The organism is Stutzerimonas kunmingensis, from assembly GCF_021432085.1.
Taxonomy (GTDB): domain Bacteria; phylum Pseudomonadota; class Gammaproteobacteria; order Pseudomonadales; family Pseudomonadaceae; genus Stutzerimonas.
Map to the genome: position 1 here is coordinate 220,583 of NZ_CP090366.1, position 229,325 is coordinate 449,907.

Genomic DNA, 229,325 nt, shown 5'->3' on the forward strand with positions numbered 1-229,325 from the left:
AGCTGCCGGATCGCCGAATCCCTGAGGTATCCCGTCATGTACGTACGTGTCTTCGCCGCGGCGTGGCTGCTCGCCTGCGCCGGCCTCGCCCTGCTCGCCTGGGGCTTCGAGGCGCCCTTTGCCTACGACCCGGTCGGGCCGCGCGCCTACCCGTTGCTGCTGCTGTTGCTGATGGCCTGTGGTGCGGCGTGGCTGCTGTTCAAGCCGCACGGTGAGCCGACGCCGGCGTTCGATCGGCCCAAGGCGCAGCGCGCCGTGCTGTGCGTGCTGGCCCTGCTGGCCTACGCGCTGCTGTTCGAAACCCTGGGTTTCGTCATCAGCACCGCCCTGGCCGGTTTCGCCCTCGGTCTGCTGTTCAACGGTCGCCTGTGGCCCAGCGTGATCAGCGGTGCGCTGCTTGGCGTGCTGCTCTACGGGCTGTTCGATTACCTGCTGGACGTGCCGCTGCCGCTTGGCCTGCTGCGTCTGCTGGAGAGCTGAAATGGAAACACTGAATTTCTTGATGCAGGGCTTCGATGTCGCCACGCGACCGACCAACCTGCTGGTGGCGCTGTTCGGCGCCTTCGTCGGCACCGTGGTCGGCCTGCTGCCGGGCCTCGGTCCGATCAACGGCGTGGCGCTGCTGCTGCCGCTGGCCTTCGCCCTCGGCCTGCCGCCGGAGACCGCACTGATCCTGCTCGCCGCCGTGTACCTGGGCTGCGAATACGGTGGCCGCATCTCGGCGATCCTGCTCAACGTGCCGGGTGATGCTGCCGCGGTGATGACCACCCTCGACGGCTACCCGCTGGCGCGCCAGGGCAAGGCTGGAATCGCGCTGTCGCTGTCCGCGGTCAGCTCCTTTATCGGCAGCACCATCGCCACCTGCGGGGTGGTGCTGTTCGCCCCGCTGCTGGCCAAGTGGGCAGTGGCCTTCGGCCCGGCGGAGTACTTCGTGCTGATGATCTTCGCCATCGCGTGCCTTGGCGGCATGGTCGGCGACAAGCCGGTGAAGACGCTGATGGCCGCGCTGATGGGCCTGGCCCTGGCCACCGTCGGTGTCGACTCCACTACCGGCGTCTATCGCTTCACCTTCGGCAGCGTCAGCCTGTCGGATGGCATCCAGTTCGTCATCGTGGTGATCGGTTTCTTCAGCGTCAGCGAGATACTGCTGATGCTGGAAAAGACCCACAGCGGGCAGAAGGCGGTGAAGGCCAGTGGCCGGCTGCTGTTCAACTTCAAGGAGTTCTGCCTGACCTTCTGGACCATGGTGCGCAGCGCCGTGGCCGGCTTCGTCATCGGCACGCTGCCGGGCGCCGGGGCGACCATCGCCAGCGCCATGACCTACATGAGCGAGAAGCGCATGGCCGGCGACAAGGGCCGCTTCGGCGATGGCGACCTGCGCGGCCTGGCGGCACCGGAAGCCGCCAACAACGCCTCGGCCTGCGGTTCGCTGATTCCCATGCTGACCCTCGGCGTGCCGGGTTCGGGCACCACCGCGGTGATGATCGGCGCGCTGACGCTGTACAACATCACCCCGGGCCCGCTGTTGTTCGAACAGCAGCCGGACGTGGTCTGGGGCCTGATCGCCTCGCTGTTCATCGGCAACGTGATCCTGCTGGTGATGAACATCCCGCTGGTCGGCCTGTTCTCGCGCATGCTCGCCGTGCCGAACTGGGTGCTGGTGCCGGCGATCACCGTGATCAGCATGGTCGGCGTTTACTCGGTACACAGCACCACCTTCGACCTGGTGCTGATGGTCGGCCTCGGCGTGTTCGGCTACCTGCTGCGCAAGCTGGACTTCCCGCTGTCGGCGCTGATCCTCGGTTTCGTCCTCGGCGAGATGATGGAAGACAACCTGCGCCGCGCGCTGTCGATCTCCAACGGCGAGCTGGGCATCCTCTGGGGCAGCCCGATCACCCTGGCGTTGTGGGCGCTGACCGTGGCGATGCTCGGTATGCCGGCGCTGCGCTGGTACCTCAAGCGCCGTCGCGGCAACGTGGTCGAGGCACAGGCCTGACATGCATCGGCGGCTGCCGGCCTGGTGGGCAACGCCGCTGATCGGTGCGGTCGGCGGCTGGTTGGCAACTCTGGCCAACTGGCCGCTGCCGTGGATGATCGGCTCGCTACTGGCGGTGATCGCCGTGCGCTGCAGCGGCTGGCTGGTGAGCGAGGTGCCGCGCGGCCGTCAGGTCGGGCAATGGATCGTCGCCAGCGCCATCGGCCTGCACTTCACCAGCGAGGTCATGCAGCAGGTGCTGGCGCATCTCGGCGTGATCCTCGCCGGCGCGGTCGGCACGCTGCTGCTAGGCCTGATCGGCCTCTTCATCCTGCTGCGCAGCGGCACCGACCGCGCCACCGCGTTCTTCGCCAGCATGCCCGGAGGCGCCAGCGAGATGGTGGTGCTGGCCAACCGGCACCAGGCCGAACCGGCGCGGGTGGCGGCGGCGCACAGCCTGCGCCTGCTGCTGGTGGTACTGATCGTGCCGGCGCTGTTCACCTGGGGCCTGCCGTCGATGGAGGCGCCAGCGCCAGCGCCGGTGAACTGGCCCTGGTTGGCGCTGCTGCTGCCGGCGGGCGGTCTGCTGGCGCTGCTCTGGCAACGGCTGAACCAGCCCAATCCGTGGATGCTCGGCCCGCTGACCGCCTGCGCGCTGGCCAGTGTGGCGTTCGACCTGCACATCGGCCTGCCGGGCTGGGCCGGCGCGCTCGGCCAGTGGTTGATCGGCTGCTCACTGGCCTGTCATTTCGACCGGCCGTTCTTTCGCAGTGCGCCGGCGTTCCTGCTGCGCATTCTGCTGTTCACCCTGCTGGCGATGCTGTTCGCTGCCGCGCTGGGCGGCGCGCTGGGCTGGATGACCGCGCTGGACGAGGTGTCGCTGATGCTCGGCATGATGCCCGGCGGCATTACCGAGCTGTGCCTTACCGCGGAAGCGCTGCAGCTGTCGGTGGCGCTGGTCACCGCTGTGCAGGTGCTAAGGCTGTTTCTGGTGATGTTTCTCGCCGAGCCGTTGTTTCGCCTCTGGCAACGCCGCGCTTGCTGACCGAAGTGGCCCTGGATCAGGCCGGCCGTCCCGGCAGGTGAGGCTCTCCGGATATCACCTCCCGTGGCGCTTCGCCGGCTGTGCGCGCCTTGTTGCCGCCGGGACCTTCCAGCGCCGGATAGGCGGCGCTGCAGAACAGTGAATTGAGGCGTTTCATGTCGGCAATCAGCTCCAGGTGCGCGGCGCTGGTCTCGATGCTCTCCACCACCTGCTGGTGCAGGCGCTGCACGTGGGAGTGCGCCAGTTCGCGCTCGAGCTTGCGGAACTGGCGTTTCTGCTGCAGCAGCTGGCGGGCGCTATGGGAATCGCCGGAGATGAAGACCGACAACCCCAGCCGCAGGTTGGTGCTCAGCTGGGCATGCAGCTGGCCAAGTTCCTCCAGCCCGCTGTCGGAGAAGGAGCGGCGCTTGGACGTCTTCAGGTTCTGCACCTTGCTCACCATGTGCTCGATGATGTCGCCGGCCTGTTCCAGGTTGATCGCCAGCTCGATGATCTCCGCCCAGCGCCGGCCCTCCTGCTCGGCGAGGTCTTCGCGCGGCATCTGCGCCAGGTAGAGCTTCACGCCGCTGTAGAGCGCGTCGACGTCATCGTCCAGGCGGCGAATCTCGTCGCCGGGCTCCGGTCGGTCTTCGCGCAGCACCTCCAGCAGCCGCGCCAGCATCAGCTCCACCATGTCGCCAATGCGCAGGGTTTCGCGGACCGCATTGGCCAGCGCCAGGCTTGGCGTATCCAGCGCCGCGGGGTCGAGGTGCCGCGGCTGTGCCACGCCGTTGTCCAGCGCACGCTCCGGCAGCAGGTATTCACACAATTGCGCCATCGGCTTCACGGTGGGCAGCAGGATCACGCAGCGCAGGCTGTTGTAGATCAGGTGAAAGCCGATCACCTGGGTCTGTGCGCTGACACCCAGGGTGTCCATCCAGGCCACCAGCATGCCGAGAAACGGCAGCACGATCAGCCCGGCCAGCTTGTACAGCAGGTTGCCCAGCGCCACGCGGCGTGCCGAAGCCGGCTGCAGGCTGGCGTTGAACCAGGCGAACAGGCCGCTGCCGATGTTGGCGCCGATCACCAGGCCCAGCGCCACCGGCAGGCTGATCAGGCCGGCACCGGCCAGCGTCGAGGTCAGCAGCACCGCGGCGAGGCTGGAATACGACAGCACGGCGAACAGCGCGCCCACCAGCACCGCGAGCAGGGTGTCGCCAGCCAGCGAGGAGAACAGCACCTGCATGCCGCGCGCCTCGGTGATCGGCTCGGCGGCGTGCACGATCAACTGCAGGGCGAGAATGATCAGCCCGAGGCCGATCAGCACGCGGCCTATCTGGCCGACGCGGGTCTGTTTGCGCGAGAGGAACAGGCAGACGCCGAGCAGCGTCAGCAGCGGCGACAGCCAGGAAAGATCGAGGGTCAGCACGCGGGCCATCAGCGCAGTGCCGACATCCGCGCCGAGCATGATTGCCAGCGCCGTGGGCAGCGCCATCAGACCCTGGGCGACAAAGGAGATGGCCAGCAGCGCGGTGGCATTGCTGCTCTGCACCAGCGCGGTGACGCCGATGCCGGCACCGAAAGCCAGCGGCGCGTTGCCCATGCTCTGGCCGAGCGCCCGTCGCAGGTGCGAGCCATACACCCGCATGATCCCGGTACGCACGATATGCGTACCCCAGACCAGCAGGGCAATGGACGACAGCAGGTGCAACAGGGTCAGCATCGATCGGGCTCCTGCCCCGGCGAGCAACAACGACGAAAGCCTGCGTCACAAGGACGCAGCGCTTTACCGGGGATACTCGATTGACCCTGGCCCGCCGGCCCCGTTCACCGAAACGTCATAAAGCCCGTTTCGCCCGATCCTCAGGGGCGGGTGTAGTAGCCGACACCGAGAAGTACGTCGTCGACGCGCTGGATCAGCGTGTGCTTCTGCTCGACCGCGTTGGTCGCGGGGTTGCGCCAGACGTAGTCGACGCTGCCGGAGCCCTGCTTGCGGGCCAGTTCGATCATCTCCTTGAACAGCGGCTTGCCGGCGGCATCGTTGACGTTGCGCACATCGACACCCACCAGGTTCGGCGAGCTGCCGCTGGCGCGGTAGCGACCGTCATCCAGGCCGATGGCGAAGACGTACTCGTCGTTGAAGACGAAGCCTCCACGCGGGTCGTTGAAGTTGCGGAAGGCGGCCTCGGCACCCTTGTCCTTGACCTGCTGCACGGCGCGGTCGAGCAGCGCCTTGGCGTGCTCGGCGGTGGCACGCGGGATGTAGTAACCAACGCAGAGCACGTGGTCGCCGATCTTGCGGAACTGGCTGATCTTGTTCTCGACCTTGTTGTCGGCCGGGTTGAGCCACTGGTACTCGACTTCGCCGCTGTCCTGCTTGGCCGACTTGTCGAGGATTTCACGCATAAAGGATTTGCCGGCGGCATCCTTGAGTTCAGCGACGTTCAGTCCGACCAGGCTGGCGGAAGGGCCGCTGCTGGCCTGCATGGTGCCGTCCTCGCCGAGCACGAAGATGTAGTACTGGCCGTGGACGAATTCACCGTTGCGGTCGTTGAAGGCGGCCAGTGCCTGCTCCGGGCCCTTGGCCTGGAAGGTCAGCACGGCCTGGTCGAGCAGGCCGCGGGCCTGGCTGGCGTGGCTGCGCTCCACCGAGCCGAGCGTTCGCTGCTGGGCTGGCTCCTGTGCGTGCAGAAGCAGCGGCACGGCGCCCAGCGTGGCGGATAGGGAAAGGGCGAGCAGCTTCTTGCGGTTCCGGTTCATGAACGACTCCTGACCTGATGGCGGGCGACTAAGCGGCCGCCCCGTATCCCCATGCTAGGCAGCAGCAGCGGAATTGATATTGGTCGAGAGGAGCAAAAGGACAAGGCGAAAGGAGGAGATTCGCCGCGACACGAGTTGTCGCAACCGGGATACAGACTCAAGTGCACGGCTCGCTCCGCTGCAGAGCGGCCTGTAACCTAGCGACTTCTGTTCACGCGGTGCACTCATGCTCAGCCTCTACCACGCCCCCGATCTGGAAACCCTCGGCGAACTGGCCACGCGCCTGCTCGCCCAGCCGCTCGCCGATCCTTTCGCCCCGGCGCTGGTGGTGGTACCGAGCCAGGGCATGGGCCGCTGGCTGACGCTTGAGCTGGCGCGCAAGCAGGGCATCGCCATGCAGCTGGAGATTCAGCTGCCGGCCAAGTTCGTCTGGGACCTGAGCCGCACGGTGCTTGGCAGCCTGCCCGAACAATCGGCGTTCTCTCCGACGACCCTGACCTGGCGCCTCTACGGCTGGCTCTGCGAGCCGGCCAATCTCGAGCTGGCGCCGCGTCTGGCGCAGTATCTCGACGGCGGCGATGAGCGCCGGCGGCTGTCGCTGGCGGCGAAGATCGCTGACGTGTTCGACCAATACCTGCTCTATCGCGACGACTGGCTGGCCGCCTGGGAGCGTGGCGAAACCTTCGATCTCGGTCCGGACGAAGCCTGGCAGGCGCTGCTCTGGCGCGAGCTGACCAAGGACGGCCATCCGCACCGCGCGCGGCTGCTCGACGATCTGCTGCAGCGGCTCTACAGCGACGAGCCCTTGCCCGGCTTGCCCGAGCGCCTGCTGGTGTTCGGCATCAGCAGCCTGCCGCCGCACCACCTGCGCGTGCTCGATGGGCTGGCGCGACATATCGACGTGGTGGTCTGCGCGCTCAACCCGAGCCGCGAAGCCTGGGGCGAGATTCGCGATATCCGCGAGCTGGCGCGCCAGCCCGAGAGCGGCGCTGATGATTGGTATCTCGATGTCGGCCATCCGCTGCTGGCCAGTCTCGGCAAGCAGGGCCGGGACTTCTTCGATTCCCTGTTCAGCCTGACCGCCAGCGAGGGCAGCCAGGAGTTCGGCCTCTATTCCGAAGACGAAGACCTGCGCGATGACAGCCTGCTGCACGCCTTGCAGAACGACATCCTGCGCCTGCGCACCCGCCTGCCGGATGAGCGCATCACGCTGGCCGAGGATGACCGTTCGATGGAAGTGCATATCGCCCACTCGCCGCTGCGCGAGGTGGAAATCCTGCATGACCAGCTATTGGCGCGTTTCGCCACCAACCCGGCGCTGACGCCTGATCAGGTGGTGGTGCTGACCCCCGACATCGAGCGCTACGCACCCTTTATCGAAGCCGTGTTCGCCCCGCGCGAGGGCAGCCCGCGAATCCCCTACAGCCTGGCCGACCGCAGCCTCCGCGCTGAAATGCCGCTGATCGAGGCCTTCCTCGAATTGCTGATGCTGGCGCAGAGCCGTTTTGCCGCCGAGGAAATCCTCGCCTGGCTGGAGCAACCGGCCATTGCCCGCCGCGCCGGCATCGAAAGCGAAGACCTGACGCTGCTGCGTGATTGGTTGCGCGAAGCCGGCGTGCGTTGGGGCCGCGACGGTAGCCAGCGGGCCCGTCTCGGCCTGCCGGACGAATCGGCTTTTACCTGGCGCCAGGGGCTGGACCGGTTGCTGCTAGGCTTTGCCGCGCCGCCGCAACTGGCTGGCGACCACGCGCCACTGCTCGGCGAACACTGGCCGCTGGATGCGCTTGAAGGTGCACGCGGGCAACTGCTGGGACGGCTGGTGGAATTTGTCGAACGTCTCGGCACACTGGCCGATCAACTGGCTCGGCCGCGTCCGTTGGCCGAGTGGGCCGATGACCTGCAAATCCTGATCGACACCCTGTTCGATGAGCGCGAAGCCGGCGACACGCTGCTCTTGTTGTCCCAGGCTTGCGCGGCGTTGCGCGATCAGGCCCAGGCTGCAGACCTGACGCGACCCATCGAACTGGAACTGGTGCACCAGCAGCTCAGCGCCGCCTTACAGCAGGGCGGTGGCGCCTCGGGCTTTCTCACCGGTGCGGTGACCTTCTGCACCATGGTGCCGATGCGCAGCCTGCCGTTCCGCGTGGTCTGCCTGCTGGGGCTGGACGATGGCGCCTTCCCGCGGCGCACACCGCCGTCGGGCTTCGATTTGATCGGCCGGCATCCGCGCCGCGGCGACCGTGCGCGACGCCTCGACGATCGCTACCTGCTGCTTGAAACCCTCCTCTCGGCGCGCGAGGCGTTGTACCTGTCCTATGTCGGCCGCGACCCGCGCGACAACGCCGTGCTGCCGCCGTCGGTGCTGCTCAGCGAAGTGCTGGAGGCAGTGGACATGACCGCCGTGCTGCCCGTTGCACAGGCTTCCGAGCATACCGGCGAGTCCGCACCCAAGACCGCCAGCCAGAAAATTCTCGTCGCCCACCCGCTGCAGCCGTTCTCGCCGCGCAATTTTGGCGACGGGCTCTGCGCGGGTTTCTCCTCGCCCTGGTTTCGTGCCGCCGGGCGTCTTGCCGAGCCACCGCAGACCCAGCCGCAGCCGTTCGCCAGCCTGCTCGCAGAGCCCGACGAGGCCTGGCTGACCATCGAGCCGTCGCAGCTGTTGCAGTGCTTCCGCCATCCGGCGCGCTTTCTGCTCGAACAACGCCTCGGTTTGCGCCTGGCTGACGATCAGGAATCGCTCGCCAGTGATGAGCCGTTCGATCTGGAGATGCCGGCCTGGAACGGCCTGCGGCGCCTGTCGCTGCAGGCCATGGAACACGACTGGAGCGATGAAGACGAACGGCGCATGGCTTGTGCGGCCGGCTGGCTGCCGACGGGCGAGTTGGGCCAGGCGCTGTGGGGCAAGCTGCGCGGGCCGGTGCGTGCCTTTGCGCCGCGCCTGTTCGAACTGCGCCCGGAAGCGGTGCCCGAGCCGCTGCCGGTGGACATCACCCTGGCCGGCGTGCGTATCCATGGCTGGCTCGATGGCGTGACCCCGGCCGGACTGTTCGGCTGGAAGCTTGGCCGTCTCGGTGAGTGGGACCTGCCACCGTTCTGGCTGCGACATCTACTGCTTAACCTGTCCGCCACGCCCGGTATCGAGCGCCACAGCCTGATGCTATCGCCCGCCGGTGACTGGCAGCTGGGGCCGCTGCCGAACGCGGCCGAGCTGCTCGAACCCTGGCTCGCCGCCTATCGCTGTGCGATTCGTGAGCCGCTGCCGTTGCTGCCGCGTAGCAGCCATGCCTTCGCCAAGGGCTATCGCAAGCCAGCCCGAGGCAGCGAGCCGCTCGACTGCGCTCGCAAGCGAGCCCGCGAAGCCTGGCTGGGTGCCGAGTTCAGCCCAATCGCCGCCGAAGCCGAAGACCCCTGGAACGCCTTGGCCTTCCGCGACCGCGATCCGCTGGACGAGCGCTTTGAAACGCTGGCTCAGGAATTGATCGGCCCTGCGCTGGATGCCTTGGCGCAAGACGAGGAGGAAGCATGAAACTCGACCTGCTCGACTCGCCCTTCAACGGCCGCTCGCTGATCGAGGCCAGCGCCGGCACCGGCAAGACCTGGACGCTCACCGCGCTCTACGCCCGCCTGCTGCTGGAGCGGCAGCTGTCGGTGGGGCAGATTCTGGTGGTCACCTACACCACCGCCGCCACTGCTGAACTGCGTGAGCGCATTCGCGCACGGCTGGCCGACCTGCTGGCGGTCTATGAAGGCACGCCGAGCAGCGACGACTTTCTCAACCGCCTGCACGCCCGCTACCCGGACGAAGCCTCGCGGCGCCGTCTGTTGCTGGCGGTGCACGGCTTCGACGAGGCGGCGATCTTCACCATTCACGGCTTTTGCCAGCGCGCCTTGCAGGACGCCGCCTTCGAGGCCGGGGGCGATTTCGACAGCGAGCTGACCGCCGATGACCGCGAGATCATCGATGCGCTGCTCGCCGATGCCTGGCGTAGCGAGCTGGCCGATGCCGATCCGGCCTGGGCGCGCTTCCTGGCCAAGAGCCGCATCACACCGGTGTGGCTGCGCCAGCGGCTGCGCAGTCATCTGGGCAAGCCGTACTTGCGGGTGGAACCGCAGGGTGCACCGGTCGCCGCCGACCTGCGCCCGGTCGAGGCCGCCTGGCAACGCGCCGCCGATCTGTGGAGGGAAGCGGGTACCGCCTGGATCGCCGAGCTCCGGGCGCACGGTGGGCTCAGCCAAAGTACTCACAAAGGCATCAAGTTCGAGCCCTGGCGGAGCGAGCTCGACGCCTATTTTGCCGACCCGGCCGTGATGTTCGATCTACCCGATGGCGCGGCCAAGTTCGGCGTGCGCGCCTTGAGCAAGGCCTGCAAGAAGGGCTTCGACGCGCCGGTGTGCGAGTTGGCCCATGCGCTGGACGAGCTGGCCGATCAGGTGGCCGAGGCATTGCCAGCGGGCAAGCAACGGCTGATCGCCCTGCAGGTCGCGCTGCTGGAACGGCTCAACCGCGAGCTGCCCGAGCGCAAGGCGGCGCAGCGGCTGTTGGCCTTCGATGATCTGCTCAATCGCCTGGATCTGGCGCTGAAAGGTCCGGTTGGCGAAGACCTGGCGGCCTCGCTGCGCGCCACCTATCCGCTGGCGCTGATCGACGAATTCCAGGACACCGACCCGATCCAGTACGCCATCTTCAACCGCATCTATGCCAAGGCCGGCGAGGCGTCGTTGTGTTTCGTCGGCGATCCCAAACAGGCGATTTATGCCTTCCGCGGGGCGGACCTTGCAACCTATATGACGGCCAAGCAGCAGGCCGATCGCGTGCCCTTCAACCTGCCGACCAATTACCGCTCGACGCCCGAGCTGATCACCGCCTTGAACCAGCTGTTCGATCATCCGCAGCCGTTCGCCCAACCAGATCTGCGCTATCCAGCGGTAGGCGCGGCCGACAAGCCGCGTGCGAGCTTGCGGCTGGTGGAGGAGGGCGAGGCGGCGCCGCTGTCGCTGGTCTGGCTGGGTGACGATCCGCTGGGCAAGGGCGAGGCCGCGCAACTGGCGGCGAGCGACACTGCCCGGCGTATCGCCCTGCAACTGGCGGGCGCCGCCGAGGGTCGTGCCGGTTTCGAAGAGGGTGGTGAGTTCAAACCGCTGAAGGGTGGCGATATCGCCGTGCTGGTGGCCAACCACCGCCAGGCCGGGATGATCGCCGATGAGCTGGCGGCGCGCGGTGTGCCCAGCGTGCGCCGCGGGCGTGACAGCGTCTGGCGCAGTGAGGAAGCGGCTGAGCTGGCCGCGGTGCTGGCCGCCTACGCCGAGCCCGGCCGCGAAGGGCTGCTGCGCTATGCACTGGCCACGCGCCTACTGGGCCGCAGCGCTGCCGATCTCGCTCGTTGCCAGGACGATCAGCAGCAGTGGGACGCCGAGCGCGAAGCCGCCGAGCGCTATCACCAGCTCTGGCAGCAGCAGGGGTTCATGCGCGTATTCCGGGCCTGGCTCGACGAGCAGGCGGTGGCCGAACGGCTGCTGGCGCGTGTCGATGGCGAACGTCGGCTGACCAACCTCTTGCATCTGGGTGAACTGTTGCAAGCCGAAAGCCTGCTGCGCCCGGGTCTTGAGCCGCTGCTCGCCTGGTTCAACCTGCAGCGCGGCAGCGAAGGCGCCGGCGAAGAAGCCCTGCTGCGCCTGGAAAGCGATGCCGAGCGGGTGCAGATCGTCACCATCCACACCAGCAAGGGCCTGGAATACCCGCTGGTGTTCTGCCCCTTCCTCTGGGACGGCAAGCTGCTCGGCAAGAACCGCGATAGCGCCCGTTGCCACGATGCTAATGGCCAGCCGCTGCTGGATCTCGGCAGCGACGCGCTGGAAGACAACCTCGAACGCGCCCGCCAGGAGGTCTTCGCCGAGCAGCTGCGCCTGGCCTATGTCGCCCTGACTCGCGCGCGCGACCGGCTCTGGTTGCACTGGGGGCCTGTGAATCTCTGCAAACCAAAAAAGGATGGCAGCCTAGCGGACGAAGGTCTGCACAGCAGCGCCCTGGCCTGGCTGCTACACGGCCGGGATCTCCCTGGCGAGCACCCCTTGAGCGAGCTGGGCAATCATCTGGCGGACCTCAATGGCGGAAGCCTGCGCCTGGCCATCGAGCGCCTGGTCGCCACGAGCGACGGGCGCATGGCCTGCCTGCCGCTCGAGTCGCGTGAGGCCAGCACACAGGGCAGCGGCCGCGCAGCGCCGCCCGAGCAGCTGGCGCAGCTCAACCGCAACCTCTACAGCGCCTGGCGCATCGGCAGCTTCTCAGGCCTCGCCGCCGGCATGCACATGGAAGCGCCCGACCGCGACGCCCTGGCCATCCCCGATGCCGGCGAGCCGGGCAGCGGCTTCTTTGCTTTCCCCCGCGGTGCGCGGGCCGGTACCTGCCTGCACGCGATCCTCGAAGATTGGGCGCGCGGCAAAGGCGAGCTGGAGTCGCTGGTCGAACCCGCTTTGCAGGCCTACGGTCTGCCGCTGGAGTGGAAGGAGATCGCCATCAGCCATCTGCAGAAGGTGCTGGAAACCGATATGGATGGCGCCGGCCTGACCCTCGCCGCGCTGCAATCGGCCAGACGCCTGCCCGAACTCGGCTTCACCTTCCCGGTACGGGACCTCGACGTGACGCGGCTGCGCAGCCTGTTGGTCGATCCGGCCAACGGCCTTGCCGAACCCTTGCGCGAAGCGGCGGTGCGGCTGGAGTTCGACAGCCTCAAGGGTTTTCTCAAGGGCTTTATCGACCTGACCTTCGAGCACGGCGGCCGCTGGTACATCGCCGATTACAAATCCAACTGGCTCGGCCCGGACGCCAGTTACTACGGCGGCGAACGGCTGCTGCAGGCGCTGGCAGGCGAGCATTACTACTTGCAATACCTGATCTATCTGGTGGCGCTGCGCCGCTTCCTGCGTCAGCGGCTGGCGGATTTTCAAGACGAGCAGCTCGGCGGCGCCTTCTACCTGTTCCTGCGCGGCATGCCCGAAGCCGGCGTCTATTTCGCGCGACCGGATGATGCGCTGCTCGACGCACTGGATCGTTTGTTCGAGGAGGGCAAGTGATGTTTGCTGCTATGCCAATACCTGATGTTGCCTTCCCGCACACTTGGCGGGTTGCACCCGCCCTACGATCTGTCCGATGCGCTGTTCAAGGAGGGGCGGTGATGCGCGTGGGGTTTGTAGAAACCGTCGGATTGCAGTTTGCGTCAGTCCAATACGCTTATCCTGCCGGGCATATCGGTGGGCTGAAGCCCACCCTACGAGCGGTGCGCTCGGATATCTCCGTAGGGTGGGCTTCAGCCCACCGTTGGGACCGCCGTCTGGGTCTGGCACCTTCTGTATCAAGGCCTACCCGATGACGCTTCGTTCAGAGTTACCCCTCGGCCCCCTGGAGCGCGCCTTCGTCGCCAGCCTGCAACGCCTTGAGCCCGATACTCCTGAGCCGGTGCTGCTCGCCGCTGCGCTGTGTTGCGAAGCCCTTTCCTCGGGCGATGTCTGCCTGCCGCTCCAACGATTCGCCAGCAAACGGCCCTGGCCTGAGGTCGACGTCAGCCTGCCGTCGCTGGCGCAATGGCGTGCGCAACTTGAGGCCTCGCCCCTGATCGGCGGACCGGACGATTACGCGCCGCTGACCCTTGTCGGTGACCGCCTCTACCTTGCCCGTTACCAAGCCTATGAACAGCAGCTGGCGCAACAGCTGCTGACTCGGGCGGTGGACGCACCCGATGTCGACAAAGCCAGGCTGGGCGACAGCCTGGCGCGCTTGTTCGCCTTCAACCAACAGAGCCCCGACTGGCAGCGGTTAGCCGCGGCCCAGGCGGTGCGTCGGCGCCTGGCGGTGATCTCCGGCGGCCCCGGCACCGGCAAGACCACCACGGTTGTGCGCCTGCTGGCCGCACTGTTGGAGCAGCCCGGTGGCGAACGCCTGGCCATCGGCCTCGCGGCACCTACCGGCAAGGCGGCGGCGCGCATGGCCGAGGCAATCCGCAACGCCAAGGCCGATCTGCCGGTTAGCGATGCGGTTAAAGAAGCGCTGCCGGACGAGGCGCGCACCCTGCATCGCCTGCTCGGCAGCCGCGGTGACAGCCCGAAGGTGCGCCATGACGCGGCCAACCCGCTGGCGCTGGACGTGCTGGTGGTGGACGAAGCGTCGATGGTCGATCTAGCGCTGATGGCCAAGCTGGTCGCCGCGCTGCCGCCCAAGGCGAGGCTGATTCTGCTCGGCGACAAGGACCAGCTGGCCGCCGTGGAGGCCGGCGCGGTGTTCGCCGAACTCTGTGAAGGGCGCGGTTTCGATAGTCAGGCCGCGACCGATCTGCAACGCATTACCGGGCAGAACGTACCGGTTGAGACGCCGCGCTCGCGCCTCGGCGATGCGGTTGTGCTGCTCACCCACAGCCACCGCTTCGCCGGCGACAGCGGTATCGGCGAGCTGGCGCGGCGAATCAATGGCGGCGATGCCAAGGGCACGGTGGCGCTGCTGCAGGAAGGGCGCGCCGATCTTGCCTGGAATGCCACGCCAACGTCCGCCGCATTGATCGAGCGACTGGAGCAGGGCTATTCGACCTATCTGCAGGCCGCACGCCAGACCGATCCATCCGCCGCGTTCGAGGCCTTCAACGGTTTCCGCGCGCTGACTGCCCAGCGCGAAGGCGCCTTTGGCGTCACTGGCATCAACGAGGCGCTGGAAGCGCGCTTCAAGCGTCGCCTCGGCGTGCCCGCCCGCGAACGCTGGTACCCTGGCCGCGCGGTGATGGTCCGGCAGAACGACTACGCCCTGGGCCTGTTCAACGGCGATATCGGCTTGTGTCTGAAAACCGAGCAGGGCCTGCGGGTGTTCTTCGAGGGCGACGAGGGCTATCGCGGCTTTGCCCCGGCACGGTTGCCGAGTCATGACAGCGCCTTCGCCATGACCGTGCACAAAAGCCAGGGCTCAGAGTTCACCGAGGTGCTGCTGGCGTTGCCGGAACAGCCCAGCCCGCTGCTGACGCGCTCGCTGTTCTACACGGGCATCACCCGCGCCAAGCGCAAGGTGGAGATCTGGGCGCTGCCGGCGCGGCTGGCCGAAGCGGTCAATACACGCGCCGAGCGCGCCGCAGGATTGGCCGAACGGTTGGCCCTCCCCAGCGCTCAGACCAGAGCCACAGAGGAAGTGCGGGCGGCCAAGCCAGATGAGCCAAAAAGCGATCAGCTCAGCCTTTTCTAAACCGTGCGCGCCTGCTCGAAGCCGGCATGATCGCTGCTCATCGCCGCCTGTTTCGTGAAGCGGTTGTGCGTATGGCGCTCGGAATTCTGTTCCGATGCGCTTTCGCCAAAAGCCGACACCGGGACTTGCGATGAGAACCTTCTTTCTTCTGCTATGGGGCGCACTCAGCCTGTTCATCAGCACCGCGGCGCTGCGTGAACTCTGGCTCGCGCCGTCCGTGGCCAGCGGTTTCGCCCTGCTGCTGGTGGTCTATTACATCGTCTGCTTCTTCCAGCTGATTCGCGCCGCCTACCTGCCATGGGGGCTGCTGGGTGCGTACCGGCGCAGCGGCTACTGGCTGTGCCTGATCCTGCTGCCGCTGACGCTGATCCCGCTGTACGCCGCCTACCAGATCTGGGAGCAGGGCGGTTACGTTGCAGTCGAAGCCTCGTTGCACACCGAATGGCTGCACCTGCTGCTCGGTTGGCTGCAGGACGCCCTCGGTTATCTCGGCCCGCTGCCGGTGCTCGGCGCGCTGGGTGTCGGCATGGCGCTGATGCTGCTGCGTCTGCTACGCGGGCAGGTCGCGCGCTGATCAGCCGTTGAGCAGCGTAAGTACCAGCGGCAGGCTGGCCGCCGCGAGCAGGGTCTGCAAGGTGATGATGCCCGCCATCAGATGGCTGTCGCCGCCGAGCTGGCGGGTGAGCACGTAGGCAGTGGGGGCGGTGGGCAGGGCGAAGAACAGCACCAGGATGGTGGTTTCCATATCGGGCAGGCCGAGCACCATCGCCACTCCGTAGGCGAGCAGCGGAACGGCCAGCAGGCGCACCGCGCTGTTCCAGCCCAGCGCCGGGATTTCCCCGCCCAGCTCCTGGGGTTTGAGCGCCGCGCCGACACAGAGCAGGCCCAACGGCAGGCTGGCGGCGGCGAGCAGACTCAGCAGGCGGTCGGTGCCGCCGGGCAGACCCAGGCCCGACAGATTGACCAGCGCGCCGGCGACACAGGCGAGAATCAGCGGGTTCTTTGCGATGGGCAGCAGCAGACCGCGCACGCTGACGCCGCGCTCGGCGGTCAGCGCCCACACCGACATCACGTTCACCGTCGGCACCATCAGCGCCAGCATCAGCGCAGCCAACGCCAGACCTTCCTTGCCGAACAGGCTGCCCACCGCGGCCAGGCCGAGGTAGGTGTTGAAACGCAGCACGCCCTGCGTGACGGCGCCGAAGCGGCCGGCAGACCAGCCGCGCAACCGCTTGGCGATCAGCAGCCCGATCCAGGCTAGGCCCAGGCCGAGCATCACGGCACCGGCCAGGCGCGGCAGTGCTGGGTTATCCAGCGGCGCGGTGGCCAGGCTGCTGAACAGCAGAGAGGGGAAGAGGATGAAGTAGTTGATGCGCTCGGCGCCGGGCCAGAATTCGGCGCTGGGAAAGGCGCGCAGGCGCAGGAAATAGCCGGCGACGATCAGGGCGAACAGGGGCCAGAGGGCGAGTAGCAGGGCGGTCACGGATACATCCAACAGTGCATGTAGCGCGATCTTCGATGCTGCCAACGTTCAGTGCAACCTTCATCTTCGAGCTGGCGTGGCGGCAGCGTTGCTACGTCGGTCGGACGGTTGTCTGTTGCGTAGTGGCTTGGTGATATCATCGCGAGTCGAACCTGCGAGCTTCCGATGCGCCACATACCCCCCCAGGCCTCTACCGAGGATTTCCGCGATACGCCTTATGGCCGGCAGTTGCATGGCGGGTTCCGTCTGCTGCGCTTCGCGCCGGAGCTGGAGAGGGAGTTTCGGCGCTATCTGGATCGTCATGCGCGGCTATCGCAACGCCTCGCCGCCCTGCTGTTGATCTTCGCGGTCAGCGGTTATCTGTATTGCGAACACCGGTTGTTCGATCTTGCCGATACCGGCTGGCTGACAACGCTGACGCTGTTGCGCCTCCTGCAGATTCTGCCGGGCGTCGTCGTGCTGGGGCTGACCTTCTACAGCCGCAGGTTTCGTGCGCAGGCCAACCGCATATTTCCGGTGCTGCTGGTGATGGTCGGCATGCTGGCCGCGCTGATCGATATCCGCTTCGAAACGCTCGATGCGGAGCTGAATTTCCGTTACGGCGCCGGGCTGCTGATCGTCGCGTCGTTCTTCTTTCTCGGCGTGACCTTCTGGTGGGCGCTGCTGTGCGCGGTGCTGATCGTGCTGGCCGACGTGTGCATGGCCAGCCTGATCCTGTCGGCCGAGCAGATGCCGGAACACTGGATTGCCGTCAGCTACTACCTGCTGTTGCTGATCATCGGCGCGATCAGTCGCTATGTTCATGAGTACTCGCAGCGCGACCAGTTCCTCACCCGCCAACTGCTGGGCTGGGTCGCCGAGCACGACGCGCTCAGCGGTCTGGCCAACCGGCGCAGTCATGATCGCGCGCTGCCCCAGCGGATCGCCCAGGCCCGCCGAGACCGGCGCCCGCTGAGCCTTCTGCTGCTCGATCTGGATGATTTCAAGGCCTATAACGACACATTCGGCCATCCGGCCGGCGATGCACTGATCCGCACCTTCGGCGAGTTGCTCGCCGGCTTCGCGCGGCGCCCGCTAGACGAGGCGGCACGGGTTGGCGGTGAGGAGTTCGCACTGCTGCTGTACAACTGCGACAACGCCGCTGCACAGCGCATTGCCCGTCAGGTGATCAACGCGCTGGCCGCGCTGGATATCAGACATCCGCATGATCCGGCGGCGCGGGTGGGGGTCAGTATCGGGATCGCCACGTTGCAGGACGGCCAGCAGGCCGAGCAGCTCTATCACTGCGCCGATACCGCGCTGTATCAGGCCAAGAGTGGTGGCAAGAATCGCTTTGCCGTCGCGGCCGGGCTACTGCGACCCGAGCCACAGCTTCACTAGCGGATGGCTTAGCGGCGCGGTGGCACCGAGCGGGTGCGGCCGCTGCCGTCGATGGCGACGAATACGAATACCGCCTCGGTAACCTTGCGCCACTCGCTGGACAGCGGATCGTCGCTCCAGACTTCCACCAGCATGCGGATCGAGCTGCGCCCGACCTCCAGCGTCTGGGTATAGAAGGACAGCTGCGCGCCAACCGCTACCGGAACCATGAACGCCATGCGATCGATGGAGACCGTGGCGACACGGCCGGCGGCCACGCGGCTTGCCATCGCGGTGCCGGCCAGATCCATCTGCGACACCAGCCAACCGCCATAGATATCGCCAAAACCATTGGTTTCCCGCGGCAATGCGGTGAGCTGCAGGGCCAGGTCGCCCTGCGGGATCGGATCTTCCTGTTCGTATTCTTTCATTCGGTCGGACTCGCGGCGCGTTGTTGTTCTGGCGCGAAATGCCCGCTCTGGCACGGGCGACGGCGCCGAGTATAGCGGCTGTGTTGCGCTACAGCGACCGAACCAGGTCAACGGTGCTCTTGGTAATCAGATTGTCACACTTGCTTCATAGAGTGTTCACACGGCCTGCAGATACTGGCCCCCGTTCCAACACACTCGAGCACACACCTGCTAGGAGCAAGGTATGAAACTGAATCGTTTGATGGCGGCCCTGACCTTTGTAGCCGCTGGCGTTGGCGCCGCGAGCGCGGTCGCTGCTGTAGACCCGGCCCTGCCGAGCTACCAGAAGACCTCCGGTGTTTCCGGCAACCTGTCCAGCGTTGGTTCCGACTCCCTGGCCAACCTGATGACCCTTTGGGCCGAAGAGTTCAAGCGCAGCTATCCGAACGTCAACATCCAGATCCAGGCTGCCGGCTCCTCCACTGCGCCGCCCGCTCTGACCGAAGGCACCTCCAACATGGGCCCGATGAGCCGCCCGATGAAGGACAACGAGATTCAGGCCTTCGAAGAGAAGTATGGCTACAAGCCAACTGCCGTTCCGGTGGCCATCGACGCCCTGGCGGTGTTCGTGCACAAGGACAACCCGATCAAGTCGCTGGACATCGAGCAGGTCGACGCGATCTTCTCCAGCACCCGCCTGTGCGGTGGCGAGAAGGACATCAAGACCTGGGGCGATCTGGGTATGACCGGCGAGTGGGCGGCCAAGCCGATCCAGCTGTTCGGTCGCAACTCGGTATCCGGAACCTACGGCTACTTCAAGGAAGAAGCCCTGTGTAAGGGTGACTTCAAGTCGAACGTCAACGAGCAGCCGGGCTCGGCTTCCGTAGTGCAGTCGATCTCCAGCACCCTGAACGCCATCGGCTACTCGGGCATCGGCTACAAGACCTCCAGCGTCCGTGCCGTGCCGCTGTCCAAGGGTGGCGAGGCTTTCGAGGCCAACGAAGAGAACGCTCTGGCTGGCAAGTTCCCGCTGGCGCGCTTCTTCTACGTCTACGTCAACAAGGCGCCGAACAAGCCGCTAAGCCCGATCGACGCCGAGTTCCTCAAGCTGGTGCTCTCCAAGCAGGGCCAGGAAGTCGTGGTCAAGGATGGCTACATCCCGCTGCCGAAGAAGGTGGTCGACAAGACCATGCAGGACCTGGGTCTGTAAGACCCGCGTGACGGCCGGCGACGTAGCGCGCCGGTCATGCGCAGATGCCCGCCACGCGAAACGCGCTGGCGGGCTTCGTCGCGTCACCTGGCTGTAATTTTTCTGTCACACAGCTTCATTAGATTAGGCGCCCCGAAGGGCCGCTCTGGCCCAGGAGCCCTGGCATGAACGACATGGAAAACATGACCGCGAATTCCGATGTGCAACGGCTGGACTTCAACACGCCGGCGCTGCAACGCAAGCGCCGCATCCGCGCGCTGAAAGATCACCTGGCACGCTGGTACGTGTCCATCGGCGGTCTGGCGGTGCTGGTCGCCATCACCCTGATCTTCTTCTACCTGGCGCAGGTCGTACTGCCGATGTTCCAGGGCGCCGAGCTGGAAAGCCGCGCGGCGCAGCAGCCGGCCTGGTTGGCCGATGCCGGCGAGCCGCTGCTGCTGGCGGTGGAGGAGCAGAACCAGGTCGCAATGCGTCTGGGTTCCGACGGGCAGGTGCGCTTCTTCGGGCTGAGCGACGGTGCACTGCTGTCGAGCAAGACGTTGCCGCTGCCAGCCGGCAGCCGTGTCGTCTCGGTGGGGCAGGACACGCCAAGCACACGCCGGCTGGTGCTGGGCCTGGATAACGGCCAGGCGCTGGTGCTCGAGCACAACTACAAGGTCACCTATCCAAACAATAAGAAGACCATCACCCCCGAACTCGCTTATCCCTTCGGTGAGGAGCCGCTGCAGCTCGACCCCGAGGGTCGCCCGATCGATCAGGCCGCCATCAGCCTGAACGGCAAGACGTTGCTCGTTGCCGGCGCTACCGGCACGGCATTGCACGCTCAGCGCATCGCCAGCAGCGAAAACCTGATGACTGGCGAGGTGACGCTGGAGCAGGAACGCCTCAACCTGCCGCAACTGGCCGAGCCGATTCGCCAGCTGCTGCTCGACCCGCGGCATATGTGGCTCTACGCAATCAGCGGCAAGGCCAGCGCGGATGTCTTCGATCTGCGCCGCAAGCAGCTCAATGGTCGCTACAAGCTGGTTGGCGACGGCAGCGAGATCACCACGATCAGCCCGCTGCTGGCGGGCATATCGCTGATGATCGGCGACTCCAAGGGTGGCATCGGCCAGTGGTTCATGGTGCGCTCCGCCGACGGCCAGGCGGAGTTGAAGAACGTACGCAACTTCAAGCTGGGCAGCAGCCCGATCCGCCAGATCCTGCCGGAGGAGCGCCGCAAGGGCTTCCTCGCGCTGGATGACGCCGGCAGCATCGGCATTTTCCACAGCACCGCGCATCGCACCTTGCTCAAGGAACAGGTCGCTGAAGGCGCCGCTTTGGCTGCCATGTCGCCGCGTGCCACGCGCCTGCTGGTGGAGTCGGAGCAGGGTCTGCAGCGCTTCGTGATCGACAACCCGCACCCGGAAATCTCCTGGAGCGCGCTGTGGGGCAAGGTCTGGTACGAGAGCTATCCGGAGCCTGACTACGTCTGGCAGTCGACCTCGGCCAATGGCGACTTCGAACCCAAGCTGAGCCTCGCGCCGCTGGCCTTCGGCACGCTCAAGGCGGCGTTCTACGCGATGCTGCTGGCGGCCCCGCTGGCGATCTGTGCGGCGTTCTACACCGCCTACTTCATGGCGCCCAGGCTGCGCAGCAAGGTCAAGCCGATCATCGAACTGATGGAAGCGTTGCCGACGGTGATCCTTGGCTTCTTCGCCGGCCTGTTCCTCGCGCCATTTCTGGAGAACCACCTGCCGGGCATCTTCAGCCTGCTGTTGCTGATGCCGGTCGGGATTCTGTTCGCCGCCTGGGCCTGGAGCCGCCTGCCTCAGGCCGTGCGTCTCGCGGTGCCGGATGGCTGGGAGGCCGTGCTGCTGATCCCGGTGATCCTGCTGATCGGCTTCGGCTCGCTGGAAATCAGCGGCCATCTGGAGAATTGGTTCTTTGGCGGTGACATGCGCCTGTGGCTGTCCAATGACATGGGTATCCCGTTCGACCAGCGCAACGCCCTGGTAATCGGCCTGGCGATGGGCTTCGCGGTGATCCCGACCATCTATTCGATCGCTGAAGACGCCGTGTTCAGCGTGCCGCGCAGCCTGACGCTGGGCTCGCTGGCTTTGGGCGCCACGCCCTGGCAGACCCTCACCCGCGTGGTGCTGCTGACTGCCAGCCCGGGCATTTTCTCCGCGCTGATGATCGGCATGGGCCGCGCCGTGGGCGAAACCATGATCGTGCTGATGGCCACCGGCAACACGCCGATCATGGAAGCCAACATCTTCGAAGGCATGCGCACCCTGGCCGCCAACGTCGCCGTGGAGATGCCCGAGTCCGAGGTCGGCGGCACCCATTACCGCGTGCTCTTCCTCGCCGCGCTGGTACTGCTGATGTTCACCTTTGTGATGAACACCCTCGCCGAGCTGATTCGTCAGCGTCTGCGTGGCAAGTACGCCAGCCTGTAAACCAGATTTCGCAGAAGGTATCGATCCGTGAAAAAGGATTCGTTGAACACCTGGGTCAAGAGCGGCACACCCTGGATCTGGATGAACGCCGGCGCGGTGTCCATCGCCGTGATCATGACCCTGGGGCTGCTGGCGATCATCGCCGTGCGCGGTCTGGCGCACTTCTGGCCGGCCGATGTGATCGTCGCCGACTACAGCATGCCGGGCGCCGAGATGCGCGTGCTGGCCGGTGAGGTGGTCCAGGCTGAAGAGGTGCCACGCGCGCGTCTGGCGGCCAGCGGCCTGCCGGTGAACGTCGAAGGCGGCGAGTTCATGACTCGCGAGTTGCTCAAGGTCGGCAACCGTGAGGTGTACGGCGCGGATTTCTCCTGGGTGGTCGGTGAGTGGCTGAGCAACCAGCGCACACCTGTCGAGCTGATGGTGCTGGAGCGTCGTGAGTGGGGCAATTTCTATGGCTACCTGCTCAACGTGAAGGAAGCCGGCCAGCTGGTCGCTGAGGGAGAAGGCGCCTGGAACGAGTTGCAGGCACGCATCGACCGCGTCGACGAACTGCACACGCAGATCTCTCGTATCGAAAAGGTGGAGATCGGCCGCATCAACCACGGCCTCGAGCGTCTGCGCCTGAAGACCCGTCAGCTGGAGCTGAATGATCGCCTGGACGCGGCTGCGCAGGCCGATCTGGATGCCGAGCGCGCCCAGTGGGATGCCGAGTACCGGGTGCTGGAAGAAAAGCTGGTCGCCCTGCAGCAGCAATTCAACCGCGACAGCATCACCGTGCGCACGGCCGACGGCCGCGAGCAGGAGATCACCCTGGGCAAGGTGGTGCGGGCGTTCCAGCCCAATGCCATGTCGACGCCGCAGAAGCTGATGTTCTACTTCGCCAAGCTGTGGGAATTCGTCAGCGACGAGCCGCGCGAGGCGAACACCGAGGGCGGCGTGTTCCCGGCGATCTTCGGTACCGTGCTGATGACCCTGATCATGGCGGTGATCGTCACCCCGTTCGGCGTGATCGCCGCGGTCTACCTGCGTGAATACGCCAAGCAGGGCCTGCTCACCCGGATCATCCGCATCGCTGTGAACAACCTGGCCGGGGTGCCGTCGATCGTCTACGGCGTGTTCGGCCTGGGCTTCTTCGTCTACGTCCTGGGCGGCTCGCTGGACCGGCTGTTCTACCCTGAAGCCGCACCGGCACCGGTGTTCGGCACGCCGGGCCTGATGTGGGCTTCGCTGACTCTGGCAATCCTCACCTTGCCGGTGGTGATCGTTGCCACCGAGGAAGGCCTGGCGCGCATCCCGCGGATGATCCGCGAAGGCTCGCTGGCCCTTGGTGCGACCAAGTCGGAGACGCTGTGGAAGGTGGTTTTGCCAATGGCCAGCCCGGCAATGATGACCGGCCTGATCCTTGCCGTGGCCCGCGCCGCCGGTGAAGTGGCGCCGCTGATGCTGGTCGGTGTGGTCAAGCTGGCACCGAACCTGCCGCTCAATGGCAACTATCCCTACCTGCATCTGGACCAGAAGATCATGCACCTGGGCTTCCACATCTACGACGTCGGCTTCCAGAGCCCCAACGTCGAGGCGGCACGACCGCTGGTGTATGCGACTGCGCTGCTGCTGGTGCTGGTGATCGCCGCGCTCAACTTCACAGCGATCTACATCCGCAACCACCTGCGCGAGAAGTACAAGGCGCTGGATCATTAATTGAAGCGGCAAGCTCAAGCCACCGGCCTCGGGAGAAACGAGGCGCTGACTTGGGCTTGCAGCCTGTAGCTTGCAGCTGGCAGCTGCGAACGGAGCGAGCACATGCAAACCAACACGCATTCCATTGATATCTCGGCCCTCGGCCGCGACAAGCGCAGCCTGAGCCTGGCCAACGAGCAGGTCGCCATCGAAGTGCCCGATCTGAGCCTCTATTACGGGCAGAAGCAGGCGCTGTTCAACGTCGCGATGAACATCCCCAAGCAGCGCGTGACTGCCTTCATCGGCCCGTCCGGCTGCGGCAAGTCGACCCTGCTGCGCTGCTTCAACCGCATGAACGACCTGGTCGACGGCTGCCGCATCGAAGGCGCCATCAACCTCGACGGCCATAACATCTACCGCAAGGGCGAGGACGTGGCCGACCTGCGTCGCCGCGTTGGCATGGTGTTCCAGAAGCCCAACCCGTTCCCCAAGAGCATCTACGAGAACGTGGTCTACGGCCTGCGCATCCAGGGCATCAAGCAGAAGCGCGTGCTCGACGAGACCGTCGAATGGGCGCTCAAGGGCGCTGCGCTTTGGGATGAGGTGAAGGACCGTCTGCACGAATCGGCGCTCGGCCTCTCCGGCGGTCAGCAGCAGCGTCTGGTCATCGCCCGCACCATCGCCGTGCAGCCGGAAGTGCTGCTGCTCGACGAGCCGAGTTCCGCGCTCGACCCGATCTCCTCGCTGAAGGTCGAAGAGCTGATCTACGAACTGAAGGCCAAGTACACCATCGTCATCGTCACCCACAACATGCAGCAGGCCGCGCGGGTGTCCGACTACACGGCGTTCATGTACATGGGCAAACTGATCGAGTACGGCGACACCGATACGCTGTTCACCAACCCGGCCAAGAAGCAGACCGAAGACTACATCACCGGCCGCTACGGCTAGCCGGCTATGGCAAATCGCGCTGCGCGTTGTCGGCGGCGCTTGCCGTACCTGGTTCGTACTGTCTGCGCGCCGCCTCCTAGCGCAGCACGATTTGCCAAAGGCCGGACCGTCCGGCGAGAGAACAACAGTTTCGCAAGGGTTCGCACATGATCAGCAAAGACAGCCACACCCAACACATTTCCCAGCAGTTCAACGCCGAGCTGGAGGAGGTGCGCAGCCACCTGCTGGCCATGGGCGGGCTGGTGGAGAAGCAGGTCAATGACGCGGTGACCGCCCTGATCCAGGCCGATTCGGGCCTCGCTCAGCAGGTGCGCGACGTCGATGACCAGATCAACCAGATGGAGCGCAACATCGACGAGGAGTGCGTGCGCATCCTCGCCCGCCGTCAGCCGGCGGCCTCCGACCTGCGTCTGATCATCAGCATTTCCAAGTCGGTGATCGACCTCGAGCGCATCGGTGACGAGGCGACCAAGATCGCCCGCCGCGCCATCCAGCTGTGCGAGGAAGGCGAGTCGCCCAAGGGCTATGTCGAGGTGCGCCACATCGGCGACCAGGTACGCAAGATGGTGCAGGAAGCGCTCGACGCCTTTGCCCGCTTCGATGCCGACCTCGCGCTGTCGGTGGCGCAGTACGACAAGACTGTCGACCGCGAATACAAGACCGCCCTGCGCGAACTGGTCACCTACATGATGGAAGACCCGCGCTCGATCTCCCGCGTGCTCAGCGTGATCTGGGCGTTGCGCTCGCTGGAACGCATCGGCGACCACGCACGCAACATCGCCGAACTGGTGATCTACCTGGTGCGCGGCACCGACGTGCGCCACCTCGGCCTGGCACGCATGGCCGAGGAAGTGGAAGGCTCGAAGGAGCGCTGATTCGCGGTCGCGGGGCGGGCAGCGATGTCCGCCCGGCGCCAAAATCTGCGGACAGAGCCGCCGCTGGCGTTGAGGCTCGACCCATCCGCCGGCATCGGTTCGCCTGCACGGATGCCGCTCAGGTGCGAATCAGCGCCTCGCTCAGATAGTCGATCAGTGCCCGCGTCTTCGGTGGCAGATGATGATTCTGCCGCCACAGTAGCCAGGCCGCGCCCTGGTATGAACCGGTGTAGCGCCACTGCGGCAGCACTTCGCGCAAACGACCCTCAGCCAGCGCCTGGGCCGCGGTGAAATGTGGCAGGCAGGTGATTCCCAGGTGTTCCAGCGCCACCAGCAGCCGCGCCTCGCTGTGGTTGCTGATGTAGCGACCGCGCACCGTCACCGTCTCCTGCTGCTCGCCGCGGCGCAGGTGCCAGCGATTGTCTCCCGCCGTTTCTCCCAGATACAGACAGCTATGGCGCAGCAGGTCCTGCGGATGTTGCGGCTCGCCGTGACGCTGCAGGTAGTCGGGGCTGGCGCAGAGCAGTTGGCGCACCGGCCCGAGCGGCTTGCCGGCCAGGCCTTCGGGTGGATTGTCGGTGACCTGCACCAGCAGGTCGAAACCGTCCTCGATCAGGTCCGGGCTCTGGTCGCTGATCCGCAGCTGCACATCGACCTCGGGGTAGCGCTGGAGAAAAGCCGGCATCAACGGTCCGACGACGAACTTGCCATAGGCCTTCGGCACGCTCAGGCGCACCAGCCCGCGCGGGCTGCGCATCAGCCGCTCGCCGATGGCGACGGCGGCATCGGCCGCATCGAGCATGTCCCGGCAATGCTGGTAGAACTCCGCCCCGGCCTCGTTCAGCCGCAGCTGGCGTGTGGTGCGTTCCAGCAGGCGCAGCGCCAGGGCCTGCTCCAGCCGTGCCACCTGGCGGCTCACCGCCGACGGTGTACTGCCCAGCAGGCGCGCGGCGCCGGAGAAGCTGCCGGCCTCGACCACCCGCACGAACACGGCCATGTAGGGCAGCAGGGCTGCGCTGTCATTCGTTCCCATGCGGAACAGGTCCTGTGCTGTTTCGCTGGATTATCGACTGCCGCGACAGGCCCGACAATCAGCGCCTGATTGGTGCGGGGATTCGAACATGAAAGGCACGTTGAGACAGGGGCTGTGGCTGGCCGATGGCATGCTGCTGACGGTGGCGCTGATCTGGGGCAGCAGCTATGCGGTGGCCAAGCAGGCGCTGCTGTTCTACCCGGTGCTGGGTTTTCTGGCGATCCGCTTCGGCCTGACCTTTGTCCTGCTGCTGCCGCAACTGCGCGGCGCCGGTCGCCGGGCGCTGCGCCCCGGCCTTCCGCTGGGGCTGGTGATGCTGGCGATCTTTCTCTGCGAGACCTGGGGCGTGATGCTGACCAGCGCCAGCAATGCGGCGTTTCTGATCAGCCTGTGCGTGGTGATCACACCGTTCATGGAATGGCTGCTGCTGCGCCAGCGGCCGCACAACACGCTGTTCCTCGCCTGCGCGCTGTCGCTGGCGGGCGTCTGGCTGCTGACCGGCGGGCCGCAGCTGTCGCTTAATCTCGGCGATGCGCTGATGCTGGCCGCCGCGTTGCTGCGCGCGGTGCTGGTCTGCCTGACCCGGCGATTGACGGCCGGCCGGGAAATCCCGGCACTGGCGTTGACTGCGGTGCAGAGCGGAGTCGTTGCGGCGGGCTGCATCCTGCTCGCCGTGTCGTTGCCGGGCGGACTGCCGGCGCTGCCGGTGGCGCCGGGCTTCTGGTTCGGCACGCTGTATCTGGTGCTGTTCGCCACGCTGTTCGCCATGTTTGCGCAGAACCGCGCGCTGGGGCGCAGCAGCGCAACGCGGGTGTCGCTGCTGATGGGCTCCGAACCGCTGTTCGGCGCGATCATCGCCAGTCTCTGGCTGGGTGAGCGGCTGGGGCCGATGGGCTGGGCGGGTGGGTTGCTGATCATGCTGGCGACGCTGTGCACCCTGGGTATCGGCCGCCAGCCGGCGCCGAGCACGGCCGGCGATGGTGCGCCGGTCCGTGCCTAGCGTGCAGGCACGGCGACAGGCCGGTCAGCCCTGCCGCAGTTCGGCCTGCAGCTCATCCAGCGCCGCCTGGCGCTCGCCGTCCTGCAGGCGGACGCCGGGGTTGAGCGAGGACCACTCCGGATGGGCGCGGCAGCGCTGCAGCGCATCGGGCAGCTTGCCCTCGCGCCAGCCCTGATCCTGCGGCGTGGCCAGGCGGATCGCTTCCGTGGCAGCGTGCCCTCGGGTGGCGAGCACGGCGAGCAGCTGGCGCTGTCGCAGGGCGAGCAGGCGCAGCACGGCGTCATCGACGCTCAGTTCACGCTGGCCCTTTAGTTTGCCCAGCAGGCGATTGCCATAGTGCCGCGCGGTCTGCGCGCCGCCGCCGGCAAGGGCGCCGAGCAGCGCCGCCGCGCCGAGGGTGATGCCGCCGACCATCAGGTCGACCCCGGCACCGGCGGCCGCGCCTGCGGCCATACCACTGCCGATCTTCACGCCCAGCTGCTTGAGTGTTTCCGGATTGAACAGGTCGTCGCCCCAGCGGCCGTTGAGCAACGGCAGGTCGCTGGCCGCCGCCTGCTCCTTGCGAAAGGCGTACAGGCGCAGCAGGGCCTCGACGCAGCGCTGCTCGCGGCCGCGCACGGCGTCGTGCAGTTCACGAATGGCGCCGCGCTCCAGCTCGGGCTGTGCGGCGACGCTGCGTCGGCAGGCGGCGACGTCTACCAGTAGCTCGGCGATCAGCCGCTGGCCGCTGACCAGGCGCGCCGCAGCCTGGGCTTCATGGTCCTCGATCAGCCGCTGCAGCTTGGGCCGTGCCTGTTCCAGCAGCAGCGCCAGGCTTTCGTACAGGCGGCGCTCGCCATCCACCGGCGGCGCCACGCTGTCGAAGCGCACCAGTGCATGCAGGCCGAGACGGGCCAGCGCCTGACGCCATTCATCTTCACGATGCCCCGGCTGGGCAACGAAGTTGAGCACCGGCAGCAGCGGCTTGCCGCAGCCGGCGAGTACCGCCAGCTCGTCCTTGTACTTGGCCAGTACCGGCTCGCGGGCATCGATCACGTAGAGCCCGGCATCGCTGGCGAGCAGCTGGCGCAGCACCTTGGCTTCCTGCTCGAAGCGCTGGCGCGCCTCGCTGCCGTCGAGAAAGCGTGCGGTTCGCGCCGGGCCGTCGAGGCGTTCGCCGGGGCGCTCCACGCGTTCCAGGTAATCGAGCAGGGCGATGGCATCTTCCAGGCCGGGGGTGTCGTACAACTCCAGCAGCGCCTCGCCGTCCACCGACAGCCGTGCGCCTTCGACATGGCGGGTGGTGCTGGGACGGTGCGAAACCTCGCCGAAGCCTGCATCACGGGTCAGGGTGCGCAGTAGCGAGGTCTTGCCGACATTGGTATGGCCGACCACGGCCAGTTTCAGCGCTTCAGTCATGGCCTGTCTCCAGCCAGCGCAGCGGGGCGCAGCTCGAATGCGCCAGCCCCAGGGTATCCAGCGCCTGATGCCAGTCTTCCAGGCGCGCGCTGTCCAGCGCCTCGCCCGGCGGCGCCTGCAGCAGCCAGACGCGGGTCGCAGCGGCGCAGCGCGACAGCTCGCCGATCAGCGCCAGGGTGCCGCGATCCGGAGAGCGCCGGGGATCACAGGCGATGGCCAGGCGCGCCGGCGGAAAACGGGTGAGCTGATCGAGCAGGCGTCGGCGCCCCTCGCGATCGTCGAGGATGCCGGCATCGGCGATGCCCTTGGACAGAGCCGGTGGCCAGGGGCGACTGCCGTCCAGCTCGATGGCCACCAGCACGGCGCCGGCACTGCCATCGAGCTGGGCGCCGGCGCTCGGCGCGTGCAGCTGGGCCGGTGCCGCATCACTGATGCCTAGCCGCTCACTCGGCGGCTGCAGGCGCTCGCGCAGCAGGCGATAGGCCGGCAGGTTCAGATCGAGGGTCAGCGCAGCCCGTCCACGCCGCCAGCGCCACAGGCAGAGGCTCGCCAGCAGCAGTCGCGGCAGCAGGCCGTAGACCAGCAGCACGCCGACCAGCCAGCCGGCCCAGCGTTGCCGGGCGCCGTCCAGATCGCCGGCGAGTGCGCCGCTGGCGCGGATCTGCTCGACATCCGGCACGCTGAAGCCGAGCAGGGCCGGCAACGCGCCGAGGGCCTGAGTCAGGCCGACGAAGGCGTTCTCACCAAGGATGGTGGTTTCCCAGACGAAGCCGTAGCGGCGGGTCGCCAGCAGGGCGAGGAGGGTGAGCAGGGCGCTGGTCATCGCCAGCAGCCATAGGGCGTGCACGCCTGTTCCCAGCAACCAGCGGCCGAGTCGGCGTTGATGCAGCACGCTCAGCAGGGCTGGGGCCAGCTGCGCGGCCCGGGCATCACGGGCGAGCTTTTCGCTGAGCCAGAGCCACAGCCGCCCCAGCGCGCCGCTGCTGTCACCGGTCAGCAGCAGGCCGAGCAGCCAGCCGAACAGGGTCAGCAGGTTCAGCCCGAGCAGGCTGCCCAGCGCCCAGAACACGTTGACCGGCCGCTGCCCGTCGCCGAGCGCGGCGAAGGCCAGCCCGGCACCGGTGAAGAGCGCCAGCAGGATCAGCGCGAGCGCGCCCAGGCGGGCGCCCTGACGCCAGTGCCGGAGCGCCTCGATGAGCCCGTCACGGTGCGCCAGCCAGAGCGCGCGGCGCTCGATCAGCGCCGGCAGATCGCCGCCCTGGGTACGGGCCTGGCGGTTGGCCTCGTCGTCGTCCAGCGGCCCGGCATGCTCTTCGCGCAGGCGCACGGCTTCGGTCAGCCAGATTCGGTCGAGCGGAGTGAGATCGGGAGAGGGGCGGACGGTCACGCGGCTTCTCGCTGGCGGGTCGAGCCCTGAGGATAACCGCTGCCGCGCGGAACGGGGAAACGGGGAGCCGTTGCGGCTCCCCGCTGTGGTCGTCAGTCGTTGCGCAGGCGCACGGCGATATCCGGCTGGTCGATGAACAGGCCATCGATGCCGGCATCAAGGAAGGCGCGGATCTCCGCTTCGCTGTCGCCGCGCTCGTGGCGCTTGTCGCTGCTGCGCAGGTTGGCCGGGAGGAAGGCGTTTTCTGCGCGGAAGGTGTACGGGTGGACCTTGAGCCCGACCGCATGGGCGGCGGCGACGAAGCCGGTCGGCGTGCCCAGATTGCCGTTGCCGTCACGCGGGATGATGTAGCTCTTCTCCGGGCCGACGCCGGCGGCGTAGCGGGCGATGGCCTTGAGCCCGGCGGGCGTCGCCATCTGCGCGTAGGTCAGCTTGCTGCCGCGCACCTGCTGGTCATACGGCTGACCCGAGCTGAACAGCTGCACCAGGCGCAACTGCGTCAGGCGGCTGAGGGTCTTGAGGTTGTCCACCTCGAACGACTGGATATACACCGGCGCCTGGCGCCCGACGTAGCCGTTGCGGGTGAGGATGCGCACCAGCGGTTTCTCCATGGCCAGGCCGAGCTGCTGGAAATGCGTCGGATGCTTGGTTTCCGGGTACAGACCGATGCGCCGGCCCTGGCTGAGCTGCAGCGTTTTCACCAGGTCGATGATCTCCTGCAGGGTCGGGATTTCCAGGCTGCCGTCCATGCGGGCATTGCCCGGGCGGATATCCGGGATGCGCTCGATGGCGCGCAGGGTCTTCAGCTCGGCGAGGGTGAAGTCTTCGCTGAACCAGCCGGTGAGGGTGACGCCGTCGACCTGCTGGGTGCGCTTGCGATCGCCAAACTCGGGGCGCTGGGCGACATCGGTGGTCAGGCCCAGCTCGTTGTCGTGGCGGGCGACGATATGGCCGTCACGGGTCATCACTAGGTCCGGCTCGATGTAGTCGGCGCCCTGAAACACGGCCAGCGCATAGGCGGCCAGGGTGTGCTCCGGTACATAGCCGCTGGCGCCGCGGTGGGCGATCACCAGCGGGGTCGGCTCGCCCCGCACAGCCTGGTGTTTCGCGGCGTGTTCATCCGCCGTAGCGAAGCCGGCCAGTGGAAGCAGCAGGGTGCAGGCGGTCAGCCAGCGGCGAAGGGAAGCGGTGGTCTTGCGGGCCATTTCGGCATCTCCTCGGTTTGGATGTCACAGCCTGAGCCACTTGCATGACCGGACGTTGACGCTGCGTTGCCCCTTGTATTGCAAAGCGATGAAGCCGACGAACGGCTGGCGCTTCGGCAAGCTGCATCGCTCTGCTATTCTCGCCGCCATGAATCAGACCCGCCTTCCCCTCGCTATGATCGCCGCCCTCGCGCAGAACCGCGTGATCGGCCTCGACAACCGCATGCCCTGGCACCTGCCTGCCGATCTCAAGCATTTCAAGGCCATGACCCTCGGCAAGCCGATCATCATGGGCCGTAAGACCTGGGATTCGCTCGGCCGTCCGCTGCCGGGGCGGCTCAACCTGGTGGTCAGTCGCCAGGCGGATCTGCAGCTCGACGGCGCGGAAACCTTCACCGACCTGGATGCCGCGCTGGTGCGTGCCGAGCAGTGGGCGCGTGAGCAGTGCGTCGACGAGCTGATGCTGATCGGCGGTGCGCAGCTGTACGCCCAGGCGCTGGGGCAGGCGCAGCGGCTGTACCTCACGCGTATCGATGCGGCTCCCGAAGGCGATGCGTTCTTTCCGGCCTTCGACGAGGCTGAGTGGCAGTGCGTCGAAAGCCAGCCACATCCGGCTGAGGGCGAGGCACCAGCCTACCGTTTCGAAACCTGGCAAAAACAGAGCTGACCGGCACCTTCCTCGCTTGATCGGTGCCAAATCTTTCGCGGGCCGCAGCTTCTATGCTGGCCCGTCGCTGTCGTAACGAGAAATCTCATGCAACCTGACAAATCCGACGCCCCGGAAGCCGAGCGCGTTGCCGCGATCTTCGTCCGCCACCCGTTGTGGGAGGACGGCCTGGCCCTGCTCACCGGCACCGCGCTGGTCGCCCTTGGCATTGCCTTCTACAGCCATGCCGGGCTGCTCACCGGCGGCACCGTTGGGCTGGCGTTCCTGCTGAAGTACCTGGCCGGCTGGTCGTTCGGCCCAGTGTTCTTTCTGCTCAACCTGCCGTTCTACGCGCTGGCGATCTGGCGCATGGGCTGGCAGTTCACCCTGCGCACCGTCTGCGCGGTGGGGCTGGTCTCGCTGTTCGCCGAACTGACCCCGCAATGGGTGCGCTTCGCCGAGCTGAATGTGGTCTACGCTGCTGTGTTCGGCGGGTTCGCCATCGGCATCGGTCTGCTGATCCTGTTCCGCCATCGCGCCAGTCTTGGTGGGGTGAACATCCTCGCGTTGTTCCTGCAGGAGCGTTTCGGCCTGCGCGCCGGCACCTTCCAGATGGGTATCGACGCGCTGATCGTCATGGCCGCGGTGTTCGTCGTGCCGGCGGACAAGGTGCTGCTGTCGGTACTCGGCGCCGTGGCGCTGAATCTGGTGCTGGCGATCAATCACCGCGCCGATCGCTACATGGGCGTTAGCTGAGGCTGATCAGCTCGACCTGTGCATCACCGTCGTTCAACTCCAGCAGCGCCAGGCTGATCGGCAGGCTGAAGCGTCGCGGACCGGCGCTGCCCGGGTTGATGTAGAGCACGCCGTCGCGCCGCTCGACCTTCGGTTTGTGCGAGTGGCCGGCGATCACCACGTCGATGCCGGCGGCGATCGGGTCGATATCCAGCTGCTTGAGGTCATGCAGCACGTGCAGCGTGAGACCTCCGATGCGCAGGTCCAGTCGCTCGGGTAGCTCCCGTGCCCATTCGGCCGTATCGATATTGCCGCGAATCGCCTCCAGCGGCGCGGTGGCGCGCAGCCCGTCGAGCACCTGCGGTTTGCCGATATCGCCGGCGTGAATGATCTGCGCGCAACCCTGCAGCGCCGCCAACGCCTCCGGGCGGAGCAGGCCGTGAGTGTCGGAGATCAGGCCGATGCGCATGCCGGTTTTCCCCTTGAATAGTCTTCGTTAGGTCATCCGACCCTTGGCCGGCAGCTGTGGTTGCGGCAGGCTTGGGACCCTCGGGTCGAGGAGTCTGGCATGGATCGAGTGGATTGCGTGGTGGTGGGTGCGGGAGTGGTCGGGCTGGCGGTGGCACGCGCGCTGGCGCTGGCCGGGCGCGAGGTGCTGATACTGGAAGCCGAGGCGGCTTTCGGCACCGCTACCAGCGCGCGCAACAGCGAAGTCATCCACGCCGGCATCTACTACCCGCAGGGCTCGCTCAAAGGCCGGCTGTGCGTCGCCGGGCGCCGTCAGCTCTACGATTTCTGCGACAGCCATGGCGTGGCCTATCGCCGCTGCGGCAAGCTGATCGTTGCCACCGACGAGGCCCAGATCGCTGCGCTGGAGCAATTGCAGCGGCACGCGCAGGCCAATGGGGTCGACGATCTACAGCGTCTGGATGGCCACGAGGTGCTGGCGCTGGAGCCGCAGCTACATGCGGTGGCTGGGCTGCTTTCGCCAAGCACCGGCATCATCGACAGCCACGCGCTGATGCTGGCACTGCTGGGCGATGCCGAGCGCCACGGCGCGATGCTGGCGCTGAACGCGCCGGTAACGGCTATCGCCGCCAGTGACGACGGGCTGCATGTTTGGATTGGCGGCGCCGATCCGCTGCAGCTGCTGGCCCGCACCGTGGTGAACTGTGCCGGGCATGGCGCGCCCATCCTCGCCGCGAACACCGTGGGGTTGGACCCGGTGGCGCGGCCGCGGCAGTACTTCGCCAAGGGCAGTTATTTCAGCCTGGCCGGGCGCACACCGTTTCGCCATCTGGTCTATCCGCTTCCGGAACCCGGCGGGCTTGGCGTGCACCTGACCCTGGACCTGGCGGGCCAGGCGCGTTTCGGCCCGGATGTGCAGTGGCTCGAGGACCTGGACTACTGCATCGAGCCGGAACGGGCCAATGGCTTCTACGCGGCGATCCGCCGCTATTGGTCGGGGCTGCCGGACGATTCGCTGCAACCGGCCTACACCGGCATCCGCCCGAAGATCAGCGGGCCCGCCGAGGCGGCCGCGGACTTTTGCATCGACGGCCCGGCGCAGCACGGCATTGCCGGCCTGGTGAACCTGTTCGGCATCGAATCGCCGGGACTGACCGCCTGTCTGGCGATTGCCGAACACGTCTGCGGGCTGCTCGACCCTGAGCCATTGGCGACCTGATCACGCGCTGGCGCACCTGCGTTGCGGCCCGTCCGGGCGGGTAGCACACTGCAACCCGCCGCGATCGGACGGCGCAATCACCGGCAAAAGGAATGTGCATGGAACAGACAGGCGAAGCTCGACCGCTGAAAGTCTATCTGGCGGTCGGATTGCTCCAGGGATTGACGCTCTGGGCGGCCAGCGAGGCGTGGCCGCACGCTGCTGGCTGGCGCGTGCTGTGCTCGGCACTGCTGACCTTCACGGTGATTGGCGGCTGGCAGGTGCAGCTGCTCTGGGGCGATCTGCGCGCGGCCGGGCGCTGGCGCCTGGTGCTTGCCGCCGCCGCGCTGCCGGCCGTGCTGGCGGGCGGCCTCGCGCTGCAGTTCGACCAGCCGCGCTGGTATTACCTGGGTGAATCCGTCGGCACCCTGCTGGCCTGGAGCAACCTGATCCTGGCTTATGTGCTGACGCCCTTCATCCAGGCGCGGGATGCCGATCATCGCTGGCGTGTCGACTACGCCGCGCTGTACCGGCATGCCATCAACAACGGGCTGCTGCTGTTCATGGCGCTGCTGATGCTGGCGGCGTTCTGGCTGCTGATCTGGCTCTGGGCCGGCCTGTTCAAGCTGGTCGGCATCAGGATTTTCGCAACGCTGTTCGAGTCCTCCGGCTTTATCTGGATCGCTAGCGCGACGGTTGTCGCCATCGGGCTGTGGATCGGGCTGGAGCGCGGCCACGTGGTCGATGCGCTGCGCAATGTGCTGCAGGCCATGTGTCGCTTCCTGCTGCCGCTGACGGTGCTGATCCTGCTGCTGTTCGTGGTCTGCCTGCCTTTTACCGGCCTGCAGCCATTGTGGGAGACCCGCCACGCGACGCCGATCCTGCTGGCCATGGTGTTCGCCCATGTCGCGCTGCTCAACGGCGTCATTCAGGATGGTCGGCAAGCGGTGCATTACCCGCGAGCGCTGCGCGTGCTGGTCGACGCCAGCTCCCTGTGCCTGCCGCTTCTGGCAGGGCTTGCGATTTACGCGCTCTGGCTGCGGATCGGCCAGTACGGGCTCACGCCTGATCGGGTGGTGGCGGTCGGTGCGACGCTGGTTGCCCTGCTGCATGCGCTGGCGCTGATGGTAGCGGTGCTGCAATGGCGGGATGGATGGCTGGCCGGCCTGCGCCAGAGCAATCCGCTGCTGGCGCTGGTTTCGGTGGCACTGTTGCTGCTCATGCATCTGCCGCCGTTGAGCCCGTTGCAGCTCAGCGCAGCCAACCAGTACCAGCGCCTGCTCGACGAGCAGGTGCCGGCAGAACGCACCGATCTCGGCGCACTGCGCTTTCAGCTGGGGCAACCCGGTCGCGACCAGCTCGAAAAGCTGCGTCAGCGCGTGGTCGAGCCTGGTCTCGCAGACGCGCGACGGGAGCAACTGCAGGCAGACCTGCAGCGACTGGACAAGGCCGACAGCTACTGGAACTGGCGACACGAGCACGATATGGCCAATACCGCACCGGTGCCCTGGATCGGCGAGCCTCTCGAGGATGCCGGTGGCGCGTTGGCACAGGCCATCGCGACCCAGGGCTGTGACGGGGACTGCGCCCTGTTCGCCGTCGATCTGGACGATGACCGTCAGCCCGAGGTGCTGCTGCTACGCGGTGCGCGGCAGCGGATCGTGACGGTGCTGGGGCGTGGCGATACCGGTACTTGGCGATGGATCGGGCACCTTCGCACGACCGATCAGCAAACCCTCGACGGCGAGACCCTCAAGCAGCAGATCGAGCGTGGCGCTTTGCAGGTGGTAGCGCCGCGCTTCAAGGCGCTGGAAATCGACGGCATCCGTCTGGAACCGGCGATTACCGAATAGTCTGCTGAGCATGAAAAGCCCGACGCGAAGGTCGGGCTTTTCATTTACAGCGAGCAAGCCTGGCGATCAGCCGTCCAGCATCGCCTTGTTGCGCACCGCACCCTTGTCGGCGCTGGTGGCGAGCAGGGCGTAGGCCTTGAGCGCCGTCGTCACCTTACGGGTGCGTGGCTGGGCGGGCTTCCAGCCTTTCTTGTCCTGCTCGATGCGGCGGTGGGACAGTTCTTCATCGCTGACCTGCAGCTGGATGCTGCGGTTGGGGATGTCGATCAGCACCTTGTCGCCGTCCTGCACCAGCCCGATGGCGCCGCCCGCAGCCGCTTCCGGCGAGGCGTGGCCGATGGACAGGCCCGAGGTGCCGCCGGAGAAGCGGCCATCGGTGAGCAGGGCGCACTCCTTGCCCAGTCCCTTGGACTTCAGGTACGAGGTCGGGTAGAGCATTTCCTGCATGCCTGGGCCGCCCTTCGGGCCTTCGTAGCGGATGATGACGATGTCGCCGGCCTTCACTTCGTCATTGAGGATGCCTTTGACGGCGCTGTCCTGGCTTTCGAAGATCTTGGCGGTGCCTTCGAAGACGTGGATGGATTCATCCACTCCAGCGGTTTTCACCACGCAGCCATCGAGGGCAATGTTGCCGTAGAGCACGGCCAGGCCGCCTTCCTGGGAATAGGCATGCTCGACGCTGCGAATGCAGCCTTCGGCGCGGTCCAGGTCCAGGGTGTCCCAACGGGTCGACTGGCTGAATGCCGTTTGCGTCGGGATGCCCGCCGGGCCTGCCTTGAAGAAGGTGTGCACCGCTTCGTCTTGGGTCTGGGTGATGTCCCACTGCGCGATGCCTTCAGCAAGCGTCCGGCTGTGCACGGTGGGGACGTCGGTGTGCAGCAGGCCGCCACGGGCGAGCTCACCAAGAATGGAGAAAATGCCGCCGGCGCGGTGCACGTCTTCCATGTGGTACTTCTGGATGTTCGGCGCAACCTTGCACAGCTGCGGCACCTTGCGCGACAGGGCGTCGATGGCGCGCAGGTCGAAGTCGACCTCGGCTTCCTGAGCGGCGGCCAGCAGGTGCAGGATGGTGTTGGTCGAGCCACCCATGGCGATATCGAGCGTCATGGCGTTTTCGAACGCGCGGCGGCTGGCGATGTTGCGCGGCAGGACTGATTCGTCGCCCTCGCCATAATAGCGCTGGCACAGCTCTACGATGGTGCGGCCGGCGCGCAGGAACAGCTGCTCGCGGTCGCTGTGCGTAGCGAGGGTCGAGCCGTTGCCGGGCAGGGCAAGCCCTAAGGCTTCGGCCAGGCAGTTCATCGAGTTGGCAGTGAACATGCCGGAGCAGCTGCCACAGGTCGGGCAGGCGCTGCGCTCGTATTCGGCGACCTTCTCGTCCGAGGCGCTTTCATCGGCAGCGATGACCATGGCGTCGACCAGGTCCAGGCCGTGGCTGGCCAGCTTGGTCTTGCCGGCTTCCATTGGGCCGCCGGAGACGAACACCACCGGGATGTTCAGGCGCAGCGCGGCCATCAGCATGCCGGGGGTGATCTTGTCGCAGTTGGAGATGCAGACGATGGCATCGGCGCAGTGCGCGTTGACCATGTACTCCACCGAATCGGCGATGATCTCGCGCGAAGGCAGCGAATAGAGCATGCCATCGTGGCCCATGGCGATGCCGTCATCGACTGCGATGGTGTTGAATTCCTTGGCGACGCCGCCGGCCTTTTCGATCTCGCGAGCGACCAGCTGGCCCAGGTCTTTCAGGTGCACGTGACCAGGCACGAACTGGGTGAAGGAGTTGGCGATGGCGATGATCGGCTTCTTGAAGTCTTCATCCTTCATGCCGGTGGCGCGCCACAGCGCGCGGGCGCCGGCCATGTTGCGGCCGTGCGTGGAGGTTTTCGAACGGTAATCAGGCATGACGGTTCCTGCGGCTAATCAGGTAATCGGAGGTATGCGTATGGTGAGCAACGCCTGTGCCGGATGCAACGGAGGATGACCGTGCGTTCGGAAGGGGCCGGGTCGAGGCGGGTAGACGCTCGTAGGGCCTGGGCTCAGAGTCCGCCGTGTGGTGAATGGCGAGATATCACCGATTCTACGCACGTTCCGGCAGCCGGGCCAGGCGGGACGATTGCCGGTCCTGCGCTACCCCGCATGCCAGCGGCCCGGAGCGGCTGGATCGGGCGTGAGGCCTGCGCATCGGCCGCCTTTTTCGGCGTATGACCGCCGGTCCCCTTGACTGGCAGGTCGAGGATCGCTCGCTAGAGTCCAAACCCGACCGTTTCGCTGGTGACTGCACCTTGTCTTGCCGCTGGCCAGCGAGCGGTCGCCTCGCCATGGGTGCGCGTTCTGCGGAGTAGCGGGCAGCCGATGATGGGCGAGGCGTCCTTATACCAACGATAAGAACGAGGAATGCAGATGCACAAATTCACACGTCGATACCTGAGCGCCGCTGCTCTGGTGGCCCTATCCGCAACCGCCGTCGCCGCACCCCTGCCTGACACACCCGGAGCGCCATTCCCCTCGGTTTCGAGCTTCGACAATTCCGGCCCCTACGCCGTCACCAGTCAGAGCGAAGGGCCGAGCTGCCGCATCTACCGGCCACGCACGCTGGGCCAGGATGGCGTCAGGCATCCGGTCATCCTCTGGGGCAATGGTACCGGCACCGGGCCGACGACTTATTCAGGGCTGCTGACCCACTGGGCCAGCCATGGCTTCGTGGTGGCCGCGGCGGAAACCTCCAACGCCGGCACCGGGCGCGACATGCTGGCCTGCCTCGATTACCTGGTACAGGAAAGCAATCGCACCTACGGCACCTACGTCGGCGTGTTGAACACCGGACGCGTCGCCACATCGGGCCACTCCCAGGGCGGTGGAGGCTCGATCATGGCCGGGCAGGATGATCGCGTGAAGGTCACCGCGCCGATCCAGCCGTACACCATCGGTCTTGGCCATGACCCGTCGTCGCAGCGCAACCAGCGCGGGCCGATGTTCCTGATGTCCGGCGGTGCCGACACGATCGCCATCCCCTATCTGAATGCGCAGCCGGTCTATACCCGCGCCAATGTGCCGATCTTCTGGGGGGAAAGGCGCTATGTCAGCCACTTCGAGCCGGTGGGTGATGGCGGGGCCTATCGCGGACCGACGACGGCCTGGTTCCGTTATCACCTGATGGACGACGAGAGTGCGCGTGGCACCTTCTACGGACGTTTCTGCGGGTTGTGCACCAGCCTGTTGTGGAGCGATCAGCGCAGGGGCATCGAGTAACACGGCACGTTGAAACCTTCGCCCGCACTGCCGGGCGGAGGTTTCATGGCGATACGGTAGGCGCGTGTGCCGCCTCTCAGCTGTTGGGCAGGATGCGGCAGGTCAGGCTCTTGATGTAGCGGGTCTCCGGGATCGCCGGATGCACCGGGTGATCCGGACCCTGGGCGCCGCGCTCGAGCAGCTGGATGTTGCGATCCAGATGGCGCGCGCTGCCGAGCAGGATGTTCTGCAGATCGTCCTCGGGCAGGTGCATCGAACAGCTGGCGCTGACCAGGATGCCGTCCTTGTTCAGTAGCCGCATGGCGGTTTCGTTGAGGCGGCGGTAGGCGGCCTCGCCGTTCTTCAGATCCTTCTTGCGCTTGATGAACGCCGGCGGATCGGTGATCACCACGTCGAAGCGCTCTTCGGCGTTCTTCAGTTCCTTCATCGCCTCGAAGGCATCGCCTTCGACGCAGGTCATCTTCTCGGCCACACCATTGAGCGCAGCGTTGCGCTCCACGCCATCCAGGGCAAAGGCCGAGGCGTCGACGCAGAACACCTCGCTGGCTCCGAAGGCCGCCGCCTGCACGCCCCAGCCGCCGATGTAGCTGAACAGGTCGAGTACGCGCTTGCCCTTCACGTAGGGCGCCAGGCGCGCGCGATTCATGCGGTGGTCGTAGAACCAGCCGGTCTTCTGGCCCTGCAGCACCGGCGCCTCGAACTTCACGCCGTTCTCTTCCAGCGCGACCCACTCCGGCACTACGCCGAACGCCGTATCGACGTAACGCTCCAGGCCTTCGGCATCGCGAGCGCTGGAGTCGTTCTTCCACAGCACGCCGCGCGGCTTGAGAACCTGCACCAGCGCCTCCAGCACGGCATCCTTGTTGCGCTCCATGGTGGCGGAGGCCAGCTGCACCACCAGATGGTCGTGGAAGCGATCCACCACCAGGCCCGGCAGAAGATCGGAATCGCCATAGATCAGGCGGTAGCACGGCTGATCGAACAGGCGATCACGCAGCGACAGGGCGACCTGGATGCGATGCACCAGCAATGACTTATCCAGGCTGTGCTTGAGATCGCGTGACAGCAGGCGCGCGCAGATCAGGTTGTTCGGCGATACCCCGACGATGCCCAGTGGCTTGCCGCCGGCGGCTTCGAGCACGGCCTGATCCCCGGCAACGAAGCCCGCCAGCGGCGTGGCCGCGGTGTCCACCTCGTTGCTGTAGACCCACAGATGGCCGGCGCGCAGGCGGCGATCGGCATTGGCTTTGAGGCGCAGGCTGGGCAGGGTCATCGGCGGGGCTCCGGGAAAAAGACGGGCATTCTAAACGAGCGGCAGGCCACGCGCGCCGGCGCTGCCGGAAATTCCTCGCAGCGCCTGCCGCGCATCGTCCGGTCAGGCGGACAGGGCTTGAATCAGCGCCTGGCTGAACGCTGGGATGTCATCCGGCTTGCGGCTGCTGATCAGCTGACCGTCCACCACCACCTCCTGGTCCACCCAATCGGCGCCGGCGTTCTTCAGGTCGTCGGTAAGCGATGGCCAGCTGGTCATGCGCTTGCCCTTGACCAGTCCGGCCGAGATCAGCAGCCAGCCGCCGTGACAGATCACCGCGATCGGCTTGTTCGCCGCGGCGGCGTCGCGTACCAGCTTTTGTGCGCTTTCGTCGGTGCGAATGGTGTCGGAGTTGACCACCCCACCGGGCAGCAGCACGGCGTCATAGTCATTCATATCGAGGTCGTCGAAGGTCTTGTCCACGTGAAACTTGCTGGCCGGGGTGGTGTGGTTCCAGCCGGTCACTTCGCCATTCTTGGCGGAGACGATCTGGGCTGTCGCACCGGCCTTCTCCAGCGCCTCCTGGGGCCCGGTCAGCTCGACCTGCTCGAAGCCGTCGGTCACCAGGATTGCCACGCGCTTGCCGTTGAGGGATTGGGTCATGAGCATGCCTCCGTCTGTCTGTCGGTAACGCTCGCTGAATGCGAGTCACTTGAAATGGGACCCGCATCTCAGCCAAAGTTCGCCCTTTCGTGCCAATGGCACTTTGCCTTCTCGTCGAGCGACCCCCTCATGGCCGTTGAACTCTCCGCCGAACAGATCCGCCGGGTGCTGCAAGGCATCAGCGTGCCGCCGCAACCGCAGATCATGGTCGACCTGCAGATGGAACAGGTCATGCCGGTGCCCGATCTGAAAGCCATCGCCCGGCTGATCAGTCAGGACCCGGGGCTTTCTGGGGCGCTGCTCAAGCTGGTCAACTCGCCGCATTTCGGTCTGGCCAACCGCATCGCTTCCATCCAGCAGGCGGTGAACCTGCTGGGCTGCAATTCGGTGATCAACCTGATCAATGCGCAGTCGATCAAGGTCGAGATGAGCGACGAGACCATCGTCACGCTCAGCCGCTTCTGGGACAGCGCGCAGGACGTGGCCATGGCCTGCCTGACCCTGGCCAAGCGCATCGGCTACCAGTCGCCGGACGAGGCGTACACCCTCGGGCTGTTCCACAATTGCGGCATCCCGCTGATGCTCAAGCGCTTCCCCGGCTACATGAGTGTGCTGGAAGAGGCCTACGCCAGCACCGGGGACGGCCAGCGCATCGTCGATATCGAGAATCGTGTGCTCAGCACCAACCATGCGGTGGTCGGCTACTTCACCGCCAAATCGTGGAACCTGCCGCTGCACCTGTGCGATGCCATCGCCAATCACCATAACGCGCTGTCGCTGTTCGCCGACGACTCGGGGCGCGACGCGCCGATCAAGACGCTGCTGGCGATCCTCAAGATGGCCGAGCACATCTGCGCCTGTCATCGGGTGCTCGGCGCGCAGCCGGACGATCACGAGTGGGACAGCGTGGCGCAGCTGGTGCTCGAATACGTCGGGCTGTCGGAATACGATTTCGTCTGCCTCAAGGAAAGCATCCGCGAGCTTGGCGTGGGCTGACGGCCCGGCGCCGGCCTGCTAAGGTCGGCATCCCTTCGCTGTATCCAACGTCCCGCCATGCCCGAACTTCCCGAAGTCGAAACTACCCGCCGTGGTATCGAGCCATACCTTGTTGGTCAGCGTGTCAGCCGCGTGCTGGTGCGTGACCGGCGGTTGCGCTGGCCGATCCCGGAAGACCTCGATGTGCGTCTGTCCGGCCAACGCATCCAAGCCGTCGAGCGTCGTGCCAAATACCTGCTGATCAAGGCCGAGAGCGGCACGCTGATCGTTCATCTGGGCATGTCCGGAAGCCTGCGTCTGGTTGACGCGGCATTGCCGGCGGCCAAGCACGAGCACGTCGATATCCTGCTGGAGTCCGGCCAGGCGCTGCGCTACACCGATCCGCGGCGCTTCGGCGCGATGCTCTGGAGCCACGAGCCGCTCGCCCATGTGTTGCTCGCCAGTCTCGGGCCCGAGCCGCTCGGCGAGGATTTCGACGGTGACCGTCTGTATAGGCTGTCGCGTGGGCGCAGCATGGCGGTCAAGCCGTTCATCATGGACAACGCGGTAGTGGTGGGCGTCGGCAACATCTATGCGAGCGAGGCACTGTTCGCCGCCGGGATCGATCCGCGGCGGCCGGCCGGGAGCATCTCGCGAGCGCGTTACCTGAAACTGGGCGAGGAAATCCGGCGGATACTGGCGATGGCCATCGAGCGTGGCGGCACGACCTTGCGCGATTTCGTCGGCGGCGATGGCAAGCCCGGCTATTTTCAACAGGAGCTGTTCGTCTACGGGCGGGCCGGCGAATTCTGCAAGAACTGTGGCGGCACGCTGCGTGAGATTCGCCTCGGTCAGCGCGCCAGCGTGTATTGCGCTCGCTGCCAGCGTTGAGCGGCTGGCGGAACTGTGCATGCGTTGACGGCGTTCACGCTCAGCCTGCCCCGGCCACTGCTATAGTGGCCGCCACAACTAAAAATTGCCGCGTTTCGCACATCTGAAGGACCACACCATGAATCTGTTCCGCTCTACCGCTGCTGTCTTGGCACTGACCACTGGCCTGCTGGCGCTGCCGGCACATGCGGAGTCGGTCCCGCAGAACGCCAGTGGTGATCCGATGTACTCCGTAGAAGCGCCCAAGGCCTACTCCATGGTCGGTGACCTAATCATCGCCCGCCCGCTGCTGATCGCCGCGACTGCCATCGGCGCCGGTGTTTTCGTTGTCAGCCTGCCGTTCACCGCTTTGGGTGGCAACGTCGGCGAGGCTGGCAAGGCTCTGGTCGTCGAGCCGGGTAAAGCGGCGTTCGTACGCTGCCTGGGCTGCACCACCAGCGGTTACAACGCCCAGCGTTGATCGACGTCATCCGCATCGCGACTGGCAAGGGCCTGAGCCTTCCGGTCGCGGTGTTGCTGCAGTAGGCTTCGCCTCCCATCCCGCGCCGCGAAGCCCCCTCCTTGAACAGCCTCTTCTTCAAGACATTTCTGCCCATCGTGGGCCTGCTGATGTTGTCCTGGTCGTTCTGGGCCAGTGACGGATGGCTCGAGCTGTGCGCGGGACTCGCCCTGTTCCTGTTCGGCATGCAATGCCTCGAAGAGGGGCTGCGCCAACTGGCCGGTAGCAAGCTCGAACAGCTGCTGACGCGCAGTACGGCGACGCCGCTCAAGGGCCTGATGTTCGGCATGAGCGGCACCATGCTGCTGCAGTCCAGCACGCTGGTCTCGTTGCTCACCATCGCGTTCATCAGCACCGGGCTGATCAAGCTTGCCGGCGGTATCGCCATTCTGTTCGGCGCCAATCTCGGCTCCACCACGGGTATCTGGCTGCTGGCACTGGCCGGGCAGAACGTCAGCCTGAGTCCGCTGGCCTTGCCGCTGCTGGTTTTCGGGGTGCTGGCCAGCTTCACCGGCGACAAGGGCAAGGCGGCCGGTCGTATCGTGCTCGGCATCGCCTTCATCTTTCTCGGCATCGATCAGATCAAGACCGGTTTCTCCAGCTTCGGCGGCATGGACCTGTCGCAATACCACGCCGGCGGTCTGGCCGGGCAGCTGATGTTCGTCGCGATCGGCCTGTTTGCCACGGTGGTGCTGCAGTCCAGTCATGCCACATTGATGCTGACGCTGACCGCTTTGGCTACCGGCCAGCTGGATCTCGGCCAGGCGCTGGCGACGGCGATCGGCGCCAATGTCGGCACGAGCGTCACCACTGCGTTCGTCGGCTCGCTCGGCGGCAACCGCAGTGGTCAGCGCCTGGCGCTGGCCCATGTACTGTTCAACGTGACTACCGCCGTGCTGGCCATCGCGCTGCTGCTGCCGTTGACCTGGCTGGTCGAATGGCTGGTCGCGCCGCTGGGCCTGGCTGAAAACCGCCTGATTCAGCTGGCGCTGTTCCATACGCTGTTCAATGCCATGGGTGTGCTGCTGTTCTGGCCGTGGCAGGCGCAGCTGGCAAACCTGCTGTTGCGCGTGTTGCCCGAGCGAGTCGAACCGACGGTGCTGATCACCGAACTTGCGCCTGCTCGACCGGAGGAGCCGACCCGCGCGCGCTACCTGAATGACCGTGCGCTGGACTCAGCGGATGCTGCCGCCAGCGCCGTGGCGCAGGAGCTGCAGCATCTGGCGCGCCTGAGTCTCGAGGTGATCTGCCATGCCACCTATCTGCCGGTGGACCAGCTGCGCCAGCAGGGACGGATTGACGAGGCGCTGATCAACGCGAAGCCCGACGCCCAGGCCCTGGATGCCGAGCGGCTGTATCAGCGGCATATCAAGGGCGTGTATTCCGATCTGCTGACCTTCATGGGGCGTCTGGAGCTGCCACTGGACGAGAGCCACCAGGCGTTCTGGCTGAGCTGCCAGGTTGAAGCGCTGCAGCTGGTGGACGCGGTCAAGGATGCCAAGCACCTGCAGAAGAACCTCGGACACTACCTGCGCACCGATGACTCCGCGGCGCGCCAGGCGTATGTCGAGCTGCGTCGGCATTTGCTGGAGTCGTTGCGCGAGATCCGCGCGCTCAACCACTCGGAGCTGCCCGATGAGCTATGGCGCGAGCGCTTGAACTGGCTGGACGAGCGCGCTGCGAAGTTCGATGCGGAGTTTCGCCGGCGCCTGTTCGAGTCGATCCGCAACCAGAAGCTGGACGGTTTGCAGAGCAGTTCGCTGATGAACGACCTGGGCTACGCCAGCCGCATCATCCAGAGTCTGCGCAACGCCTTGTTGCTGGGTGAAGGCCATGAGCTGACGCGGCAACTGCGGCAGCTCGCTGAGGACGAAGGCCCGGTCATTCTGCAGCTGTAACCGGCTCGCGGCGGGCTGGCACCATCAGTGCCTGGCCGATGCCGCGCGGGTCGCTGGCCGCCTCGACCGTGCCGCTCGGCTTGTGCCAATAGAGCACCTGCTGGTTGCCGTAGTCGCGTTCGATCAGCCTGGGCTGGTGGCCGCGCGCGCGCAGGGTGTCCAGCTGTGCCGGGGTGAACGCGTCGGCTTCGTACTGCAGCACATCCGGCAGGTACTGATGGTGATAGCGCGGCACTGCCGGCCAGGCCTGCACCGGCTTGCCTTCCAAATAAGCCAGTGCCGAAAGCAGCACCATGCTCGGTATGCGGCTGCCGCCGGGCGTACCAAAGGCGGCGAACTCCTCGACGCTTTCGATGAAAGTCGGGCTCATGCTCGACAGCGGACGCTTGCCGCCGGAGATGGCGTTGGCGCTGCTGCCCTTCAGGCCATAGGCATTGCTGCCGTCGATGTCGGCGGCGAAGTCGTCCATCTCGTCATTGAGCAGCACACCGGTGCCGGGCACGCTGAAGGCGGCACCGAACATCATGTTCAGCGATAGCGTCGCCGCCACCGCATTGCCTTCGGCATCAATCACCGCGAAGTGGGTGGTGTGCTCGCCCTCGCGCCAGCGTGGCGCTGGCGGCAATGCGCTGCTCGGCGTGGCCCGATCAGGGTCGATGGAGCTGGCGAGCTGGTCCAGATACTGGTCTGACAGTAGATGTCGCAGTGGTGACGCGACGAAATCCGGATCGCCCAGTTGCCCTCGGTCGCGATAGGCCCGGCGCAACGCCTCGATCACCAGGTGACTGCGTTGCAGCGGTTCGGCGTCGCGCCAGGACAGGCGTTCGAGAATGCCCAGGCTCTGCGCGAGGATCATGCCGCCGGCTGACGGCGGTGGCGCGCCGATCAGCTCACGACCATTGGCGAGGGTGAAGCGTAGTGGCTCGCGCTCGACGGTGTGGTAGTTGGCCAGATCCTCCAGCGACCAGATGCCGCCGGCGGCGCGCACGCCTTGCACCAATTTCTTCGCGAACTCGCCGCGGTAGAAGCCGTCGTGACCGTGCCTGGCCAAGCGCTCCAGGGTTTGCGCCAGCTCCGGCTGACGCAGCAGATGGCCTTCGGCTGGCAGGTCCCCGTCGCGGAGAAACAGCCGCGCGCTCTCCGGATCGTCACGCAGCGCTGCGAGGCGCCAGCCGGCGCGCTGGCGATAGACGGAATCCACCGCAAAGCCGTCGCGGGCCAGCGCGATGGCTGGTGCGAGAGTAGTCTTCAGCGGTAGGCGTCCACGTTTTTCGGCGAGCTCGACCAGTGCGGCCGGCGTGCCGGGTATCGCCGCGGCCAGCGGGCCATTCAGCGAAAGTTCGCGCCGGATCTTGCCGTCGCGCAGGTACAGGTCCGGCGTGGCAGCGGCGGGTGCGCGCTCGCGGGCGTCGAGGAAACTGTGCTGGGGGGATTCGCCGGCTTCGCGCAGCAGAAAGAAGCCGCCGCCGCCAAGTCCGGAGCCATATGGCTCGACCACCGCCAGGGCGGCGCTGACTGCAACGGTGGCATCGAAGGCGTTGCCGCCGGCTTCGAGAATGCGCCGGCCAACTTCACTGGCCAGCGGATGGGCCGTGGCGACGGCGCCGTTTGCAAGAGGGTTGCCCTGGGCCGCGTAGGCCAGCAGCAGGAGGGCGGCGAGACAACCCTGGAGCCCCCTGAGCAGGCGGGTCCTTCGGGTCGGTCGCCGCGAGAGCATCACGCCTTGCCGGTGATGATCAGGTACTTCTGCATCAGTTCGTCCTTGCTCTCGACGTTGTTCTCGTCGAGCGGGATGCAGTCCACCGGGCAGACCTGCTGGCACTGTGGCTCGTCGTAGTGGCCGACGCATTCGGTGCAGAGGTTGGGGTCGATGACGTAGATTTCCTCGCCCTGGGAAATGGCGCTGTTCGGGCACTCTGGCTCGCACACATCGCAGTTGATGCAGTCATCGGTGATTTTCAGGGACATCCAGCGAACTCCTGCCGTGGCTCGAACCACGGCACAGCAATATTACGACCGGGCAATTGTGCCGCATCGCCGGCCAGCGTGCACTCGACGCGGCCCGGCGGGCATCGTCAGTTCTGGCCGAAGCGCTCGTGCAACGCGCTCATCACCGCCGGGTGGACGAATTTGGATACGTCACCCTTGAGCGAGGCAATCTCCCTAACCAGCGTCGAGGAAATATAGGAGTACTTCTCCGACGGCGTGAGGAACAGGCTTTCCACATCGGGCGCCAGCTGGCGGTTCATGTTGGCCAGCTGGAACTCGTACTCGAAGTCCGAAACCGCACGCAGCCCGCGCAGCAGGATATTGGCCTGCTGCTCCTTGACGAAGTGCGCCAGCAGCGTGGAGAAACCCATGACCTTCACGTTCGGCAGGTGCTTGGTGACTTCTTGAGCCAGCGCCACACGTTGCTCGAGCGGGAACAGCGGGTTCTTCTTGGGGTTGGCCGCCACGGCGATGATGACCTCGTCGAACAGGCGCGAAGCGCGTTCCACCAGATCGGCGTGGCCCATGGTGATGGGATCGAAGGTTCCCGGATACAACACTCGATTCATCGCGGCGTCCTGACGCATGCGTGGGGGTGTGGATGGTAGCGGCTCGGTGTCGACAGCGTAAAGCCTGAATGCCATGCCGCGATCTGTCGTGAATGACAGTCAATCTCAGGACTTCTGCAGGCGATCACCCAGTTCCGTGGCGAGTTTGGCGCACAGCGCATAGATCGACAGCTGGGGATTGGCGCCGATGCTGGTGGGGAAAAGTGAGCCGTCGTGTATCGACAGGTTGGCCAGCTGATGGTGCCGACCGAGGCTGTCGGTGACGGCCTGGCGTGGGTCATCACCCATGGCGCAACCGCCCATGACGTGGGCGCTGCCAAGACGGGTGCGATACAGCGCAAGGTCCAGACCCTCGATCAGCTCCCGGGCGGCGCGGGGCGTGCGCACGTAATGGGCGTCGGCATGCAGGGGCAGCACGGCGCGCGCACCGGCGGCGAACTGGGTCTCGGCCATGCTCAGAAAGGCGCGGCGGATACCGTTCCAGGCATAGTCGGTCATGCGGTAGTCGAGCGCCGGGCTGCCGTCGCTGCGCAGCTCGACCGTGCCCTCGGCGCTGTCCTGATGAAAGCCGTCGCGCTGCAGGGCGATCATCGCGTGAGTATGCGGCAGCTCGGCCATGCGCTGCGCATTCTCCGGGCCGAAGTCGCCGAGCAGGGTGGCCGCGAGCGCGGGATGGATGGGCGGTACTTCGAGCTTGTAGCCCGCCGGCCCGGCAATCCCGTCGCGCCACTGGAAGTGGTCGGAATAGATCGATTGTGGCGCGCCGCTGAAGGCGTCGATGCGCTCGTCGAATTGCGCCGCGGAGAAGTTGGTCAGATGCAGGAAGGTGCGCTTGCCGACGCGCTGATGCGGGTCGGGCGCCTGCGAGCGCAGCAGCAGCGCCGGCGTGTTGATGCCGCCGCCGGCGAGTATGTAGTGCCTGGCGACGACGCGGATGCGCTGCCCGTTCGGTTCCACGCAGCGGTCGTCCATGCCCAGGCAGTCCAGGCCGACGACCTGCTCGCCCTGCATCAACAGGCGTTCGGCGCGCGCGAGGTAGAGCAGTGCGCCGCCCTTGTCCAGCAGCGCCGGAATGCTGGTGACCAGCATCGACTGCTTGGCGTTGGTCGGGCAGCCCATGCCGCAATAGCCTAGGTTCCAGCAGCCACGCACGTTGCGCGGGATCACCGCCCAGTGCTGGCCGAGGCTTTCGCAGCCGCGCTGCAACACCGCGTTGTTGGCATTCGGCGGCACGGCCCAGGGCGCGATGCCGAGGCGCTGTTCGATGCGTTCGAACCAGGGTTGCAGCGCCTCGACCGACAGCCCGCTGACGCCATGCTCGCTGGCCCAGTGCTGCAATGTTTGCGGCGGTGTGCGAAAGCTCGAGGTCCAGTTCACCAGCGTGGTGCCGCCGACCGCGCGGCCCTGCAGGATGGTGATGGCGCCGTCCTTGCTGGTGCGGCCGATGGCTTCCTGATAGAGCGAGCGGTAGGCGCGGGCCTCCTGCATGTCGAAGTCGCTGCTGGTGCGCAGCGGGCCTTCTTCGATCAGCAGCACCTTGTAGCCGGCTGCGCTCAGCACTTCTGCGCTGGTGGCGCCGCCTGCGCCACTGCCGACGATGGCGACGTCGGCCTCCAGGGTCAGATCGTCCTCCAGTCGCGAGCCGTCGTATGTGGTCCAGCCACGGGCAAGGCCTGCAGCAAACAAGTCGGGAACGGGCACGGATGCCTCCTATCAGTCAGACCTTCGGCGGTCCGGGATAACCGCAGTGCGCCCAGGCGGCGGGGCTGGCGTACCAGGCCATGAGGATCATCTGCAGCAGCGAGGCATGACCCTGGCGCAGCTGGGCGAGCGAGCTGTTTTGCCAGCGCTGAAGGAACGCGCGTATTTGATCATCGGAGGCGACCTCCCAGCCGCTCCAGATTCCGGTCAGCGGCCCGCGGGTCAGTGGCAGGCTGAGTACGTCGAACAGCTGGCGTACCTGGCTTAGCAGCGCGGGCGACAAGTGGTGCAGGCCCAGGTCAAGGCTGACGAGGGTGGTCTGCACGGCCTGCGGCATGTCACTGGGCGCCGTCGAGCCTTCCAGTAGCAACGGCGTTAGTCGGCGCAGCATGGGCAGATCGCTGTCACGCAACGCGAAGAAGCCGCTCGCCGGGCTGTCTGCCGAGGCGCTGAGGGTTCGGCTGAGCAGGCCGCCGCCAGCCAGGATGGCGCCGCCGAGCAGTCCGACCTTGAGCAGGCCGCGGCGATTGAGGGAAATCTCGTGCATTGCTCCAGCTCGCTTCAGCGGATAAACAGCGCATAGATCAGCTTCTGCCACCACCTGCCATAGGGCGGATAGATCAGTCGGGCGGCGTTGAAGCGCTGTTTGATGAACACACCCTTGGCCTTGCTGAAGGTGAGAAATCCCTCATGGCCGTGGTAGTGCCCCATGCCGGACGGGCCGACGCCACCAAACGGCAGATCGTCCTGGGCGACGTGCAGCAGGGTATCGTTCAGGCACACGCCGCCGGAGTGGGTGGTTTGCAGCATGCGCTGCTGCTCGCTGCGGTCGTAGCCGAAGTAGTACAGCGCCAGCGGGCGTGGGCGTGCGTTGATGTAAGCCAGCGCTTCGTCCAGATCGGCGTACGGCACGATCGGCAACAGCGGGCCGAAGATTTCCTCCTGCATCACGCGCATGTCGTCGGTGGTGTTCAGCAGCAGGCAGTGCGGCATGCGCCGTTGCTGCGCCTCGGCAAACAGCGGCACGACATGCGCGCCCTTGGCCTGCGCATCGTCGAGGTAGTCCTGCAGTCGCGTCAGCTGACGCGCATTGATGATCGCGGTGTAGTCGGGATTGTCCGCAAGGCTCGGATACAGACGCTGTACCGCCTCACGGTAGGCACCGACGAAGCCCTCGACACGCTCGCGCGGCACCAGCACATAGTCCGGCGCGACGCAGGTCTGCCCGGCGTTCATGCACTTGCCGAAGGCGATGCGCTCGGCGGCATCGGCCAACGGGACGCTGGCCGAGACGATCGCTGGCGACTTGCCACCGAGCTCCAGCGTCACCGGTGTCAGGTTTTCCGCTGCCGCGCGCATCACCTCGCGGCCGATGTGCGTCGAACCGGTGAACAGCAGGTGATCGAACGGCAGCCGGGCGAAGGCCTGCCCGACCTCTACGTCGCCGAGCACCACCGCTACCTGATCTTCAGGGAAGATCTGCGCCAGCAGATCCTTGAGCAGCTGCCCGGTGGCAGGCGTCGACTCGCTCATTTTCAGCATCACGCGATTGCCGGCGGCGAGCGCGCCGATCAGCGGCCCGATGGCCAGATAGAGCGGGTAGTTCCACGGCACGATGATGCCCACCACGCCCAGCGGCTGGTAGACCACCCGTGCGCTGGCTGGCTGGAAGGCCAGGCCGACATGCCGGCGTGAGGGTTTCATCCAGCGCCGCAGGTGACGGCTGGCGTAACGGATGCCGTGCAGGCTGGGCATGATTTCCGCCAGCAGGGTTTCGTCGGCCGAACGATGCCCGAAATCCGCAGCGACTGCCTCCATCAGCGCCGGTTGATGGCCGGCAAGCACATCGCGCAGGGCGTCCAGCCAACGCAAGCGATCCTCTTCCGAGGGCATCGGTGCGGCGGTGAAGGCCGAGCGCTGGCGGGCGAACAGGGCCTCCATGGCGACCAGCGCTTGCGGGATTTCGGCTGACATGCGGGCTCCTGATGCGATGTGCTGGAGGATTTCTAGAGTAATTACTCTAAACTGTCAACGAGACGTGCTTACCCGCCTGCTGGCGTGTACCGTTGCTTCCTTCGCTTCGCCGCCGAGAACTCGCCGCCTCATGGCATCCCGCACCAAGACCCGTGACCGCATCATCGAAGCCAGCCTGGGGCTGTTCAACGCCCAGGGCGAGCGGAACGTTACGACCAACCATATCGCCGCCCATCTCGGCATCTCGCCGGGCAATCTGTACTACCACTTCCCCAACAAGCAGGCGATCGTCGCAGAGCTGTTCGGGCAGTACGAATCGCGTGTCGACCAGTTCCTGCGCTTGCCGCCGGAGCGGGAAATGCAGGTCCAGGACAAGGCGCTTTACCTCGAAGCGCTGCTGGGCGCGATGTGGGATTACCGATTTCTCCATCGTGATCTGGAAGGCCTGCTGGATGCCAATCCGCAGCTCGCCCAGCGCTACCAGGCGTTCGCCGGCCGTTGCCTGCGGCATGCCCGGGCGATCTATCAGGGGTTCGTCGATGCCGGCATTCTGCTGATGGATCCGCTCCAGGCCGAGGCCTTGGCGCTGAATGCCTGGATCGTCCTTACCTCCTGGGTGCGTTTCCTCGGCACGGTTGGCGCGGGAGCCGGAAGCCTGGATCAACTACAGCTGCGTCGGGGCATCTATCAGGTGCTGGCACTGGAAAGTGGCTTCGTTGCTCCGGGTGCCCGCGAAGCCGTGGCGGCGCTGCAGCAGCAGTACTTCGTCGAACTGGATCCCCTGCCGGACTCACGGGGCGTCTAGAGCAGGCGAGGGCTCACGGCGTTTGTGCCAGCCACTGCGGAATGCGCCGCTCCAGGTAGTAGCGAGGCCTACGCGGCGTGCCTTCGACAAAGCCGACGTGGCCACCGTTGGCGTGCAGCTCGAGGGCGGTGGTGGCGGACAGCTCGGCCGGTTCCGGCACGCTGTGGCGGAACACGAAGGGGTCGTCCTCGGCCTGGATCAGCAGGGTTGGCGTCGTGATCGTCGGCAGGTAGTAGCGGCTGGAGGCACGGCGGTAATAGTCCTGGGCGTCGCTGTAGCCGTGCAGCGGCGCGGTGAAGCGGCCGTCGAAATCCCAGAAGGTACGCATGCCGTGCAGTGGTCCGAGGCTCTGCAGGGCACCGAGGTGGTTCAGCAGCCCCTCGCGCTGGAAGCGCTGCTGTTTGTCCCTCACGTAGGCGACCATCGCCTTCATGAAATGCGCCTGGTAGACGCGGGAGAAGCCGAGGCCGATGCGATCGGCACATTGGTCCAGGCGGAATGGCACGGACACCGCCACGGCCTTGCGCAGCGGGCAACTGGCTGCCATTTCGCCCATGTACTTGAGCAGTACGTTGCCGCCCAGCGAGTAGCCGACCGCATGCAGCGGCGCCATGGGCCGGCAGGCCTGCAGATGCCCGATCACTTCGGCGAGATCATCGCTGGCGCCGGAATGATAGGCGCGCGGCAGCAGGTTCGGTTCGCCCGAGCAGCCGCGCCAGTTGATCGCGACGCTCGCCCAGCCTTGCGCGCTCAGTTGTTGCTGCAGACCGAGCACGTAAAGCGAATTCGACGAGCCGGTCAGCCCGTGTAGCACCAGAACCAGCGGCGCTGTTGCTTCATGCGGGCCGTGCCAGTCCAGGTCGATGAAATCGCCATCGGCCAGCCACAGTCGCTCACGCCGGCGTTCGAGGCGCGGCGCCTTGCGAAAGAATGCGTTCCACAGGGTCTGCAGATGCGGCCCGGGAAGCCACCAGGCGGGTTGGAAGGATTCGGACACGGTTGCTCGGGTTCCTCGTTTGCTCCGACGTTAGAGCCTCGGCGGCGGGAAGAAAAGCACGATGCAGGCGTTGAATGATGCTGGCCGCCTGGCGACTTATGTCTTTGGGGATATGGTCAGCGCCGCCCAAGGGGTGGAGAGTGACGCGATAGTCTTATCCGGAACCCTGCCCATGACGCTTACCCCCTTCGATCAACTGCTGGCTGCCGCGCGCCAGGAGCGCGAACCCCAGCGCCTCCTGTTCGTCTTCGTCAGCGCCGAACTGCCCGAGGATGCCACCGAGGCCGAGCGCCAGCGCTTCGAGGACAACGCCGGCGGCTCGCTGAAACCGGTGCTCTGCGTCGACAAGCTGCCCGAGGAGCTAAGCGACTTCGCCGCGCTGCGTGAAGAGTCCGAGCGCACGGGCGTGGCCTGGGATCTGCTGTTCGCCGCGGCGCTGCCCGGCCAGGCCGGCATCACGCCGAACGCCGACGAGGCCGAGCAGCCACTGAAGATGATGGTCAGCGCCATCGAGACCGGCAACGTCGGCCGCTTCCTGGCCTTCGATCGCAACGGTCAGACCGTCGACTTCTACTGAAGTCGCCGACTTCAAGCGGCGGGTGCGTGGCGCTCCCAGAGCGCGTAGTGCACCTTGCCGGCCTGCTTCTCCCGATGCAGTCGCCAGTTCACCGGCAGGCCGAGGCTGGACGGCAGGGCCTCGCTTTCGGTGTAGACCCAGGCGTGCTCGGCCAGCCAACCCTTTGTCTCCAGCAGCTCGCAGGCCGGTTGCAACAGATTCTTGTTGAACGGCGGGTCGAGGAATACCAGGTCGAAGGCGGTCGGCGTCTGGGTTTCCAGATAGCGCAGGGCATCGCTCTGCAGTAGCTGGCCGTGGCCGCAGTTCAGCGTGTCCAGATGCTTGCGCAGGCTGGCGATGGCGTTGGCGTTGACGTCCAGCGCCAGGGCCATGCTGGCGCCGCGCGACAGGGCTTCCAGATAGATCGCGCCGCTGCCGGTGAACGGATCGAGCACCCGCGCGCCGGATAGGTAGGGTGCCAGCCAGTTGAACAGGGTTTCGCGCACCCGGTCCGGCGTGGGGCGCAGGCCTTCGGCATCGGGGAAGCTGAAGCGGCGCGAGCGCCACTCGCCGCCGATGATGCGCAACTGGCCCTGGCCGCCGTGGGCGCTGGGGCGAATGGGTGGATTGGCCATCAGTGCTCCGGAACGCCGCTGGGCTGTTCGACTGGTTTATCGGTGGGCGGCGGCAGCGGTTGCTGCTCGACGCTGGGGCCGGCGGTGACGATGACGAAGGCGTCTTGCTGCAGATGCTTGTTCATCGCCGTCTTGACCTGTTCGACTGTCAGCGCCTGCACCTCGCCCATGAAATCCTCCAGGTAGGTCAGCGGCAGGTCGTAGAAGCCGATGCTGCCCAGCTGACCGACGATGTCGGCATTGCTTGCGGTAGACAGCGGGAAACTGCCGGCGATCTCGCGCTTGCTGCGCTCCAGTTCGGCCTCGGTCGGCCCTTCGGCGAGATAGTCGCGGACCAGCTGTTGCACCAGCTCCAGTGCGCCATCGGTGAGTTCGGCGCGGGTCTGCATGCTGATCATGAACGGCCCTTCAGCACGCATCGGGCTGAAGCCGGAATAGATGCCGTAGGTCAGGCCGCGCTTTTCGCGCACTTCTTCCATCAGCCGCGTGCCGAAACCGCCGCCGCCGAGGATCTGGTTGCCCAGATAGAGCGCCGCATAGTCCGGATGGCCACGAGGGATGCCGAGCTGGGCCAGCATCAGGTGGCTCTGGTTGGAGGGGAAGTCGATGTGGTGCTTGCCGGCAACCGGAGCCTCGGGGGTCGGCGTCGTTGGCAGCGCCGGGCCTTCCGGCAGGGCGGCCGAGACGCTCGCGGCCAGGGCTTCGGCCTCTTCGCGGGAGAGGTCGCCGACCAGTGCGATCACCGCATTGCCTGCCGCATAGGCGCGGGCGTGGAAGTCGCGCAGCTGCTCGACGCTGATTGCCGGCACCGACTCGGGGGTGCCTTCGCTGGGGTGGGCGTAGGGGTGATCGCCATAGAGCTGCTCGAACAGCTCGAGGCTGGCGAGCTTGCCGGGGTTCTGCTTCTGGAATTCGAAGCCGGCCAGCAGCTGATTCTTGATCCGTTGCAGCGAGTCCTCGGGGAAGCTCGGTTGGCCGATGACCTGATTGAACAGCGCCAGGGCTGGCTCGCGCTTGTCCGGCGCACTGAGGCTGCGCAGGCTGACCACTGCCATGTCGCGGTAGGAACCGTTGCCGAAGTCCGCACCTAGGCCTTCGAAGCCGCGGGCGATGGCGCCGACGTCCTTGCCCTCGACACCCTCGTTGAGCATGGCGTTGGTCAGCAGTGCCAGGCCGGGCACGTCGCCGTCCTGGCTGCTGCCGGCGGAGAAGGTCAGGCGCAGGTCGAACATCGGCAGTTCGCGGGCTTCGACGAACAGTACCTTGGCGCCTTCGGCGGTCTGCCAGCTCTGGATGTCCAGCTTGCGCCGAGCCAGGGGTTGATCGCCCAGCTCGGCGAGCGACTCCAGACGAGGTTTTTCCGGCGTTGCGGTCGGCACGGCAGGCTGGGTCGCCTCGCGGGCGACATCCTGCTTCGCCGGCTCGCCGGGTTGTGGCAGGGCGGTGGAGCCTTCATCGCAGCCCGCCAGGCCGAAACCGGCTGCCAGCAGCAGGCCGAACAGGCCGTTGCGCAGCGCTTTGCAATCACTCATCACGGGCTTCCTCGGGCAGAACATGGGCGACGCTCAGGCGGGAGCGGGTGAAATAGGTGCTGGCGGCCTGCTGGATGTCCTCGGGCGTGACCGCTTCCAGCGCGCTCAGCTCCTCGTCCATCAGGCGCCAGGACAGGCCGACGGTTTCCAGCTTGCCGATGGTGGTGGCCTGCTGGGTGATGGAATCGCGCTCGTACACCAGCCCGGCGATGACCTGGGCGCGTACCCGCTCGAGTTCGTCCGCCGAGGGTGGCGCCTCCTTGAGCGCGTCCAGTTCCCGCCAGAGACCGGCTTCGACTTCTTCCAGGGTGCGGCCTTTCTGCATGTTCGGCGCGGCGCTCAGGACAAACAGGCTGTCGCCGCGGGCGTAGGCGTCGTACCAGGCCGAGGCGCTGGTCACCAGCTCCTCGCCGCGTTCCAGCCGCTCCGGCAGACGTGCGCTGTAGCCACCGTCGAGCAGGGCGGAGATCAACCGCAGCGCGTGCACCTGGCGGGCGTTCTCCTCGGTCGCGAGACTGGGGGCGTTGAACGCCATCAGCAATGTCGGCAACTGCGTCCTCACGTGCAGCCTGAGGCGGCGCTCGCCCGGCTCGTCCAGTTCCAGCGGCCGCTTGGCCGTCGGCACCTCGCGCCGTTCGATGCCGCCGAAGAAACGCTCGGCCAGCCCGCGTACCTCGTCGGCCGTCACGTCGCCGACCACCACCAGGGTGGCATTGTTCGGCGCGTACCATTGCTCGTACCAGGCACGCAGCTCGTCGGCCTGCATGCGGTTGAGGTCATCCATCCAGCCGATGGTCGGGTTGCGGTAGCCGCTGGCCGGATAGGCGATGGTCTTGAAGCGCTCATAGGCCAGCGAGCTGGGCTTGTCGTCTGTGCGCAGGCGGCGTTCTTCCTTGATCACTTCGATCTCGCGGGCGAACTCTTCTGGCGGCAGCTTGAGGCTGGCCAGGCGATCGGCTTCGAGTTCGAAGGCCACGGCCAGACGGTCGCGGGCCAGCACCTGGTAGTAGGCGGTGTAGTCGTCGCTGGTGAAGGCGTTTTCCTCGGCGCCCAGCTCACGCAGGATGCGCGAGGCTTCGCCGGCGTCGAGCTTGCGGCTGCCCTTGAACATCATGTGTTCGAGGGCATGGGACAGGCCGGTCTGGCCCGCCGTCTCGTAGCTGGAGCCGACCTTGTACCAGAGCTGGGAAACCACCACCGGGGCGCGGTGATCCTCGCGAACGATCACCTTCAGGCCATTGTCGAGGAAGAACTCGTGGGTCGGCTGGTTGTCTGCTGCAGCCACTAGCGGCAGATAGAGTGCTCCGAGCAGCAGGGCGGCGGCGCGGCGTAACGTCAGAGGCATAGTCGGGACTCGTCCAGGTTGGTGCCCGCCACGGTGGATGGCAGGGCGGCGACACGGCAGCCATGGTAATGGCCGGCGCGGGTCAGGCAAAGCCGGGGTATCCGTACAGCCGGCTCGGTCGCAGTGCCGCGCTTAGCGCACCTGCTTGGCGAGGTGCTAGGATAGGACCCATTTTGAGGCCGGCAGCCTGGCTGCCGGCGTTTCGCATCCTTGAGAATACCTTCTCCATGTTTGGTTCCAACGACGACAAGAAGACGCCGGCCGAGCCCGGCGAGAAGAAAGGCCTGTTCGGCTGGCTGCGCAAGAAGGCGCAGCAGCCGGTGGCCGAGCAGCCTGCCGCCGAACCGCAGGAAGACAGCCTGCCGCACGCCGAGCAGCCTGAGGCCGAGAGCGAGCAACCGGCAATCACCACCTCCGAGCTATTGCCCGAACCGCCCGTCGAAGCCGAAATACTCCCAGAGCCAGAGCCAGAGCCAGAGCCAGAGCCAGAGCCAGAGCCAGAGCCAGAGCCGGTCGCCGCGGCAGCGCCCGCTGAAGCACCGGCCAAGCTCGGCTTCTTCGCCCTCCTCAAGCAAGGGCTGTCCAAGACCAGCTCGAGCATCGGTGAAGGCATGGCCAGCCTGTTCCTCGGCAAGAAGGCCATCGACGATGACCTGCTCGACGAACTGGAAACCCGTCTGCTCACCGCCGACGTCGGTGTCGAGGCGACGACGGCGATCATGCAGAACCTCACACGCCGCGTGTCGCGCAAGGAGCTGGCCGACAGTGGCGCGCTCTATACCGCGCTGCAGGAAGAACTCTCTGGGCTGCTCAAGCCGGTCGAGCAGCCGCTCGTGGTCGACAGTGGCAAGCGCCCGTATGTGATCCTCGTGGTCGGCGTGAATGGTGTCGGCAAGACCACCACCATCGGCAAGCTGGCCAAGAAGCTGCAGCTCGAAGGCAAGAAGGTCATGCTCGCCGCTGGCGACACCTTCCGCGCCGCGGCGGTGGAGCAATTGCAGGTGTGGGGCGAGCGCAACAGCATTCCGGTGATCGCACAGCACACCGGTGCCGACTCCGCCTCGGTGATCTTCGATGCGGTGCAGGCGGCCAAGGCGCGGGGCATCGATGTGCTGATCGCCGACACCGCTGGCCGGCTGCACACCAAGGACAACCTGATGGAGGAGCTGAAGAAGGTCCGCCGGGTGATGGGCAAGCTCGACGAGTCGGCTCCCCACGAGGTCCTGCTCGTGCTCGACGCCGGCACCGGCCAGAACGCCATCAACCAGACCAAGCAATTCAACCAGGCGGTCGAGCTCACCGGCCTGGTGCTGACCAAGCTCGACGGTACCGCCAAGGGCGGTGTGATCTTCGCCCTGGCCAAGCAGTTTGGCACGCCGATTCGCTACATTGGCGTCGGCGAAGGCATCGACGATCTCCGCACGTTCGAGGCCGATGCCTTCGTCAAGGCGCTTTTCGCCCAGCGGGACGGCGCATGATTCGTTTCGAACAGGTCGGCAAACGCTACCCCAACGGCCACATCGGGTTGCATGAGCTTTCCTTCCAGGTGCGCCGTGGCGAATTCCTCTTCGTCACCGGCCATTCCGGCGCCGGCAAGAGCACGCTGCTGCGCCTGTTGCTGGCAATGGAGCGTCCCACCAGCGGCAAGCTGCTGCTGGCCGGGCAGGACCTGTCGCGCATCACCAATGCGCAGATTCCTTTCCTGCGCCGGCAGATCGGCGTGGTGTTCCAGAATCACCAGTTGCTGTTCGATCGCACGGTGTTCGACAACGTTGCCCTGCCGTTGCAGATTCTCGGGCTCAACAAGCGCGAGATTGGCCAGCGGGTGATGACCGCGCTGGAGCGCGTCAGCCTCAAGGACAAGGCGCTGCAGTATCCGGCGGACCTGTCCACCGGTCAGCAGCAGCGTGTCGGCATCGCCCGCGCCGTGGTGCACCGGCCGGCCCTGCTGCTCGCCGATGAACCAACCGGCAACCTCGACCCGCGACTCGCTGCGGAGATCATGGGCGTGTTCGAAGACATCAATCGCCTGGGTACCACCGTGCTGATCGCCAGCCACGATCTGGCGCTGATCGCGCGGATGCGTCATCGCATGCTGACCCTGCAACGTGGTCGCCTGATCGGCGACGGGGAGGCCAGCCGATGAGCAGCGAACGCGATCCCAAGACCAACCCGAGCACGGCCGAGCGCGTCGGCGGTTCGGTGAAGAAGCCGGAGCAGCCGCGCGGCGACGAGCCGGACTTCAAGACGCTGTTCCACGCCTGGCTGGAAAGTCATCGCGCCAGTTTGGTCGACAGCGTCCGGCGTCTGATCAAGCAGCCGATCGGCAGCTTCTTCACCTGCCTGGTGATGGCCGTGGCGTTGAGCCTGCCCATGGGCCTGGCGCTGCTGCTGGACAACGTCGAACGGCTCGGTGGCTCGTGGCAGCGTGCCGCGCAGATATCGCTGTTCATGCAGCTTGAGGTGGATGGCGACGCTGGCGAGCGCCTGCGTGACGAGGTTGCCGCCATGCCCGACGTGGCAGCGGCGGACTGGGTCAGCCGCGAGCAGGCGCTGGACGAGTTCCAGCAGCTGTCCGGGCTTGGCGAAGCGCTCAAGGAGTTGCCGGAAAATCCGCTGCCCGGCGTGGTCATCGTGACACCCGAAGAGGTGGACAAGGACAAGCTCGAAGCGCTGCGTCAGCAGCTGGCCGAACTCCCCGGCGTGCAGTTGGCTCAGCTGGATCTGCTCTGGGTCGAGCGGCTGACCGCTATTCTCAAGCTTGGCGACCGCTTCGTCTTCGGCCTGACATTGTTGCTGGTGGCGACGTTGCTGCTGGTGATTGGCAACACCATCCGCCTGCACATCGAAAACCGCCGCACCGAGATCGAGGTGGTCAAGCTGGTGGGCGGCACCGATGGTTACGTCCGCCGTCCGTTCCTCTACATGGGTGCCATCTACGGTCTGGGCGCTGGCCTGATCGCCTGGCTGCTGCTGGTCTATGGACTGGGCTGGCTGAACGAGGCCGTGGTGAATCTGGCGGGCCTCTACGGCAGCGATTTCGGCCTGGGAGGCGTTCCGGCCGGTGATGCGTTATCGCTGGTGATCGGTGCGGTGCTGCTCGGCTACATCGGTGCCTGGCTGGCTGTCGCAAGGCATCTGAGCGAGCTGGCTCCTCGATAAAATTTCATTTGAAAACAATCACTTGACAGTTGTGTCAGGGAACTTTTCCACAGGCTTGCAGTCTCATGCGGCAATGCTAAACTGCTGCAGCTTCGTCATTGGAGGTACTGCATGACAACTACTCTGCAACCTGTTCAAGCGCTAGTCCCGGGAGCGAATCTCGAGGCCTACGTGCAGACCGTGAACAGCCTCCCGCTGCTCACCGTCGAGCAGGAGCGCGAGCTGGCCGGGCGCCTCTTCTATCATCAGGATCTCGAAGCGGCTCGGCAGATGGTGCTGGCGCACCTGCGTTTCGTCGTTCACATCGCCCGCAGCTATTCCGGCTACGGTCTGGCCCAGGCCGACCTGATCCAGGAAGGCAACGTCGGTCTGATGAAGGCCGTCAAGCGTTTCAATCCGGAAATGGGTGTGCGGCTGGTGTCCTTCGCCGTGCACTGGATTCGCGCCGAAATTCACGAGTTCATCCTGCGCAACTGGCGCATCGTCAAGGTCGCGACCACCAAGGCGCAGCGCAAACTGTTCTTCAATCTGCGCAGCCAGAAGAAGCGTCTGGCCTGGCTGAACAACGATGAAGTCACCGCCGTGGCCAATAGCCTGGGCGTCGAGCCGCACGAAGTGCGCGAAATGGAAAGCCGCCTGACCGGCCATGACATGGCCTTCGACCCGGCCGCCGATGCCGACGACGACAGCGCCTACCAGTCGCCTGCGCACTATCTGGAAGATCATCGCTACGATCCGGCCCGCCAGCTGGAAGATGCCGACTGGAGCGACAGTTCCACTTCCAGCCTGCATACGGCGCTCGAGGGGCTCGACGAGCGCAGCCGGGACATTCTCCAGCAACGCTGGCTGAACGAAGACAAGGCGACCCTGCACGACCTGGCTGCCAAGTACAACGTATCGGCCGAGCGCATTCGTCAGCTGGAGAAGAATGCGATGAACAAGTTAAAGGGCTCGATTCAGGCCTGATGCTCGTCAGCTGAAAAAGAATCGCGGGATGCCATTGGCTCCCGCGATTTTTTTTGCCTGTCGTTCGCTCGGGGTGCCGCCCGGCTATCGAGGCTTGCTTCTGGCCTGGCGGATGTTGTCTCGCGCCTGTTCAACCGCGACCAGCAGTTGGGCGTTGGTGATCGGCTTGTGCAGCCAGACGATCCCTGCGGGGAACTGTGCCTGCTCGAACTGGTGCGCGGCGGAGATAACGACGATGGGCAGATCCTGCATCGCCGGTTGATCGCGCAATTCGTCGATAAGCTGCATGCCGCTGCCGTCGGGCAGGTGCAGGTCCAGTGTCATGGCCTCGTAATGGCTGGCAGCGAGCTTTTCACGGGCCTGATGCAGGCTTTGCACGCGCTCCACGCCGTAGCCGCCCTCGCGCAGCATCATATGCAGCAGACGGCCGGTGTCAGGCTCGTCTTCGACGACCAGGATTCGCGGCTGGCCGTCGCGGCAGTCCGATTCGGCTGGCGGTATCTGGATCGGCAGCTCGCACCAGAAGGTGGTGCCCTGGCCGGGTACGCAGTCGAAGCCGACCGTACCGCCCATGCGTTCGATCAGCTCCTTGGTGATCGCAAGTCCGAGTCCGGTACCGGACTTCTGCCGGCTGTCGGAGGCATCGGCCTGGGCGAACTTCTCGAACACGCGGGAGCGGAACGCCTCGGGAATGCCGGGGCCCTGGTCGGTAACGCTGATACGAACCTTGGTCCCACGCAGGGAGCTGTGCAGGCGAATCTCTCCGCCCTCGGGGGTGAACTTGACGGCGTTTGAGAGGAAGTTGCCAAGCACCTGCTGCAGGCGCAGGCCGTCCACCCAGACCAGCACATTGGTCGGATGCTCGAGCGTACAGCGCACGCCATGCTGCTCGCAGAGGGCCTGGTTGCTCGCCAGCGATTCCTCGAGCAGGTCGCCAAGCGAATGTTCGCGCAGTTCGAACGACATCTTGCCGGCGGCAATCTTTTCCATGTCCAGCAGGTCGTTGATCAGATGACCCAGGCGCAGGCTGTTGCGGTAGGCGATCTCGAGCATCTGCTGCATGGCTGGAGGCGCTGCCCCGAGCGCGCCGCCGACGATCAGTCCGAGCGCACCGCTGATGGAGGTCAGTGGCGTGCGCAGCTCGTGGCTGACGGTGGAAACGAAGTCGTTCTTCATCTGCTCGACGCGCTTGCGTTCGGTGAGGTCCATCAGCGTGCCGCTGATGCGCTGGGCCATGCCTTGTGGATCGCGCTGGATGTGGCCACGCAGCAACACGGGTACGACGTGGCCGTGCTTGTGCTGCAGGCGCAGTTCGGTAGTGAAATGATCGACATTGGACAGCATGGTTTGCGCCAGCCGGGCTTTCTGCTGCGCTAGGTCTTCGGCAACCGTCAACCGCTCCCACAGTTTGAGGTCGCAGGTCAGCTCGTTGGGACGATAACCGAGCATTTCCCAGGCGCGGGGCGAGGCGAACATGCTGCCGGCTTCCAGATCGAGATCCCACAGGCCGTCGTTGCTGCCTTTCAGCGCCAGCGACAGGCGCTCTTCGCTCAGCCGCAGGTCGTGCCTGCTCTGGCGAATGTGCCGGGTCATCTCGTTCGCCAGCGCCTGGGCTCGGCTATGGCGCAGCGCCAACGACGAGGTCAGGAAAAAAACCAGCAGGCTCAGGCCGAGCCCCAGGCCGAACACCAGCGCCTCGTTGGAGTGGAAACGTTCGTCGAACTCGGGTCGGCTATCCATGCGCAGCGTCCAGGTCTGGCCGTACAGCTCCAGCTGCTGCAACTGGCTGAAGCGCGCACTGCCGGGCTCGGGGGCTTCGCGCGATGCGTAGAGCAGGTGTTCCGGCTCTTCACCGGGGCTGGCGTAGATATGCAGCGCCAGCGGCAGATCGGCCGCACGCAGAATGCCGCGCATCAGATCTTCGACGCGATAAGGGCTATAGACGAAGCCGCGCAGCGCCTGCATGCGCTGCTCCGGCGTCGTCAGCGGCGCGCTCGGTCGATACACCGGCACATAGAGCAGCACACCGGCCTGCACCTTGCCATGGGTTTCCTGCAGCAGCGTCACCTTGCCGGTAATGCTCGTTTCGCCGAGCTGGGCGGCACGTTGCATGGCGCGACGGCGAGTCGGCTCGGAATACATGTCGTAGCCGAAGGCGGCCAGATTGCGCCTGAGGAACGGCTCAAGATAGACGATCGAAGTGTAGAGCTCCCGCTGACCTGGCGGATGAATGTCGTAATCCGGGTAACCCTGCGCACGCATGTGTGCGACATGCGCATCGCGTTCGGCCTGCGGAATTGCCTGGCTGAAACCGACGCCCTGGATGCCAGGATAACGGTCTGGTAGCAGCAAGCGCTCGACGTACGTGCGCCACTGCTCGCGGCTGACGTTCTCCACGGCATCGAACAGACCGGCGCCGCCGAGCAGGATCTGTTCATGGTCCCGCAGCCGCTTGCGGATCGCTTCAGTGACCTTCTCGCCGAGCATCTGGAACTGCTGCCGAGCAGCGCGATCCTCGTTGGTGCGCAGACTCTGCCAGACCACCAGTTGGACCAGCAGGGTGAACGCCAGCATTCCCCAGGCAACGCCGTTTCGCCAGCTGAACAGCTGTCGCAGGCCGTGAGGCTGATTGTGGTTTATCGCTGGATCGCTCATCGTCTTCGCTGCGGTACGCGGTGGTTGACCGATTGGACGCCGGAGGCCTGGAATCGGTGCCAGTCTGCGGCAGTCGAGCCAGTATGCCGCAAAGCTGGTTGCCCGGCCTTCCATGATGGCGAGGTTGACCGTTCTGTCAGCTTACCTGCCGTAATGGCCTATTGATATATGCGCCTGATCAGGCTCCGGACGAGCGGCAACTCTGCCCGTAGCGGAGTTCGGCCGCGCGCCAATCGATGTCGCTGGCAGGCTGCGGTCGTGCAAAGCCGTAGCCTTGGCCATAGTCGCAATTCTGCGCCAGCAGAAACGCCGCCTGGTCTGCAGTCTCGATGCCTTCCGCCACGACTTTGAGGCCCAGATTGTGTGCCAGACCGATGACCGAGCGGGTGATGGCGGCGTCCTCGCGGTCGTCGGGCAGGCCGCGGACGAAGCCCTGGTCGATCTTTAGTTTGTGCACGTTCATGCGCTTGAGTCGCTGGAGCGACGAGTAGCCGGTGCCGAAATCGTCTATCGCCAGCTGAACGCCGAGTGCACGCAGGCGCTGCAGTAGCTCGAGGGCGGCGTCCGGGTCCTGCATCACCGCGCTTTCGGTGATCTCCAGTTCCAGATGGCGCGCCTCTAGCCCGCAGCGGGCCAGAATGGTGGCGACCTGCAGGTCGAGCTCGCCGTTGCCGAACAGGCGACTGGAGATGTTCACCGCGATGAAGCCAAGCGGGCGACCCTGGCCAAGCCACTCTCGAGCCTGATTGCAGGCCTGCTCCAGCACCCAGTGATCGATCGCGCTGATCAGCCCGGTTTCCTCGGCGACGGGAATGAAGATGCCCGGTGCGATCAGGCCTTTCTCCGGGTGTAGCCAGCGTACCAGTGCCTCGAAACCGGTGATCGTGCCCTCGCGCAAGTCGTAGATCGGCTGAAAGTGCAGGCGCAGCTGTCCTTGCTCGAGGGCCTGGCGCAATGCGGTGACCAGTTCGACGCGCTGGCGGGCCTGGCTGGTCAGTTCCTCGGAATAGAACGCATAGGTTGAGCGGCCGCTGTTCTTGGCCTTGAACAGCGCCGAGTCGGCGTTGCGCATCAGCTGTTCGACGTTCTGCACGTCGGTCGGATAGGGGTACAGCACGATGCCGATGCTGGCGCTGCTGAACAGCTCCTGTCCGGCGATATGGAAGGGTTCGTTCAGTCGATCGAGAATGCGCAACGCCTGCGAGGTGGCCTTCTCCGCGCCGTAGCCTTCACAGAGCAGGGCGAACTCGTCACCGCCGAGTCGGCCAAGCGTCATGCCTTCTTCCAGGTACTCGCCCAGTCGCGTGCTGACAGCCTGCAACAGCGCGTCGCCCAGGCTGTGGCCAAGGCTTTCATTGATGTCCTTGAAGTGATCGAGGTCGATCAGAAGTAATGCACCGCTGCGTTTGTTGGCCCTGGCGCGCTCGAGATCCTGCTTGGCGCGTTCGGTGAACAGCAGCCGATTCGGCAGCTTGAGCAACGGATCGTAATGAGCGAGCTGGTCGAGCTCTTCGCGCGAGCGCTTGAGCGCCGAGAGATCGGAGAACACCGCCACGTAATGGCTGAGCTGGCCCTGGTTGTCATGGATGCAGCGCAGGTTCTGCCATTGCGGGTACACCTCGCCATTCTTGCGTCGGTTCCAGATCTCGCCGCTCCACTCGCCATGCTCTCTCAGCGCCAGCCACATCTGGTTGTAGAAGGCTGCGTCGTGCTTGCCAGACGCGAAGAGTCTAGGGGTCTGTCCAAGGACTTCCTCGGTGCTGTATCCGGTGATGCGGCTGAACGCCGGATTGACGTGCACGATGTGTTGGCTTGGATCAGTGACCAGCACGCCTTCCTGAGTGCTGTCGAAGACTGCGGCGGCCTGCTTCAGGCTGGTTTCCTGGACGTGCTGGGCGCGCTGCTGTTCGTCGAAGCGGCGAAAGTGCTGGCGGCCGAGCAGGAATATCAGCACGGTAGTAAGCCCCACGAACAGCGCTCCCTTGCCCGTTTGCCAGGTTTGGCTATCGCCTGCAGCGAGGTAGCCGACCAGCATGTCGCCGAGGAGAATCCACAGCATGGCCAGGCAGAAATAGCCCAGACTTAGCCGGACGAGGTAGGTGTTCATGGTTGCTCTCGGGTCCGATCCAGATACTGCATAGTCAAACCCCATCGCACTGGCTGAGCGGGAGGCACGTCATCTCGCACCGGAGGTGCTGCATCCTGCTGCGCCGGTTGTTCTGCATGCTGGTTCAGAGCCAGCCCGGCCACCAGTCCGGGTGGTCCGGTTTGATCCGCTGCAGGTAGTGGCTGCCACCCAGCTGGCGCATCTGTTGCCGAATCCAGGCGGCGCGATTGTTCACGTGGCTGCCCGGTTTGCCAGCGCTCCACTCTCGCGGGTTGGGCAGCACTGCGGCGAGGAGGCTGGCCTGGCGGGTCGACAGGTACGGTGCACCGGTGCCGAAGTGATGCTGGGCCGCCGCCTGCGCACCGAAGACGCCATCGCCCCACTCGACGCTATTGAGATAAACCTCAAGGATGCGCTGCTTGGGCCATAAAAGCTCGATCAGCGCAGTGAACCAGGCCTCCAGTCCTTTGCGCGGCCAGCTGCGGCCGGACCAGAGAAACAGATTCTTCGCCACCTGCTGACTCAGCGTGCTGGCACCGCGCAATGAGCCACCGCGCTCATTGTGGCTGAGCGCCGCACGGATTGCTGCGACATCGAAGCCCCAGTGGTCGGCGAACTTCTGATCCTCGGCGGCGATCACCGCCATCTTCAGATCGTCCGGCAGCACTTTCCAAGGCCGCCAGTCGCGGGTCAGGTCGATAGTTTCGCCTGTGCGCCATGACTCGATCTTGCGCTCGATCATCAAAGCGGTGAACGGAGGTGGCACCCAGCGAAACAGCAGTACCAGCAGCGCCGAGAGGCCGATCAGCCAGAGCAGCAGTTTGGAGAGGCGCAGCAGCAGGTTTCGCAACATGGCACTTGGTCGTGGGCGAAAAGAGCGGGCATTATAGCGGCCGCTAAGGCCATCGACCGGAAATGGCAATGATTCGTGCTTATATCGTCCTTGCCGCGCTGTTCGGATTGACCGGCGTTGCGCTCGGCGCCTTCGCTTCCCATGCCCTCAAGAGCCAGTTGAGCGCTGCCTATCTCGCGGTGTTTCAGACAGGCGTGCAGTACCAGATGCTTCATGCGCTGGCGCTGCTCGGCGTCGCGCTTCTTTCGCTGCATCGGCCCAGCCGCCTGCTAGCTTTAGCAGGCGGCCTGTTCGTCGTCGGTATCCTGTTGTTCTCCGGCAGTCTCTATCTGCTCACCCTCAGTGGAATCGGCAAACTGGGCATGATCACGCCGCTCGGGGGGACGTCCTTTCTCGTGGGTTGGCTCTGCCTGGCGCTGGCCGGCTGGCGCATACGCAGCTGAGCGGGACGAACGGCCGCGGGCTTCGCGTTGGTGGCGTGGGTGATTCGGGCTAGAATGCCGTCCCCTTTTCGCAATGGCGGCGAACAGCATGCAGATCCAGTTGAATGGCGAACCCTATGAGCTGCCAGCCGGCGAGTCGGTGGCCGACCTGCTGGTGCGTCTGGACCTGACCGGGCGCCGTCTGGCCGTCGAGCTCAACCGGGACATCGTGCCGCGCAGCGCGCACGCGACCACCGAACTCAGCGAAGGCGATCACGTCGAGGTGGTGCACGCCATCGGTGGCGGCTAGCCGGTCGCGCTCATCCGAATTGCGCCGCCCTGCGGCGCCCAGTCCGCTGCAACACGTCCGAACGAGGAATTCCCATGCGCCCAGTTCCGCACGACAAGCCCTTCACTCTGGCCGGTCGCACCTATCAATCGCGCCTGCTGGTCGGCACCGGCAAGTACAAGGACCTTGAGGAAACGCGTGCTGCCATTGAGGCCTCGGGTGCCGAGATCGTCACCGTCGCGGTGCGCCGCACCAATATTGGCCAGAATCCGGGCGAGCCGAATCTGCTCGACGTGATCAGCCCCGAGCGCTACACCATCCTGCCGAACACCGCCGGCTGTTTCACCGCCGAGGACGCGGTGCGTACCTGCCGCCTGGCCCGTGAACTCCTCGACGGCCACAAGCTGGTCAAGCTGGAAGTGCTGGCCGATCAGAAGACGCTGTTTCCCAATGTGATCGAGACCCTCAAGGCCGCCGAAGTACTGATCCGGGACGGCTTCGACGTCATGGTCTATACCAGCGACGACCCGATCATCGCTCGCCAGCTGGCCGAGATGGGCTGCATCGCGGTGATGCCGCTGGCCGGCCTGATCGGCACTGGTCTGGGCATCTGCAATCCCTACAACCTGCGCATCATCCTCGAGGAAGCCACCGTGCCCGTGCTGGTGGATGCCGGTGTCGGAACCGCTTCGGACGCCACTATCGCCATGGAGCTGGGCTGCGAAGCGGTGCTGATGAACAGCGCCATCGCCCATGCGCAGAATCCCGTGCTGATGGCCGAGGCCATGAAGTACGCCATCGAGGCCGGCCGCCTGGCCTATCTCGCCGGCCGCATGCCGAAGAAGCTCTACGCCAGCGCCTCGTCGCCGCTGGACGGGCTGATTCGCTGAACCGATTCGTGGCCGGCCCCGACCTTGTGTCAGGGGCCGGCTTTTTTATTTCTCGCAGGTAGACCATGACAGAGCAGAACCCCGCGGCCGAAGCGCAGCAAACCGAGCACCGCCGTACCATCAAGAGTTTCGTGATGCGTGCCGGGCGCATGACCGAAGGCCAGCAGCGTGGCCTGGAGCAAGGCTGGCCGAAGTTCGGCCTGGAGATCGAGAACGGTCTGCGCGATTTCGACGAGGTGTTCGGCCGTAGCGCGCCGCGCACCTTCGAGATCGGCTTCGGCATGGGCCATTCCACCCTGGAAATGGCCGCCGCGGCGCCGGATCAGGACTTCATTGGCGTGGAAGTGCATAAACCTGGTGTCGGCGCGTTGCTGAGCGGACTTGTGTCACAGAAATTGAACAACGTCAGGGTCTACAGTTGCGACGCCTTGGAGGTACTGCGCGATTGCGTGGCCGATGCCAGCCTGGACCGCGTATTGCTGTTCTTTCCGGACCCCTGGCACAAGAGCCGTCATCACAAGCGACGTATCGTGCAGCCGGCTTTCGCCGAGCTGGTGCGCAGCAAGCTGAAGATCGGCGGCGTACTGCATATGGCTACCGACTGGGAGCCCTATGCCGAATACATGCTCGAGGTAATGAACGTCGCCCCGGGCTTCCGCAATCTGGCCGAGGATGGACGTTGCGTGCCACGGCCTGCGGAGCGACCGATCACCAAGTTCGAGCGCCGTGGTGAACGGCTCGGTCATGGCGTCTGGGACCTGAAATTCCAGCGCATCGACTGAGCGCGGTCAGTAAAAGAGAAACGCCCGCGACCTAGTCCCGGCTGCCCTATCAGCGGCGCCAGGCAGCCAGGTCGCTTGCCACACCCAGATCGAGAGCCGCAGCAGCGGCCAGGGAAGAGTGCTGCCAGGACGGCATGCCTGCCCACACCATATAACAATGCAACGCCGATAGCCGGGCTCGCCACGCGGTGCCCAGCATCGTGCGCAATTGGGGGAGTAGACGATGTACGGAAAGATCGGAATTCTGCTGTTGGCAGCCTGTACCGCGTTACCGGCACAGGCGAAGGTAGACAGCACGCAGGCCGCGCGACTGGGGCAGGACCTGACTCCGCTGGGAGCGGAGCGCGGCGGCAATCCCGCGGGGACGATCCCGCCCTGGGCCGGGGGCGTTGCAGCACCCGCCGGCTACCAGCCCGGGATGCACCATCCCGACCCGTATGCGGCCGATACAGTGCTCTATCGCGTCGATCACACCAATATCAACGAGTACAGCGGCCAGCTTTCCGGCGGTATGAAGGCGCTGCTGGAGCGTTATCCCGACTACCACCTGCGCGTATTTCCGACCCGCCGCAGCGCCTCGGTGCCGCAGCGGATCTATGATGCCACTCGCTACAACGCCGTCAGCGCCGAGCTCATCGCCAACGGCAACGGTATCCAGGGCGCGGCAGCCGGCATTCCCTTCCCGATCCCGCAGAGCGGCATCGAGGTGATCTGGAATCACATCCTGCATTACAAGGGTGACCAGAGCCACATGATCAATAACCAGGCAGTGGTGATCGGTGGCCGGGCCAACTACATCAAGCGCGATAGGCACATCTATTACGTCTACAACCGCGAAGGCATGACTCACGCGGACCTGGACAACACCGTGCTGTACTACAAGTACCGTGTCACCGCGCCGGCCAAGCTGTCCGGTACGGCACTGGTGGTGCAGGACCCGCTAGACCAAGTGCTGACCACTCGCAAGGCGTGGCGCTACAGCCCGGACGATCGCCGCGTGCGCCGTCTGCCGTCGCTGGCCTATGACTCCTTGCAGCCCGACACCAGCGGCTTGGCCACGGCCGATGTGGTCGACTCGTTCAACGGCGCGCCGGATCGCTACGAGTGGGAGCTGCTCGGCAAGCGTGAAATGCTGATGCCCTACAACAGCTATGCCGTGCATCAGAAGGGCCTCCCCTACGACAGCATCGTCCAGGCACGCACCCTGAACCCGGAACTGCTGCGCTATGAGCTGCATCGCGTGTGGGTGGTCGAGGCGACCTTGCGCAAGGGCTTCAGTCACCTCTACGACAAGCGTCGGTTCTATATCGACGAGGACAGCTGGGCGATCCTTGCCGTCGACCTGTACGACGAGAAGGGCGAGCTGATCGGCCTGCAGGAAAGCCATCCGATCAGCTATTACGACGTGCCAATGTTCAACAGCACGCTGGAAACGCTCTACCACCTCAAGGACGGCAACTACTTCGTCGATGGGCTGGACAACAACGAGCCGATGTACGATTTCAACGTCAAGCTCGGCCCGCGTGATTTCTCGCCGCAGGCGCTGCGTCGCGGCAACTGACGAAGGACAGAAAAGAAACAGAAGATGCACGAAAGGGCGCCGCTGGCGCCCTTTTTCGTACCACCAGAACTGCCGTCGCGCGCCGCTGCGGCGGTGTGAGGCTACAAGGTTGTTCCTGTTCGGTGGGGCCGAGCACGGGTAGTGACTTCGCTCAAGAGTGGGCTGGCACGGCAGTGGGATGATCGCCTGCGTAGCGCTGAAAAGGCGGCCCGACAGCCGGGCAAGCAGCCGCGCCATTCGCAAAGAAGGGAGCCGCGTGTTCAGACCGGGACAACTGGAGTACCACAGCCTTTCCGCTTCCGGGAAGCCGGGTTATCACCTGCAGCTCGACTACCGTGTCGAGGGCACGCCGGAGGCGCCGCAGTGGGCGTGTTTTCACCTGCGCTTCGAGGCCGGAGCAACTCTGGTGGACGAGCAGTTTCGAATGCACCGCGATGTAGCCTGCAACTTCCTGCAACGCGTCCGTCAGTGCCTGCGTCGCCACGGTGTGCCGGTGGACGCCGATATCCTCTTCGGCCTGCACGGCATCTACGACCCGCTGTTCGAGGATCTGCGCCGGCAGCTGTGCTATCGGCCGGGCGAGGCCGTCGATCTCGATCGCTTCCTTCGCGAAGGCTGAGCGGCGTTACTGGCTTGTGCGGTCAGTTGGTCAAGGCAAGTTCGGATGGACATGGCTCCGAGACAAGGCGCAGCAACACAGTATCGGGGGCCATGGGCGCCGAAATCGACCAACTGCCCTTACCAACCAAGCCACTAGTTACGGTCGGCGATCACGCCGATGAGGAAGAAGATCAGCAGCAGCACCGGTGCCAGGCTGTAGTTGTTCAGGTGGGCCAGCCCCTGGGTCATCCACGGGGTGAGGAAGACGATCGCCAGGCCATAGCCCACCGCGCAGACCAGTACGAAGATCAGCGTGCGGAAAAAGAAGTTCAGGCTGCTGACGGCGCCTTTTACCCAGGTATTGATTGCCGGGCCGAACAGTACGAAGAGCGTGGCCATCAGCGCCAGGGAGATATCGGACAGGTGGCTGCGGCTCCAGCGCGACAGCGTGACGATCAGGTCGAGTAGCAAATCCATGCGGTGTCCTTAAGGCAGGAAGCTCTGTAGCAGGTCGTTGAGAAACAGCTGGCCCTTCGGCGTCGCCGCCAGGCGCGCTGGGTCAGCCGAGAGCAGGCCGCGCGCTTCGGCGTCGCGCCGTGGCTTGGCGAGCACATCCAGCGGCAGTCCGGTGCGCTGAGTGAACAGCATGGCCGGTACGCCGTCGGTGAGGCGCAGCACATTCATCAGGAATTCGAAGGGCAATTCATCCGCTGCCAGCAGCTTTTCGCCTGCGCGGAAGGCCTTGGCCGGATCGAGGTAGTCCTTCGGCAGGCGGGTCTTCCAGCTGCGCAGAATGCGTCCGTCCGCGTGGCTGAGTTTGGCATGGGCGCCGGCACCGATGCCGAGGAAATCGCCGAAGGTCCAGTAGTTCAGGTTGTGCCGCGCCTGCCGCCCGGGCTGGGCGTAGGCCGAGGTCTCGTACTGGCGATAGCCGTGCTCCGCGAGCAGCGTCTGGCCGGCTTCCTGGATGTCCCAGAGGATATCGTCTTCGGGCAGCTGCGGCGGCTGGCTCCAGAACACCGTGTTTGGCTCCAAGGTCAGCTGGTACCAAGACAGGTGCGTCGGTTGCTGCGCGATGGCGATGCGCAGGTCGCTCAACGCATCCTCCAGGCTCTGGTCCGGCAGGCCGTGCATGAGGTCGAGGTTGAAATTGTCGAAGCCGGCGGCGCGAGCCATGTCGGCGGCGCGAATCGCTTCGTCGCCGTCGTGAATGCGCCCGAGCGCCTTGAGCTTGTCGGCCTGGAAGCTCTGCACGCCAATGGACAGCCGGTTGATGCCGAGCTGGCGGTAGTCGCGGAACTTGGCCTGTTCGAACGTCCCCGGATTGGCTTCCAGGGTGATCTCGATGTCCTCGGAAAAGGCGACCAGCCGTTCCAGCCCGTCGACGATCGCCGCCAGTGCCTTGGCAGAAAACAGGCTTGGCGTACCGCCGCCGAAGAAGATCGAAGTCAGGCGGCGGTCCCCGACGTGCTCAAGATCCGCGCGAAGATCGGCCAGCAGCGCGGCGACATAGGCGTCTTCGGGCAGTTCGGGGCCGGCCGCGTGGGAATTGAAGTCGCAGTACGGGCATTTGCGCACGCACCAGGGAATATGTACGTACGCCGCCAGCGGGGGCAATTCGAAGCCTGCCGTTGTCGGCGCGCCGTGGTTGCCTTCTCTGGCGCTTAGCGGGGCTGAGTCTGCCGCTTTCATATCCCCAGCCGCTGCTTGAGCAGGGCCATGGCGCGTGCACGGTGGCTGAGCTGGTTCTTCTGCGCTGCAGGCAGCTCGGCGCTGGAGCAGTCGCATTCCGGCACCCAGAACAGCGGGTCGTAGCCGAAGCCATGCTCGCCGCGTGCTGCATGCAGGATGCGGCCGTGCCAGAGGCCTTCGCAGATGATCGGCAGTGGATCGTCGGCGTGGCGCACCAGCGCCAGGGCACAGACGAACTGCGCGCCGCGTTCGGCATCCGGAACCTCACGCAGGACGTCCAGCAGCTTGGCGTTGTTGGCGGCATCGCCCTGGCCATCGGCGTAGCGCGCCGAGTAGATGCCCGGTGCGCCGCCGAGGGCGTCGACGGCCAGGCCGGAGTCGTCGGCGAGCGCCGGTAGACCGGATATCCGCGCGGCGTTGCGCGCCTTGAGAATGGCGTTCTCGACGAAGGAAAGACCGGTTTCCTCCGGCTCGACGGTGCTGAACTCGGCCACCGAGCGCACGCGAACCGCGTCACCGAGCATGGCCTGGAGCTCCTTGAGTTTGCCGGCGTTGTGGCTGGCCAGTACCAGTTCGGAAAAAGGCATCATCGGTCGGGGAAGAATTCCTGGTTGAACTCGAAGCTGAACGGCTCGGCGCCGGTCGGCTGAACGGTGAGGGCGAAACGCAGGGTTTCCTGCGAGTCGAAGGGGAACTGCGCGAGGTAATAGATCGCCTCGTCACCTTCCTTGAGCTGCTTGAAGCCCAGCGGGCGATCCTGCCCGAGCAGGTTCTTCACTACGCCGCTGACCTGCGCCGCGACCGGTTTGCCGTCCTTGATCACCGAGACGTTGACTACGCCCTGGGTCTTGCTGCGCGTGAGTCCGGCGGCGGCGGCAATGTCCGGCTGCAGGAAGCCCGAATTGAAGGCGCTGTAGTGGACGTCGTATTCGCCGACGCTGTGTTTGCGCTCGGCCAGCGCCGGCAATGTGAGCAGTGCGGCCAACAGACCGATCAGGATGCGTTTCATGTGCTTACCTCCAGCGTTGAAGCCGCTCAGCGGGATGGCCCGGTGACGCGGTAGATGCCGATTTCACCCAGCAGATTCGGCCATATGCGACTGGCCCAGCCATGCCGATGATCGCGGTCGACTGCCAGGCGTTCGAGTACCCTGGCACCGCTTTCCTGGCACAGCCGCTCGAAATCCTCGAACGTGCAGAAGTGAATGTTCGGCGTGTTGTACCAAGTGTAGGGGAGGAACTCCGACACCGGCATGCGGCCTTTGCTCGCAAGGTACCAACGGCAGCGCCAATGGCCGAAGTTGGGGAAGGTGATGATGCACTGGCGGCCGACGCGCAGCATTTCCTTCATCAGCTGGTCGGGGTAATGCACGGCCTGCAGCGCCTGGGTCATCACCACCATGTCGAAGCTGTCGCTGGCGAAGTTGCCCAGGCCCAGGTCGAGGTTCTGCTCGATGACGTTGACGCCCTTGTCGATGCAGGCGGCGATGTTGTCCGGGTCGATTTCCAGGCCGTAGCCGCTGACCTGCTTGTGATCGCGCAGCCAGGCCAGCAGCTCGCCATTGCCGCAGCCGAGGTCGAGAACTCGGCTGCCGGCCGGAATCCACTCTTGGATGATGTCCAGATCGGCGCGCATCTTCGTTCCTTATACGGCTATGCGGTTCATGTAACCGCGGAAGGCTTGCAGGTAGCGGGGATTGGGGATCAGGAAGGCGTCGTGGCCCTGCGGCGCATCGATCTCCAGGTAGCAGACATCCTTGCGCGCAGCGAGCAGGGCGTCGACGATTTCCCGCGAGCGCTCCGGCGAAAAGCGCCAGTCGGTGGTGAAGGACATCACGCAGAAGCGCGCCTGGGCGCCCTCGAAGGTCTTGGCCAGATCGTCGTTGTGGGCTGCCGCCGGGTCGAAGTAGTCCAGCGCCTTGGTCATCAGCAGGTAGGTATTGGCGTCGAAACGCCCGGAAAACTCCTCGCCCTGATAGCGCAGGTAGCTTTCGACCTGGAATTCCACGCTGTTGAAGTCGTAGTTCAGCTTCTCGCTCTTCAGTCCGCGGCCAAACTTGGTGCCCATGGCGTCATCGGACAGGTAGGTGATGTGGCCGACCATGCGCGCCAGCATCAGGCCGCGCTTGGGAATCACGCCCATCTCCTGGAAATGGCCGCCGTGGAATTCCGGGTCGGACAGGATGGCCTGGCGCGCGACTTCGTTGAAGGCGATGTTCTGTGCCGACAGCCTGGGCGCCGAGGCGATGGCCAGGCAGTGGCGGACTCGCTCAGGGTAGCTGATGGTCCATTGCAAGGCCTGCATGCCGCCCAGGCTGCCGCCTATCACCGCTGCCCATTGGGCGATGCCAAGGCGGTCGGCCAGAAGTGCCTGACTGTGCACCCAGTCTTCCACTGTCACCACTGGGAAGTCTGCACCGTAGGGCTTGCCGCTGGCCGGGTTGGTGCTGCTCGGGCCGGTCGAACCGTTGCAGCCGCCCAGGTTGTTAAGGCTGACGACGAAGAAATGATCGGTATCGATGGCCTTGCCCGGGCCTATGCAGGAATCCCACCAGCCGGGTTTGCGGTCGTCCATGCTGTGGTAGCCGGCGGCATGATGGTGGCCAGAGAGTGCATGGCAGATGAGCACGGCATTGCTGCGCGCGGCATTCAGCTCGCCATAGGTTTCATAGATCAGCTGGTAATCGGCCAGCGTACGGCCGCAGGCGAGTGTCAGTGGTTCGGCAAAATGCGCGACCTGCGGACTCACCAGGCCAACGGAATCGGCGGGAATTGCAGTGGGCATCGACCCTGGCTCTTGCTTGAAGAAGGCGGCAAAGTCTAAAGGTATGCGCGTTGCAATTCATCCTGAAATGCAACGGCGAGCGGGGCTCTCGCCATTTCCTCGCGGGTTGCGACGAAATGGCGACAGCTTTAGCTGATCTGCGCGCTGGTCAGGCTGACCACCTTGCCCTGCCGCCGCAGCGGCGCCGGTCGGCGCAGCGCGCGGAGCATTTCCGCGGCCTGTGCCAGTTGCAGCTCCAGTTCGCCGCTGTAGCGCGTCAGCAATTGCCCGCGCTGGCTGTTCTGCTGGCTCTCCCTGGCCAGACTCTTCAACTGCAGGATATGGGTTTCCAGCTGTTGCTTGTGTTCCAGGGAAAACTGCAGCAGCGGCGTCAGCGCATCGCCAGCCCACTGTTCGGCTTCCTGGCGCAGCCGCTGGTGCATGCCGATGACCTCCTGCACCAGGGTAGAGAAGAAGCGTCTGGTGAGTGTTCGCTGCTCGGTGAGCAGGGTCTTTAACTGCAGGCGGAACTGATCGGCCTTGCCTTGCAGGCTGCGCAGCTCGCGCTGATAAGGCAGCAACTGGAACAACGGCGGGTCGATACCCTGTAGGGGGTTTTCTTCGCTGTGCCGCCGGTAGATCGCCGAAACCATCTTGTTGGCCCTTTCCGCCTCCTGCTCGAGGATGCCTAGGTCCTGTTCCACTGAGCGGAAGAAGTGCAGGATCGCCAGGTTGATGCCCAGCGTGGTTAGGCTGCCGGTCAGGCTGCGTCGCAACCGGGTCAGGTGCTCCTCGAGGCGTTCGGCCCGTATTGCCGTGCGCAGCAGCTCACCCTGGCGTTGCAGCAGGCGCTGATTGGTCTTCAGGTCGAGCAGGCGCTTGTGGTGGCGGTTGTGATCGTGCCGCGTGCGCGCGGTGAGTTCGAGCAGCATCTGCCCGCTGCCTTCCTGATGACTGGCCAGCACATCGCGCTGCTCGATGACCTTTTCCAGGCGCAGCTTGAGGGCATGCTGACTGTTCTGCAGCAGCGCCATCACCTGCTGCACCACCTGGTCTTCGAGCAGGCGTTCCTTCTGCGTGAGGATGCGCTGGCTGAGCAACTCTTCCAGCCGTGCCAGCTGGCTGCGTTCGAGCAGCGCCTGGTCACCGCGAATCTTCGCCATCAGCGCCTGTTTGGCCGACAGCGGCAGGACGTCGGCGCAATCAATGCCCAGCTGTTGCGCGGTGGTGTCACGGATATCCTCGATGGCCTTCTGCACGAAGCTCTCGCCGGCAACATCGTCCCAGAGCACGTCGATCTTGTTCAGTACGGCGAACAGGCTGTTCTGCGTATCTTCGTCGAGCTGGCGGATGTGCTGCTGCCAGATCTGCATGTCACTGACGGTGACCCCGGTGTCGGCAGAGAGCAGGAACACGATTGCCTGGGCATTGGGCAGCATCGACAGGGTCAGTTCCGGCTCGCTGCCCAGCGCGTTCAGCCCGGGCGTATCGAGAATGCGCAAGCCCTGACGCAACAGCGGGTGGTCGAAGTTGACCACGGCGTGGCGCCAGGCCGGGACCAGTACGGTATCGCCGCTGTTGCTGCTTTCCAGGCCGGCCGGGTCAAAGCCCAGCTGAATCGCCTGTTCCACCGGCATGGCCTTGGTCAACGCGACCTGGGCAAAGGCTTCGGCCATGCTTTCCGGGTCATGCGGGTCGAGCGGGAGATTGAGCCAGAGTCGCGGTGTGCGCTTGAGCTGCGCGATGCTGGTGTCTTCCAGGCGCGACTCAATGGGCAGCAGGCGGATGTAGGAGCGTTCCGAACGCGGATCGAACAGCAGTTCGGTGGGGCACATGGTGGTGCGGCCAGCCCGTGAAGGCAGGATGCGCTGACCGTAGTTGGAGAAGAACAGGCTATTGATCAGCTCGGTTTTGCCGCGCGAATACTCGCCGACGAAAGCCAGGGTGATGTGATCGGTGCGCAACACCCGCAGCGCTCGTTCCAGGCGCGCCTCGACGCCCTCGCTGGAAAGCCGGTTATGCGCCAGCCAGCTGCGGTAGCGGGTGATCTCACGAATGAGGTCACGCTTCCAGGTGACGTAGGCGTCCACTTGTCGATCGAGACGTTCCATGCTCATCCAGCTCCCGGAGGTGTGATTCGGCGAATTATCGGACCCGCCGTTACAAGGTCAATTCAATCGAAGCCTGACGTGACCGAGCGGCCTTGCTGGCGGCATGGGCGGTCATGGGCGGCTCGGTTCGAGTCGATGTCCTCGTTCACACCCCGCAGCAAAGTACGAGGCAGGATGGAAAAAGCCGAGAAGTTGAAGTCTACGTGCAGCCATGCGGCATTCCGAGGCGCTTTTGGCTCCTCGATGCCGCTTTGGCAGCAAAGCATGAACGGCGTCTCAGATGAGCATGCGCAGGATGTTCGGCATGTGGGTCATGGTGGCCAGGTTGTTGACTACCAGCATGTCCAGCAGCTTGATCGCCAGGAAGGCGAAGATCGGCGAGATATCCAGCCCGCCGAGGTTCGGCAGCAGGCGGCGGAACGGCGCCAGGACCGGCTCGCAGAGTTGGCTGACCAGCTGTGCGCCTGGGTTATGGCTGCCCGGCGCGACCCAGGACAGGATCACGCTGATGATCAGCGCCCAGAAAAAGATGTTGAGGAACAACCCAGTGATGCCGATCAGCGCCCAGACCAGCAACAGCAGGGGATTGCCGATGGTGCCGTAGGCGATCAGCAGGATCAGCGCCATCAGCACCATCTGCACGATCAGCGCGAGGATCAGCGAAGAAATATCCAGCGTGCCCATGCTCGGAATGATGCGGCGCATCGGCCGCAAAAGTGGATGGGTTGCCTTGACGATGAATTGGCTGAGCGGGTTGTAGAAGTCGGCGCGTACCAGCTGCAGGATGAAGCGCAGCAACACGATCAGCAGATAGAGGCTGCCCAGCGTCTGGATGACGAGGATCAGGGCTTGCGAGAGTTGGGACATGAATGCTCCTTAGAGGCTGTTGTTTCGTCGCGAACGAAGCGTCAACAGACCTATTGACCCAGTTGTTCGGCCAGTTCGGCCGAGCGTTGTGCGGCCGCGTTCAACGCCTGCTGCACCAGTTGCTCGAAGCCGCCCGCCTGGAAGGCTTTGATCGCCGCTTCGGTGGTTCCGTTCGGCGAGGTGACGCGACGCCGCAGTTCGGCGGCATCGACGTCGCTTTCGCAAGCCATGCGAGCTGCGCCCAGCGCGGTCTGCATGGTCAGTTGCGCGGCGGTCTCGCGGGGCAGGCCGAGCTGCTGTCCGGCAGCCGTCATCGCTTCGATCAGCAGGAAGAAATAGGCAGGACCGCTACCGGAAACGGCGGTTACCGCATCGATCAGGCGCTCTTCTTCGAGCCATAGCGCGATACCGACGGCCGACAGCAGTTGCTCGGCCTGCTGCTTCTGCGTGTCGCTGACCTGGGTATTGGCGAACAGGCCGCTGACGCCCTGGCGCAGCAAGGCCGGCGTGTTGGGCATGCAACGCACGATTGCCTGAGGGCGCGGGCCCAGCCAGCGCTGCAGGCTGTCGCAGCTGATGCCGGCGGCGATCGAGACGATCAGGGGGGCGTGGGCCAGATGAGGAGTCAGATCCTGACAGACCGCCTGCATGACCTGCGGCTTGACCGACAGCACCACCACATCGGCGCCGGCCAATGCATCGGCGTTCTGCGCGAACGTCTGGATGCCGTGCTCGGCGCTGATTTTCGCGCGCTGCTCGGCGCCTGGATCGCTGGCGCGAATGGCGTCCGCTGCGACGCCCTTGGCGCGCAGCCCGCCGATCAGGCTGGCAGCCATGTTGCCGGCGCCGATGAAGGCGATGCGGGGTGAGGTCATAGCGATTCCTTTATTGAGGGCGTCCGTAGTCGCGGGCGCCGAACAGTGCGGTGCCGATGCGGACCCAGGTCGCGCCTTCGGCAATTGCCGCTTCGAGGTCCTGGCTCATGCCCATGGACAGCGTATCCAGTGTCAGTGGCAGTTCATCGCGCAATGCGCGCAGGCGGGCAAAGGCGGCGCGCTGCTCGGCGGGGTCTTCGCTCGGTGCGGGAATGCACATCAGTCCACGCAGGCGCAGACGCGGCATCGCGGCGACAGCCTGTGCCAGCTGTGGCAGTTCCTCTGGCGCGCAGCCGGATTTGCTCGCCTCACCGCTGACATTCACCTGCAGGCATATATTCAGCGGCGGCAGTTCGGCTGGACGTTGATCGGACAGGCGCTGGGCGATCTTCAGGCGATCCACCGAGTGCACCCAGTCGAAGTGTTCGGCGATGGATTTGGTCTTGTTCGACTGGATCGGTCCGATGAAGTGCCAGGTCAGCGGCAGCTCGCTCAGCTCGCCCTGCTTGTCCAGCGCTTCCTGCAGATAGTTCTCGCCGAAATCGCGCATGCCGGCTTCGGCGGCCTCGCGAATGGTGGCGGCCGGCTGGGTCTTGCTCACCGCCAGCAGGCCGACCGAAGCAGGGTCGCGTCCCACAGCTTGCGCCGCCTCACGGATGCGCGCTGCGACCTTTGCAATATTCTTCTCTATCGTGGACATTACTTGCGCCGCCGCCTTGGGTCTGCGCGGCATTCTACCTGCTTGCTTGTAATTGGGGAGTCCCATGGATATCACAGAACTGCTGGCCTTCAGCGCCAAGCAGGGTGCGTCGGATTTGCACCTTTCCGCCGGCCTGCCGCCGATGATCCGCGTCGATGGCGACGTGCGGCGAATCAACCTGCCGGCCATGGACCACAAGCAGGTGCATGCGCTGATCTACGACATCATGAACGACAAGCAGCGCAAGGATTTCGAGGAATTCCTGGAAACCGACTTCTCGTTCGAAGTGCCGGGCGTGGCGCGTTTTCGCGTCAACGCGTTCAACCAGAATCGCGGTTCCGGCGCGGTGTTCCGGACCATTCCTTCCAAGGTGCTGACCATGGAAGACCTGGGGATGGGCGAGGTGTTCCGCAAGATCACCGATGTGCCGCGCGGGCTGGTGCTGGTCACCGGACCGACCGGCTCGGGCAAGTCGACCACCCTGGCGGCGATGCTTGATTACCTGAACAACACCAAGTACCACCACATCCTTACCATCGAGGACCCCATCGAATTCGTTCACGAATCGAAGAAGTGTCTGGTCAACCAGCGCGAGGTCCATCGTGACACCCTGGGCTTCTCCGAGGCACTGCGTTCGGCACTGCGTGAAGACCCGGACATCATTCTCGTCGGCGAAATGCGCGACCTGGAAACCATCCGCCTGGCGCTGACCGCTGCGGAAACCGGTCACCTGGTGTTCGGCACCCTGCACACCACCTCCGCCGCCAAGACCATCGACCGCGTGGTCGACGTGTTCCCGGCCGAAGAAAAGTCCATGGTCCGTTCGATGCTCTCCGAATCGCTGCAGGCGGTGATCTCGCAGACCCTGCTGAAGAAGGTTGGCGGCGGCCGTGTCGCGGCCCACGAGATCATGATCGGTACGCCGGCGATCCGTAACCTGATTCGCGAGGACAAGGTGGCGCAGATGTATTCCTCGATCCAGACCGGCGGCTCGCTGGGCATGCAGACCCTCGACTCGTGCCTCAAGGGGCTGCTCGCCAAAGGGCTGATCTCGCGAGACAGTGCCAAGGAAAAGGCCAAGCAGCCAGAGAACTTCTAAACGCCTGACAACTACCGGGCGCCGCCCGATGCGGCGCTTGCCACGATTGCGAGTACGACGATGGAATTCGAGAAACTTCTGCGCCTGATGGTGGAAAAGGGCGGCTCCGATCTGTTCATCACGGCAGGCGTGCCGCCTTCGATGAAGGTCAACGGCAAGATCATGCCGGTCAGCAAGACGGCGATGTCGCCGGAAATGACCCGCGAGACCGTGCACGGCGTTATGAACGAGCAGCAGCGCCGCGAGTTCACCGAGAACCATGAGTGCAACTTCGCCATCAGCGCTCGTGGTATCGGCCGTTTCCGGGTCAGTGCGTTCTACCAGCGCAATCTCGCTGGCATGGTGCTGCGGCGTATCGAAACCAACATTCCGACCATCGAAGAACTCAAGCTGCCGGACGTCCTCAAGAAGCTGTCGATGACCAAGCGCGGGCTGGTGCTGTTCGTCGGGGCCACCGGTACCGGCAAGTCGACCTCATTGGCTTCGATGATCGGCTACCGCAACAAGAATTCCAGCGGGCACATCATCTCCATCGAAGACCCGATCGAATTCATCCACCAGCATCAGAACTGCATCGTTACCCAGCGCGAGGTCGGTATCGACACCAGCTCGTTCGAAGTAGCGCTGAAGAACACCTTGCGCCAGGCGCCGGACGTGATCCTCATCGGCGAGATCCGTACCCGTGAAACCATGGACTACGCCGTGGCCTTTGCCGAAACCGGTCACCTGTGCCTGGCGACCCTGCACGCCAACAACGCCAACCAGGCGCTGGACCGCATCATCAACTTCTTCCCGCCCGACCGTCACAACCAGGTGTGGATGGATCTGTCGCTCAACCTTAAGGCCATCGTCGCCCAGCAGCTGGTGCCGACACCTGATGGCAAGGGGCGTCGTGCGGTGATCGAGGTGCTGATCAATACGCCGCTGGCGGCCGACCTGATCCGCAAGGGCGAGGTGCATGAGCTCAAGTCGCTGATGAAGCGCTCCACCGAGCTGGGCATGCAGACCTTCGACCAGGCGCTGTACAACCTCTATGTGCAGGGTGAAATCACCTACGAAGATGCGTTGCTGCACGCCGATTCGGCCAACGACCTGCGTCTGCTGATCAAGCTGGGATCGGAAACCGATGGCGAGCATCTGACCAGCGTGTCCCAGGGCCTGAGCCTTGAGGTCAGTGACGACGATCCAGGCCGCAGCTTCCGCTAGTCGGCCTGTTTTGCATCCCGGCCGATGCGCTTTCCGCTTCTCGCGGCGACGCGCTCGGCTTGGCCGTCACGCTGCGCACCGGCGCGCGCGCGGCTCATCAACTGCGGGATCAACATGCCTTCGGGCAGATTCTTCCAGAAGCGCACAGGCAGGTTGCTTTCCAGTACGCCGCGGTTCAGCCGGGCCGGGTTGAACGTGCTTTCGTAATACGCCTTCCATAGCTCGCCGCCGGGGTCCGCTGCGTTCTGCGCCAGCTGCCGCCACTGTGGCGGGCAGGGGCGGATGTAGTACATGTCTTGGCCATCCCAGCAAACCCCTTCTTCCGGCGTCGCGATCAGCCAGCTGTTGCCGCCCATCCGTTCGGCGAAGTGTCCCGCCGCCCAGGGCAGTACGTTGTGCGCAGGTTCGAACCAGGCGACGTGCTGTGGTCCATCACTGGTCTGCAGTGGGCTGAAGCGAAGAAAGGCATGCAGATGGTGGGCCTCACGTCGGACTGCCTTGATTCGACCATGCAGTTCGCTGCCATCAATGTCGCCGACCATTCGCGCACTCGAATCACCCTGGGTGACCCGCCAGAGCACGCGATACAGCAGGCTCCAGCGCTGCTCGGTGCGATAGCGCGCGGCCATTTCGAGTTCGTCCAGCAGTTGTCGGGGGACGCGAATGCGCGGTCCGCCTTCCGTTGAAGGTGCCGGCGAGGGATCGTCGAATAGCCCAGTCGATTCATCGTCGCTGGCCCAGTTCAGCTCATGTGGCGCGACGCGGCTCTGCAGTAGCGCGCGAGCCCGAACTCGCCACTCCTGGAAACTTCCATCGAAACGCACCGTAACCATTACCAGAGCGCCAGTTGTGCGGGCGTGTCGCGCAGATGCTGGCGCAGCATGGCCGACTCCTGCCCTGCCAGGCTTGGCCGGTAATCCTGAGTGATGACGAAGGGTTTGGCTTTCTCGAGCGAGCAGCGCAGACGGGTCAGATCCTCGAAGCGGATGCGCTTCTGCCGGCGCAGATCCACCAGGCGTTTCGCGCTGAGCATGCCGATTCCGGGAATGCGGGCGATCATCGTCGGTTCGGCGCGGTTGAGGTCCACCGGAAACTGGTCGCGGTGCGCCAGCGCCCAGGCCAGCTTCGGATCGATATCCAGCGCGAGGTTGCCTGGCCCGCTGAGCAGTTCGTCGGCCTTGAAGCCGTAGCCACGCATGAGGAAGTCGGCCTGATACAGGCGATGCTCGCGCATCAGCGGTGGTGCCGCGAAAGGCACGGTGTTGGGGCTGTGCGGAATCGGGCTGAAGGCCGAGTAGTAGACCCGGCGCAGTCGATAGCTGCCGTACAACGATTGGGCGGTGTGCAATATGGTGCTGTCGTCGGTGTTGTCGGCGCCAACGATCATCTGCGTGCTCTGCCCGGCGGGTGCGAAGCGCGGCGCCCGCCGCTCGGCGCTGGCCTCGGTTTCGCCCTGGTGGATGGTGTGCATGGCCTGTTTGATGGTCACCACCTGCTTTTCCGGTGCCAAGCGGATCAGACTGGTTTCGGTCGGCAGTTCGATGTTCACGCTGAGCCGGTCGGCATAGCGGCCGGCTTCGGCGATCAGCAGAGGGTCGGCGTCGGGAATGGTCTTGAGGTGGATGTAGCCGCGAAACTCGTGCTCCTCACGCAGAAGCCTGGCGACCCGCACCAGCTGTTCCATGGTGTAGTCCGCCGAGCGGATGATGCCGGAGCTGAGGAACAGGCCGCTGATGCAGTTGCGTCGGTAGAAGTCGAGCGTCAGGCTGACCACTTCTTCCGGCGTGAAGCGCGCCCGCGGCACATCGCTGGAGCGGCGATTGACGCAGTACTGGCAGTCGTACAGGCAGAAGTTGGTCAGCAGGATCTTCAGCAGCGCCACGCAGCGCCCATCCGGCGTGAAGCTGTGGCAGATGCCCATGCCATTGGTGGCGCCGAGTCCGCTCTTGCCCTTCGAGCTGCGCTTCGGCGCGCCGCTGCTGGCACAGGAAACGTCGTACTTGGCCGCGTCGGCGAGCACACTGAGTTTGTCGATCAATTGCATCATGGTGGCCGTGATACTGTTTGCATATACAGTATCACGGTTGCGCATGGCGACAAGGTCCGTCTGGCGGGGCGGTTCAGGCGCATTATCGGATAAGCTGGACGCCACTCATCAATCGCACATCGAGGTTCGGATGCAGCAGAACACCCATAGCACGCTGATCGGCTATCTCCTGTGGATATTCGGTTTTCTCGGCTCCCACCGCTTCTACTACGGCAAGCCCATCACCGGCACCATCTGGTTCTTTACCCTCGGCCTGTTCTTTGTCGGCTGGATCATCGACCTGTTTCTGATCCCATCGATGGATCGTGAAGCGGACATGCGCTTCCAGCCGGGGCCCATCGACTATACGGTCGGCTGGATACTGCTGACCTTTCTCGGCGTATTCGGTGTACACCGCATGTATCAGGGTAAGTGGATCACAGGAATCCTTTACCTGTTCACCGGTGGCTTGTTCTTTATCGGTGTGCTTTACGACTTCTGGACGCTGAACTCGCAGATATCCGAGCGCAATCTGGCGCGGAGCTGAACGAGTAGGGCAGGAAACGCTTTAGAAGTCTGGCAGGCGTGGACGGGTTGATGTCCAGCCTGCGCAGATCTTTCGCATCAGCCTTCGAAGCTGATGTGGCCGTCGACGATGGTGTAGCGTACCGCGCCCGGCAGGCAGTGGCCCATGAACGGGCAGTTACGACCTTTGGAATACCAGCGCTCGCCGACCAGGGTCGAACTGTGTTGATCGAACAGCACCAGGTCCGCAGGTTGGCCAGCTTGCAGGGTGCTGGTCGGCAGGCGTAGTGCTGTAGCGGGCCCGCTGGTCAGGCGCGCCAGCAGGGTCGGCAGATCGAGCAAGCCGTCGTCCACCAATGTCAGCGCCAGTGGCAGCAGAATTTCGGCACTGCTGATACCCGGTTCGGTTTCGCCGAACGGGGCCAGTTTGGCATCGGCCTCGTGTGGTTGGTGATGACTGGAAATCGCCGAGATGACGCCCGCCTTCACCGCCTCACGCAGGCCATCGCGATCCGCTGCGCTGCGCAGTGGCGGCTGCACGTGATACAGGCTGGAGAAACCGTGCAGCGCTTCATCGGTGAGGATCAGCTGATACATGGCCACGTCGGCCGTCACCGGCAGGCCACGAGCCTGTGCCTGGGCAATCATTTCCGCGCCACGGGCGCTGGTCAGTTGGGCGAAATGCGCGCGAACGCCGGAGCGCTCGACTAGCAGCAGATTGCGCGCCAGTGCCACGGTTTCGGCAGTCTCCGGAATCCCCGACAGGCCGAGGAAACTGGCGGCGGCTCCTTCGTGGGCAAGCCCGCCTTCGGCCAGGTCGCGGTCCTGGGAGTGGAAGATCACCGTCAGATCGAAGGTGGCGGCGTATTCCAGCGCACGGCGCAGGTTGCGATTGCTGGCAAATTCGGTAAGGCCGTTGCCGAACGCGACACACCCGGCTTCACGCAACGCGACCAGCTCGGAAAGCTGCTCACCGGCCAGGTTGCGCGTCAGCGCGCCGATGGGGAACACCTTGGCATGGCCCGACTCACGGGCGCGATCGAGGATCAGTTCGGTCACTGCCGCGGTATCCAGCACCGGGCGCGTCTGCGGCGGGCAGCACAGGCTGGTGATGCCGCCGGCTGCGGCCGCCAGGGTTTCGCTGGCAATGCTGCCTTTACGGCTGTAGCCGGGCTCGCGCAGGGCTACTGCAAGATCGACCAGGCCGGGTGCGGCGGTCAGACCCTGTGCGTCGATTGTCTGTTGTGCTTCGAAGCCGGCTGGCGCCTGGCCGATGGCGGCGATCTTGTTGTGCTGTAGGTAGATATCGGCGATTTCGTTGCGCCCGCTGACGGGGTCGATCACGTGTGCGCCGAGGATTCGGGTTGCCACCATCACTGCTGCTCCTCGGATACGGATTCAGAATCGATCTGGCGCTGGGCCGCCTGGCCGCTCATCGCCATGGACAGCACGGCCATGCGAATGGCGATGCCATAGGTGACCTGATTGAGGATCACCGATTGCGGGCCGTCGGCCACCGCCGACTCGATCTCCACGCCGCGGTTGATCGGGCCCGGGTGCATGACGATGGCGTCGGGCTTGGCCAGTGCGAGACGCTGGGTGTTCAGACCGTAGAGTTTGTAGAACTCCCCTTCGCTGGGAAGCAGGCCGCCCTGCATGCGCTCGCGCTGCAGGCGCAGCATGATCACCACGTCGACATCGCGCAGCCCCTCGTTCATGTCGTTGAACACGCGCACACCGTACTGCTCGATGCCCTCGGGCAGCAGGGTTTTCGGTGCGATCACGCGGATGTCCGGGCAGCCCAGCGTCTTCAGCGCCAGCATGTTCGAGCGCGCTACCCGCGAATGCAGAATGTCACCAACGATGGCGACCGAGAGGTTCTCGAAGCCGCCTTTGTGGCGGCGGATGGTAAGCATGTCGAGCATGCCCTGGGTCGGGTGCGCATGGCGCCCGTCGCCGCCATTGATCACCGCGACCTCCGGGCTGACGTGCTCGGCGATGAAATGGGCGGCGCCGGAGTCGGCGTGGCGCACCACGAACATGTCCGCGGCCATGGCTTCCAGGTTGCGCAGCGTGTCGGTCAGGGTCTCGCCCTTGCTCGTGGAGGAGGTCGAGACGTTCAGCGTGATGACGTCTGCCGACAACCGCTGCGCCGCCAGTTCGAAGGTCGTGCGGGTGCGCGTGGAGTTCTCGAAGAACACGTTGCAGACGGTTTTGCCGCGCAGCAGTGGAACCTTCTTCACCGCCCGGGCGCCGACTTCGAGGAATGAATCGGCAGTGTCCAGGATCTCGGTGAGCAACTCGCGCGGCAGGCCGTCGAGGGAGAGAAAATGGCGCAGCTGGCCTTGGTCGTTCAACTGTAGCGGGCGCTTGGCGTCGGTGGGCGTCATCGCAGGATCTCGGTTGGCGGGGCTGTGGGGCGGACTTGCCGGCTCGCTCAGGAGCCGCTGGTTTCCATCTGTTGTTCGAGGGCCAATGGCTCCGGTCCGATCAGCTTGATGCGTTGCTCGGGCGCCAGCGACAGGGTGGCGCCGACCACGTCAGGGCGAATCGGCAGCTCACGCGCGTTCAGGTCGAGCAGGCAGACCAGCGTTACGCTGGCAGGACGACCGTAGTCGAACAGCTCATTGAGCGCGGCGCGGATGGTGCGGCCGGTCATCAGCACGTCATCGATCAGCACCAGGTGCTGGCCTTCGATCTCGAAAGGCAGTTCCGACGGCTGCACCTGCGGGTGCAGGCCCTTCTGGGTGAAGTCGTCGCGATAGAAGGACACGTCGAGAATGCCGAGCGGTTCGTTTTGCGCGCGGGCTGCGAGCAGCGCCTGGGCCACCCAGACGCCGCCGGTACGGATACCGATGAAGCGCGGCTCCTGGATGTCGCGATCAATCAGGTGTTGCTTCAGTGTGGCGACCATCTCGGGCAGCAGCTGTTCGGGATTGGGCAGAATCATGGAGTCTCCTTACAGGTCTGGATCAGGCGGCAGGGTGATCGCTCAGCCAGCCTTCCAGTAATAGGGCTGCGGCCAGGGCATCCACCGGGCGATCGCGATAGCCGCCGTGCTGGCCCTGGCGCAGACGCTCGCCTTTGGCTTCGAACGTGGTCAGGCGTTCGTCGTGAGTGTGCACCGGCAGGTTGAAGCGACCGTTGAGTCGGCGGGCGAACTTTTCCGCCCGGGCACTCATGTCGCTGGGCGTGCCGTCCATGTTCAGCGGCAGGCCGACGACCAGCGCATCGGGCTGCCATTCGCGCATCAGCGCTTCGATCTGTTGCCAGTCCGGCACGCCGTTCTGCGCCTTGAGTACGCAGAGTTCACGTGCTTGCCCAGTAATGACCTGGCCGACAGCGACGCCGATCTGCTTGGTGCCGTAGTCGAAGCCGAGCAGCAGTCGCGGCGCACTCATGCGTGGCCGACCTGGGTGCTGAGCAGGCGCAGGTCGACGCCGAGTGATGCTGCCGCGGCGTTCAGGCGTTGGTCATAAGGTAGGTCGAATAGGATCTCGGTATCCGCGGGGCAGCTGAGCCAGGCATTGTCGGCCAGTTCGGCTTCCAGCTGTCCCGCTTCCCAGCCGGCATAACCGAGGGCCACGAAGTGCCGGGCAGGCCCCTGGCCGTCCGCAATGGCGAACAGGACGTCCTGCGATGTGGACATGCCCAGCGGGCCGAGGGGGAGGGTGGCCTGGAATTGCTGGTCGGGTGAATGCAGAACGAAGCCGCGATCGGTTTGCACTGGGCCGCCGGAGAATATCGGCAGGCTCTGGCAGAGTGGGGGGATCGGCTCGTCCGGGCGCAGCTGCTCCAGCACATCAGCCAGGCTCAGCCCGCTCGGGCGATTGACGATCAGGCCCATGGCGCCTTCTGCGCCGTGTTCGATCAGGTAGATCAGCGTCTGGGCAAAGTTCGGATCGCCCATCTGCGGCATGGCGATCAGGAAGTGATGCTTGAGGTAGCTGGGCGCGGTGCTTTTCATGCGCGTTAGCTTAAGCGTTGCACCGCGTTCCGGCTACAGGTGCGACGGTTCGCCCGGCTGCCGATTTCAGCGACTCGAAAGCCTGTCGCCGCGCTCGAAACGCCAGGTGCGGATGATCTCCACCTGGTCGAACTTCTGCGCCAGTTCGCCGGTGAAGGGCGCAAAAGGCGCTGCCAGTCGCACGATGCGCAGCGCGGCATCGTCCAGCACCGGCTTGCCGGATGACTCGATCACGCGCAGCTCCTGGATGGTGCCGTCGCGGTTGATGGTCACCAGCATGCGCAGGCTGCCGTAGATCTGCTGGCGGCGGGCCTCATCGGGATAGTTGAGGTTGCCGATGCGCTCGACCTTCTTGCGCCATTCGTCGCGATACCAGGCACTGATGTCGCGCATGGTGGCGGCGCTGTTCTGTCGGCTGACCCTGGGGCGCTTGGCATAGCGCTCGACCTCTTGTGCCAGCTCGGCTTCGAGGCTGGCGATCTCCGCGCTCAATTGTGAGCTGTCGAATGCCGGCGCTGCTTGCGGCTCGGGCTGCGGTGGCGTCTGTTGCTTGACGTCGGCCTTTTCGCGCTGTGGGCTGCGAGTGGTGACGACGGTCTTCGCCGGTTCCGGCCGGGTGCTGCGAGGCGGTGCTGCTGGTGGGGTCACCTTGCGTACCTCGGTATCCTGGAACTGCGCTTGCTCGGTGGTTTTCGGCGTGGCCTTGTGCTCCAGCGTGCCGCTGCCCTGCTGATTGTCTTGGGCGAGGAAGTCCGCTTCCTTGGGCTTCTCTTCGCTTTTGAAGGTCGACAGGGTGATTTCCAGCGTCTTGCTGATCTGCTTCGGCTCAGAGAGGGTAAAGCCAAGCCCGAGAATCAAGGCCAGATGCAATGCGGTAGCCAGAAAAAGCGTGAAGCCGAGCCTGTCCGCCGGGCGGACTCGGGTGGTTTCAGGCGCGGGATGGCGGATAGCGGCGTTCATCGCAGGTCGGGTCGGCTCGAAGTGCCGCGCAGTCTGCCGGCTTTGAGCTTGGAGTCGCAAGCTCCAAGCTCAAAGCTGTTAGCTGGTTCAACCTTGCAGCTTCGCCGCAATCGCGTCCATGAGCCGTTCGCCGATGCGGGTATCAAAGGCATTGTCGATTTCGCGGATGCAGGTCGGGCTGGTGATGTTGATTTCGGTGAGGTAGTCGCCGATCACATCCAGGCCGACAAACAGCAAGCCGCGCTTGCGTAGTTCCGGGCCGACGATCGCTGCAATCTCGCGGTCGCGATCCGACAGCGGCTGTGCCACGCCGCGACCACCCGCGGCCAGATTGCCGCGCGTCTCGCCAGCGGCGGGGATTCGCGCCAGGCAATAGGGGATCGGCTCGCCATCGATCATCAGGATGCGCTTGTCGCCGTCCTTGATCGCGGGAATGTATCGCTGCGCCATGATTTGGCGGCTGCCATGCTCGGTCAGAACCTCGAGAATAACCGACAGATTCGGGTCGCCCTCGCGATGACGAAAGATCGATGCTCCGCCCATCTCGTCGAGGGGTTTGAGAATGATGTCACGGTGCTCGCGGGCGAACTCGCGGAGAATGTCCGAGCGCCGACTGACCAGTGTCGGCGGGGTGCATTGTGGAAACTGGGTGGCGAAGAACTTCTCGTTGCAGTCGCGCAGGCTCTGCGGTCGATTGACCACCAGCGTTCCGGCCTTTTCCGCCAGTTCCAGCAGATAGGTTGCGTAGACATACTCGCTGTTGAAAGGCGGGTCCTTGCGCATGAGGATCACGTCCAGATCAGTCAGGGCCGCATCGACCTCCCCATCCTTCTCGAACCAATGTTGTGGGTCGTTGAATACCCGCAGCGGGCACATGCGCGCCCGGGCCTGATTGCCGAGCTGATATAGGTCGCGCTGCTCCATGTAGAACAGTGTCCAGCCTCGCGCCTGGGCAGCCAGCAGCATGGCCAGCGAGCTGTCCTTCTTGAAGGCGATCTGCGCGATAGGGTCCATGATGATCCCGACGCGAACGGTCATGGGGTGTTCTCCGGCAATGGGCGGCGAAGCGCCGCCAGTGGCTCAAAATGTCGCTGCAGATTGGCTGTGGTTGTGCACTGGGTCAAGGAAAATCCGGATGCTTTTCCGGTTGATAGCGTGTGCATGAGGAGTGTGCTAAAAAGGTCCGGCGATTGGGTGCAGCCCATCGGTGGCAGGGCCTCCGGCGCACTGACATAACGATAAACTACGACTCACCGAGGCGATGGTAGGGCGAAATGGAACAGCACTCCGAGGGCTTGAAGGTCATGGTGATCGACGATTCGAAAACGATTCGTCGCACTGCTGAAACCCTGCTGAAGAAAGTAGGTTGCGATGTCATCACCGCTGTGGACGGTTTCGATGCGCTCGCCAAGATTGCGGATACTCATCCCCGCATCATCTTTGTCGATATTATGATGCCCAGGCTGGACGGTTATCAGACCTGTGCGTTGATCAAGAACAACAGTTCCTTCAAGTCGACGCCGGTGATCATGCTGTCTTCCAAAGATGGCCTGTTCGACAAGGCCAAAGGGCGTATTGTCGGATCCGATCAATACCTCACCAAGCCGTTCAGCAAAGAAGAGCTGCTCGGTGCGATCAAGGCGCATGTCCCTGATTTCGCACCGGTGGAGCAAGCATCCTGAAGTTCGGCATTGTTTGCCGCTGAAGCCTTCCTATGGAGAAATCATGGCTCGCGTTCTGATTGTTGATGATTCGCCGACCGAAATGTACAAGCTCACCGCCATGCTTGAGAAGAATGGTCATGTGGTGCTTAAAGCAGAGAATGGCGCTGACGGCGTCGCGCTGGCTCGTCAGGAAAAGCCGGATGCCGTGTTGATGGATATTGTCATGCCCGGGCTGAATGGTTTTCAGGCTACGCGCCAACTGACCAAAGATTCTGAAACCAGTCACATTCCGGTGATCATCGTCACCACCAAGGATCAGGAAACCGATAAGGTCTGGGGCAAACGCCAAGGCGCCAAGGATTACCTGACCAAGCCGGTGGACGAAGCCACATTGCTGAAGACCCTGAATGCCGTTCTGGCGGGCTGACGCCGCGGTAGCCAACACTCGGACAAAGGGACGTGGCCAGCATGCCTGACATGCAAACGCCGTTTCAGCAGTTGCTGGAGCTAGATAAACGTTGCCGCACGTACGCGGCAGGCCTGCCTTCTCAGCAGGAAGCCGTGCAAACCTGGGGAGGGATCGGCTTTCGGATGGGGGGGCGCTTGTTCGTCGCTCCAATGGGGGAGGTTGGCGAAATCCTGCATGAGCCGCGCTATACGTTGCTTCCCGGCGTCAAGAGTTGGGTAAAGGGCGTGGCGAACGTGCGCGGCAGATTGTTGCCTGTGATGGATCTTTGTGGGTATTTCGGGCTTGAGCTTTCGGCACTGCGTAAGCAGCGCAGGGTGCTGGTGGTGGATCACCAGGAAGTGTTCGCCGGACTGACTGTCGATGAAGTCTTCGGCATGCAGCATTTCGCGGTGGAAGCCTTCTCGGAGGAGTTGCCTCCGATTGAGGCATCGATTCAGCCATTCATTCATGGTGTGTTCCAGCGCGAGCAGCCCTGGCTGGTCTTCAGCCCGCACGCATTGGCTACGCATCAGGCGTTTCTGGACGTCGCGTTTTAGTTGTAGGTGGGTCGACCAAGGTCGGCCTTTTGGTTCTTGGATGGAAACGACGGGGGTCCAGGCGGGGGCCGGATAATGATCAAAATGAATGCTAATGCTTTGTTGAGCGGGGTGCGCAGCAATACGCTGACCACCGGTTTGTTTATCGTGCTGATCGTATCGATCGTGCTGCTGTTCGCGAACTTCGCGTACGTCAATACTCAGGCCGATCACGATAACGAATACATCGCTCACGCAGGAGAGCTGCGCGTACTGTCCCAGCAGATCGCCAAGGATGCCGTGGAAGCGGCGACCGGCACGCAGGAGGCGTTCGCGTCTCTGAAGCAGGCCCGGAACGAGTTCAACCAGCGCTGGGCCTATCTCTCGCAAGGAAACGAGAACATCGGTCTGCCGGCGGTTCCCGAATCGTTGCGCGATGAAGTCAACGCGGTGGAGCAGGACTGGAACACGCTGCGTCGCGATACCGACGCCATCCTGGCCAGTGAGCAGACTGTCCTGTCGCTTCACCAGGTAGCCAGCACCCTCGCCGAAACCATTCCTCAGCTCCAGGTCGAGTACGAGGAGGTCGTCGACATCCTGCTGGAAAGTGGTGCGCCAGCAGCCCAGGTTTCGGTTGCCCAGCGCCAGTCGCTGCTGGCCGAGCGTATCCTCGGTTCGGTGAACAAGGTGCTGTCCGGTGACCAGGACTCGGTACAGGCGGCCGATATGTTCGGTCGTGATGCCAGTCTGTTCGGTCGAGTCCTGAATGCGATGATCGAAGGCAACGTCGCCATGGGCATCACTGCGGTGGCCGACGAAGAGGCGCTGGATCGTCTCTCGGAGATCGCTGAGCTCTTCCAGTTCGTATCCGGATCGGTGGACGAAATTCTCGAAACGTCGCCTGAACTGTTCCAGGTGCGCGAGTCGGCTAACAGCATCTTCGAGGTTTCGCAGACCCTGCTCGACAAGACCTCCGCGCTGTCGCAAGGCCTGCAGAGCCGCGCCGATGCCCGTTATCTCAACACTATCCTCGGTTACGTGCTGGGCGCCATTGCGCTGGCCTCGATCATCCTGATTGGTCTGGTAATGGTTCAGGAAGCACGCCGCCGCCTGAGCGAAACCGCTGAGAAGAACGAGCGTAACCAGGCTGCGATTCTGCGACTGCTCGATGAAATCGGCGACCTCGCAGACGGTGACCTGACGGTGGCCGCGACCGTTACCGAAGACTTCACCGGTGCGATTGCCGACTCGATCAACTACTCCATCGACCAGCTGCGCGAACTGGTAGCCACCATCAACCAGACCGCTGTTCAGGTATCGGGCGCTGCGCAGGAAACCCAGGCGACTGCGATGCACCTCGCCGAGGCCTCCGAACACCAGGCCCAGGAAATTGCCGGTGCTTCTGCTGCAATCAACGAAATGGCGGTTTCCATTGACCAGGTATCGGCCAACGCCGCGGAATCCTCGGCGGTAGCAGAACGTTCGGTAGCGATTGCCAACAAGGGCAACGAGGTGGTGCACAACACCATCACCGGCATGGACAACATTCGCGAGCAGATCCAGGACACGTCCAAGCGGATCAAGCGTCTCGGTGAGTCGTCCCAGGAGATCGGTGACATCGTCAGCCTGATTAACGACATTGCCGACCAGACCAACATCCTTGCACTCAACGCGGCGATCCAGGCATCCATGGCGGGCGACGCAGGGCGCGGCTTCGCCGTGGTAGCGGACGAAGTACAGCGCCTGGCTGAACGCTCTTCCGCGGCGACCAAGCAGATCGAGGCACTGGTAAAGACCATTCAGACCGACACCAACGAGGCGGTCATCTCGATGGAACAGACCACCTCCGAAGTGGTGCGCGGTGCGCGTCTGGCGCAGGACGCCGGTGTGGCACTGGAAGAGATCGAAAAGGTATCGAAGACGCTTGCGGCGCTGATCCAGAACATCTCCAACGCGGCACGCCAGCAGGCTTCTTCGGCCGGTCACATCTCCAACACCATGAACGTGATCCAGGAGATCACCTCGCAGACCTCGTCGGGTACCACCGCTACGGCCAAGAGCATCGGTAATTTGGCCAAGATGGCCAACGAGATGCGCCATTCCGTTTCCGGCTTTACCCTGCCGGATGCTCCGGATCAGGCCTGACTTGAGCAGTGCGGCAGTCATCTGATGGCTGCCGCCGATGATCATGAGCGAGGGGCAGGGCATGCAGCCGAGGTTTGACTGGGCATTGGAGCCCTTGGCCGATATGTCGCCGGCGGAATTCCATGACTGGCAGACGCTCCTCGAAGAGCGCTCCGGCATGGTCGTCAGCGAACGCAGGCGCAGCTTCCTGCAGACCAATCTGAGCGCTCGCATGCGCGAGGTCGGTGCTCCCGACTATGCCAGCTACTATCGGCAGGTCACCTCCGGCCCCCGTGGTGCTGTCGAGTGGTCGACCCTCATGGACAGGCTGACCGTTCAGGAAACACGTTTCTTCCGTCATCCCGCTTCTTTTGATCTGCTCGAAACCTACTTGCGCCAGCGTCTGGAGCAGGAGTCGATCAAGCGACCCCTGGCGCTGTGGAGTGTGGGTTGCGCAAGTGGTGAAGAGACGTACTCGCTAGCCATGGCCACCACCGAGGCGCTGGCGGGACGCGAATTCGACGGCAGCTTCGGGGTCACCGGTACGGATATCAGTCTGAGCGCGCTGGCCAAGTCCCGAACAGCGATCTACAGCGCGCGCAAGCTGGAGCAGGTCGAACCGGCGTTGCGTGAGCGTTATTTCCTGTCGCTATCCGATGATCGTTTTCAAGTGATTCCCGGCCTGGCCGCACGTGTGTGCTTTGCAAGGCTCAATGTGCTGGAACTGGCGAACTCGCCCGTTTCCAGCATGGACGTTATTTTCTGTCAGAACCTGCTGATCTATTTCCGCCGCTGGCGTCGCCGAGAAATCCTCAATCGCCTGGCAGATTGCCTGGCTCCGGGGGGATTGTTGGTGATCGGTGTAGGTGAAGTGGTCGGTTGGCAGCATCCGGGATTGCTTCCGGTGGCCAACGATCAGGTTCTGGCTTTTACCCGGAAAAGTTTATGAGCGGAGTCGCTATGGGTGATCGGCACGATTATGTCGCCCTGGAGTGGGTGAAAGGCGAGATTGCCGAGACGCTTAAGCAGGCGCGTCAGGCTCTGGAGGCGTTCGTCGAGAACCCACAGGACTCGACCCGGATGCGCTTTTGCCTGACCTATGTGCATCAGGTCCACGGCACTCTGCAGATGGTGGAGTTCTTCGGCGCAGCATTGCTCGCCGAGGAAATGGAGCAGCTGGCGCGGGCCCTGCTCGACGAGCGGGTGGCCAATCAGGGCGAGGCGCTCGAGGTGATGATGCAGGCCATCCTGCAGCTGCCTGCCTATCTGGACCGCATTCAGAGTGCGCGCCGCGACCTGCCGATGGTGGTGCTGCCGCTGCTTAACGACCTGCGCGCCGCTCGCGGTGAAAAGCTGCTTTCTGAAACCAGCCTATTTTCACCCGACCTGTCCGGACGCACGCCGGCGCTTTCCCAGGAGTCGGTCGAGCGTCTGCGTACCAACGAGCTGCCGGCCCTGCTGCGCAAGCTGCGCCAGATGCTGCAGGTTGCGCTGGTTGGGGTGATTCGCAACCAGGACCTACCGACCAATCTCGGCTACATGGCGCGGGTATTCGCCCGCCTGGAAATGCTCTGCAAGGATGCGCCACTGGCGGCGCTATGGCAGATCGCCTCGGGCATGGTCGAAGGTCTGGCCAGTGGCGGCGTGAGCAACGGCACCTCCGTCCGCACCTTGTTGCGACAGGTAGACAAGCAGCTCAAGCGGTTGGTCGAGGAAGGCGCTGATGGCCTAAATCAGGCTGCGCCCGATGAGCTGATCAAGAACCTGCTCTTCTACGTCGCCAAGGCGCCGGGGCAGACGCCCCGTATCCAGGCGTTAAAGCAGCTTTACCGCCTCGACGAAGCGCTGCCAGACAGCGCCGTGGTCGATCAGGAGCGTGCTCAGCTGGCTGGTCCCGACCGTGGTGCGATGCGCTCGGTGGTCGCTGCCCTTTGTGAAGAGCTGGTGCGGGTAAAGGACAGCCTGGACCTGTTCGTGCGCAGCGATCGCAAGGTCATTGCCGAGCTGTCCGGCCTCGAGGTGCCGCTCAAGCAGATCGCCGATACCTTGGCAGTGCTCGGCTTCGCTCAACCGCGCAAGATCATTCTCGATCAGATCGTCCTCGTCCAGTCCGTAGCGCAGGGGCAGCAGGCGCCCGACGACGCCATACTGATGGATATCGCCGGTGCGTTGCTCTATGTCGAGGCTACGCTGGCCGGCATGGTCGGCGGTCCCGCGGAGGAGCGCAGCGAAGCAAGCCACCTGCCGACCACCGATGTTGCCCAGATTCACCAGTTGGTCATTCGCGAAGCGCGTAACGGGCTGGAGCAGGCCAAGGACGCAATCATCGAATTCATTGCCTCGCAATGGAACCACGAGCATCTGGCCCGGGTGCCGGATCTGCTCACTCAGGTTCGCGGCGGCCTGGCGATGATTCCCCTGGAGCGTGCTGCGTCCCTGCTGCAAGCCTGCAATGGCTACATCCAGGATCAGCTTCTGGCGCGACAGGCCGTACCGGACTGGCAGAGCCTGGATACTCTGGCTGACGCGATCACCAGCGTCGAGTATTACCTCGAGCGACTGTCCGAGGATTGCGGCACCCAGGGCGATCTGATTCTGGATGTGGCCGAAGAAAGCCTGCAGAACCTCGGCTACTCGCTGGGACATGCAAATGCTCCGATGAAGGTCGCGGCGGTCGAGAACGAATTCGCCGATCCGCTGGACGAGATCGAGGTGCTGCCTGAGGAGCCGGACGCAAGTCTGGATGCATTCGACCCCGTTGCGGTCGACCAGGAAGAATCTCCGGCACCGATGGACCCTGATTTCTTGAGCGAGGCGCAAGCGCCACTCGAGAGCCATGATGCGGAGATCGCGGCGGAGGCCGAGGAAAGCGAGTGGACGCTGGAAGACCTGTCCGGCGATGAAGAAATCATTTTCAACCTGCCAGAAGAGATGCCGGCGCCCGAAACGCCTCCAGACTCACTTGAAGATGAGTCGGACATGAGCGAATGGAGCGATGCGCAGGTCGCCGAGCTCGATCTTGCGGAAGTGAGCCTGCCAGATTATTCCGAACCTGAAAGCCTGCAGGTGGAAGTCGAGCCTGTACTCAGCCTTGAGGACGTCATGGCGGCGCCGGTCGCAGCCATCAACCCGCCTGCTCAGGATGTACCGCCTAGCCTCCTGCCGCCTCCTGCCGACGAAGAACCGGTCGACGAGGACCTGCTGGAAGTCTTCATCGAGGAAGCGGCAGAAGTTCTGGAGGCGATTGGCGAGCAGTTGCCACTCTGGCTTGCCGACAGTGACAACAAGGATGCCCTGGGCGAAGTGCGACGTGCATTCCACACGCTCAAGGGCAGTGGGCGGATGGTGCGTGCACTGGTCATCGGCGAGTTGGCGTGGTCCATCGAGAACCTGCTCAATCGGGTTCTCGATCGCAGCATCCAGCCGACCGACTCGGTGAGGCAGGTCGTGTGCGATGTCGTTGCACTCATGCCAGCCCTCGTCGATGAGTTCGCAGCCAAGGCCCAGCGCCAGCGTGATGACGTCGATCACCTTGCGGCAGCAGCGCATGCCTTGGCCAAGGGGCAGTCAGTGGTGCTTTCGCAGCCTGCTGAGACGCTTGCTGCGATTGCGAACGAGCCTGCCCCGTCCGCGGCTCCGCAAGACGATGACGACGCACTGGACCCCCAGTTGCTGGAAATTTTTCGCAACGAGGCCGAATCGCATCTGGCCACGCTGGTCAGTTTTCTCGCCGATTGCGCCCAGCGCCTGCCGCAACCGGTGACCGATGCGCTGCAACGTGCCTTGCACACGCTCAAGGGTAGTGCGCACATGGCCGGCATCCTGCCGGTGGCGGAAATCGCAACGCCTCTGGAGAAGATGGTCAAGGAATTCAAGACCAACCTGATCCAGATGGATCTGGCCGAAGCCGAGCTGCTGCATGAGGCCGAGCTGTTGTTACGCCAGGGGCTGGCCAATCTCGATCACGAACCGTTGGCGCCGATAGAAGGCGCCCCGGAGTTCCTGGCCAAGGTGCACGCCCTGCATCAGGCCAGATTGGTCGAAGCCGGCGCCCGCCAGCATAACGATGCTGGTGAGGCCCGCGATCCGAGCGTGATCGCGCTGTTCCTCTCTGAAGGCATGGACATCCTGCTGGATGCCGAAGATTTGCTGCGCAGCTGGCGCGAGCATCCTGCCGAGCGTCAGGAACTCTCCGCTCTGCTGCAGGAGCTGACCACGCTCGGACAGGGCGCGAAAATGGCCGACCTGCCGCAGATGGAAGCGTTGTGCCAGGTGCTGCTGCGTTTGTACGCGGTGGTTGAGGAGGGGCGACTGGCTGTCAGCGAGCGCTTCTTCGACGACGTCGAGCAGGGCCATGAAGCGCTGGTCGGCATGATGGATCAGGTAGCTGCCGCGCTGCAGGTGAGTGAGCAGTCGGAGTTGGTGGCGCGGCTCGAAGCATTGCTCGCCGAAGCCATTGACCCATTGGTTCTGGAGCAGCCGGGCGACCCAGTTTCGGTTGCTGCTCCTGGCGAGATTTCGCTGACAGAATTGCCAGCCGAAGCCGAAGCCGAAGCCGAAGCCGAAGCCGAAGCCGAAGCCGAAGCCGAAGCCGAAGCCGAAGCCGAAGCCGAAGCCGAAGCCGAAGCCGAAGCCGAAGCCGAAGCCGAAGCCGAAGCCTGGCCCGAAGAAGACGCCCCGCAAGACGAGGCGCAGGACGATCTCGATCACGAAATGGTTGAGATCTTTCTCGACGAAGCCGTCGACCTGATGGAAAGCGCCGGCCATGCGCTTGATCGCTGGCTCGCTGATCCGGCCAACCAGATGGCGCTCTCGGCTCTGCTGCGCGACCTTCACACCCTCAAGGGCGGCGCCCGGATGGCAGCAATCCGTCCGATCGGCGACCTCGCCCATGAGCTGGAGTCGCTTTACGAGGGGCTCTCCGACGGTCGCTACGTCCATTCCGCCCCGCTTGCAGCGCTGTTGCAGCGTAGCCACGATCATCTGGCGCTGCAGCTCGAGCAGCTGCAGGGCGAGATGCCGATGAGCAGTGCTGATGCACTCATCGAGTCGATGAAAGCCTTCCGTCAGGGGGCTCTGCCGGCATTCGACGGCGTTGATTCGACTGATGCGCCCCTACTCGAGGCGGCTGCGGGTCCTGACCTGATCCGACCGGAGAACGATTCTGCTCAATCGCTGGATGAGCCGCTGAGCGCCGATGCGTTTGATTTGCCGCTGCTCGAGGTCGATGAGACTTCTGCCGAGGCGGATGAAGGCGACAACGAAACTGCAGCGGACGATAGCCGCGCTTCGGATATCCCGTTCAGCGAAGAGTTGGATGAGATCGACCTCAGCCTTCCCGAGCTGGATGAGGTGCCGGAAGCGTTCGAAGCTGTGCCGGCCGCCGAGGAGCACGACGCAGTCGAGCGCGATCCCGAATTAGTGGAGATCTTCCTCGAGGAGGGTTTCGACCTCATCGAGAGTGCTGCGGGTGGTTTGCAACGCTGGATGGCGGATGTCGACAACAGCTTCGAACTCGAGGCATTGCAGCGCGATCTGCATACCCTCAAGGGCGGGGCCCGGATGGCTGATATCCGTGAAATCGGTGATCTCTCCCACGAGCTCGAGTTTCTTTACGAAGGCCTGTGCGCCGGTAGCTACCGGGCCAGCCCGGAATTGTTCGGCCTTCTGCAGGCCTGCCAGGACCGCCTGGCGGAAATGCTCGAGGCGGTGCGGGCCCACCAACCGGTGCCATCGGGTGGTGCGCTGATCGAGACGATTCGCCACTTTCGCAACAACCCCGATGAGCAACTGAGCATTCCCAGCAGCGTGTCGCTGAAGGCCGCTCAGGAAGATGCGCAGCAGTCTGCCGAAGCCGAAATTCTCGACATCTTTGTCGAGGAGGCTGACGACCTGCTGGAGGAAATGGAATCAGCGCTCGGTCGCTGGGATGCCGGCCGCGAGGATGCCGCTCCGTTGGCTGACATGCTCCGTGTGCTGCACACGCTGAAAGGCGGTGCGCGGCTGGCTGGGCAGACCGCACTGGGCAACATGGCCCACGATCTGGAGCAGCGGTTGAGCGAGGCGCAGCAGCAGGGCGCCCCGTGGCCGGATAGCCTGTTTCTCGATGTGCAGCACGGCTACGACGCGCTGCTGAGGGATGTCGAGCTGCTTCGGGCGGGCCTGGCGAGCGACGGAAGCGACGCTTCGCAACCTGAGTCGCCGGAGCTCGAGCCAGAGTTGCCGCGCGAGCCGGTGACTCTGGAACAACCGATCGTCGCGGCCAGTACCTTGCCGAAGCCGAGTACCAGCCCGGCGAAGGTGCTGCCATTCATTCGACGCGCACAGCTGGCCGCTCAGGAAGCCGCTGCGCGGCGGGCACCGCAGGAGCTGGTCAAGGTTCCCGCAGAACTGCTGGAGGGTCTGGTCAACCTGGCGGGCGAAACATCGATCTTCCGCGGTCGAGTCGAGCAGCAGGTCAGCGACGTCGGCTTCACCCTTGGCGAGATGGAAGCGACCATCGAGCGGGTGCGCGATCAGCTGCGCCGATTGGATACCGAAACCCAGGCGCAGATTCTCAGCCGTTACCAGGCTGAAGCCGAGCGCGCCGGCTATGACGATTTCGACCCGCTGGAAATGGACCGCCATTCGCAGCTGCAACAGCTTTCGCGCGCACTGTTCGAGTCTGCGTCCGACTTGCTCGATCTGAAGGAAACCCTGGCTGCGCGTAATCGCGACGCTGAAACGCTGCTGCTGCAGCAGGCTCGGGTCAATACCGAGCTACAGGAAGGCCTCATGCGTACCCGCATGGTTCCTTTCGAGCGCCTGGTGCCGCGCCTGCGCAGAATCGTGCGGCAGGTCGCTGGCGAGCTCGGCAAACAGGTCGAGTTCATGGTCGGCAACGCCACCGGTGAGATGGACCGCAGCGTGCTCGAGCGAATCGTCGCGCCGCTTGAGCACATGCTGCGCAACGCCGTGGACCATGGCATCGAGCCGGTCGAGCGTCGTCGCGCTGCCGGCAAGCCCGAGCAGGGTGTGATACGCCTGGATCTGGCCCGTGAGGGTGGCGATATCGTGCTGACGCTGGCGGATGACGGCGGTGGCATCAATCTGGACGCGGTGCGGCGCAAGGCGATCGAGCGCGGGCTGATGTCCTCCGATAGCGACCTGTCCGAGCATGAAATCCTGCAGTTCATCCTCGAAGCCGGGTTCTCCACCGCGGAGCGCGTCACGCAGATCTCCGGACGCGGCGTGGGCATGGACGTGGTGCACTCGGAAGTGAAGCAGCTCGGCGGGTCGATGAGCATCGAGTCGACGCTCGGTCAGGGCACGCGCTTCCTGATTCGCCTGCCGTTCACAGTGTCGGTGAACCGCGCGCTGATGGTTTACTCCGGTGAGGATCTGTATGCGATCCCGCTGAATACCATCGAAGGTATCGTGCGTGTCTCGCCATACGAGCTGGAAGCTTATTACCAGCCGGATGCACCGCGCTTCGAATATGCCGGTCAGGCTTACGAGCTGCGTTACCTCGGCGATCTCTTGAACAACGGCCAGAAGCCCAAGCTGGTGGGGCAGAGCCTGCCGCTGCCGGTGATCCTGGTCCGCTCGAAAGAGCACAGCGTTGCGGTACAGGTCGACAGCCTCGCCGGTTCTCGTGAAATCGTGGTGAAGAGCCTCGGGCTGCAGTTCGCCGGCGTACATGGCATTTCCGGCGCGACCATCCTCGGCGATGGCCGGGTCGTGGTGATTCTGGACCTGCTGGCGACCATCCGTGTGCTCCATGCGCACCAGCTCATTCAGCTGCAACAGCCGCGCCTTATCGATCAGGTGCAGGAGCCGGTCGAGGTCGAAACCGAACGGCCGACACTGGTCATGGTGGTTGACGATTCGGTCACCGTGCGCAAGGTCACCAGTCGTCTGCTGGAGCGCAATGGCATGAACGTTCTGACCGCCAAGGACGGGGTGGATGCCATCACTCAGCTGCAGGAGCGCAAGCCGGACATCATGCTGCTGGATATCGAGATGCCGCGCATGGACGGCTTCGAGGTGGCCACGCTGGTTCGCCACGACGAGCGTTTGAAGGATCTGCCGATCATCATGATCACCTCGCGTACCGGCGAGAAGCACCGTGATCGCGCGCTGACCATCGGCGTCAACGAATACCTTGGCAAGCCCTATCAGGAATCGGTGTTGCTCGAGGCCATTCAGCGCTTGGTTCACGCCGATGTCTGACGTTCTCTGCGCCCGCATTGCGGTACTCGCCGACACCTCTCTGCAGCGTCACGTGCTGCAGCAGGCTTTGACCGGCAGTGGCTATCAGGTGGTATTGAACAATGACCCGGCGCGCCTCGAGCCGGCAGACCTGGATAGCACCGAGGCCGATCTCTGGCTGGTCGATCTGGCGCAGACCGAAGATTCGCCTCTTGTGGATGCGTTGCTTGAGCGCGACACCACGCGGGTGCTGTTCGGTGAGGGGCATGCGCCGGAGCGGCATTCGGAGTTCTACCCACGTTGGGAGCGCAGCCTGTTCAGCAAGCTGAAGCGCCTGATCGGTGACCCGTCACGGGCAGTGGGGCCGCGTCTGGACGTACTGCAGGGTGAAGGACAACGCCCCGAGCGCCTGACGCTACCGCCGCTGCTGGCTGATAGCGCGCTGCATGCCGGTGAAGCGGCGACCCAGGTATGGCTGCTGGCGGCTTCGCTCGGTGGGCCGGAAGCCGTGAAGGCCTTCCTGGACGCGCTGCCTGGCGGCCTGCCAGTCGGTTTCATCTATGCCCAGCATATCGAAGCCAGCTTCGAGTCCGCGTTGTCCCAGGCCGTGGGCCGACATAGTCAGTGGCAGGTTCAACAGGTGCGCCCTGGCCAGCCGGTGCGCTGCGGAGAAGTGATCATCGCGCCGATCGGAGAGGAACTCGGGTTCGAGTCCGATGGCAGCACCCGCCTGAACGGTCGTTGCTGGCCTGAACCGTATAGCCCGTCGATCGACCAGATGATGCTGAATCTGGCCCAGCAGTTCGGCCAGCGTTGCGGTGTCATTGCCTTCAGTGGCATGGGCAGCGACGGCAGTGCGGCGGCCGCATATGTGCTGCGTCAGGGTGGCAGGGTCTGGACGCAGCGCGCCGACTCCTGTGCCTGCTCAAGTATGCCGGACAATCTTCGCGAAGGTGGCTACAGCTCCTACAGCGGTGACCCTCGCGAGCTGGCGCAAGCCTTGGTCAATCATCTGGTCAGCCAGGTCGGTACGCCCGCCACGTCTTTTCAACGGGATAACTCATGAGTCAAATGGTCGTTTCTCCGGAGGCGGAAAGCCTCACCGGGCTGCTGATGCCGCTCGCCGATCGCGTATTGCTGGTGCCCAACGTGGCCGTCGCCGAGCTGATTCCCTATCGCGCTCCGCAAGCGGTGCAGGGCATGCCCGCATGGTTTCTCGGGCAGGTGCAGTGGCGTGACCTGAGCCTACCACTGCTGTCGTTCGAGGCCGCGTCCAGCGGCCAGGCACAACCGGTTGGCAGTTCGGCGCGGGTTGCCGTGCTCAACGCGGTTGGTGGGCGCGACCACGTCAAGTTCATCGCGCTGCTGGTGCAGGGCATCCCGCACTCGATCAAGGTCGACGCCAGCCTCGCGCGCGCGGATGTCACGCTTGCCCCGCTCGAACTGGATGCGGTCAACCTTGGCGACGTGCAGCCGCGAATCCCCGATCTGATCGGTCTGGAGCAGAAGCTCGCCGATGCTGGCCTGATCTGATCGAGGCCGCCACCCGGTACGTCGTCAGAAATCGCCCCAGAGCTGCTGTGCCACGCTCAGCGCCACCACCGGAGCGGTCTCGGTGCGCAGCACTCGCGGGCCGAGTCGAGCAGGCTGAAACCCTTGATTGGCTGCTTGTTCGACTTCGCTCTCGCTCAAGCCTCCTTCCGGACCGATCAGGAAAGCCAGTGTCTGCGGTCTGGCATGGCTCGTCAGCGGCGCGGCCACTGGATGCAGCACGAGCTTCAGGTCTGCCTCGACAGGCAACCAGTCACGCAGGCTGATTGGCGGGTGTATGACCGGCAGCACCGACCGGCCGCATTGCTCGCAGGCGCTGATCGCGATCTGACGCCAATGGGCCAGACGTTTGTCGGCACGCTCATCGTTGAGGCGCACTTCGCAACGCTCGCTGATGATGGGCGTGATCTGCGTTACGCCTAGCTCGGTGGCCTTCTGAATGGCCCAATCCATCCGTTCACCGCGGGAAAGACCCTGCCCGAGGTGGATCTGTAGAGGTGACTCTGGCATCCCCGTCAGGCGTTCGTGCAGTTCGACGGTGACGGACTTCTTGCCGACTTCCAGCAGTTCGCCGCGAAATTCACTGCCGCTACCATCGAACAGCTGAACCGCGCTGCCGGCCGAAAGCCGCAGCACCCTGCTGATGTAGTGGGCCGATGCGTCAGGCAGTGGGTGCTGGCCAAGGGAAAGGGGGGCGTCGATGAAAAAACGGGATAGGCGCATGGAGGCAGCTGCAGGCGGCGAGTTGGAAGCGGCAAGTCTAAAGCATCGGCAGCCTGGCTCGCAGGCTGCCGATGTTCCACATCAGCCCGGGTCTCTGAAGCCTGGGTATGGACCGACCGGGACCGATACCCCGGAGGCATCTCGGGTGGCGATGTCGATTCCCTCGGTGGCGACTGCCGCGAGAAAGTCGATCTGTTCCTCGGTGATGCAATAGGGCGGCAGGAAATACACCACACTGCCGAGCGGGCGCAACAGCGCGCCGCGCTCCATCGCGTGCTGATAGACCTTCAGGCCGCGACGCTCCTGCCAGGGATAGGCCGTGCGGCTGGCCTTGTCCTGAACCATCTCGATGGCAAGTGCCATGCCGGTCTGGCGGACCTCGGCCACGTGCGGATGCTCGACCAGGTGCGCGGTGGCGCTGGCCATGCGCGCGGCCAGCGCCTTGTTCGCTTCGATCACGTTGTCTTCGGCGAAGATATCCAGGGTCGCCAGTGCCGCGGCGCAGGCCAGCGGGTTGCCGGTGTAGGTGTGCGAATGGAGGAAGGCGCGCAGCGTCGAATAGTCGTCGTAGAACGCCCGGTACATCCGGTCGGTGGTGAGCACTGCGGCCATCGGCAGATAGCCGCCGGTCAAGGCTTTGGACAGGCAGAGGAAGTCTGGCGTGATGCCAGCCTGCTCGCAGGCGAACATGCTGCCGGTGCGGCCGAAGCCGACCGCGATCTCGTCGTGGATGAGGTGCACTTCGTAGCGGTCGCAGGCCTCGCGCAGCAGCTTCAGATATATCGGGTGGTACATGCGCATGCCGCCGGCGCCCTGAATCAGCGGTTCGACGATGACCGCGGCGATGTCCTGGTGGTGCTCGGCAAGGGTCTGTTCCATGTGCGCGAACATCTGCCGCGAATGCTCTTCCCAGCTCACACCCTCGGGTCGCAGGTAGCAGTCCGGGCTCGGAACCTTGAAGGTGTCCAGCAGCAGCGGCTTGTAGGTGTCGGTGAAGAGGGCGACATCACCCACCGACATCGCGGCGACGGTTTCCCCGTGATAGCTGTTGGTCAGGGTGACGAAGCGCTGCTTCTGGCCACGTCCGCTGTTGCGCCAGTAGTGAAAGCTCATCTTCAGCGCCACTTCGATACCGGTCGAACCGTTGTCGGTATAGAAGACGCGGTCCAGTCCGGCCGGTGTCAGGGCGACCAGGCGCTCCGACAGCTCCACCACCGGCTGATGACTGAAGCCGGCCAGCATCACGTGCTCGAGTTGGTCGACCTGATCCTTGATGCGCTGATTGATGCGCGGATTGGCATGGCCGAAGACGTTGACCCACCAGGAACTGACCGCGTCCAGGTATCGCTTGCCGTCGAAATCCTCCAGCCAGACGCCTTCGCCGCGGCGGATCGGAATCAGCGGCAGCTGCTCGTGATCTTTCATCTGGGTGCAGGGATGCCAGAGTACGGCAAGGTCGCGTTGCATCCAGCTGTCGTTCAGGCTCATCGTTACTCCTCCGCAATGAGTCGCGAAGCCTAGCAGAAGCGCTGGGGCATGACTTGATGCGATCAGTCATCGATTTACTCGATGTTTCAAAGCGAAAAAATGCGCTCAATTCCGATAGGTAACCGGCTAGGCTTCTAGGCCTGAATTTGAAGGAAGATTCAATGCACTGGCGTAACTCCTCAACGAACTATGGGCTGACCAGCATTGCCTTGCACTGGTTGGTGGCCATCGCCGTATTCGGTCTGTTCGGCCTGGGCTTCTGGATGGTTGGGCTGAACTACTACAGCAGCTGGTATCGCACCGCGCCGGACCTGCACAAGAGCATTGGCATCGCGCTGTTTCTGATCATGCTGCTGCGGGTGCTCTGGCGTTTCGTCAGCCCTGCGCCGGCGCCGCTGGCGAGTCAGGGGCGGCTGACCCGGATCGCGGCCAGGCTTGGTCACAGCCTGCTGTACCTCGGCCTGTTCCTGGTAATGATCTCGGGTTACCTGATCTCCACCGCCGATGGCCGGCCGATCAGCGTGTTCGGCCTGTTCGAGGTGCCGGCGCTGATCACTTCCATCCCCGATCAGGCCGACAGCGCCGGGATTGTTCACGAATACGCTGCCTGGGCGCTGGTGATCTTCGCCGTGGTACACGCCCTGGCTGCGCTCAAACACCATTTCATCGACCGCGACGCGACACTCAAGCGCATGCTCGGTCGTAGTGCCGGTTAATCACCCCCGATAGGAGAATCCATCGATGCTCAAGAAAACCCTCGCCGCATTGGTCCTCGGTTCCGCACTGGTCGGTGGCCAGGCATTCGCTGCCGACTACGCCATCGACAAGCAGGGCCAGCACGCCTTCGTCAATTTCAAGATCAGCCACCTCGGCTATAGCTGGCTGTGGGGCACGTTCAGGGATTTCGATGGCAGCTTCAGCTTCGATGCGGACAGGCCGGAAGCGAGCAAGGTCAAGGTCACGCTGAAGACCGCCAGCGTCGATACCAACCACGCCGAGCGCGACAAGCACCTGCGCAGCGATGACTTCCTCAACGTCGACAAGCACCCGGCAGCGACCTTCGAGTCGACTTCGGTGAAGTCGACCGGTGACGGCACTGCCGACATCAGCGGCAACCTGACCCTCAACGGCGTGACCAAACCGGTGGTGATCGCTGCCAAGTTCATCGCCGAAGGTGATGATCCCTGGGGTGGCTACCGTGCCGGTTTCGAAGGCAGTACCACGCTGACGCTGAAGGACTTCGACATCAAGATGGATCTCGGGCCGGCGTCGCAAACGGTCGATCTGATCATCTCGGTCGAAGGTGTGCGCAAGTAAACGCTCCCCGTGGAACCCGAACGCCGGCATCTTGCCGGCGTTCTGCGTTTGCCTGGATTATGTATCGGCGCGGATTGCGCAGCGGACAAAGCTGTGGCGAACGGGCCTATGAACACACCTTTTGCAATATTTGCAGCAGGTCCGACGAGTCTTTTCAGGTTTACAGACAGTCATGGATGTAAGTATATTTCGGCCCTTTCCGCTCTCCGCGTCTGCGGTGTGCTGTTGCCCACTCCCGCCTGCCAGGTTTTCAAGAGGTCTAACCATGCCAATCAAGTCAGCCAATGCTGCCCTGATGTCCATTCTCGCCATGGCTGTTTTCCTGGCCGGCTGTCAGGAAGAAGCAGCACCTCCGGCCCAGCAGAAGCCCCAGGTCGGTATCGTGACCCTGCAGGCGGAGCCGTTCGCGGTAACCACCGAGCTGCCCGGGCGTACCCGCGCCTACCGCATCGCCGAGGTGCGACCGCAGGTCAACGGCATCATCCAGAAGCGCCTGTTTACCGAAGGCAGTGACGTAAAGGCCGGGCAGCAGCTGTATCAGATTGATCCATCGGTATACGAAGCCACGTTGAAGAGCGCCCAGGCGAGCGTGGCGTCCAGCAAGTCGCTGGCCGACCGTTATGCCGAGCTGGTCAAGGACCAGGCCGTCAGCAAGCAGGCCTATGACGAGGCCCGCGCAGCCAGCCTGCAGGCCGAAGCAGAGCTGGAGCGCGCGCGCATCGACCTGCGCTACACCAAGGTGCTGGCGCCCATCTCCGGCCGCATCGGCCGTTCCGCCGTCACCGAAGGTGCGCTGGTCAGCAATGGCCAGGCGCAGGAGCTGGCGACCATTCAGCAGCTCGATCCGATCTATGTCGATGTCACCCAGCCTGCCCGTGATCTCTTGGCGCTGCGCCGCGATCTGGCCGAAGGCCGGCTGCAGAAGTCCGGCGAGAACGCCGCGCGGGTCAGCCTGAAACTGGAAGATGGCAGCGATTACGGCCATGAGGGCAAGCTCGAATTCAGCGAAGTGACGGTCGACCCTGGTACCGGTTCGGTGACCCTGCGCGCCGTATTCCCGAATCCGGACAAGAATCTGCTGCCGGGCATGTTCGTCCATGCGCAGCTGGTGGCCGGCATGAAGAGCGAGGCGATCCTGGTTCCGCAGCAGGGCGTCACCCGCAACACCAAGGGTGACCCGACCGCCATGGTGGTCAATGCCGAGAACAAGGTGGAAGTGCGCCCGATCAAGACCGAGCGTGCCGTGGGCAATCGCTGGCTGGTCGGTGACGGCCTGCAGCCGGGCGACCGCGTGATCACCGAAGGCCTGCAGTTCATCCGGCCGGGGGTCGAGGTCGAGGTGGCTCCGGCTACCAATGTCGATAATCGCGGTGGGGTGTCTGCACAACCCCAAGGCCAAGAAGGCTGAGGGGTTCCTAGTCATGTCCAACTTCTTTATCGACCGGCCGATCTTCGCCTGGGTGATTGCTCTGGTGATCATGCTCGCCGGCGGCCTGTCCATCCTCAACCTGCCGGTCAACCAGTATCCGAGCATCGCCCCACCCGCGGTCGGTATCTCGGTGACCTACCCGGGCGCCTCTGCACAGACCGTGCAGGACACCGTGGTGCAGGTCATCGAACAACAGCTCAACGGTATCGACGGGCTGCGCTACATCAGTTCGTCGAGTAACTCCGACGGGAGCATGGAAATCACCGTGACCTTCGATCAGGGCACCAACCCCGATATCGCTCAGGTCCAGGTGCAGAACAAGCTGCAGCTGGCAACGCCGCTGCTGCCGCAAGAGGTTCAGCAACAGGGCATCCGCGTCACCAAGGCCGTGCGCAACTTCCTCATCATCATCGGTCTGGTATCGACTGACGGCAGTCTGGATCAACGCGACCTGGCCAACTACATCGTCGCCAACATGCAGGACCCGATCTCGCGGACCAAGGGTGTGGGCGACTTCCAGGTGTTCGGTGCCCAGTACGCGATGCGCATCTGGCTCGATCCAGCCAAGCTGAACAACTTCAGCCTGACGCCGGAGGATGTCAGCTCGGCGATCCAGGCGCAGAACGTCCAGGTGTCTTCCGGCCAGTTGGGTGGCTTGCCGGCGCTGCCCGGGCAGCAGCTCAACGCCACGGTGATCGGCAAGACCCGTCTGCAGACTCCGGAGCAGTTCCGCAACATCCTGCTCAAGGTCAACAGCGACGGCTCGCAGGTGCGTCTGGGTGATGTCGCCAAGGTCGAGCTGGGCGGTGAGAACTACTCGGTCAGCGCGCATTTCAACGGCAAGCCGGCTGCCGGCCTGGCGTTGAAACTGGCCACTGGCGCCAACGCGCTGGATACTGTCGAAGGCGTGCGCAAGACCATCGACGAGCTCAAGCCGTTCTTCCCGCCGGGCGTCGATGTGGTCTACCCGTACGACACTACGCCGGTCATCTCCGCCTCCATCACCGGTGTCATGCAAACGCTGCTCGAAGCGTTCGTGCTGGTGTTTCTGGTGATGTACCTGTTCCTGCAGAACTTCCGCGCGACGCTGGTTCCGACGCTCGCGGTACCGGTGGTGCTGCTGGGCACCTTCGGCGTGCTGGCGGTGTTCGGCTTCAGCATCAACACGCTGACCATGTTCGCCATGATCCTGGCCATCGGCCTGCTGGTCGACGACGCCATCGTGGTGGTGGAAAACGTCGAGCGGGTGATGCGCGAAGAAGGGCTCTCGCCTCTGGAGGCGACGCGCAAGTCCATGGGCCAGATCCAGGGCGCGCTGATCGGCATTGGTGTGGTGCTGTCGGCGGTACTGCTGCCGATGGCCTTCTTCGGAGGCTCGACCGGGGTCATCTACCGGCAGTTCTCGATCACCATCGTATCGGCGATGGTGCTCTCGGTGCTGATGGCGCTGATCTTCACGCCAGCGCTGTGTGCCACATTGCTGAAGCCGATCGACAAGGGCGACCATCACGAGAAACGCGGTTTCTTCGGCTGGTTCAATCGCTCCTTCGAGCGCAGCGTCAATGGCTATGAGCGCGGTGTGAAAGCCGTGCTCAAGCGCAAGGCGCCGTTCCTGCTGCTGTATGTGCTGATCGTCGGCGTCATGGTGGTGCTGTTCAACCGCATTCCCAGCGCCTTCCTGCCGGAAGAGGACCAGGGCGTCCTGTTCGCTCAGGTCATGACCCCGTCGGGCTCGACTGCCGAGCGCACCCAGCAGAGCATCGACGCCATGCGCAGCTATCTGCTGGAAGAGGAGGGCGACATCGTTCGTTCCGTCTTTACCGTGACCGGCTTCAGCTTCGCCGGCCGCGGTCAGAGCTCGGGTATCGCCTTCATCAGCCTGAAGCCTTGGAGCGAGCGGACCAACGAGGAGGACGGCGTATTCGCCCTGGCTCAGCGTGCGCAGCAACATTTCGCCAGTTTCCGTGACGCTCAGGTATTCGCCTTTGCGCCGCCGGCGGTGATGGAGCTGGGTAACGCCACCGGTTTCAACCTGTTCCTGCAGGACCGCGCCGGCGTTGGCCAGGAAGTGCTGCAGCAGGCCCGCGACAAGTTCATGCAGCTGGCCAGCCAGAGTCCGGTGCTGACCCGGGTGCGGCCCAATACCCTGCGCGACGAACCGCAGTATCAGGTGCTTATCGACGATGAAAAGGCGCGGGCACTGGGCGTTTCGCTGGCGGCGATCAACAGCACCCTGTCGATCGCCTGGGGTGGGCGCTACGTCAATGACTTTATCGATCGAGGGCGGGTGAAGAAGGTGTATTTGCAGGGCGTTCCGGACGCGCGCATGAGCCCTGAGGATTTGCAGAAGTGGTATGTGCGTAACGATGCCGGCGAGATGGTGCCGTTCAGCGCCTTTGCCAGCGGCGAATGGACTTACGGTTCGCCGAAGCTGTCCCGCTACAACGGCGTCAGCGCGATCGAGATGCTCGGCGAGCCGGCGCCCGGCTACAGCTCGGGTGATGCCATGGCCGAGGTGGAGCGCATCGCCGCTCAGCTGCCGCCGGGGGTGGGCTATTCCTGGACCGGGCAATCCTACGAGGAGCGGCTGGCCGGCTCGCAGACGCTGGCGCTTTACGCCCTGTCGCTGCTGGTGGTGTTCCTCTGCCTGGCGGCCTTGTACGAGAGCTGGTCGATTCCGTTCTCGGTCATGCTGGTGGTGCCGCTTGGCATCGTCGGTGCGCTTGCCTTTACGCTGCTGCGCGGCCTTTCCAACGAGGTGTTCTTCCAGGTGGGCCTGGTCACTACCATTGGTCTGTCGGCGCGTAACGCGATCCTTATCGTGGAGTTCGCCAAGGCGCTGCACGAGCAGGGCATGAGCCATGTCGATGCGGCATTGCAGGCATGTCGCATGCGTCTGCGGCCGATCATCATGACGTCGCTGGCGTTCATTCTCGGGGTGGTGCCGCTGGCGCTTGCTTCCGGGGCTGGCGCGGGCAGTAAGCACGCCATCGGTACTGGCGTGATCGGCGGGATGATCTCCGCTGCGGTGCTGGCGATTTTCTGGATTCCGTTGTTCTACGTGATGATCTGCACAATCTTCGACCGCACGAAGCCCGCCAACGAAGGTGTGAAGGAGGACTCGCTGTGAACAAGTCTCTGTTGAGTCTGGCGCTCGTGGCGGCGCTGAGTGGCTGCTCGCTGATCCCCGAGTATCAGCGTCCGGATGCGCCGGTCCCGGCCGACTGGCCGCAGGGCGAAGTCTATTCGAAGCCATCCCCCGAGGCTCGGGCGCAGGCGCTCGGCTGGCGCGAGTTCTTCCGTGATCCGGCGCTGCAGCAGCTGATCGAGGTCGCGCTGGAGAACAACCGCGACCTGCGCGTCGCCGCGCTGAACGTCGATGCCTACCGTGCGCTGTACCGCGTGCAGCGCGCCGATGTGCTGCCGGCGGTGAGCGCCGATGGCGCTGGCACCCGCAGCCGTACACCGGGCGATCTGAACATGAGCGGCGAGCCGGCCATCAGCAGTCAGTACAGCGCCACCTTCGGCGTGTCCTGGGAACTGGATCTGTTCGGCCGCCTGCGCAGCCTGCGCGACCAGGCCCTGGAAGAGTTCTTCGCCAGCGAGGCCGCGCAGCGCAGCACGCAGATCAGCCTGATCGCCAGTGTCGCCAATGCCTGGCTGACGCTGCAGGCCGATCAGGCGCTGCTGCAGGTCACCCGTGACACGCTCAAGACCTACGAGGAAAGCCTGGGCCTGACCCAGCGCAGCTTCGATGTCGGCGTCGCCTCGGCGCTGGAACTGCGTCAGGCACGCAGTGCGGTGGACAGCGCGCGGGTGAGCATCGAGCAGTACACCCGCCTGGTGGCGCAGGACCGCAATGCCCTGACCCTGCTCCTGGGCCAGAGCCTACCGGCCGGTCTGCCGAGCGGCGAAGGTCTCGAGCGCACCCAGCTGGCGACGTTGCCGGTCGGGTTGCCCTCGGACCTGCTGCAGCAACGCCCGGATATTCTCCAGGCGGAGTACCAGCTGCGTGCGGTCAATGCCAGCATCGGCGCCGCGCGTGCGGCCTTTTTCCCGCGCATCAGCCTGACCGGCGCGGCAGGGACCGCCAGCCGTGAGCTGTCCGGCTTGTTCGACGGCGGTTCCGGTTACTGGAGTTTCTCGCCGAGCATCAGCGTGCCGATCTTCAATGCCGGCCAGTTGCGCGCGAATCTGGACTACGCAGAGATCAGCAGGAACATCCAGGTCGCGCAATACGAGAAGGCGATCCAGACCGCATTCCGCGAAGTGGTCGATGGTCTCGCGGCGCAGGCCACCTACACCCGCCAGGTGCAGGCGCAGCGGGATCTGCTGGCGACCAGCGAGGACTACTACAACCTTGCCGAGCGCCGTTATCGCACCGGCGTGGACAGCTATCTGACCGTGCTCGATGCGCAGCGCCAGTTGTTCAGCGTGCAGCAGCAGCTGATCAGCGATCGCCTCGCGCAGATGACCAGCGAGGTCAATCTGTTCAAGGCCCTGGGTGGCGGTTGGCGGGGAATGCCACAGGCGGCGCCTGCCGAGGGCTGAGTGACATCGACGGCTGCCCCCGGTTCTGGGGACGGTCGTCGAGTGGATACAAAAACGCCGCCCGATGGGCGGCGTTTTTGTTTCGGGCGCGGCTCAGGCCTCGCGGTTGCGCGTCAGCAGCGCCGGCTTTTCGCCACGCGGGCGAGACGGCAGCTGCTCGAGCTGCTCCAGACTGGGCAGCCGATCGATCTTCGATTCCTTGTGGATGATCACTGGCTGCTTTTCACGCGGCTTGGCAGCTTCCTGGCGCGCGACGGCTGGCTCTTCGATCCGTCGGCTGTCGTTCTTGCGCCGTGGCTGGCCGTTGCGCGGCTGGCCGCTGCGCGCCGCCTGGCCTTGGCCCGTACCCGGACGTTTGCCCTTGCCGGCGGGAGCACCAGCAGCGCCAGGGCGTGCGGCTCCGGCGGCACGTGGCGCGGCACCAGCCGGAGCCGGAGCCGGAGCACCAGGGCGCCGGCCGCGGTTCTGCTTGTTCTGATACGGGCTGACGTAGTCGACACGATTGCCGAAGTTGTCCACTTCGTCATCGAGAAACTCGTCCGGAGCACGGTTTGGCGGCAGCTGCGGAGGTCGAGCAGCGGTTTGCGCTTCACTGGCGGCTCCATCGCGAGCAGGCTTGCGCGCCTTGCTCTGGCTGCGGCGGTTGCGTTCCTTCTGCTCGGTGCCTTTCTCTGCCGGCTTTTCGCGCTCAGCGCGAGCCTTGCGTTCGCCACGCTGCGGACGCGGCTGGCGCGGTTCGCGCACCTCCGGCTTCTCCGTCTCGATGGCGCTGGCATCGAAGCCCATCAGATCGCCTTCAGGGATGCGCTGCTTGGTCATGCGCTCGATGCCCTTGAGCAGCTTTTCCTCGTCCGGCGCGACCAGCGAAATGGCTTCACCGCTGCGCCCGGCACGGCCAGTACGGCCGATGCGGTGTACGTAGTCTTCCTCGACGTTGGGCAGCTCGAAGTTGACCACATGGGGCAGCTGGTCGATATCCAGACCGCGGGCGGCGATATCGGTGGCGACCAGGATGCGCACCTGGTTGGCCTTGAAGTCAGCCAGAGCCTTGGTGCGGGCGTTCTGGCTCTTGTTGCCATGAATCGCGGCAGCCGGCAGGCCGTGCTTTTCCAGATACTCGGCCAGACGGTTGGCGCCGTGCTTGGTGCGGGTGAAGACCAACACCTGCTCCCAGGCACCCTGGGTGATCAGGTGCGCGAGCAGAGCGCGCTTGTGGCTGGCAGCCACGCGGAACATTCGCTGCTCGATACGCTCGACGGTAGTGTTCGGCGGCGTGACCTCGATGCGCTCGGGGTTGTGCAGCAGCTTGCCGGCGAGGTCGGTGATGTCCTTGGAGAAGGTTGCCGAGAACAGCAGGTTCTGGCGTTTGGCCGGCAGCTTGGCCAGGACCTTCTTGACGTCATGGATGAAGCCCATGTCGAGCATGCGGTCGGCTTCGTCGAGGACGAGGATTTCCACGTGCGACAGATCGATGGCTTTCTGGTTGGCCAGGTCGAGCAAGCGACCTGGGCAGGCGACCAGCACGTCGAGGCCCTTGGCCACGGCCTGGATCTGCGGATTCATGCCGACGCCGCCGAAGATCACCGCGCTTTTCAGCGGCAGATCGCGAGCGTAGATCTTGAAACTGTCGTGAACCTGGGCGGCGAGCTCGCGGGTTGGTGTCAGCACCAGCACGCGCGGCTGTTTCGGGCCGTAGCGGTGTTCACGATCCGGGTGACCACCCGGGAACAGCAGTTCGAGTACCGGCAGGGCGAAACCGCCTGTCTTACCGGTTCCGGTCTGGGCGGCGACCATCAGGTCGCGGCCTTGCAACACGGCGGGAATGGCCCGCTGTTGCACGGGAGTAGGCTGGGTATAACCGGCGGCCTCGACGGCACCGGCCAAAGCCTCGGAGAGACCGAGGGAAGCAAAGGACATGAGTAATCCTGTCTTGTTAGGGGCGAGGCCCTGGGATGATCATGCCTGGCTCGAATCGCGACTGGCGTGCGATCCCGTCCGGTCCTGCCGCGGGTCATATGTGCGGCATCCGGGCGTAAGCCTGGCGGAAGCGCGGAGTATAACAGAGCCTGTTAACGCCGCATTGCTCTGACAGTGTCGCAGGTCACGGGTTCATTAGCCAGCTCCGTATTTCTACGGAGCCGGCTGGTGCTCAGCGTGACAGCCCGAGGTTGTTCCAGATCGCCAGGCTCGGCTCGGCCTGGTTCAGCGTGTAGAAGTGCAGGCCTGGCGCACCGCCGGCCAGCAGCTTCTGACACATCTCGGTGATGACCTGCTCGCCGAAGGCCTGGATGCTCTGCATGTCGTCGCCGTAGCTTTCGAGCTGTTTGCGCACCCAGCGCGGAATCTCGGCGCCGCAGGCATCGGAGAAGCGTGCCAGCTTGCTGTAGTTGGTGATCGGCATGATGCCAGGCACCACCGGGGTTTCCACGCCGAGTTCGCGCACGCGCTCGACGAAGTAGAAGTAGCAGTCGGCATTGAAGAAGTACTGGGTGATGGCACTGTCGGCGCCGGCCTTGGCCTTGCGCACGAAGTTGGCCAGGTCGTCTTCGAAGTTGCGTGCCTGCGGATGCATTTCCGGGTAGGCGGCAATCTCGATATGGAAGTGATCGCCGGTCTCGCTACGGATGAATTCCACCAGCTCGTTGGCGTAGCGTAGCTCGCCGCTGGCCATGCCCATGCCGGACGGCAGGTCGCCGCGCAGGGCGACGATGCGCTGGATGCCAGCCTCCTTGTAGAGGTTCAGCAGTTCGCGCAATTCGGCCTTGGTGTCGCCGACGCAGGACAGGTGCGGAGCGGTCGGCACCTTCACCTCGCCGTCGAGCTGCAGCACGGTGTTGAGCGTGCGATCGCGGGTCGAGCCACCGGCACCGTAGGTGCAGGAGAAGAAATCGGGTTGGTAGCCGGCCAGCTGGCGGGCCACGTTCAGCAGTTTTTCGTGCCCGGCTTCGGTCTTGGTGGGGAAGAACTCGAAGCTGATGGATGGGCGGTTCAAAGCGGTCATTCGGTTATTCCTTGGGCTGCAGGCTGCTGGCGACGAATGCAGGGTGCAGGTCGTCGCCAGCAGCATGACCTGCTTAGTAGCGGTAGCTGTCCGGCTTGAACGGACCTTCGACGGTCACGCCGATGTATTCCGCCTGCTTGGTGGTCAGCTGGGTGACCACGCCACCGAAGCCCTTGACCATTTCCAGCGCCACTTCCTCGTCGAGCTTCTTCGGCAGCACCATGACGGTGACGTTCTGGCTCTTCTCGGCCACTGGCAGGTCGGCGAACTTCTCGTTGTAGAGGTGGATCTGCGCCAGCACCTGGTTGGCGAAGGAACCGTCCATGATCCGGCTCGGGTGGCCGGTGGCGTTGCCCAGGTTCACCAGGCGGCCTTCGGCCAAGAGGATCAGGTAGTCGTCGTTGGTCGGGTCGACGGTCTTGCCGGTGCGGTGGATCTTGTGCACCTGCGGCTTGACCTCTTCCCAGCCCCAGTTGGCGCGCATGAAGGCGGTGTCGATCTCGTTGTCGAAGTGGCCGATGTTGCATACCACGGCGCGCTTCTTCAGCGCCTTGAGCATGCCGGCGTCGCATACGTTGACGTTACCGGTGGTGGTGACGATCAGGTCGATCTTGCCCAGCAGGGCCGCATCGACGCTGGCTTCGGTGCCGTCGTTGATGCCGTCCTTGTAGGGGGAGACCAGCTCGAAGCCGTCCATGCAGGCCTGCATGGCGCAGATTGGATCGACTTCCGAGACCTTGACGATCATGCCTTCCTGGCGCAGCGACTGTGCCGAACCCTTGCCGACGTCGCCGTAGCCGACGACCAGCGCCTGCTTGCCGGAGAGCAGGTGGTCGGTAGCGCGCTTGATGGCATCGTTCAGGCTGTGACGGCAGCCGTACTTGTTGTCGTTCTTGCTCTTGGTTACAGAATCGTTGACGTTGATCGCCGGGATCTTGAGGGTGCCACCCTTGAGCATGTCGAGCAGGCGATGCACGCCGGTGGTGGTTTCCTCGGTCACGCCGTGGACGCGCTCGAGCACCTGCGGATACTTGTCGTGCAGGATCTGGGTCAGGTCACCGCCGTCGTCCAGCACCATGTTGGCATCCCACGGCTGGCCGTCCTTGAGGATGGTTTGCTCGATGCACCACTCGTATTCTTCTTCGGTCTCGCCCTTCCAGGCGAACACCGGGATGCCGGCAGCGGCGATGGCGGCAGCGGCCTGGTCCTGGGTGGAGAAGATGTTGCAGCTCGACCAACGCACTTCCGCGCCGAGCGCGATCAGCGTCTCGATCAGCACGGCGGTCTGGATGGTCATGTGAATGCAGCCGAGGATCTTCGCGCCCTTGAGCGGCTGCTCGGCGGCGTATTTCTTGCGCAGGCCCATCAGCGCGGGCATTTCGGATTCGGCGATGATGATTTCGCGGCGGCCCCAGGCAGCCAGGGAAATATCGGCGACCTTGAAGTCGGTGAAACCGGCAGGCGTCATGACAGCACTCATCGAAGAGTTCTCCATTCGTATAGATGCGAATGGGCGCCGTTGATGCGTTCTGGAAACGCCCCATCCGAGCCTGACAGGTTTCATCCTGCTGCAGCGCCCCTCGGACGGGTGGCGGGCACGGTCGAAGCGGAGTCGACCGGGAAAAAGCCCGGCGATTATAGCTGCGCCGCGCGGCAATCCCAACCCCGCGCCGCGCGAACTACAGCGAGCGAGCGCGGGTCGAAAACTACAGGTTCGGTGACCCTTGCCGGGCGAAACCGTTTCAGGAGACCGCCATGAACCCCATGCTTCGCTTAGCGCCCGTGTTGCTTGTCGGCGCCTTCAGCCTGCCTGCCGCCGCCAAATCCTGCTACGTGCACAGCGAAACCTCCGGCGCGGTTCCTGCGCCAGTGGTGACCGAGCAGTGTTTCGAATTCCACGGCGTGGACAAGGACGACGCCATCGACTGGGTCTGTCAGGACAGCGAGGCGGTGAAGAACTCCCGCCGCGAGCTCCGCGACAGTTGTCCCGACGGCCACTTCGGTGCCTGCACCGCGCCGATGACGGCAGAGACCCTGGCCAACGAACGTGCCACTGGCTCCCATGCGAAGAACGGTACCTTGCCCAGCCAGGTGGGCGGCGATGCGACGATCGTCACCTATCACTATCACGCCACTGATCGGGCCCAGGCCAAGATCGATTGCGAAAGCGCTGGCGGCAGCTGGTCGCAATAGCCTGCTGAGCAATCTTGGCTGACGGAGTCGAAACCCGACTGATTTGTTCAACCGCGCATGGACGGGGATAATCCCGCGCTTTGCATCGACGAGTGGTTGAACCATGAAGCTGAGTCTGCTGAGCTTGCCCCTGATTGCTGTCCTGGCGCTGACGGGCTGCGACCGGGTCGACCCCAATTCCCCGTTGGGCAAGCGCAAAGCGATCTACCAGGCGATGCTCGATACCAAGGAAGACCTTGGCGGCATGCTGCGCGGGCGCATCCCGTTCGACGGCGAAGGCTTCAGTGCAGGCGCGGCCAAGCTGGACGAGCTCTCGCGGCAGCCTTGGCAGCATTATCCTGATGTGAAGGAAGAGCAGAGCGATGCGCGTGACGACGTCTGGCAGCGTCAGGAGCGTTTCAACGAGATGGCCCGCGAACTGGAAGCGACCACGGAAGCGCTGGTGAGCGTGACGACCTCCGCCCCGGTTACTGCACAAAGCGTGGCGCCGGCGTTCCAGCGGGTCGAGGATGCCTGTGAAGCCTGCCACAAGGAGTTCCGCGCCTACTAACGGCGCAGCGATTCGAGCTTTTCCCGCGACTTGGCCAGCTGATTGCGGCGCAGCTCGATCAGCTGGGCATCACCGGTGCCCAAAGCCTCGCGTAGCAGCGTCTCGCGCCGCTCAACCTGGCGATTGGTGTGATCGTATTCGACTTGATGCGGGTGCAGGGCAACCACGCCCTGGCACTGCTCGGTCAGGCCCTGCAGTTCGCTGTCGAGTTGCGTCTGGCGCAGCTTGTCACCCAGCAGGCGCGCCTGCTGCAGCTGTTCGCGCAAGGCCTGGCGCTGGTCGTGGCACTGGCTATCGGCGTTGGGGGCCGCGCTAGCCAACTGGCTGATGGCGGTAGCGCCGATCAGCAGGGCAATCGGCCAATGTCGCAAAGACATGCCTCGCCTCCATAATTGTTATCCAGCACCTATCGACCGCGACATTCGGGGGAAAGTCCCTTCAGAACCCCGAAACACCGACAGCGCGCAGCCTGTGACGCAGCAGCTGCAGCTCCGACGCATGAAAGAAGGCATGCAGCTGTTCTGCGCGTGCCTTGCCAACCCCCGGTTCCGCCTGCCATTGCGCCACGCTGCGTGCCGCCAGTACGTCCCAGTCGGGCTGCAAGTTGAGCGGCAGATTGACCGGCATGCCGAGCGCCTTGAGCCATCGGCCCGCTGGCCTCTGCCGGGCGAGAGCGAAGCTCGCGACCAGCTTGCTGGCGCGCGCCTTGCCGATGCCAGGGACCTGTTGCAACGTCGTCGCGTCCAGCTCCAGCCAGGCGAGCAGATCGGGCAGCAGTCCGGCGTCCAGCAGGGCCTGCCAACTGCCTTGGCCTACCCCGGCAAGGCCAAGGCCCTGTTTGCCACTCAGCCAGACCAGGCGGGCGATGAACTGTTGCTCACAGCCCGGTGCTGGCTGCCAGCAGCTGTGCGCGTGATACTGCGATGGGTCTGGTGCCGCGACCTCCGCCCGTTCGGTGCTGCGCCAGACCACCGAGTCCAGTTGCGGGATGCTATGCCCGGCGAGCGCAACTGCGACCTGATCGCGGGGGCGCACATCCAGTTCGCGCCAGCGCTCCAGCGAGCCGAGGCTGAGCGTACGGATGCGGCGATCATCGAGATGTACCGGCGCCAGCTGCAGCATGGGCGTGATGCGCCCGGTGCGACCGATGCGAAACTCCACGGCGCGGACCTCGGTCACCCCCTTGCGCAGCGGATGTTTCCAGGCCGCCGCCCAGTGCGGCTCTGCCTGCCAGCGCTCGGCAGGCGGGCGCGTGCCTTGCCGCAACACCACGCCGTCGGTGGCGAACGGCAGCGGTTGCCGATACCACTGTTCGCGCCAATGCTGCGCTTGTGCGGGGCCCTGTAGCGGCAGACTGAACCGCTGACTGTCGCTGAACCCTATGGCGGCCAGCCGCTGCAGACGAGGGGTCATCTGCTCCGGCCCGTTCGGCCAGTCCCAGATGAACAGGCCGATCTGCGCCGCCGTATCGGTGTCCAGCCGGTTGCTGGCCATGGCGCCGGCAACACGGCCGCGCGCGCCAGCGCTGCCAAACTCCGCCTGCACATGCTGCTCTAGACGCCAGTAAAGTTCGCCCTGCAGTATCACCTCGCCAGGCGCTGCAAGTCGGGACGGAACCGCCGGCAGCTGCCGGACGTGGGCTGTCCAGTCCTGTCCGCTGTAACCATCGCCGCGGCTGATGGCCTGCTGCAGCAGGCCGCCACGATAGACCAGGGTGACCGCCACGCCGTCCACCTTCGGCTGAATCCACAGGTCCTCGCGGCGCTCGATCCAGGCGGCGACCGCCTGCTCGTCGGCGAGCTTGGCCAGCCCGGTCTGCATTACCGGATGCAGTACCGGACCGCCGGCGCCGGCCAACGGCTCCGGAGCCGCGACGGCGCTCGGGAAACAACGCTGCCAGTCGTACAGGCGCGCACGGCTCTGGTCGTAGATTTCGTCATCCACCAGCGACAGGCCGCGGCGGTGATAAGCATCGTCCCAGTGCTGCAGCTGCCGTTGGAGGCTGGTGATTTCCTGTTGCGCGTGCGTATCGGTCCAGGTCGGACACGCGGCGAGGCAAAGCGGCGAGAAGAGGCACAGTGACAGTGCGATCAGGCGTTGCATGCGAGCATCCTTGCTCTGATGAGTTGGGCTGGCCTCCGATCGTTGAAGGCCAAGTGACTCATTGTCGCCGGCTCAATGCGGCGCGACCGTGCGTCAGCGCATATTGAACAATTCCTGGTGGAAGTCCCTCGGTGGCAGGCCGTGGCGTTGCAGGTCCTTGCTCAGATCCTGACCGAAGCCGGCCGGGCCGCAGAACCAGACGTCGCTGTCCTGCCACTGCGGTGCCAGCTGGCGAAGGCGCTCTGGCGTGAGGCGTCCGCCTTCGCTGGCTACCAGTACGTGCAGGCGCACCCGGGCGCGCTCGGCCAGTTGGCGGATGCGCTCGATAAAGCCCTGGTCCGGCGCGCTGGTGCAGTAGAACAGATCGACATTGTTGCCCTTGCCGCTCTCGGCGAGCGCCTGTAAGCGGCCAATGAACGGCGCGATGCCGATGCCGCCGGCGACCCAGATCTGGCGCGGCTTGCGACTGTGAAAATCGAAACAGCCATAAGGTCCTTCGACCTTCACTGCGTCGCCCACCTTCAGGGTGTCCGGCAGGGTGCGGGTGTAGTCACCGAGCCCCTTGATAGAGAAGGACAGCTTGCCATCGTTGCACCAGGCTGAGGACAGGCTGAAGGGGTGCGGCCCTTCCTTCTCGTCGAAGGTGACGAAGGCGAACTGCCCGGCCTTGTGCCCCGGCCAGGGACCGTCGAGCTTGATATCGACGCGCAGCACGCGGTTGTCGCGATGATGGGTAAGTCCATCAATGCGGCCGACGACCTGATGCTTGCGGCCGATGCGGCGCAACAGCGAAATGCAGGCCGCGACGGAACCCGAAGCCATCAGCACGGCGAGGACCACGCCCAATGGCGATGTCCAATAGTCCGGCGGCGTTAGCACTGCTGCATGCGCCACCAGGGCCAGATAGACCAGTGCCAACCAACGGTGCGTCTTGAAGAACCAGCGGTAGGGGAAGCGCTTGACCAGCGCCAGCACGATCAGAATTGCCGCGGCATAGAACGCCCATTCGCCTATCGTCTCGGCGAGGCCGCGAAAGCGCTGCAGCAGAGCAAAGATGCCCTCATGCATCTGGCCCTCACCGGCACGTCGCGCCGGCTTTTCCAGCCAGCCGAAGCCGACCAGCCATTTCGGTATCTGCCCCCAGCCCCAGTGGAAGATGGCGATCACCAGGGCGCTGATGCCCAGCCATTTATGCAGTCGATAGGTCTTGTCCAGACCGTCGAAGAAGCGTTCGAAGCGCCGCGGCCGCACCGCCAGCACCATCGCCACGCTCATCGCGACGATGCCGAGCACGCCGCTGTAGTGCACCAGTACCTTGCGCAGCGGCCAGAACTGGTAGCGAGCCATGATGAAGTCGTCCACCAGCAACCAGAGCAGCGTCAGTCCGACGAACAGCGCGACGTAGGTGAGTTTTATCTGTCTCATTTCGGGAAAGCCTCCTTGCTGGCGACCCGTGTGCCAGCGCTTCCAAGCATGTATGCAGTGCCGCGACGCCGCCATGATCACGGTCACTACGAATCGTGACTGGGAGACGGCGGGCGCCCTGCGTTACGTTTTTCTCTACAATTCCGCCCCTGATTCCTCGAAGAGACGAGCCCGTGCAACCAGTGATCGCCATTGAGCAGCTCACCAAGACCTACGCTTCCGGCCACCCGGCGCTCAAGCGCATCGACCTCGAGATCCACAAGGGCGAGATATTCGCTCTGCTCGGACCCAACGGCGCCGGCAAGACCACGTTGATCAGCATCATTTGCGGCATCGTCAACCCCGGCAGCGGGCGAGTGCTGGTCGACGGCCACGACATCGTTCAGGACTACCGCGCCGCCCGATCGAAGATCGGTCTGGTGCCGCAGGAGCTGTTCAACGAGGGCTTCGAAAGCGTCTGGGCGACGGTGAGTTTTTCGCGCGGCCTGTTTGGCAAGGCGCCGGACGATTCGTTCCTGGAGAAACTGTTGCGCGATTTGTCGCTGTGGGACAAGCGCAATGCCCGCATCCTCGAGCTTTCCGGCGGCATGAAGCGCCGCGTGATGATCGCCAAGGCGCTGTCCCACGAGCCGTCGATCCTGTTCCTCGACGAGCCCACCGCCGGCGTCGACGTCGAGCTGCGTCGTGACATGTGGGAAATGGTCCGCGGCCTGCGCGAGCGTGGCGTGACCATCATCCTCACTACCCACTACATCGAAGAAGCCGAGGAAATGGCCGACCGCATCGGGGTGATCAGCCGCGGCGAGATCATTCTGGTCGAGGACAAGGACGTGCTGATGCACAAGCTTGGCAAGAAGCAGCTGACCCTGCATCTGCAGCGACCGCTGGCCGAGATTCCCGCGGAACTGGCCAGCTATCCGCTGGAGCTCACCGATGCCGGCAACCAGCTGGTGTTCACCTTCGACGCCCAGCATGAGGACACTGGCATCGCCGAGCTGCTCCGGCGCCTGGCGGCCCACGGCATCGACTTCAAGGATCTGCAGTCGAGCCAGAGCTCGCTGGAAGAAATCTTCGTCAATCTGGTTCACGGTCGCTGAGGAAAAGCCCGCATGAATTTCTACGCGATCCGCGCGATCTACCTGTTCGAACTGGCGCGCACCTGGCGCACCTTGCTGCAGAGCATCGCCACGCCGGTGATCTCCACCTCGCTGTACTTCGTGGTGTTCGGCTCGGCCATTGGTGCGCGCATGGAGGCGATGCACGGCATCCCCTACGGCGCGTTCATCATCCCCGGCCTGATCATGATGGCGCTGCTCACCGAGAGCATCTCCAACGCCTCGTTCGGCATCTACATGCCGCGCTATTCCGGAACCATCTACGAGGTGCTGTCGGCGCCGGTGTCCTATGTCGAGATCGTCATCGGCTATGTCGGTGCGGCGGCGACCAAGTCGCTGGTGCTCGGCGTGATCATCCTTGTCACCGCGCGGCTGTTCGTCGATTACGAAATCCAGCACCCACTGATGATGGCGCTGTTCCTGGTGCTGACGGCGGTCACCTTCTGCCTGTTCGGCTTCATCATCGGCATCTGGGCCGATGGCTGGGAGAAGCTGCAGATCGTTCCGGCGCTGATCGTCACGCCGCTGGCCTTTCTCGGCGGCAGTTTCTATTCCATCGAGATGCTGCCGCCGCTGTGGCAGAAGGTCACCCTGTTCAACCCGGTGGTGTACCTGATCAGCGGCTTCCGCTGGAGCTTTTACGGCGTCTCGGACATCAGCGTCGGTGTCAGCCTGGCGATGATTCTTGGTTTCCTCGGCGCCTGTCTGCTGGCGGTGTGGTGGATATTCAAGACCGGCTATCGGTTGAAGAACTAGCCACCAACAAAAACGCCCGCAGATGCGGGCGTTTTTTCATCAGCGCGTCGGGCGGGGGCTTACTTGCCGAACATCTTGCCTAGACCGAGAACCGCATCCTTGGCTTGGGTGACAGCCTGGACCTTCTCATTCACTGCTCCAGCGTCGTCGCCAGCTGCGTTGGCTGCCAGGCTGTCGGCGTCCAACTGAGCGCAGCCGTCTTCGACCTGATTCAGCGCATTGCTGAGTTTTTCGTTGCCTAGCATCTGGCCGAGCAGCTTGCCGGTTTCCAGATTGCCCTGCTGGGCGGCCAGCTGGGCTTGGCATTTGGCTTGCGCGTCAGTGGTGGCGGCCTGCAGCGAGGTGCTGGCGAGGATAACGGCGGCACAGCCGAGAATAAGGGAAATACGCATGGATACGCTCCTTGTAATGCCGATCACAACAGGTGATCGATCGAGTCCGTTCGAAAAGGGCGGTGATGATAGCTGTTGGCCTGCATAACGGAAAGGCTCTGGAATGGAGCTTTCGTGATGCACTGCTTGCAGCGGATGGTGTGTGTTGCGGCTCTACCCCCTCTTGAAAGCAAGAAGCCCCGCGCGGCTTGCGCCGGCGGGGCTTTTTGTCGGTGCGGTCGCGCTTACAACCCGGCAGCGGCGCGCAAAGCGTCGGCCTTGTCGGTCTTTTCCCAAGTGAAGGCGGTGAACGTGTCGGCCCCCACCGTCATCTCGTAGGGGTTGCGGCCGAAGTGGCCGTAGGCCGCGGTGGCGCGGTACATCGGGTGCAGCAGGTCGAGCATGCGGGTGATCGCGTAGGGACGCAGATCGAAATGCTCACGGACCAAAGCGATGATCTTGTCGTCGCTGAGCTTGCCGGTGCCAAAGGTGTTCAGCGAGATGGATGTCGGCTGGGCCACGCCGATGGCGTAGGACACCTGAATCTCGCAACGATCGGCGAGGCCGGCGGCGACGATGTTCTTCGCCACGTAGCGGCCGGCGTAGGCGGCCGAGCGGTCGACCTTGGACGGGTCCTTGCCGGAGAAGGCGCCACCGCCGTGGCGGGCCATGCCGCCGTAGGTGTCGACGATGATCTTGCGGCCGGTAAGGCCGCAGTCGCCCACCGGGCCGCCGATGACGAACTGGCCGGTCGGGTTGATGTGGTACTGGGTGTCCTTGTGCAGCAGCTCCGCGGGCAGGCTGTGCTTGATGATCAGCTCCATCACCGCTTCGCGCAGGTCGCTCTGCTTGACCTCGGGGTTGTGCTGGGTGGACAGCACGATGGCGTCGATGCCGGCGACCTTGCCGTTCTCGTAGCGGCAGGTGACCTGGCTCTTGGCGTCCGGGCGCAGCCATGGCAGCAGGCCGTTCTTGCGTGCTTCAGCCTGGCGTTCGACCAGGGCGTGGGAGAAGCGGATCGGCGCCGGCATCAGCACGTCGGTCTCGTTGCTGGCGTAGCCGAACATCAGGCCCTGATCACCGGCACCCTGGTCTTCCGGCTTGGTGCGGTCGACGCCCTGGGCGATGTCCACCGACTGCTTGCCGATGATGTTGATGATGCCGCAGGTGGCGCCGTCGAAACCGACTTCCGAGCTGTTGTAGCCGATGTCGACGATGACGTCGCGCACCAGTTGCTCCAGATCGACCCAGGCCGAAGTGGTGACTTCACCGGCAACGATCGCCACACCGGTCTTGACCATGGTTTCGCAGGCCACTCGGGCATGCTTGTCCTCGGCGATGATGGCGTCGAGCACCGCATCGGAGATCTGGTCGGCGATCTTGTCCGGATGCCCTTCGGATACGGACTCGGAGGTAAAAATCGAGTATTCGCTCATCTATCGGTTTCCTATTACCGGTGGGTGAGTCGGTCGTCAGGGACGGACCGGGAAAAGTACCGGGCCTGGATCTGAAAACCGTTCTTCAAGCCAATGTAGAGGCTCTCGCCGGGCGTGAGCCCCGCGGCATCGGCCCAACGGGCCAGATCGTCCTGTTCGAAGCCCAGCCAGAGATCGCCGCAGGCCTCCCTGGCCCAACTCTGGTTGTGGCTGCACAGCTCCGTGACCAGCAGACTGCCGCCCGCGTTCACCAGCCGTGCCAGTTGTTTGATCGCCTCGCCGGGCGCCGCCAGGTGATGCAGCACCATGTTCAGCACCACACAGTCGGCCGGCGGGCAGTCGTCGTGCAGTGCGTCGGCGAGCTTCAGCTCGACGTTTGTCAGCCCCGCTTCCTGACAGCGCGCACGCGCCAGGTCGAGCATGGCGGGGCTGTTGTCCAGCGCTACTACGCGTGCGAAGCGCCGCGCCAACTCCGGAAGGAAACTGCCATCCCCGGGACCGACTTCCAGCGCCGTGGCGCTGGCATCGAAGTTCAGTGCATCGAGCAGGGCCACCACGCTGTCGCGATACTGCGGCAGCCCGGCGATCAGATCCTGGCGGGCCTGAAAGCTGTCGGCCATGCGCGCGAAGAAATCCTCGCTGGCGGCGCTGCGCTGGGCATGCACGGCGGCGATACGGGCCTCGATCTCGCGCGGCAGCTCCAGCCGATCGGCTTCCTCGAGCAGCGCCGCGTGCAGCTTGCCGCCGGGGCTGTCGACCAGCGGCAGGCTGCGCCGGTAGAACACCGCGTTGCCTTCGCGGCGGGTTGCCAGCAACCCAGCCTGGGTAAGTACCTTGAGGTGGTGGCTCATGCCGGACTGACCGATGGCGAAGATCTGCGCCAGCTCGAGCACGCCGAACGAGTCACTGGCCAGCGCCCTCAGTACGTTCAAACGCAATGCATCGCCGCCGGCCTTGCACAGGGCGGCGAGCGAATCACTGGCGTCGAAACGGATCTGGGGCATGCGCAGGCTCATAAGGCGCGCAGTCTAGACGGTCACTTTTCGTACAGCAAGGGCAATATCAAAAAGTTTTGATATTGCCCTTCTGGGGCGCAGGGTTACTGCAGCAGGCGGGACAACCCCAGGGTGCACGACACCAGGCCAAGGCCGATGAGGAAGTAGTTCGGCAGGATATCCAGCAGGCGCTGAATCAGTCCTTCGCCGGCCAAGCGGCGCGAGAGCAGGCTGTAGGCGAGTAGGATGCTTAGATCGATCACCGCCCAGATCACGATGAGCACCGTCGCCTGTGGCGCGAACGGCTGCGCGGGCAGGATGAAGCCGGGGAGGAAGGCGAGAAAGAACAGGATGTCCTTGGGGTTGGACAGGCCCACCGCCATGGCCCGCCAGAAATAGTGCGCCTCGCTGCGTTTGGGCATGGCGGCCTCGCTGCGTCCGCCGCACAGGCTGTCGCAGCCCAGCCAGATCAGGTAAAGGCCGCCGAGGATCTGCCCGGCTTCTAGCACCAGCGGGTCGAGGTCCAGCGCCAGGTAGATCATCACCAGTGCGGCGATCATCAGGATCTGCGCAGACAGCGCACCGCCGAGAATCGTCCACAGTGGCCAGCGCCGGCGCGCGTCGGATACCACCAGTGCGACCACCGGTCCGGGAGATGCGATCAGCAGGGCGACCGCCGCGGCGAAGGCGAGATAGGTAGCGTTCATAGTTCGGTCACCAGGGCGAACACCCGGCTGCGTTTGCCCAGGCGCTCGGCATAGAAGTTCGGATTGGTGATGGCGAAGGCGCGCTGGATCCAGCGATCGCTGCCGTCGAAGCGTGCACTGAAGGGGCTGCGCGCGTGAGCGGTGCGGCGATTGTCGATGATCAGCATGTCGCCACGATTCAGCCGCACCGGCTCGACCACCTCCCAGGCTATGGCGCGCAGCTTGTCCATCAGTTGTTGGGCGCGGCTGCTGAAGGCCAGCATGAAGTGCGGGTCGAAACGGAAGAAAGGTGCATCCGGGTCGCCGTAGAGGATGGTCTGGTGGCGATTGATGTCGATGCGCTGGTTCTTTTCGGTGGGACCGTAATCGGACAGGAAGTTGTACGGCTCGGTGAGGAAGAACGCCTGCTCTTCGAAGGTCAGCCGCTCGAGGATGCGCTCGATCGAGGCGATATAGGTGACCGCCTCCGCGTCGGGGTCCTGGCGCAGGCAGAGCAGCACCAGATAGTCGGGCAGTACGGCGTGGAAGGCGTTTTCCGTGTGCAGGTCCAGTTCGGTATCGAAACTGTCCGACGTTGCACCGCGGGAATGTGCCTGCTGCGGGAAGAAGTTGTTGACGATGCAGCCCTCGGACTCCTGCAGATAGCCGATCGGTTCGCCGAGCAGGGCGGTGGCCTGCAGCAGAAGGCGCTCGCTGCTGTCGTCGGGTTTGCAAAGCAGGTCGCGGCTCAGCGGTGTTGGCGGGATGTCGCCGATGGGCAGGCTTTCGAGGGTCATGAAGCCTTTCTTGTTACCGAACAATCTGAAATTGATGATCTGGCCGATCTGCTCATGCTGCAGTGCGCTCTTCTCTACCGCATTGGCCAGGAGCGTCTCGTAGTATTTGTTCTGCATGGCATCCTTTCCTGAGTTTTTATTGGTGCGCGTGCGCGCTAAGTGAATACCGAAGTTGGCCCGGAACCCATTGCTGGCGCAGTATTGGGACGCTGGAAAAGATTGGAAAATGGAAAAAATGACCCCTAAGGATGAGTTTTAGTCATGCCGGATTCGGTTGTCGCAGCACCGCGCATGCCGCCGCTCTATGCCTTGCGCGCCTTCGAGGTGGCGGCGCGTTTCGGCTCGTTCACCCAGGCCGCGCAGAGCCTGTTCATCACCCAGAGTGCGGTCAGCCGGCACGTGAAGACGCTGGAAGAGCATCTCGGCTGCCAGCTGTTCGAGCGGCACGGCTCGCGTCTGACGCTGACCGATGCCGGGCGACTGCTGGCGCAGGAGTTGAAGATCGGTTTTCGCACCATCGAAAACGCCTGCGTTGCGGTGACCCGCCAGCGCGGTGCGTTGCGCCTGAAGGCGCCGTCGACGCTGACCATGCGCTGGTTGCTGGGCACGCTGGAGGGCTTTCATATGGCCAATCCGCAGAACCGCGTGCAGTTGACCAGTGCCTGGATGGATCTGGACGCAGTGGATTTCAGTAGCGAGCCGTTCGACTGTGCAATTCTGCTTGGCAACGGCGGTTTCCCCGCTGATTTGCGACGGGTGAAGCTGTTCGATGAGTGGCTGGTGCCGGTCTGTGCCCCCGAACTGCTTGGCACCACGGCCTGGACCACGCAGCGGCTGGGCGAGGCGGAGCTGATCCATCCCTCGCGGGATTGCCGTGACTGGCGGCGCTGGCTGCAGCGTACCGGGCGCGCGGATCAGATCGCCTGGCAGCAGGGCAAGCTGTTCGACACCCTCGAGCTGGGCATCTCCGCCGCGGCGCAGGGGCATGGTGTCTCGATCGGCGACCTGGCGCTGGTCGGCGCCGAGCTGCAGCGCGGCAGCCTAGCGCTGCCGTTCCATCAGGCAGTGAAGTCCGGTGACAGCTATTACCTGGTCTGGCCTGGCGGCGGCGATGAGTCGGCGACCCTGATGCGCATGCGCGATTACCTGCTCGAACACCTGCCGGACGTGACCAGTCAGGGCGTCGAGCTGTTGGATTGAGCGCGCGCGGCGGCCATTCAGTCATTGCCGGGGCCACCCTCGGTAGGGGAAAATGGCCGCCTTTTTCTACGTACACCCGCAGGAGATTCAGCGATGCCCAGCCGTCGTGAGCGAGCCAATGCCATCCGCGCCCTCAGCATGGATGCTGTGCAGAAAGCCAACAGCGGCCACCCGGGTGCCCCCATGGGCATGGCGGACATCGCCGAAGTCCTCTGGCGCGATCATCTGAAGCACAGCCCGACCAACCCGCAGTGGGCCGACCGCGACCGCTTCGTGCTGTCCAACGGCCATGGCTCGATGCTGATCTACTCGCTGCTGCACCTGACCGGTTACGACCTGACCATCGATGACCTGAAGAACTTCCGCCAGCTGCACAGCAAAACCCCGGGCCACCCGGAGTTCGGCTACACCGCCGGCGTCGAGACCACCACCGGTCCGCTCGGTCAGGGCCTGGCCAACGCTGTCGGTTTCGCCGTGGCGGAGAAGGTCATGGCGGCGCAGTTCAACCGCCCCGGCCACAACATCGTCGACCACAACACCTATGTGTTCCTCGGCGACGGCTGCATGATGGAAGGCATCAGCCACGAAGTCTGCTCGCTGGCCGGGACCCTTGGCCTGAACAAGCTGATCGCCTTCTACGACGACAACGGCATCTCCATCGACGGCGAAGTGCACGGCTGGTTCACCGATGACACCCCGCGTCGCTTCGAAGCCTATGGCTGGCAGGTGATCCGCAACGTCGACGGCCATGACGCCGACGAGATCCAGATGGCCATCGAGACCGCGCGCAAGAGCGACCGTCCGACGCTGATCTGCTGCAAGACCATCATCGGCTTCGGCTCGCCGAACAAGCAGGGCAAGGAAGAATCCCACGGCGCTGCGCTGGGTGATGCCGAAATCGCGCTGACCCGCGAGGCGCTGGGCTGGAAACACGGCCCGTTCGAAATCCCGGCCGAGATCTACGCCGAATGGGACGCCAAGCAGAAGGGCGCCGACGCGGAAAACGAGTGGAACAAGCGTTTCGCCGCCTATGAGACCGAATTCCCGGCGCTGGCGTCCGAGTTCAAGCGGCGCATGGCTGGTGAACTGCCGGCCGACTTCGCCGAGAAGGCCAGCGAGTTCATCCGTGAAGTCGCCACCAAGGGCGAAACCATCGCCAGCCGCAAGGCCAGCCAGAACTGTCTGAATGCCTTCGGCCCGCTGCTGCCGGAGCTGCTCGGCGGCTCGGCGGACCTCGCCGGCTCCAACCTGACCCTGTGGAAGGGCTGCAAGCCGGTGGTAGCCGAGGACGCCTCGGGCAACTACATGTATTACGGCGTGCGCGAGTTCGGCATGGCCGCGATCATGAACGGCATCGCGCTGCACGGCGGCCTGATTCCGTACGGCGCAACCTTCCTGATGTTCATGGAATACGCCCGCAATGCCGTGCGCATGTCCGCCCTGATGAAGCAGCGCGTGCTCTACGTCTTCACCCACGACTCCATCGGTCTTGGCGAAGATGGCCCGACTCACCAGCCGATCGAGCAGCTGACCAGCCTGCGCACCACGCCGAACCTGGACACCTGGCGCCCGGCCGATACCGTCGAATCGGCGGTGGCCTGGAAGCATGCGGTCGAACGCAAGGACGGCCCGAGCGCGCTGATCTTCTCGCGCCAGAACCTGCCGTTCCACGTGCGCGACAACGAGACCGAGGCGGCCATCGCCCGCGGTGGCTACATCCTGAAGAACTGCGCCGGCGAGCCGGAGCTGATCCTCATCGCCACCGGTTCGGAAGTCAGCCTGGCGGTGCAGGCCGCCGACAAGCTGACCGAGCAGGGCCGCAAGGTGCGTGTCGTCTCGATGCCTTGCACCAGCGTGTTCGATGCCCAGGACGCCGCCTACAAACAGCAGGTGCTGCCGGTGGAAGTCGGTGCACGTATCGCCGTCGAGGCGGCGCACGCGGACTACTGGTACAAGTACGTCGGCCTTGACGGTCGCATCATCGGCATGACCACCTACGGGGAATCGGCTCCGGCCAACCAGCTGTTCGAGGAATTCGGCTTCACCGTCGACAACATCCTCGCCGTCGCCGAAGAGCTGCTGGAGGACTGACCGCAAAGATGGGGTGGATGGCTGCGGCCATCCACCCATCGAGCCCCATCCGCGTAGGGTGGAGAACATCGGTTTTCCACCTGCAGGACCGACGAAGAACCCATGGCCAACGCCCGTCCCTATCGCGTCGCCCTCAACGGCTACGGCCGCATCGGCCGTTGCGTGCTGCGTGCATTCTATGAGCGCGGCGCCGCCTTCGATTTTCAGTTCGTTGCCCTCAACGATCTGGCCGACATGGCCAGCCTGGAATACCTCACCCGTTTCGACTCCACCCACGGCCGCTTTCCCGGTGAAGTGAGCGTGGACGGCGATTGCCTGCACCTCAACGGACACTGCGTGAAGGTGCTGCGCGAGTCGACGCCCGAGGCCATCGATTGGCGGGCGCTGGACGTCGATCTGGTGCTGGAGTGCTCGGGCGCCTACACCAGTCGCGCCGATGGCGAGCGCTTTCTCGCCGCGGGTGTGCCGCGGGTGCTGTTCTCGCAGCCGATGGCCAGCGCGGCGGATGTCGATGCCACGGTGGTCATGGGCATCAACCAGCAACAGCTGACGGGTTCCGAGCGGCTAGTGTCCAACGCTTCCTGCACCACCAACTGCGGCGTGCCATTGCTCAAGCTGCTCAACGACGCGGTGGGCATCGAGTACGCCTCGATCACCACGATTCACTCGGCGATGAACGATCAGCCGGTGATCGACGCCTACCATCATGAAGACTTGCGCCGCACCCGTTCGGCCTTCCAGTCGGTAATTCCGGTTTCCACCGGCCTGGCGCGGGGTATCGAACGCCTGCTGCCGGAACTCTCGGGGCGGATTCAGGCCAAAGCGGTGCGGGTGCCCACGGTGAACGTGTCCTGTCTGGACATCACGCTGCAAACCGCCTGCGATACCGATGCGCGAACGATCAACCGGGTGCTGCGCGAGGCCGCCGAAGGCGGGCCCTTGCAGGGCTTGCTGGCGTATACCGAGCTGCCCCACGCCAGCTGCGATTTCAATCACGATCCGCATTCGGCGATCGTCGACGGCAGCCTGACGCGCGCGTCCGGCCCGCGCCTGGTGAACCTGCTGGCCTGGTTCGACAACGAATGGGGGTTCGCCAACCGCATGCTCGACGTCACCGACCACTATCTGCGCGTGGCCAATCGCACCTAGCCCCCGCGCCTGGAACATCGCTGCTTCTCGACCTTAAGGAAGACCAACATGACCGTTTTGAAGATGACCGATCTCGACCTCCAGGGTAAGCGCGTGCTGATCCGCGAGGACCTCAACGTGCCGGTGAAGGATGGCGCGGTGAAGAGCGATGCACGCATCCTGGCCTCGTTGCCGACCATCAAGCTGGCGCTGGAGAAGGGCGCGGCGGTGCTGGTCTGCTCGCACCTGGGACGACCGGAAGAGGGCGTCTACAGCGAGGAAGACAGCCTCAAGCCGGTCGCCGACTACCTATCCAAGGCCCTCGGCCGCGAAGTGCCGCTGATCAAGGACTATCTGGAAGGCGTCGAGGTGCAGCCGGGTGAGCTGGTGCTGCTGGAGAACGTGCGCTTCAACAAGGGCGAGAAGAAGAACACCGACGAGCTGGCGCAGAAATACGCCGCGCTGTGCGACGTTTTCGTTATGGACGCCTTCGGCACCGCGCACCGCGCCCAGGGCTCGACCCATGGTGTGGCCAAGTTTGCCAAGGTGGCCTGCGCCGGCCCGCTGCTGGCGGCAGAGCTGGATGCCCTGGGTAAAGCGTTGAAAACCCCGGCCAAGCCAATGGTCGCCATCGTCGCCGGTTCCAAGGTGTCGACCAAGCTCGACGTGCTGACCTCGCTGGCCGACATCTGCGACCAGCTGATCGTCGGTGGCGGCATCGCCAACACCTTCCTCGCCGCGGCGGGTTACAACGTTGGCAAGTCGCTGCATGAAGCGGATCTGCTCGACACCGCCAAGGCCATCGCGGCCAAGGTTGCCGTGCCGCTGCCGGTGGACGTGGTGGTTGCCAAGGAGTTCGCCGAGAGTGCCGAGGCCACGGTCAAGGCTGTCGCCGACGTCGCCGACGACGACATGATCCTCGATATCGGACCGAGGACCGCCGCCATGTTCGGCGAAATGCTCAAGGCTTCGCAGACCATCCTCTGGAACGGTCCGGTCGGCGTGTTCGAATTCGACCAGTTCGGCAACGGCACTAAGGTGCTGGCTCAGGCCATCGCCCAGAGCCCGGCGTTCTCCATCGCCGGAGGCGGCGACACCCTGGCAGCCATCGACAAGTACGGCGTGGCCGAGCAGATCTCCTACATCTCCACCGGTGGTGGCGCCTTCCTCGAGTTCGTCGAGGGCAAGGTGCTGCCGGCGGTCGAAGTGCTGGAACAGCGCGCCGACTGAAACTTCGCGCGCGAGGCGAACGCCTTGCCCCATGCGCTGCCGGCCCAGGAGATGCTGGGCCGGCAGCGCATGGGGCAACCCCGGCGGCTTGCCGTGGTCTTTGTTCTATCTGGAACAAGGAAAGGGGATGCACCATGCGATATGCCGTAGTTGCTGTTTGCTGCCTGGGGTTGGCCGGTTGCGCCGGGAATTCACCGGATAGCGCTTGCCAGGTACTCGACCCACCGCCTGTCCTCAGCCCGACTGCCGAGCATGACCAGCGCGTCGAAATGCAGGCCACGGGCGACCCGACCATCACCACGCAAGACGGCCTGCAGGATTGCCCGTGATCACCGTTTGCCAAGGAGAAGGAATGAACAAAGGCCTGTCCATGCTGATCGCAGCGTTGCTGCTCGGCGGTTGTGGCCACTGGCAATCCGGCCCGGATGCGCCATTCGTGCGCTGGAAATGCCAGAGTCAACAGAACATCGCCTGGCGATACGCTGACGATCAGCACACGGCGATCGACCTGAAACTGGGCAATGACGAACGTATTCATACCCTGCGAAAGGAACCAGCCACCCGCGGCAGTTTCTATAGCGATGGCGTACTCGCTTTCCACGACAAGGGTAACGAGGCGCTGGTGTACCGCGTCGCCGATGACAAGGTGCTGGCCCATGGCTGCAGTGCGTCGCTCATCAGCATTTAGCGGCTAATGATTCATACAGGCCTCGCCGATGCGGGGTTTTCGACTGAAAGCTGGCGGGACGCTGGCATTTGCCGCCCCCGCCACTACAATGCCGCGCCCAGCGTGCGGCGCTTGAACAGCGTCGGCCACTGCGGCAGGCTCTACACGATCAAACGACCCAGACCGGGAGAAAGGAAAACATGGCACTCATCAGCATGCGCCAGATGCTCGACCACGCCGCCGAGTTCGGCTACGGCGTGCCGGCCTTCAACGTCAACAACCTCGAGCAGATGCGCGCCATCATGGAAGCGGCTGACAAGACCGACTCCCCGGTGATCGTCCAGGCTTCCGCCGGTGCCCGCAAATACGCCGGTGCGCCGTTCCTGCGTCATCTGATCCTGGCGGCAATCGAAGAATTCCCGCACATCCCGGTGTGCATGCACCAGGACCACGGCACCAGCCCGGATGTCTGCCAGCGTTCGATCCAGCTCGGCTTCTCCTCGGTGATGATGGACGGTTCGCTGCAGGCAGACGGCAAGACCCCCGCCGACTACGACTACAACGTGCGCGTGACCCAGCAGACCGTGGCCTTCGCTCACGCCTGCGGTGTTTCCGTGGAAGGTGAGCTGGGCTGCCTGGGCAGCCTGGAAACCGGTATGGCCGGCGAGGAAGACGGCGTCGGTGCCGAGGGCGTACTGGACCACAGCCAGCTGCTGACCGATCCGGAAGAAGCCGCCGACTTCGTCGCCAAGACCAAGGTCGATGCCCTGGCGATCGCCATCGGCACCAGCCACGGCGCCTACAAGTTCACCAAGCCGCCGACCGGCGACACCCTTTCGATCCAGCGCATCAAGGAAATCCATGCGCGCATTCCGGACACTCATCTGGTGATGCATGGCTCCTCGTCGGTGCCGCAGGAGTGGCTGCAGATCATCAACCAGTACGGTGGTGAAATCGGCGAAACCTACGGCGTGCCGGTCGAAGAAATCGTCGAGGGCATCAAGTACGGCGTGCGCAAGGTCAACATCGACACCGACCTGCGTCTGGCCTCCACCGGCGCGATTCGCGAGTTCATGGCGAAGAACCCCAGCGAGTTCGACCCGCGCAAGTACTTCGCCAAGACCGTCTCGGCCATGCGCGACATCTGTATCGCCCGCTACGAGGCCTTCGGTACCGCCGGCAACGCCAGCAAGATCAAGCCGATCTCCCTGGAAGGCATGTTCCAGCGCTACGCCAGCGGCGAACTGGACCCGAAGATCAACTGATCCGTCCAGACGTGAAAAAGCCCGCGCTATGCGGGCTTTTTCGTTTCGGCGCAGTGTCGGTCAGCTGGCGAGCAATGCCTGAATCTGGCTGTGCAGCGTGTCCAGGGCGAAGGGCTTGGCCAGCACCGGCGCCGAGCGCGCAATGGGGCTGCCCGATTCATAGATTTCAATCGGATAGCCGCTGATGAAGATCACCTTGAGGTCGGGCCGCAGCTTGAGTGCCGGCTCGGCGATCATCACTCCGGATACATTGCCGGGCAGGCGGAAGTCGGTTACCAACAGATCCAGCTGCGGTTTGGTCGCCAGGATTTCGAATGCCTTGGGCGCGCTGTCCGCTTCCAGTACCTGGTAGCCCTCGCTGGCCAGATAGTCCGAGAGCAGGCTGAGGATATGCGGCTCGTCTTCGACGAGCAGAACGATTTTCGGCAGTGCGTGGTTCATGGTGGTCTCGATGTTGCGTTTCGCTGCATTCCAGCCGTTGTAGAGCCGGACAGGATTTCGACAGGTTACGCGCTGCAAGTTTCAGTCCTGCAGCCGGACGGTCGTCGCTTTCCGCCGGCTACTGTGCGCTGGCGCACGTTGTGAGTGGCATCCTCGCCGTTCCAGGCGCAACGCTCAATGCCTACCTTAGCCGGGGGCGCCTAGCCGGGGGCGCCTGACCAGCAGTACAGGTCGGTCGCAGCACTGGCCCTAGGCTCGAGGCCGCGCTAGGGTTGCGCCATTCTCTTGCTGGAGTCGCCCATGAACGATACCGAGGCCGCCGCGCAGCGCACGCTCGATTACTACCGCCTCAATGCAGAGGCTTTCCGCGAGGGTACGCTCGACCACGACGTCAGCCAGAACATCGATGCCCTTCTGCGTCACATTCAGGCAGAACCGCCGCTGCGCATCCTCGACCTCGGCTGTGGTCCAGGTCGTGATCTGAAGACCCTGAGAACCCGCGGGCATGTGGCGATAGGCCTCGATGGAACAGAGGCGTTCGTCGAGATGGCGCGCGCCGACAGTGGCTGTGAAGTCTGGCATCAGGATCTGCTGCAACTGGAGCTTCCGGCCGAATCGTTCGATGGCATCTTTGCCAATGCGGTGCTGTTTCACGTGCCTAGCACCGAGTTGCCCAGGGTTCTTTTGCAGCTGAGCGATAGCTTGAAGCCGGGTGGGGTGTTGTTCTGCTCCAACCCGCGCGGTCAGGATCAGGAGGGCTGGAGTGGCGATCGCTACGGCGTCTGGTATGCCTGGCCGACCTGGCGCGAACGCGTGCTGGCCGCCGGTTTCGTCGAACTGGAACACTACTACCGCCCCGCCGGGCTGCCACGGGAGGAACAACCTTGGCTAGCGAGTGTCTGGCGTAAAGGTTGAACGGCCAATGCAGACCGCAGAATGCAACCTGCATCACGCTTCGTATTGCGTTTTGCACGGCTTAATGCCTGGGCATAATTTCATAAGTTATTGTTTTTGGTAGATAAAAAATCATTGGTTAGGTTGGCACGAACGCTGCTCCGTTAGGTTCGCTGGAACTTATTGGAGTACAGAACAATGACCGCTGCACAACAATTCCTCACTGCCGCATTCCCTGAGTTCGAAGTGCTCACCGAGCCCCGCCCGGATGGCGGGCTGCTGTTAACCCTGCGCAACGACGACCGTGTTCTGGTCAAGCGAGCGCTTTCCAAGGGCCAGACCCAGACCCGGATGCAACTGGAATGGGTCGTCAGCTCGGTACGCCGGGACCTCGCGTTGGAGGCGGGGATGTCGCCTTCCATCGCACATCTGCAGAGCCAGAGCCGTACCGCACTGCCGACCTACGAGTACGCCTGAGCCGCTCGGCTGCGGGATGACCGCAGCCATATTTTTCGACACCGGGCCGCAGAGCCCGGTTCGTTTGCCGTGAAGCCGAAGAGGATAGCCACATGAACGCCATCGACCTGTTGATTGAGGATCATGAGCGCGTGAAGGACCTGCTGACGCGCCTGACCGATTCCACCGAGCGTGCCGTGAAGACACGCACCGAGCTGCTGAGCAAGCTGGAAATGGAAGTCACCATCCATACCCAGCTTGAAGAGCAGATTCTCTATCCCGCCTACAAGGAGGCTGGCGGCAAGGAAGAAGCAAAGATGTACCACGAGGCCAAGGAAGAACACCGTGCGGTGGATGCTCTGGTACTGCCGGATCTGAAGGCAACCGATCCCGGCAGCCTCGAATTCTCCGGTCGCGCCAAGGTGTGCAAGGAGCTGCTCGAGCACCATATCGAGGAAGAGGAATCGGAAATGTTCCCGCAGGCACGCGAGCTTTTCGATGCCAAGCGCCTCGAGGAAATGGGTGAGCAGATGAACGAACTACGCACCCGCCTCAAGAAGGAGCTCACCGCCAAGCTGGCGGCCTGAGTACCGGATGGGCTGCCGGGGCGTCCTGCCTCGGTGCGCCCGACTATCGTCTGTCCCCGGACCCATCGCTTCGCTGACTTGCATCAATAATGCGACGAAGCGCCGCTGCGACCCTAGATGGCTTTATGGCATCAACTGGTACCACACCTGATCGTCGCCCCTGACTGGCAGAAAGCCAAGCGAAGGTGGGCGCGCCGGGCGGGCCATCGCATCGGGAAAGGCATGGAAGACGAGCTGAAGGCGCTGTTGCAACGAGTCGGGCTGGGCCTCGACCAGATCCTTACGCGCAAGCGTTTCCTGCAATGGCAAGCCAGCGATGCGCTGCGCCTTAACCGGGCGGCTGCTGAGCTCGAGCCGGCGCATCGGGTCTTCATCGAAAAACTCTATGAACACCTTGCCGACTTCGGCCAGCCGTCAGCGATGCGCAGCGATCGCGCCGGTCTGACACGCCTCAAACAGCGCCAGCAGGAGTACTACCGCCGCCTCTGGAGCGGACCATATGAGCGCGACTATGTGCGTGATCGCCTGCTGGTCGGGCTGGTGCATCAGCGCGTCGGCGTCGACCTGGAGTGGTATCTCGGGGCTTACCGCCTCTATCTGTCGGAAATGCTGCGCGCCCTCGTAGGCGACGACGAGCAGCATGCGATTTACGACAGCCTGCTGAAGATCGTTTTCTTCGACATGATTCTCGCCATCGACACCTACAGTGCGGCGCAGCGACATGCGCTGGAGGACAGTGAAGCGCGCCTGACGCGCGCGTTGCGCGGCTCCGAAGACGGCATCTGGGAGTGGGACGTCGAGCATGACCGGCTGCACCTTTCCGAGCGCTGGACCGCCATGCTGGCAATGCCAGCACAACCCAGCTACTGCAGCCGCAGCTGGTTCGAACGGGTGCACCCGGACGATCTGCCCGGGTTGCGCGAGGCCATCGCCGACCACCTGAACGGGCGCAGCCCTTCGCTGGTTCACGAGTATCGCGTCCGTACCGAGCGCGGTGAGTACCTCTGGGTGCTGGTGCGCGGTGTGGCCGAACGCTGCGAGCTGGGGACCTTGCGCATGGCCGGTTCGCAGACCGACATCAGCGCGCGCAAGGCCGCCGAAGACTGCTTGCGTCACGCGGCACGTCACGATGCGCTGACTGGCCTGGCCAACCGCCTGCACCTCGAGGAGCTGCTCAAGGAGGTGCAGCAGCGTCCCCATGGACGCGCTGCCGCGCTGCTGTTCGTGGACCTGGACCGCTTCAAGCTGATCAACGACAGTCTCGGGCATGGCGCCGGCGACCAGGTGCTGGTCGAGGTGGCGCAGCGCTTGCTGCGCTGCCTGCGCCCCGGCGATCACCTAGCACGCTTCGGCGGCGATGAGTTCGTCGCCCTGCTCGGCGATCTGGCCTGCGAGGCCGATGCCGAGCGTGTGGCGCAACGGATGCTGGTCGCGCTGCGTCAGCCGCTGCAGCTCGGCGAGCGAACGCTGTCGGTCAGCGCCAGCATCGGCATCGCGCCCTTGCAGCGTGACGGCCAGGCGCTGAACGCGCTGCAGGCGGCTGATCTGGCGCTGTACCGGGCCAAGAGCGCCGGCAAGGACCAATTCGCGCTGTTCTGCGATGGCCTGCATTCCAAGGCAGCGCGCCAGCTGGAGCTCGAGAGCGCACTGGCGCAGGCGCTGACGCGCCGTGAATTCACCTTGCACTATCAGCCGATCTGCCGTGTAGCAGGCGATCAACCCTATCTGGTCGGCGTTGAAGCGCTGCTGCGCTGGCGCTTCAATAACCAGCCGGTGGCGCCCAATGAATTCATTCCGGTGCTGGAAGAGTCGCGCGAGATCGTCCGGGTTGGTGAGTGGGTGCTGCGCGAGGCCTGCTGTCAGGTGCGCCGCTGGCAGCTGGCGGGTCAGAGCCAGCTGTACTGCGCGGTCAACCTGTCGATTCGTCAGCTGCAGCAGCCCGGTTTCGCCGCGCTGCTGGCCCGTGTGCTGCGTGAAACCGGCCTGCCGCCCGCGAGCCTGCTGCTGGAGATCACCGAGACGCTTTTGATGCAGGACAGCGAGTTGATGATGGGCGCGCTGCACGAGATTGCCGCGCTGGGTGTTCGCCTGGCGCTGGACGACTTCGGTACTGGCTATTGTTCGCTCGGTTACCTCAAACGTTACCCGCTGCATGTGCTAAAGGTCGATCGCAGCTTCATTGCCGCCGCACCGGACGATGCCGACTCGGTGGCGATCAGTCGCGCTGTCATCGGCCTTGGCCAGAGCCTGGGACTGGCTGTCGTCGCCGAAGGCGTGGAGCACCCCGAGCAGGTGGCGTTCCTCGTGGCCGAGGGCTGCCAGCTGGTGCAAGGCTATTGGTTCAGCCGGCCGCGGCCGGCTACGGAACTTCAGGCATTGTTCGACGGCGAGCGCTGTGTCGACGGGCTCTGGCGGCTGCGTCCCGCGCAGCCGGCGGTCGCGTAACGATCACGACGCCCGTCGAGCCGATCGGGGGGGATGGGCTCTGACGGGGCGGTCAGGGCACTCTTGCGGCAAACGGGGGTCAACCTTCTGTGAATCTGCTGGATTCAAGAATTCGCCGGCCACTGCCGGACCACTCTGAAGGAGGTTAACCATGCGTCTCACCTATCTGCTGCCCCCCGTACTCGGGCTCCTGTTGGTCGGTTGCGGCCCGGATGAAGATCGCGAGCGCGAGCCGACCCCGCCGCCGGCGACTACCGAGCAGCCTGCCGCACCCTCCACTGATACCACCACTCCGCCTGCAGACACCGGCACCGGGACCGGCACTGCGCCGAGCACCGGAACGGGTACCGGCACCTCCGGTGGCATGGCAACTCCGCCAGCCGACAACGGCAGCGGCCTGGGCACCGAGTCCGGCTCCGGCACCGCGCCGAGCACTGGCACCGGCACTTCGCAGTAAGTTCGGCACCACCTGATCCGGGCACTCCGCGCTAACTGCGGGGTGCCTTCAGCAGGAGACAGCGATGAAGTGGAAATTTGCATTCGCCGGTGCGCTGACCGCGCTGGCTCTGGCCGGTTGCTCGCCGGATGACGAAAGATCGGCACTGGACAACAACACCCGCAACCAGCAGGAATACCAGAACACGGCGACCGATCCCGCCGGGCCGCGGGAAATCTCGCCACCGTCCAACCGGACCAACGAGTAAGCGCCGATTCGGCGTCGCGCAGGCTAGACGAACTGGCCTGCGGCGTAGGCCGATGCCCAAGCCCACTGGAAATTGAACCCCCCCAGATGACCGGTAACGTCCAGCACCTCGCCGATGAAGTACAGCCCTGCTGATTTCTGCGATTCCATGGTCTTGGATGACACCTCCCGCGTATCTACCCCGCCCAGCGTCACCTCTGCCGTGCGATACCCTTCGGTGCCGGCCGGTACCAGCTGCCAGTCCGCGAGCTTCTCGGCAATCGCTTCCAGTTCGCTGGGTACGTATTGCTTCAGCGGTTTGGATACGAACCAGTGCTCGCAGAGCAGTCCGGCCATCTTGCGTGTGAAAACCTCGCCGAGCAGCGTTTTCAGCTCCGCATTGGGACGCTCCTGCTTCTGCGCCGCCAGCCACTCGCCGAGGTCGAGATGCGGCAGCAGGTTGATGTGCACCACATCTCCCGGTTGCCAGTAGGACGAGATCTGCAGGATCGCCGGGCCGGAGAGTCCGCGATGGGTGAACAGGATGTTCTCGCGAAAGCTCTGGCCGGCGCAGCTGACCAGGCAATCCTCCACCGAGGTGCCGGACAGGTCGGTGCAGATCGTCTTGAGCTGCGGCTCGGTGATGGTGAAAGGCACCAGTCCAGCGCGTGTCGGCAGCACGTTGTGGCCGAACTGGCGGGCGATCTGATAACCGAAGCCGCTGGCGCCGAGGGTCGGAATCGAAAGGCCGCCGGTGGCGATTACCAGCGATTGGCTGCGCACCGAGCCGATGCCGGTGTGTAGCAGATAACCCTCTTCATGCTTCTCGATCGACTTGACCGGGGTGTCCAGACGCAGATCCACGCCGGTCTGCGCGCATTCGTCCAGCAGCATCTCGAGGATGTCGCTGGACTTGTTATCGCAGAACAGTTGACCGAGCTTCTTCTCGTGATAGGGCACGCCGTGACGGCTGACCATCTCGATGAAGTCCCACTGGGTGTAGCGCGCCAGCGCCGACTTGCAGAAGTGCGAGTTGCTGGAGAGGAAATTCGACGGCTCGGTGTACAGATTGGTGAAGTTGCAGCGGCCGCCACCGGACATGAGGATTTTCTTGCCGGCCTTGTTGGCGTGGTCCAGCAGCAAGACCTGGCGGCCCCGTGCAGCGGCGGTGAAGGCGCACATTAGACCGGCCGCACCGGCACCGATTACCACCACGTCAGTCTGCACCAGCGCTTACCTCGTCGGAAAACGCGCGATGGTACTCCTGCCGCGCTTCCGATGCAGCCCGACATCCGACGAGACGCTGGCGTCAACTGGCGGGCTTTGTGCTTTGATTGGAGCTGATAGCGTTTCGCCAGAAGAGCGAGAGAATTTGACGGGCACACGGCGGGTCATCGGGTTGATATTGCTGCTGGCAAGCGCATCGTTGCCGGCCGAAGTGCTTCGTCTGGCCGGCAACGTCTGGCCGCCTCACACCGATCGCAGCCTGCCCGGTGAAGGGTTGTCGGTCGAGCTCATCCGCACCGCGCTCGGGCGTGGGGGTTATCAGGTGGAATACATCGAAGTGCCCTGGGAGCGCGCTTTGCTGGGTCTGCGCAACGGCAGCTACGACATGATCAACGGCTGGCCGACGGTCAAGCGCGTCGACTACACGCTCAGCTCACGCCCGTTTCTGAGCAACCGGATGCGCTGGGTCCAGCGTCGCGAGAGCAATTTCCGCTACGACGGGCTCGACAGCCTGGTTGGCCATCCCATCGCGCTGAGCCGGGGCTACATGTACAGCGACGAGCTGAACGAGGATACGCGCCTGCAGAAGGGCTATGCCGCCAACTTCGTCCAGGCGGCAAAGATGGTGATTGCCGGGCGCGTCGACCTGACGCTGGAGGACGAGCGTACTGCGTTGTTCCACCTCGAGCGCGAACTGGGACATGAGCGGGATGCACTCCGCTTCGTGCCGGGCGAGTTTCGTCGCGTGGAGCTGTCGCTGGTGGTGCGCAGCGACCATCCTCGGCTGAGCGATGTCATCGCTACCTTCAATCGGGAGATCGCTGCGATGGTCGAGGATGGCAGCTACGCGATGATCTTCGTGCGGCACGGAATGCCGGTCCCCGCGGCGTTGCCTTAGTGGCCTTTTTGGTAAGTTCAGCTGGTCAATTTCGACGCCCATGGCCCCGATACTGCGTTGCTGCGCCTTGCCACTAGCGCGAATCCTGTCCCTGGCCTGCCGGTTGCTGCTTGATCAGGTGGGAGGCCATGCTGCGCAGCGGTGCCAGCTGCCGGCAGATGAGCCCCAGCTGGGTCTGCACCAGACGGTGGGCATCGTCCATCTCGTCCGGGGTCTGCTCCAGCTGTTGCGCCAGCGCCTCTTCATCTTCGCTGTAGATGGCGACAGGCTTGTTCTGCGCCAGCGCGCTGGCCAGGTCGTCGAGGCTGGTCGCCAGTTGCTGCGCGGCGCGCTCCAGCAGGGCATCGCTGGCGTCGTCCGGCAGGCTCTCGCGATGGGCGCCAAGGCCGGAGAGGTAGTTGAGCAAGGTGTGCGAGAGGATCAGAAAGCGGAAGCCGGTTTCGGCATCCTTGCGGAAGTGTCCGGGCTCCAGCAGCATGTTCGACAGCGTGGTGGACAGCGCCGCATCAGCGTTGTGGGCGTTGCGCCGGGCCAGGCGATAGGCGAGGTCGTCGCGTTTGCCGCTGTCGTACTGACGCATGATCTGGCGCAGGTAGTCGCTGTTGCAGCTGAGGGTGTTGGCGACCACCTGATTAAGGCGACGACCCTGCCAGTCCGGCAGGATGAGGAACACCGCGGCGGCGGCGATCAGGCTGCCGAGCAGGGTATCGAACAGCCGGGGCCAGATCAGTCCGTAGCCATCGCCAACCTGGTTGAAGCAGAACAGCACCATCAGCGTGATCGCCGCCGTGGCTAGGGTGTAGCGCGTGCTGCGGGTGGCGAAGAACACCACGCCGGCGACCACCGCGAACAAGGCCTGGATCGGCTGGCTGGGGAACAGATCGAACAGTGCCCAGCCGGCGATGAGGCCGAGCAACGTGCCGCTGATGCGTTGCACCAGCTTGATTCGCGTGGCGCCGTAGTTCGGTTGGCAGACGAAGACCGTGGTCAGCAGCACCCAGTAACCCTGTTCGGGATGGATGGCGTGCAGCACCGCGTAGCCGCAGACCAGAGCGATGGTCATGCGCAGGGCGTGGCGGAACAGCAGCGAAGTCGGCGTCAGCTGCAGGCGAATGCGATTGACTGCCTCGCGCAGGGACTGCGGCTGGCGGTCCAGCAGGCTGCTGTCCTGCTCGCCTTCCAGAGTCCCGGGGTCGCTGGCGCTGGCGAGCTGGCGCTGCAGCGTGGAAAGGTTGCCTGACAGCGCGCGCAACGAGCGCAGCAGGCCGCGCCAGGCCGGATTGTTCTGCTCACGCAAATGCTCCAGCGAGGCCTGCAGGTCTTCCAGCGCCTGCCCGTTGGCCTCGCTGTAGCGAAACACCTGGCGCATCTGGATGGCCTCGCCGAGGTCGGCGCAGGCGCTGGCCTGCAGCCGCAACAGGCGCTGGCAGCGAAACAGCACATCGCTGTGGAAGAAGGCCTCGGCCAGCGCCTGGTAGGGATAATGCGACGAGCTGACCCGCTCGTGCAGATCCTGGGCGAGGAAATATAGCTTGAGGTAGTGATTGATCTTGCCGCCGCCGCGGCCGTTGCCCAGGCGATTCAGCAGCGTCTCCTTGGCTGCGTTGAGCGCGCTGACGACCCGGCCGTTCTGCTGCGCAAGTTCCAGGCGGCGCTGTTCCACGTCCAGCTGACGCACCGGCTCGAACAATGCGGCCTTGTAGCGAAAATACAGGCCCAGCTCGCGGTACAGCCGCGCCAGACTCTGCTGCACCGGCTGATGGGCGAACAGCGCGTTCCAGCCCACCGACAGCAGGCCGTACCAGGCCGCACCCGCCACCAGCAGCATGGGATCGCGCCACAGATGCTGCAGTGCGCCATCGCGCTGATCGGCCGCGATCATGCTGTAGATCGCGAGAATCAGGGTGGCCTGGGCAATGGCCCCGTAGCGCTCACCGAGCGCACCGAGCATGACCAGCGCGAAGGTGGAAAGCGCCAGGCCGGCGACGAACAGCCAGGGGTATGGGAACAGCAGTTCGACGGCGACGGCGGCGATGCTGAAGCACAGCAACGTTACCAGCAGCGCGTTGAGACGTCCGAGCCAGCTGTCGTCGGTTTCCGCCAGCGCGCTGGCGATGATGCCGAGGAACAGCGGAATGATCAGTGTCGGCTGCCCGAGATACCAGCTCAGACCCATGCTGCCGGCCATGGCGATCAGTACGCGCAGGCTGTAGCCGAACTTCTCCAGCGCCCACAGGCGACGTAAAAACTGGCTGAGCGAGGGTTGCGGCATGGAGCGTTCCGTTGGGGGAGGCCAGATTGGACGAAGCTGCCACGAACACTGTCACGGCCGGCTCGTGCGTTCAATCATCCGGGCCGCAGAAGGTCGGCCCGGATACGCGCGTTCAGCAGCAGGCGAACCTTCTCAGAGGACGCGGACCTTTAGCGAGCGGCCCTTGATCTTACCTTCGTTCAGGCGTTTGAGTGCCTGCTTGGCGACGCCGCGCTCGACAGCGACGAACGCCTGGAAGTCGAAGATGGCGATCTTGCCGACCTGGGTCCCGGGGATGCCGGCATCACCCGTCAGTGCACCGAGGATGTCGCCCGGGCGCAGCTTGTCCTTGCGACCCGCTCCAATGCACAGAGTCGCCATCGGTGGTTGCAATGGCGCGCCGGCCTTGGCCTTGAGACCGTCCAGTGGCTGCCAGTTGAGCGGTGCCTGCTGCAGCTTTTCGATGGCTTGCGCGCGATGGGCTTCGGCCGGGGCGACCAGGTTCATGGCCAGGCCCTGATTGCCGGCGCGGCCGGTCCGACCGACCCGGTGTACATGTATCTCCGGGTCGCGGGCCAGCTCGACGTTGATCACCATGTCCAGCGCATCGATATCCAGGCCGCGCGCGGCGACATCGGTCGCCACCAGCACCGAGAGGCTGCGGTTGGCGAACATCGCCAGCACCTGGTCGCGGTCACGCTGCTCCAGATCGCCATTGAGCGCCATGGCCGAGATGCCGTTGGCAATCAGGTGATGGACCAGCTCCTGGCACTGCTGCTTGGTGAAGCAGAAGGCCACGCAGCTTTCCGGTCGGAAGCTGGCGAGCAGGCGCAGGACCGCGTCCATGCGCTGCTCGGGGTCGATTTCGTAGAAGCGCTGTTCGATCTGTGCATCGTCATGCAGGGCTTCGGCACGCACTTGCTGCGGGTCGCGCATGAAGCTTGCGGACAGCTGCTTGATGCCGGCGGGGTAGGTGGCCGAGAACAGCAGGGTCTGCCGCTTGGCCGGTGTCTGGCCGATGATGTCGGCGATGGCGTCGTAGAAGCCCATGTCCAGCATGCGATCGGCTTCATCGAGCACCAGAGTGTTCAGCCCGTCGAGTTTCAGCGTGCCTTTCCTCAGATGTTCCTGGACCCGGCCCGGCGTGCCGACGATGACGTGCGCGCCATGCTCCAGCGAAGCGATCTGCGGACCGATGGAGACGCCGCCGCACAGCGTGAGGATCTTGATGTTGTCCGCCGCGCGCGCCAGCCGCCGCAGCTCCTTGGCGACCTGGTCGGCCAGCTCGCGCGTCGGGCACAGGACCAGCGCCTGGCAGCCGAAATAACGCGGATTGAGCGGGTCGAGCAGGGCGATGCCGAATGCGGCGGTCTTTCCACTGCCGGTCTTGGCCTGAGCGATCAGGTCGTGGCCTTTGAGCATGACCGGCAGGCTCTGCGCTTGGATCGGCGTCATCGCCGCGTAGCCGAGGGCTTCGAGGTTCGCCAGCATGGCGGCAGAAAGGGGCAGAGAAGAAAAAGCGGTACTGGGCACGGGAAGAGTCTTCGGACGGGGAACGGCCTGCAGTCTATCAGGCCGACGTTGCACGCGCCGGTTGGCGGGCACCGAGATGGCTGTACGCCTGCACGGTGAAACGTTTTGCAAGACCGGCAGACGGAACCCCAAGGCATCGACCTGATCGAAATTTGTCCATTACCCGCTCCCAGGAGGTTGTTTTGTCTCGTGTTCTTTTCCTCGCCGGGCTGTTGGCGCTACCCGCTTTTGCCGACGAGCCCACCCTCTATGGACGTTATGAACACATCAAGGTCGCGGAGATCGGCAAGACCCTTCCCGCCAAGATGGATACCGGTGCCATGACCGCATCCCTGTCAGCGCGCGATATCGAGCAGTTCAAGCGAGATGGCGAGGACTGGGTGCGTTTTCGCCTGGCCGTCGATGGCGCGGATGACACCCTTTATGAGCAGCGCCTGCTCGGCATCAGTCGAATCAAGACGCGCGCGGAAGAGGCCGGCGATGTCGATCCCGACAGCGAGCCGCCACGGGCTGAGCGACCAGTGATCGGCATGCAGCTGTGCATTGGCGATCGCCAGCGTGAGGTCGAGGTCAACCTCACCGACCGCAGGCACTTCAGTTACCCGTTGTTGATCGGCGCCGAGACGATTCGTGATCTCAACGCGGCGATCTATCCAACCGAGAAGTACACGGCGGGTCGCCCGACCTGCTAGCGCGGCATTGCCAGCCCGCGACCATCCGGGCCGGACGGCATCGCCTCCGGCCCGGTCCTGGGTATTCCAGCGATCGCACCTCCTCACCTGCGGCATGAGCCACGATGCGCCATCTTCCTCCCGCTCCTGGGCTGACCGAGTACCTGCTTGATACTGGCAGCCACCCAGGCGGCGAGATCCGCTTCGGCTGTTGCCCGAACGCTGACGGTCTGGAGCGCGCCCGCCTGATCGAAACCCTGCCCGAGAGAATGGGTTCGCAAAATAGCGCTTGCAATCCGCAGGAAATATATAAGCGATAGCTTGATTGCCGTTATTTGCGTTTTGGGGATTGACGATAATTAAGAAGTTGAGTTGCCAATATATAAGGCTGCATCTTTATTTATTTAAATCCGGGCTTTTATTTATTTGTTATTTGATCATCTGGTGCATATGAGCCACGTGACCGACCGGTCTCGCAAGTGCGCCAGCGATTCGTTCGACCTCGGTGCGAGTCTCCGCGTCACCCCGCCGCACCGGTCGGCGTCAAAACCGTCTGCCGCGAAGGTTACGGCGAGCGGGCTGCACAATGGCTCTTGGCCACCTGAGACCCTCTCACCAGGGGGCTTCCAGCGACTGAATTGGTCTTCTCTTGTTGTTCGTCAGACTAAAGTCGGGGCTTTCATTCATTAACCCACCCCTGTTAAATTCAGGATGTGGGTTCCCTTCACACGCAATAAAAATAAGGCGGAGAACGTCAATGGCCGACAACGATAAAGAAAATGCTGCTGCTTACTGGAAGGCGAATGTTCGCCTTATCACTTGGAGCTTGGTGGTCTGGGCTCTCGTCTCATATGGTTTCGGTATCCTCCTGCGCCCGCTGGTCTCCGGCATCCCCGTCGGGGGCACGGACCTAGGCTTCTGGTTCGCTCAACAGGGTTCGATCATCACGTTCATTTTGATCATCTTCCACTACGCGTGGCGGCTGAACAAACTGGACAAGGAATTCGGGGTTGAGGAGTAACCACAATGAGCCAATATTGGATCAACATGATGTTCGTGGGCGCCTCGTTCCTGCTTTATATCGGGATCGCGGTCTGGGCTCGCGCCGGGTCAACTAAAGAGTTCTATGTCGCTGGTGGTGGTGTTCATCCGGTCACCAACGGCATGGCAACGGCGGCAGACTGGATGTCTGCAGCTTCCTTCATTTCCATGGCGGGTCTGATCGCCTCCGGTGGTTATGCCACTTCCGTCTACCTGATGGGCTGGACCGGTGGCTACGTGCTGCTGGCCATGCTGCTGGCGCCCTACCTGCGCAAGTTCGGCAAGTTCACTGTGCCGGACTTCATCGGTGACCGTTTCTACAGCCGTGGCGCTCGCCTGGTAGCTGTCGTCTGCCTCATCCTCATCTCCGTTACTTACGTAATCGGTCAGATGGCTGGTGCTGGCGTGGCGTTCTCCCGCTTCCTGGAAGTGAGTAACTCCGCTGGTATCTGGATTGCTGCTGCCATCGTGTTCGCCTACGCGGTATTCGGCGGCATGAAGGGCATCACCTACACCCAGGTGGCGCAGTACGTGGTTCTGATCATCGCCTACACCATTCCGGCCGTGTTCATTGCCATGCAGCTGACTGGCAACCCGATCCCGATGTTCGGCATGTTCAGCACTCATACCGAGTCCGGTCTGCCGCTGCTCGAAAAATTGAACCAGGTGGTTACTGACCTCGGTTTCACTGCGTATACCGCTGACGTCGACAACAAGCTGAACATGTTCCTGTTCACCCTGTCGCTGATGATTGGTACCGCTGGTCTGCCGCACGTAATCATTCGCTTCTTCACCGTACCGAAGGTAGCTGATGCCCGCTGGTCCGCTGGCTGGACCCTGGTCTTCATCGCCCTGCTGTACCTCACCGCCCCGGCGGTTGGCTCGATGGCGCGTTTGAACTTGGTGAACACCATCTATCCGGAAGGCCCGGCTGCCGAAGCGATCCGCTACGAAGATCGTCCTGAGTGGGTGCAGACCTGGGAGCGTACCGGTCTGATCAAGTGGGAAGACAAGAACGCCGACGGTCGTGTGCAGATGTACAACGACGCCAACGCCGCCTTTACTCCGACCGCTACTGAGCGTGGCTGGACCGGCAACGAGCTGACCGTGAACAATGACATCATCGTTCTGGCCAACCCGGAAATCGCCAACCTGCCGAGCTGGGTCATCGGTCTGATCGCTGCGGGTGCTATCGCTGCTGCGCTCTCGACTGCTGCGGGTCTGCTGCTGGCGATTTCGTCTGCCATCAGTCATGACCTGATCAAGACACTCATCAATCCGAAGATCAGCGAGAAGAACGAAATGCTGGCCGCTCGTCTGTCCATGACGGCAGCGATTCTGCTGGCAACCTGGCTGGGTCTGAATCCACCGGGCTTCGCCGCGCAGGTGGTGGCACTGGCGTTCGGTCTTGCGGCAGCGAGCCTGTTCCCGGCACTGATGATGGGTATCTTCTCCAAGCGCGTGAACAGCAAGGGTGCTGTTGCAGGGATGTTGGTTGGTGTGATCTCCACCGCCGTGTACATCTTCCTGTACCTGGGCTGGTTCTTCATCCCTGGCACTGCAAGCATCCCGAACACGCCCGATCAGTGGTGGATGGGCATCTCCCCGCAGGCCTTCGGTGCCGTGGGTGCCGTGCTGAACTTCGCTGTTGCCTATGCTGTTTCGATGGCTACCGAAGCTCCGCCGCAGGAGATTCAGGATCTGGTCGAGAGCGTTCGTACCCCGAAGGGTGCTGGCGTTGCGCTTGATCACTAACTGATAATGCAGCCGGACGTCAGACCTGCTCTGACACAAGGTTGAGGTAGAAGTCGGGCTTCCATATGGAAGCCCGATTTTTTTAGGGGGAGTTGTATATGTTCTGGCATCTAATCGCGGCAATCGTCGCCGGTGTGGCGGGAGCCGGTATCGGCCTGCTGTTGCGCTCACTGACGCGTAAGCGACTGCCGAAATGGATCATTCCCGTCTGCGCCGGTCTGGGCATGCTGAGTTACACCATCCATTACGAGTACACCTGGTTCGAAACCAAGCAAGCACGTCTGCCGGAAGGATCGCTGGTGGTCATGAGCGAAGAGGGCGAAATGCTCTGGCGCCCGTGGACGATGATCTATCCGATGCCGCTGGCCTATACGGTGCTGGACGGCGCGAACGCTCAGGTGCAGGACACCGAACAGGGCCGTCTCGGCCGCTTCGTGCTGTACCGTTTCGAGAAGCAACACCTGACGTCGATCGTGAAGAGCGCCAGCTATCAGCTGATCTGCACCGAGCGGGCGATGTTCAGACTGAATGAAGCCGGCCAGGCGAAGATCGAAACGCTTACCGAGCTGGAAGCCGATTCACCGCTTTATCAGGCTATTTGTGAGGCCGGGCGTTAACCGAACGCCTACGAGCTGCGGGTTCCGCGCATCAGCATTATCTGATGCGCGCCGCGAAGAGGAATTGATCGGTTCCGCAATGGGGCCGAGTAGCCGGCATATGCGTCTGACAACCAGCCCGGTAGACGCTGCTCCGTTCTGTCGCAAGCAGCCGTCGGCATCACCTAGGCAGTGAACTGCCACCCAGCCCGTTCAGATCGAGTTGAAGGCCGCCTTGCGCGCGCGTTGCCAGCAGCGCAGCCGCTGAGCCAGCTCGTCTAAGCTGGTCAGACCCACGCGTTGTGCGCGATTCATCAGGATCAGAGCGATTTCCGCGGTGGCCATGGCATCGGCGGAGGCGTTGTGCCGCTGAGGGATATGGATGTTGAAGTAGTCGAGCCAGTGATCCAGCCCGCCGCGATGGATCATCGCCTCGGGAAACAGCATGGGCGCCAGGTCGGCCACATCGAGGAAGGTGTGTTCCAGCGAGTAGCCCAGTTCGTTCTTCAACGCGCGACCGAGCATGCGCTGATCAAAGGGCGCGTGAAAGGCGAGGATGACGCTGCCCGCGGCGAACTCCATGAAACTGAGCAGCGCTTCGGACGGTGGCAAGCCGTTGGCCAGCTCGCTCGGGGCGATCCCGTGGATCAGTACGCTTTCAGTGACCTTGACCTGACGGCAGAGGGTGCATTCGAACTGCTGGGAATAGTCGATGGCGCCGTCTTCGATGACCACTGCGCCGATGGCGATGACCAGGTCGCGCTTGAGGTGCAGCCCGGTGGTTTCCAGATCCAGCACCACCAGACGCTGCTGCCGCAACGGGACTGCCTGTGGCGGCAGCGGGCGCGCCAGCTCGGCAACACGTTGCTGCTGCTCGGGAGGCAGCTTCGGACCGCGGGGGTTGAACCAGAACATACTCATAGTTGATAGCGCACCGCGAGACTGGCCTGTAACCGCTGGGCCTGGCGAAAGGACTCGCGCAGGATTCGGCGGTCCAGCACGTTGAGAGTATCCGGATCCAGGCGGTTGGAATAGGGCAGTCCATCGCGTGCCTGCTGTTGATGGTGCTGCATACGAGTCTGCTGGATGAAGTGGTAGGCCTCTTCATAGGCCGCGCCATCCTTCGCTTCGATGACGCCTTTCTCCACCAGCTTGCGCAGCCGCTCGAGGGTGTTGCAGGTGCCGATGTCGTTGCTCAGTGCAAGCAGGCGGGCGCCATCGACGAAGGGTGTCAGGCCCTGCACCTTAAGGTCGAGCGTGTCTTTGCCTTCGCCCTTGCGAGCCACAACGAAGTCGCGGAAACGCCCGACCGGCGGGCGATGACGCAAGGCGTTTTCGGCCATCATGCGCTGGAACAGGCGGTTGTCGTTGATTTCCTCGAGCAGGTCGCGGCGCAGCTGTTCGCAGCCTTCCGAAGGCCCCCAGATGCTGCGCAGATCGAAATAGATGGTGCTGCCGAGCAGATTTTCCGGCGTTGCCTCGCGCACGAAGGAGCTGAAGCGGCGGCTCCATTCCTGGCGCGACAGGCACAGCTGCGGGTTGCTGGCCATGATGTTGCCTTTGCACAGCGTGAAACCGCAGGTGTCTAGGTCACGGTTGATGCGTTCGGCGAGCGGCAGCAGACGTCCGCGGATATGCGCGGCCTCCGCGGCGTCGGCGGCCTCGAAGAGGATGCCGTTGTCCTGGTCGGTGTACAGGGTCTGCTCCTGGCGGCCTTCGCTGCCGAAACACAGCCAGGTGAAGGGCACGCCCGGATCGCCAATGTGCTGGATGGCCAGCTCGATCACCCGACATACGGTGTGATCATTGAGCAGCGTGACGATATGGGTGATCTGGGTCGACGAGGCGCCGTGGGCGAGCATGTTGTCGACCAGTTGCTTGATGCGATCGCGGATGACCACCAGCGCGTCGACGCGATCGGCGTGACGGATGGTCTGCGCCAGGTGCACCAGATCCACACGCTGCAGGGAAAACAGGTCGCGCTCGGAAATTACGCCACGCAGCAGGCCATTCTCCACCACGCAAACATGGGCGATGTGCCGTTCGGTCATGGCGATCGCCGCGTCGAAGGCGGTGGCGTCCGGCGGCAGGTAGAACGGATCGTGCGTCATGAACTGGGAGATCGGCTGACTCAGATCGGTGGTGCCGGTACCGATTACCCGTCGCAGATCGCGCAGCGTGAAGATGCCTTGCGGATGCAAAGCTTCATCGACGATGACGATGCTGCCGACATTGCTCTCCTGCATCATCGCGACCGCCTCGTTGATCGGCTTGGACGGCAGGCAGGACACCGGGTGGTGAAGCGCCAGCTCGCCGATGCTTGTTTCGAGCGAGTACTGCTCACCGAGGTTTTCCACCGCGCGCATCTGCGCCTGCTGGTTGACCAGGTCGAGCAGGCTGCTGACGCCACGCATGGCGAAATCACGGAACACCGGAGACTTGGAAACCAGCTGGACGAAGGCGGGCTTGCCGAGCAGGAAGCAGAAGGTGTCTTCGGCCGCCAGATGCGCGGTGCGGGTCGCTCGTTCGCCCATGAGCGCGGCCATCGGGAAGCATTCGCCGACGATGACCTCGAAGGTGGTGTCGGTGCCGCGCTTGGCGGTATGCGGGCGCTGACCATGCACGCGGCCCTGCTTGACGATATAGAACTGCTGCACCACGCCGTCTTCGGGGGAAATGATGCAATCGCCTTCGGCATAGAAGCGCAGCGCACAGTTCTCCACCAGGTAGGCCAGGTGGGCCGGCTCCATCTGGTTGAACGGAGCGTACTTGCGCAGAAACTCCATGGTGCCGTGGATGTTCTGCAGTACAGCCGTCTTCCCAGCGTCGGGTGTGCTCATGGTTGGCTTCCATTTTTTGTTAATGGTGGGCTGCAGGTCAGTCGGACCCAATTGGACGTAAGTCTAGTCAGCTCAAGGGGCGGGGGAGCTGATCAGGGTCAGCCTCATGTTTCGCGCTGTTGCTGTGAAACGCGGGCATGAAATAGCCGGCCACCGGGGCCGGCTCCTTTGCTTCGTCATCGAGCTCAGGGCAGGGTGAACAGGACCTTGACCGAGTCATTGACGGCCGCGCTGTCGACGTAGCCGATGGCATCGGCTTCGGCCGCGACCCTGGCTACTACTGCGGCGTCATCGGCGACGCTCGGCAGCGGCTGGCCCTTGCCGGTGAAGATCAGGCCCGACCAATAGGACTTGAGCTGCGACTCGTTCTTGCTGGTCACGCCGGCGTAGAAGGCTTCCTTGGCCGGGTTCCAGCCTGCCTGGTCGACGCCCTTCAAGGACTTGTCCTTGCCCAGGAAGATGTTGGCGACCTCGGACTGTGACGGTGCCTTGGCTGCGCCGGGATTGACGATCACGGCGACCTCGGCCTGAGCCAGCGAAGCCAGGCCGAACAGCGCGGCAGCGCCGAGAATGCGAATGGATGCTTTCATCGGGACGCTCCTCAGAATACGAAATCGACGCCGACGGAAACGATGTCACCGTCGTAGTTGCGGGCCGGGGCAATCCCGACGGCGTTGTCGAAGACCTCTTGAGCGCTACGGGTGAACACGCCGTCATAGCCGTTCTTGGTATCGACGCGCTTGTACTCGCCCTTCACCACCACGGTCGGTGCGGCCTGGTAGTTCAGGCCAGGGTCCAGGAGCTCTGACGGCCACCGTTGTCGTCCAGCTGTGCGTAGGTGACATGCGGCAGGAAATCGCCGAAACGACGGCCGCCCATCAGGTAGAAGGAGTCGATCGCTTCCATGTCATCGTTCTCGATCATGCGCGAGGTCCACTCGTTGCTGCTGACCCAGGTGCCGTTGTCGTACTGGTAGCCGATCGAAGTGAACTTGCCTTTTTCCTTGTCCAGATCCAGCAGGCTGAGGGTTCGCATCGTGCCGCCGCCAACATCCACCGTGCCGCTGATATCGGTGGTGATATCCGCCTCGACATAACCGATGCGCAGCATGCCGAAATCGTTGGTGGCCAGGCTGACGCTGGCGCCGAACAGGTTGCCGTAGTCGATATCGAACTGCTCGTCGTAGGCGTAGTAGTCGCGGTTCTTTGCCTGACCGCCGGCGACCTGGAAGGTCACCGAGCCGTACGACAGCGGCACGGTGTAGACCGCATCGACGCCTTCGTAGTTGGTCACCTGGACCTGGCTGTAGACCTCGTCGGGCAGGCGCAGCCAGGGGTAGCTGTAGCCGACGTCGAGGCTTTCGGAATACATGTACACCGGGCTGCGCAGGCGGCCGGCGCGGAGCATCAGCTGGTCGTTGGCCTGCAGCGACAGGTAGGCCCATTCCAGGTTGGCTTTCCACTCGTCCTGTTGCGCCTTGGCCGTGGCCTGAACAGTCACCCCCAGGGTGTCGGTGATGCCGTAGCTCAGCTGCGCGCCGAACTTGGACAGCTGATCGCCGCGCCAGGAGTCGTTGGTCTGGCCCTGGATGCCGTAGCTGCGACCGTCATCTTCGCCGCTGAGGTGGGTGAAACCGACGGTACCGAAACCGTTGAAGCGATGTTCACCCTGTTCGAGGGCGAAGGCAGGGGTGACGGCCAGGCAGACAGCTGCCAGACCGGCGACACGAAGTGCAGTCATTGGATGCTCCAGAAAATCGTTAAACACGGAATTGGCCCGTAGCCGCGCGCAGGTGGTCTCCGGTACTCACCAGTTGCTCGCCAAGGCGGGCGGTGGCTTCGGCGCCGTTTGCGGTTGCTTGTGCGTCCTGCTGCAACACTTGAGTTTCTTGTCTGATGGAACTCGACAGGCCGATCTGCTCCTGGGTGAACTGGGCGATGCCGGCGTTGAGTTCGTCGATCTGGTTGATCGTGCCGGCGATGGCTTCCAGCAGCTGAGTGGCCTCGATGGAGCGCTCGATGCTGGCGCGGGACTTCTCGCCATTGCTGGTCATCACGTTGAGCACGGTGTTGGCGCTGTTCTGCAGGCGCTGGATGATCTGCTGGATCTCGGCGGTGGACGCCGCGGTCTTCTGCGCCAGATTGCGCACCTCGTCTGCGACGACCGCAAAGCCGCGGCCCTGCTCGCCGGCGCGGGCGGCTTCGATGGCGGCGTTGAGTGCCAGCAGGTTGGTCTGTTCGGCGATGCTGCGGATGACGGTCAGCACCGAGCCGACTTCCTGGGTTTCTTCCTCCAGTTGTTCCATGGCCTTGACCGCGCCCATCACGCTGTCGCCCAGGTCACTGATGCCGGTCGACAGGCTGCCGACGTGCTCGCGCGCAGTGGCCGCCTGCCGCGCCGCAGAGTTGGCTTCATCGGATGCCTGCTGCGAGCGCTGCGCGACTTCCTGAATGCTGCCGGTCATGGTGAGGATGTCGCGGGTTATCGAATCGGTGTGGTGCTGCTGCGATTTGGCGTTCTCTTCCGAACCCTGGGTGAGCTTGTACAGCTCCTTGGAAACCTCGCCCAGCGGGTTGGCGGCCTCGATGATCTGGCGGATGGTGCGCTGCAGCTTGTCGAGGAAGCTGTTGAACAGCTCGATCATCGCGCCGATCTCATCGTTGGACTCGACGTTGACGCGCTGGGTCAGATCGCCGTCGCCGCGGGCGATCGACTGCAGCGAGGTGATCACGCCGCGGATATTGACCATCACGCTGCGGATCACCAGCCAGGCGCCGAGGCTGACCAGCACCACCAGTACCAGACTGAGAATGATGCCCAGGCGGGTGGTCGCCGCGTTGGCTTCGCGGGTCTGCACCAGGGTCTGCTGGAAATCGTCGTAGGCCTGGGCGCGGAAGTCGCTGCCGAGCTTCTGCGCCTGCGCCAGATCACTGGCCATACGATCCAGGCTGGGTCGCAGGTCGTCGAACGAGGCGCTGCCGTCGATCAACTTGGTCGACGCGGCGAGTGCATTGTCGGCGTAGTCGCGCACCGCCTTGCGCCAGTCGCTCAATGCCTGATGCTGCTGACGCTGCTCGCTCAACAGCGACGCCAGGGCCTGCTGCTGGCTGTCGATCTGCTGCAGGACCTCGCGCGCTTCGTCGAGAATGCCCGGCTCACCCGCCGCCACTGCGTTGTTCAGCAACGCCGGCACGCGGGAAAACTGGAAGATCACCGCGTCGGCTTTTTCCAGGGTCGGATAGCTGCGGGTCTCCAGCAGGACCAGCCGTGAGTCGGTTGCCGAGAGCTGTAACGAGGTGTAGACCACATACAGCACGAGTCCGACCAGGGCGACGGCGGGTACCAGGGAAAGCTTGGCGGTCAGCGAGAGGTTCTTCAGCATGCATCGAACTCCAGTGCAGGGGCTACGGGTACTACGAAGAGCACGTTGATGGCCAAATGCCAGTTTCTGGGGAAATGGTGACCGAAAACCGCATTCGGGTCACGTTATCGGTTGTAACAGGGTTAACTTGAGGGCCGCCGGGCGGATTGCGGGCATAAAAAAACCGCCCCGAAGGGCGGTTCCTGTGCAGCTCGGACGCGGGTTACAGGCCGTTTTTGGCCTTGAACTCGCGGCGACGGCGGTGCAGTACCGGCTCGGTGTAGCCATTGGGCTGCTTGGTGCCTTCGAGGACCAGCTCCAGGGCAGCCTGGAAGGCCACGCTGTTGTCGAAGTCCGGCGCCATCGGGCGGTACAGCGGGTCGCCCTGGTTCTGACGATCGACCACCGGCGCCATGCGCTTGAGGCTTTCGATCACCTGATCCTTGGTCACCACGCCATGGCGCATCCAGTTGGCCACGTGCTGGCTGGAGATGCGCAGGGTGGCGCGGTCTTCCATCAGCGCGATGTCGTTGATGTCCGGAACCTTGGAGCAGCCGACGCCCTGTTCGACCCAGCGAACCATGTAGCCGAGGATGCCCTGCGAGTTGTTGTCCAGCTCGTTCTGCTTCTCTTCCTCGCTCCAGTTGGTGTCTTGCGCCAGCGGGATGGTGAGGATGTCGTCGATCGATGCCTTCTCGCGCTTGGCCAGTTCGGCCTGACGCGCCTGCACGTCGACCTTGTGGTAGTGCATGGCGTGCAGGGTCGCGGCGGTCGGCGACGGGACCCAGGCGGTGTTGGCACCGGCCAGCGGATGGCCGACCTTCTGCTCGAGCATCGCAGCCATCAGGTCAGGCATGGCCCACATGCCCTTGCCGATCTGCGCGCGGCCCTTGAGGCCACAGGCCAGACCGACGTCGACGTTGTTGTTCTCGTAGGCGCTGATCCACTTCTCGCCCTTCATCGCCGCCTTGCGCACCATCGGGCCGGCTTCCATGGAGGTGTGGATTTCGTCGCCGGTGCGGTCGAGGAAACCGGTATTGATGAACACCACGCGCTCGCGCGCTTCCTTGATGCACGCCTTGAGGTTGATCGTGGTGCGACGCTCCTCGTCCATGATGCCCATCTTCAGCGTGTTGCGCGCCAGGCCGAGGACGTCCTCGACGCGGCCGAACAGTTCGCTGGCGAAGGCCACTTCTTCCGGACCGTGCATCTTCGGCTTGACGATGTACATCGAGCCGGTGCGGGTGTTCTTGCGGGTGGTGTTGCCCTTGAGGTTGTGCACCGCGATCAGGCTGGTGAACAGGCCGTCCATGATGCCTTCGGGCACTTCGTTGCCGTCCTTGTCGAGGATGGCGTCGTTGGTCATCAGGTGGCCGACGTTACGGATGAACAGCAGCGAGCGGCCATGCAAAGTCAGCTCGCCCTGGCCGTCGGCCTTGGTGTAGACGCGGTCCGGGTTCATCGCGCGGGTGATGCGCTTGCCGCCCTTTTCCAGCTCCTCGACCAGGTCGCCTTTCATCAGGCCGAGCCAGTTGCGATAGACGATGGTCTTGTCGTCGGCGTCGACGGCGGCGATGGAGTCTTCGCAGTCCATGATGGTGGTCAGCGCCGATTCCATCAGGATGTCCTTCACGCCGGCCGCGTCGGTCTGGCCGATCGGGCTGGTCGGGTCGATCTGGATCTCGAAGTGAATGCCGTTGTTCTTCAGCAGCACGGCGATCGGTGCGCTGGCTTCGCCCTGGAAGCCCTGCAGCTGGGCCGGGTTCTTCAGGCCGGTGGTGCTGCCGTCCTTCAGCGAAACGACCAGCTTGCCGCCTTCGATGCGGTAGCCGGTGGAATCGACGTGGGAGCCGGTTGCCAGCGGTGCGGCTTCATTGAGGAAGTTGCGCGCGTAGGCGATGACCTTGTTGCCGCGGATCTCGTTGTAGCCCGGGCCCTTGGTGGCGCCGTCCGCTTCGGAGATGGCGTCGGTGCCGTACAGGGCGTCGTACAGCGAACCCCAGCGGGCGTTGGCGGCGTTCAGGGCGAAGCGCGCGTTCATGATCGGCACTACCAGCTGCGGGCCGGCCATGCGGGCGATTTCTTCGTCGACGTTCTCGGTGGTGGCCTGGAAGTCTTCGGCTTCCGGCAGCAGGTAGCCGATTTCTTGCAGGAAGGCTTTGTACGCCACGGCATCGTGGGCCTGACCGGCGCGAGCCTGGTGCCAGGCATCAATCTGCGCCTGCAGCTCGTCACGCTTGGCCAGCAGCGCGCGGTTCTTCGGCGCCAGGTCGTGGATGACGCTGTCGGCGCCGGCCCAGAAGGCGGCGGCATCGACGCCGGTACCGGGAATCGCTTCGTTGTTCACGAAGTCGTACAGGACTTTGGCGACCTGCAGGCCACCGACTTGAACGCGCTCAGTCATTACTCGCCTCACTTGGTTCTTCTAATTCGACGGACAGTTTCGTGTCTTGTAGTCCGAGTCGCCGGATACTACATGAAGCGCCGGGGAAAATCAGTCCGCCGAAAGAGCCGGTCTTTCGCCCTGGCAGCCCTGTGTGGCGATGACGCGGGGCTGTCGTCGAGACGAGTGCCTTGCTATACCTAATGGGCCTTCGCTACCGCGTTGGCGCTTTCCCAGCACAGGAGCCGTCCATGGATCACCTCGTTCTTACTGTTATCGCCGAAGATCAGCCCGGTTTGGTCGAACGACTGGCAAAGTGCATCGCCGATCACGGCGGCAACTGGCTGGAGAGCCGGATGTCGCGGATGGCCGGACAGTTCGCCGGCATCCTGCGCGTGGCCGTGCCGCAGCAGGCGCATGCCGAGCTGACCGCCGCGTTGCAGGGGCTTGAGGCGCAGGGCATTCGCGTCCTGCTGGCGCACAGCGGCACGGAGCCAGCGGCGAGCTGGCAGGAAATTCAGCTGGAGCTGGTCGGCAACGACCGCCCGGGCATTGTCCGCGACATTACCCATCTGCTGGCCACACACGGCGTCAACCTGGAAAGCCTGGATACCGAGGTGCTGCCGGCGCCGATGAGCAGCGAGCTGCTGTTCCGTGCCGAAGTGCGTCTGGCCGTGCCGAGCGAGCTGTCGCTGGAGGTCCTGCAACAGCGTCTGGAAGCCCTGGCCGATGACCTGATGGTCGAACTCAAGCTGCAGCCGACAGAGAAATCCTAGCCCGCATTTCTCACAGCCCTGCGCATTGGGCCGTTTTGACGGACGCAGGTCGTCGCAGGTGGCGCAGGCTGCCGACAGCGCTGATTTCGGGCAAGCGCCTGCGAGCGCGCTTGAACAAGGCGCTTGCGGCAGGGTGGACGGGGTGTGATGTGGAGGGGGACGGTGGGTGTGCGGCTGTCAGCGCGCCGCGGCGCTCAAGACATCGAAGGCGTGATCGAACACCTCCTGCTGCGGGAAGGCCGAACTCATGGCCACTTTGACCCGGCGCACGCTCACGGTGATGACCGCGCCGATCTTGAGCAGCTTCAGGCGGATGCTACCGGCCGTGGCCTGGGCCAGTTCGGTCCCCGACAGCGCCAGCCTGCGCAGGCTTTCGAGCAGCACGTAGGCGAACGAGGACAGCCACAGCCGCAGCTGGTTGCTGCGCAGCGTCGCGGTGGAGGTGCGGTCGGCGAACAGGTCGAGCTGACACTCCTTGATGCGGTTCTCCATCTCGCCGCGCGCGCAGTAGAGATCCTCATACAGCGCCTTGTCCGGCCAGTCCCCGACCGCAAGCGTGGTCACCACGAAGCGTGGGTTGGTCTTGCCCGGCAAGGCCTCGGCCTTGGCCACCACCCGGCGCTCGGCGCTCCAGCTTTTCCTCGTGCGGTAGTGCAGTTCCTGGAACACCCGTGCCGGGACTCCCGTCGCTTCGCACTGCGCCTGGGCCTGCCGCAGGCTCGGGCCGATGGCCCGGGTCAGGCGCGCGTTGCGCGCCAGTCCGAAGACATAATCGACCGACTGTGCTTCGCACCAAGTCATCAGGTCATCCCGGCAGAACCCCGAGTCGGCGCGCAGCACGATGCGCGTGTCTGGCCAGCGGGCGCGAATCTGCTTGACGATGCGTTGCACCTCTTCCAGCGCCCCGGCGGCGCCATCGACGTTGGCCGGGCGCAACTTGGCGCACAGCAGGTGACGGCCGCAGAAGATGTACAGCGGCAGGTAACAGTAACCCCCGTAGTAGCCGTGAAAGAACCGGCCCTCCTGCTGCCCATGCAGCGGATCGTCGGTGGCATCCAGATCCAGGATGATCTCCTCTGGCGGCCTGCGGTGGGCGTCCAGAAACAGATCGACGAACAGATCCTCGATCATGCCGGCCTGCGGCCGGATCTTGTGATAGCGCGAACTGCCCTGCGCCTGGAAGCGCTCCAGCCGGTTGAGCGTGCTCTTGCCGGCCAAGGGCGCACAGCGCGCACGTCCGGACTGCAGCTTGCCGATCACCGCGCCCAGCAGCGGGTCGTGGCGCAGTTGCTCGTGATCGTTGAGATCCTCGTAGCCCAGCGCGATGCCCATCACCCGCTGCGCCACCAGCGTGCGCAGCGGAAACTCCACCGCCTCGGGCATCCGATCGTCCTGGAAACAGCCGGCCAGGCGATCGAACAACCCCACCGCTTCATCGGTTTGTTTGAGCAGCAACGCGCCGCCATCCGAACTCACCCGACCGCCATCAAATCCGGCTACCACCGCGCGCCGCCCCACCCCTGAAAACGTGTACTGCTTCGGATTACACTGTGTCTGCATCGGGCCGCTCTCCGTTGTCGCGCTAAATCGTTCTTTGCACAACAATTTTCGCGCATCCGACGGCCCGGTGCATCTCTTCCTGTGAGAAATGCGGGCTAGTCGTTCGCCGGCATTTTCAGCCGGCGCTTTTGCGCATGATGCGCCAGGCGTCCAGGCTGTACACCGCAAGCCCGGCCCAGATGCAGAAGAAGGCCAATTGTCGATCGACCGGGAACGGCTCGCCGAACAACTGCACGGCGAGGATCAGCAGCAGCGTCGGCGTCAGGTACTGCAAAAATCCGAGCGTCGAATACGGCAGGTGGCGCGCGGCGGCGTTGAAGCCGAGCAGCGGGATCAGCGTCACCGGGCCTGCGGCCATCAGCCAGAGCGCGTCGCTGCTGGTCCAGAACGCAGGTTCCGTACTCGTGCCGCTGCTGAACCAGAACAGCCAGACCAGCGCTACCGGCAACAACATCCAGGTTTCCACCACCAGCCCGGGCAACGCGGCCACCGGTGCCAGCTTGCGTAGCAGACCGTAGCTGCCGAAGCTCAGCGCCAGCACGATGGAAATCCACGGGAATTCGCCGAGCATCAGCAGCTGCAGGCTGACACCGACGGTGGCCATCGCCACCGCCAGCCACTGCAGCGGGCGCAGCCGCTCGCGCAGCACGATCATGCCGAGCAGCACGTTGACCAGCGGATTGATGTAGTAGCCCAGGCTGGCTTCGACCATCCGGTCGTGGTTCACCGCCCAGACGTAGATCAGCCAGTTGGCGGCGATCAGCACGCTGGAGATGCCGAGCACGCCAAGCCGTCGCGGGTGCGCGAGCAGTTCGCGCCACCAGCCGGGGTGACGCCAGACCAGCAGCACCAGCGAGCCGAACACTGCCGACCAGATCACCCGCTGGGTAACGATCTCCAGCGCGCCGTACTGCTCGAGTGCCTTGAAGTAGAGCGGGAACATGCCCCAGATGCTGAACGTGGCCAGCCCCAGCAGATAACCCTTGCGCAGATTGGCGGTAGCCATGACGTCCTTCGACGAGCAGCGGAGAGCCGGCCATTTTGCGCCTTTGTCCGGAGGAGAGAAAGATTAGGCGGCTAACGTAAAGCCACGGCGCGACCAGCTGCGCCGATCCGACGGATGAGGGAACGCGCGAAGGCTCGCTCCGTCTCATCTGCATCGCCAATCGAAACGGCGTCGCGTTCAGGCGACGTGCGTACGGAGGTCGCAATGCGCTTGCAGAATCAGGTGGCTCTGGTCACCGGCAGTACTCACGGCATCGGCCTCGGCATCGCCGTGCGCCTGGCCGAGGAGGGGGCCGACGTGGTCATCAACGGTCGCGAGGAAGATGACGAGGCCCGTGCGAGCCTCGAGCAAGTACGCGCCGTGGGGCGGCGGGTCTGCTTCATCGCCGCGGACGTCAGCCAGGTCGAGCAATGCCAGCGGCTGGTGCGCGAGAGCGTCGAGCGCATGGGCCGCCTGGATATCCTGGTGAACAACGCCGGTGTGCAGGCGCACGCCGCATTTCTCGACGCCGAGGAGGACGACTACGACCGGGTACTCGAGGTCAACCTGCGCGGGCCGTTCTTCCTCGCCCAGGCCTTTGCCCGCTATCTGCGCGAGCAGGGCCGTGGCGGGCGCATCATCAACAATAGCTCGGTGCACGAAGAGCTGCCGCACCCCAACTTCACCGCCTACTGCGCGAGCAAGGGCGGGCTGAAGATGCTCATGCGCAATATCGCCATCGAGCTTGCGCCACTCGGCATCACCGTTAATAACGTGGCGCCAGGTGCGGTGGAAACGCCGATCAACCGCGAACTGATGAACCAGCCGGAGAAGCTTGCCAGCCTGCTGCAGAACATCCCGGCCGGGCGCCTTGGGCGGCCTCACGATGTCGCTGGGGTCGTCGCCTTTCTCGCCTCACCGGATGCCGAATACATCACCGGGACTACCCTGGTGGTCGATGGCGGCCTGCTATGGAATTACAGCGAACAATGACCAGTAGCCAGTCGTACAAGCCGTTCAGCCATGACGTCAGCGCCATCTCGCTGGCCGATACCCTAAGCCCCGCCGATCGCTATCAGGAGCTGTTCGTCGCAGTGCAGATGCAGCGCATCTTTCCCGACAGCAAGACCTTCGTCGACTGCGCGCCGCGGCGCCATCCCGAAGTCATCCTCGAGGCATACCGCGCCCGCTGCAATGAGCCCGGCTTCGATCTCGGCGCCTTCGTCCACGAGCACTTCAGCCTTTACGAGATGCCGGTCAGGGAATTCGTCGCCAACCCCGACGACAGCCTGGCCGAACACATCGACCGGCTCTGGCCGGTGCTCACCCGGCAGCCGCAGGACCATCCCGAGCATTCCTCGCTGCTGCCGCTGCCGCACCCGTACGTGGTGCCAGGCGGGCGCTTCACCGAGCTGTATTACTGGGATTCCTACTTCACCATGCTCGGTCTGGACGAGAGCGGGCACTGCGACCTGCTGCGCTCGATGGCGGACAACTTCGCCTACCTGATCGACACCTACGGCCATGTGCCCAATGGCAACCGCACCTACTACCTCGGCCGCTCGCAGCCGCCGGTGTTCGCCCTGATGACCGAGCTGTTCGAGGAAAACGGCGTGCACCGGGCCAGCGATTACCTGCCGCAGCTGCACAAGGAATATGCCTTCTGGATGGAGGGTGCCGATGCGCTGCGCCCCGGTGAGCGGCACCGGCGCTGCGTCTGCCTGGCCGACGGCGTGGTGCTCAACCGTTACTGGGACGAGCGCGATACGCCGCGCGAGGAGTCCTATCGCGAAGACGTCGAGACCGCCCGCGCCAGTTGCCGGCCGCGGCACGAGGTCTACCGTGACCTGCGCGCCGGTGCCGAATCGGGCTGGGACTTCAGCTCGCGCTGGCTGGACGATGCGCACCGGCTGGCGACCATCCGCACCACCAGCATCCTGCCCATCGACCTCAATGCGTTGCTCTACAAGCTCGAGCGGCAGATCGCCGAGCTGTCGGCGGTGAAGGGCCAGCAGGCCTGTGCCGAGAATTTTGCCCGGCGCGCCGAAATTCGCCTGGCAGCGATCGACCACTTCCTGTGGAATCCGCGCGCCGGCGCCTACTTCGACTATGACTGGCGGCGCGGCCGGCAGCGCGACAACCTCACCGCCGCGACCCTGGCGCCGCTGTTCGTGCGCATGGCCAATGCCGAGCAGGCGGCAGCGGTCGCGGCAACCGTGCGCGCCCGCCTGCTGGCCCCGGGCGGGCTGGCCACCACCGAGATCAGCGGCAGCGGCGAGCAATGGGATCGCCCCAACGGCTGGGCGCCGTTGCAGTGGATCGCCATTCGCGGCCTGCAGCACTACGGCCATGACGCGCTGGCGCTGGATATCGAGGAGCGCTGGCTGACCATCGTCAGCCACCTGTTCGAGCGCGAGAACAAGCTGGTGGAAAAATACGTGCTGCGCCCGTGCACCGAGCACGCCAAAGGCGGCGAGTATCCGCTACAGGACGGCTTCGGCTGGACCAACGGCGTCACGCGCAAGCTCATGCAGCAGGACCCCAGCCATCAGGCCAACCGCTGCCGGGCCGGGCACTGTCGCCCGCCGCCCTAGGACATCTGGCGCGATGGTTGCGCGCAATCTCCCTACAAATGCAATGGATCAATAGTTATCGTACAACTGCTGGGCTATGATGACGGTTGCTTCCGCTTCTCAGAGATCGCCGTCCATGGATAACCAGAGCGCCCAGCCACGCGCCCGTCGCAAACACCGCAGCCTCGCCCAGGAGCTGGTCGCCGAACTGTCGCAGCAGATCCGCGACGGCATGTTGAAGCGCGGCGACAAGCTGCCGACCGAGTCCGCCATCATGCAGACGCAGGGTGTGAGTCGCACGGTGGTGCGCGAGGCGATCTCGCGCCTGCAGGCCTCGGGGCTGGTGGAAACGCGGCACGGCATCGGCACCTTCGTGCTGGATACGCCGAGCACCACCGGGCTGCGCATCGACCCGGCGACCATCGGCACCCTGCGCGACCTGCTGGCGATTCTGGAATTGCGCATCAGCCTGGAAGTGGAATCGGCCGGGCTGGCTGCGCAGCGTCGCTCGCCCGAGCAACTGGCCGCGATGCGCGCCTTTCTCGATCAGCTCAACCAGAGCGCGGCGCACTCCAGCGATGCGGTGTCATCGGATTTCCAGTTCCATCTGCAGATCGCCGAAGCCACCGGCAACCGCTACTTCACCGACATCATGAGCCATCTGGGCACCACGCTGATCCCGCGCAGCCGGGTCAATTCCGCGCGGCTGGCCCATGACGATCAGCAGCATTACCAGGCGCGCCTGGGCCGCGAGCACGAGCAGATCTACGAGGCCATCGAGCGCCAGGACCCGGAATCCGCGCGGGCGGCCATGCGGCTGCACCTGACAAACAGCCGCGAGCGGCTGCGCCAGGCCCACGAAAGCGCCGAAGCGGAAGTGCTGCAGAACTGATCGCCGCCCCGGCGCAGCTAGCGCCGGGTACGTCGACAGCCCTAGCGGCGGTAGGCCAGCAGGACGATACCGCCGACCACGATCAGGCCGCCGAGCACTTGCATGGCCCCGAGTACCTGCCCGAGGATCAGCCAGCCGAGCACCATGCCGGCCACCGGCTCCATGTTCATCACCGGCGCATTGCGCGCGATGTTCAGCCGCGGCATGCAGATGAACAGCGTCGAGAACGCCGCGCCGTAAAGCAGCACCAGGCAGGCGAGGGCGATCCAGCCGGCAGTTGCATTGGGCAGGCCCAGACCACCCGGAATCAGGTCGCTGGCGCCGAGCAGCGCGGAGGCGGTAAATACCACGATCAGCGTCAGCATGCTGCGCACCGAGCCGGCCATGCTCGACAGCTTGTGCTCGGTGACCCACAGCGCCACCGCAAACACCGCGGCGGCGGTCAGGCTGAACAGGATCCCGGCGGTCCATTGTTCATCCGTCGCCTCGTTACTCATCAGGCGCGCGGGTACATCCAGCACCAGCACCAGGCCGAACAGGATCAGGCCCATGATCGCCAGCGCCACGCGGGTCGGCCGCGGCCCGCCCACTGCCCAGGTGAGCAACGCCAGGAGGATCGGTGACAGGTTCACCACTAGCAGCGCCAGCGCCACCGGAATGCGCGCCACCGCCGAATAGATGCAGAAGCTCTGCACCGCGATCAGCAGACCCAGGAGGATCTGCCAGCGCCAGGTGGCCGGGCTCAGGCGCAGCGATTCGCGACGCCAGAACACCAGCGCGGCCAGCACCAGCAGGGTCACCCCAGCGCGGCATAGCATGGCCAGCAGCAGGCCGGTGCCGTGATCGAAGGCGATCCGCGCGGCGATGTGGTTGGCCGCGAACGAACAGGCCAGCGTGGCCAGGACCAGTACAGCGATGTGGCGTGGAAACGGCGTGGCTAACATGGCAGGGCGATACGTCCTTAAACGAGGCGCTGCCCACAAGGCGGCTTTGCTTGGGCGAGTATCTCGGCAAACGATGCAGCGAAGCAGGCAGTGTGTGAGATCTTGCGAGCTAGAGCCCTACAAGGCAAAAACAGGCGAGGAAGCGGAGTTTACTTTTGTAAATGAGCATTCCGAGCCTGTTTTTAACGCAGGAGGGCCGACGCGCAGCAGATCGTGAGCTGGATCAGAGCACTACGCTCGGCAGCCACAGCGAAATCATCGGGATATAGGTCACTGCCATCAGCACGGCGAACAGCGCGGCGTAGAACGGCAGCAGCGCCTTCACCGTGTTCTCGATGGTGACCTTGCCGATGGCGGCACCGACGAAGAGTACCGCACCGACCGGCGGGGTTATCAGTCCGATCCCCAGGTTGACCAGCATGATCATGCCGAAGTGCACCGGGTCGACGCCGAACGACGTCACCACCGGCAGCAGGATCGGCGTGAGGATCAGGATCAGCGGCGCCATGTCCATCAGCGTGCCCAGCACCAGCAGCATCAGGTTGACGCACATGAGGATCACGTAGCGGTTGTCGGACAGGGTCAGGAACGCGGTGGTGATCTTCGACGGGATCTGCATCAACGTCATGATGTAGCCGAAGCTGGCGGCGAAGGCGATCAGGATCATCACGATGGAAAGCGTGCGCACCGTGCGGTGCAGCATCTTCGGGAGCTCGCGCCACTTGTAGTCGCGGTAGATGAACATGGTGACGAAGAAGGCCCAGACCACCGCCACCGCGGCGGACTCGGTCGCGGTGAACACGCCGGAGAGAATGCCGCCGAGGATGATCACCATGGTCATCAGGCCCCAGAGCGCCTCGACGCAGATCTTCAGCGCCTGGCGCAGCGGCACCACTTCGCCCTTGGGGTAGTTGCGCTTGCGGGCGAACAGCAGGCAGAGCGCGGCCATGGCGGTGCTGAGCAGCAGGCCCGGGCCGATGCCGGCGACGAACAGCGCGGAGATCGACACGGTGCCGCCGGCCGCCAGCGAGTAGATCACCGAGTTGTGGCTGGGGGGGGTCAAGAGTGCCTGCACCGAACCGGAGATGGTCACCGCGGTGGAGAACCCCCGCGGGTAGCCCTTCTTTTCCATTTCCGGGATCAGCACCGAGCCGACCGAGGCCGTGTCCGCCAGGGACGAGCCAGAGATGGCGCCGAAAAAGGTCGAGGCGGTGATATTGACCAGTGACAGGCCGCCGCGGACGAAGCCGACCAGCACCCCGGCGAAGGCGACGAGGCGACGAGGCGGCGGGCCATGCCGCCTTCGGCCATGATCGCGCCGGCTAGGACGAAGAACGGAATGGCCAGCAGGGAGAATTTGTTCACGCCGCCGGCGATCTGGATCATCACGGCGTGCAGTGGAATATCGATCCACCAGGCACCGACCAGAGTGGCCAGGCCGAGGGAGTAGGCTACCGGAACGCGTAGCAGGATAAGGACGATGAAGCTGCCCAACAGGACGACGGCATCCATTACACGGACTCCTTGGACTCTTCGCGGGCTTCGTAGTCGACGACACGGCGCTTGCTCTGGTCGCCGTACAGCAGTTGCTCGATGACGAACAGCAGGGTGATGAAGCCGCCCAGTGGAATCGGCGCATAGCTGAAACCGACGCGCATCCAGGGCAAGGTGCTCAGGTACTGGTTCCAGGTGGCAACGCACAGCTTGTAGCCCCAGATCAGCATGAACAGGCTGATGGCCGCCATGGCCAGGCGCACGAACAGGATGATGAAGGGCTGGGCCAGCGGCGGCAGGCGATCGCTGAGCACCTGTACGGCCATGTGCGCGCCGGCGCGGTAGCTGGCGGCGGCGCCGACGAAGGTGAACAGCACCATCAGCAGGATGGCGATGGGCTCGGGCCAGCCGAGGCCCTGGCCCAGGGCGTAACGGCTGAACACGCCCCAGGGGATGATCGTCGCCATGATCACGATCGCCGTGGCCGCGACGATGACGCAGGTGCGATAGATGGCGTCATTGACGCCCAGAACCAGGTTTTTCATGAGAGTCCACCGGTTGCATCGCGACGGCTCGGGCCGCCGCGATGCGCTTGCACGAGGATTACTGAACGGCTTCGATGCGCTTGATCAGTTCGGCGTATGGCGCGCCGTACTTCTCGCGGATCGGCGCGGTGGCGTCGAAGAAGGGTTTCTTGTCGATTTCGATGAACTCGACCCCGGCTTCCTTGAGCTTGGCTTCGCTGGCGGCGGACTTCTCGTCCCACAACTTGCGCTCTTCGAACTGCGCTTCCTTGGCGAACTTCTTCACCAGGTCCTGCTGTTCGGCGCTGAGCTTGTTCCAGGTGGTCTTGGAGATCACGATCGGCTCGGGCAGGATCAGATGGCCGGTCAGGCTGTAGTACTTGGCGTTGCGGAAGTGGTTGTGCTCAAGCATGGTCGGCGGGTTGTTCTCGGCACCGTCGATCACGCCGCTCTGCAGCGCGCTGAAGATCTCGCCGGTGTCCATGGCGATACCGCTGGCGCCCAGGGCGTTGAAGGTTTCGATGAACATCGGGTTGCCGATCACGCGGATCTTCATGCCCTTGAGGTCTTCCAGGCTGCGCACCGGCTCCTTGGTGTAGAGGTTGCGCACGCCGCCATCCATCCAGGCCAGGCCGACCATGTTGAATTCGGAATTGGTGATCTTGTCGAGGATCTCCTGGCCGATGTCGCCATCGATGACCTTGCGCATGTGTTCATGGTCGCGGAACACGAACGGCATGTTGAACACGTTGACGTCCGGGACCACCGGTCCGAGGGTGCCGAGGCTGACGCGGGTCATCTGTACCGCGCCGAGCTGCACCTGCTCGACCACTTCCTTTTCCGAGCCGAGAACACCGCCGGCGAACATGCGGTAATCCAGTTCGCCCTTGGTGGCTTCGGCGATCTTCTTGCCCATGTTCTCCTGCGCGACCACCGTGGGGTAGCCGGCCGGGTGGATCTCGGCAATCTTCAGCGTCATGGCATGTGCCAGCCCGCTGACGCAGAAGGCGAAGGGTAGGGCAGTAACGAGCAACTTGCGTTTGAGGTTCATGACACTCTCCATCTTGTTTTTGTTGGTGTGCAGCGTTGCGAGAAGCGAGGTTGGGCACGCAGCGGCCCTTCCCTGGTGAGTCAGTTGAAAGCGGGTTCCTCCAGCCCGGTGACGCCTGGGTTCAGGGCGAAGACGCCACCGGCCAGCGGCTGGTCGCTCAGATCGCCGCCGGGGCGGATCGAGGTGACGAACAGGGTGTCCAGGCGCGCGCCGCCGAAAGCACACATGGTCGGTTTCTTCACAGGCACGGCGAGCAAACGGTCCAGGCGGCCATCGGGCGTGAATCGGTGGATCAAGCCGGCATCGTTGCCGCATATCCAGTAACAGCCATCGGCATCCACCGCGGCGCCGTCGGGTCGGCCGGGGTGATCGAGCATGTCGACGAACAGGCGCCGGCCAGTCGGCGTGCCGCTGTCCGTGTCGTAATCGAAGGACCAGATCTTCTGCACGCTGGGGTGCGAATCGGACAGGTACATGGTTCGTCCGTCAGGGCTGAAGGCCAGGCCGTTGGACACGATGAAACCGTCGAGCTGCGGCCGCAGTGGTGCATCGTTGGCATCGTCATCCAGCCGGTAGAGCGCGCCGACTGGATGCCCGGCGGCCATGTCCAGCGCCATGCTGCCGGCCCAGAAACGGCCCTGGCGATCACAGCGGCCATCGTTCATGCGCATATCGGCCAACTGGTGCTCGATGGCCGCCAGCGCGTGGCTGTCGAGTCGGCCGTCCGGGCGCGTCTGCAGGGCGAAGAAGCCGCTCTCCATGCCGGCCACCCAGCCATCGCCGCGGCGCGCGATGCAGGCCAGCATCTGCTCGCCCTGCCAGCGGGAAACCTGGCCGTCGGCAGCGTTCCAGCGCAGCAGTTCGCGATTGGGGATGTCGACCCAATACAGCGCCTGTTCGGCGGCGACCCAGACCGGGCTTTCGCCGGTGGCGCAGCGCAGGTCGGCGATGAGTTCAGCTTCACTGGCCATTGCGTTTCTCTTTGTTGTTGTAGGCGGGCGAAGGTGATCGATCAGTCGAAGGGGCCAGCCGCGACGAAGGCGCCGCCCTGGTAGATCCCGGCCGGGTCGTCGGCGCTGTACGGCGGTTGCTGCTCGACCTTGTCGCGGAACGCTTCGGAGCTGTCCTGCGCTTGGAAGCCCAGGTGCGCCGCCAGATGGTTGTCCCACCACACGTCACGGTTGGCGGACATGCCGTAGACCACGGTATGGCCGACCGCTGGCGTGAACAGCGCGCAGCGCATCAGCTCGGTGAGGTCGCGGAAACTGAGCCAGGTACTCATCATCCTGCGGTTGGCCGGTTCGGGAAACGAGGAGCCGATGCGGATGCTGACGGTCTCGATGCCGTAGCGATCGTGGTAGAAATTCGCCATGTCCTCGCCGTAGGACTTGGACAGGCCGTAGTAGCCGTCAGGGCGCCGTGGTGTGTGGGCGTCCAGGGTTTCGGTCTGTGGGTAGAAGCCGATCACATGGTTGGAGCTGGCGAAGACCACGCGCTTGATGCCGTGCAGGCGCGCCGCTTCGTAGATGTGGAAGGTGCCACGGATATTGGCGTCGAGGATTTCCTCGAACGGCCGCTCGACGGAGACACCGCCGAAGTGGGCGATGGCGTCGACACCTTCGCACAGGGCATGCACGGCCGCCTTGTCGGCGAGGTCGCAGGGCACGACTTCCTCGTGTTCACCGGCTGCCGGAGTCATCGGCGCGATATCGGACAGTCGGAGGATGCGGGCGTAGGGCTGCAGCTTTTCGCGTAAGACCTTACCAAGGCCGCCTGCCGCTCCGGTGAGCAGAAGACGGCCAAGCGTGGGATTGGGAGCGGTAGTCATCGGGGGTGCCTGTCGTTATTGTTCTTGAAGTCATCTGTTGTCATATGACATGTGTCAAATATCAGCATCTAGACGCATGAATGTCAACACGCTTAAAGTCGTATTTGATGACATATGTTGCTTCTCAGCGTCACTTCCTTTGTGTTGTCCAAGCTAAAGCGCTGCGACAGAGGGCTCCAGAGGAGCGGCGCCCGAGATTGATAGAAGCGGGGCGCTGCCAGCAATATTTTCGATAGTTGTATGATGACTGCTCGAAAATGGAGTGCGTAACGAGGTCGGTGCGTGGTCAGCACAATGCCGAAGCGCTGCTGGTGCACACCGTAATGACTGCTATGGAGGCTGCCGAACCCGGTGTCCTGAGCGGCCGCGATTGGCCGCTGCTGTTCAGAGCTGCCTGACCAGCGCCGCGGCGAGGATACCGGCGGCAATCGCTGGCAGCGGCTTCTTCAGCACCAGCATGGTCACTGCCGTGGCTAGCAGCGCCAATCGCGCGCCAGCATCACCCTGCAAGGCCATCGGCGCGACGATCGCCACCAGCACCGAGCCGGACATGGCGGTGATGAACTGGCGGACGCGGTCGCTGATGGGCACGAAGGCCATGACGAACACGCCGCCCCAGCGCGTCGCCAGGGTCACCAGTGCCATGACCAGCACCACGGTCAGCGCGCCTGCGCCCGTCGCATCAAGATTCACGCGCTTTCTCCTTCCACAGCACCCCGGTCGCGCCACCGGCGAGGGCACCCACCACCACGTGGCTGTTCTCCGGCAGGTAACGGAAGGCGAGCAGAGAGGCGCCGGCGGCAACGCTCCAGATCACCAGTATGCGCAGGTTCTTTTCGCCGCCCACCACCATGGCCAGCAGAAAGCAGCCCATCACCATGTCCAGCCCCAGGCGCTTCGGGTCGCTGACCGCACTGCCGAAATGGATGCCCAGCCAACTGCCGACCACCCAGAACGACCAGAGCGCCAGGCCGCCACCGAGCAGCAGGCCGAAGCCCGGGCGGTTGCGGTTAAAGGCCTGCATGGCCATCGCCCAGTTGGCGTCCGACGCGATCAGCATCACCCCGTAGCGCCTGCCCGGTGGCAGCTGGCGCAACCAGGGATAGAGTGTGGCGCCCATCAGCAGGTGGCGGGCGTTGATGGCAAACACCGTGACCATCAGGGTGAACAGCGGCACCTGCGTGCCCCAAAGTTCCAGCGCGGCGAACTGCGAGGCGCCGGCGAACACCAGAGCGCTCATCGCCAGGATCACCGAATCGTCCAGCCCGGTCTGCACCGCGGCAAGGCCGAAGGCGGCGCCGAACAAGGTGACGAAGATGGAAATCGGCGCGAGCTGGCGAAAACCGGCCCAGACCATGCGCCGGTCGAAATGATGCAGCTCGCTTTCTGCGTCAGTCATGCACGAATCCTCCAGATGGCAGCGCTGGATCGATGTCATTCAACGTCCAGCCAGCCAGATTAGGGGGTGTTGCCGCGACGGAACAGCGCAGTTGGCGTCGGATCGGGCGGTACAGATTCGCGCGAGCAGTCGATTGCGCGGCAATGAAGGCTTCGGCCTCTCGACGCTGCGCCTCGCCAGTCATCACCGATGGGATGGGTGGCTATGTCCGATTCTGATTTTGCAGTGTGATGGGCTGCCGACGGCTAGAAGCTGCCGGTCGCAGCAGAAGGCTTATCTGGCTGGAATGGTGCCGAACTGGACAGATCTAGCGCCCGGAATCCAAGAATGATCTGCCGTGCTGGGGTTTTCGCCGTAATAAGATATCTGTTAATGACAGCTTATCGTATTTAAGATTCTATTAGATGACCGCTTAATATTCTTTCAAGGTTGTTTAGTGTGCGATTAGTAGTATCTTATCCTTCATAGGATGTCGCTTGGTATAACCTTATGAAAGGCTTTTTCCCTGTTCAAAGTGCCTCTCTGCTTTACCGTATAGGCCTTCTGGTGAAAGAGGCGCGTCTGCGCATGGGGCTGCGTCAGGCTGACCTTGCAGAGCGGGCTGGGATTTCTCTCCGAGCTGTTCGTCACATTGAGGGGGGCAAGGCTGAAGGTGTTTCGCTGCGCGACTTCATGCTCGCGTTGTTCACCGTTGGGATTTCCGACCGGGTTTTCCAGGCGCTGATCGATGACCCAGCGCTTGATCTCGACGCTTTGGAAACCAATGCGACCAAGCGCGTCAGGCTGCCGCGCAGCAACGCGGAGGACTTCTGATGTCGCGCGCTTACATCTACATGGAATGTCCGGAAACGGGTGAGACTGTGACGCTGGGCAAGCTGACCCTTGCTGGTCGCACGGGAACCTTCGTCTATGCGCCGGAGATCGTGGAAGCCAAGCGTTGGGTGCCTGATCCGATACGGTATCCGCTTTCCACTCGACCCATTCAGGTACATAAGAATGGCGGCGTTCCCGGCTTCATTGATGATGCGATGCCAGATGGCTGGGGAGAACGCCTGTTGCGCCGCACCCGAAAGGGCGAGCTCACTCCGATCCAGCTCCTGCTGTTATCTCCTAACGAAGATCGCGCCGGAAACATCATGGCTGGCGAAGATCGCACACCGAGGCCGGGAATAGGCGAAAGGCCTGTGAAAATGCTTGAAGCCAAAGGGCTCGATCATTTCATAGATATTTGCGCTGCGATCTATGACAGCCAGCTGAGCGCTGAGCAGCTGGAGGCATTAAGAATACGGGACCAGCGCTCAGCTGTTGGTGGTGCCAGGCCCAAGCGCACGTACCGCTTTGATCACAAGCTGATTCTTGCCAAGCCACGCGACAAATTTGATCACTACGACCTGCCGAAATTTGAGTATGCCTGCATGACTTTTGCGGCTACCAAGGGGATGAATGTTGCCCGGACGGCACTCCATCAAAGTGAAAAAGGCAACACGTTGCTAGTGGAGCGATTCGACCGAGAATGGTCAGCGAATGATGCAAGGTTTCGCCGCATTCCGATGATGAGTGGCTTAACTCTTCTCGATGCCGAATGGCATGTGCAGCGCAGCAACGGATGGATCTACGCGGCGCTCGCCGATGAGCTGTACCGCAGAGGCGCGCCAGATTCTGATAGGCAGGCGCTCTACAGGCGAATGGCCTACAACGCTCTGGTCGGCAACAGTGACGATCATCCTCGCAATCACGCAGTGATCTGGCAGGAAGGCGCTTGGCGCCTCTCGCCCATGTATGACGTTCTTCCCGTGCTGGGAGAGGGGCCTGCGCAGGGGCTGGCGATGGAAGTTGGTATCAACGGTACTCTCCTAAGTCGAGCCAACCTGCTTAGCCAGCATGAGCATTTTGCACTGACGAAAGATGAGGCGGCCGGCATATTGGACGAGGTCGCTTCTTGGGAGTCGGAGCTGATGGAGCACTATGCAACGCATTTGGCTGGGGCTGAGCTGGATGCAGCAGTGGACGCAACAAGCAGCGAGAGACTGCTCGCTTAGGGCGCGCTGCGAAGGCTCCGCCTGCAAGCTTGGTCCTAGACTTAGCGTCGAGCAGTGCATTCGCCACAGGCCTGAATAGCGCCAGCTCTGGTCCACCATTTGAATGTCACTCGTGGCCGTCAGCAGTCCGTCCCATGGTGTAGGCCTTGGATTGGCGGCAGGTCCAGGGCGATATCGCGGGCCGCCTGACGCACGGCATTGCGCGCCGCCTCCAGCGCCGGGTTGTCGTTGTCGTCGCGCCAGGCCAGGTGCAGCTCGGCACAGATGCCCGCTGGCAGTGGCAGCTCGCGAAAGCGCACCTGTTGGAAGCGGATCGCACTGGCCCCGCGTGGCACCAGCGCCATGCCGAGGCCAGCGTTGACCAGCGAGAGGATGGTCAGCGTCGAGCCCAGCGACTGGACGAATTCGGGCTGGATACCGCTGGCACGGAACAGCCCGGTGTGCAGCTCGTTGAACGGCTGCCAGGCGCCATGGGCATAGAGGATGAACGGCTCGCCGTGGAGCATTTCCAGGGTCGGCGCCGGATGCTGCGCCAGCGGATGGTCGGCCGGCGTGGCCAGCACGAAGGGCTCGCGCAGCAGGCATTCACTGACCAGTCCCGGCTGCTGCAAGGGCTCGCGCACCACCGCCAGGTCGACCCGACGCGCGCGCAGAGCCTGCAGTTGTTCGAAGGTGGTGGTCTCCAGCAGGTTGATGGCCACGCCCGGGCGTTCCTGGCGAATTTGAGTGATGGCGCGCGGCAGGAAGTCGTAGACCGCGCTGGCAACGAAGCTGATGGTCAGCGAGCCGCTCTCGCCCAGTGCGGCCAGGCGCGCACCTTGTGCGGCGCGGTGGGCCTGGTCGAGCAGGGCCTGGGCCTCGACGAAGAAGGCGCGACCGGCGGCGGTGAGCGCCACAGAACGCGTGCTGCGGGTGAACAGCGCGACGCCCAACTGATGCTCCAGCAACTGGATCTGCCGGCTCAGTGGCGGTTGGGTCATGTTCAGGCGCTCGGCCGCGCGACGGAAATTCAGTTCGCTGGCCAGGGTGGTGAAGCAGCGCAGCTGGGCGAGTTCGAACATTGATCCGTCCCTGGTATCAATCGAGTGCGGAAATGAATTAGACCGTATCAATCCTTCGGGGGGATTATCCACTCATTCCCTGAACTGGCGAGGCGGCAGCACGAATGAGCGACCTGTACGAAGCGGACCGCATCACCTGGATCGGCCTGCGTGCTGTGGAGTTGCCACTGCAGCGGTCGGTCAGCGACGCCAAGGTGCTTACCGGGCGACAGTTGCCCCTGGCGTCGGTCAGCCTGCTGTTCGTCGAACTGCAGACGCGGCAGGGGCTTAAGGGGCTGGGCTTCAGCTACAGCCTGCGCACCGGCGGCCCCGCGCAATATGCCCACGCGCGGGAACTGGCGCCGCTGCTGCTGGGCGAGGACCCCAACGACATCGCCCGCCTGTGGAGCCAGCTGAGCTGGGCCAGCGCCTCGATCGGGCGCAGCGGCCTGGCGGTGCAGAGCATTGCCGCCTTCGACACCGCACTGTGGGACCTCAAGGCGCGTCGCGCCGGGCTGCCACTGGCCAAGCTGCTCGGCGCCCATCGCGACGCGGTGCCTTGCTACAACACCTCCGGCGGCTACCTGCAGGCGCCCATCGAGGAGGTCATCGAAAAGGCCGAGGCGTCTAGGGCGCGAGGCATTGGCGGAATCAAGCTGAAGGTCGGCCAGCCTGACCACCGCGCCGACCTGCGCCGGGTCGCGGCGCTGCGCAGGCACTTCGGCGACGAGGTGGCACTGATGGTGGACGTCAACCAGCAGTGGGACCGCACCACCGCGGCGCGCATGGGCAGGGCACTGGAGGAGTTCGACCTGACCTGGATCGAGGAGCCGCTGGACGCCCACGATCTGGAAGGCCATGCCGCCCTGGCGGCACAGCTGATCACCCCGGTCGGCACTGGCGAGATGCTCGGCAGCGCGGCCGAAGCCTGTGCCTTCGTCGAGCGCGGCGCGGTGGACGTGATCATGCATGACGCGCCGCGCATCGGTGGCATCACGCCGTTCCTGCAGGTGGCCGAGGCGGCGCGGCGGCGTGGAATCGTCATGGCGCCGCACTTCGTCATGGAGCTGCATATCCACCTCGCTGCGGCCTACGAACATGCCACCTGGGTCGAGCATTTCGAATGGCTCGAGCCGCTGTTCCAGGAGCGACTCGAGATCAGCGATGGCTGCATGCAGGTGCCGACCCGGCCCGGGCTGGGGCTGAGCCTCAGCGAGCAGGTGGCGGGCTGGACGCTGGCAAGCGATGCGTTCGGTCAGCGCGGCTGAGCCAAGCCCCTCCTCCGGCGGGAAGAGGGGCGCAGGTTCAGGTGCGTAGCGCCTGACCGAGCACGCCGCCCCGTGGTCGCACCGCGCTGTACAGCTGCCAGAGCACGAAGGCCAGGGCCAGGCCGAGGAAGGTCGCGGCGATGGGGTTGGTGAAGAACGAGGCGAAGTTGCCGTCGGAGAGCATCAGGCCGCGGCGCAGATTGGTCTCCGCCATTGGCCCGAGGATGAAGCCGATGATGAAGGGCGCGACCGGCATACCCGCCTTGACGAAGGCATAGCCAAGCACACCGAACAGCAGGATCGACCAGACATCGAACAGCCGGCTGGAGAGGCCGAACGCACCGACCACACAGAGCACCAGGATGATCGGCAGCAGGATGTGCTTGGGTACGTCGAGCAGCTTGATGAACAGACGCAGGCCGTAGAACTCCATGAACAGCATCATCACCGAGGCCACCAGCAGCGCGGCGAAGATGGTGTAGACCAGTGGCCCCTGGCTGACGAACAGCAGCGGCCCAGGCTGGATGCCGTGGATCAGGAAGCCGCCGAGCAGGATCGCGGTGGTGGTGTCGCCGGGAATGCCCAGGGTCATCAGCGGCATCATGGCGCCGCCGATGCCGGCGTTGTTCGCCGTCTCGCTGGCGACCACGCCGCCGATGTTGCCCTTGCCGTAGGTTTCCGGCTGCTTGGCGCGCTTCTTGGCGACGATGTAGGAGAGCAGGTTGGAGGTGCCGGCACCGATCCCCGGGAGGATGCCCACCGCCAGGCCGATCAGGCCGGAACGGGTCGCGTTGGGCAGCTCCTGGCGGAACTCCTTCAGCGAAAAGCCGAAGCCCTTGATTTGCTTCATGCTCACCGAGCCGGCCTTGTTGCGCACGGCATGCCGTCCGGTTTCGGCGAGCTTGATGACTTCGGCCACGGCGAAAATGCCGATCATCACCGTGAGCATGGAGAAGCCGCCGTTCAGCTCGCTGACGCCGAAGGTGAAGCGGCGTACGGCCTCGACCGGGGCGATGCCGACGGTGGATACGGCGATGCCCAGCGTGCCGGCGAACAGCCCCTTGACCATCGAGCCGGCGGAAAGGGTGGCGATCAGCGTCAGCGAGAAAACGGCGATGGCGAAGTATTCGTGCGGGCCGAAGCTCAGCGCCACCTTGGCCAGCTGCGGGGCGATGAACATCAGCGCGATGATGCTGAAGATGGTGCCGAGAAAGGAGAACACGATGCCGACGCCGAGCGCCTTCACGCCCAGGCCCTGCTCCATCAGCGGGCCGCCGTCGAACACCGTGGCGATGGACGACGGTGTGCCGGGAATCTTCAGCAGGATCGCCGAGATCAGGCCGCCGGACGTGGCGCCGACGAACAGCGCAACGAGTAGCGACAGGCCGGCCTGCGGGCCCATGGTGAAGGTCAGTGGCAGGCACAGCGCCACGGCCATTGTCGCCGACAGGCCGGGCACGGCGCCAAAGACGATGCCGACCGCGACGCCGCCGAGCATCAGCAGCATGATGTTGAGCGAGAAGACGGCACCGAAGCCTTGCTGCAGTAATTCGAGCATGGTCGATTCCTCAGAAATTCAGCAGACCAGCGGGCAGCAACAGATCGAAGGCCTCGCGGAACAGCAGGTAGATGACGGCCGGCGTGACCACCGCGATGGCCGCGTAGAGCAGGTGGCGGACCTTTTGGTTCACGGGCGTCAGGACGATGAACTGCAGGTAGAGGTACAGCGCGGTCATGATCGGAAAGCCCACCGGGCCGAGCAGCACCACGTAGATCAAAATCAGACCCAGGGTCTTCAGTACGGTCAGTGGCTCGACGACGCTGGCGCTGGTTTGCTCTGGTGCGTCGGCGTCGCTCTCGGCCGCGGGCCGCGCGCGGTTGCCGATGGCGCTGAGCGTCTGCAGCGCCCCGAGCAGGCAGAGCAGGATGGCCAGCAGGGTGGGGACGGTGGCGGCATCAATGCCGTCGTGGCCGGGTACGCGGTAGGCCATCACCAGATAGGCGATGCTGGCGCCGAGCATGGCCACGCCGATGGTCAGTTCTTTCTTGTTTGCAGTGGTCATGGCAAACCTCCGTGCGCGAGGAGAGACAGCCAGCCGGCGTGGCCGGCTGGCGACACGTCAGCGATCAGTTCTTGGCCTGACGCAGTTCGTCCTTGAACTGCATGAAGTCCTCGCGGGTCTTGGCCAGAATCGCCTTGGCCTCTTCGGTGCCGTAGTAGGCCACCGGCTGCTTGAACTTCTTCAGTTCCTCGGCGTACTCGGGGATCTCGGTGATCTGCTTCATCACGTCGGCCATCTTCTTCACGATCGCCGGGTCGGTGCCCTTCGGGAAAGCGACCACGTAGGGCTTGTCCATGGTGATGTCGAGGCCCTGCTCCTTGAGTGTCGGCACCTCGCCGAGCAGTGGGTTGCGCTCCTCGTTGGGCTGGCCGAGGGCGACCATCTGCCCACCGCTGACGTAGTCCTGCACCGAGCCGTAGGTGATCGCGCCGAGGTCCAGGCGTCCGCCGAGCATGCCCACCACGCGGTCGGAAACCGTGCCGCCGTCGACCATCTTCAGCTTGGTGTCGGTCAGCTTCTCCAGCATCAGCCCCTGCACGTGGGAGAAGCTGCCCATCTCGGTGCCGTAGGTGATGCTGCCCGGCTCGGCCTTCGACTTAGCGATCAGGTCCTGCATGCTGGTCACGCCAGACTGCTTGGAGGCGACGAACACGGTGCTCTTGTCGACCCCGGCGATGCACGCCACATCGAAGATCTCGTAGCTGTCCTCGGTGAGGCCGGCGACCTCGTTGACGATCAGCTGGCCCGGGTGGGTGAAGAGGATGGTGTTGCCGTCCGCCGCCGCGCCCTTGACCTGCTCGGCGGCCAGGGTGCCGCCGCCGCCGGCGATGTTGGTCACCACCATGCTCTTGCCGGTGATCTGGTTGAAGTACTTGGCCATGGTGCGGGCGTTGAAATCGGTGTCGCCGCCGGGGTTGGCGATCACCACCACCTGTACGGGGCGGGTCGGCCATTTCACATCGGCGGCCATCGAGGTGGAGGCGGCAGCGAGACCGGCGATGCCGACGAGGGCGGAAAGCAGGGAGGCGCGGAATATTGTTTTCATTGGAGTTCTCCGGGTTTGGGCTGCGGGTTCAGGTATTGCGGCCGAGGCTGGGTTTCTTCGGGTCGTAGGTCCAGCCAGGCACCAGGTAACGCATCGCCATGGCGTCGTCACGCGCGCCGCTGGCGACCTTCTTGTAAAGCTCGTGAGCCGCCATGATCCGGTCCATGTCCGGCTCGATGCCCAGGCCCGGGCGCTCGGGTACGCGAACCTGGCCGGCGACGATCTGCAGCGGCTCACGGGTCAGGCGCTCCTGGCCTTCCTGCCAGATCCAGTGGGTGTCGATGGCGGTGATGCGCCCCGGTGCGGCGGCCGCGGCATGGGTGAACATGGCCAGCGAGACGTCGAAGTGGTTGTTCGAATGCGAGCCCCAGGTCAGGCCGAACTGCTCGCACATTTGCGCCAGGCGCACCGAGCCCTGCATGGTCCAGAAATGCGGGTCGGCCAGCGGGATGTCGACCGCCTCCAGGCGCAGCGAGTGGCCCATCTGCCGCCAGTCGGTGGCAACCATGTTGGTCGCAGTGGGAATGCCGGTGGCGCGCTTGAACTCGGCCATGATCTCGCGGCCGGAGTAGCCATTTTCCGGACCGCAGGGGTCCTCGGCGTAGGCCAGCAGGTGGCCCTGGCCCTTGCACAGGGCGATGGCCTCGTCCAGCGACCAGGCGCCGTTGGGGTCCAGCGTCACGCGGGCATCCGGGAAGCGCGCCTTGATCGCGGCGATGGCCTGCATCTCCTCCTCGCCGCGCATCACCCCGCCCTTGAGCTTGAAGTCGGCGAAGCCATAGCGTGCATGCGCGGCCTCGGCCAGGCGAGCGATGGCGTCCGGGGTCAGCGCCTGCTGGTGGCGCAGGTGGTACCAGCCCTCGCCGGTGCTGGCCAGATAGGGCAGGTCGGTGCGCTGGCGATCACCTATATAGAAGAGGTAGGCGAGCATCGGCACCGCGTCGCGCTGCTGGCCGCTGCCGAGCAGCTCGGCTACCGGCACGTCGAGGTGCTGGCCGAGCAGGTCGAGCAGGGCGGCCTCGACTGCGGTTATCACGTTGTCCAGGCGCAGGTTGATCTCGTGAGGCTGCTTGGGTACCGCTGCCTCAGCTGCGGAGGTCACCTCGTGGCGGGTGTCGCGGCCATTGCCGGCGAGCATCGCGCGCAGGCGGTTGAGCACCCGGTTGTAGGCGCCGATCGGCTGGCCGATGACCAGCGGGCAGCTACGCTCCAATGCCTGACGGATACCCTCGCCACCGGGTACTTCGCCGATACCGGTGTTGCCGGCATTGTCGGTGAGCAGGACCAGGTTGCGGGTGAAGTAGGGAGCGTGTGCGCCGCAGAGATTGAGCAGCATGCTGTCGTAGCCGGCCACGGGTATGACCTGCATGCTCTGTACGCGGGGCGTTGCACTGAACGGCTGACTCATGCGCGGCCTCCGCTGCAGGCGAGGCGAGCGACCGGGGCGGGCGCTGTGCACGCATCTGCTGAGGCAGCGCGGCGGATGGCGTTATCGGCAGCCAGCGGCTGCGCAGGGGACGGGCAATTGCGGAACATGTCCGGGGCCTCGCTATTGTTATTGTGGTTATAGGTCGTCGTACGACTATGTGGGATTTTTTACAGTTCGCTACGTCACCTGTCAAACGAAATCATCAGTGCATTTAGCTGGGTCGTCTGCAGCTGCTTATGCCTTTTAAGCTGCCGCCCTCATGGTGATTGACCTGGCCGGGCGAGTGAAAAGCAGAAAGCTTTCAGTCAGCTTTCAATGCTGAAGAAAATGCGCAGAAAAAACGGTTGGAGTATTTTTAGTTGTACGATAACGTATCTCAAGACTGATGCCCTTGTACCTCCTCCACATGCATTCAGGATGCTCGAATAATGAACCCACAAGAATTGAAGGCCATCCTCTCTTCCGGCCTGCTGTCATTCCCGGTCACCGACTTCGACGCGCAGGGCGACTTCAATCGCGCCGGCTACGTCAAGCGCCTGGAATGGCTCGGTCCCTACCGTGCCTCGGCGCTGTTCGCTGCCGGCGGTACCGGCGAGTTCTTCTCGCTGGAGCCGCGCGAGTACAGCGAGATCATCAAGACCGCCGTCGACACCTGCGCCGGCACGGTGCCGATCCTCGCCGGCGTCGGTGGCCCGACCCGCCTGGCCATTCAGATGGCGCAGGAAGCCGAGCGCCTGGGTGCCAAGGGCCTGCTGCTGCTGCCGCACTACCTCACCGAGGCCAGTCAGGAAGGCGTCGCCCTGCATGTCGAGCAGGTCTGCAAGTCGGTGAACATCGGCGTGGTGGTCTACAACCGCAACGTCTGCCGCCTGACGGCGACGCACCTGGAGCAGCTGGCCGAGCGCTGCCCGAACCTGATCGGCTACAAGGATGGCCTGGGCGACATCGAACTGATGGTGTCGATCCGCCGCCGCCTCGGTGAGCGCTTCAGCTACCTCGGTGGCCTGCCGACCGCGGAAGTCTATGCCGCGGCCTACAAGGCGCTGGGCGTGCCGGTGTATTCGTCGGCGGTGTTCAACTTCATTCCGAAGACCGCGATGGACTTCTACAAGGCCATCGCCCGCGAGGATCACGAAACCGTCGGCAAGCTAATCGACGATTTCTTCCTGCCGTATCTGGACATCCGCAACCGCTGCAAGGGCTACGCGGTCAGCATCGTCAAGGCCGGCGCGCGCATTTCCGGCTACGACGCCGGCCCGGTGCGCGCGCCACTGACCGAGCTGAAGCCCGACGAATACGAGCGCCTTGCAGTGCTGATCGAGAAGCAGGGCGCCCAGTAAGCCTTTCCGGAATCGCCCCGGCGCCGCCCTGCGGAATGGCCGCGCCGGGCATCATCAGAGGACACTTTGCATGGCTGACGTACAACGCTACGACAACTACATCGACGGCCAGTGGGTCGGCTCGGATCGCTACCAGGCCAACACCAATCCGTCCGACCTCTCTGACGTGATCGGCGAATACGCCCAGGCCGATGCCGGGCAGGTCGAGCAGGCCTTCGCCGCCGCCCGCCGCGCCTTTCCGGCCTGGGCCACCTTCGGCATCCAGGCGCGCGCCGATGCGCTGGAAAAGGTCGGCGTGGAAATCCTCGCCCGCCGCGAAGAACTCGGCACGCTGCTGGCGCGGGAAGAAGGTAAGACTCTTCCCGAAGCCATCGGCGAAGTCGCCCGCGCCGGCAACATCTTCAAGTACTTCGCCGGCGAATGCCTGCGCCAGGCCGGCGAGACGCTGCAATCGGTACGCCCCGGAGTCGGCGTCGAGGTCACCCGCGAACCGCTCGGCGTGATCGGCCTGATCACCCCCTGGAACTTCCCCATCGCCATCCCCGCCTGGAAGATCGCCCCGGCGCTGGCCTTCGGCAACTGTGTGGTGATCAAGCCGGCCGATCTGGTGCCGGGCTGCGCCTGGGCCATCGCCGAGATCATCTCCCGCGCGGGCTTCCCGGCCGGTGTGTTCAATCTGGTGATGGGCCGAGGTCGTGAAGTCGGCGAAGCCATCGTCAATGCCAGGGATGTCGACGCGGTGAGCTTCACCGGTTCGGTCGGCGTCGGTCGCGGCATCGCCCAGGCCTGCGTGGCGCGCGGCACCAAGGTGCAGCTGGAGATGGGCGGCAAGAACCCGCAGATCGTGCTGGACGATGCCGACCTCAAAGTCGCGGTCGAGCTGTGCACCCAGAGCGCCTTCTATTCCACCGGCCAGCGCTGCACGGCCTCGAGCCGCATCATCGTCACCGAAGGCATCTATGACCGCTTCGTCGAGGCGATGGTCGAGCGTATCAAGAAGATCAAGGTCGGCCCGGCGCTGGAGCAGGGCGTCGACGTCGGTCCGGTAGTGTCCGAGGCGCAGCTTGAGCAGGACCTGCGCTACATCGAGATCGGCAAGCAGGAAGGCGCACGCCTGGCCTGCGGTGGCGAGCGGGTGAAGTGCGGCACCGAGGGCTACTTCCTGGCGCCGACACTGTTCGTCGACAGCAACCCGAGCATGCGCGTCAGCCGCGAAGAGATCTTCGGCCCGGTGGCCAACGTGGTGAAGGTCAAGGACTACGACGAGGCGCTGGCCATGGCCAACGACACCGAGTTCGGTTTGTCCGCCGGCATCTGCACCACCTCGCTGAAGCACGCCAACCACTTCAAGCGTCACGCCCAGGCCGGCATGGTGATGATCAACCTGCCGACCGCCGGGGTGGATTACCACGTGCCGTTCGGCGGCCGCAAAGGCTCGTCCTACGGCCCGCGCGAGCAGGGTCGCTACGCCCAGGAGTTCTACACCACGGTGAAGACCACCTACATCGGCTGAGGTGAAAGCCGGTCGAAAGGCCGCGCTGCGAAACTGCGTAACGGCGCCCCGCGCGGGCGCCGCATCCCCGACAAGAACAACAGAGGGACACCCATGACCATTGCCGCAACGGGCACGCCCCGCATTACCGAACTCACCGTTGTGCCCGTCGCCGGGCAGGACAGCATGCTGATGAACCTCAGCGGCGCCCACGGCCCCTGGTTCACCCGCAACATTCTCGTTCTCAAGGACAGCGCCGGGCATGTCGGCGTCGGCGAAGTGCCGGGCGGCGAAGCCATCCGCCAGACTCTGGAGGACGCCCGCTCTCTGCTGGTCGGTGAACCGATCGGCCAGTACAACGCCTTGCTCAACCGTGCGCGCCGCGCCTTCGCCGACCGCGATTCTGGCGGCCGCGGCCTGCAGACCTTCGATCTGCGCATCGCCATTCACGCCGTCACCGCGCTGGAATCGGCGCTGCTCGACCTGCTCGGCCAGCATCTGGACGTGCCGGTCGCCGCACTGCTCGGCGACGGCCAGCAGCGCGACGAGGTCGAGATGCTCGGTTACCTGTTCTTCATTGGTGATCGCAACCGAACCGACCTTGGCTACCGCGACGAATCCGGCGCCGATGACGCCTGGTTCCGCCTGCGCAACGAGGAGGCCATGACGCCGGATAGCATCGTCCGCCAGGCCGAGGCGGCCTACGAGCGCTACGGCTTCAAGGACTTCAAGCTCAAGGGCGGCGTGCTGCGCGGCGAAGAAGAAGTCGAGGCGATCCGCGCGCTGGCCGCGCGTTTCCCAGACGCCCGCGTGACGCTGGACCCCAACGGCGCCTGGTCGCTGGATGAGGCCATCGGCCTGTGTCGCGACCTGCACGGCGTGCTGGCGTACGCCGAAGACCCCTGTGGTGCCGAGAACGGCTATTCCGGTCGCGAAGTGATGGCCGAATTCCGCCGCGCCACCGGCCTGCCCACCGCGACCAACATGATCGCTACCGACTGGCGGCAGATGAGCCACACCGTGCAGCTGAACTCGGTGGACATTCCGCTGGCCGACCCGCACTTCTGGACCATGGCCGGCTCCGTGCGCGTGGCGCAGATGTGCAGCGAGTTCGGCCTGACCTGGGGCTCGCATTCGAACAACCACTTCGACATCTCCCTGGCGATGTTCACCCACGTCGCCGCCGCCGCGCCGGGCCGCGTCACCGCCATCGACACCCACTGGATCTGGCAGGACGGCCAGCACCTGACCCGCGAGCCGCTGAAGATCGTCGGCGGCAAGGTCGCGGTGCCGCAGAAGCCGGGCCTGGGCGTCGAGCTGGACTGGGATGCCTTGCGCAAGGCGCATGCGCTGTACAAGGAAAAAGGCCTCGGCGCCCGTGACGACGCCATCGCCATGCAGTACCTGATCCCCGATTGGACCTTCAACAACAAGAAGCCCTGCATGGTGCGCTGAGCGCGCTTGCCAGGCGGCTCCGGTGGACGGCTTCGGCCGTCCACCCTACGAGGCGAGCCACGTGTATGGCACCCCCGGCGATCACCGAACAGAACAACAACCGGACCCTAACCGGAGCAGACATGAGCGAAACCGTGCAACTGATTCCCCACCAGGATTCCCCGCGCTGCATCCGCCTGAATGAGGCGGACAACGTCGCCGTGGTGGTCAATGACGGCGGCGTGCCGGTCGGTGCGCAGTTCGAGGGCGGGCTGGTCACGGTCGAGGCCGTGCCGCAGAGCCACAAGGTCGCGCTGGTCGATATCGGCATAGGCGAGCCGGTGCGCCGTTATGGGCAGATCATCGGTTACGCGCTCGAACCCCTGCGCCGTGGCAGCTGGGTCAGGGAAACCCAGTTGAAGATGCCCAGCGCGCCGCCGCTGGACAGCCTGCCGCGTGCCACCGCCGTGCCGGCCGGGCTCGCGCCGCTCGAGGGCTATACCTTCGAGGGTTACCGCAACGCCGACGGCACCGTCGGCACGCGCAACATTCTCGGTATCAGCACCACGGTGCAGTGCGTCACTGGCGTGCTGGAACACGCGGTCAAGCGCATCCGCGACGAGCTGCTGCCGAAGTACCCGAACGTCGACGATGTGGTCGCCCTGACCCACAGCTACGGCTGCGGTGTCGCGATCAATGCGCGCGACGCCTACATCCCCATCCGCACCGTGCGCAACCTGGCGCGCAACCCCAATCTGGGCGGTGAGGCGCTGGTTATCAGCCTCGGCTGCGAGAAGCTGCAGGCCGAGCAGGTGATGCACGCGGACGATCCCTCGGTGGACCTGCGCGACCCCTGGCTGTACCGCCTGCAGGAGTCCAACAGCGGTTTCGGCGAGATGATCGAGCAGATCATGGCGCTGGCCGAAACGCGGCTGAAAAAACTCGACCAGCGCTGCCGCGAAACGGTGCCGGCCAGCGAGCTGATCCTCGGCATGCAGTGCGGCGGCAGCGACGCCTTCTCCGGCATCACCGCCAACCCGGCGCTGGGCTATGCGGCGGACCTGCTGGTGCGCGCCGGTGCCACGGTGATGTTCAGCAAGAACACCGAGGTGCGCGATGCGGTGTATATGCTCACCGCCCGCGCCGAAACGCCGGAAGTGGCCGATGCGCTGATCGCCGAGATGGACTGGTACGACCGCTACCTGGAGCGCGGCGCCGCCGACCGCAGCGCCAACACCACGCCCGGCAACAAGAAGGGCGGGCTGTCGAACATCGTCGAGAAATCCCTCGGCTCCATCGTCAAATCCGGCAGCGGCGCCATCAACGGCGTGGTCGGGCCGGGTGAGCGGGTCGCTCGAAAGGGCCTGATCTTCTGCGCCACCCCCGCATCCGATTTCGTCTGCGGCACGCTACAGCTGGCTGCCGGGATGAACCTGCACGTGTTCACCACCGGTCGCGGCACGCCCTACGGCCTGGCGATGGCGCCGGTGGTCAAGGTGGCGACGCGCACCGAGCTGGCCGAGCGCTGGCCGGACCTGATCGACATCGACGCCGGGCGCATCGCCAGCGGTCGCGCGAGCATCGAGGAACTCGGCTGGGAACTGTTCCACTATTACCTGGACGTCGCCAGCGGCCGCAAGCAGACCTGGGCCGAGCGCCATCGCTTGCACAATGACATCGTGCTGTTCAACCCGGCGCCCATCACCTGAGCCGGAGCGTTCCCGCTGCGTCGATCTCGCAGCGAGTGCTACTGCCCTGCAATCGTAGGAGATTGGCAACTGCTATCTTCTAAATGGGAACATTTATCAATATCATGCGCGTTCTCATCAAACAACAAGGTAGCAGTCATGAGTCGCGTTGTCGCTTCGCCCCCGTTTTCGTTGCGCCCGCTGGTGTTGGGCCTGCCGGTGCTGGTCGCATGCTTTGCTGTCGACGCTGAGGAAGCGGTCGAGCTGGAGGCACAACAGATCACCGCGCCACGCGAAGCCGAGGAGGGCGACGGCCCGGTAGAAGGTTACGTGGCCAAGCGCAGCGTCAGCGGGACCAAGACCGACACGCCGATCATCGAAATCCCACAGTCGATCAGCGTGATCACCGCCGACCGCATCCGCGACCAGGGCTCGCTGACCATCCAGGACTCGCTGCGCTACGTCGCCGGCATGCGTGGCGAGGCCTATGGTCTGGACAGTCGCGGCGACTTCGCGCTGATCCGCGGCGTCGCGCCGACGCTTTTCCTTGATGGCCTGCAGCAGAGCGTCGGCCACTATACGAACTCACGCACCGATCCTTTCACCCTGGAGCGCGTCGAGGTGATCAAGGGGCCGTCATCCATGCTCTACGGGCAGAGTTCGGTCGGCGGCCTGCTCAATTTCGTCAGCAAGCGCCCGCAGGCGGAACAGAAGAATGAGCTGCAGCTGCAGTACGGCAGCTTCGACCGCAAGCAGATCGCCTTCGACAGCACCGGCCCGCTGGATGAAGACGGCACGTTGCTCTATCGCGTGGTGGCGATCCAGCGTGACAGCCAGACCCAGGTCGATCACACCAAGGACAACCGTCTGGTGTTCATGCCGTCATTGACCTGGCGCCCGAACGAGCAGTTCGAATGGACGCTGATGGCCAACGTGCAGAAAGACGACAGCGGCACCACCAGTTCCTTCCTGCCGCACCGCGGCACGGTGCTCGGCGCGCCCTACGGCGAGATTGGCAGCGAGCGCTTCGTCAGCGAACCCGGCTTCGACGAATATGACACCGAGCAGAAAGCACTGACCTCGCAGATGAACTGGCGTGTCGACGACACCTGGACGCTGCGGCAGAACCTGCGTTGGCAGAAGAGCAAGGTCAGCTACCAGACCATGTATGGCTGGCCGCCGGTGCTCGGTGCCGACGACCGCACGGTCAATCGTGTCTATTACGTCTCCGAGCCTGAGGTAACCATCTGGAGCGCCGACCACCAAGCCGAGTCGCGCTTCGACACCGGCTCGCTGCAGCACACTGCGCTGGTCGGTGTCGACTACCGGCACGCCGTCACCGATAGCAAGACCGCTCGCGGAGCCGCCACCCCGCTGGATCTCTACGATCCGGTCTACGGCACCTTCGATCCGTCCGGCATCACGCTTTCCGATGTCCCACAGCAGCGCGTTGCCCAGCAGGGCCTCTATGTTCAGGACCAAATCCGTTTCGACAAGTGGCTGGCAACTCTGGGGCTGCGCAAGGACTGGGCCGACACCCGCGTCGAGGAGGGCACCCGGCAGAAGGATGACGCGGTCACCGGTCGCGTTGGTCTGACCTATCTGTTCGACAATGGAGTGGCGCCCTACATCAGCTACAGCGAGTCCTTTACGCCGATTATCGGGCTGGATAACTTCACTCAGCAGTCGTACAAGCCGCTCGAGGGCGAGCAGTGGGAGCTCGGTGTGAAGTACCAGCCGGCAGGCAGCAACACGCTGCTCACTGCAGCGGTGTTCGATCTGCGCGAGAAGAATCGCCAGATGCCGAACCCGGCGAACCCGCTGAGCACCATCCAGGCCGGCGAAGCGCGGGTCAAGGGGCTGGAGCTGGAAGGGCTGGTGGAGATGAACTCCAACTGGGATCTGATCAGCACCTACACCTACCTCGACAGCGAAGTGGTCAAGGGCCCATCTGCCCAGCAGGGCAAGCGCATCGCCAGTGTGCCCGAGCACATGGCCTCGCTGTGGTCGCAGCACCGCTTCAGCATCGCCGGCATTTCCGGCTTCAGCGCCGGGGCCGGTGTGCGCTACGTCGGCGCCAGCTGGGATGGCACCGACAGCCTCAAGACGCCGTCGACGATCCTGTTCGACGCCATGCTTGGCTACGCCTACCAGGACTGGGCGTTCACCCTCAACGCCACCAACCTGGAAGACGAGACCTACTACACCACCTGCCTGTCGCGTGGCGACTGCTTCACCGGCAACCGCCGCACCGTGGTGGCGACCGCGAGCTACAGCTTTTGAGCGTCGCTGAGCCGCGCGCCGCTTGCCGGCCTGCAACGGAGGATTCGAGGTGAGTCGCAACGCATCCATCAATCGCTGGAACATCGCGTCGCGTGTGCTTGCGGCTCTGGTCGGCGGCTATGCGGTCGCCTACGCGGTGACCGCCTTCCTGGCGGTCTACCTGCCGCTGACACGGCCTGATCGCGTGGTGTTTTCCAGCCTCGTCAGCTTTGCCGTGTGGACGGCGGTGGCGATCTACGTGTTCGCCGCTCGCAGTGCCACGCGGGTTTGGCTGTTGATCGTCGGTGTGACCGCGCTGCTGTGTCTGGCCGCGTTCCTTTCCGGCGACTGGAGGGTTCGTCCATGAAACTGCGCCAAAGCATGGCCGGCTTGCACACCTGGGGCGGCCTGCTGCCGAGCTGGCTGCTGTTCGTGATCATCTTCGCCGGCACGGTGGCCTGCTTCGACAAGGAGCTCAGCCGCTGGATGCGCCCCGCGCTGCATGATGGCGTGGTATCGAGTCTGGGTGCCGATGACGTGCGTGGCTGGTTGCAGCAGAACGTCAGCGACGAGCTGCATGCCTTCTGGATGCACGGCCCGACCGAGCGTGAACCGTACTGGCGACTGGGCTGGGAAGTCGACGCCACCAAGACCATCCACAACGTCGCGTTCGACCCGCGCAGTGCGCAGGCCGAGCCGATGCCGGAAACGCTGGGTGGCGAGTTCTTCTTCAAGCTGCACTACAACCTGCACGCCGGCGACATCGGCATGTATATCGTCGGCCTGGCCGGCATGTTCATGCTCGTCGCGCTGGTGTCGGGGGTGATCATTCACCGGCGCATCTTCAAGGACTTCTTCACCCTGCGGCCCAAGGCCAATGGCCAGCGAGCCTGGCTCGATGCGCACAATCTGTTCGGCGTGGTCGGTTTTCCGTTCCACCTGGTGCTGGCCTACACCGGCGTGGCGATCTTCGTCGCGTCCTACATGCCGGCCGCCGCGCAGGTGAGCTATTCCGGCAACGTCATGCAGTACTTTGGCGAGGTGATGGGCAGCTTCGAGCGCGAAGAGGTGGGCCAGCCGCCGCCGGCTCCGGTGTCCCTCGATGCGCTGATCGCCGAATCGCAGCGGCAGTGGGGCGGAGGCGAGGCAGGCTGGGTCAGCGTGCATCATCCCGATGATGCCTCGGCAGTGGTGGATGTCCGTCGCCGGGACCGTTCGCGGATTGGCTCGCCGCAGGACACCCTGAGTTATGACGCCGGTACCGGCGAGCTGCTCAACCGCCAGGACGCTTCGACTGGCTACAAGGCTTATCTTTGGCTGGCCGGTCTGCACATGGCGCAGTTCGGCGGAACGCTGGTGCGCCTGCTCTATCTGCTGATGGGGCTTGCCGGTTGCGCCATGCTGGTCGGCGGGCTGCAGGTTTGGCTGGCCAAGCGCGAACAGCGCGGCGACCGCAGCGTGATCTGGGTGCGCGCGCTGAACGCCTCGGTGTTCGTCGGCCTGCCGCTGGCCAGCCTGGCGCTGCTGTGGGGCAACCGGCTGATCCCGGCCGGTTACACCGAGCGTGCCGTGGCCGAAGGCTGGGTGTTCGTCGGTGCCTGGTTGCTAGCTGTGCTCTGGGCCGTTCTGCGGCGCCATCAGAGCCGCCGCCGGCTGCGCGAGCAGCTGCTGTTCGGCGCCGTGCTCGCGCTCGGCTTGCCGATCGTCAACGCGCTGACCACCGATGGCCACCTGATCGCCAGCCTCGGGCGTGGCGACTGGGCGCTGGCATCGGTCGATCTGTTCATGATCGTCGCGGGGCTGGTCTGTGCGGCCAGCGCCTGGCGCCTGAACGCAACGCCGGCTGCCGCTGCGGTGCGCGGTCGCTCAAGCCGTGTGCAGGAGGCCTGATCATGCTGCTATTGGCATTCGCGCTGGCCTACCTGGGCATGACGCTGCTCTGCCTGACCATGAACCGCCACCGTGGTGCGCTGCTGCGCGCCGATACGCGCCTGCCGGGCCCGGCGATCATCCGTTCGCTGGCCGTTGGCTGCTTTGGCTTCGCGCTGTGGCTCGGCGTCAACAGCCAGGGTGGCGAGATTGGCACGGTGATCTGGCTGTGCCTGGTCATGCTCTCCGGCTTGCTGTTGGTGCTGCTGCTGGCCTGGCGTTCGCGCTGGGTACTGCCAGCGGTACCGCTGCTGGCGGCCTGCGGGGTAGTGCAGGCCGTGCTGTAAACAACCCATGGGCCGCGGCCCGCCGAGGCAGAGGAAAATCGATGAGCTGCATTCTCCAGATGGGCCCCTTGTCCGAGCGAGTCCAGCAACGCCTGAGCGGACATGAGGTGCTGGCCTACTGGCTGGGCGACGCCGAAGCGCTGCTCGCCGAGCATGCCGGGCGCATCGAGATCATGCTTACCTCTGCGCGCTTCGGCTGCTCGGCCTCGCTGATCGAACGGCTGCCGTCGTTGAAGGCGATCTGCAGTTTTGGCGTCGGCCATGACGCCATCGCCGTGGAAGCCGCCAGGGCGCGGGGCATTCCGGTGAGCAACACGCCGGATGTGCTCAACGAATGCGTGGCCGATCTGGCCTTTGGCCTGATCATCGACAGCGCGCGACAGCTCGCCCTGGGCGACCGTTTCGTCCGCGAGGGGCGCTGGGCCGACGCTAACCTCCCACTCGGCCGCCGGGTCAGTGGCAAGCGGCTGGGCATCGTCGGGCTGGGCCGCATCGGCGAGGCGGTGGCCAAGCGCTCGACGGGCTTCGACATGGCGGTGCGTTATCACAATCGTCGGCCGGTGGCCGGCAGCCCGTACGAGTACGAAGCGAACCTGCTGGAACTCGCGCGCTGGGCGGACTTTCTCGTGCTCAGCTGTCCCGGCGGGCCGCAGACGCAGAAACTCATCGATCGCGCTGTGCTCGACGCTCTGGGTGCCAAGGGCATTCTGATCAACGTCGCGCGTGGCTCGGTGGTGGACGAGCCGGCACTCGTCGCGGCATTGCAGGAGGGTCGGCTCGGCGGTGCCGGACTGGACGTCTTCGCCGACGAACCGCGGGTGCCGGCGGCTCTCTGTGAGCTGCCCAATGTCGTGCTGCTGCCGCACATCGGCAGCGCCACCCATGAAACCCGCGGCGCCATGGAGGATCTGCTGCTGGACAACCTCGACAGCTTTCTTCGCGAGGGACGGCTGCTGACGCCGGTCTGACCCTGGTAATCGACCGCCGGGTGGCGGCAGTTCGTCTGCGCGAGCGATCGCCGCCTCATTCGCAAGCAACGCCGCTCCGTCGCTGAGCGGCCAGCATCAGGAGCGCGCATGGCTTCCCTCGATGAAGTGCACCTCGCCCATGCCGGTTTCCGGCTCTCGGTCTGCCCGGCGCTGGGCGGCGCCATTACCCGCTTCGCCCTGGCGGATTTCGACCTGCTGCGGCCCTGGGATGGCAGCGAACAGGTGCGTCGCGCCAGTTGCTTCGTGCTGGCGCCGTACTCCAACCGGGTCGGCGATGGCCTGTTCCAGGCGGACGGCGAGTCGCACCGCTTGCGCCTCAACTCCGCGGAGCATGCCTTGCCGATACACGGTGTGGCATGGAAGCGCGTGTGGACACTGGCTGCGCAGGAGGCCGACCGGCTGTTGCTGACACTGCAGCATCGGGCCGAAGGCGATGCCCGGCAGGACTGGCCGTTCTCCTTCGAGCTGGAGCATGAGCTGCGGCTCGACGAGCAAGGCGTCTGGCTGCGTCTGGCGCTGATCAACCGCAGCGAGCGGGTGATGCCGGCCGGGCTCGGCTGGCACCCGTACTTCCCGCGCCATGCAGGCGTGACGCTGGGTTTCGCTGCCGAGCAGGTCTGGCTGAGTGACGATCAGCAGTTGCCGAGCGAGGCGGTGGATGTACCGCCGCGCTGGGACTTTCGCCAGCTGCGGGCGCTGGGCGAGCCCGGACTGGATCACTGCTTCAGTGGCTGGGATGCCTCGGCAACCTTGCAGTGGCCGGCGGCGGGCATGCGGCTTGAGCTGGAAGCGGACCCGTCGATGACGCATCTGGTGGTCTATACGCCGCCGGCCGCGCAGGGCTTCTTTGCCGTGGAACCGGTGTCCCACCGCAACAATGCGCTGAATGCGCCGGACCCGGGTAGGCATGGCGCGGTGTATCTGCAGCCGGGCGAGCGGCTGGAGCGTCGCTGCCGCCTGCGCGTCACGCGCTGTTGAAGGCGGACGAAAAAAAGGCCCGTCAGTCGACGGGCCAAAGATTTATCGCAACCGGAGCGAGGAGGGTTGCGTACTGCGCTACCGCTTACAGCAGAGACAACGGGTAGTTGAAGATCAGCCGGTTCTCGTCGAACTCGGTGGAGCTGTAGTCGCGACGGATGCTGGAGTTGCGCCACTTGATGTTGAGGCTCTTGAACGGCCCGCTCTGCACCGTGTAGGCCAGTTCCGATTCGCGCCCCCATTCCTTGCCATCGTCCACGCCACCGGCTTCGATCTGATCGCCGCTGATGTAGCGGTTCATGATGGTCAGGCCTGGAACGCCCATGCCGGCAAAGTTGTAGTCATGGCGCAGCTGCCAGGAACGCTCGTTGGCGTTGTCGTACGCGGAATTGAACGAGTCGTTGGCGAGGGTACCGCCGCTGGTACCGTTGACGCGCATCCAGCCGTTGTCGCCGCTGACCTTCTGCAGGCCGACGTAGAAGGTGTTGCCACCGACCTGCAGGCCGAACAGGCCGGAGTAGGTCTTGTTGTCCAGATCGCCGGCCAGCGCGCTGCCTTCTTCCTTGCCGGTGAAGTAGCCGAGGTTGGCGGTCAGCGCCACGTCTTCGCCGAGTGGCTGGGTGTGCAGCAGCTGGAAGTAATTCTGCTGGTAGATGTCTTCCAGCCGCGCGTGCCAGGCGCCGACCTTGGTCTTCGCGCCCAGCTCGTATTCGCCGCCGACGAAGTTGAAGCGGTCCGAGGTGACCCCGGCGAAGCCCTGCAGAGACATATCATCCATGCTGCCATCGTCGCGCGGGCTGTTCTGCCGCATCTGCCCGCCGTAGAGCGACAGACCCTTGATTTCCCTGGAGGTGACCATGCCGCCCTGGAAGGTTTGCGGCAGCGAGCGACCGTCGTCCGAACGCAGGATCGGCAGTACCACCATCCATTCACCGACGCGCACCTCGGTTTCGGAGAACTTGGCCTTCGCCGCGACTGCCAGGCGCGCGAAGTCATCCGGCGGATGGCGGTCGCCGGCTGCGCCGTGCACCGGCAGCAGGCCAGTGCCGTAGGTGCCGCCACCGCCATCAAGCTTGACCGCCAGCAGGCCCAGCGCGTCGACGCCGAAGCCCACTGGGCCGGGCGTGTAGCCGGACTGGAAATTGAGGATGAAGCTCTGCGTCCACTCTTCACCCTTGCTCTGGGGGTAGTCGGAGTCGACGAAGTTGCGGTTGATGTAGAAGTTGCGCAGGTTCAGCGAAAAGTTCGCATCTTCGACGAAGCCTTCGGCTTGGGCGTCGGCAGTGAAGCCGAGCGATGCCAGGGTCATGCAGCCGCCCGCGAACAGTGCGACGGACGAGGGTGTGCGTGGGGTCATTATTGTTGTGCTCCCTTGCTTGATGGGCCGCCCCGGTGTGGCCACCGTGGGGGCGGTGGTCTATGCCTGATCGGCAAGTCTAATGACGTCAGTTGTCATATGACTGCAGGGATTATGACCATGAGCACGTCGTTGTCAATGTCGCTGAAAGTCGAAGGGGTCACGCATGCACACACCGCTATTTCAGGCTATAAGCAGAATTAGAGGCGATAGGAGGAGATTTTTAGCGCGTCGAGGAAGCACAGACGCCGCTCGTGCAGCGCCTAGGGGATCCTTATGGCTTTTTGTGGTTATCGTATGACTCAGGGGCGCTGGTAGGGAGAACCTGTTACCGGCGACAAGTCGAATGTGCCCTTCTCGACGAAACGCTGGGTGCCGAACAGGCCACCGGCAAGCTTGCCACGCAACACATAGGGCACTTCGTCGAGCCCGATGTGTTCCGCCAGTCCCAGTGCCTGGCGCGCGGCCGAGAAGGCGGAAATGGTCACCGGCACGCTGAGCACGCTCTCGCCGAAACGCGGCACCGTGCCGCGCTGGTCGCTGACGCCACTGGCCAGCCGGCGACCGTTAACCTCAAGGTCCAGCGCGACGCCGTTGTAGTCGATGGCGCCATCGTTGGGGTTCTGCAGGCGCAGCTTGACCAGGAAGCGCACCTCCAGCCCTTCGCCTTGCAGCGGCTGGATGCCGGCGACCTGAACATTGAGCGGGTCGCGCGGTGAAAATGCCGCGCAGGCGCCCAGCGCCGAGGCAAGCAAGGTGATCAGCAGCAGGCGCAGCGGTCGGTGAAGCGTGGGGAATGTGTGCACTCAGGGTTTCCTGTCGAGGTTCTTGATGCCCTGCAGCAGCTCGATGGGCAGCGGGAAGACGATGGTAGAGCTCTTGTCACCGGCGATGTTGCTCAGTGTCTGCATGTAGCGCAGCTGCATGGCGCCCGATTGCCGGCCAAGCATCTCGGCGGCCTGCATGAGTTTCTCCGACGCCTGCAGTTCGCCCTCCGCATGAATGACCTTCGCCCGCCGCTCGCGTTCCGCCTCGGCCTGCCGGGCGATGGCGCGGATCATTGATTCATCGAGGTCCACGTGCTTGATCTCGACGTTGGCCACCTTGATCCCCCAGGCATCGGTCTGCGCATCGAGCACCTGCTGGATGTCGCTGTTGAGCCGCTCGCGTTCGGCCAGCATGTCGTCCAGTTCGTGCTTGCCGAGCACTGCACGCAGCGTGGTCTGCGCCAGCTGGCTGGTGGCCGAATGGTAATCCTCGACCTGGATGATCGCCTTCTGCGCATCCAGCACGCGGTAATACACCACCGCGTTGACCTTCACCGAGACGTTGTCGCGGGAGATCACGTCCTGGGTCGGCACGTCGAGTACCAGTGTGCGCAGATCGACCCGTACCATCTGCTGGATGCCAGGAATCACCAGGATCAACCCTGGTCCCTTGACCTTCCAGAAGCGGCCGAGCATGAACACCACGCCGCGTTCGTATTCGCGCAGGATGCGAAAGGTCGAAGCCAGCAGGCCGAACAGCAGCACCAGCAACACCAGAAAACTCATTTCATAGCCCATGGTTCAGCTCCTCTCGATGGGTGGATGGCTGTGCGGTGACCTCCAGTTGCAGGCCGTGTCGGGCGATCACCCGTACTTGCTGGCCGACCTGCAGCGGTAAGGCGCTGCGCACCTGCCAGTTCTCGCCGTGCAGATGCACCCAGCCGCTGTGCGGGTTCTGTGGCGGCACCGCGTCGACCAGTACCACGCTGCCGATCAGTACGCTGTCGCCGCTGACCAGGCGCTGCCGCCGCGCCTTCAGCGCCATGGCGACGATGCCGAACACCAACAGCGCGCTGGCCATGCCCAACGGCACGATCAAACTCAGCGGAATGCCGAAACCGGGCACTTCAGTATCGATCAGGATCACCGCGCCAGCGACGAACGCGGCCACGCCGCCGATGCCGAGTACGCCGAAGCTCGGCAGAAACGCTTCGGCGACCATGAAGGCGATGCCGAGCAGGATCAGCGCCACGCCGGCGTAGTTCACTGGTAACAGCTGCAGCGAATACAGCGCCAGGATCAGGCAGATGCCGCCGAGCACGCCGCCGGCGCCGATGCCGGGGTTGGAGAATTCGAGGATCAGCCCGTAGATGCCGATCATCATCAGGATCAGCGCCACGCTGGGGTTGGTGATCACCGCCAGCAGACGCACCCGCCAGTCGGGTGCGTGCTCGATGAGCGGGGCGTCGGCGGTGCTAAGCGTGGCGTCACCCTCGACGGTGGCGAGGGTTTTGCCGTCGAGCTGGCGCAGCAGGTCGGCAACATCCCGCGCCAGGTAGTCGATCACCTTCTGTTCCAGCGCTTCGCTCGCCGACAGGCTGACCGCCTCGCGCACGGCCTGCTCGGCCCACTCGGCATTGCGTCCGCGCAACTGGGCGAGGCCGCGGATATAGGCGGCGGCGTCGTTGACCTGTTTGCGGCTCATGGCGTCGCCGGGGGGCTTGGATGGCTCGTCCTGCTCGCCTTGCGGCTGCTCGGGCGGTGCGCCGGGCATGCCACCGATCTGCACCGGCGTCGCCGCGCCAAGGTTGGTGCCCGGCGCCATCGCCGCGACATGGCTGGCGTAGAGCATGTAGGTGCCGGCGCTGGCCGCCCGGGCGCCACTGGGGGTGACGTAGGTGGCGACTGGGATCGGGCTGGCGAGGATCGCCTTGATGATCGCGCGCATCGACGTGTCCAGCCCGCCGGGGGTGTCCAATTCCAGCACTACCAGCTGTGCCCCCTCGTCACGGGCATGTTCGAGGCCGCGTAGCAGGTAGTCGGCGCTGGCCGGGCCGATGGCGCCGTCGACCCGCAGCAGCGTGACCGGCGCCGCAGCCAGTGCGGGGCCAGCCAGCAACAGCAGCAAGGCCAGCGACCAGCGTAGCAGGCGCATGGAGCGGAGCATGGCGCTCTCCTCGGGCAGTGCAGGATACTGCCGGTCATTTCAGCGTAGACGACGGCTGCTCGCGCGCCGATTGCTGCGCGAGTGTGTCGCGGTGCGGCGCAATCGCTGAACTCTGCTCGGCGTCAACACCTCACAGGTGCAGAGGGATGGTTGTCCGTCGCCTGCAGAACGAGGAGATATGCCGATGATTCCTTGCCCCGACAAGCGCTCCGCGCCCGTATCGAGAAGCCGGCAGGATGGGCTGCGCTGATGCCCGCACCGCGCAGCAAGACCGTGGAGAAGATGATGGGCGCCGTGCGCTGGATCGGCTTCGCCGCCTGCTCGCTGGCGGCCGTCGGCTATGCCGCCATCGGCAACTACAACATGACCGGTGCGATGCTGGCGCTGGCCGTGCTGTCCTGGCTCAACATCCGTCGCAAGCGTTCGCCGCGGCCGCCTGAGCGCTAGCGTCGGCCTCGGCCCAATGCCCAACCCGCACCCAGTGCCAGCAGGGCGCCGGCGCCCAGGGCCAGCTTGCCTACATTCGCCGCGCTGATGGTCAGCGCATGTGACTGCGCCTGATCGCCGAAGCGGCCGTCGGTCGAGTGCAGGCCTTCGACTGGCTCGAACAGGTTGTCCGGGCGGTTTTCCGCCACGCGTTCGGGCACCAGCTGTCCGTCCCAGCCCTGCCGCGCGAGCATGCGATCGAGCAGGCCGGGCATGAACAGCGTGCCGATGATCGCCTTCAGGCTGGCCGTGCCGACCCACAGTTCCCGGGGTGCTTCACGCGCCGCACGGAGGATGGCCCGCGCTGCGACTTCCGGTGTGTGGATCGGCGGCACCGGCTGCGCGCGCCAGCCGATCTTGTTGCGTGCCCAATCGAACTGCGGCGTGTTGTGCGCCGGCAGCTGAACCATGCTCAGGCGAATGGCGCTGTTGTCGTGGATCAGCTCGCAACGCAGCGAATCGATAAAGCCGCGAATGGCGAACTTGGCGCCGCAATAAGCCGACTGCAAGGGGATGGCGCGGTAGGCCAGTGCCGAGCCGACCTGGACGATGGTGCCGCTGTTGCGTGGGCGCATGTGGCGCAGCGCAGCCAGCGTGCCGTGCACGCTGCCGAGGTAGGTCACCTCGGTGACGCGGCGGATTTCCTCGGCGGTCAGGGACGCGAAGGGGCCGAACACTGTCGCCATCGCCGCGTTCACCCAGACATCGATCGGCCCCAGTTCCGACTCGATGCGGCTGGCCGCGGCATCCAGCGCCTTGGCATCGGCGACATCGGCGGAAATCGCCAGTACCGTCGCGCCCAGTGCTTCGAGTTGATCGCGGGTGTTGCGCAGGCCCTGTTCCCCCCGGGCGATCAGCGCGACCCGGTAGCCGGCAGTGGCAAAGGCCTCGGCGGTCGCGCGGCCGACGCCAGCGGTTGCGCCGCAGATCACCGCGATTGGTTCTGGCATGAGAAGTCCTCTGATCGTTGCAGTTGGCGGTCGCGCTCGGCGGCCCGCGGTCTGCTTAGACGACCCGTGCGGGCATGGGGGAGTTCGGATGAGCTCGAGCGAAATGCGCGGCTATCGACCAATGGCCAATGGCGTCTACGCCTTTCGTCTGAGATTGTTAGCAGGCTAAGCGATACGCTTGGCGCCGCCCCTTGGCTCAAAAGGCGAAGCGGCATGACGCAACGATGCCCACGTGAAAGACGGGCTGCGTCTTCCCCCTCCGTGCATCTAACCGATGCCCTCGGCGGCTTATCCGGTCGCCCTCGGACTTCAGCCCGCTGCCCCTCGGCAGCGGCGCTCCGCCAGCAGCGTGGAAGGAACCCCTCTGCGCTGTTCCGGTCGATTCAGGTAAGCCGCATATGGCCACACTTACCTGACGGAGACCATGATGGACCTCATCCGCATCATTATCGCGATACTGCTGCCACCGCTTGGCGTGTTCCTCCAGGTTGGCTTCGCCGGCGCGTTCTGGCTCAACATCCTGCTCACCTTGCTCGGCTATATCCCCGGCATCATCCACGCGGTCTGGATCATCGCTCGCCGTTGATCGTCAGCGGCCCGGCTCGACCGGGCTGCTTTTGAACTCCTTCCCCTGGCCGTGTAGAGTCGCGCTTCCTGCACTACGGAACCAATCACGCGCGAAACACTCAAGAAAACGCCGCTAACCGAGCGCGATCACCCGTGGGTGACGCCAGCGCTCAGCCGCCCGCGCCAGGTATACGGAAAGGAAACCAATGAGCGAGTCCTTCATCGATCAGAGCAATTTCAGGCGAATACTCAACCGCAACGTGGCCGTGCCACTGGGGTTCGGCTTTCTCAGCGCCTTCTTCTTCAGCGCCATCGTGTATTACCTGCTGAGCGTGAGCCAATGGGTCGAGCGTTCGGTTCAGGGCGTGGCCTACGCCCACGAGGCACAGAAGATGCTCAACGACATCGAGTCCTCGATGCGCGGCTACCTGATCGCCGGCGAGACGCGCTTTCTCGATCCCTACAAGCGCGAGTTGCCGCTGTTCGAAGAGCAGCTGGAACTGATGCGCGACTACTCGGCCGAGGACGCCGAGCAGCTCGAACGCATCGAGCGTATCGCCATGCTGCACAGCCAATGGCTGGTCTTTGCCGAGGATCTGATCGGCCAGCGCGGCCAGGGGCTGTCGATTATTGAGGAGGTGCAGAGCAAGCGTGGGCTCGAGCTGAAGGAGGATCAGCGCCGTCTGCTCAACGATTTCATCGCCCGCGAACGCCAGCTGCGCAGCGAGCGCACCGATGTATCGGAAGTGGTCACCACCGCCCTGATCGGCGGCTTCCTGCTGTTCAGCCTGATCTTCAGCGGCATGCTCGTTTATCTCGGTCGTCGTGACCTGACCTCGCTGTCGGAGAGCTACTCGCAGTCGCTGCAGCGCCAGCAGGCGCATGCCGAGGCGCTTGAGCAGCAGGCCTGGTACCGCACCGGGCAGACCCAGCTCAGCGACTCCATCATCGGCGAGCTGGCCCTGCCGGCGCTCGGCCAGGGTGTGCTGAATTTTCTTTCGCGCTACATCGATGCGGCGGTCGGCGCGCTCTACGTGGTGCAGGATGGCAAGCTGCAGCGCGTAGCCGAATATGCCTACGACCCCGATCATCTGCAGAGTGCGCGCACGCTGGACATCGGCAACGGTCTGGTCGGCCAGGCCGCGCTGGAGCGGCGGGTGATGGCGCTCGAAGACCTGCCCGCGGACTACCTCAAGGTGACCTCCGGGCTGGGCAACACGGCGCCGCGCTCGGTACTCATCGTGCCGGTGGAAGACAGCGGCATGCTCAACGGCGTGATCGAGCTGGGCTTCCTGCGGCCGCTGCGCGAGCAGGACAGCGAGCTGCTGCGGCGCATCGTTCCCAGCATCGGTTCGGCCATCGAGGCAGCGCGCTATCGTCAGCGCCTGCAGAAGGTGCTCGCCGAAACCCAGCAGCTCAACGAGGAGCTGCAGGTGCAGCAGGAAGAGCTACGTGCCGCCAACGAGGAACTGGAAGAACAATCCAACGCCCTGCGTGAATCCCAGGCGCATATGGAAGAACAGCAGGCCGAGCTGGAACAAACCAATGAACAGCTGGCCGAGCAGACTGAAGAGCTGGCCCGCCAGCGCGACCAGATGGACGAGAAGAATCAGCGCCTGAACGAGGTACAGCTGATGCTCGAACAGCGCGCTGACGAGTTGCAGCGCGCCAGTCGCTACAAGTCCGAATTCCTTGCCAATATGTCCCATGAGCTGCGCACGCCACTGAACAGCTCGCTGATTCTGGCCAAGCTGCTGGCCGACAACCCCGAGGGCAACCTCAGCGACGATCAGGTGCAGTTCGCCCGCTCCATCTATTCGGCGGGCAACGATCTGCTCACCCTGATCAACGACATCCTCGACATCTCCAAGGTGGAAGCCGGCAAGCTCGAGGTGCATCCCGAGTTGACCATCCTCACCCGCCTGGTCGACGGCATGAAGAATCTGTTCCTGCCGCTGGCCATGGAGAAATCCCTGCAGTTCAGCGTGGAGCTTGCCGATGACCTGCCGGCCAGCCTGTTCAGCGATCGCCAGCGCCTGGAGCAGATCATCAAGAACCTGCTGGCCAATGCCTTCAAGTTCACCGAGAAAGGCTCGGTGACGCTGCGCGTCGAACCGCGCGACGACGACCTGCTGGCCTTCGCCGTGCGCGACACCGGCATCGGCATCGCCCAGGAGCAGCAGGCGGCGATCTTCGAGGCATTCCGCCAGGCTGACGGCACCACCAACCGCCGTTACGGTGGCACCGGTCTGGGCCTGTCGATCTCCCGCGAGCTGGCCAATCTGCTCGGCGGAGAAATCGAAGTGCAGAGCCAGCCGGGCGCCGGCAGCACCTTTACCCTGGTCGTGCCGCAGAACTACAGCGAAGCGCTCGTCGCCGAGCCGGAATTGGCGCAACCGAGTCGCCAGCCGGAGCCGAGCAGCAAACCGGCGCTTGTGCCGAGCAAAGCCACGATCCGTCACGACGAGCGTGAGCTGCTGAATCGTGCCGCCGCCGCGGTACCGCAGCGCCTGGCCGATGACCGCGACAGATTCCCGTTCAAGGAGCGCTGCGTGCTGGTGATCGAGGACGAGCCGCAGTTCGCGCGCATCCTCCACGATCTTGCGCATGAACTGCAGTACAGCTGTCTACTGTCGCAGAACGCCGACGACGGCTTCGATACCGCGCTGCAGTACAAGCCGGACGCGATCCTGCTCGACATGCGCCTGCCGGATCACTCCGGCCTGACGGTGCTCGAACGGCTCAAGGAAAACCCCGCGACCCGGCATATCCCGGTGCATGTGGTATCGGTGGAGGATCGCAAGGAAGCCGCGCTGCAGATGGGCGCGGTGGGCTATGCGATGAAGCCGACCACCCGCGAAGAACTCAAGGACGTCTTCAGCCGGCTGGAGGCTAAGCTGGCGCAGAAGGTCAAGCGCATCCTGCTGGTCGAGGACGACGCGCTGCAGCGCGAGAGCATGTCGCGGCTGATCGAGGACGTCGACATCGAGATCACCGCCGTCGAGTTCGGTACCCAGGCGCTCGAACTGCTGCGCGACACGGTGTTCGACTGCATGATCATCGACCTCAAGCTGCCGGACATGGACGGCAGCGAACTGCTCGAGCGCATGGCCAAGGAGGACATCTGTTCCTTCCCGCCGGTGATCGTCTACACCGGGCGCAACCTGACCCGCGACGAGGAGGCGGCGCTGCTCAAGTACTCGCGCTCGATCATCATCAAGGGCGCGCGCTCGCCGGAGCGTCTGCTCGACGAGGTGACGCTGTTCCTGCACAAGGTCGAGTCGGACATGCCGCCGGAGCGGCAGAAGATGCTGAAAAGCGCGCGCAGCCGCGAGAAGGCCTTCGAGGGCCGCAAGATCCTGGTGGTGGACGACGACGTGCGCAACGTCTTCGCCCTGACCAGCGCGCTGGAGCAGAAGGGCGCGCTGGTGGAGATCGCCCGCAACGGCCTGGAGGCCATCGACAAGCTGCAGCACGATGCCGGCATCGACCTGGTGCTGATGGACATCATGATGCCGGAGATGGATGGCTTCACCGCCATGCAGGAAATCCGCAAGGATGTCCGCTTCGCCAAGCTGCCGATCATCGCGGTGACCGCCAAGGCGATGAAGGATGATCAGGACCGCTGCCTGCGTTCGGGCGCCAATGATTACCTGGCCAAACCCATCGACCTCGACCGGCTGTTTTCGCTGATCCGCGTCTGGCTGCCGAAAGTGGAGCTGCTGTGAAATGGGCGACCGTAACGTCGAGATCGAACTCAAGCTGCTGATCGAGGCGATCTACCTCAAGTACAGCTATGACTTCCGTGACTACTCCGGCGCTTCGCTCAAGCGCCGGGTATTGCTGGCGTTGAAGCAGTTGCAGTGCGAGAGCATCTCGGCCTTGCAGCGCAAGATCCTCTATGACCCGCAGGCCTTCATGGACCTGCTGCAGTACCTCACCATCCCGGTCAGCGAGATGTTCCGCGATCCCGGCTATTTCCGCGCGCTGCGGGAACAGGTGGTGCCGGTGCTGCGCACCTATCCGTCGCTGAAGATCTGGATCGCCGGCTGCAGCACCGGCGAAGAGGTCTACTCGATGGCCATCCTGCTCAAGGAAGAGGGGCTGCTCGAGCGCTCGATCATCTACGCCACCGACATCAACCCGCGTTCGCTGGAGCAGGCGCGCCAGGGCATCTTCGCCATCGACCACCTGCGCCAGTACACGGCGAACTACCAGCAGGCCGGCGGCACGCGCAGTTTTTCCGACTATTACACTGCCGCGTACGACTCGGCGATCATGGACAAATCGCTGAAAGAAACGGTTACGTTTGCCGACCATAGCCTGGCAACCGATAGCGTATTTTCCGAAACGCATTTGATCTCCTGCCGCAACGTGCTGATCTATTTCAACAAGCCGCTGCAGGATCGTGCCTTCGGGTTGTTTCATGAATCGCTTTGCCATCGGGGCTTTCTCGGCCTCGGCAGCAAGGAAACCGTCGAGTTTTCCGGCTACGCCAATTACTACGAGCCGTTCGATAAATCGGAAAGGATCTTCCGCAAGCTATGAGCAGCTCCGAGCAGGCGCTTCTTCAGGCGAGACGCCAGCCGCCCATCGAGGCGGTGGTGATCGGTGCGTCCGCCGGTGGGCTGGAGGCCCTCGGCACGGTGCTCGAAGGCCTGCCGAGCGGTTACCGTCCACCGATTCTAGTGGTCCAGCACATACCGGCCAGCGGGCCCACCCATCTGGCCGAGATATTCGGGCGCAGAACCCGGCTGAGGGCCAAGGAAGCGGACGACAAGGACCAGCTGCACTCCGGAATGCTGTACTTTGCCGCACCCGGTTATCACTTGTTGGTCGAGAATGACGGCAGCCTGTCGCTGAGCCAGGACGATGCGGTGCATTTTTCCCGTCCATCGATCGACGTGCTATTCGAGTCGGCAGCCGATACATGGGGCGCGCAGGTCGCTGGTGTTCTGCTGACCGGTGCCAATGAGGACGGTGCTGCCGGTCTGGAAGCGATTCATCGCTGCGGTGGGTTGACCGTGATTCAGGACCCCGCCGAAGCGGCCGTACCGACCATGCCTCGCGCCGCTCTGCGGCGCTTCGCGCCGGATTACATCTTGTCCCTACGCGACATTCACCGATTGTTGCGAGAACTGGAGTGACCATGCCCGACCGTACCGACGAGGTGAATCTGCTGATCGTCGATGACCTGCCGGAGAACCTGCTGGCTCTGGACGCGCTGCTGCAGGCGCCCGGTATAAGGGTTCATCAGGCCGAATCGGCCGAGCAGGCGCTGGAGCTGTTGCTGCGTTACGAGTTCGCACTGGCCATTCTCGATGTGCAGATGCCGGGCATGGACGGCTTCCAGCTGGCCGAGCTGATGCGTGGCACCGAACGCACCAAGCAGATCCCCATCGTCTTCGTCAGCGCCGCCGGCCGGGAACTCAACTATGCCTTCAAGGGCTACGAGAGCGGCGCGGTGGATTTCATGCAGAAGCCCCTGGATGCCCACGCCGTGCGTAGCAAGGTCAGTGTGTTCGTCGATCTGTACCGTGGGCGCAAGCGCCTGGCGCGGCAGCTGGAGGCCCTAGAACAGAGCCGGCGCGAGCAGGAAGTGCTGCTCGACGAGCTGCGCAGCACCCAGGCCGAGCTGGAGGGTGCGGTGCGCATGCGTGATGACTTCATGTCGATCGTCTCCCACGAGCTGAAGACACCGCTCAACACCCTGATTCTCGAGGTGCAGCTGCGCAAGCTGCAGCTCGGTCGCAACAACCTCGAGGCCTTCAGCGAAGAGCGCCTGCGCAACATGGTGGACAAGGACGAGCGGCAGATTCAGAGCCTGATCCGTCTGATCGACGACATGCTCGACGTCTCGCGCATCCGCACCGGCAAATTGTCGATTCGCCCGAGCCGCACCGACCTCGCGCAGCTGGTGGGCAATGTCGTGGAGAGTTTCGCGGCGCAGATGGAAGCCTGCGGCTGCGAGCTGCAGCTGGAGCGAAACGAGCCGATCATCGGTGTCTGGGACGCCTTCCGTATCGAACAGGTGCTGGCCAACCTGCTGACCAATGCCATGCGCTACGGTGCCGGCAAGCCGGTTCACGTCGGCGTTGCGTCCTGTGCGGAGGGTGCCTGCATCGAGGTGCGCGACCACGGCATCGGCATCAGCCCGCAGAGTCTGGAGCGCATCTTCTGTCAGTTCGAACGCGCCGAAGGCAGCGAAAGCAGCGCTGGCCTGGGGCTGGGCCTGTTCATCGCCGACCAGATCGTCCGTGCGCACAACGGCCGCATTCAGGTGCAGAGCGAGGAAGGCCAGGGCTCGCTGTTCCGCGTGCTGCTGCCGCTGGGCGAGTAGCTGCCGGTACGCTCGCTGGGCTGTAGGGCCGCAAGAGCGTATCTCCGCCCCAGCGGAGAAGGTGCCTTATCCATCAGCGCCGGCCCCGGCGCGATATTGATTTTCCGCCTCAGGACGAGCAGCTGATCTTCAGGTGCTTGCCCCATTCCGGCGGCCGCTCGGCGTAGCGCTGCATGCCCGGCTGTTCCTCGAAGGGGCGGCTGAGCACGGCGTGCAATTCGCGCACGGGGGCGTAATCACCTTTTTCCGCCGCCTCGATTGCCTGCTGCGCCAGGTAGTTGCGCAGGATGTACTTCGGGTTGACCGCCTGCATGCGCGCCTGTCGCTCGGCCGGCTCGCTGCCCTCGCGTGCGGTGCGCGCGCAATAGTCCGCGGCCCAGGCATCGAAGCCCTGCAGATCGACGAAGTCCTCGCGCAGGCGGCGGACCACTTGTTCGGCCGGGCTCTCGCTAAGTTCGCGGAAGAAGTTCGTGTAATCGACGGTACTGGCCTGCATCAGTTGCAGTAGGCGGCGCACCAGCGCCTCGTCATCTGCCTCGGCCTGAGCAAAACCCAGACGCCGGCGCATCAGGTCCAACCATTCGGCTTCGTACAGCGGCAGGAACAGCTCCATGGTTTCGCGCAGCACCTTGACCTCGATGAAAGGCGTCAGTGCCTGGGCCAGCGCTGCCAGGTTCCAGTGGGCGATGGGCACCTGGTTCTCGAAGGAGTAGCGACCGGTGTCGTCGGAGTGGTTGCAGATGAAGCGCGCGTCGAAGTCGTCGAGAAAGGCGTAGGGGCCGAAATCGAAGGTGATGCCGAGGATCGACATGTTGTCGGTGTTCATCACCCCATGGCAGAAGCCGTAGGCCTGCCAGCGGGCGATCAGTGCGGCAGTGCGTTCGAGCACCTCGCGGAAGAATGCGTGGAACGGCTCGGGGTGTTCCAGCAGTTCGGTGAAGTGCGCCTCGATGACGTGTTCGAGCAGTTGTTTCAGCTCGGCGTGCTGGCGGGTGTAATAGAAGAACTCGAAATGGCCGAAGCGCACATGACTGGGCGCCAGGCGCAGCAGCATGGCACCGCGCTCCGGGCGCTCGCGGTAGACCAGCGAATCCGAACCGGTGACGCACAGCGCCCGCGAGCTGGGAATGCCCAGCGCATGCAGATGTTCGCTGGCGAGGAACTCGCGAATCGACGAGCGCAGCACCGCGCGGCCGTCGCCCATGCGTGAATAGGGCGTCTTGCCGGCGCCCTTGAGGTGCAAATCCCAGTACTCGCCGGCCTCGTTGACCACTTCGCCAAGCAGCAGCCCGCGGCCATCGCCCAGCTGCGGGTTGTAGCTGCCGAACTGGTGGCCGGAATAGACCATCGCCCGCGGTTCGGCGGTCGACCAGATCTTGTGCCCGGAGAACAGTTCGGCAAACAGCGGCTGCTCGGCCTCGGCCGGGTCCATATCCAGCAACGCCATGGCCGCCTCGCTGACGACCACCAGGCGTGGGTCGCTCAGCGGCTGCGGCGAGACCTCGGTGGAAAAGGTATCGCCGAGGCGGGCGAAGCGGTTGTCGAAGGTCAGCTGGGTTAGGCTTTTCAATATCTCTCCGGCGGCGGCAGGCGGGCGAGGAGTGCCCGGCCGCAGCCGGGCGTTCTGGACGTTGGAGGGTGCGCGGTGCCCGGACGTTCCTCAGCCGCGATCATCGGTCGCCGGCTTCGGCGCGTCGTCGGCGGGCTTCGGCGTGGCACTGAGCTGCAGCTGCTGGCCGGCGAAGTTCTTCAGGAACACATCGACCTGGCGGAAGGCGATGTTGATGCCGGCCTTGGTGAATTCACGGTCGATGAAGCGGTTGATCTCATCGGTGGCCGGGTTGCGGTCGCCCAGATCACGCACGTGGATGCGGAGTTCGTGGTCCAGCGTGCTCTCGCCGAAGTTGAGGAAGAACACCTGCGGCTCCGGGTCCTTGAGTACGCGCGGGTTGGCTTGAGCAGCCTTGTAGAGCAGCGCCTTCACCTGCTCCAGATCCGAACCGTAGCCCACGCCGACCTTGACCGTCACGCGGGTCACGGTGTCGCTCAGCGACCAGTTGATCAGCTGACCGGTGATGAAGGTCTTGTTCGGGACGATGATGTCCTTGCGGTCGAAGTCGGTGATGGTGGTGGCGCGGATGCGAATCCGGCTGACCGTGCCCGACAGGTTGCCGATGGTCACCACGTCGCCGATTCGTACCGGGCGTTCGAAGAGGATGATCAGGCCGGAGATGAAGTTGGCGAAGATCTCCTGCAGGCCGAAACCCAGGCCCACCGATAGCGCGGCTACCAGCCACTGCAGTTTGTCCCAGCTGACGCCGAGGGTGGACAGCGTGGTGACGATGCCGAAGCCGGCCAGCGCATAGGACAGCAGCGTGGTGGTGGCGTAGGCGCTGCCCTGGGCCAGACGCAGCTTGGACAGCACCATGACTTCCAGCAGGCCGGGCAGGTTGCGCGCCAGGGCCACCGTGATGGCGACGATCAGCAGTGCGCCGAGCAGGTTGTTCAGGCTGATCGCCGCGGTGGTCAGGGCATCGCCGCTGCCGGTGGTGTATTCGTACAGGGTGATGTTGTCCAGGTAGGACACCACCGAGATCAGGTCGGACCAGACCCAGTACAGCGCCACGAGGAACACGCCGAACATGGTCAGGCGGGTCAGGCGCAGCGACTGCTGGTTGACCTGTTCGATGTCCAGCCCCGGTTCGCCCTGGGTTTCCACCGTGTCGCTGCCATCGTCGCCCTGCGCCTGGCGCTTGGCCAGGGCGCGCTTGTAGGCCAGCCGCCGCGCCGCGACGGTGAGGCCGCGGACCAGCGCCGCTTCGACGACGATCCAGATCATCAGCAGGTAGAGCGTGTCGATCAGGCGGTCGGTCAGCTTCAGCGCCGTGTAGTAGTAGCCAAAGCCCACTGCGACGATCAGCGCGATCGGCAGCACGCTGAACAGCAGGCCGATCATCAGGCGCAGCGGCGGCGCGTTCTGGCTCGACGGTCCCTTGAGCAGCAGGCGGTTGAGACGCCAGCTCATCAGGGCGAAGCAGGTCAGCACCACGAGAATGCCGAGCACGTCGTCGGCCAGCCGCGCCGGCTGATGCTCGGCGACGCTGACCACGGCAACCAGGGCCATGACGATCAGCCCCAGCCGGCGAATCTCGTCACGCAGGAAGGCCACCTGCGGCCGCGACCAGCCGAAGTGCAGCTCGGCCACGCGCCCTGGCGAGAGCATGCGGTAGGCGCTGTAGAACACCAGCCAGGCCTGGGCCATTTCGTACAGGGCGGCGCCGAGGACGTAGTTCTGCCCGCGCGCGTCCATCTGCAGCAGGTAGCCGCAAAGGGTCAGGAATAGCGCGCCGGGCAGCGCCAGCAGCAGGTTGAGCAGCAGCGCCAGCGGGGTGTGCAGCTGGCTGTCGTTGCGGAAATGGCCGATTTCCTCGCTCAGCGAGCTGAGCTTGGCGTCGATCTTCTTGCGCCACCAGAGCAGCGCGGCGATCAGCAGCAGCAGCGGCAGGAAGAACAGCGGGCGTTCCTTCAGCCCGGCACCCAGCTCTTGCACCGCGGACAGCCAGGGCATCGCCGCGAGCTGCGCCTTGAGTCGGCGAACCGAACCCTGCAGCCAGTCCAAATCAAGCGGCTTGTTGCTGGGAATCCAGAACATCTGCTCGTCGAGGGTATTGCTAAGCGCGCTGGCGGTGTCCTGCAGCTGCTTCTGGTTGAGCTGCAGGGTGATCGAGGCGTTGAGCAGTGAGTCCAGCTCACGGTTGAGTCGGTCGAGCAGCTCGCTGCGGGTGGTGGCCAGGTCGAGCAGGGTGCGGCGCAGTTCGGGGGTCACTTCCTCCTCTTTCTGCTCGGCCAGCAGCTGGTCGACATAGGCGGCGGCATTGCCCGCGGCTTCACGGCGCTGGTTGAGCTCGAACTGATAGAGACGGATATCGGCGATTTCGTCGGCGAGGTCCTTGTCCAGCTGCAGGCTCGGCAGCGCCTGTTTCTGCTGGTAAAGGATGCGCGACAGCAGCAGGCTGCCTTCGAGCACGGCGATCTGCTCCTCCAGCGCCTGATCGGTCTGGTTGAGGGTGTCGAGCTGCTGGCGGGTCTGCAGGTTCTGCTGGTTCAGGCGGTTGAGGCGCTCGGTGGCCCGCAGCAGGTAGTCGGACAGCTTGAGGTTCTCGGCGCTTTCGGCGGCGAGCAGCTTGTCCGAGCCGGCCTGCTGCACCCGCGCGGAGAACTCGGCGACGGTCTGCTCCGATTCGGCACGGCGCTTCTCGTTGATCAGCCCTTGCAGGGCCTGGGTGTCCTGCTCGGCACGGGCGATGCGCTCGGCCAGCAGGTCGCGGCGGGCCTTGCCCAGGTCCTGCAGCAGGCTGTTGCCGGCCAGTTCCTGGCGGCGCAGTTCGATCTGCGCGCCGAGCGAGGCGATCTCCGCCTCCAGCAGCGCGCGGCGTTCCTCGCTCAGTGGCTTGCCGGATTCGCGTCCGCCCTTGAGCAGGTTGTTGATTTCCTGGATGCGCGTCTGCGCCGTGCCGATCTGCGCCTGGGCGCGCTCGGGACGGGTCTGCGCGCTGATGATCATGCTGTTGGCGGCACTGAACTGCTTCTGCCATTCGGACAGCTCCTCGACCCGCGCGCTCAGGCGCTGCTCGAGTGCCTCCACCGACTGGCTGGCATAGCGCTTGGCGGGGTCTTCGTCCGGGCTGGCCTTGAGTTTCGCCAGCTCGCGCTGAGCCTCGGTGATTTCCTTCGGCGCCTGCGCCAGCTGCGCTTTCAGTTCGGCGAGGCGGGTTTCGCTGGTCGCGGCCTGCTCGCTCATGCGCCGGGTCTGCTCGTCCAGCGAGGGTTGTGCGGATTTCGTTTCGCCTTCGCTGGCGGGTGGGGTGCCCGTCAGGCTGTCCAGTGATTGAGCATGCAGGGGGGCGACAAACAGGCAGAACGTCGAGAGCAACAGGGCGCGCAGAAGGGACATGGGGGCAGTGACGCAGCGGATGACCAGAAAGTGCGAAAGTCTACGGGCTGCGCCTGTCCAGCGCGAGTACCGCGCAACCGGTCGAGTGATGAGCGGTGAGGCCGCGTCATCCGCCGGCCATGGTGGCTTTAGAACATCAGCTGTGGGCCTGGCTTGTCACCTTCCGGAAACTTCAGGCCGACCTTGCGCACTTCGCCGGCCTCCATTGCTGCCACGGTCCAGGTCAGCCCGTTCCATTCGATCTGGTCGCCCACCACCGGATTGCCATTGACCTGCTCGGCCATGAAGTTGCCGATGGTCTGGTTGCCGTCCACATCGCCGAGCTTGAGGCCGTAGAGCGCGGTGATGGCGCTGAGCTGGGCGTCGGCCTCGAGGATGAAGTCGCCGAAGAAACGCAGGTCCTGGCCGCGCTTGGGTGCCTGGCTGAACAGCTTGCCGAGGGCTGGCAGGTCTTCGTCATGACCGATCACGCAGAGGATATCGTCCACCTGCAGCCGCGTGCTGCCGGACGGGTGCAGCAGATTCTTGCCGCGGAAGAGGGCGGCGATGCGCGTGCCGGGTGGCATCTTCAGTTCGCGCAGGGCGGCACCGACGCACCATTTGCTGGCGCTCAGGCGGTAGACGAACATTTCCCACTGGCTGGTGGCGTGCACCTGCAGGCCCGTACGCGAAACCGGCATGGGCGACGGCGGTACCTCGACCTTGGCCTTCTTCGCCGCCCAGGCCAGCGTCGAACCCTGCAGCAGCAGCGACACCAGGACAATGAAGAACGCCACATTGAAGAACAGCTGGGCGTTTTCCAGCCCGGCCATCAGCGGGAATACCGCGAGGATCACCGGCACCGCACCACGCAGGCCGATCCAGGAGATGAACAGGCGCTCGCGCAGGTGGAAGCTGCGGAACGGCAACAGGCTGACGAACACCGCCAGCGGGCGGGCGAACAGGATCATCCACAGCGACAGCGCCAGTGCCGGCAGGGCGATGGGCAAGAGTTCGCTGGGGGTGAGCAGCAGGCCGAGCACGAGGAACATGCCGATCTGGCTGAGCCAGGCCAGGCCGTCGAACATGTGCAGGATGCCGTGGCGGTTGCGGATCGGCCGGTTACCCAGCAGCAGACCGCAGACGTAGATGGCGAGGATGCCGCTGCCGCCGATGGCGCCGGACAGGGCGAAGATCATCAGGCCGCCGGCCACTGCCAGCAGCGGGTAGAGCCCGTCGGCTACCGACAGCCGGTTGATCAGCTGCAGCAGCAGCCAGCCGCCAGCCAGACCGAGCACGGTGCCTATACCGAACTGTTGCAGCAGAGTCAGCAGGAAGTCCCAGCCGAAGGTGGTCTGCCCGGCGAGCAGCATGTCGATCAGCGCGACGGTAAGGAACATCGCCATCGGGTCGTTGCTGCCCGACTCGATTTCCAGCGTCGAACCGACCCGCTCGTTCAGGCCCTTGCCGTTGAGCAGGTTGAACACCACGGCGGCATCGGTGGAGCCGACGATCGCGCCGATAAGCAGGCCCTGCAGCAGCGGCAAATCGAACAGCCAGGCAGCGGCCAGCCCGGTAAAGCCGGAGGTGATCGCCACGCCCAGGGTCGCCAGCGAGAACGCCGGTTTCAGGGCCACGCGGAAGGTTGCGGTACGGGTACGCATGCCACCGTCGAGGAGAATCACCGCCAGCGCCAGGTTGCTGATGACGAAGGCCAGCTGATAGTCCTCGAAGACGATACCGCCTACGCCATCGACCCCGGCAAGCATCCCGACGCCGAGGAAAATCACCAGGATCGGCACGCCGAGACGCGCCGAAAGGGAACTCATCAGGATGCTCGCCGCCACCAACAAGGCACCGATAAAGAACAGGTGGTTGATGTTGCCGACGTCCAAATGAAGTCTCCGCTAGAGAAAGCTGCCGCGTGCCCATGCACGGGATATGCCAGCGATTCTAACCTGATGATTTGACAGCCTGTCAAAAAAACGCCCCGCAGGAGCGGGGCGCTGTTACAGCATGTGCGGCACGCTCTAGAACCAGGCGTCCTGCATCGTCAGGCAGGTGTCGTCGCGTGCTTCGAGGACGGCCAGCTCGTGCGCGCAAGCCGGCACTTCCCAGGTCAGAAAGTAGCGCGCGGCCTGCAGCTTGCCACGGTAGAAGTCCGCATCCGCCGGATTGCCTTCGGCCAGCCCGCGTTCGGCGCGCAGTGCCTGCTCCAGCCAGCGCCAGCCGATCACTGCATGGCCGAACACCTTCAGGTACAGCGCCGAGTTGGCCAGCGCCTGGTTGACCTTGCCGGCTGCCAGATCGCCGAGCAGCGCCTGGGTCACGCTGGTGAGGCGGGCGATGTGCTGCTCCAGTGGCTGGCGCAGTGCGGTCAGCGAGTCGTACTCGGCGGCGCGTGCGCAGCTGGCCTGGATCAACCCGAGCAGCTGGCGCAGGCCGGCACCCTTGTTCTGCATCAGCTTGCGGCCGAGCAGGTCCAGCGACTGGATGCCGTGGGTGCCTTCGTGGATCGGATTGAGGCGGTTGTCGCGGTAGTACTGTTCCACCGGGTACTCGCGGGTGTAGCCATGCCCGCCGAGAATCTGGATGGCCAGCTCGTTGGCCTTCAGGCAGTACTCCGACGGCCAGGATTTGACGATCGGCGTCAGCAGGTCGAGCAGTTCGCCGGCGTTGCGCCGCTCCTCGTCGCTCTCGGCGGTGTGCTCGTCGTCCACCAGGCGTGCCGAGTACAGGCCGAGATCGAAGGCGCCTTCGACATAGGCCTTCTGCATCAGCAGCATGCGCTTGACGTCGGTGTGCTCGATTATCGGCACCTGGGTCGAGGCCGGGTCCTTGCCGTCCGGCAGGCGGCCCTGCGGGCGCTCGCGGGCGTAGTTCAGCGAGTAGAGGTAGCCGGCGTAGCCGAGCATGATCGCGCCCATGCCGACGCCGATGCGCGCCTCGTTCATCATCTGGAACATGTAGGCCAGGCCCTTGTGCGGTTCTCCTACCAGATAGCCGACGCAGTTGCCGTTGTCGCCGAAGTTCAGCGCCGTGCTGGTGGTGCCGCGCCAACCCATCTTGTGGAACAGGCCGGCCAGCAGCACGTCGTTGCGCTCGCCCAGCGAGCCGTCGTCGTTGACCAGGAACTTCGGCACGATGAACAGGCTGATGCCCTTTACCCCGGGCGGCGCGTCCGGCAGCTTGGCCAGCACCATGTGCACGATGTTTTCCGACAGCGGGTGGTCGCCGCCGGAAATGAAGATCTTGTTGCCCTTGAGGCGATAGCTGCCGTCACCGGCCGGTTCGGCGCGGGTGCGGATGTCCGACAGCGACGAGCCGGCATGCGGCTCGGTGAGTGCCATGGTGCCGAAGAAGCGGCCCTCGAGCATCGGCTGCAGGAAGCGCTGCTTCTGCTCGTCGGAGCCGAAGGCCTCGATCAGGTGCGAGGCGCCCATGCTCAGCATTGGGTAGGAGCTGGTGGCGATGTTGGCCGACTGGAAATGCGCGAAGCAGGCCCGCGACAGCAGATTCGGCAGCTGCATGCCGCCGTCGTCGAAGCTGCGTTGCGCGTTGTGAAAGCCCGCCTCGATGAAGGCGTCCACGGCCGGCTTGACCTCGGGAATCAGCACCGCTTCGCCGTTGACGTACTGCGGCTCGTGCTCGTCGGACTTGCGGTTGTGCGGTGCGAAGTATTTCTCGGCGATGGTGCGCGCGGTGCCGATGGCGGCGTCGAAGGTTTCGCGGCTGTGATCGGCGAAGTGCTCGCGGCGGGTCAGGGCCTCGGCGTCCAGCACTTCGTAGAGTTCGAATGCCAGGTTACGCGGGCAGAGCAGGGTCTCGGTCATGGTCAACCTCCGTTTTTATCGGCCCGAGTCTAAGGACCGCGGTTTTCCATTGCCTAGCTTCATCCATTGCACTGATGAAGCGTCAACACGGGGTCGCTCCATTCAGCCGAACAGCTGGCGCATGAGCGCGGCCAGTTCGCCATCGCCCAGGCCGGCGGCATCAAGATGGCTGAGGGCGGCCTCTCGATGGGTTGCCAGCTGCTGCTCTGCCGCCTGCTGGCCAAGCAGCGAGACCACGGTCACCTTGGCCTGGTCCTGCTGGCAGTCCTTGCCGGTCTGTTCGGGCGTCAGGCCATCGGCGATATCGTCGAGCAGCTGAAACGCCAGGCCCAGTTCGTTGGCAAAGCCTTGCAGATGGCGTGTCCGCGTCCGCTCAGCCCCCGCGAGCAGGGCGGCAACTTCCAATGCGGCGGTGAACAGCGAGCCGGTTTTCAGCTGATTGGTGGCAATCACCGCATCGAGCTGCTGCGCTTCTTGTGCGCCATGCAGGTCGCGAAATTGCCCACGCACCAGGCCCTGCGCACCGACCGCTCGCGCCAGTGTGGCCACCGCGTCGTTGCGCTGCCTGGGGGTGAGCCTGGGCGCGGTGGCGGTTATGCCATAGGCATGGCTGAGCAGTGCGACCGAGGCGAGCACGGCGACATCCTCGCCGAAACGCAGATGAATGGTCGGCTGGCCGCGCCGCAGGCTGGCGTTGTCCATGCATGGCATGTCGTCGAGAAACAGCGAGGCGGCGTGGATCATCTCCAGCGCACATGCCGGGTCCAGGCCGATATCGGGGTCGACGCCGAGATCTCCCAGCGCCAGCAGCAACAACAGTGGCCTGATTCGTTTGCCGGGAGCGAGGGTGCCTTCACGTAACGCCAGCGTGACCTTGTCCAGCTCCGACTCGGGTCGCGGCAGGCGCATGGCCAGGCGCTCGTCGACCTGTCGCCGCAGGCGTAGCAGGCTGTCGCATTGCGGAAGCGGGAGGGTGGAATTCTGCGTTTGCATGGCGGTGCCCTTGCTGGCGCCTCAGTTCGAGCACCAGGGTTGTGCAATGTTGTACAACGATTGGACGTTATGACAAAAACCTGTACAACTCGTTGCCATCGCATAGCACTTTTTTCAGGGCGTCACGTCCAAACAAGTCTTCCCGGGAGCCGATTTCCATGAGCAAACAATCGTTGGTCAGCCGCAAAAACGATCATCTGGATATCGTCCTGGACCCGACGCGGGCAGCCGGTGCGACGGGTACCGGTTTCGGCGCATTTCGCTTTGAGCACTGCGCCCTGCCCGAGTTGCACCTTGATGAGATCGACCTGCATAGCGCGCTGTTCGGGCGCCAGCTGCGGGCGCCGCTGCTGATCAGCTCGATGACTGGCGGCGCCGCACGTTCTGCTGCGATTAATGCGCACCTGGCGGAAGCCGCGCAACACTTGGGTATCGCCATGGCGGTGGGTTCGCAGCGGGTTGCGCTTGAAACCGCGGGAGATCAGGGCCTGACCGTGCAGCTGCGCCAGCTGGCGCCGGACATCCTCCTGCTGGCCAACTTCGGTGCCGCGCAGCTGGTACGCGGCTACGGTGTGGACGAGGCGCGGCGGGCGGTCGAGATGATCGATGGCGATGCGCTGATCGTGCACCTGAACCCGCTGCAGGAAGCGGTGCAGCCGGGTGGCGACCGTGATTGGCGAGGCGTGCTGCGGGCGATCGAAGCGCTTGCCAGCCGCCTGGCCGCGCCTGTGGTGATCAAGGAAGTCGGTGCCGGCATATCCGCGACGGTGGCACGGCAGCTGGTCGACGCCGGCGTCGCCGCCATCGATGTCGCCGGTTCCGGCGGGACCAGCTGGGCCGCGGTGGAAGCCGAGCGCGCCAGCGATGTCAGCCAACGTGCGATCGCCCAGGCCTTCGCCGATTGGGGCATCCCCACGGCGCAGGCGCTGCAGGCCGTGCGCAAGGCCTGCCCGGATACGCCGCTGATCGCCTCCGGAGGCATTCGCGACGGCGTGGAGGCGGCCAAGGCGATCTGCCTGGGCGCCGATCTGGTCGGGCAGGCAGCGGGCGTGCTGCAAGCCGCGATGCTGAGCAGTGAGGCGGTGGTCAAGCACTTCGAAGTGCTGATCGAGCAGCTGCGCATCGCCTGCTTCTGTACAGGTTCGGCCGGCCTCGCGGAGCTGCGGCAGGCGCGGCTGCTGCAAGTGCCCACTGCCTGATGCCGGGCAGAGCCGCCAGATGACTCATTTCGCGGCAATCGCGCCGCCCTTTCTCAGCCACCTGCGCGCGTTCGAAGCAGTCGCCTGGGCGCTGACGCAGCGAGGCCACCGAGTGACTTTCGTCCAGCAGGCCGATGCCGCCGAGCTGTTGACGTTGCCCTCGGCCGGATTCGCCGCCATCGGCGCCGAGTCCCATCCGCCGGGCAGCCTGGCTGCGGTGGTCCGCCGCGCCGCGCAACCGGGGCCTTTCGGTATCCGCCGGGTCATCGCCGACATGGCGGCGAGCACTGCATTGTTCTGTCGCGAGGCGCCGGGCATGCTGCGTTCGCTGAAGGTCGACGCCGTGCTGGCCGATCAGATGGAGCCAGCGGGCGCGCTGGTGGCCGAGCATCTTGGCCTGCCGTTCGTTTCCATTGCCTGCGCCCTGCCGTTCAATCGCGAGCCGCTGGTGCCCTTGCCGGTGATGCCCTGGCGCTACCGGGCGACCGACTGGGGCGAGCAGCTCAACCTGCACAGCAGTCGTGTCTACGACCGCCTGATGCGCCCCCACGCCGAGGTGATCCAGCACTACTGTCAGGCGTTCGGCCTGGCGCCGCGCTCGACCTTGAGCGAGTGCCTGTCGCCCCTGCTGCAGATCAGCCAGACGGTGCCTGGCTTCGACTTTCCGCGCCGCCAGCTTCCGGCGCACTTCCACGGGCTCGGGCCGTTGCGTCGCCCGCTGCACGGCGAAGCCGAGCTGAACCTGCCAATCGATCCGACGCGGCCGTTCGTCTTCGCCTCGCTGGGCACCCTGCAGGGACATCGCTATACCTTGCTGCGCAATATCGCCCGCGCCTGCAAGCCACTCGGCGTACAGCTGTTGATCGCCCATTGCGGCGGGTTGAATGCCGCGCAAGCGGCGCGGCTGCAGGATGAGGGCGCGCATTGGGTCACCGACTTCGCACCCCAGCGGGCGGCATTGGCCCGGGCTGCGGCGGTCATCACCCATGCCGGGCTGAATACCGTGCTCGATGCCCTGGAGGCCGGTGTGCCGATGCTGGCGTTGCCGATTGCCTTCGATCAGCCGGGTGTCGCAGCGCGTATCGAACATGCCGGCGTCGGCCTGCGCTTGCAGCCGCAGCTGGTGAGCCCGGCGCGGATCGGCCACGCATTGCAGCGGCTGTTGAACGAAGGCGAGTTTCGCCAGCGGGCGGCGCAACTGGGGGCAGAAGTGCGTGAGGCCGGTGGTGCGGTGCGTGCCGCCGAGCTGATCGAGGCTGCGCTCGGGACAGATGGACTACGACCGGAGGTGGCGAGTGGCGCTTGATGCGGACCTGATCCTGGTTGGCGGCGGGCTGGCCAACGGGCTCCTGGCCCTGCGCCTGCGTCAGCAGCGGCCCGATCTGCGCCTGCTGCTCGTCGAGCAGGGCGACACCCTGGGCGGCAATCACACCTGGTCCTTTCACCAGCACGATCTGACGCCGGCTCAGCACCGTTGGCTGGAGCCCATGGTGGGCAAGCGCTGGCCCGGCTATGAAGTGATCTTTCCCGACCTGCAGCGCCGGCTAGGCAGCGGTTACGCGAGCATCTTCTCGGAGCGCTTTCACCAGTACCTGATGCCAGAACTGAGCGATGGCGTGCGTTTGCGCACGACCGTCGCCAGCGTGGAGTCACAAAGGGTGCGTCTGGGCTCGGGGGACATCCTGCAGGCCGGCGCGGTGATCGATGGACGCGGCGTGCGGCGGACCGGTCAGCTGGCGCTCGGCTTTCAGAAGTTTCTCGGCCAGGAACTGCGCCTGCAGCAGCCGCACGGCTTGCAGGAGCCGATCATCATGGATGCCGGTGTCGCCCAGCACGATGGCTATCGCTTCGTCTATGTGCTGCCGCTGGATGCGGACACCCTGCTGATCGAAGACACCTATTACGCCGACGGCGCTACCGTGGCCCCGGATACGCTGCGCGACAACATCGGCAGCTACGCCAGTGCGTGCGGCTGGACCATCGCCGAAATGCTGCGCGAGGAGCAGGGCGTGCTGCCCATCGTCCTCTCCGGTGACCTGCCGGCGTTCTGGGACGAGGCGCGCGGCGTGCCGCAGACCGGGCTGTCCGCGGCGTTGTTCCATCCCACCACCGGCTACTCGCTGCCCGACGCGGTGCGTCTGGCCGATCACCTGATCGCGCTGGACCGCTGGGATGCCGGCAGCCTGTTCGAAGCGATCCGCGACTACTCGTTGGCGCAGTGGCGCCAGCGCGGCTTCTTCCGACTGCTCAATCGCATGCTGTTCATGGCCGGTCCGGCGGATCGCCGCTGGGCGGTGATGCAACGTTTCTATCGCCTGCGCGAACCGCTGATCCAGCGTTTCTATGCGGCCAAGCTGACCACCCGTGATCGCTTGCGCATCGTCTCGGGCAAACCTCCTGTTCCGCTCGGCGAAGCGCTGCGCGCGCTCGCCGCCCATGATCTGCATCGCAAGGATTACCGATGAACCAAGCTAAACGAGCGGTGGTAATCGGCGCCGGCTTCGGCGGGCTGGCGCTGGCCATCCGTCTGCAGCGTGCCGGCATCCAGACCACCCTGTTGGAGAAGCGCGACAAGCCTGGTGGCCGCGCCTACGTCTATCACGATCAGGGCTTCACCTTCGACGCCGGGCCGACGGTGATCACCGATCCGCCAGCGCTGGAAGAACTCTTCAGCGGCGCTGGCAAGCGCATGGCCGATTACGTCGAGCTGCTGCCGATCAGCCCCTTCTACCGGCTGTGCTGGGAGGACGGCTACAGCTTCGATTACGTCAACGACCAGGCCCAGCTGGATCGGCAGATCCATGCGCTCAACCCCCGTGACGTCGCCGGCTATCAGCGCTTTCTCGCCTATTCGCGCGCGGTGTATGAAGAGGGCTACGTCAAACTCGGCACCGTGCCCTTCCTGTCGTTCCGCAGCATGATTGGCGTCGCTCCGCAGCTGGCCAAGCTGCAGGCCTGGCGCAACGTGTACAGCATGGTGGCCAAGTTCGTGGAGAACGACCGGCTGCGGCAGGCGCTGTCCTTTCACTCGCTGCTGGTCGGCGGCAACCCCTTCGAAACTTCATCGATCTACGCGCTGATTCATGCGCTGGAGCGCCAGGGCGGCGTCTGGTTTCCGCGCGGCGGTACCGGTGCGCTGGTGCAGGGGATGGTGAAGCTGTTCGAGGACCTGGGCGGCAAGCTGGAGCTGAACGCCGAGGTGGCGCGCATCGAGCTGGCCGAAGGGCGGGCGAAGGCGGTGATCACGGGTGATGGGCGTCGTTTCGATACGGGTGCGGTCGCCTCCAACGCCGATGTTGTAAACACCTACAAGCAGCTGCTCGGGCATGAGGCGCGCGGCCGCGATGAAGCCAAACGGCTCTCCGGCAAACGCTTCTCCATGTCCTTGTTCGTCATCCATTTCGGCCTCAAGCGACGCCACGAGCATCTGCAGCATCACACGGTGTGCTTCGGGCCACGTTACCGCGAGCTGATCAATGAGATCTTCAAGCGTGAAACCCTGGCCGACGACTTCTCTCTTTATCTGCACGCGCCCTGCGTGACCGACCCATCGCTGGCGCCGGAAGGCTGTGCCAGCCACTACGTGCTGGCGCCGGTGCCGCACCTGGGGACGGCGGATATCGATTGGGCGGTGGAGGGGCCAAAATACCGCGACCGAATTTTCGAGTACCTCGAGCGGCACTATATTCCCGGTCTGCGCGGTGATCTGGTGACCCACCGCATCTTCACCCCGCACGATTTCCGCGACGAGCTCAACGCGCACCTGGGTTCGGCGTTTTCGCTGGAGCCGATCCTCACCCAGAGCGCCTGGTTCCGCCCGCACAACCGTGATGACGTGATTCCCAACCTCTATATCGTCGGCGCCGGCACCCATCCGGGCGCGGGGGTTCCGGGCGTCGTGGGCTCAGCCAAGGCCACCGCCGGGTTAATGCTGGAGGACTTCATGTTGGGGGAGCAGGCCGGATGAATGACAAGGTCATCGACCATTCGACCCAGGCAATCAACGTCGGCTCCAAGAGTTTCGCGGCGGCGGCAAAGCTGTTCGACGAGCGCACTCGCCAGAGCGCCGTGATGCTCTACGCCTGGTGCCGTCACTGTGATGACGTGATCGACGGGCAAACGCTGGGGCATGGTCAGGTCGAGGGTGATCGATCGACTGGCGAGGTGCGGTTGGCCGAGCTGGTTGACCTGACCGAACGCGCCTATGCCGGCGAGCCGATGAGCGATCCGGCTTTTGCGGCGTTCCAGCAGGTGATTCAGCGGCACCAGATCCCCCGTGAGTACCCGCTGGAGCATCTCGCCGGCTTTCGTATGGACGTGCAGGACTACCGCTACCAGACCCTCGATGACACCTTGCTCTACTGCTACCGGGTTGCCGGTGTGGTCGGTCTGATGATGGCGCGGGTGATGGGCGCCGAAGCGGAGCCGACGCTGGATCGCGCCTGTGACCTGGGCTTGGCCTTCCAGCTGACCAACATTGCCCGCGATATCGTCGAGGATGCACAGATCGGCCGCGTTTACCTGCCGGCCGAGTGGCTGGCCGAAGTGGGCATCCCTGAAGATGAGGTCGCGCTACCTGAGCATCGTGCGGCATTGGCCACGCTGGCAGCGCGACTGGTAGATCTGGCCGAACCCTACTATCAATCGGCATCTCAGGGCCTGCGGGACCTGCCGTTACGCTCGGCCTGGTCGATCGCCACGGCGCATGGCGTCTATCGGCAGATCGGCGTCGAAGTGAAAGCGCGCGGCGCAGCGGCCTGGGATGCGCGGGTGTCGACGAGCAAGGCGCAGAAGCTGCAGTTCCTGCTGGGGGGGGGCGTGTTGGCGCTGGCCTCGCGGCGGATGCAGGTCAGGCCGCGTCCTGACGGTCTCTGGATGCGTCCTCGCTAGCGCTAACGCTCGCCTTGCGCAGCGGCCCATCGTGCAGCTGGCGCAATTGGCGCTTGAGCACCGGCAGCGGCGGTGAATAAAGAAAACCGAAGGACACGCAGCGCTCCTTGCCCTCGACGGCATGGTGCATGCGGTGCGCCTGATAAAGGCGCTTGAGATAACCGTTGCGCGGCACGTAGCGCAGCGGCCAGCGGTGGTGCACCAGCCCGTCGTGGGCGACGAAATATAGAAAGCCGTAGGCCGTCATCCCGGCGCCGATCCATTCCAGGGGGTGATAACCGGCCGTGCCGAGGGCGATCAGCAGGATCGCCACGCCAGCGAACACCACCGCATACAGGTCGTTCTTCTCGAACCAGCCGCTGCGTGGCTCGTGGTGCGACTTGTGCCAGCCCCAGCCCCAGCCATGCATCACGTACTTGTGTGCCCACCAGGCGAAGACTTCCATGCCGGCGAGGGTGGCGAGGAAGACGAGCGTATTGGTCAGTGGACTCATTGGCGGCGTTCCGTGTGACGTGCGGTCGATTCTACGCCCCGTCGCGACGGCTCAGGACTCGCCGCGACGGAATGCGTAATGACTCAGGCCCGCCAGCCGGCCGCAAGTTCACGGGTCAGCTGGCCGGCCGGGATATCCCGGCAGCCACTGACGTTCTGCCCGGCCCACAGCGGCGTGCAGTGATCCAGGCCCTGCTTCTCGGTCTTGGCGCGCAGCGCGCCGATGGCGTTGCCGGCCAGCGGGAAGGGCGGAACCCCTTCGGGCAGCGGACCCAGCTCGCGCATGATGCGGTTGACGATGCCGCGTGCCGGGCGCCCGCTGAACAGGGTGGTCAGCGCCGTATGCGCCGCCTGCGGGCTCTTCAGCGCGGCGCGATGCAGCGCATTGGTACGGCTTTCCGGACACAACAGGTAGGCGGTGCCGAGTTGTACGCCAGCCGCACCGAGGGTCTGTGCCGCAGCCACTCCCTGTGCATCGGCAATGCCGCCAGCGGCGACCACCGGCACGTCCAGCGCGGCGACCAGTTGTGGCAGCAGCGCGAAGGTGCCGAGCTGGGTGGTCAGGTCCTCGCTGAGAAAGATGCCGCGGTGGCCGCCGGCTTCCTGGCCCTGGGCAATCACCAGATCGACGCCGTGCTGCTGCAGCCAGAGGCCTTCGGCGACCGTTGTCGCGCTGGAGGCTATCTTCGCCCCGGTGCCGCGGGCGCGCTGCAGCAGGTCGGGCGCCGGCAGGCCGAAGTGGAAGCTGACCAGCGCCGGCTTGTGCCGCTCCAGCACCTCCGCCATCGCCGCATCGAACGGTTGCCGGGTGGCGCCGGTGGGAATGCCTGCCGGGTCGATGTCGAATTCGGCGAACATGGGTGCGAGCATCCGGTGCCAGGCGTCGAAGGCCGTCGGGTCGGCGGCCGGTGTCTGGTGGCAGAAGAAGTTGACGTTGTAAGGTCGGTCTGTCAGCGCCTCGATGGCGGTCAGCTCGGCGTCCAGCGCCTCGGCGTTGAGCATACCGGCCGGGATCGAACCCAGCCCGCCTGCCTCGCAGACCGCCGCGGCCAGCAGGTGATTCTGCGCACCGGCCATGGGTGCCTGGATGATCGGATGCTCGATGCCGAAAAGATCACGCAGGTCCATGAGGTCAGCTCCGTTCAGTCGTCGTGGGGCGCCACTGTAGCCCGTGTCGGTGGCCGGGGAAAACGACGCTGGTCATGCCGGACCTGCGCGGCGCAAGGCGGACGGGTAAACTGCGCGGCTCTCGAGGAGGATCAGATGAACTACCGCCACGCCTTCCATACCGGCAACCACGCCGATGTGCTCAAACACCTGGTGTTGAGCCGGATCTTCGCCCTGCTGTCGCGCAAGGAGGCGCCCTTCGCCTACCTCGACAGCCATGCCGGCGTCGGCCTCTACGACCTGGCCGGCGACCAGGCCAGCCGCACCGGCGAGTGGCTGCAGGGCATCGCCCGCATCTGGCAGGCCGAGGCGCTCCCGACGCTGCTCGATGACTACCTCGGCGTGATCCGCCAGCTCAACCCGGACGGGGCGCTGCGCTATTACCCCGGCTCGCCGGAGCTGGCGCGGCAACTGACCCGCGAGCAGGATCGTCTGCAGCTCAACGAAAAGCATCCCGAGGACGGCGCGCTGCTCAAGGACAACATGGCCGGCGACCGCCGCGTGGCCGTGCACCGAGGCGAGGGCTGGCATGTGCCGCGGGCCTTGATGCCGACGCAGGAAAAGCGCGTGGTACTGCTGATCGATCCGCCGTTCGAACAGGCCGACGAACTGAGCCGCTGTGTGACGGCGCTGAAGGAGGCGCTCGGCCGTATGCGCCAGACCATCGGCGTGATCTGGTATCCGATCAAGGACGAGCGCCAGCTCAAGCGCTTCTATCAGGACTTGGCGCGCAGCGGGGCGCCCAAGTTGCTGCGTGCCGAACTGTTCGTCCACCCCGCCGACGATGCCAGCCGCCTGAGCGGTTCGGGCCTGGCTATCACCAACCCGCCGTGGGGGCTGGAGGAAGAGCTGCGTGAGCTGTTGCCGTGGCTGGCCGAGCAGCTGGCGCAGAGCCAGGGCAGCTGGCGGCTTGACTGGCTGATCGAGGAGGCCTGAGTCGCGGAGATCGCCACCCGGAGGACCTCCACCCGGTGGATCGATAAAGCGCGATCCATCCTACGCAGACGCCGGGATTCGTAGGAAGGATGTCGCTTTTCACATCCACCGTCACGGGTCCGCAGCCACACCATGCCTCAGAACAACCTGAGCGGTTCTTCCTGCAGCGCCGATATCTGTTCGCGCAGGATCAGCACCTGGTCGCCCCAGTAACGCTCGCTGCCAAACCAGGGAAAGCTCATCGGGAAGGCCGGATCGTCCCAGCGGCGGGCGAGCCAGGCGCTGTAGTGCATCAGCCGCAGCGCGCGCAGAGCCTCGATCAGCGGTAGCTCGCGGGGGGCGAAATCATGGAATTCGTTGTAGCCGTCCACCAGTTCGGCCAGCTGACCAAGACGTTCATGGCGCTCGCCGGCGAGCATCATCCACAGGTCCTGCACCGATGGGCCCATGCGGCAATCATCGAGATCGACCAGATGAAAGGCATCGTCGCGGGCGAGGATGTTGCCCGGGTGGCAATCGCCATGCAGGCGGATCGGGGTGAAGTTGGTGCTGGCGAAGACGTCTTCGACCCGCTTGAGCAGATCGCGTGCCACCGACTCGTAGGCCGGCAGCAGGCTTTTGGGCACGAAGCCGCCTTCCAGCAAGCTGTTCAGTGAATCGTGGCCAAAATTCTGTACGCCCAGCGTTTCGCGATGCTCGAACGGCCGGTTTGCACCTATCGCATGCATCCGCCCCAGCAGCTGGCCGAGACGATAGAGCTGGTCGAGATTGCCCGGCTCCGGCGCGCGGCCTCCTCTGCGTGGAAATAGCGCAAAGCGGAAGCCGGCGTGCTCGAATAGCGTCGTGCCGTTGCGTTCCAGCGGCGCCACCACCGGCACCTCGTGCTCGACCAGTTCCAGGCTGAACTGGTGCTCCTCGAGAATCGCCTCGTTGCT

195 protein-coding genes, 2 pseudogenes and 1 riboswitch (1 of these 198 cut by a window edge) are annotated in these 229,325 nt (G+C 64.5%); of the genes and pseudogenes, 102 read left to right on the plus strand and 95 right to left on the minus strand.

Annotation, left to right across the window (positions count from 1 at the left end):
* Window positions 1–36: 36 nt before the first annotated feature.
* From LW136_RS01110 to LW136_RS01120, 3 genes are read left to right on the plus strand one after another with little or no spacing between them, the layout of a single operon-like run.
* Window positions 37–480, plus strand: coding sequence for a tripartite tricarboxylate transporter TctB family protein (locus tag LW136_RS01110; RefSeq protein WP_023443992.1), 444 nt, complete (start codon window positions 37–39; stop codon window positions 478–480).
* A 1-nt stretch (window position 481) separates the two neighbouring features.
* Entirely contained in the window at window positions 482–1,996 is a 1,515-nt protein-coding gene (locus LW136_RS01115; protein ID WP_041015074.1) for a tripartite tricarboxylate transporter permease, read from the plus strand.
* A 1-nt stretch (window position 1,997) separates the two neighbouring features.
* Window positions 1,998–3,020 carry an AbrB family transcriptional regulator gene (locus LW136_RS01120; protein ID WP_234174472.1) on the plus strand — a complete coding sequence of 341 codons (1,023 nt, stop codon included), beginning with the start codon at window positions 1,998–2,000 and terminating at the stop codon, window positions 3,018–3,020.
* A 16-nt stretch (window positions 3,021–3,036) separates the two neighbouring features.
* Here the strand turns inward: LW136_RS01120 and LW136_RS01125 are convergent, their stop codons facing one another.
* Both LW136_RS01125 and LW136_RS01130 read right to left on the minus strand, forming a co-directional pair.
* A complete protein-coding gene (locus LW136_RS01125; RefSeq protein WP_234174473.1) occupies window positions 3,037–4,722 on the minus strand; it encodes a Na/Pi cotransporter family protein in 1,686 nt (561 codons plus the stop codon).
* A gap of 140 nt (window positions 4,723–4,862) precedes the next feature.
* Window positions 4,863–5,759, minus strand: a complete 897-nt coding sequence (locus LW136_RS01130) for a cache domain-containing protein (protein WP_234174474.1) — start codon at window positions 5,757–5,759, stop codon at window positions 4,863–4,865.
* 226 nt (window positions 5,760–5,985) lie between these two features.
* On the opposite strand from LW136_RS01130, the gene recC reads away from it, so the two are divergent.
* From recC to LW136_RS01150, 4 genes are all read left to right on the plus strand, one after another.
* Window positions 5,986–9,285: an exodeoxyribonuclease V subunit gamma gene (recC, locus tag LW136_RS01135; protein WP_234174475.1), complete on the plus strand. Its 3,300-nt coding sequence runs from the start codon at window positions 5,986–5,988 to the stop codon at window positions 9,283–9,285.
* Window positions 9,282–12,830, plus strand: a complete 3,549-nt coding sequence (gene recB, locus LW136_RS01140; RefSeq protein WP_234174476.1) for an exodeoxyribonuclease V subunit beta — start codon at window positions 9,282–9,284, stop codon at window positions 12,828–12,830. Before recC ends, recB begins: the two co-directional genes overlap by 4 nt.
* Window positions 12,831–13,122: 292 nt before the next feature.
* Window positions 13,123–14,973 (plus strand): exodeoxyribonuclease V subunit alpha, encoded by a 1,851-nt coding sequence (gene recD / locus LW136_RS01145; protein ID WP_234174477.1) that lies wholly within the window; start codon window positions 13,123–13,125, stop codon window positions 14,971–14,973.
* Between the two features lie 130 nt (window positions 14,974–15,103).
* Window positions 15,104–15,547, plus strand: coding sequence for a hypothetical protein (locus tag LW136_RS01150; RefSeq protein WP_234174478.1), 444 nt, complete (start codon window positions 15,104–15,106; stop codon window positions 15,545–15,547).
* Here the strand turns inward: LW136_RS01150 and LW136_RS01155 are convergent, their stop codons facing one another.
* Window positions 15,548–16,456, minus strand: coding sequence for an AEC family transporter (locus LW136_RS01155; protein WP_256449920.1), 909 nt, complete (start codon window positions 16,454–16,456; stop codon window positions 15,548–15,550). It lies immediately after the preceding gene.
* Window positions 16,457–16,621: 165 nt separating this feature from the next.
* Here LW136_RS01155 and LW136_RS01160 point away from each other — a divergent pair, with 165 nt between their 5' ends.
* Window positions 16,622–17,836 carry a GGDEF domain-containing protein gene (locus LW136_RS01160; protein ID WP_234174479.1) on the plus strand — a complete coding sequence of 405 codons (1,215 nt, stop codon included), beginning with the start codon at window positions 16,622–16,624 and terminating at the stop codon, window positions 17,834–17,836.
* 8 nt (window positions 17,837–17,844) lie between these two features.
* On the opposite strand, the gene LW136_RS01165 is transcribed toward LW136_RS01160, so the two are convergent.
* A complete protein-coding gene (locus tag LW136_RS01165; RefSeq protein WP_003303235.1) occupies window positions 17,845–18,246 on the minus strand; it encodes an acyl-CoA thioesterase in 402 nt (133 codons plus the stop codon).
* Between the two features lie 223 nt (window positions 18,247–18,469).
* Here LW136_RS01165 and LW136_RS01170 point away from each other — a divergent pair, with 223 nt between their 5' ends.
* The 5 genes from LW136_RS01170 to phoU all read left to right on the plus strand — a co-directional run bounded on the left by LW136_RS01170 (window position 18,470) and on the right by phoU (window position 25,379).
* Entirely contained in the window at window positions 18,470–19,435 is a 966-nt protein-coding gene (locus tag LW136_RS01170) for a PstS family phosphate ABC transporter substrate-binding protein (RefSeq protein ID WP_014818690.1), read from the plus strand.
* 164 nt (window positions 19,436–19,599) lie between these two features.
* Window positions 19,600–21,876 (plus strand): ABC transporter permease subunit, encoded by a 2,277-nt coding sequence (locus LW136_RS01175; RefSeq protein ID WP_042923539.1) that lies wholly within the window; start codon window positions 19,600–19,602, stop codon window positions 21,874–21,876.
* A 27-nt stretch (window positions 21,877–21,903) separates the two neighbouring features.
* Complete coding sequence (gene pstA / locus LW136_RS01180) at window positions 21,904–23,574, plus strand: phosphate ABC transporter permease PstA (RefSeq protein WP_256449921.1); 1,671 nt, start codon at window positions 21,904–21,906, stop codon at window positions 23,572–23,574.
* A 102-nt stretch (window positions 23,575–23,676) separates the two neighbouring features.
* The gene (gene pstB / locus LW136_RS01185) at window positions 23,677–24,504 is read left to right on the plus strand and encodes a phosphate ABC transporter ATP-binding protein PstB (protein ID WP_230357564.1); all 828 of its coding nucleotides are present in this window, start codon (window positions 23,677–23,679) and stop codon (window positions 24,502–24,504) included.
* A gap of 146 nt (window positions 24,505–24,650) precedes the next feature.
* Window positions 24,651–25,379, plus strand: coding sequence for a phosphate signaling complex protein PhoU (phoU, locus tag LW136_RS01190; protein ID WP_003303228.1), 729 nt, complete (start codon window positions 24,651–24,653; stop codon window positions 25,377–25,379).
* Between the two features lie 118 nt (window positions 25,380–25,497).
* On the opposite strand, the gene LW136_RS01195 is transcribed toward phoU, so the two are convergent.
* Entirely contained in the window at window positions 25,498–26,412 is a 915-nt protein-coding gene (locus LW136_RS01195; protein ID WP_234174480.1) for a LysR family transcriptional regulator, read from the minus strand.
* A gap of 88 nt (window positions 26,413–26,500) precedes the next feature.
* Between LW136_RS01195 and LW136_RS01200 the strand changes: the two genes are divergently transcribed.
* Window positions 26,501–27,412, plus strand: coding sequence for a DMT family transporter (locus LW136_RS01200; RefSeq protein ID WP_234174481.1), 912 nt, complete (start codon window positions 26,501–26,503; stop codon window positions 27,410–27,412).
* 24 nt (window positions 27,413–27,436) lie between these two features.
* On the opposite strand, the gene LW136_RS01205 is transcribed toward LW136_RS01200, so the two are convergent.
* The 3 genes from LW136_RS01205 to LW136_RS01215 all read right to left on the minus strand — a co-directional run bounded on the left by LW136_RS01205 (window position 27,437) and on the right by LW136_RS01215 (window position 31,402).
* Window positions 27,437–28,810, minus strand: a complete 1,374-nt coding sequence (locus LW136_RS01205) for a DUF3482 domain-containing protein (RefSeq protein ID WP_234174482.1) — start codon at window positions 28,808–28,810, stop codon at window positions 27,437–27,439.
* On the minus strand, window positions 28,803–30,197 hold the full coding sequence (locus tag LW136_RS01210) for a DUF2868 domain-containing protein (RefSeq protein ID WP_234174483.1): 1,395 nt from the start codon (window positions 30,195–30,197) through the stop codon (window positions 28,803–28,805). The genes LW136_RS01205 and LW136_RS01210 overlap by 8 nt, the downstream gene beginning before the upstream one ends.
* 92 nt (window positions 30,198–30,289) lie before the next feature.
* Window positions 30,290–31,402 (minus strand): glycerophosphodiester phosphodiesterase, encoded by a 1,113-nt coding sequence (locus tag LW136_RS01215; RefSeq protein ID WP_234174484.1) that lies wholly within the window; start codon window positions 31,400–31,402, stop codon window positions 30,290–30,292.
* Window positions 31,403–31,550: 148 nt separating this feature from the next.
* On the opposite strand from LW136_RS01215, the gene LW136_RS01220 reads away from it, so the two are divergent.
* Both LW136_RS01220 and LW136_RS01225 read left to right on the plus strand, forming a co-directional pair.
* A complete protein-coding gene (locus LW136_RS01220; RefSeq protein WP_234175224.1) occupies window positions 31,551–32,069 on the plus strand; it encodes a dihydrofolate reductase in 519 nt (172 codons plus the stop codon).
* Between the two features lie 87 nt (window positions 32,070–32,156).
* On the plus strand, window positions 32,157–32,804 hold the full coding sequence (locus LW136_RS01225) for a YitT family protein (protein WP_014818699.1): 648 nt from the start codon (window positions 32,157–32,159) through the stop codon (window positions 32,802–32,804).
* Here LW136_RS01225 and LW136_RS01230 read toward each other — a convergent pair.
* Window positions 32,797–33,252 (minus strand): metallophosphoesterase family protein, encoded by a 456-nt coding sequence (locus tag LW136_RS01230; RefSeq protein ID WP_234174485.1) that lies wholly within the window; start codon window positions 33,250–33,252, stop codon window positions 32,797–32,799. The two genes, LW136_RS01225 and LW136_RS01230, sit on opposite strands and share 8 nt — an antisense overlap.
* Before the next feature lie 99 nt (window positions 33,253–33,351).
* Between LW136_RS01230 and LW136_RS01235 the strand changes: the two genes are divergently transcribed.
* A complete protein-coding gene (locus LW136_RS01235) occupies window positions 33,352–34,470 on the plus strand; it encodes an NAD(P)/FAD-dependent oxidoreductase (protein ID WP_234174486.1) in 1,119 nt (372 codons plus the stop codon).
* A 98-nt stretch (window positions 34,471–34,568) separates the two neighbouring features.
* Complete coding sequence (locus tag LW136_RS01240; RefSeq protein ID WP_234174487.1) at window positions 34,569–36,302, plus strand: DUF4153 domain-containing protein; 1,734 nt, start codon at window positions 34,569–34,571, stop codon at window positions 36,300–36,302.
* Window positions 36,303–36,368: 66 nt separating this feature from the next.
* Here the strand turns inward: LW136_RS01240 and ilvD are convergent, their stop codons facing one another.
* On the minus strand, window positions 36,369–38,207 hold the full coding sequence (gene ilvD, locus LW136_RS01245; protein WP_014818703.1) for a dihydroxy-acid dehydratase: 1,839 nt from the start codon (window positions 38,205–38,207) through the stop codon (window positions 36,369–36,371).
* Between the two features lie 498 nt (window positions 38,208–38,705).
* Here ilvD and LW136_RS01250 point away from each other — a divergent pair, with 498 nt between their 5' ends.
* Window positions 38,706–39,554: a poly(ethylene terephthalate) hydrolase family protein gene (locus LW136_RS01250; RefSeq protein WP_234174488.1), complete on the plus strand. Its 849-nt coding sequence runs from the start codon at window positions 38,706–38,708 to the stop codon at window positions 39,552–39,554.
* Between the two features lie 76 nt (window positions 39,555–39,630).
* Here the strand turns inward: LW136_RS01250 and LW136_RS01255 are convergent, their stop codons facing one another.
* Both LW136_RS01255 and LW136_RS01260 read right to left on the minus strand, forming a co-directional pair.
* Window positions 39,631–40,827 (minus strand): class I SAM-dependent rRNA methyltransferase, encoded by a 1,197-nt coding sequence (locus tag LW136_RS01255; RefSeq protein WP_234174489.1) that lies wholly within the window; start codon window positions 40,825–40,827, stop codon window positions 39,631–39,633.
* A 102-nt stretch (window positions 40,828–40,929) separates the two neighbouring features.
* The gene (locus LW136_RS01260) at window positions 40,930–41,469 is read right to left on the minus strand and encodes a type 1 glutamine amidotransferase domain-containing protein (RefSeq protein ID WP_041015092.1); all 540 of its coding nucleotides are present in this window, start codon (window positions 41,467–41,469) and stop codon (window positions 40,930–40,932) included.
* Between the two features lie 129 nt (window positions 41,470–41,598).
* Here LW136_RS01260 and LW136_RS01265 point away from each other — a divergent pair, with 129 nt between their 5' ends.
* From LW136_RS01265 to LW136_RS01280, 4 genes are all read left to right on the plus strand, one after another.
* Window positions 41,599–42,465 (plus strand): HDOD domain-containing protein, encoded by an 867-nt coding sequence (locus tag LW136_RS01265; RefSeq protein WP_256449922.1) that lies wholly within the window; start codon window positions 41,599–41,601, stop codon window positions 42,463–42,465.
* Between the two features lie 57 nt (window positions 42,466–42,522).
* Window positions 42,523–43,335, plus strand: a complete 813-nt coding sequence (mutM, locus tag LW136_RS01270) for a bifunctional DNA-formamidopyrimidine glycosylase/DNA-(apurinic or apyrimidinic site) lyase (protein ID WP_042927941.1) — start codon at window positions 42,523–42,525, stop codon at window positions 43,333–43,335.
* A gap of 118 nt (window positions 43,336–43,453) precedes the next feature.
* Complete coding sequence (locus LW136_RS01275; protein WP_014818709.1) at window positions 43,454–43,795, plus strand: hypothetical protein; 342 nt, start codon at window positions 43,454–43,456, stop codon at window positions 43,793–43,795.
* Between the two features lie 149 nt (window positions 43,796–43,944).
* Window positions 43,945–45,732, plus strand: a complete 1,788-nt coding sequence (locus LW136_RS01280; protein WP_376785386.1) for a Na/Pi cotransporter family protein — start codon at window positions 43,945–43,947, stop codon at window positions 45,730–45,732.
* Here the strand turns inward: LW136_RS01280 and ggt are convergent.
* The 6 genes from ggt to LW136_RS01310 form a co-directional block, all read right to left on the minus strand.
* Window positions 45,716–47,449 carry a gamma-glutamyltransferase gene (ggt, locus tag LW136_RS01285; protein WP_234174491.1) on the minus strand — a complete coding sequence of 578 codons (1,734 nt, stop codon included), beginning with the start codon at window positions 47,447–47,449 and terminating at the stop codon, window positions 45,716–45,718. The genes LW136_RS01280 and ggt overlap by 17 nt on opposite strands.
* Complete coding sequence (locus LW136_RS01290) at window positions 47,449–47,700, minus strand: YfhL family 4Fe-4S dicluster ferredoxin (protein WP_003303200.1); 252 nt, start codon at window positions 47,698–47,700, stop codon at window positions 47,449–47,451. Before LW136_RS01290 ends, ggt begins: the two co-directional genes overlap by 1 nt.
* Before the next feature lie 107 nt (window positions 47,701–47,807).
* Entirely contained in the window at window positions 47,808–48,290 is a 483-nt protein-coding gene (coaD, locus tag LW136_RS01295; RefSeq protein WP_014818712.1) for a pantetheine-phosphate adenylyltransferase, read from the minus strand.
* Between the two features lie 105 nt (window positions 48,291–48,395).
* A complete protein-coding gene (locus LW136_RS01300; RefSeq protein WP_234174492.1) occupies window positions 48,396–49,991 on the minus strand; it encodes a GMC family oxidoreductase in 1,596 nt (531 codons plus the stop codon).
* Between the two features lie 16 nt (window positions 49,992–50,007).
* Window positions 50,008–50,538, minus strand: a complete 531-nt coding sequence (locus LW136_RS01305; protein ID WP_234174493.1) for a twin-arginine translocation pathway signal protein — start codon at window positions 50,536–50,538, stop codon at window positions 50,008–50,010.
* 14 nt (window positions 50,539–50,552) lie between these two features.
* Complete coding sequence (locus LW136_RS01310) at window positions 50,553–51,965, minus strand: coniferyl aldehyde dehydrogenase (protein WP_234174494.1); 1,413 nt, start codon at window positions 51,963–51,965, stop codon at window positions 50,553–50,555.
* 130 nt (window positions 51,966–52,095) lie between these two features.
* Here LW136_RS01310 and LW136_RS01315 point away from each other — a divergent pair, with 130 nt between their 5' ends.
* Window positions 52,096–52,770, plus strand: coding sequence for a TetR/AcrR family transcriptional regulator (locus LW136_RS01315; protein ID WP_044314796.1), 675 nt, complete (start codon window positions 52,096–52,098; stop codon window positions 52,768–52,770).
* 13 nt (window positions 52,771–52,783) lie between these two features.
* Here LW136_RS01315 and LW136_RS01320 read toward each other — a convergent pair whose 3' ends face one another.
* Window positions 52,784–53,767: a hydrolase gene (locus LW136_RS01320; RefSeq protein ID WP_041015100.1), complete on the minus strand. Its 984-nt coding sequence runs from the start codon at window positions 53,765–53,767 to the stop codon at window positions 52,784–52,786.
* 172 nt (window positions 53,768–53,939) lie between these two features.
* Here LW136_RS01320 and LW136_RS01325 point away from each other — a divergent pair, with 172 nt between their 5' ends.
* Window positions 53,940–54,344 (plus strand): ribonucleotide reductase subunit alpha, encoded by a 405-nt coding sequence (locus tag LW136_RS01325; RefSeq protein WP_234174495.1) that lies wholly within the window; start codon window positions 53,940–53,942, stop codon window positions 54,342–54,344.
* A gap of 11 nt (window positions 54,345–54,355) precedes the next feature.
* Here the strand turns inward: LW136_RS01325 and rsmD are convergent, their stop codons facing one another.
* The 3 genes from rsmD to LW136_RS01340 are packed head-to-tail and all read right to left on the minus strand — an operon-like array spanning window position 54,356 to window position 57,835.
* The gene (rsmD, locus tag LW136_RS01330; protein WP_234174496.1) at window positions 54,356–54,958 is read right to left on the minus strand and encodes a 16S rRNA (guanine(966)-N(2))-methyltransferase RsmD; all 603 of its coding nucleotides are present in this window, start codon (window positions 54,956–54,958) and stop codon (window positions 54,356–54,358) included.
* The gene (locus tag LW136_RS01335; RefSeq protein WP_234174497.1) at window positions 54,958–56,490 is read right to left on the minus strand and encodes a M16 family metallopeptidase; all 1,533 of its coding nucleotides are present in this window, start codon (window positions 56,488–56,490) and stop codon (window positions 54,958–54,960) included. Before LW136_RS01335 ends, rsmD begins: the two co-directional genes overlap by 1 nt.
* Window positions 56,483–57,835, minus strand: coding sequence for a M16 family metallopeptidase (locus tag LW136_RS01340; RefSeq protein ID WP_234174498.1), 1,353 nt, complete (start codon window positions 57,833–57,835; stop codon window positions 56,483–56,485). Before LW136_RS01340 ends, LW136_RS01335 begins: the two co-directional genes overlap by 8 nt.
* 227 nt (window positions 57,836–58,062) lie before the next feature.
* Between LW136_RS01340 and ftsY the strand changes: the two genes are divergently transcribed.
* From ftsY to rpoH, 4 genes are all read left to right on the plus strand, one after another.
* The gene (ftsY, locus tag LW136_RS01345; RefSeq protein ID WP_102832395.1) at window positions 58,063–59,313 is read left to right on the plus strand and encodes a signal recognition particle-docking protein FtsY; all 1,251 of its coding nucleotides are present in this window, start codon (window positions 58,063–58,065) and stop codon (window positions 59,311–59,313) included.
* A complete protein-coding gene (gene ftsE, locus LW136_RS01350; RefSeq protein WP_003297174.1) occupies window positions 59,310–59,981 on the plus strand; it encodes a cell division ATP-binding protein FtsE in 672 nt (223 codons plus the stop codon). Before ftsY ends, ftsE begins: the two co-directional genes overlap by 4 nt.
* A complete protein-coding gene (ftsX, locus tag LW136_RS01355; RefSeq protein ID WP_234174499.1) occupies window positions 59,978–60,997 on the plus strand; it encodes a permease-like cell division protein FtsX in 1,020 nt (339 codons plus the stop codon). Before ftsE ends, ftsX begins: the two co-directional genes overlap by 4 nt.
* A 111-nt stretch (window positions 60,998–61,108) precedes the next feature.
* Window positions 61,109–61,963, plus strand: a complete 855-nt coding sequence (gene rpoH, locus LW136_RS01360) for an RNA polymerase sigma factor RpoH (protein WP_031298050.1) — start codon at window positions 61,109–61,111, stop codon at window positions 61,961–61,963.
* Between the two features lie 84 nt (window positions 61,964–62,047).
* On the opposite strand, the gene LW136_RS01365 is transcribed toward rpoH, so the two are convergent.
* From LW136_RS01365 to mtgA, 3 genes are all read right to left on the minus strand, one after another.
* Complete coding sequence (locus LW136_RS01365; RefSeq protein ID WP_234174500.1) at window positions 62,048–64,618, minus strand: hybrid sensor histidine kinase/response regulator; 2,571 nt, start codon at window positions 64,616–64,618, stop codon at window positions 62,048–62,050.
* Between the two features lie 178 nt (window positions 64,619–64,796).
* The gene (dibA, locus tag LW136_RS01370) at window positions 64,797–66,725 is read right to left on the minus strand and encodes a phosphodiesterase DibA (protein WP_234174501.1); all 1,929 of its coding nucleotides are present in this window, start codon (window positions 66,723–66,725) and stop codon (window positions 64,797–64,799) included.
* Between the two features lie 124 nt (window positions 66,726–66,849).
* Window positions 66,850–67,578, minus strand: a complete 729-nt coding sequence (gene mtgA / locus LW136_RS01375; protein ID WP_234174502.1) for a monofunctional biosynthetic peptidoglycan transglycosylase — start codon at window positions 67,576–67,578, stop codon at window positions 66,850–66,852.
* A gap of 68 nt (window positions 67,579–67,646) precedes the next feature.
* Here mtgA and LW136_RS01380 point away from each other — a divergent pair, with 68 nt between their 5' ends.
* The 6 genes from LW136_RS01380 to LW136_RS01405 all read left to right on the plus strand — a co-directional run bounded on the left by LW136_RS01380 (window position 67,647) and on the right by LW136_RS01405 (window position 72,141).
* Entirely contained in the window at window positions 67,647–68,021 is a 375-nt protein-coding gene (locus LW136_RS01380; protein ID WP_046617510.1) for a DUF423 domain-containing protein, read from the plus strand.
* A gap of 73 nt (window positions 68,022–68,094) precedes the next feature.
* Entirely contained in the window at window positions 68,095–68,310 is a 216-nt protein-coding gene (gene thiS, locus LW136_RS01385) for a sulfur carrier protein ThiS (protein ID WP_256364880.1), read from the plus strand.
* A 74-nt stretch (window positions 68,311–68,384) separates the two neighbouring features.
* On the plus strand, window positions 68,385–69,179 hold the full coding sequence (locus LW136_RS01390; RefSeq protein ID WP_014818734.1) for a thiazole synthase: 795 nt from the start codon (window positions 68,385–68,387) through the stop codon (window positions 69,177–69,179).
* A 65-nt stretch (window positions 69,180–69,244) separates the two neighbouring features.
* The gene (gene trmB / locus LW136_RS01395) at window positions 69,245–69,961 is read left to right on the plus strand and encodes a tRNA (guanosine(46)-N7)-methyltransferase TrmB (RefSeq protein ID WP_042927073.1); all 717 of its coding nucleotides are present in this window, start codon (window positions 69,245–69,247) and stop codon (window positions 69,959–69,961) included.
* Between the two features lie 223 nt (window positions 69,962–70,184).
* Complete coding sequence (locus tag LW136_RS01400; protein ID WP_044314787.1) at window positions 70,185–71,522, plus strand: DUF1329 domain-containing protein; 1,338 nt, start codon at window positions 70,185–70,187, stop codon at window positions 71,520–71,522.
* Between the two features lie 256 nt (window positions 71,523–71,778).
* Complete coding sequence (locus LW136_RS01405; protein WP_023446085.1) at window positions 71,779–72,141, plus strand: DUF5064 family protein; 363 nt, start codon at window positions 71,779–71,781, stop codon at window positions 72,139–72,141.
* A gap of 134 nt (window positions 72,142–72,275) precedes the next feature.
* Here the strand turns inward: LW136_RS01405 and LW136_RS01410 are convergent, their stop codons facing one another.
* From LW136_RS01410 to LW136_RS01455, 10 genes are all read right to left on the minus strand, one after another.
* Entirely contained in the window at window positions 72,276–72,599 is a 324-nt protein-coding gene (locus LW136_RS01410) for a DUF3392 domain-containing protein (RefSeq protein WP_003303164.1), read from the minus strand.
* Between the two features lie 9 nt (window positions 72,600–72,608).
* Window positions 72,609–73,814, minus strand: a complete 1,206-nt coding sequence (gene hemW / locus LW136_RS01415; protein ID WP_234174503.1) for a radical SAM family heme chaperone HemW — start codon at window positions 73,812–73,814, stop codon at window positions 72,609–72,611.
* Complete coding sequence (gene rdgB / locus LW136_RS01420; RefSeq protein WP_023446083.1) at window positions 73,811–74,404, minus strand: RdgB/HAM1 family non-canonical purine NTP pyrophosphatase; 594 nt, start codon at window positions 74,402–74,404, stop codon at window positions 73,811–73,813. Before rdgB ends, hemW begins: the two co-directional genes overlap by 4 nt.
* A complete protein-coding gene (locus tag LW136_RS01425; RefSeq protein ID WP_023446082.1) occupies window positions 74,401–74,823 on the minus strand; it encodes a DUF4426 domain-containing protein in 423 nt (140 codons plus the stop codon). The genes rdgB and LW136_RS01425 overlap by 4 nt, the downstream gene beginning before the upstream one ends.
* 26 nt (window positions 74,824–74,849) lie before the next feature.
* Complete coding sequence (metW, locus tag LW136_RS01430; protein WP_023446081.1) at window positions 74,850–75,449, minus strand: methionine biosynthesis protein MetW; 600 nt, start codon at window positions 75,447–75,449, stop codon at window positions 74,850–74,852.
* Between the two features lie 9 nt (window positions 75,450–75,458).
* Window positions 75,459–76,598: a homoserine O-succinyltransferase MetX gene (metX, locus tag LW136_RS01435; RefSeq protein ID WP_014818742.1), complete on the minus strand. Its 1,140-nt coding sequence runs from the start codon at window positions 76,596–76,598 to the stop codon at window positions 75,459–75,461.
* 128 nt (window positions 76,599–76,726) lie between these two features.
* Window positions 76,727–78,694, minus strand: coding sequence for a dynamin-like GTPase family protein (locus LW136_RS01440; RefSeq protein ID WP_234174504.1), 1,968 nt, complete (start codon window positions 78,692–78,694; stop codon window positions 76,727–76,729).
* Window positions 78,695–78,964: 270 nt separating this feature from the next.
* The gene (locus tag LW136_RS01445) at window positions 78,965–79,555 is read right to left on the minus strand and encodes a YggT family protein (protein WP_014818744.1); all 591 of its coding nucleotides are present in this window, start codon (window positions 79,553–79,555) and stop codon (window positions 78,965–78,967) included.
* Window positions 79,556–79,605: 50 nt separating this feature from the next.
* Window positions 79,606–80,430: a pyrroline-5-carboxylate reductase gene (proC, locus tag LW136_RS01450; RefSeq protein ID WP_234174505.1), complete on the minus strand. Its 825-nt coding sequence runs from the start codon at window positions 80,428–80,430 to the stop codon at window positions 79,606–79,608.
* A 10-nt stretch (window positions 80,431–80,440) separates the two neighbouring features.
* A complete protein-coding gene (locus LW136_RS01455) occupies window positions 80,441–81,130 on the minus strand; it encodes a YggS family pyridoxal phosphate-dependent enzyme (RefSeq protein WP_234174506.1) in 690 nt (229 codons plus the stop codon).
* A 64-nt stretch (window positions 81,131–81,194) separates the two neighbouring features.
* On the opposite strand from LW136_RS01455, the gene pilT reads away from it, so the two are divergent.
* Both pilT and LW136_RS01465 read left to right on the plus strand, forming a co-directional pair.
* Window positions 81,195–82,229 (plus strand): type IV pilus twitching motility protein PilT, encoded by a 1,035-nt coding sequence (pilT, locus tag LW136_RS01460; RefSeq protein WP_003303153.1) that lies wholly within the window; start codon window positions 81,195–81,197, stop codon window positions 82,227–82,229.
* A gap of 60 nt (window positions 82,230–82,289) precedes the next feature.
* Window positions 82,290–83,435 (plus strand): PilT/PilU family type 4a pilus ATPase, encoded by a 1,146-nt coding sequence (locus tag LW136_RS01465; RefSeq protein WP_014818747.1) that lies wholly within the window; start codon window positions 82,290–82,292, stop codon window positions 83,433–83,435.
* Here the strand turns inward: LW136_RS01465 and LW136_RS01470 are convergent.
* Window positions 83,432–84,268 carry a TIGR03915 family putative DNA repair protein gene (locus LW136_RS01470; protein ID WP_234174507.1) on the minus strand — a complete coding sequence of 279 codons (837 nt, stop codon included), beginning with the start codon at window positions 84,266–84,268 and terminating at the stop codon, window positions 83,432–83,434. The two genes, LW136_RS01465 and LW136_RS01470, sit on opposite strands and share 4 nt — an antisense overlap.
* Window positions 84,268–85,479, minus strand: coding sequence for a putative DNA modification/repair radical SAM protein (locus LW136_RS01475; protein ID WP_102832393.1), 1,212 nt, complete (start codon window positions 85,477–85,479; stop codon window positions 84,268–84,270). The genes LW136_RS01470 and LW136_RS01475 overlap by 1 nt, the downstream gene beginning before the upstream one ends.
* A gap of 133 nt (window positions 85,480–85,612) precedes the next feature.
* Here LW136_RS01475 and LW136_RS01480 point away from each other — a divergent pair, with 133 nt between their 5' ends.
* Window positions 85,613–86,008 (plus strand): NINE protein, encoded by a 396-nt coding sequence (locus LW136_RS01480; protein WP_003282737.1) that lies wholly within the window; start codon window positions 85,613–85,615, stop codon window positions 86,006–86,008.
* A 77-nt stretch (window positions 86,009–86,085) separates the two neighbouring features.
* Here LW136_RS01480 and LW136_RS01485 read toward each other — a convergent pair whose 3' ends face one another.
* From LW136_RS01485 to gshB, 7 genes are all read right to left on the minus strand, one after another.
* Window positions 86,086–87,360, minus strand: a complete 1,275-nt coding sequence (locus tag LW136_RS01485; protein ID WP_046617518.1) for a dihydroorotase — start codon at window positions 87,358–87,360, stop codon at window positions 86,086–86,088.
* A complete protein-coding gene (locus LW136_RS01490; protein ID WP_023446073.1) occupies window positions 87,360–88,376 on the minus strand; it encodes an aspartate carbamoyltransferase catalytic subunit in 1,017 nt (338 codons plus the stop codon). Before LW136_RS01490 ends, LW136_RS01485 begins: the two co-directional genes overlap by 1 nt.
* 47 nt (window positions 88,377–88,423) lie before the next feature.
* Window positions 88,424–88,936, minus strand: a complete 513-nt coding sequence (gene pyrR / locus LW136_RS01495) for a bifunctional pyr operon transcriptional regulator/uracil phosphoribosyltransferase PyrR (protein WP_023446072.1) — start codon at window positions 88,934–88,936, stop codon at window positions 88,424–88,426.
* 22 nt (window positions 88,937–88,958) lie between these two features.
* The gene (gene ruvX, locus LW136_RS01500; RefSeq protein ID WP_003297208.1) at window positions 88,959–89,387 is read right to left on the minus strand and encodes a Holliday junction resolvase RuvX; all 429 of its coding nucleotides are present in this window, start codon (window positions 89,385–89,387) and stop codon (window positions 88,959–88,961) included.
* Window positions 89,384–89,953, minus strand: a complete 570-nt coding sequence (locus LW136_RS01505) for a YqgE/AlgH family protein (RefSeq protein WP_234174508.1) — start codon at window positions 89,951–89,953, stop codon at window positions 89,384–89,386. The genes ruvX and LW136_RS01505 overlap by 4 nt, the downstream gene beginning before the upstream one ends.
* 66 nt (window positions 89,954–90,019) lie before the next feature.
* A complete protein-coding gene (locus LW136_RS01510) occupies window positions 90,020–90,913 on the minus strand; it encodes an energy transducer TonB (RefSeq protein ID WP_234174509.1) in 894 nt (297 codons plus the stop codon).
* An 87-nt stretch (window positions 90,914–91,000) separates the two neighbouring features.
* Complete coding sequence (gshB, locus tag LW136_RS01515) at window positions 91,001–91,951, minus strand: glutathione synthase (protein ID WP_014818751.1); 951 nt, start codon at window positions 91,949–91,951, stop codon at window positions 91,001–91,003.
* Window positions 91,952–92,187: 236 nt separating this feature from the next.
* Here gshB and pilG point away from each other — a divergent pair, with 236 nt between their 5' ends.
* The 8 genes from pilG (at window position 92,188) to LW136_RS01555 (ending at window position 105,408) form a co-directional block, all read left to right on the plus strand.
* A complete protein-coding gene (pilG, locus tag LW136_RS01520) occupies window positions 92,188–92,595 on the plus strand; it encodes a twitching motility response regulator PilG (RefSeq protein ID WP_003282729.1) in 408 nt (135 codons plus the stop codon).
* A 43-nt stretch (window positions 92,596–92,638) separates the two neighbouring features.
* The gene (gene pilH, locus LW136_RS01525) at window positions 92,639–93,004 is read left to right on the plus strand and encodes a twitching motility response regulator PilH (protein WP_003303135.1); all 366 of its coding nucleotides are present in this window, start codon (window positions 92,639–92,641) and stop codon (window positions 93,002–93,004) included.
* Between the two features lie 41 nt (window positions 93,005–93,045).
* Window positions 93,046–93,582 carry a chemotaxis protein CheW gene (locus LW136_RS01530; protein WP_046617522.1) on the plus strand — a complete coding sequence of 179 codons (537 nt, stop codon included), beginning with the start codon at window positions 93,046–93,048 and terminating at the stop codon, window positions 93,580–93,582.
* Window positions 93,583–93,657: 75 nt separating this feature from the next.
* Window positions 93,658–95,706 carry a methyl-accepting chemotaxis protein gene (locus tag LW136_RS01535; protein ID WP_234174510.1) on the plus strand — a complete coding sequence of 683 codons (2,049 nt, stop codon included), beginning with the start codon at window positions 93,658–93,660 and terminating at the stop codon, window positions 95,704–95,706.
* A 61-nt stretch (window positions 95,707–95,767) separates the two neighbouring features.
* Window positions 95,768–96,634 carry a CheR family methyltransferase gene (locus tag LW136_RS01540; RefSeq protein ID WP_234174511.1) on the plus strand — a complete coding sequence of 289 codons (867 nt, stop codon included), beginning with the start codon at window positions 95,768–95,770 and terminating at the stop codon, window positions 96,632–96,634.
* An 11-nt stretch (window positions 96,635–96,645) separates the two neighbouring features.
* On the plus strand, window positions 96,646–103,896 hold the full coding sequence (locus LW136_RS01545) for an Hpt domain-containing protein (protein WP_234175226.1): 7,251 nt from the start codon (window positions 96,646–96,648) through the stop codon (window positions 103,894–103,896).
* Entirely contained in the window at window positions 103,889–104,941 is a 1,053-nt protein-coding gene (locus LW136_RS01550) for a chemotaxis protein CheB (RefSeq protein ID WP_023446065.1), read from the plus strand. Before LW136_RS01545 ends, LW136_RS01550 begins: the two co-directional genes overlap by 8 nt.
* Window positions 104,938–105,408 carry a chemotaxis protein CheW gene (locus tag LW136_RS01555; RefSeq protein WP_031298038.1) on the plus strand — a complete coding sequence of 157 codons (471 nt, stop codon included), beginning with the start codon at window positions 104,938–104,940 and terminating at the stop codon, window positions 105,406–105,408. Before LW136_RS01550 ends, LW136_RS01555 begins: the two co-directional genes overlap by 4 nt.
* A gap of 24 nt (window positions 105,409–105,432) precedes the next feature.
* On the opposite strand, the gene LW136_RS01560 is transcribed toward LW136_RS01555, so the two are convergent.
* Together LW136_RS01560 and LW136_RS01565 are read right to left on the minus strand one after the other, a co-directional pair.
* Complete coding sequence (locus tag LW136_RS01560; protein ID WP_234174512.1) at window positions 105,433–106,149, minus strand: 16S rRNA (uracil(1498)-N(3))-methyltransferase; 717 nt, start codon at window positions 106,147–106,149, stop codon at window positions 105,433–105,435.
* An 81-nt stretch (window positions 106,150–106,230) separates the two neighbouring features.
* On the minus strand, window positions 106,231–107,637 hold the full coding sequence (locus LW136_RS01565; protein ID WP_023446063.1) for an adenosylmethionine--8-amino-7-oxononanoate transaminase: 1,407 nt from the start codon (window positions 107,635–107,637) through the stop codon (window positions 106,231–106,233).
* A 161-nt stretch (window positions 107,638–107,798) separates the two neighbouring features.
* Here LW136_RS01565 and LW136_RS01570 point away from each other — a divergent pair, with 161 nt between their 5' ends.
* The 5 genes from LW136_RS01570 (at window position 107,799) to LW136_RS01590 (ending at window position 114,934) form a co-directional block, all read left to right on the plus strand.
* Complete coding sequence (locus tag LW136_RS01570; protein ID WP_023446062.1) at window positions 107,799–108,353, plus strand: cytochrome b; 555 nt, start codon at window positions 107,799–107,801, stop codon at window positions 108,351–108,353.
* A 25-nt stretch (window positions 108,354–108,378) separates the two neighbouring features.
* Complete coding sequence (locus LW136_RS01575; protein WP_102832297.1) at window positions 108,379–108,954, plus strand: YceI family protein; 576 nt, start codon at window positions 108,379–108,381, stop codon at window positions 108,952–108,954.
* Between the two features lie 265 nt (window positions 108,955–109,219).
* Window positions 109,220–110,362 carry an efflux RND transporter periplasmic adaptor subunit gene (locus LW136_RS01580; RefSeq protein WP_090520847.1) on the plus strand — a complete coding sequence of 381 codons (1,143 nt, stop codon included), beginning with the start codon at window positions 109,220–109,222 and terminating at the stop codon, window positions 110,360–110,362.
* A gap of 13 nt (window positions 110,363–110,375) precedes the next feature.
* Window positions 110,376–113,513: an efflux RND transporter permease subunit gene (locus LW136_RS01585; RefSeq protein ID WP_044315565.1), complete on the plus strand. Its 3,138-nt coding sequence runs from the start codon at window positions 110,376–110,378 to the stop codon at window positions 113,511–113,513.
* Entirely contained in the window at window positions 113,510–114,934 is a 1,425-nt protein-coding gene (locus tag LW136_RS01590) for an AdeC/AdeK/OprM family multidrug efflux complex outer membrane factor (protein ID WP_044315566.1), read from the plus strand. Before LW136_RS01585 ends, LW136_RS01590 begins: the two co-directional genes overlap by 4 nt.
* Before the next feature lie 93 nt (window positions 114,935–115,027).
* Here LW136_RS01590 and LW136_RS01595 read toward each other — a convergent pair whose 3' ends face one another.
* The 3 genes from LW136_RS01595 to ahcY form a co-directional block, all read right to left on the minus strand.
* A complete protein-coding gene (locus LW136_RS01595; RefSeq protein WP_234174513.1) occupies window positions 115,028–116,851 on the minus strand; it encodes an RNA helicase RhlE2 in 1,824 nt (607 codons plus the stop codon).
* A 232-nt stretch (window positions 116,852–117,083) separates the two neighbouring features.
* Window positions 117,084–117,935 (minus strand): methylenetetrahydrofolate reductase [NAD(P)H], encoded by an 852-nt coding sequence (metF, locus tag LW136_RS01600; protein WP_234174514.1) that lies wholly within the window; start codon window positions 117,933–117,935, stop codon window positions 117,084–117,086.
* Between the two features lie 73 nt (window positions 117,936–118,008).
* On the minus strand, window positions 118,009–119,415 hold the full coding sequence (gene ahcY, locus LW136_RS01605; RefSeq protein ID WP_090520853.1) for an adenosylhomocysteinase: 1,407 nt from the start codon (window positions 119,413–119,415) through the stop codon (window positions 118,009–118,011).
* 24 nt (window positions 119,416–119,439) lie between these two features.
* Window positions 119,440–119,523: riboswitch (S-adenosyl-L-homocysteine riboswitch) on the minus strand.
* A gap of 167 nt (window positions 119,524–119,690) precedes the next feature.
* Here ahcY and LW136_RS01610 point away from each other — a divergent pair.
* Both LW136_RS01610 and LW136_RS01615 read left to right on the plus strand, forming a co-directional pair.
* On the plus strand, window positions 119,691–120,128 hold the full coding sequence (locus tag LW136_RS01610; protein WP_090520855.1) for a hypothetical protein: 438 nt from the start codon (window positions 119,691–119,693) through the stop codon (window positions 120,126–120,128).
* A 103-nt stretch (window positions 120,129–120,231) separates the two neighbouring features.
* Window positions 120,232–120,678: a c-type cytochrome gene (locus LW136_RS01615; protein ID WP_090520858.1), complete on the plus strand. Its 447-nt coding sequence runs from the start codon at window positions 120,232–120,234 to the stop codon at window positions 120,676–120,678.
* On the opposite strand, the gene LW136_RS01620 is transcribed toward LW136_RS01615, so the two are convergent.
* The 3 genes from LW136_RS01620 to LW136_RS01630 all read right to left on the minus strand — a co-directional run bounded on the left by LW136_RS01620 (window position 120,675) and on the right by LW136_RS01630 (window position 124,206).
* Window positions 120,675–121,055, minus strand: a complete 381-nt coding sequence (locus LW136_RS01620) for a DUF1090 domain-containing protein (protein ID WP_234174515.1) — start codon at window positions 121,053–121,055, stop codon at window positions 120,675–120,677. The two genes, LW136_RS01615 and LW136_RS01620, sit on opposite strands and share 4 nt — an antisense overlap.
* Before the next feature lie 61 nt (window positions 121,056–121,116).
* Window positions 121,117–122,781, minus strand: coding sequence for an NAD-dependent DNA ligase LigB (ligB, locus tag LW136_RS01625; protein WP_234174516.1), 1,665 nt, complete (start codon window positions 122,779–122,781; stop codon window positions 121,117–121,119).
* Window positions 122,782–122,874: 93 nt separating this feature from the next.
* A complete protein-coding gene (locus LW136_RS01630; RefSeq protein WP_234174517.1) occupies window positions 122,875–124,206 on the minus strand; it encodes a ferredoxin reductase family protein in 1,332 nt (443 codons plus the stop codon).
* Window positions 124,207–124,379: 173 nt separating this feature from the next.
* Here LW136_RS01630 and LW136_RS01635 point away from each other — a divergent pair, with 173 nt between their 5' ends.
* Together LW136_RS01635 and LW136_RS01640 are read left to right on the plus strand one after the other, a co-directional pair.
* Window positions 124,380–125,303: an ABC transporter ATP-binding protein gene (locus LW136_RS01635; RefSeq protein ID WP_234174518.1), complete on the plus strand. Its 924-nt coding sequence runs from the start codon at window positions 124,380–124,382 to the stop codon at window positions 125,301–125,303.
* Window positions 125,304–125,315: 12 nt separating this feature from the next.
* Window positions 125,316–126,077 (plus strand): ABC transporter permease, encoded by a 762-nt coding sequence (locus tag LW136_RS01640; RefSeq protein ID WP_014818773.1) that lies wholly within the window; start codon window positions 125,316–125,318, stop codon window positions 126,075–126,077.
* A gap of 59 nt (window positions 126,078–126,136) precedes the next feature.
* Here the strand turns inward: LW136_RS01640 and LW136_RS01645 are convergent, their stop codons facing one another.
* The 5 genes from LW136_RS01645 to LW136_RS01665 form a co-directional block, all read right to left on the minus strand.
* A complete protein-coding gene (locus LW136_RS01645; RefSeq protein WP_234174519.1) occupies window positions 126,137–126,469 on the minus strand; it encodes a hypothetical protein in 333 nt (110 codons plus the stop codon).
* A 224-nt stretch (window positions 126,470–126,693) separates the two neighbouring features.
* Window positions 126,694–127,884 (minus strand): methionine adenosyltransferase, encoded by a 1,191-nt coding sequence (gene metK, locus LW136_RS01650; protein ID WP_014818775.1) that lies wholly within the window; start codon window positions 127,882–127,884, stop codon window positions 126,694–126,696.
* Between the two features lie 14 nt (window positions 127,885–127,898).
* Complete coding sequence (locus tag LW136_RS01655; RefSeq protein ID WP_014818776.1) at window positions 127,899–128,900, minus strand: ArsR/SmtB family transcription factor; 1,002 nt, start codon at window positions 128,898–128,900, stop codon at window positions 127,899–127,901.
* An 83-nt stretch (window positions 128,901–128,983) separates the two neighbouring features.
* Window positions 128,984–129,586 carry a LysE family translocator gene (locus tag LW136_RS01660; protein ID WP_014818777.1) on the minus strand — a complete coding sequence of 201 codons (603 nt, stop codon included), beginning with the start codon at window positions 129,584–129,586 and terminating at the stop codon, window positions 128,984–128,986.
* Window positions 129,583–130,479 carry a TauD/TfdA family dioxygenase gene (locus LW136_RS01665; protein ID WP_234174520.1) on the minus strand — a complete coding sequence of 299 codons (897 nt, stop codon included), beginning with the start codon at window positions 130,477–130,479 and terminating at the stop codon, window positions 129,583–129,585. Before LW136_RS01665 ends, LW136_RS01660 begins: the two co-directional genes overlap by 4 nt.
* Before the next feature lie 144 nt (window positions 130,480–130,623).
* Here LW136_RS01665 and LW136_RS01670 point away from each other — a divergent pair, with 144 nt between their 5' ends.
* The 7 genes from LW136_RS01670 (at window position 130,624) to fba (ending at window position 137,943) form a co-directional block, all read left to right on the plus strand.
* Window positions 130,624–131,562 (plus strand): LysR substrate-binding domain-containing protein, encoded by a 939-nt coding sequence (locus LW136_RS01670; protein WP_234174521.1) that lies wholly within the window; start codon window positions 130,624–130,626, stop codon window positions 131,560–131,562.
* 93 nt (window positions 131,563–131,655) lie between these two features.
* Window positions 131,656–133,653 (plus strand): transketolase, encoded by a 1,998-nt coding sequence (gene tkt, locus LW136_RS01675; protein ID WP_014818780.1) that lies wholly within the window; start codon window positions 131,656–131,658, stop codon window positions 133,651–133,653.
* Between the two features lie 102 nt (window positions 133,654–133,755).
* On the plus strand, window positions 133,756–134,802 hold the full coding sequence (epd, locus tag LW136_RS01680; RefSeq protein ID WP_045666226.1) for an erythrose-4-phosphate dehydrogenase: 1,047 nt from the start codon (window positions 133,756–133,758) through the stop codon (window positions 134,800–134,802).
* A 48-nt stretch (window positions 134,803–134,850) separates the two neighbouring features.
* Complete coding sequence (locus LW136_RS01685; protein WP_125875942.1) at window positions 134,851–136,011, plus strand: phosphoglycerate kinase; 1,161 nt, start codon at window positions 134,851–134,853, stop codon at window positions 136,009–136,011.
* A 134-nt stretch (window positions 136,012–136,145) separates the two neighbouring features.
* Window positions 136,146–136,340, plus strand: coding sequence for a hypothetical protein (locus LW136_RS01690; RefSeq protein WP_014818783.1), 195 nt, complete (start codon window positions 136,146–136,148; stop codon window positions 136,338–136,340).
* A gap of 23 nt (window positions 136,341–136,363) precedes the next feature.
* Window positions 136,364–136,699 carry an MliC family protein gene (locus tag LW136_RS01695; protein ID WP_090520874.1) on the plus strand — a complete coding sequence of 112 codons (336 nt, stop codon included), beginning with the start codon at window positions 136,364–136,366 and terminating at the stop codon, window positions 136,697–136,699.
* 179 nt (window positions 136,700–136,878) lie between these two features.
* Window positions 136,879–137,943, plus strand: coding sequence for a class II fructose-bisphosphate aldolase (gene fba, locus LW136_RS01700; protein ID WP_014818785.1), 1,065 nt, complete (start codon window positions 136,879–136,881; stop codon window positions 137,941–137,943).
* A 60-nt stretch (window positions 137,944–138,003) separates the two neighbouring features.
* Here the strand turns inward: fba and LW136_RS01705 are convergent, their stop codons facing one another.
* Window positions 138,004–138,384, minus strand: coding sequence for a response regulator (locus LW136_RS01705; RefSeq protein ID WP_014818786.1), 381 nt, complete (start codon window positions 138,382–138,384; stop codon window positions 138,004–138,006).
* A 300-nt stretch (window positions 138,385–138,684) separates the two neighbouring features.
* Between LW136_RS01705 and LW136_RS01710 the strand changes: the two genes are divergently transcribed.
* The 6 genes from LW136_RS01710 to LW136_RS01735 all read left to right on the plus strand — a co-directional run bounded on the left by LW136_RS01710 (window position 138,685) and on the right by LW136_RS01735 (window position 143,470).
* Entirely contained in the window at window positions 138,685–139,299 is a 615-nt protein-coding gene (locus tag LW136_RS01710) for a class I SAM-dependent methyltransferase (RefSeq protein ID WP_014818787.1), read from the plus strand.
* A 177-nt stretch (window positions 139,300–139,476) separates the two neighbouring features.
* Complete coding sequence (locus LW136_RS01715) at window positions 139,477–139,755, plus strand: DUF3509 domain-containing protein (RefSeq protein ID WP_003301474.1); 279 nt, start codon at window positions 139,477–139,479, stop codon at window positions 139,753–139,755.
* A 92-nt stretch (window positions 139,756–139,847) separates the two neighbouring features.
* On the plus strand, window positions 139,848–140,321 hold the full coding sequence (locus LW136_RS01720) for a hemerythrin domain-containing protein (RefSeq protein WP_046617546.1): 474 nt from the start codon (window positions 139,848–139,850) through the stop codon (window positions 140,319–140,321).
* Between the two features lie 222 nt (window positions 140,322–140,543).
* The gene (locus LW136_RS01725; RefSeq protein ID WP_090520876.1) at window positions 140,544–142,766 is read left to right on the plus strand and encodes a putative bifunctional diguanylate cyclase/phosphodiesterase; all 2,223 of its coding nucleotides are present in this window, start codon (window positions 140,544–140,546) and stop codon (window positions 142,764–142,766) included.
* 151 nt (window positions 142,767–142,917) lie between these two features.
* Window positions 142,918–143,223, plus strand: coding sequence for a hypothetical protein (locus tag LW136_RS01730; RefSeq protein ID WP_014818790.1), 306 nt, complete (start codon window positions 142,918–142,920; stop codon window positions 143,221–143,223).
* A 64-nt stretch (window positions 143,224–143,287) separates the two neighbouring features.
* Entirely contained in the window at window positions 143,288–143,470 is a 183-nt protein-coding gene (locus LW136_RS01735; protein ID WP_044314334.1) for a hypothetical protein, read from the plus strand.
* A gap of 23 nt (window positions 143,471–143,493) precedes the next feature.
* On the opposite strand, the gene LW136_RS01740 is transcribed toward LW136_RS01735, so the two are convergent.
* Window positions 143,494–144,678: a BaiN/RdsA family NAD(P)/FAD-dependent oxidoreductase gene (locus tag LW136_RS01740; protein WP_102832281.1), complete on the minus strand. Its 1,185-nt coding sequence runs from the start codon at window positions 144,676–144,678 to the stop codon at window positions 143,494–143,496.
* Window positions 144,679–144,820: 142 nt separating this feature from the next.
* Between LW136_RS01740 and LW136_RS01745 the strand changes: the two genes are divergently transcribed.
* On the plus strand, window positions 144,821–145,573 hold the full coding sequence (locus tag LW136_RS01745; RefSeq protein ID WP_102832280.1) for a substrate-binding periplasmic protein: 753 nt from the start codon (window positions 144,821–144,823) through the stop codon (window positions 145,571–145,573).
* Between the two features lie 73 nt (window positions 145,574–145,646).
* Here LW136_RS01745 and yccS read toward each other — a convergent pair whose 3' ends face one another.
* Window positions 145,647–147,845 carry a YccS family putative transporter gene (gene yccS / locus LW136_RS01750; RefSeq protein WP_014818793.1) on the minus strand — a complete coding sequence of 733 codons (2,199 nt, stop codon included), beginning with the start codon at window positions 147,843–147,845 and terminating at the stop codon, window positions 145,647–145,649.
* A 132-nt stretch (window positions 147,846–147,977) separates the two neighbouring features.
* On the minus strand, window positions 147,978–149,357 hold the full coding sequence (dbpA, locus tag LW136_RS01755; RefSeq protein ID WP_234174522.1) for an ATP-dependent RNA helicase DbpA: 1,380 nt from the start codon (window positions 149,355–149,357) through the stop codon (window positions 147,978–147,980).
* A 182-nt stretch (window positions 149,358–149,539) separates the two neighbouring features.
* Between dbpA and rloA2 the strand changes: the two genes are divergently transcribed.
* The 4 genes from rloA2 to LW136_RS01775 all read left to right on the plus strand — a co-directional run bounded on the left by rloA2 (window position 149,540) and on the right by LW136_RS01775 (window position 153,441).
* Window positions 149,540–150,049, plus strand: a complete 510-nt coding sequence (gene rloA2 / locus LW136_RS01760) for a retropepsin-like aspartic peptidase RloA2 (RefSeq protein ID WP_014818795.1) — start codon at window positions 149,540–149,542, stop codon at window positions 150,047–150,049.
* A gap of 736 nt (window positions 150,050–150,785) precedes the next feature.
* Entirely contained in the window at window positions 150,786–151,049 is a 264-nt protein-coding gene (locus LW136_RS01765; protein ID WP_038656273.1) for a DUF4212 domain-containing protein, read from the plus strand.
* A 5-nt stretch (window positions 151,050–151,054) separates the two neighbouring features.
* Window positions 151,055–152,824: a sodium:solute symporter family protein gene (locus LW136_RS01770; RefSeq protein ID WP_102832278.1), complete on the plus strand. Its 1,770-nt coding sequence runs from the start codon at window positions 151,055–151,057 to the stop codon at window positions 152,822–152,824.
* 98 nt (window positions 152,825–152,922) lie between these two features.
* Window positions 152,923–153,441: a hypothetical protein gene (locus LW136_RS01775; protein WP_014818798.1), complete on the plus strand. Its 519-nt coding sequence runs from the start codon at window positions 152,923–152,925 to the stop codon at window positions 153,439–153,441.
* A gap of 192 nt (window positions 153,442–153,633) precedes the next feature.
* Here the strand turns inward: LW136_RS01775 and LW136_RS01780 are convergent, their stop codons facing one another.
* From LW136_RS01780 to LW136_RS01805, 6 genes and pseudogenes are all read right to left on the minus strand, one after another.
* A complete protein-coding gene (locus LW136_RS01780) occupies window positions 153,634–154,341 on the minus strand; it encodes a 3'-5' exonuclease (RefSeq protein ID WP_041015637.1) in 708 nt (235 codons plus the stop codon).
* Window positions 154,338–156,260: a putative nucleotidyltransferase substrate binding domain-containing protein gene (locus tag LW136_RS01785; RefSeq protein WP_046617557.1), complete on the minus strand. Its 1,923-nt coding sequence runs from the start codon at window positions 156,258–156,260 to the stop codon at window positions 154,338–154,340. Before LW136_RS01785 ends, LW136_RS01780 begins: the two co-directional genes overlap by 4 nt.
* A gap of 185 nt (window positions 156,261–156,445) precedes the next feature.
* Window positions 156,446–156,850: a hypothetical protein gene (locus LW136_RS01790; RefSeq protein ID WP_014818801.1), complete on the minus strand. Its 405-nt coding sequence runs from the start codon at window positions 156,848–156,850 to the stop codon at window positions 156,446–156,448.
* Between the two features lie 11 nt (window positions 156,851–156,861).
* Window positions 156,862–158,000: pseudogene (locus tag LW136_RS01795) on the minus strand (hypothetical protein).
* 19 nt (window positions 158,001–158,019) lie between these two features.
* Window positions 158,020–159,642 (minus strand): methyl-accepting chemotaxis protein, encoded by a 1,623-nt coding sequence (locus LW136_RS01800; RefSeq protein ID WP_102832277.1) that lies wholly within the window; start codon window positions 159,640–159,642, stop codon window positions 158,020–158,022.
* A gap of 202 nt (window positions 159,643–159,844) precedes the next feature.
* Window positions 159,845–162,025, minus strand: a complete 2,181-nt coding sequence (locus LW136_RS01805) for a malate synthase G (protein WP_102832276.1) — start codon at window positions 162,023–162,025, stop codon at window positions 159,845–159,847.
* A 230-nt stretch (window positions 162,026–162,255) separates the two neighbouring features.
* Between LW136_RS01805 and LW136_RS01810 the strand changes: the two genes are divergently transcribed.
* Complete coding sequence (locus tag LW136_RS01810) at window positions 162,256–162,780, plus strand: glycine cleavage system transcriptional repressor (RefSeq protein ID WP_102832275.1); 525 nt, start codon at window positions 162,256–162,258, stop codon at window positions 162,778–162,780.
* A gap of 177 nt (window positions 162,781–162,957) precedes the next feature.
* Here LW136_RS01810 and LW136_RS01815 read toward each other — a convergent pair whose 3' ends face one another.
* Window positions 162,958–164,340, minus strand: coding sequence for an IS1380 family transposase (locus tag LW136_RS01815; RefSeq protein ID WP_034018616.1), 1,383 nt, complete (start codon window positions 164,338–164,340; stop codon window positions 162,958–162,960).
* 115 nt (window positions 164,341–164,455) lie between these two features.
* Entirely contained in the window at window positions 164,456–165,346 is an 891-nt protein-coding gene (gene rarD / locus LW136_RS01820; protein ID WP_014818806.1) for an EamA family transporter RarD, read from the minus strand.
* Between the two features lie 204 nt (window positions 165,347–165,550).
* On the opposite strand from rarD, the gene LW136_RS01825 reads away from it, so the two are divergent.
* The 3 genes from LW136_RS01825 to LW136_RS01835 all read left to right on the plus strand — a co-directional run bounded on the left by LW136_RS01825 (window position 165,551) and on the right by LW136_RS01835 (window position 168,790).
* A complete protein-coding gene (locus tag LW136_RS01825; RefSeq protein ID WP_044314342.1) occupies window positions 165,551–166,318 on the plus strand; it encodes an SDR family NAD(P)-dependent oxidoreductase in 768 nt (255 codons plus the stop codon).
* Window positions 166,315–167,919, plus strand: coding sequence for an alpha,alpha-trehalase TreF (gene treF / locus LW136_RS01830; RefSeq protein WP_234174523.1), 1,605 nt, complete (start codon window positions 166,315–166,317; stop codon window positions 167,917–167,919). The genes LW136_RS01825 and treF overlap by 4 nt, the downstream gene beginning before the upstream one ends.
* A gap of 115 nt (window positions 167,920–168,034) precedes the next feature.
* The gene (locus LW136_RS01835; RefSeq protein WP_014818809.1) at window positions 168,035–168,790 is read left to right on the plus strand and encodes a FadR/GntR family transcriptional regulator; all 756 of its coding nucleotides are present in this window, start codon (window positions 168,035–168,037) and stop codon (window positions 168,788–168,790) included.
* Window positions 168,791–168,831: 41 nt separating this feature from the next.
* Here the strand turns inward: LW136_RS01835 and LW136_RS01840 are convergent, their stop codons facing one another.
* The 8 genes and pseudogenes from LW136_RS01840 to LW136_RS01875 all read right to left on the minus strand — a co-directional run bounded on the left by LW136_RS01840 (window position 168,832) and on the right by LW136_RS01875 (window position 176,030).
* Window positions 168,832–169,734: an EamA family transporter gene (locus LW136_RS01840; protein WP_234174524.1), complete on the minus strand. Its 903-nt coding sequence runs from the start codon at window positions 169,732–169,734 to the stop codon at window positions 168,832–168,834.
* Between the two features lie 223 nt (window positions 169,735–169,957).
* A pseudogene (locus LW136_RS01845) lies at window positions 169,958–171,246 on the minus strand (TRAP transporter large permease).
* Window positions 171,246–171,773 (minus strand): TRAP transporter small permease, encoded by a 528-nt coding sequence (locus tag LW136_RS01850; RefSeq protein ID WP_041015650.1) that lies wholly within the window; start codon window positions 171,771–171,773, stop codon window positions 171,246–171,248. Before LW136_RS01850 ends, LW136_RS01845 begins: the two are co-directional and overlap by 1 nt.
* Before the next feature lie 58 nt (window positions 171,774–171,831).
* On the minus strand, window positions 171,832–172,803 hold the full coding sequence (locus tag LW136_RS01855; RefSeq protein ID WP_191122404.1) for a TRAP transporter substrate-binding protein: 972 nt from the start codon (window positions 172,801–172,803) through the stop codon (window positions 171,832–171,834).
* Window positions 172,804–172,883: 80 nt separating this feature from the next.
* Entirely contained in the window at window positions 172,884–173,774 is an 891-nt protein-coding gene (locus LW136_RS01860; protein WP_234174525.1) for an SMP-30/gluconolactonase/LRE family protein, read from the minus strand.
* Between the two features lie 41 nt (window positions 173,775–173,815).
* Complete coding sequence (locus LW136_RS01865) at window positions 173,816–174,631, minus strand: NAD-dependent epimerase/dehydratase family protein (RefSeq protein ID WP_234174526.1); 816 nt, start codon at window positions 174,629–174,631, stop codon at window positions 173,816–173,818.
* Between the two features lie 384 nt (window positions 174,632–175,015).
* Window positions 175,016–175,324 (minus strand): AzlD family protein, encoded by a 309-nt coding sequence (locus tag LW136_RS01870; RefSeq protein ID WP_041015653.1) that lies wholly within the window; start codon window positions 175,322–175,324, stop codon window positions 175,016–175,018.
* Entirely contained in the window at window positions 175,314–176,030 is a 717-nt protein-coding gene (locus tag LW136_RS01875) for an AzlC family ABC transporter permease (RefSeq protein WP_234174527.1), read from the minus strand. Before LW136_RS01875 ends, LW136_RS01870 begins: the two co-directional genes overlap by 11 nt.
* Before the next feature lie 489 nt (window positions 176,031–176,519).
* Here LW136_RS01875 and LW136_RS01880 point away from each other — a divergent pair, with 489 nt between their 5' ends.
* Both LW136_RS01880 and LW136_RS01885 read left to right on the plus strand, forming a co-directional pair.
* Window positions 176,520–176,843, plus strand: a complete 324-nt coding sequence (locus tag LW136_RS01880) for a helix-turn-helix domain-containing protein (RefSeq protein WP_102832266.1) — start codon at window positions 176,520–176,522, stop codon at window positions 176,841–176,843.
* Entirely contained in the window at window positions 176,843–178,069 is a 1,227-nt protein-coding gene (locus LW136_RS01885) for a type II toxin-antitoxin system HipA family toxin (protein WP_102832265.1), read from the plus strand. The genes LW136_RS01880 and LW136_RS01885 overlap by 1 nt, the downstream gene beginning before the upstream one ends.
* Before the next feature lie 119 nt (window positions 178,070–178,188).
* Here LW136_RS01885 and LW136_RS01890 read toward each other — a convergent pair whose 3' ends face one another.
* Window positions 178,189–179,130, minus strand: a complete 942-nt coding sequence (locus LW136_RS01890; protein ID WP_102832264.1) for a LysR family transcriptional regulator — start codon at window positions 179,128–179,130, stop codon at window positions 178,189–178,191.
* Between the two features lie 104 nt (window positions 179,131–179,234).
* On the opposite strand from LW136_RS01890, the gene LW136_RS01895 reads away from it, so the two are divergent.
* On the plus strand, window positions 179,235–180,377 hold the full coding sequence (locus LW136_RS01895; protein ID WP_102832263.1) for an L-talarate/galactarate dehydratase: 1,143 nt from the start codon (window positions 179,235–179,237) through the stop codon (window positions 180,375–180,377).
* Window positions 180,378–180,414: 37 nt separating this feature from the next.
* Here LW136_RS01895 and LW136_RS01900 read toward each other — a convergent pair whose 3' ends face one another.
* From LW136_RS01900 to LW136_RS01915, 4 genes are all read right to left on the minus strand, one after another.
* Entirely contained in the window at window positions 180,415–181,935 is a 1,521-nt protein-coding gene (locus LW136_RS01900; RefSeq protein ID WP_102832262.1) for a tripartite tricarboxylate transporter permease, read from the minus strand.
* 10 nt (window positions 181,936–181,945) lie between these two features.
* Window positions 181,946–182,440, minus strand: coding sequence for a tripartite tricarboxylate transporter TctB family protein (locus LW136_RS01905; protein ID WP_102832261.1), 495 nt, complete (start codon window positions 182,438–182,440; stop codon window positions 181,946–181,948).
* 64 nt (window positions 182,441–182,504) lie between these two features.
* On the minus strand, window positions 182,505–183,485 hold the full coding sequence (locus tag LW136_RS01910) for a tripartite tricarboxylate transporter substrate binding protein (protein ID WP_102832260.1): 981 nt from the start codon (window positions 183,483–183,485) through the stop codon (window positions 182,505–182,507).
* A gap of 28 nt (window positions 183,486–183,513) precedes the next feature.
* Entirely contained in the window at window positions 183,514–184,893 is a 1,380-nt protein-coding gene (locus LW136_RS01915) for an enolase C-terminal domain-like protein (RefSeq protein ID WP_102832259.1), read from the minus strand.
* Between the two features lie 449 nt (window positions 184,894–185,342).
* On the opposite strand from LW136_RS01915, the gene kdgD reads away from it, so the two are divergent.
* The 10 genes from kdgD to LW136_RS01965 all read left to right on the plus strand — a co-directional run bounded on the left by kdgD (window position 185,343) and on the right by LW136_RS01965 (window position 197,313).
* Entirely contained in the window at window positions 185,343–186,254 is a 912-nt protein-coding gene (gene kdgD, locus LW136_RS01920; protein WP_102832258.1) for a 5-dehydro-4-deoxyglucarate dehydratase, read from the plus strand.
* Window positions 186,255–186,324: 70 nt separating this feature from the next.
* Window positions 186,325–187,767, plus strand: a complete 1,443-nt coding sequence (locus tag LW136_RS01925) for an aldehyde dehydrogenase family protein (RefSeq protein WP_102832257.1) — start codon at window positions 186,325–186,327, stop codon at window positions 187,765–187,767.
* Window positions 187,768–187,860: 93 nt separating this feature from the next.
* On the plus strand, window positions 187,861–189,201 hold the full coding sequence (gene gudD, locus LW136_RS01930; RefSeq protein ID WP_234174528.1) for a glucarate dehydratase: 1,341 nt from the start codon (window positions 187,861–187,863) through the stop codon (window positions 189,199–189,201).
* A gap of 134 nt (window positions 189,202–189,335) precedes the next feature.
* On the plus strand, window positions 189,336–190,889 hold the full coding sequence (gene garD, locus LW136_RS01935; protein ID WP_234175227.1) for a galactarate dehydratase: 1,554 nt from the start codon (window positions 189,336–189,338) through the stop codon (window positions 190,887–190,889).
* A gap of 138 nt (window positions 190,890–191,027) precedes the next feature.
* Window positions 191,028–193,151, plus strand: coding sequence for a TonB-dependent siderophore receptor (locus tag LW136_RS01940; protein WP_234174529.1), 2,124 nt, complete (start codon window positions 191,028–191,030; stop codon window positions 193,149–193,151).
* Window positions 193,152–193,200: 49 nt separating this feature from the next.
* Window positions 193,201–193,497: a DUF3649 domain-containing protein gene (locus LW136_RS01945; protein WP_102832254.1), complete on the plus strand. Its 297-nt coding sequence runs from the start codon at window positions 193,201–193,203 to the stop codon at window positions 193,495–193,497.
* On the plus strand, window positions 193,494–195,020 hold the full coding sequence (locus LW136_RS01950) for a PepSY-associated TM helix domain-containing protein (protein WP_102832253.1): 1,527 nt from the start codon (window positions 193,494–193,496) through the stop codon (window positions 195,018–195,020). The genes LW136_RS01945 and LW136_RS01950 overlap by 4 nt, the downstream gene beginning before the upstream one ends.
* A 2-nt stretch (window positions 195,021–195,022) precedes the next feature.
* On the plus strand, window positions 195,023–195,346 hold the full coding sequence (locus tag LW136_RS01955; protein ID WP_102832252.1) for a DUF3325 family protein: 324 nt from the start codon (window positions 195,023–195,025) through the stop codon (window positions 195,344–195,346).
* A gap of 41 nt (window positions 195,347–195,387) precedes the next feature.
* The gene (locus LW136_RS01960; protein ID WP_102832251.1) at window positions 195,388–196,314 is read left to right on the plus strand and encodes a 2-hydroxyacid dehydrogenase; all 927 of its coding nucleotides are present in this window, start codon (window positions 195,388–195,390) and stop codon (window positions 196,312–196,314) included.
* A 108-nt stretch (window positions 196,315–196,422) separates the two neighbouring features.
* The gene (locus LW136_RS01965; protein WP_102832250.1) at window positions 196,423–197,313 is read left to right on the plus strand and encodes an aldose 1-epimerase; all 891 of its coding nucleotides are present in this window, start codon (window positions 196,423–196,425) and stop codon (window positions 197,311–197,313) included.
* 85 nt (window positions 197,314–197,398) lie between these two features.
* Here LW136_RS01965 and LW136_RS01970 read toward each other — a convergent pair whose 3' ends face one another.
* From LW136_RS01970 to LW136_RS01985, 4 genes are all read right to left on the minus strand, one after another.
* On the minus strand, window positions 197,399–198,670 hold the full coding sequence (locus LW136_RS01970) for an OprD family porin (RefSeq protein ID WP_102832249.1): 1,272 nt from the start codon (window positions 198,668–198,670) through the stop codon (window positions 197,399–197,401).
* 302 nt (window positions 198,671–198,972) lie between these two features.
* Window positions 198,973–199,476, minus strand: a complete 504-nt coding sequence (locus LW136_RS01975; RefSeq protein WP_234174530.1) for an LEA/WHy family protein — start codon at window positions 199,474–199,476, stop codon at window positions 198,973–198,975.
* A complete protein-coding gene (locus LW136_RS01980) occupies window positions 199,477–200,235 on the minus strand; it encodes a slipin family protein (protein WP_023445229.1) in 759 nt (252 codons plus the stop codon). It lies immediately after the preceding gene.
* The gene (locus LW136_RS01985; RefSeq protein ID WP_234174531.1) at window positions 200,225–201,604 is read right to left on the minus strand and encodes an NfeD family protein; all 1,380 of its coding nucleotides are present in this window, start codon (window positions 201,602–201,604) and stop codon (window positions 200,225–200,227) included. Before LW136_RS01985 ends, LW136_RS01980 begins: the two co-directional genes overlap by 11 nt.
* 249 nt (window positions 201,605–201,853) lie before the next feature.
* Here LW136_RS01985 and LW136_RS01990 point away from each other — a divergent pair, with 249 nt between their 5' ends.
* Entirely contained in the window at window positions 201,854–202,051 is a 198-nt protein-coding gene (locus LW136_RS01990) for a hypothetical protein (RefSeq protein ID WP_014818842.1), read from the plus strand.
* Here LW136_RS01990 and LW136_RS01995 read toward each other — a convergent pair.
* Window positions 202,048–203,040, minus strand: a complete 993-nt coding sequence (locus LW136_RS01995; RefSeq protein WP_234174532.1) for an SDR family oxidoreductase — start codon at window positions 203,038–203,040, stop codon at window positions 202,048–202,050. The genes LW136_RS01990 and LW136_RS01995 overlap by 4 nt on opposite strands.
* Window positions 203,041–203,467: 427 nt before the next feature.
* Here LW136_RS01995 and LW136_RS02000 point away from each other — a divergent pair, with 427 nt between their 5' ends.
* From LW136_RS02000 to LW136_RS02020, 5 genes are all read left to right on the plus strand, one after another.
* Window positions 203,468–203,626 (plus strand): YqaE/Pmp3 family membrane protein, encoded by a 159-nt coding sequence (locus tag LW136_RS02000; protein ID WP_003282625.1) that lies wholly within the window; start codon window positions 203,468–203,470, stop codon window positions 203,624–203,626.
* 187 nt (window positions 203,627–203,813) lie between these two features.
* Window positions 203,814–207,335 (plus strand): response regulator, encoded by a 3,522-nt coding sequence (locus LW136_RS02005; protein WP_234174533.1) that lies wholly within the window; start codon window positions 203,814–203,816, stop codon window positions 207,333–207,335.
* A gap of 1 nt (window position 207,336) precedes the next feature.
* Window positions 207,337–208,155: a CheR family methyltransferase gene (locus LW136_RS02010; protein WP_046617589.1), complete on the plus strand. Its 819-nt coding sequence runs from the start codon at window positions 207,337–207,339 to the stop codon at window positions 208,153–208,155.
* A complete protein-coding gene (locus tag LW136_RS02015; protein ID WP_234174534.1) occupies window positions 208,152–208,754 on the plus strand; it encodes a chemotaxis protein CheB in 603 nt (200 codons plus the stop codon). Before LW136_RS02010 ends, LW136_RS02015 begins: the two co-directional genes overlap by 4 nt.
* A gap of 2 nt (window positions 208,755–208,756) precedes the next feature.
* Complete coding sequence (locus LW136_RS02020; RefSeq protein WP_234174535.1) at window positions 208,757–209,947, plus strand: hybrid sensor histidine kinase/response regulator; 1,191 nt, start codon at window positions 208,757–208,759, stop codon at window positions 209,945–209,947.
* Between the two features lie 109 nt (window positions 209,948–210,056).
* Here the strand turns inward: LW136_RS02020 and selO are convergent, their stop codons facing one another.
* The 5 genes from selO to LW136_RS02045 form a co-directional block, all read right to left on the minus strand.
* Complete coding sequence (gene selO, locus LW136_RS02025; protein WP_234174536.1) at window positions 210,057–211,517, minus strand: protein adenylyltransferase SelO; 1,461 nt, start codon at window positions 211,515–211,517, stop codon at window positions 210,057–210,059.
* Window positions 211,518–211,607: 90 nt separating this feature from the next.
* Complete coding sequence (gene mscK / locus LW136_RS02030) at window positions 211,608–214,901, minus strand: mechanosensitive channel MscK (protein WP_234174537.1); 3,294 nt, start codon at window positions 214,899–214,901, stop codon at window positions 211,608–211,610.
* A gap of 128 nt (window positions 214,902–215,029) precedes the next feature.
* Complete coding sequence (locus tag LW136_RS02035) at window positions 215,030–216,775, minus strand: potassium/proton antiporter (RefSeq protein ID WP_014818850.1); 1,746 nt, start codon at window positions 216,773–216,775, stop codon at window positions 215,030–215,032.
* 135 nt (window positions 216,776–216,910) lie between these two features.
* Entirely contained in the window at window positions 216,911–218,713 is a 1,803-nt protein-coding gene (locus LW136_RS02040; RefSeq protein WP_191122384.1) for an acyl-CoA dehydrogenase, read from the minus strand.
* A gap of 102 nt (window positions 218,714–218,815) precedes the next feature.
* Window positions 218,816–219,706, minus strand: coding sequence for a polyprenyl synthetase family protein (locus LW136_RS02045; RefSeq protein WP_014818852.1), 891 nt, complete (start codon window positions 219,704–219,706; stop codon window positions 218,816–218,818).
* A gap of 158 nt (window positions 219,707–219,864) precedes the next feature.
* Here LW136_RS02045 and fni point away from each other — a divergent pair, with 158 nt between their 5' ends.
* The 5 genes from fni to crtB are packed head-to-tail and all read left to right on the plus strand — an operon-like array spanning window position 219,865 to window position 225,795.
* Entirely contained in the window at window positions 219,865–220,905 is a 1,041-nt protein-coding gene (gene fni, locus LW136_RS02050; RefSeq protein WP_102832235.1) for a type 2 isopentenyl-diphosphate Delta-isomerase, read from the plus strand.
* A gap of 19 nt (window positions 220,906–220,924) precedes the next feature.
* Window positions 220,925–222,211 carry a glycosyltransferase gene (locus tag LW136_RS02055; protein WP_234174538.1) on the plus strand — a complete coding sequence of 429 codons (1,287 nt, stop codon included), beginning with the start codon at window positions 220,925–220,927 and terminating at the stop codon, window positions 222,209–222,211.
* A complete protein-coding gene (crtY, locus tag LW136_RS02060; protein ID WP_234174539.1) occupies window positions 222,201–223,370 on the plus strand; it encodes a lycopene beta-cyclase CrtY in 1,170 nt (389 codons plus the stop codon). The genes LW136_RS02055 and crtY overlap by 11 nt, the downstream gene beginning before the upstream one ends.
* Complete coding sequence (locus tag LW136_RS02065) at window positions 223,367–224,872, plus strand: phytoene desaturase (protein ID WP_234174540.1); 1,506 nt, start codon at window positions 223,367–223,369, stop codon at window positions 224,870–224,872. Before crtY ends, LW136_RS02065 begins: the two co-directional genes overlap by 4 nt.
* A complete protein-coding gene (gene crtB / locus LW136_RS02070; protein ID WP_234174541.1) occupies window positions 224,869–225,795 on the plus strand; it encodes a 15-cis-phytoene synthase CrtB in 927 nt (308 codons plus the stop codon). The genes LW136_RS02065 and crtB overlap by 4 nt, the downstream gene beginning before the upstream one ends.
* Here the strand turns inward: crtB and LW136_RS02075 are convergent.
* A complete protein-coding gene (locus tag LW136_RS02075; RefSeq protein WP_234174542.1) occupies window positions 225,755–226,288 on the minus strand; it encodes a sterol desaturase family protein in 534 nt (177 codons plus the stop codon). The two genes, crtB and LW136_RS02075, sit on opposite strands and share 41 nt — an antisense overlap.
* Before the next feature lie 83 nt (window positions 226,289–226,371).
* Window positions 226,372–227,415 carry an NAD(P)H-dependent flavin oxidoreductase gene (locus tag LW136_RS02080; protein WP_234174543.1) on the minus strand — a complete coding sequence of 348 codons (1,044 nt, stop codon included), beginning with the start codon at window positions 227,413–227,415 and terminating at the stop codon, window positions 226,372–226,374.
* A gap of 135 nt (window positions 227,416–227,550) precedes the next feature.
* On the opposite strand from LW136_RS02080, the gene LW136_RS02085 reads away from it, so the two are divergent.
* Window positions 227,551–228,390 (plus strand): 23S rRNA (adenine(2030)-N(6))-methyltransferase RlmJ, encoded by an 840-nt coding sequence (locus LW136_RS02085; RefSeq protein WP_234174544.1) that lies wholly within the window; start codon window positions 227,551–227,553, stop codon window positions 228,388–228,390.
* Window positions 228,391–228,527: 137 nt separating this feature from the next.
* Here LW136_RS02085 and LW136_RS02090 read toward each other — a convergent pair whose 3' ends face one another.
* Window positions 228,528–229,325 carry the 3' portion of a serine/threonine protein kinase gene (locus tag LW136_RS02090; RefSeq protein ID WP_234174545.1) on the minus strand. Its footprint extends 177 nt past the window's final position, so 798 of the gene's 975 nt are visible here — the last part of the coding sequence; its start codon lies beyond the right edge, outside the window — the gene reads right to left on this strand; it ends in the stop codon at window positions 228,528–228,530.

Bases quoted from the DNA above. Each gene is read 5' to 3' on its own strand.
- LW136_RS01110 (WP_023443992.1), top strand. From the start codon at position 37: ATGTACGTACGTGTCTTCGCCGCGGCGTGGCTGCTCGCCTGCGCCGGC.
- LW136_RS01115 (WP_041015074.1), top strand. From the start codon at position 482: ATGGAAACACTGAATTTCTTGATGCAGGGCTTCGATGTCGCCACGCGA.
- LW136_RS01120 (WP_234174472.1), top strand. From the start codon at position 1,998: ATGCATCGGCGGCTGCCGGCCTGGTGGGCAACGCCGCTGATCGGTGCG.
- LW136_RS01125 (WP_234174473.1), bottom strand. From the start codon at position 4,722: ATGCTGACCCTGTTGCACCTGCTGTCGTCCATTGCCCTGCTGGTCTGG.
- LW136_RS01130 (WP_234174474.1), bottom strand. From the start codon at position 5,759: ATGAACCGGAACCGCAAGAAGCTGCTCGCCCTTTCCCTATCCGCCACG.
- recC (WP_234174475.1), top strand. From the start codon at position 5,986: ATGCTCAGCCTCTACCACGCCCCCGATCTGGAAACCCTCGGCGAACTG.
- recB (WP_234174476.1), top strand. From the start codon at position 9,282: ATGAAACTCGACCTGCTCGACTCGCCCTTCAACGGCCGCTCGCTGATC.
- recD (WP_234174477.1), top strand. From the start codon at position 13,123: ATGACGCTTCGTTCAGAGTTACCCCTCGGCCCCCTGGAGCGCGCCTTC.
- LW136_RS01150 (WP_234174478.1), top strand. From the start codon at position 15,104: ATGAGAACCTTCTTTCTTCTGCTATGGGGCGCACTCAGCCTGTTCATC.
- LW136_RS01160 (WP_234174479.1), top strand. From the start codon at position 16,622: ATGCGCCACATACCCCCCCAGGCCTCTACCGAGGATTTCCGCGATACG.
- LW136_RS01165 (WP_003303235.1), bottom strand. From the start codon at position 18,246: ATGAAAGAATACGAACAGGAAGATCCGATCCCGCAGGGCGACCTGGCC.
- LW136_RS01170 (WP_014818690.1), top strand. From the start codon at position 18,470: ATGAAACTGAATCGTTTGATGGCGGCCCTGACCTTTGTAGCCGCTGGC.
- LW136_RS01175 (WP_042923539.1), top strand. From the start codon at position 19,600: ATGAACGACATGGAAAACATGACCGCGAATTCCGATGTGCAACGGCTG.
- pstB (WP_230357564.1), top strand. From the start codon at position 23,677: ATGCAAACCAACACGCATTCCATTGATATCTCGGCCCTCGGCCGCGAC.
- phoU (WP_003303228.1), top strand. From the start codon at position 24,651: ATGATCAGCAAAGACAGCCACACCCAACACATTTCCCAGCAGTTCAAC.
- LW136_RS01195 (WP_234174480.1), bottom strand. From the start codon at position 26,412: ATGGGAACGAATGACAGCGCAGCCCTGCTGCCCTACATGGCCGTGTTC.
- LW136_RS01200 (WP_234174481.1), top strand. From the start codon at position 26,501: ATGAAAGGCACGTTGAGACAGGGGCTGTGGCTGGCCGATGGCATGCTG.
- LW136_RS01205 (WP_234174482.1), bottom strand. From the start codon at position 28,810: ATGACTGAAGCGCTGAAACTGGCCGTGGTCGGCCATACCAATGTCGGC.
- LW136_RS01215 (WP_234174484.1), bottom strand. From the start codon at position 31,402: ATGGCCCGCAAGACCACCGCTTCCCTTCGCCGCTGGCTGACCGCCTGC.
- LW136_RS01220 (WP_234175224.1), top strand. From the start codon at position 31,551: ATGAATCAGACCCGCCTTCCCCTCGCTATGATCGCCGCCCTCGCGCAG.
- LW136_RS01225 (WP_014818699.1), top strand. From the start codon at position 32,157: ATGCAACCTGACAAATCCGACGCCCCGGAAGCCGAGCGCGTTGCCGCG.
- LW136_RS01230 (WP_234174485.1), bottom strand. From the start codon at position 33,252: ATGCGCATCGGCCTGATCTCCGACACTCACGGCCTGCTCCGCCCGGAG.
- LW136_RS01235 (WP_234174486.1), top strand. From the start codon at position 33,352: ATGGATCGAGTGGATTGCGTGGTGGTGGGTGCGGGAGTGGTCGGGCTG.
- LW136_RS01240 (WP_234174487.1), top strand. From the start codon at position 34,569: ATGGAACAGACAGGCGAAGCTCGACCGCTGAAAGTCTATCTGGCGGTC.
- ilvD (WP_014818703.1), bottom strand. From the start codon at position 38,207: ATGCCTGATTACCGTTCGAAAACCTCCACGCACGGCCGCAACATGGCC.
- LW136_RS01250 (WP_234174488.1), top strand. From the start codon at position 38,706: ATGCACAAATTCACACGTCGATACCTGAGCGCCGCTGCTCTGGTGGCC.
- LW136_RS01255 (WP_234174489.1), bottom strand. From the start codon at position 40,827: ATGACCCTGCCCAGCCTGCGCCTCAAAGCCAATGCCGATCGCCGCCTG.
- LW136_RS01260 (WP_041015092.1), bottom strand. From the start codon at position 41,469: ATGACCCAATCCCTCAACGGCAAGCGCGTGGCAATCCTGGTGACCGAC.
- LW136_RS01265 (WP_256449922.1), top strand. From the start codon at position 41,599: ATGGCCGTTGAACTCTCCGCCGAACAGATCCGCCGGGTGCTGCAAGGC.
- mutM (WP_042927941.1), top strand. From the start codon at position 42,523: ATGCCCGAACTTCCCGAAGTCGAAACTACCCGCCGTGGTATCGAGCCA.
- LW136_RS01275 (WP_014818709.1), top strand. From the start codon at position 43,454: ATGAATCTGTTCCGCTCTACCGCTGCTGTCTTGGCACTGACCACTGGC.
- LW136_RS01280 (WP_376785386.1), top strand. From the start codon at position 43,945: ATGTTGTCCTGGTCGTTCTGGGCCAGTGACGGATGGCTCGAGCTGTGC.
- ggt (WP_234174491.1), bottom strand. From the start codon at position 47,449: ATGCTCTCGCGGCGACCGACCCGAAGGACCCGCCTGCTCAGGGGGCTC.
- LW136_RS01290 (WP_003303200.1), bottom strand. From the start codon at position 47,700: ATGTCCCTGAAAATCACCGATGACTGCATCAACTGCGATGTGTGCGAG.
- coaD (WP_014818712.1), bottom strand. From the start codon at position 48,290: ATGAATCGAGTGTTGTATCCGGGAACCTTCGATCCCATCACCATGGGC.
- LW136_RS01305 (WP_234174493.1), bottom strand. From the start codon at position 50,538: ATGCACGAGATTTCCCTCAATCGCCGCGGCCTGCTCAAGGTCGGACTG.
- LW136_RS01310 (WP_234174494.1), bottom strand. From the start codon at position 51,965: ATGTCAGCCGAAATCCCGCAAGCGCTGGTCGCCATGGAGGCCCTGTTC.
- LW136_RS01315 (WP_044314796.1), top strand. From the start codon at position 52,096: ATGGCATCCCGCACCAAGACCCGTGACCGCATCATCGAAGCCAGCCTG.
- LW136_RS01325 (WP_234174495.1), top strand. From the start codon at position 53,940: ATGACGCTTACCCCCTTCGATCAACTGCTGGCTGCCGCGCGCCAGGAG.
- rsmD (WP_234174496.1), bottom strand. From the start codon at position 54,958: ATGGCCAATCCACCCATTCGCCCCAGCGCCCACGGCGGCCAGGGCCAG.
- LW136_RS01335 (WP_234174497.1), bottom strand. From the start codon at position 56,490: ATGAGTGATTGCAAAGCGCTGCGCAACGGCCTGTTCGGCCTGCTGCTG.
- LW136_RS01340 (WP_234174498.1), bottom strand. From the start codon at position 57,835: ATGCCTCTGACGTTACGCCGCGCCGCCGCCCTGCTGCTCGGAGCACTC.
- ftsY (WP_102832395.1), top strand. From the start codon at position 58,063: ATGTTTGGTTCCAACGACGACAAGAAGACGCCGGCCGAGCCCGGCGAG.
- ftsE (WP_003297174.1), top strand. From the start codon at position 59,310: ATGATTCGTTTCGAACAGGTCGGCAAACGCTACCCCAACGGCCACATC.
- ftsX (WP_234174499.1), top strand. From the start codon at position 59,978: ATGAGCAGCGAACGCGATCCCAAGACCAACCCGAGCACGGCCGAGCGC.
- rpoH (WP_031298050.1), top strand. From the start codon at position 61,109: ATGACAACTACTCTGCAACCTGTTCAAGCGCTAGTCCCGGGAGCGAAT.
- LW136_RS01365 (WP_234174500.1), bottom strand. From the start codon at position 64,618: ATGAGCGATCCAGCGATAAACCACAATCAGCCTCACGGCCTGCGACAG.
- dibA (WP_234174501.1), bottom strand. From the start codon at position 66,725: ATGAACACCTACCTCGTCCGGCTAAGTCTGGGCTATTTCTGCCTGGCC.
- mtgA (WP_234174502.1), bottom strand. From the start codon at position 67,578: ATGTTGCGAAACCTGCTGCTGCGCCTCTCCAAACTGCTGCTCTGGCTG.
- LW136_RS01380 (WP_046617510.1), top strand. From the start codon at position 67,647: ATGATTCGTGCTTATATCGTCCTTGCCGCGCTGTTCGGATTGACCGGC.
- thiS (WP_256364880.1), top strand. From the start codon at position 68,095: ATGGCGGCGAACAGCATGCAGATCCAGTTGAATGGCGAACCCTATGAG.
- LW136_RS01390 (WP_014818734.1), top strand. From the start codon at position 68,385: ATGCGCCCAGTTCCGCACGACAAGCCCTTCACTCTGGCCGGTCGCACC.
- trmB (WP_042927073.1), top strand. From the start codon at position 69,245: ATGACAGAGCAGAACCCCGCGGCCGAAGCGCAGCAAACCGAGCACCGC.
- LW136_RS01400 (WP_044314787.1), top strand. From the start codon at position 70,185: ATGTACGGAAAGATCGGAATTCTGCTGTTGGCAGCCTGTACCGCGTTA.
- LW136_RS01410 (WP_003303164.1), bottom strand. From the start codon at position 72,599: ATGGATTTGCTACTCGACCTGATCGTCACGCTGTCGCGCTGGAGCCGC.
- hemW (WP_234174503.1), bottom strand. From the start codon at position 73,814: ATGAAAGCGGCAGACTCAGCCCCGCTAAGCGCCAGAGAAGGCAACCAC.
- rdgB (WP_023446083.1), bottom strand. From the start codon at position 74,404: ATGATGCCTTTTTCCGAACTGGTACTGGCCAGCCACAACGCCGGCAAA.
- LW136_RS01425 (WP_023446082.1), bottom strand. From the start codon at position 74,823: ATGAAACGCATCCTGATCGGTCTGTTGGCCGCACTGCTCACATTGCCG.
- metW (WP_023446081.1), bottom strand. From the start codon at position 75,449: ATGCGCGCCGATCTGGACATCATCCAAGAGTGGATTCCGGCCGGCAGC.
- metX (WP_014818742.1), bottom strand. From the start codon at position 76,598: ATGCCCACTGCAATTCCCGCCGATTCCGTTGGCCTGGTGAGTCCGCAG.
- LW136_RS01440 (WP_234174504.1), bottom strand. From the start codon at position 78,694: ATGAGCATGGAACGTCTCGATCGACAAGTGGACGCCTACGTCACCTGG.
- LW136_RS01445 (WP_014818744.1), bottom strand. From the start codon at position 79,555: ATGTCCCAACTCTCGCAAGCCCTGATCCTCGTCATCCAGACGCTGGGC.
- proC (WP_234174505.1), bottom strand. From the start codon at position 80,430: ATGACCTCACCCCGCATCGCCTTCATCGGCGCCGGCAACATGGCTGCC.
- LW136_RS01455 (WP_234174506.1), bottom strand. From the start codon at position 81,130: ATGTCCACGATAGAGAAGAATATTGCAAAGGTCGCAGCGCGCATCCGT.
- pilT (WP_003303153.1), top strand. From the start codon at position 81,195: ATGGATATCACAGAACTGCTGGCCTTCAGCGCCAAGCAGGGTGCGTCG.
- LW136_RS01465 (WP_014818747.1), top strand. From the start codon at position 82,290: ATGGAATTCGAGAAACTTCTGCGCCTGATGGTGGAAAAGGGCGGCTCC.
- LW136_RS01470 (WP_234174507.1), bottom strand. From the start codon at position 84,268: ATGGTTACGGTGCGTTTCGATGGAAGTTTCCAGGAGTGGCGAGTTCGG.
- LW136_RS01475 (WP_102832393.1), bottom strand. From the start codon at position 85,479: ATGCAATTGATCGACAAACTCAGTGTGCTCGCCGACGCGGCCAAGTAC.
- LW136_RS01480 (WP_003282737.1), top strand. From the start codon at position 85,613: ATGCAGCAGAACACCCATAGCACGCTGATCGGCTATCTCCTGTGGATA.
- LW136_RS01485 (WP_046617518.1), bottom strand. From the start codon at position 87,360: ATGGTGGCAACCCGAATCCTCGGCGCACACGTGATCGACCCCGTCAGC.
- LW136_RS01490 (WP_023446073.1), bottom strand. From the start codon at position 88,376: ATGACGCCCACCGACGCCAAGCGCCCGCTACAGTTGAACGACCAAGGC.
- pyrR (WP_023446072.1), bottom strand. From the start codon at position 88,936: ATGATTCTGCCCAATCCCGAACAGCTGCTGCCCGAGATGGTCGCCACA.
- ruvX (WP_003297208.1), bottom strand. From the start codon at position 89,387: ATGAGTGCGCCGCGACTGCTGCTCGGCTTCGACTACGGCACCAAGCAG.
- LW136_RS01505 (WP_234174508.1), bottom strand. From the start codon at position 89,953: ATGAAAAGCACCGCGCCCAGCTACCTCAAGCATCACTTCCTGATCGCC.
- LW136_RS01510 (WP_234174509.1), bottom strand. From the start codon at position 90,913: ATGAACGCCGCTATCCGCCATCCCGCGCCTGAAACCACCCGAGTCCGC.
- gshB (WP_014818751.1), bottom strand. From the start codon at position 91,951: ATGACCGTTCGCGTCGGGATCATCATGGACCCTATCGCGCAGATCGCC.
- pilG (WP_003282729.1), top strand. From the start codon at position 92,188: ATGGAACAGCACTCCGAGGGCTTGAAGGTCATGGTGATCGACGATTCG.
- pilH (WP_003303135.1), top strand. From the start codon at position 92,639: ATGGCTCGCGTTCTGATTGTTGATGATTCGCCGACCGAAATGTACAAG.
- LW136_RS01530 (WP_046617522.1), top strand. From the start codon at position 93,046: ATGCCTGACATGCAAACGCCGTTTCAGCAGTTGCTGGAGCTAGATAAA.
- LW136_RS01535 (WP_234174510.1), top strand. From the start codon at position 93,658: ATGATCAAAATGAATGCTAATGCTTTGTTGAGCGGGGTGCGCAGCAAT.
- LW136_RS01540 (WP_234174511.1), top strand. From the start codon at position 95,768: ATGCAGCCGAGGTTTGACTGGGCATTGGAGCCCTTGGCCGATATGTCG.
- LW136_RS01545 (WP_234175226.1), top strand. From the start codon at position 96,646: ATGGGTGATCGGCACGATTATGTCGCCCTGGAGTGGGTGAAAGGCGAG.
- LW136_RS01550 (WP_023446065.1), top strand. From the start codon at position 103,889: ATGTCTGACGTTCTCTGCGCCCGCATTGCGGTACTCGCCGACACCTCT.
- LW136_RS01555 (WP_031298038.1), top strand. From the start codon at position 104,938: ATGAGTCAAATGGTCGTTTCTCCGGAGGCGGAAAGCCTCACCGGGCTG.
- LW136_RS01560 (WP_234174512.1), bottom strand. From the start codon at position 106,149: ATGCGCCTATCCCGTTTTTTCATCGACGCCCCCCTTTCCCTTGGCCAG.
- LW136_RS01565 (WP_023446063.1), bottom strand. From the start codon at position 107,637: ATGAGCCTGAACGACAGCTGGATGCAACGCGACCTTGCCGTACTCTGG.
- LW136_RS01570 (WP_023446062.1), top strand. From the start codon at position 107,799: ATGCACTGGCGTAACTCCTCAACGAACTATGGGCTGACCAGCATTGCC.
- LW136_RS01575 (WP_102832297.1), top strand. From the start codon at position 108,379: ATGCTCAAGAAAACCCTCGCCGCATTGGTCCTCGGTTCCGCACTGGTC.
- LW136_RS01580 (WP_090520847.1), top strand. From the start codon at position 109,220: ATGCCAATCAAGTCAGCCAATGCTGCCCTGATGTCCATTCTCGCCATG.
- LW136_RS01585 (WP_044315565.1), top strand. From the start codon at position 110,376: ATGTCCAACTTCTTTATCGACCGGCCGATCTTCGCCTGGGTGATTGCT.
- LW136_RS01595 (WP_234174513.1), bottom strand. From the start codon at position 116,851: ATGTCCTTTGCTTCCCTCGGTCTCTCCGAGGCTTTGGCCGGTGCCGTC.
- metF (WP_234174514.1), bottom strand. From the start codon at position 117,935: ATGACCGCTTTGAACCGCCCATCCATCAGCTTCGAGTTCTTCCCCACC.
- ahcY (WP_090520853.1), bottom strand. From the start codon at position 119,415: ATGAGTGCTGTCATGACGCCTGCCGGTTTCACCGACTTCAAGGTCGCC.
- LW136_RS01610 (WP_090520855.1), top strand. From the start codon at position 119,691: ATGAACCCCATGCTTCGCTTAGCGCCCGTGTTGCTTGTCGGCGCCTTC.
- LW136_RS01615 (WP_090520858.1), top strand. From the start codon at position 120,232: ATGAAGCTGAGTCTGCTGAGCTTGCCCCTGATTGCTGTCCTGGCGCTG.
- LW136_RS01620 (WP_234174515.1), bottom strand. From the start codon at position 121,055: ATGTCTTTGCGACATTGGCCGATTGCCCTGCTGATCGGCGCTACCGCC.
- ligB (WP_234174516.1), bottom strand. From the start codon at position 122,781: ATGCAACGCCTGATCGCACTGTCACTGTGCCTCTTCTCGCCGCTTTGC.
- LW136_RS01630 (WP_234174517.1), bottom strand. From the start codon at position 124,206: ATGAGACAGATAAAACTCACCTACGTCGCGCTGTTCGTCGGACTGACG.
- LW136_RS01640 (WP_014818773.1), top strand. From the start codon at position 125,316: ATGAATTTCTACGCGATCCGCGCGATCTACCTGTTCGAACTGGCGCGC.
- LW136_RS01645 (WP_234174519.1), bottom strand. From the start codon at position 126,469: ATGCGTATTTCCCTTATTCTCGGCTGTGCCGCCGTTATCCTCGCCAGC.
- metK (WP_014818775.1), bottom strand. From the start codon at position 127,884: ATGAGCGAATACTCGATTTTTACCTCCGAGTCCGTATCCGAAGGGCAT.
- LW136_RS01655 (WP_014818776.1), bottom strand. From the start codon at position 128,900: ATGAGCCTGCGCATGCCCCAGATCCGTTTCGACGCCAGTGATTCGCTC.
- LW136_RS01660 (WP_014818777.1), bottom strand. From the start codon at position 129,586: ATGAACGCTACCTATCTCGCCTTCGCCGCGGCGGTCGCCCTGCTGATC.
- LW136_RS01665 (WP_234174520.1), bottom strand. From the start codon at position 130,479: ATGCAGAACAAATACTACGAGACGCTCCTGGCCAATGCGGTAGAGAAG.
- LW136_RS01670 (WP_234174521.1), top strand. From the start codon at position 130,624: ATGCCGGATTCGGTTGTCGCAGCACCGCGCATGCCGCCGCTCTATGCC.
- tkt (WP_014818780.1), top strand. From the start codon at position 131,656: ATGCCCAGCCGTCGTGAGCGAGCCAATGCCATCCGCGCCCTCAGCATG.
- epd (WP_045666226.1), top strand. From the start codon at position 133,756: ATGGCCAACGCCCGTCCCTATCGCGTCGCCCTCAACGGCTACGGCCGC.
- LW136_RS01685 (WP_125875942.1), top strand. From the start codon at position 134,851: ATGACCGTTTTGAAGATGACCGATCTCGACCTCCAGGGTAAGCGCGTG.
- LW136_RS01690 (WP_014818783.1), top strand. From the start codon at position 136,146: ATGCGATATGCCGTAGTTGCTGTTTGCTGCCTGGGGTTGGCCGGTTGC.
- LW136_RS01695 (WP_090520874.1), top strand. From the start codon at position 136,364: ATGAACAAAGGCCTGTCCATGCTGATCGCAGCGTTGCTGCTCGGCGGT.
- fba (WP_014818785.1), top strand. From the start codon at position 136,879: ATGGCACTCATCAGCATGCGCCAGATGCTCGACCACGCCGCCGAGTTC.
- LW136_RS01705 (WP_014818786.1), bottom strand. From the start codon at position 138,384: ATGAACCACGCACTGCCGAAAATCGTTCTGCTCGTCGAAGACGAGCCG.
- LW136_RS01710 (WP_014818787.1), top strand. From the start codon at position 138,685: ATGAACGATACCGAGGCCGCCGCGCAGCGCACGCTCGATTACTACCGC.
- LW136_RS01715 (WP_003301474.1), top strand. From the start codon at position 139,477: ATGACCGCTGCACAACAATTCCTCACTGCCGCATTCCCTGAGTTCGAA.
- LW136_RS01720 (WP_046617546.1), top strand. From the start codon at position 139,848: ATGAACGCCATCGACCTGTTGATTGAGGATCATGAGCGCGTGAAGGAC.
- LW136_RS01725 (WP_090520876.1), top strand. From the start codon at position 140,544: ATGGAAGACGAGCTGAAGGCGCTGTTGCAACGAGTCGGGCTGGGCCTC.
- LW136_RS01730 (WP_014818790.1), top strand. From the start codon at position 142,918: ATGCGTCTCACCTATCTGCTGCCCCCCGTACTCGGGCTCCTGTTGGTC.
- LW136_RS01735 (WP_044314334.1), top strand. From the start codon at position 143,288: ATGAAGTGGAAATTTGCATTCGCCGGTGCGCTGACCGCGCTGGCTCTG.
- yccS (WP_014818793.1), bottom strand. From the start codon at position 147,845: ATGCCGCAACCCTCGCTCAGCCAGTTTTTACGTCGCCTGTGGGCGCTG.
- LW136_RS01765 (WP_038656273.1), top strand. From the start codon at position 150,786: ATGGCCGACAACGATAAAGAAAATGCTGCTGCTTACTGGAAGGCGAAT.
- LW136_RS01770 (WP_102832278.1), top strand. From the start codon at position 151,055: ATGAGCCAATATTGGATCAACATGATGTTCGTGGGCGCCTCGTTCCTG.
- LW136_RS01775 (WP_014818798.1), top strand. From the start codon at position 152,923: ATGTTCTGGCATCTAATCGCGGCAATCGTCGCCGGTGTGGCGGGAGCC.
- LW136_RS01780 (WP_041015637.1), bottom strand. From the start codon at position 154,341: ATGAGTATGTTCTGGTTCAACCCCCGCGGTCCGAAGCTGCCTCCCGAG.
- LW136_RS01785 (WP_046617557.1), bottom strand. From the start codon at position 156,260: ATGAGCACACCCGACGCTGGGAAGACGGCTGTACTGCAGAACATCCAC.
- LW136_RS01790 (WP_014818801.1), bottom strand. From the start codon at position 156,850: ATGAAAGCATCCATTCGCATTCTCGGCGCTGCCGCGCTGTTCGGCCTG.
- LW136_RS01800 (WP_102832277.1), bottom strand. From the start codon at position 159,642: ATGCTGAAGAACCTCTCGCTGACCGCCAAGCTTTCCCTGGTACCCGCC.
- LW136_RS01805 (WP_102832276.1), bottom strand. From the start codon at position 162,025: ATGACTGAGCGCGTTCAAGTCGGTGGCCTGCAGGTCGCCAAAGTCCTG.
- LW136_RS01810 (WP_102832275.1), top strand. From the start codon at position 162,256: ATGGATCACCTCGTTCTTACTGTTATCGCCGAAGATCAGCCCGGTTTG.
- LW136_RS01815 (WP_034018616.1), bottom strand. From the start codon at position 164,340: ATGCAGACACAGTGTAATCCGAAGCAGTACACGTTTTCAGGGGTGGGG.
- rarD (WP_014818806.1), bottom strand. From the start codon at position 165,346: ATGGCTACCGCCAATCTGCGCAAGGGTTATCTGCTGGGGCTGGCCACG.
- LW136_RS01825 (WP_044314342.1), top strand. From the start codon at position 165,551: ATGCGCTTGCAGAATCAGGTGGCTCTGGTCACCGGCAGTACTCACGGC.
- treF (WP_234174523.1), top strand. From the start codon at position 166,315: ATGACCAGTAGCCAGTCGTACAAGCCGTTCAGCCATGACGTCAGCGCC.
- LW136_RS01835 (WP_014818809.1), top strand. From the start codon at position 168,035: ATGGATAACCAGAGCGCCCAGCCACGCGCCCGTCGCAAACACCGCAGC.
- LW136_RS01840 (WP_234174524.1), bottom strand. From the start codon at position 169,734: ATGTTAGCCACGCCGTTTCCACGCCACATCGCTGTACTGGTCCTGGCC.
- LW136_RS01850 (WP_041015650.1), bottom strand. From the start codon at position 171,773: ATGAAAAACCTGGTTCTGGGCGTCAATGACGCCATCTATCGCACCTGC.
- LW136_RS01855 (WP_191122404.1), bottom strand. From the start codon at position 172,803: ATGAACCTCAAACGCAAGTTGCTCGTTACTGCCCTACCCTTCGCCTTC.
- LW136_RS01860 (WP_234174525.1), bottom strand. From the start codon at position 173,774: ATGGCCAGTGAAGCTGAACTCATCGCCGACCTGCGCTGCGCCACCGGC.
- LW136_RS01865 (WP_234174526.1), bottom strand. From the start codon at position 174,631: ATGACTACCGCTCCCAATCCCACGCTTGGCCGTCTTCTGCTCACCGGA.
- LW136_RS01875 (WP_234174527.1), bottom strand. From the start codon at position 176,030: ATGACTGACGCAGAAAGCGAGCTGCATCATTTCGACCGGCGCATGGTC.
- LW136_RS01880 (WP_102832266.1), top strand. From the start codon at position 176,520: ATGAAAGGCTTTTTCCCTGTTCAAAGTGCCTCTCTGCTTTACCGTATA.
- LW136_RS01885 (WP_102832265.1), top strand. From the start codon at position 176,843: ATGTCGCGCGCTTACATCTACATGGAATGTCCGGAAACGGGTGAGACT.
- LW136_RS01890 (WP_102832264.1), bottom strand. From the start codon at position 179,130: ATGTTCGAACTCGCCCAGCTGCGCTGCTTCACCACCCTGGCCAGCGAA.
- LW136_RS01895 (WP_102832263.1), top strand. From the start codon at position 179,235: ATGAGCGACCTGTACGAAGCGGACCGCATCACCTGGATCGGCCTGCGT.
- LW136_RS01900 (WP_102832262.1), bottom strand. From the start codon at position 181,935: ATGCTCGAATTACTGCAGCAAGGCTTCGGTGCCGTCTTCTCGCTCAAC.
- LW136_RS01905 (WP_102832261.1), bottom strand. From the start codon at position 182,440: ATGACCACTGCAAACAAGAAAGAACTGACCATCGGCGTGGCCATGCTC.
- LW136_RS01910 (WP_102832260.1), bottom strand. From the start codon at position 183,485: ATGAAAACAATATTCCGCGCCTCCCTGCTTTCCGCCCTCGTCGGCATC.
- LW136_RS01915 (WP_102832259.1), bottom strand. From the start codon at position 184,893: ATGAGTCAGCCGTTCAGTGCAACGCCCCGCGTACAGAGCATGCAGGTC.
- kdgD (WP_102832258.1), top strand. From the start codon at position 185,343: ATGAACCCACAAGAATTGAAGGCCATCCTCTCTTCCGGCCTGCTGTCA.
- LW136_RS01925 (WP_102832257.1), top strand. From the start codon at position 186,325: ATGGCTGACGTACAACGCTACGACAACTACATCGACGGCCAGTGGGTC.
- gudD (WP_234174528.1), top strand. From the start codon at position 187,861: ATGACCATTGCCGCAACGGGCACGCCCCGCATTACCGAACTCACCGTT.
- LW136_RS01940 (WP_234174529.1), top strand. From the start codon at position 191,028: ATGAGTCGCGTTGTCGCTTCGCCCCCGTTTTCGTTGCGCCCGCTGGTG.
- LW136_RS01950 (WP_102832253.1), top strand. From the start codon at position 193,494: ATGAAACTGCGCCAAAGCATGGCCGGCTTGCACACCTGGGGCGGCCTG.
- LW136_RS01955 (WP_102832252.1), top strand. From the start codon at position 195,023: ATGCTGCTATTGGCATTCGCGCTGGCCTACCTGGGCATGACGCTGCTC.
- LW136_RS01960 (WP_102832251.1), top strand. From the start codon at position 195,388: ATGAGCTGCATTCTCCAGATGGGCCCCTTGTCCGAGCGAGTCCAGCAA.
- LW136_RS01965 (WP_102832250.1), top strand. From the start codon at position 196,423: ATGGCTTCCCTCGATGAAGTGCACCTCGCCCATGCCGGTTTCCGGCTC.
- LW136_RS01970 (WP_102832249.1), bottom strand. From the start codon at position 198,670: ATGACCCCACGCACACCCTCGTCCGTCGCACTGTTCGCGGGCGGCTGC.
- LW136_RS01980 (WP_023445229.1), bottom strand. From the start codon at position 200,235: ATGGGCTATGAAATGAGTTTTCTGGTGTTGCTGGTGCTGCTGTTCGGC.
- LW136_RS01985 (WP_234174531.1), bottom strand. From the start codon at position 201,604: ATGCTCCGCTCCATGCGCCTGCTACGCTGGTCGCTGGCCTTGCTGCTG.
- LW136_RS01990 (WP_014818842.1), top strand. From the start codon at position 201,854: ATGCCCGCACCGCGCAGCAAGACCGTGGAGAAGATGATGGGCGCCGTG.
- LW136_RS01995 (WP_234174532.1), bottom strand. From the start codon at position 203,040: ATGCCAGAACCAATCGCGGTGATCTGCGGCGCAACCGCTGGCGTCGGC.
- LW136_RS02000 (WP_003282625.1), top strand. From the start codon at position 203,468: ATGGACCTCATCCGCATCATTATCGCGATACTGCTGCCACCGCTTGGC.
- LW136_RS02005 (WP_234174533.1), top strand. From the start codon at position 203,814: ATGAGCGAGTCCTTCATCGATCAGAGCAATTTCAGGCGAATACTCAAC.
- LW136_RS02010 (WP_046617589.1), top strand. From the start codon at position 207,337: ATGGGCGACCGTAACGTCGAGATCGAACTCAAGCTGCTGATCGAGGCG.
- LW136_RS02015 (WP_234174534.1), top strand. From the start codon at position 208,152: ATGAGCAGCTCCGAGCAGGCGCTTCTTCAGGCGAGACGCCAGCCGCCC.
- LW136_RS02020 (WP_234174535.1), top strand. From the start codon at position 208,757: ATGCCCGACCGTACCGACGAGGTGAATCTGCTGATCGTCGATGACCTG.
- mscK (WP_234174537.1), bottom strand. From the start codon at position 214,901: ATGTCCCTTCTGCGCGCCCTGTTGCTCTCGACGTTCTGCCTGTTTGTC.
- LW136_RS02040 (WP_191122384.1), bottom strand. From the start codon at position 218,713: ATGACCGAGACCCTGCTCTGCCCGCGTAACCTGGCATTCGAACTCTAC.
- LW136_RS02045 (WP_014818852.1), bottom strand. From the start codon at position 219,706: ATGCAAACGCAGAATTCCACCCTCCCGCTTCCGCAATGCGACAGCCTG.
- fni (WP_102832235.1), top strand. From the start codon at position 219,865: ATGAGCAAACAATCGTTGGTCAGCCGCAAAAACGATCATCTGGATATC.
- LW136_RS02055 (WP_234174538.1), top strand. From the start codon at position 220,925: ATGACTCATTTCGCGGCAATCGCGCCGCCCTTTCTCAGCCACCTGCGC.
- LW136_RS02065 (WP_234174540.1), top strand. From the start codon at position 223,367: ATGAACCAAGCTAAACGAGCGGTGGTAATCGGCGCCGGCTTCGGCGGG.
- crtB (WP_234174541.1), top strand. From the start codon at position 224,869: ATGAATGACAAGGTCATCGACCATTCGACCCAGGCAATCAACGTCGGC.
- LW136_RS02075 (WP_234174542.1), bottom strand. From the start codon at position 226,288: ATGAGTCCACTGACCAATACGCTCGTCTTCCTCGCCACCCTCGCCGGC.
- LW136_RS02080 (WP_234174543.1), bottom strand. From the start codon at position 227,415: ATGGACCTGCGTGATCTTTTCGGCATCGAGCATCCGATCATCCAGGCA.
- LW136_RS02085 (WP_234174544.1), top strand. From the start codon at position 227,551: ATGAACTACCGCCACGCCTTCCATACCGGCAACCACGCCGATGTGCTC.